This is a genomic window from Allobosea sp. (assembly GCF_035944895.1).
GTDB lineage: Bacteria > Pseudomonadota > Alphaproteobacteria > Rhizobiales > Beijerinckiaceae > Allobosea.
In genome coordinates, this window is sequence record NZ_DASZAT010000006.1 from 392,120 (window position 1) to 578,435 (window position 186,316).

Annotated in this window: 185 protein-coding genes, 5 tRNA genes and 2 pseudogenes (1 of these 192 only partly in view); 83 read left to right on the top strand and 109 right to left on the bottom strand. The window is 66.4% G+C overall.

Annotated features, from left to right (window positions below; genetic code table 11):
* From VGV58_RS10395 to VGV58_RS10405, 3 genes are all read right to left on the bottom strand, one after another.
* Nucleotides 1-956, bottom strand: the 5' portion of a protein-coding gene (locus VGV58_RS10395; protein WP_414643942.1) for an amino acid ABC transporter substrate-binding protein. It extends 22 nt beyond the left edge of the window; the window shows 956 of its 978 coding nt (coding positions 1-956); the start codon lies at nucleotides 954-956; the stop codon falls past the left edge of the window.
* A gap of 193 nt (nucleotides 957-1,149) precedes the next feature.
* On the bottom strand, nucleotides 1,150-2,169 hold the full coding sequence (locus VGV58_RS10400; protein WP_326873931.1) for an amino acid ABC transporter substrate-binding protein: 1,020 nt from the start codon (nucleotides 2,167-2,169) through the stop codon (nucleotides 1,150-1,152).
* A gap of 145 nt (nucleotides 2,170-2,314) precedes the next feature.
* Nucleotides 2,315-3,340, bottom strand: coding sequence for an amino acid ABC transporter substrate-binding protein (locus VGV58_RS10405; protein ID WP_326873932.1), 1,026 nt, complete (start codon nucleotides 3,338-3,340; stop codon nucleotides 2,315-2,317).
* Between the two features lie 273 nt (nucleotides 3,341-3,613).
* On the opposite strand from VGV58_RS10405, the gene metC reads away from it, so the two are divergent.
* Entirely contained in the window at nucleotides 3,614-4,804 is a 1,191-nt protein-coding gene (gene metC / locus VGV58_RS10410) for a cystathionine beta-lyase (RefSeq protein ID WP_326873933.1), read from the top strand.
* A gap of 11 nt (nucleotides 4,805-4,815) precedes the next feature.
* Nucleotides 4,816-5,523: a transporter substrate-binding domain-containing protein gene (locus tag VGV58_RS10415; protein ID WP_326873934.1), complete on the top strand. Its 708-nt coding sequence runs from the start codon at nucleotides 4,816-4,818 to the stop codon at nucleotides 5,521-5,523.
* A 9-nt stretch (nucleotides 5,524-5,532) separates the two neighbouring features.
* Here VGV58_RS10415 and VGV58_RS10420 read toward each other — a convergent pair whose 3' ends face one another.
* The 3 genes from VGV58_RS10420 to VGV58_RS10430 form a co-directional block, all read right to left on the bottom strand.
* A complete protein-coding gene (locus VGV58_RS10420) occupies nucleotides 5,533-5,877 on the bottom strand; it encodes a lipid-A-disaccharide synthase N-terminal domain-containing protein (protein ID WP_326873935.1) in 345 nt (114 codons plus the stop codon).
* Entirely contained in the window at nucleotides 5,877-6,629 is a 753-nt protein-coding gene (locus tag VGV58_RS10425) for a glycosyltransferase family 2 protein (RefSeq protein WP_326873936.1), read from the bottom strand. The genes VGV58_RS10420 and VGV58_RS10425 overlap by 1 nt, the downstream gene beginning before the upstream one ends.
* Before the next feature lie 66 nt (nucleotides 6,630-6,695).
* Nucleotides 6,696-8,384, bottom strand: a complete 1,689-nt coding sequence (locus VGV58_RS10430; protein ID WP_326873937.1) for an ArnT family glycosyltransferase — start codon at nucleotides 8,382-8,384, stop codon at nucleotides 6,696-6,698.
* A 304-nt stretch (nucleotides 8,385-8,688) separates the two neighbouring features.
* On the opposite strand from VGV58_RS10430, the gene VGV58_RS10435 reads away from it, so the two are divergent.
* The 3 genes from VGV58_RS10435 (at nucleotide 8,689) to VGV58_RS10445 (ending at nucleotide 11,242) form a co-directional block, all read left to right on the top strand.
* Nucleotides 8,689-8,856 (top strand): hypothetical protein, encoded by a 168-nt coding sequence (locus VGV58_RS10435; protein WP_326873938.1) that lies wholly within the window; start codon nucleotides 8,689-8,691, stop codon nucleotides 8,854-8,856.
* 201 nt (nucleotides 8,857-9,057) lie between these two features.
* On the top strand, nucleotides 9,058-10,905 hold the full coding sequence (locus tag VGV58_RS10440) for a caspase family protein (protein ID WP_326873939.1): 1,848 nt from the start codon (nucleotides 9,058-9,060) through the stop codon (nucleotides 10,903-10,905).
* A gap of 112 nt (nucleotides 10,906-11,017) precedes the next feature.
* Entirely contained in the window at nucleotides 11,018-11,242 is a 225-nt protein-coding gene (locus VGV58_RS10445) for a hypothetical protein (RefSeq protein ID WP_326873940.1), read from the top strand.
* A gap of 194 nt (nucleotides 11,243-11,436) precedes the next feature.
* Here VGV58_RS10445 and VGV58_RS10450 read toward each other — a convergent pair whose 3' ends face one another.
* Nucleotides 11,437-12,207, bottom strand: a complete 771-nt coding sequence (locus VGV58_RS10450) for a hypothetical protein (protein WP_326873941.1) — start codon at nucleotides 12,205-12,207, stop codon at nucleotides 11,437-11,439.
* Between the two features lie 64 nt (nucleotides 12,208-12,271).
* Here VGV58_RS10450 and VGV58_RS10455 point away from each other — a divergent pair, with 64 nt between their 5' ends.
* Nucleotides 12,272-12,514 (top strand): hypothetical protein, encoded by a 243-nt coding sequence (locus VGV58_RS10455; RefSeq protein WP_326873942.1) that lies wholly within the window; start codon nucleotides 12,272-12,274, stop codon nucleotides 12,512-12,514.
* A gap of 60 nt (nucleotides 12,515-12,574) precedes the next feature.
* Here VGV58_RS10455 and VGV58_RS10460 read toward each other — a convergent pair.
* From VGV58_RS10460 to VGV58_RS10480, 5 genes are all read right to left on the bottom strand, one after another.
* A tRNA-Arg gene (locus VGV58_RS10460) sits at nucleotides 12,575-12,651 on the bottom strand.
* Nucleotides 12,652-12,693: 42 nt separating this feature from the next.
* The gene (locus VGV58_RS10465) at nucleotides 12,694-12,999 is read right to left on the bottom strand and encodes an ETC complex I subunit (protein WP_326873943.1); all 306 of its coding nucleotides are present in this window, start codon (nucleotides 12,997-12,999) and stop codon (nucleotides 12,694-12,696) included.
* A gap of 30 nt (nucleotides 13,000-13,029) precedes the next feature.
* Nucleotides 13,030-13,106 (bottom strand) — tRNA-Pro (locus VGV58_RS10470).
* 122 nt (nucleotides 13,107-13,228) lie between these two features.
* The gene (locus VGV58_RS10475; RefSeq protein ID WP_326873944.1) at nucleotides 13,229-14,380 is read right to left on the bottom strand and encodes a M24 family metallopeptidase; all 1,152 of its coding nucleotides are present in this window, start codon (nucleotides 14,378-14,380) and stop codon (nucleotides 13,229-13,231) included.
* 12 nt (nucleotides 14,381-14,392) lie between these two features.
* Entirely contained in the window at nucleotides 14,393-15,187 is a 795-nt protein-coding gene (locus VGV58_RS10480; protein WP_326873945.1) for a transporter substrate-binding domain-containing protein, read from the bottom strand.
* Between the two features lie 157 nt (nucleotides 15,188-15,344).
* Here VGV58_RS10480 and VGV58_RS10485 point away from each other — a divergent pair, with 157 nt between their 5' ends.
* Nucleotides 15,345-16,061 (top strand): IclR family transcriptional regulator, encoded by a 717-nt coding sequence (locus tag VGV58_RS10485; RefSeq protein ID WP_326873946.1) that lies wholly within the window; start codon nucleotides 15,345-15,347, stop codon nucleotides 16,059-16,061.
* Between the two features lie 24 nt (nucleotides 16,062-16,085).
* Here VGV58_RS10485 and VGV58_RS10490 read toward each other — a convergent pair whose 3' ends face one another.
* Nucleotides 16,086-16,571 carry a DUF192 domain-containing protein gene (locus tag VGV58_RS10490; RefSeq protein ID WP_414643943.1) on the bottom strand — a complete coding sequence of 162 codons (486 nt, stop codon included), beginning with the start codon at nucleotides 16,569-16,571 and terminating at the stop codon, nucleotides 16,086-16,088.
* Nucleotides 16,572-16,854: 283 nt separating this feature from the next.
* Here VGV58_RS10490 and VGV58_RS10495 point away from each other — a divergent pair, with 283 nt between their 5' ends.
* Both VGV58_RS10495 and VGV58_RS10500 read left to right on the top strand, forming a co-directional pair.
* Nucleotides 16,855-18,759 (top strand): hypothetical protein, encoded by a 1,905-nt coding sequence (locus VGV58_RS10495; protein ID WP_326873947.1) that lies wholly within the window; start codon nucleotides 16,855-16,857, stop codon nucleotides 18,757-18,759.
* 106 nt (nucleotides 18,760-18,865) lie between these two features.
* Complete coding sequence (locus VGV58_RS10500; RefSeq protein WP_326874124.1) at nucleotides 18,866-19,453, top strand: CatB-related O-acetyltransferase; 588 nt, start codon at nucleotides 18,866-18,868, stop codon at nucleotides 19,451-19,453.
* Between the two features lies 1 nt (nucleotide 19,454).
* Here VGV58_RS10500 and VGV58_RS10505 read toward each other — a convergent pair whose 3' ends face one another.
* From VGV58_RS10505 to aspS, 4 genes are read right to left on the bottom strand one after another with little or no spacing between them, the layout of a single operon-like run.
* Nucleotides 19,455-20,372 (bottom strand): glycosyltransferase family 2 protein, encoded by a 918-nt coding sequence (locus tag VGV58_RS10505; protein WP_326873949.1) that lies wholly within the window; start codon nucleotides 20,370-20,372, stop codon nucleotides 19,455-19,457.
* 43 nt (nucleotides 20,373-20,415) lie between these two features.
* Nucleotides 20,416-20,715, bottom strand: a complete 300-nt coding sequence (locus VGV58_RS10510) for a hypothetical protein (RefSeq protein ID WP_326873950.1) — start codon at nucleotides 20,713-20,715, stop codon at nucleotides 20,416-20,418.
* Nucleotides 20,716-20,721: 6 nt separating this feature from the next.
* Nucleotides 20,722-21,093 (bottom strand): hypothetical protein, encoded by a 372-nt coding sequence (locus VGV58_RS10515; protein WP_326873951.1) that lies wholly within the window; start codon nucleotides 21,091-21,093, stop codon nucleotides 20,722-20,724.
* A 6-nt stretch (nucleotides 21,094-21,099) separates the two neighbouring features.
* Nucleotides 21,100-22,878, bottom strand: a complete 1,779-nt coding sequence (aspS, locus tag VGV58_RS10520) for an aspartate--tRNA ligase (RefSeq protein WP_326874125.1) — start codon at nucleotides 22,876-22,878, stop codon at nucleotides 21,100-21,102.
* Between the two features lie 141 nt (nucleotides 22,879-23,019).
* Between aspS and rnd the strand changes: the two genes are divergently transcribed.
* On the top strand, nucleotides 23,020-24,159 hold the full coding sequence (gene rnd, locus VGV58_RS10525) for a ribonuclease D (protein WP_326873952.1): 1,140 nt from the start codon (nucleotides 23,020-23,022) through the stop codon (nucleotides 24,157-24,159).
* 115 nt (nucleotides 24,160-24,274) lie between these two features.
* Nucleotides 24,275-25,051: a bestrophin-like domain gene (locus VGV58_RS10530; protein WP_326873953.1), complete on the top strand. Its 777-nt coding sequence runs from the start codon at nucleotides 24,275-24,277 to the stop codon at nucleotides 25,049-25,051.
* Between the two features lie 15 nt (nucleotides 25,052-25,066).
* Here the strand turns inward: VGV58_RS10530 and ppx are convergent, their stop codons facing one another.
* Together ppx and VGV58_RS10540 are read right to left on the bottom strand one after the other, a co-directional pair.
* The gene (gene ppx, locus VGV58_RS10535; RefSeq protein WP_326873954.1) at nucleotides 25,067-26,629 is read right to left on the bottom strand and encodes an exopolyphosphatase; all 1,563 of its coding nucleotides are present in this window, start codon (nucleotides 26,627-26,629) and stop codon (nucleotides 25,067-25,069) included.
* The gene (locus VGV58_RS10540; protein ID WP_326873956.1) at nucleotides 26,565-28,781 is read right to left on the bottom strand and encodes an RNA degradosome polyphosphate kinase; all 2,217 of its coding nucleotides are present in this window, start codon (nucleotides 28,779-28,781) and stop codon (nucleotides 26,565-26,567) included. The genes ppx and VGV58_RS10540 overlap by 65 nt, the downstream gene beginning before the upstream one ends.
* 250 nt (nucleotides 28,782-29,031) lie before the next feature.
* Here VGV58_RS10540 and VGV58_RS10545 point away from each other — a divergent pair, with 250 nt between their 5' ends.
* Nucleotides 29,032-30,273 (top strand): acyl-CoA desaturase, encoded by a 1,242-nt coding sequence (locus VGV58_RS10545; RefSeq protein ID WP_326873957.1) that lies wholly within the window; start codon nucleotides 29,032-29,034, stop codon nucleotides 30,271-30,273.
* Between the two features lie 4 nt (nucleotides 30,274-30,277).
* Here VGV58_RS10545 and VGV58_RS10550 read toward each other — a convergent pair whose 3' ends face one another.
* The 3 genes from VGV58_RS10550 to VGV58_RS10560 all read right to left on the bottom strand — a co-directional run bounded on the left by VGV58_RS10550 (nucleotide 30,278) and on the right by VGV58_RS10560 (nucleotide 32,657).
* The gene (locus tag VGV58_RS10550) at nucleotides 30,278-30,976 is read right to left on the bottom strand and encodes a P-loop NTPase family protein (RefSeq protein ID WP_326873958.1); all 699 of its coding nucleotides are present in this window, start codon (nucleotides 30,974-30,976) and stop codon (nucleotides 30,278-30,280) included.
* Nucleotides 30,963-32,057 carry an AI-2E family transporter gene (locus VGV58_RS10555; protein WP_326873959.1) on the bottom strand — a complete coding sequence of 365 codons (1,095 nt, stop codon included), beginning with the start codon at nucleotides 32,055-32,057 and terminating at the stop codon, nucleotides 30,963-30,965. The genes VGV58_RS10550 and VGV58_RS10555 overlap by 14 nt, the downstream gene beginning before the upstream one ends.
* A gap of 69 nt (nucleotides 32,058-32,126) precedes the next feature.
* On the bottom strand, nucleotides 32,127-32,657 hold the full coding sequence (locus VGV58_RS10560) for a CDP-alcohol phosphatidyltransferase family protein (RefSeq protein ID WP_326873960.1): 531 nt from the start codon (nucleotides 32,655-32,657) through the stop codon (nucleotides 32,127-32,129).
* Nucleotides 32,658-32,792: 135 nt separating this feature from the next.
* On the opposite strand from VGV58_RS10560, the gene purM reads away from it, so the two are divergent.
* Entirely contained in the window at nucleotides 32,793-33,863 is a 1,071-nt protein-coding gene (gene purM / locus VGV58_RS10565) for a phosphoribosylformylglycinamidine cyclo-ligase (protein ID WP_326873961.1), read from the top strand.
* Nucleotides 33,860-34,480: a phosphoribosylglycinamide formyltransferase gene (purN, locus tag VGV58_RS10570; RefSeq protein ID WP_326873962.1), complete on the top strand. Its 621-nt coding sequence runs from the start codon at nucleotides 33,860-33,862 to the stop codon at nucleotides 34,478-34,480. The genes purM and purN overlap by 4 nt, the downstream gene beginning before the upstream one ends.
* A gap of 129 nt (nucleotides 34,481-34,609) precedes the next feature.
* Here the strand turns inward: purN and VGV58_RS10575 are convergent, their stop codons facing one another.
* Nucleotides 34,610-35,356 (bottom strand): helix-turn-helix transcriptional regulator, encoded by a 747-nt coding sequence (locus VGV58_RS10575; RefSeq protein ID WP_326873963.1) that lies wholly within the window; start codon nucleotides 35,354-35,356, stop codon nucleotides 34,610-34,612.
* A 123-nt stretch (nucleotides 35,357-35,479) separates the two neighbouring features.
* On the opposite strand from VGV58_RS10575, the gene VGV58_RS10580 reads away from it, so the two are divergent.
* Nucleotides 35,480-36,196: a glutathione S-transferase family protein gene (locus VGV58_RS10580; protein ID WP_326873964.1), complete on the top strand. Its 717-nt coding sequence runs from the start codon at nucleotides 35,480-35,482 to the stop codon at nucleotides 36,194-36,196.
* A gap of 12 nt (nucleotides 36,197-36,208) precedes the next feature.
* On the opposite strand, the gene VGV58_RS10585 is transcribed toward VGV58_RS10580, so the two are convergent.
* Together VGV58_RS10585 and VGV58_RS10590 are read right to left on the bottom strand one after the other, a co-directional pair.
* Nucleotides 36,209-36,523 (bottom strand): hypothetical protein, encoded by a 315-nt coding sequence (locus VGV58_RS10585; RefSeq protein ID WP_326873965.1) that lies wholly within the window; start codon nucleotides 36,521-36,523, stop codon nucleotides 36,209-36,211.
* 168 nt (nucleotides 36,524-36,691) lie between these two features.
* Nucleotides 36,692-38,782 (bottom strand): molybdopterin-containing oxidoreductase family protein, encoded by a 2,091-nt coding sequence (locus VGV58_RS10590; RefSeq protein ID WP_326873966.1) that lies wholly within the window; start codon nucleotides 38,780-38,782, stop codon nucleotides 36,692-36,694.
* A gap of 225 nt (nucleotides 38,783-39,007) precedes the next feature.
* Between VGV58_RS10590 and VGV58_RS10595 the strand changes: the two genes are divergently transcribed.
* Entirely contained in the window at nucleotides 39,008-39,832 is an 825-nt protein-coding gene (locus tag VGV58_RS10595; RefSeq protein ID WP_326873967.1) for a MipA/OmpV family protein, read from the top strand.
* A 75-nt stretch (nucleotides 39,833-39,907) separates the two neighbouring features.
* On the opposite strand, the gene ndk is transcribed toward VGV58_RS10595, so the two are convergent.
* Nucleotides 39,908-40,330: a nucleoside-diphosphate kinase gene (ndk, locus tag VGV58_RS10600; RefSeq protein WP_326873968.1), complete on the bottom strand. Its 423-nt coding sequence runs from the start codon at nucleotides 40,328-40,330 to the stop codon at nucleotides 39,908-39,910.
* A gap of 91 nt (nucleotides 40,331-40,421) precedes the next feature.
* Nucleotides 40,422-40,691 (bottom strand): SEL1-like repeat protein, encoded by a 270-nt coding sequence (locus VGV58_RS10605; RefSeq protein WP_326873969.1) that lies wholly within the window; start codon nucleotides 40,689-40,691, stop codon nucleotides 40,422-40,424.
* A gap of 363 nt (nucleotides 40,692-41,054) precedes the next feature.
* On the opposite strand from VGV58_RS10605, the gene VGV58_RS10610 reads away from it, so the two are divergent.
* Nucleotides 41,055-41,429, top strand: coding sequence for a DUF2147 domain-containing protein (locus tag VGV58_RS10610; protein ID WP_326873970.1), 375 nt, complete (start codon nucleotides 41,055-41,057; stop codon nucleotides 41,427-41,429).
* A gap of 96 nt (nucleotides 41,430-41,525) precedes the next feature.
* Here the strand turns inward: VGV58_RS10610 and VGV58_RS10615 are convergent, their stop codons facing one another.
* From VGV58_RS10615 to gatB, 5 genes are all read right to left on the bottom strand, one after another.
* Entirely contained in the window at nucleotides 41,526-42,233 is a 708-nt protein-coding gene (locus tag VGV58_RS10615) for a glutathione S-transferase N-terminal domain-containing protein (RefSeq protein ID WP_326873971.1), read from the bottom strand.
* 115 nt (nucleotides 42,234-42,348) lie between these two features.
* Entirely contained in the window at nucleotides 42,349-42,810 is a 462-nt protein-coding gene (locus VGV58_RS10620; protein WP_326873972.1) for a GNAT family N-acetyltransferase, read from the bottom strand.
* A 1-nt stretch (nucleotide 42,811) separates the two neighbouring features.
* Nucleotides 42,812-43,204: a hypothetical protein gene (locus VGV58_RS10625; RefSeq protein WP_326873973.1), complete on the bottom strand. Its 393-nt coding sequence runs from the start codon at nucleotides 43,202-43,204 to the stop codon at nucleotides 42,812-42,814.
* Nucleotides 43,201-43,707, bottom strand: a complete 507-nt coding sequence (locus VGV58_RS10630) for a GNAT family N-acetyltransferase (RefSeq protein WP_326873974.1) — start codon at nucleotides 43,705-43,707, stop codon at nucleotides 43,201-43,203. Before VGV58_RS10630 ends, VGV58_RS10625 begins: the two co-directional genes overlap by 4 nt.
* Entirely contained in the window at nucleotides 43,704-45,185 is a 1,482-nt protein-coding gene (gene gatB, locus VGV58_RS10635; RefSeq protein WP_326873975.1) for an Asp-tRNA(Asn)/Glu-tRNA(Gln) amidotransferase subunit GatB, read from the bottom strand. Before gatB ends, VGV58_RS10630 begins: the two co-directional genes overlap by 4 nt.
* Before the next feature lie 250 nt (nucleotides 45,186-45,435).
* Between gatB and VGV58_RS10640 the strand changes: the two genes are divergently transcribed.
* The 3 genes from VGV58_RS10640 (at nucleotide 45,436) to VGV58_RS10650 (ending at nucleotide 50,563) form a co-directional block, all read left to right on the top strand.
* Complete coding sequence (locus VGV58_RS10640) at nucleotides 45,436-46,569, top strand: efflux RND transporter periplasmic adaptor subunit (protein ID WP_326873976.1); 1,134 nt, start codon at nucleotides 45,436-45,438, stop codon at nucleotides 46,567-46,569.
* Nucleotides 46,570-46,642: 73 nt separating this feature from the next.
* A complete protein-coding gene (locus VGV58_RS10645; RefSeq protein WP_326873977.1) occupies nucleotides 46,643-49,828 on the top strand; it encodes an efflux RND transporter permease subunit in 3,186 nt (1,061 codons plus the stop codon).
* Nucleotides 49,829-49,840: 12 nt separating this feature from the next.
* Nucleotides 49,841-50,563: a glycine-rich domain-containing protein gene (locus VGV58_RS10650; RefSeq protein ID WP_326873978.1), complete on the top strand. Its 723-nt coding sequence runs from the start codon at nucleotides 49,841-49,843 to the stop codon at nucleotides 50,561-50,563.
* Between the two features lie 8 nt (nucleotides 50,564-50,571).
* Here VGV58_RS10650 and VGV58_RS10655 read toward each other — a convergent pair whose 3' ends face one another.
* Nucleotides 50,572-51,162 (bottom strand): DUF2345 domain-containing protein, encoded by a 591-nt coding sequence (locus VGV58_RS10655; protein ID WP_326873979.1) that lies wholly within the window; start codon nucleotides 51,160-51,162, stop codon nucleotides 50,572-50,574.
* 144 nt (nucleotides 51,163-51,306) lie between these two features.
* On the opposite strand from VGV58_RS10655, the gene VGV58_RS10660 reads away from it, so the two are divergent.
* Together VGV58_RS10660 and aac(3) are read left to right on the top strand one after the other, a co-directional pair.
* A complete protein-coding gene (locus tag VGV58_RS10660) occupies nucleotides 51,307-52,764 on the top strand; it encodes a cryptochrome/photolyase family protein (RefSeq protein WP_326873980.1) in 1,458 nt (485 codons plus the stop codon).
* 9 nt (nucleotides 52,765-52,773) lie between these two features.
* The gene (aac(3), locus tag VGV58_RS10665; protein ID WP_326873981.1) at nucleotides 52,774-53,598 is read left to right on the top strand and encodes an aminoglycoside 3-N-acetyltransferase; all 825 of its coding nucleotides are present in this window, start codon (nucleotides 52,774-52,776) and stop codon (nucleotides 53,596-53,598) included.
* Between the two features lie 39 nt (nucleotides 53,599-53,637).
* Here aac(3) and VGV58_RS10670 read toward each other — a convergent pair whose 3' ends face one another.
* Nucleotides 53,638-54,471, bottom strand: a complete 834-nt coding sequence (locus VGV58_RS10670; protein WP_326873982.1) for an SDR family NAD(P)-dependent oxidoreductase — start codon at nucleotides 54,469-54,471, stop codon at nucleotides 53,638-53,640.
* 134 nt (nucleotides 54,472-54,605) lie between these two features.
* On the opposite strand from VGV58_RS10670, the gene VGV58_RS10675 reads away from it, so the two are divergent.
* Nucleotides 54,606-55,325: an alanyl-tRNA editing protein gene (locus VGV58_RS10675; protein WP_326873983.1), complete on the top strand. Its 720-nt coding sequence runs from the start codon at nucleotides 54,606-54,608 to the stop codon at nucleotides 55,323-55,325.
* A gap of 50 nt (nucleotides 55,326-55,375) precedes the next feature.
* On the top strand, nucleotides 55,376-56,230 hold the full coding sequence (gene sseA / locus VGV58_RS10680; protein ID WP_326873984.1) for a 3-mercaptopyruvate sulfurtransferase: 855 nt from the start codon (nucleotides 55,376-55,378) through the stop codon (nucleotides 56,228-56,230).
* A 4-nt stretch (nucleotides 56,231-56,234) separates the two neighbouring features.
* On the opposite strand, the gene VGV58_RS10685 is transcribed toward sseA, so the two are convergent.
* Nucleotides 56,235-57,158, bottom strand: a complete 924-nt coding sequence (locus tag VGV58_RS10685; protein WP_326873985.1) for a glutaminase — start codon at nucleotides 57,156-57,158, stop codon at nucleotides 56,235-56,237.
* A gap of 128 nt (nucleotides 57,159-57,286) precedes the next feature.
* On the opposite strand from VGV58_RS10685, the gene VGV58_RS10690 reads away from it, so the two are divergent.
* Nucleotides 57,287-58,036: a proteasome-type protease gene (locus tag VGV58_RS10690; protein ID WP_326873986.1), complete on the top strand. Its 750-nt coding sequence runs from the start codon at nucleotides 57,287-57,289 to the stop codon at nucleotides 58,034-58,036.
* 1 nt (nucleotide 58,037) lies between these two features.
* On the opposite strand, the gene VGV58_RS10695 is transcribed toward VGV58_RS10690, so the two are convergent.
* Both VGV58_RS10695 and VGV58_RS10700 read right to left on the bottom strand, forming a co-directional pair.
* Complete coding sequence (locus VGV58_RS10695; RefSeq protein ID WP_326873987.1) at nucleotides 58,038-58,655, bottom strand: ankyrin repeat domain-containing protein; 618 nt, start codon at nucleotides 58,653-58,655, stop codon at nucleotides 58,038-58,040.
* Nucleotides 58,656-58,992: 337 nt separating this feature from the next.
* On the bottom strand, nucleotides 58,993-59,199 hold the full coding sequence (locus VGV58_RS10700) for a TOBE domain-containing protein (protein WP_326873988.1): 207 nt from the start codon (nucleotides 59,197-59,199) through the stop codon (nucleotides 58,993-58,995).
* A 117-nt stretch (nucleotides 59,200-59,316) separates the two neighbouring features.
* Between VGV58_RS10700 and modA the strand changes: the two genes are divergently transcribed.
* From modA to modC, 3 genes are read left to right on the top strand one after another with little or no spacing between them, the layout of a single operon-like run.
* The gene (gene modA, locus VGV58_RS10705) at nucleotides 59,317-60,135 is read left to right on the top strand and encodes a molybdate ABC transporter substrate-binding protein (protein ID WP_326873990.1); all 819 of its coding nucleotides are present in this window, start codon (nucleotides 59,317-59,319) and stop codon (nucleotides 60,133-60,135) included.
* Nucleotides 60,132-60,830, top strand: coding sequence for a molybdate ABC transporter permease subunit (gene modB, locus VGV58_RS10710; protein ID WP_326873991.1), 699 nt, complete (start codon nucleotides 60,132-60,134; stop codon nucleotides 60,828-60,830). Before modA ends, modB begins: the two co-directional genes overlap by 4 nt.
* Entirely contained in the window at nucleotides 60,827-61,918 is a 1,092-nt protein-coding gene (gene modC / locus VGV58_RS10715) for a molybdenum ABC transporter ATP-binding protein (RefSeq protein WP_326873992.1), read from the top strand. Before modB ends, modC begins: the two co-directional genes overlap by 4 nt.
* A 4-nt stretch (nucleotides 61,919-61,922) precedes the next feature.
* Here the strand turns inward: modC and VGV58_RS10720 are convergent, their stop codons facing one another.
* The 3 genes from VGV58_RS10720 to VGV58_RS10730 form a co-directional block, all read right to left on the bottom strand.
* Nucleotides 61,923-62,321, bottom strand: a complete 399-nt coding sequence (locus VGV58_RS10720) for a winged helix-turn-helix domain-containing protein (protein WP_326873993.1) — start codon at nucleotides 62,319-62,321, stop codon at nucleotides 61,923-61,925.
* Between the two features lie 26 nt (nucleotides 62,322-62,347).
* Nucleotides 62,348-62,983 (bottom strand): pyridoxamine 5'-phosphate oxidase family protein, encoded by a 636-nt coding sequence (locus VGV58_RS10725; RefSeq protein WP_326873994.1) that lies wholly within the window; start codon nucleotides 62,981-62,983, stop codon nucleotides 62,348-62,350.
* An 83-nt stretch (nucleotides 62,984-63,066) separates the two neighbouring features.
* Nucleotides 63,067-63,894, bottom strand: coding sequence for a phosphogluconate dehydrogenase C-terminal domain-containing protein (locus tag VGV58_RS10730; RefSeq protein ID WP_326873995.1), 828 nt, complete (start codon nucleotides 63,892-63,894; stop codon nucleotides 63,067-63,069).
* Nucleotides 63,895-64,113: 219 nt separating this feature from the next.
* On the opposite strand from VGV58_RS10730, the gene VGV58_RS10735 reads away from it, so the two are divergent.
* Genes VGV58_RS10735 through VGV58_RS10745 form a run of 3 tightly spaced genes read left to right on the top strand, consistent with a single transcriptional unit; the run spans nucleotide 64,114 to nucleotide 66,981 of the window.
* Nucleotides 64,114-65,307, top strand: a complete 1,194-nt coding sequence (locus VGV58_RS10735) for a CaiB/BaiF CoA transferase family protein (protein ID WP_326873996.1) — start codon at nucleotides 64,114-64,116, stop codon at nucleotides 65,305-65,307.
* A 10-nt stretch (nucleotides 65,308-65,317) separates the two neighbouring features.
* Complete coding sequence (locus VGV58_RS10740) at nucleotides 65,318-66,100, top strand: enoyl-CoA hydratase/isomerase family protein (RefSeq protein WP_326873997.1); 783 nt, start codon at nucleotides 65,318-65,320, stop codon at nucleotides 66,098-66,100.
* Nucleotides 66,097-66,981: an NAD(P)-dependent oxidoreductase gene (locus VGV58_RS10745; protein WP_326873998.1), complete on the top strand. Its 885-nt coding sequence runs from the start codon at nucleotides 66,097-66,099 to the stop codon at nucleotides 66,979-66,981. Before VGV58_RS10740 ends, VGV58_RS10745 begins: the two co-directional genes overlap by 4 nt.
* 7 nt (nucleotides 66,982-66,988) lie before the next feature.
* Here the strand turns inward: VGV58_RS10745 and VGV58_RS10750 are convergent, their stop codons facing one another.
* Entirely contained in the window at nucleotides 66,989-67,723 is a 735-nt protein-coding gene (locus VGV58_RS10750; RefSeq protein ID WP_326873999.1) for a GntR family transcriptional regulator, read from the bottom strand.
* Nucleotides 67,724-67,842: 119 nt separating this feature from the next.
* Between VGV58_RS10750 and VGV58_RS10755 the strand changes: the two genes are divergently transcribed.
* From VGV58_RS10755 to VGV58_RS10790, 8 genes are all read left to right on the top strand, one after another.
* The gene (locus VGV58_RS10755) at nucleotides 67,843-68,514 is read left to right on the top strand and encodes a cyclase family protein (RefSeq protein WP_326874000.1); all 672 of its coding nucleotides are present in this window, start codon (nucleotides 67,843-67,845) and stop codon (nucleotides 68,512-68,514) included.
* A gap of 95 nt (nucleotides 68,515-68,609) precedes the next feature.
* Nucleotides 68,610-70,007 (top strand): flagellar biosynthesis protein FlgA, encoded by a 1,398-nt coding sequence (locus tag VGV58_RS10760; protein WP_326874001.1) that lies wholly within the window; start codon nucleotides 68,610-68,612, stop codon nucleotides 70,005-70,007.
* Nucleotides 70,008-70,170: 163 nt separating this feature from the next.
* Entirely contained in the window at nucleotides 70,171-71,136 is a 966-nt protein-coding gene (locus VGV58_RS10765; RefSeq protein ID WP_326874002.1) for an amidohydrolase family protein, read from the top strand.
* Nucleotides 71,136-71,678 carry a TRAP transporter small permease gene (locus VGV58_RS10770; protein WP_326874003.1) on the top strand — a complete coding sequence of 181 codons (543 nt, stop codon included), beginning with the start codon at nucleotides 71,136-71,138 and terminating at the stop codon, nucleotides 71,676-71,678. The genes VGV58_RS10765 and VGV58_RS10770 overlap by 1 nt, the downstream gene beginning before the upstream one ends.
* Entirely contained in the window at nucleotides 71,678-72,961 is a 1,284-nt protein-coding gene (locus VGV58_RS10775; protein ID WP_326874004.1) for a TRAP transporter large permease subunit, read from the top strand. Before VGV58_RS10770 ends, VGV58_RS10775 begins: the two co-directional genes overlap by 1 nt.
* A 50-nt stretch (nucleotides 72,962-73,011) precedes the next feature.
* A complete protein-coding gene (locus VGV58_RS10780; RefSeq protein WP_326874005.1) occupies nucleotides 73,012-74,007 on the top strand; it encodes a TRAP transporter substrate-binding protein in 996 nt (331 codons plus the stop codon).
* A gap of 286 nt (nucleotides 74,008-74,293) precedes the next feature.
* Nucleotides 74,294-75,619: an LLM class flavin-dependent oxidoreductase gene (locus VGV58_RS10785; protein WP_326874006.1), complete on the top strand. Its 1,326-nt coding sequence runs from the start codon at nucleotides 74,294-74,296 to the stop codon at nucleotides 75,617-75,619.
* Between the two features lie 376 nt (nucleotides 75,620-75,995).
* Entirely contained in the window at nucleotides 75,996-76,487 is a 492-nt protein-coding gene (locus tag VGV58_RS10790; RefSeq protein ID WP_326874007.1) for a GAF domain-containing protein, read from the top strand.
* Between the two features lie 9 nt (nucleotides 76,488-76,496).
* Here the strand turns inward: VGV58_RS10790 and VGV58_RS10795 are convergent, their stop codons facing one another.
* On the bottom strand, nucleotides 76,497-77,267 hold the full coding sequence (locus VGV58_RS10795; RefSeq protein ID WP_326874008.1) for a DeoR/GlpR family DNA-binding transcription regulator: 771 nt from the start codon (nucleotides 77,265-77,267) through the stop codon (nucleotides 76,497-76,499).
* Between the two features lie 289 nt (nucleotides 77,268-77,556).
* On the opposite strand from VGV58_RS10795, the gene VGV58_RS10800 reads away from it, so the two are divergent.
* The 5 genes from VGV58_RS10800 to VGV58_RS10820 all read left to right on the top strand — a co-directional run bounded on the left by VGV58_RS10800 (nucleotide 77,557) and on the right by VGV58_RS10820 (nucleotide 83,333).
* Nucleotides 77,557-78,471: a PfkB family carbohydrate kinase gene (locus VGV58_RS10800; protein WP_326874009.1), complete on the top strand. Its 915-nt coding sequence runs from the start codon at nucleotides 77,557-77,559 to the stop codon at nucleotides 78,469-78,471.
* A 190-nt stretch (nucleotides 78,472-78,661) separates the two neighbouring features.
* A complete protein-coding gene (locus VGV58_RS10805; RefSeq protein ID WP_326874010.1) occupies nucleotides 78,662-80,068 on the top strand; it encodes a class II fructose-bisphosphate aldolase in 1,407 nt (468 codons plus the stop codon).
* Nucleotides 80,069-80,155: 87 nt separating this feature from the next.
* Complete coding sequence (locus VGV58_RS10810) at nucleotides 80,156-81,436, top strand: ABC transporter substrate-binding protein (RefSeq protein ID WP_326874011.1); 1,281 nt, start codon at nucleotides 80,156-80,158, stop codon at nucleotides 81,434-81,436.
* A 113-nt stretch (nucleotides 81,437-81,549) separates the two neighbouring features.
* On the top strand, nucleotides 81,550-82,443 hold the full coding sequence (locus VGV58_RS10815; protein WP_326874012.1) for a carbohydrate ABC transporter permease: 894 nt from the start codon (nucleotides 81,550-81,552) through the stop codon (nucleotides 82,441-82,443).
* A complete protein-coding gene (locus VGV58_RS10820) occupies nucleotides 82,440-83,333 on the top strand; it encodes a carbohydrate ABC transporter permease (protein ID WP_326874013.1) in 894 nt (297 codons plus the stop codon). The genes VGV58_RS10815 and VGV58_RS10820 overlap by 4 nt, the downstream gene beginning before the upstream one ends.
* A gap of 141 nt (nucleotides 83,334-83,474) precedes the next feature.
* On the opposite strand, the gene VGV58_RS10825 is transcribed toward VGV58_RS10820, so the two are convergent.
* Nucleotides 83,475-83,951, bottom strand: a complete 477-nt coding sequence (locus tag VGV58_RS10825) for an Lrp/AsnC family transcriptional regulator (RefSeq protein WP_326874014.1) — start codon at nucleotides 83,949-83,951, stop codon at nucleotides 83,475-83,477.
* Between the two features lie 116 nt (nucleotides 83,952-84,067).
* Between VGV58_RS10825 and VGV58_RS10830 the strand changes: the two genes are divergently transcribed.
* Nucleotides 84,068-85,261, top strand: a complete 1,194-nt coding sequence (locus VGV58_RS10830) for a diaminopropionate ammonia-lyase (protein WP_326874015.1) — start codon at nucleotides 84,068-84,070, stop codon at nucleotides 85,259-85,261.
* A complete protein-coding gene (locus tag VGV58_RS10835) occupies nucleotides 85,261-85,890 on the top strand; it encodes a glutathione S-transferase family protein (protein WP_326874016.1) in 630 nt (209 codons plus the stop codon). Before VGV58_RS10830 ends, VGV58_RS10835 begins: the two co-directional genes overlap by 1 nt.
* A 141-nt stretch (nucleotides 85,891-86,031) precedes the next feature.
* Here VGV58_RS10835 and VGV58_RS10840 read toward each other — a convergent pair whose 3' ends face one another.
* Complete coding sequence (locus tag VGV58_RS10840) at nucleotides 86,032-86,661, bottom strand: FMN-binding negative transcriptional regulator (protein ID WP_326874017.1); 630 nt, start codon at nucleotides 86,659-86,661, stop codon at nucleotides 86,032-86,034.
* 50 nt (nucleotides 86,662-86,711) lie between these two features.
* Here VGV58_RS10840 and pdxR point away from each other — a divergent pair, with 50 nt between their 5' ends.
* A complete protein-coding gene (pdxR, locus tag VGV58_RS10845; protein ID WP_326874018.1) occupies nucleotides 86,712-88,178 on the top strand; it encodes a MocR-like pyridoxine biosynthesis transcription factor PdxR in 1,467 nt (488 codons plus the stop codon).
* A 3-nt stretch (nucleotides 88,179-88,181) separates the two neighbouring features.
* On the opposite strand, the gene VGV58_RS10850 is transcribed toward pdxR, so the two are convergent.
* The 3 genes from VGV58_RS10850 to VGV58_RS10860 form a co-directional block, all read right to left on the bottom strand.
* Nucleotides 88,182-88,982, bottom strand: coding sequence for an aldolase (locus VGV58_RS10850; RefSeq protein WP_326874019.1), 801 nt, complete (start codon nucleotides 88,980-88,982; stop codon nucleotides 88,182-88,184).
* A gap of 69 nt (nucleotides 88,983-89,051) precedes the next feature.
* Complete coding sequence (locus tag VGV58_RS10855; RefSeq protein WP_326874020.1) at nucleotides 89,052-90,446, bottom strand: ATP-binding protein; 1,395 nt, start codon at nucleotides 90,444-90,446, stop codon at nucleotides 89,052-89,054.
* Nucleotides 90,443-91,270 carry a response regulator transcription factor gene (locus tag VGV58_RS10860; protein WP_326874021.1) on the bottom strand — a complete coding sequence of 276 codons (828 nt, stop codon included), beginning with the start codon at nucleotides 91,268-91,270 and terminating at the stop codon, nucleotides 90,443-90,445. Before VGV58_RS10860 ends, VGV58_RS10855 begins: the two co-directional genes overlap by 4 nt.
* A 111-nt stretch (nucleotides 91,271-91,381) precedes the next feature.
* Between VGV58_RS10860 and VGV58_RS10865 the strand changes: the two genes are divergently transcribed.
* The 6 genes from VGV58_RS10865 (at nucleotide 91,382) to VGV58_RS10890 (ending at nucleotide 95,673) form a co-directional block, all read left to right on the top strand.
* Entirely contained in the window at nucleotides 91,382-91,597 is a 216-nt protein-coding gene (locus tag VGV58_RS10865) for a hypothetical protein (RefSeq protein ID WP_326874022.1), read from the top strand.
* 53 nt (nucleotides 91,598-91,650) lie between these two features.
* Nucleotides 91,651-93,111 (top strand): TolC family protein, encoded by a 1,461-nt coding sequence (locus tag VGV58_RS10870; RefSeq protein ID WP_326874023.1) that lies wholly within the window; start codon nucleotides 91,651-91,653, stop codon nucleotides 93,109-93,111.
* 21 nt (nucleotides 93,112-93,132) lie between these two features.
* On the top strand, nucleotides 93,133-94,569 hold the full coding sequence (locus VGV58_RS10875; protein WP_326874024.1) for a multicopper oxidase family protein: 1,437 nt from the start codon (nucleotides 93,133-93,135) through the stop codon (nucleotides 94,567-94,569).
* Nucleotides 94,570-94,597: 28 nt separating this feature from the next.
* Nucleotides 94,598-95,077, top strand: coding sequence for a cupredoxin domain-containing protein (locus tag VGV58_RS10880; protein ID WP_326874025.1), 480 nt, complete (start codon nucleotides 94,598-94,600; stop codon nucleotides 95,075-95,077).
* Between the two features lie 21 nt (nucleotides 95,078-95,098).
* Nucleotides 95,099-95,377 carry a copper-binding protein gene (locus tag VGV58_RS10885; RefSeq protein WP_326874026.1) on the top strand — a complete coding sequence of 93 codons (279 nt, stop codon included), beginning with the start codon at nucleotides 95,099-95,101 and terminating at the stop codon, nucleotides 95,375-95,377.
* Between the two features lie 62 nt (nucleotides 95,378-95,439).
* Entirely contained in the window at nucleotides 95,440-95,673 is a 234-nt protein-coding gene (locus VGV58_RS10890; RefSeq protein WP_326874027.1) for a hypothetical protein, read from the top strand.
* Here VGV58_RS10890 and VGV58_RS10895 read toward each other — a convergent pair.
* The 3 genes from VGV58_RS10895 to VGV58_RS10905 form a co-directional block, all read right to left on the bottom strand.
* Entirely contained in the window at nucleotides 95,655-96,752 is a 1,098-nt protein-coding gene (locus VGV58_RS10895; protein WP_326874028.1) for an ABC transporter ATP-binding protein, read from the bottom strand. The genes VGV58_RS10890 and VGV58_RS10895 overlap by 19 nt on opposite strands.
* Nucleotides 96,753-96,754: 2 nt before the next feature.
* A complete protein-coding gene (locus VGV58_RS10900) occupies nucleotides 96,755-98,464 on the bottom strand; it encodes an ABC transporter permease (RefSeq protein ID WP_326874029.1) in 1,710 nt (569 codons plus the stop codon).
* A gap of 145 nt (nucleotides 98,465-98,609) precedes the next feature.
* Entirely contained in the window at nucleotides 98,610-99,938 is a 1,329-nt protein-coding gene (locus tag VGV58_RS10905) for an ABC transporter substrate-binding protein (RefSeq protein WP_326874030.1), read from the bottom strand.
* A gap of 164 nt (nucleotides 99,939-100,102) precedes the next feature.
* Between VGV58_RS10905 and VGV58_RS10910 the strand changes: the two genes are divergently transcribed.
* Together VGV58_RS10910 and VGV58_RS10915 are read left to right on the top strand one after the other, a co-directional pair.
* Nucleotides 100,103-100,747 (top strand): DUF47 domain-containing protein, encoded by a 645-nt coding sequence (locus VGV58_RS10910; RefSeq protein WP_326874031.1) that lies wholly within the window; start codon nucleotides 100,103-100,105, stop codon nucleotides 100,745-100,747.
* Between the two features lie 15 nt (nucleotides 100,748-100,762).
* Nucleotides 100,763-101,776 carry an inorganic phosphate transporter gene (locus tag VGV58_RS10915; RefSeq protein ID WP_326874032.1) on the top strand — a complete coding sequence of 338 codons (1,014 nt, stop codon included), beginning with the start codon at nucleotides 100,763-100,765 and terminating at the stop codon, nucleotides 101,774-101,776.
* Between the two features lie 12 nt (nucleotides 101,777-101,788).
* Here VGV58_RS10915 and VGV58_RS10920 read toward each other — a convergent pair whose 3' ends face one another.
* The gene (locus tag VGV58_RS10920) at nucleotides 101,789-102,619 is read right to left on the bottom strand and encodes a TIGR01459 family HAD-type hydrolase (protein WP_326874033.1); all 831 of its coding nucleotides are present in this window, start codon (nucleotides 102,617-102,619) and stop codon (nucleotides 101,789-101,791) included.
* Nucleotides 102,620-102,816: 197 nt separating this feature from the next.
* Between VGV58_RS10920 and phnD the strand changes: the two genes are divergently transcribed.
* The 3 genes from phnD to phnE are packed head-to-tail and all read left to right on the top strand — an operon-like array spanning nucleotide 102,817 to nucleotide 106,303.
* Complete coding sequence (phnD, locus tag VGV58_RS10925; protein WP_326874034.1) at nucleotides 102,817-103,863, top strand: phosphate/phosphite/phosphonate ABC transporter substrate-binding protein; 1,047 nt, start codon at nucleotides 102,817-102,819, stop codon at nucleotides 103,861-103,863.
* A gap of 20 nt (nucleotides 103,864-103,883) precedes the next feature.
* Entirely contained in the window at nucleotides 103,884-104,675 is a 792-nt protein-coding gene (phnC, locus tag VGV58_RS10930) for a phosphonate ABC transporter ATP-binding protein (RefSeq protein WP_326874035.1), read from the top strand.
* Nucleotides 104,672-106,303, top strand: a complete 1,632-nt coding sequence (gene phnE, locus VGV58_RS10935; RefSeq protein WP_326874036.1) for a phosphonate ABC transporter, permease protein PhnE — start codon at nucleotides 104,672-104,674, stop codon at nucleotides 106,301-106,303. Before phnC ends, phnE begins: the two co-directional genes overlap by 4 nt.
* A gap of 24 nt (nucleotides 106,304-106,327) precedes the next feature.
* Here the strand turns inward: phnE and VGV58_RS10940 are convergent, their stop codons facing one another.
* From VGV58_RS10940 to VGV58_RS10975, 8 genes are all read right to left on the bottom strand, one after another.
* Complete coding sequence (locus tag VGV58_RS10940) at nucleotides 106,328-107,398, bottom strand: LLM class flavin-dependent oxidoreductase (protein WP_326874037.1); 1,071 nt, start codon at nucleotides 107,396-107,398, stop codon at nucleotides 106,328-106,330.
* Nucleotides 107,399-107,590: 192 nt separating this feature from the next.
* On the bottom strand, nucleotides 107,591-108,925 hold the full coding sequence (locus VGV58_RS10945) for an MmgE/PrpD family protein (RefSeq protein WP_326874038.1): 1,335 nt from the start codon (nucleotides 108,923-108,925) through the stop codon (nucleotides 107,591-107,593).
* The gene (locus tag VGV58_RS10950; protein WP_326874039.1) at nucleotides 108,922-109,779 is read right to left on the bottom strand and encodes a nitrilase-related carbon-nitrogen hydrolase; all 858 of its coding nucleotides are present in this window, start codon (nucleotides 109,777-109,779) and stop codon (nucleotides 108,922-108,924) included. Before VGV58_RS10950 ends, VGV58_RS10945 begins: the two co-directional genes overlap by 4 nt.
* Before the next feature lie 54 nt (nucleotides 109,780-109,833).
* The gene (locus VGV58_RS10955) at nucleotides 109,834-110,724 is read right to left on the bottom strand and encodes a glycine betaine ABC transporter substrate-binding protein (protein ID WP_326874040.1); all 891 of its coding nucleotides are present in this window, start codon (nucleotides 110,722-110,724) and stop codon (nucleotides 109,834-109,836) included.
* 37 nt (nucleotides 110,725-110,761) lie between these two features.
* Nucleotides 110,762-111,490, bottom strand: coding sequence for an ABC transporter permease (locus tag VGV58_RS10960; protein ID WP_326874041.1), 729 nt, complete (start codon nucleotides 111,488-111,490; stop codon nucleotides 110,762-110,764).
* A 1-nt stretch (nucleotide 111,491) separates the two neighbouring features.
* Nucleotides 111,492-112,598: an ABC transporter ATP-binding protein gene (locus VGV58_RS10965; protein WP_326874042.1), complete on the bottom strand. Its 1,107-nt coding sequence runs from the start codon at nucleotides 112,596-112,598 to the stop codon at nucleotides 111,492-111,494.
* Nucleotides 112,595-113,248 (bottom strand): ABC transporter permease, encoded by a 654-nt coding sequence (locus VGV58_RS10970; protein WP_326874043.1) that lies wholly within the window; start codon nucleotides 113,246-113,248, stop codon nucleotides 112,595-112,597. The genes VGV58_RS10965 and VGV58_RS10970 overlap by 4 nt, the downstream gene beginning before the upstream one ends.
* Before the next feature lie 111 nt (nucleotides 113,249-113,359).
* Nucleotides 113,360-114,352, bottom strand: a complete 993-nt coding sequence (locus tag VGV58_RS10975) for a GlxA family transcriptional regulator (protein ID WP_326874044.1) — start codon at nucleotides 114,350-114,352, stop codon at nucleotides 113,360-113,362.
* Between the two features lie 182 nt (nucleotides 114,353-114,534).
* Here VGV58_RS10975 and VGV58_RS10980 point away from each other — a divergent pair, with 182 nt between their 5' ends.
* The 3 genes from VGV58_RS10980 (at nucleotide 114,535) to VGV58_RS10990 (ending at nucleotide 118,429) form a co-directional block, all read left to right on the top strand.
* Entirely contained in the window at nucleotides 114,535-115,773 is a 1,239-nt protein-coding gene (locus VGV58_RS10980) for an aromatic ring-hydroxylating oxygenase subunit alpha (RefSeq protein ID WP_326874045.1), read from the top strand.
* Nucleotides 115,770-116,822 (top strand): FAD-binding oxidoreductase, encoded by a 1,053-nt coding sequence (locus tag VGV58_RS10985; protein WP_326874046.1) that lies wholly within the window; start codon nucleotides 115,770-115,772, stop codon nucleotides 116,820-116,822. Before VGV58_RS10980 ends, VGV58_RS10985 begins: the two co-directional genes overlap by 4 nt.
* 221 nt (nucleotides 116,823-117,043) lie before the next feature.
* Nucleotides 117,044-118,429, top strand: coding sequence for an RNB domain-containing ribonuclease (locus tag VGV58_RS10990; RefSeq protein ID WP_326874047.1), 1,386 nt, complete (start codon nucleotides 117,044-117,046; stop codon nucleotides 118,427-118,429).
* A gap of 22 nt (nucleotides 118,430-118,451) precedes the next feature.
* Here VGV58_RS10990 and VGV58_RS10995 read toward each other — a convergent pair whose 3' ends face one another.
* The 6 genes from VGV58_RS10995 to VGV58_RS11020 all read right to left on the bottom strand — a co-directional run bounded on the left by VGV58_RS10995 (nucleotide 118,452) and on the right by VGV58_RS11020 (nucleotide 124,956).
* On the bottom strand, nucleotides 118,452-119,486 hold the full coding sequence (locus VGV58_RS10995; protein ID WP_326874048.1) for an ABC transporter substrate-binding protein: 1,035 nt from the start codon (nucleotides 119,484-119,486) through the stop codon (nucleotides 118,452-118,454).
* A 289-nt stretch (nucleotides 119,487-119,775) separates the two neighbouring features.
* Nucleotides 119,776-120,582 (bottom strand): IclR family transcriptional regulator, encoded by an 807-nt coding sequence (locus VGV58_RS11000; protein ID WP_326874049.1) that lies wholly within the window; start codon nucleotides 120,580-120,582, stop codon nucleotides 119,776-119,778.
* 119 nt (nucleotides 120,583-120,701) lie between these two features.
* The gene (locus tag VGV58_RS11005) at nucleotides 120,702-121,538 is read right to left on the bottom strand and encodes an ABC transporter permease (protein WP_326874050.1); all 837 of its coding nucleotides are present in this window, start codon (nucleotides 121,536-121,538) and stop codon (nucleotides 120,702-120,704) included.
* Nucleotides 121,539-121,541: 3 nt separating this feature from the next.
* A complete protein-coding gene (locus tag VGV58_RS11010; protein ID WP_326874051.1) occupies nucleotides 121,542-122,735 on the bottom strand; it encodes an ABC transporter permease in 1,194 nt (397 codons plus the stop codon).
* A 16-nt stretch (nucleotides 122,736-122,751) separates the two neighbouring features.
* Nucleotides 122,752-123,867 (bottom strand): ABC transporter ATP-binding protein, encoded by a 1,116-nt coding sequence (locus VGV58_RS11015; protein ID WP_326874052.1) that lies wholly within the window; start codon nucleotides 123,865-123,867, stop codon nucleotides 122,752-122,754.
* Between the two features lie 51 nt (nucleotides 123,868-123,918).
* The gene (locus VGV58_RS11020; protein ID WP_326874053.1) at nucleotides 123,919-124,956 is read right to left on the bottom strand and encodes an ABC transporter substrate-binding protein; all 1,038 of its coding nucleotides are present in this window, start codon (nucleotides 124,954-124,956) and stop codon (nucleotides 123,919-123,921) included.
* Between the two features lie 453 nt (nucleotides 124,957-125,409).
* On the opposite strand from VGV58_RS11020, the gene VGV58_RS11025 reads away from it, so the two are divergent.
* Nucleotides 125,410-126,786 carry an aminotransferase gene (locus tag VGV58_RS11025; RefSeq protein WP_326874054.1) on the top strand — a complete coding sequence of 459 codons (1,377 nt, stop codon included), beginning with the start codon at nucleotides 125,410-125,412 and terminating at the stop codon, nucleotides 126,784-126,786.
* Nucleotides 126,787-126,851: 65 nt separating this feature from the next.
* On the opposite strand, the gene VGV58_RS11030 is transcribed toward VGV58_RS11025, so the two are convergent.
* The 7 genes from VGV58_RS11030 to VGV58_RS11060 all read right to left on the bottom strand — a co-directional run bounded on the left by VGV58_RS11030 (nucleotide 126,852) and on the right by VGV58_RS11060 (nucleotide 134,805).
* Entirely contained in the window at nucleotides 126,852-128,435 is a 1,584-nt protein-coding gene (locus VGV58_RS11030; protein WP_326874055.1) for a GMC family oxidoreductase, read from the bottom strand.
* On the bottom strand, nucleotides 128,435-129,874 hold the full coding sequence (locus VGV58_RS11035) for an NAD-dependent succinate-semialdehyde dehydrogenase (RefSeq protein WP_326874056.1): 1,440 nt from the start codon (nucleotides 129,872-129,874) through the stop codon (nucleotides 128,435-128,437). The genes VGV58_RS11030 and VGV58_RS11035 overlap by 1 nt, the downstream gene beginning before the upstream one ends.
* Before the next feature lie 53 nt (nucleotides 129,875-129,927).
* Nucleotides 129,928-130,857 (bottom strand): DUF6282 family protein, encoded by a 930-nt coding sequence (locus VGV58_RS11040; RefSeq protein ID WP_326874057.1) that lies wholly within the window; start codon nucleotides 130,855-130,857, stop codon nucleotides 129,928-129,930.
* Nucleotides 130,858-130,859: 2 nt separating this feature from the next.
* On the bottom strand, nucleotides 130,860-131,927 hold the full coding sequence (locus VGV58_RS11045; protein WP_326874058.1) for a beta/alpha barrel domain-containing protein: 1,068 nt from the start codon (nucleotides 131,925-131,927) through the stop codon (nucleotides 130,860-130,862).
* Between the two features lie 10 nt (nucleotides 131,928-131,937).
* Nucleotides 131,938-133,215, bottom strand: a complete 1,278-nt coding sequence (locus VGV58_RS11050) for a TRAP transporter large permease (RefSeq protein WP_326874059.1) — start codon at nucleotides 133,213-133,215, stop codon at nucleotides 131,938-131,940.
* A gap of 11 nt (nucleotides 133,216-133,226) precedes the next feature.
* On the bottom strand, nucleotides 133,227-133,736 hold the full coding sequence (locus VGV58_RS11055) for a TRAP transporter small permease (protein WP_326874060.1): 510 nt from the start codon (nucleotides 133,734-133,736) through the stop codon (nucleotides 133,227-133,229).
* 64 nt (nucleotides 133,737-133,800) lie between these two features.
* On the bottom strand, nucleotides 133,801-134,805 hold the full coding sequence (locus VGV58_RS11060; RefSeq protein WP_326874061.1) for a TRAP transporter substrate-binding protein: 1,005 nt from the start codon (nucleotides 134,803-134,805) through the stop codon (nucleotides 133,801-133,803).
* Between the two features lie 258 nt (nucleotides 134,806-135,063).
* Here VGV58_RS11060 and VGV58_RS11065 point away from each other — a divergent pair, with 258 nt between their 5' ends.
* The 4 genes from VGV58_RS11065 to VGV58_RS11080 are packed head-to-tail and all read left to right on the top strand — an operon-like array spanning nucleotide 135,064 to nucleotide 137,944.
* Nucleotides 135,064-135,876 carry an IclR family transcriptional regulator gene (locus VGV58_RS11065; RefSeq protein WP_326874062.1) on the top strand — a complete coding sequence of 271 codons (813 nt, stop codon included), beginning with the start codon at nucleotides 135,064-135,066 and terminating at the stop codon, nucleotides 135,874-135,876.
* Nucleotides 135,877-135,922: 46 nt separating this feature from the next.
* Nucleotides 135,923-136,288: a cupin domain-containing protein gene (locus VGV58_RS11070; protein ID WP_326874063.1), complete on the top strand. Its 366-nt coding sequence runs from the start codon at nucleotides 135,923-135,925 to the stop codon at nucleotides 136,286-136,288.
* Entirely contained in the window at nucleotides 136,285-137,019 is a 735-nt protein-coding gene (locus tag VGV58_RS11075) for an HpcH/HpaI aldolase family protein (RefSeq protein ID WP_326874064.1), read from the top strand. The genes VGV58_RS11070 and VGV58_RS11075 overlap by 4 nt, the downstream gene beginning before the upstream one ends.
* Before the next feature lie 31 nt (nucleotides 137,020-137,050).
* Nucleotides 137,051-137,944 (top strand): DMT family transporter, encoded by an 894-nt coding sequence (locus VGV58_RS11080; RefSeq protein ID WP_326874065.1) that lies wholly within the window; start codon nucleotides 137,051-137,053, stop codon nucleotides 137,942-137,944.
* A 160-nt stretch (nucleotides 137,945-138,104) separates the two neighbouring features.
* Here the strand turns inward: VGV58_RS11080 and VGV58_RS11085 are convergent.
* Nucleotides 138,105-138,178, bottom strand: a tRNA-Gln gene (locus tag VGV58_RS11085).
* Between the two features lie 166 nt (nucleotides 138,179-138,344).
* A complete protein-coding gene (gene glpK / locus VGV58_RS11090; protein WP_326874066.1) occupies nucleotides 138,345-139,847 on the bottom strand; it encodes a glycerol kinase GlpK in 1,503 nt (500 codons plus the stop codon).
* A 233-nt stretch (nucleotides 139,848-140,080) separates the two neighbouring features.
* Here glpK and VGV58_RS11095 point away from each other — a divergent pair, with 233 nt between their 5' ends.
* Together VGV58_RS11095 and VGV58_RS11100 are read left to right on the top strand one after the other, a co-directional pair.
* Nucleotides 140,081-141,181 carry a Ppx/GppA phosphatase family protein gene (locus VGV58_RS11095; protein ID WP_326874067.1) on the top strand — a complete coding sequence of 367 codons (1,101 nt, stop codon included), beginning with the start codon at nucleotides 140,081-140,083 and terminating at the stop codon, nucleotides 141,179-141,181.
* Nucleotides 141,178-141,903, top strand: a complete 726-nt coding sequence (locus VGV58_RS11100; protein WP_326874126.1) for an RlmE family RNA methyltransferase — start codon at nucleotides 141,178-141,180, stop codon at nucleotides 141,901-141,903. Before VGV58_RS11095 ends, VGV58_RS11100 begins: the two co-directional genes overlap by 4 nt.
* Before the next feature lie 15 nt (nucleotides 141,904-141,918).
* On the opposite strand, the gene VGV58_RS11105 is transcribed toward VGV58_RS11100, so the two are convergent.
* The 4 genes from VGV58_RS11105 to dctP form a co-directional block, all read right to left on the bottom strand.
* The gene (locus VGV58_RS11105) at nucleotides 141,919-142,353 is read right to left on the bottom strand and encodes a type II 3-dehydroquinate dehydratase (protein ID WP_326874068.1); all 435 of its coding nucleotides are present in this window, start codon (nucleotides 142,351-142,353) and stop codon (nucleotides 141,919-141,921) included.
* Nucleotides 142,354-142,370: 17 nt separating this feature from the next.
* Entirely contained in the window at nucleotides 142,371-143,666 is a 1,296-nt protein-coding gene (locus VGV58_RS11110) for a TRAP transporter large permease (RefSeq protein WP_326874069.1), read from the bottom strand.
* The gene (locus VGV58_RS11115; protein ID WP_326874070.1) at nucleotides 143,663-144,181 is read right to left on the bottom strand and encodes a TRAP transporter small permease; all 519 of its coding nucleotides are present in this window, start codon (nucleotides 144,179-144,181) and stop codon (nucleotides 143,663-143,665) included. The genes VGV58_RS11110 and VGV58_RS11115 overlap by 4 nt, the downstream gene beginning before the upstream one ends.
* 88 nt (nucleotides 144,182-144,269) lie before the next feature.
* Nucleotides 144,270-145,253: a TRAP transporter substrate-binding protein DctP gene (dctP, locus tag VGV58_RS11120; RefSeq protein ID WP_326874071.1), complete on the bottom strand. Its 984-nt coding sequence runs from the start codon at nucleotides 145,251-145,253 to the stop codon at nucleotides 144,270-144,272.
* A gap of 179 nt (nucleotides 145,254-145,432) precedes the next feature.
* On the opposite strand from dctP, the gene VGV58_RS11125 reads away from it, so the two are divergent.
* Nucleotides 145,433-146,107, top strand: a complete 675-nt coding sequence (locus VGV58_RS11125) for a GntR family transcriptional regulator (protein WP_326874072.1) — start codon at nucleotides 145,433-145,435, stop codon at nucleotides 146,105-146,107.
* A gap of 75 nt (nucleotides 146,108-146,182) precedes the next feature.
* Here VGV58_RS11125 and glpX read toward each other — a convergent pair whose 3' ends face one another.
* From glpX to VGV58_RS11155, 6 genes are all read right to left on the bottom strand, one after another.
* Complete coding sequence (glpX, locus tag VGV58_RS11130; protein WP_326874073.1) at nucleotides 146,183-147,181, bottom strand: class II fructose-bisphosphatase; 999 nt, start codon at nucleotides 147,179-147,181, stop codon at nucleotides 146,183-146,185.
* A 96-nt stretch (nucleotides 147,182-147,277) separates the two neighbouring features.
* The gene (locus VGV58_RS11135; protein ID WP_326874127.1) at nucleotides 147,278-148,618 is read right to left on the bottom strand and encodes a homoserine dehydrogenase; all 1,341 of its coding nucleotides are present in this window, start codon (nucleotides 148,616-148,618) and stop codon (nucleotides 147,278-147,280) included.
* 75 nt (nucleotides 148,619-148,693) lie between these two features.
* Entirely contained in the window at nucleotides 148,694-149,125 is a 432-nt protein-coding gene (locus tag VGV58_RS11140; RefSeq protein ID WP_326874074.1) for a hypothetical protein, read from the bottom strand.
* Nucleotides 149,126-149,263: 138 nt separating this feature from the next.
* Nucleotides 149,264-150,484, bottom strand: coding sequence for an LL-diaminopimelate aminotransferase (locus VGV58_RS11145; RefSeq protein ID WP_326874075.1), 1,221 nt, complete (start codon nucleotides 150,482-150,484; stop codon nucleotides 149,264-149,266).
* Between the two features lie 150 nt (nucleotides 150,485-150,634).
* Nucleotides 150,635-151,261 (bottom strand): glutathione S-transferase family protein, encoded by a 627-nt coding sequence (locus tag VGV58_RS11150; RefSeq protein ID WP_326874076.1) that lies wholly within the window; start codon nucleotides 151,259-151,261, stop codon nucleotides 150,635-150,637.
* Nucleotides 151,262-151,336: 75 nt separating this feature from the next.
* Nucleotides 151,337-151,690 (bottom strand): hypothetical protein, encoded by a 354-nt coding sequence (locus VGV58_RS11155; protein WP_326874077.1) that lies wholly within the window; start codon nucleotides 151,688-151,690, stop codon nucleotides 151,337-151,339.
* Nucleotides 151,691-151,797: 107 nt separating this feature from the next.
* On the opposite strand from VGV58_RS11155, the gene VGV58_RS11160 reads away from it, so the two are divergent.
* The gene (locus tag VGV58_RS11160) at nucleotides 151,798-153,639 is read left to right on the top strand and encodes a PHA/PHB synthase family protein (protein ID WP_414643934.1); all 1,842 of its coding nucleotides are present in this window, start codon (nucleotides 151,798-151,800) and stop codon (nucleotides 153,637-153,639) included.
* A 103-nt stretch (nucleotides 153,640-153,742) separates the two neighbouring features.
* Nucleotides 153,743-153,934, top strand: coding sequence for a hypothetical protein (locus tag VGV58_RS11165; protein ID WP_326874078.1), 192 nt, complete (start codon nucleotides 153,743-153,745; stop codon nucleotides 153,932-153,934).
* A 152-nt stretch (nucleotides 153,935-154,086) separates the two neighbouring features.
* Here the strand turns inward: VGV58_RS11165 and VGV58_RS11170 are convergent, their stop codons facing one another.
* Nucleotides 154,087-155,445 (bottom strand): OmpP1/FadL family transporter, encoded by a 1,359-nt coding sequence (locus VGV58_RS11170; RefSeq protein WP_326874079.1) that lies wholly within the window; start codon nucleotides 155,443-155,445, stop codon nucleotides 154,087-154,089.
* Nucleotides 155,446-155,910: 465 nt separating this feature from the next.
* On the opposite strand from VGV58_RS11170, the gene VGV58_RS11175 reads away from it, so the two are divergent.
* Entirely contained in the window at nucleotides 155,911-156,759 is an 849-nt protein-coding gene (locus VGV58_RS11175) for a fumarylacetoacetate hydrolase family protein (protein WP_326874080.1), read from the top strand.
* Nucleotides 156,760-157,252: 493 nt separating this feature from the next.
* Here VGV58_RS11175 and argC read toward each other — a convergent pair whose 3' ends face one another.
* The 3 genes from argC to VGV58_RS11190 all read right to left on the bottom strand — a co-directional run bounded on the left by argC (nucleotide 157,253) and on the right by VGV58_RS11190 (nucleotide 159,806).
* Complete coding sequence (gene argC / locus VGV58_RS11180; RefSeq protein WP_326874081.1) at nucleotides 157,253-158,185, bottom strand: N-acetyl-gamma-glutamyl-phosphate reductase; 933 nt, start codon at nucleotides 158,183-158,185, stop codon at nucleotides 157,253-157,255.
* Between the two features lie 364 nt (nucleotides 158,186-158,549).
* Nucleotides 158,550-159,506 (bottom strand): agmatinase, encoded by a 957-nt coding sequence (gene speB / locus VGV58_RS11185; protein WP_326874082.1) that lies wholly within the window; start codon nucleotides 159,504-159,506, stop codon nucleotides 158,550-158,552.
* Between the two features lie 21 nt (nucleotides 159,507-159,527).
* On the bottom strand, nucleotides 159,528-159,806 hold the full coding sequence (locus tag VGV58_RS11190; protein ID WP_326874083.1) for a hypothetical protein: 279 nt from the start codon (nucleotides 159,804-159,806) through the stop codon (nucleotides 159,528-159,530).
* A 269-nt stretch (nucleotides 159,807-160,075) separates the two neighbouring features.
* Here VGV58_RS11190 and VGV58_RS11195 point away from each other — a divergent pair, with 269 nt between their 5' ends.
* Nucleotides 160,076-160,387: a hypothetical protein gene (locus VGV58_RS11195; protein ID WP_326874084.1), complete on the top strand. Its 312-nt coding sequence runs from the start codon at nucleotides 160,076-160,078 to the stop codon at nucleotides 160,385-160,387.
* A 9-nt stretch (nucleotides 160,388-160,396) separates the two neighbouring features.
* Here VGV58_RS11195 and VGV58_RS11200 read toward each other — a convergent pair whose 3' ends face one another.
* The 11 genes from VGV58_RS11200 to VGV58_RS11250 form a co-directional block, all read right to left on the bottom strand.
* Nucleotides 160,397-161,152 (bottom strand): SDR family oxidoreductase, encoded by a 756-nt coding sequence (locus VGV58_RS11200; protein WP_326874085.1) that lies wholly within the window; start codon nucleotides 161,150-161,152, stop codon nucleotides 160,397-160,399.
* Between the two features lie 51 nt (nucleotides 161,153-161,203).
* Entirely contained in the window at nucleotides 161,204-162,187 is a 984-nt protein-coding gene (locus VGV58_RS11205) for a TRAP transporter substrate-binding protein (RefSeq protein WP_326874086.1), read from the bottom strand.
* Complete coding sequence (locus VGV58_RS11210) at nucleotides 162,178-164,040, bottom strand: TRAP transporter large permease (protein WP_326874087.1); 1,863 nt, start codon at nucleotides 164,038-164,040, stop codon at nucleotides 162,178-162,180. Before VGV58_RS11210 ends, VGV58_RS11205 begins: the two co-directional genes overlap by 10 nt.
* 19 nt (nucleotides 164,041-164,059) lie before the next feature.
* Nucleotides 164,060-164,374, bottom strand: a complete 315-nt coding sequence (locus tag VGV58_RS11215; protein WP_092157056.1) for an NIPSNAP family protein — start codon at nucleotides 164,372-164,374, stop codon at nucleotides 164,060-164,062.
* A 243-nt stretch (nucleotides 164,375-164,617) separates the two neighbouring features.
* Nucleotides 164,618-165,121 (bottom strand): GNAT family N-acetyltransferase, encoded by a 504-nt coding sequence (locus tag VGV58_RS11220; protein WP_326874088.1) that lies wholly within the window; start codon nucleotides 165,119-165,121, stop codon nucleotides 164,618-164,620.
* A gap of 90 nt (nucleotides 165,122-165,211) precedes the next feature.
* Nucleotides 165,212-165,445 (bottom strand): hypothetical protein, encoded by a 234-nt coding sequence (locus tag VGV58_RS11225; protein ID WP_326874089.1) that lies wholly within the window; start codon nucleotides 165,443-165,445, stop codon nucleotides 165,212-165,214.
* 83 nt (nucleotides 165,446-165,528) lie between these two features.
* A complete protein-coding gene (locus VGV58_RS11230) occupies nucleotides 165,529-165,735 on the bottom strand; it encodes a hypothetical protein (protein WP_326874090.1) in 207 nt (68 codons plus the stop codon).
* A 180-nt stretch (nucleotides 165,736-165,915) separates the two neighbouring features.
* Nucleotides 165,916-166,140 (bottom strand): hypothetical protein, encoded by a 225-nt coding sequence (locus VGV58_RS11235; RefSeq protein ID WP_326874091.1) that lies wholly within the window; start codon nucleotides 166,138-166,140, stop codon nucleotides 165,916-165,918.
* Between the two features lie 9 nt (nucleotides 166,141-166,149).
* The gene (locus VGV58_RS11240) at nucleotides 166,150-166,398 is read right to left on the bottom strand and encodes a hypothetical protein (RefSeq protein WP_091829866.1); all 249 of its coding nucleotides are present in this window, start codon (nucleotides 166,396-166,398) and stop codon (nucleotides 166,150-166,152) included.
* A gap of 528 nt (nucleotides 166,399-166,926) precedes the next feature.
* Nucleotides 166,927-167,000: transfer RNA gene (locus VGV58_RS11245), tRNA-Gly, on the bottom strand.
* 92 nt (nucleotides 167,001-167,092) lie between these two features.
* The gene (locus VGV58_RS11250; RefSeq protein WP_326874092.1) at nucleotides 167,093-167,230 is read right to left on the bottom strand and encodes a hypothetical protein; all 138 of its coding nucleotides are present in this window, start codon (nucleotides 167,228-167,230) and stop codon (nucleotides 167,093-167,095) included.
* A 172-nt stretch (nucleotides 167,231-167,402) separates the two neighbouring features.
* On the opposite strand from VGV58_RS11250, the gene VGV58_RS11255 reads away from it, so the two are divergent.
* The gene (locus VGV58_RS11255; protein ID WP_326874093.1) at nucleotides 167,403-167,525 is read left to right on the top strand and encodes a hypothetical protein; all 123 of its coding nucleotides are present in this window, start codon (nucleotides 167,403-167,405) and stop codon (nucleotides 167,523-167,525) included.
* Nucleotides 167,526-167,608: 83 nt separating this feature from the next.
* On the opposite strand, the gene VGV58_RS11260 is transcribed toward VGV58_RS11255, so the two are convergent.
* Nucleotides 167,609-168,847 carry an MFS transporter gene (locus VGV58_RS11260; RefSeq protein ID WP_326874094.1) on the bottom strand — a complete coding sequence of 413 codons (1,239 nt, stop codon included), beginning with the start codon at nucleotides 168,845-168,847 and terminating at the stop codon, nucleotides 167,609-167,611.
* A 250-nt stretch (nucleotides 168,848-169,097) separates the two neighbouring features.
* Here VGV58_RS11260 and VGV58_RS11265 point away from each other — a divergent pair, with 250 nt between their 5' ends.
* From VGV58_RS11265 to VGV58_RS11275, 3 genes are all read left to right on the top strand, one after another.
* Nucleotides 169,098-169,229: a hypothetical protein gene (locus tag VGV58_RS11265; protein WP_326874095.1), complete on the top strand. Its 132-nt coding sequence runs from the start codon at nucleotides 169,098-169,100 to the stop codon at nucleotides 169,227-169,229.
* Nucleotides 169,230-169,313: 84 nt separating this feature from the next.
* Nucleotides 169,314-169,592 (top strand): hypothetical protein, encoded by a 279-nt coding sequence (locus tag VGV58_RS11270; protein ID WP_326874097.1) that lies wholly within the window; start codon nucleotides 169,314-169,316, stop codon nucleotides 169,590-169,592.
* On the top strand, nucleotides 169,576-169,863 hold the full coding sequence (locus VGV58_RS11275; RefSeq protein WP_326874098.1) for a hypothetical protein: 288 nt from the start codon (nucleotides 169,576-169,578) through the stop codon (nucleotides 169,861-169,863). The genes VGV58_RS11270 and VGV58_RS11275 overlap by 17 nt, the downstream gene beginning before the upstream one ends.
* 422 nt (nucleotides 169,864-170,285) lie before the next feature.
* On the opposite strand, the gene VGV58_RS11280 is transcribed toward VGV58_RS11275, so the two are convergent.
* The 3 genes from VGV58_RS11280 to VGV58_RS11290 all read right to left on the bottom strand — a co-directional run bounded on the left by VGV58_RS11280 (nucleotide 170,286) and on the right by VGV58_RS11290 (nucleotide 174,345).
* On the bottom strand, nucleotides 170,286-170,468 hold the full coding sequence (locus VGV58_RS11280) for a hypothetical protein (protein WP_326874099.1): 183 nt from the start codon (nucleotides 170,466-170,468) through the stop codon (nucleotides 170,286-170,288).
* A 404-nt stretch (nucleotides 170,469-170,872) separates the two neighbouring features.
* Nucleotides 170,873-172,957, bottom strand: a complete 2,085-nt coding sequence (locus VGV58_RS11285; protein ID WP_326874100.1) for a sulfatase-like hydrolase/transferase — start codon at nucleotides 172,955-172,957, stop codon at nucleotides 170,873-170,875.
* Entirely contained in the window at nucleotides 172,954-174,345 is a 1,392-nt protein-coding gene (locus tag VGV58_RS11290; protein WP_326874101.1) for a class I SAM-dependent methyltransferase, read from the bottom strand. Before VGV58_RS11290 ends, VGV58_RS11285 begins: the two co-directional genes overlap by 4 nt.
* Nucleotides 174,346-174,947: 602 nt before the next feature.
* Here VGV58_RS11290 and VGV58_RS11295 point away from each other — a divergent pair.
* The 3 genes and pseudogenes from VGV58_RS11295 to VGV58_RS28855 form a co-directional block, all read left to right on the top strand.
* Nucleotides 174,948-175,286: pseudogene (locus tag VGV58_RS11295) on the top strand (ATP-binding protein); the annotation flags it as partial.
* 210 nt (nucleotides 175,287-175,496) lie between these two features.
* A complete protein-coding gene (locus tag VGV58_RS11300) occupies nucleotides 175,497-175,697 on the top strand; it encodes a hypothetical protein (RefSeq protein ID WP_326874102.1) in 201 nt (66 codons plus the stop codon).
* Between the two features lie 50 nt (nucleotides 175,698-175,747).
* Nucleotides 175,748-176,125, top strand: a pseudogene (locus VGV58_RS28855) (recombinase zinc beta ribbon domain-containing protein); the annotation flags it as partial.
* Between the two features lie 515 nt (nucleotides 176,126-176,640).
* On the opposite strand, the gene VGV58_RS11305 reads toward VGV58_RS28855, so the two are convergent.
* The 3 genes from VGV58_RS11305 to VGV58_RS11315 form a co-directional block, all read right to left on the bottom strand.
* Nucleotides 176,641-176,725: transfer RNA gene (locus VGV58_RS11305), tRNA-Tyr, on the bottom strand.
* A gap of 150 nt (nucleotides 176,726-176,875) precedes the next feature.
* The gene (locus tag VGV58_RS11310) at nucleotides 176,876-177,454 is read right to left on the bottom strand and encodes a hypothetical protein (RefSeq protein WP_326874103.1); all 579 of its coding nucleotides are present in this window, start codon (nucleotides 177,452-177,454) and stop codon (nucleotides 176,876-176,878) included.
* Nucleotides 177,455-177,523: 69 nt separating this feature from the next.
* Nucleotides 177,524-178,066: an AAA family ATPase gene (locus VGV58_RS11315; protein WP_326874104.1), complete on the bottom strand. Its 543-nt coding sequence runs from the start codon at nucleotides 178,064-178,066 to the stop codon at nucleotides 177,524-177,526.
* 108 nt (nucleotides 178,067-178,174) lie between these two features.
* On the opposite strand from VGV58_RS11315, the gene rlmB reads away from it, so the two are divergent.
* Nucleotides 178,175-178,963 carry a 23S rRNA (guanosine(2251)-2'-O)-methyltransferase RlmB gene (gene rlmB / locus VGV58_RS11320; RefSeq protein WP_326874105.1) on the top strand — a complete coding sequence of 263 codons (789 nt, stop codon included), beginning with the start codon at nucleotides 178,175-178,177 and terminating at the stop codon, nucleotides 178,961-178,963.
* Nucleotides 178,964-179,092: 129 nt separating this feature from the next.
* Here rlmB and VGV58_RS11325 read toward each other — a convergent pair whose 3' ends face one another.
* Nucleotides 179,093-179,500: a hypothetical protein gene (locus tag VGV58_RS11325; protein WP_326874106.1), complete on the bottom strand. Its 408-nt coding sequence runs from the start codon at nucleotides 179,498-179,500 to the stop codon at nucleotides 179,093-179,095.
* 359 nt (nucleotides 179,501-179,859) lie between these two features.
* On the opposite strand from VGV58_RS11325, the gene VGV58_RS11330 reads away from it, so the two are divergent.
* A complete protein-coding gene (locus tag VGV58_RS11330) occupies nucleotides 179,860-181,530 on the top strand; it encodes an MFS transporter (protein ID WP_326874107.1) in 1,671 nt (556 codons plus the stop codon).
* Nucleotides 181,531-181,943: 413 nt separating this feature from the next.
* Nucleotides 181,944-183,113, top strand: a complete 1,170-nt coding sequence (locus VGV58_RS11335; protein WP_326874108.1) for a GGDEF domain-containing protein — start codon at nucleotides 181,944-181,946, stop codon at nucleotides 183,111-183,113.
* Between the two features lie 43 nt (nucleotides 183,114-183,156).
* Here the strand turns inward: VGV58_RS11335 and VGV58_RS11340 are convergent, their stop codons facing one another.
* On the bottom strand, nucleotides 183,157-183,840 hold the full coding sequence (locus VGV58_RS11340) for a L,D-transpeptidase (protein ID WP_326874109.1): 684 nt from the start codon (nucleotides 183,838-183,840) through the stop codon (nucleotides 183,157-183,159).
* Nucleotides 183,841-183,951: 111 nt separating this feature from the next.
* Nucleotides 183,952-186,316 (bottom strand): autotransporter outer membrane beta-barrel domain-containing protein (locus VGV58_RS11345; RefSeq protein ID WP_326874110.1); only part of this gene is annotated, 2,365 nt, incomplete at its 5' end.

A 186,316-nucleotide genomic window follows, 5' to 3' on the forward strand; every position in this document is an offset into this window, starting at 1 on the left:
TGCAGCCCGCCCTTGCTCCAGAGCGCGTTCTGACCGCGCGCGATCTTGAGGAGCGAGCCAGAGCCGACATTGCGCTCGAAGCTCTCGCCATAGTTCCCGACGTGCTTGATGATCCGATAGGCCCAATCATTGGTCAGGCCCATCGGCTCGCCGAACTTGCCTTCGGTCCCGACGAAACGCTTGATCTCCGGGTTGTCGGATTTGAGCATCTCGTCGGCATTGGCCTTGGTGATGCCCAGTTCCTCGGCATTGACCATGGCAAAGAGCGACCATTTGACGATATCGAGCCAGGCATCGTCGCCATGGCGCACGACCGGGCCGAGCGGTTCCTTCGAAATGATTTCCGGCAACACCATATGGTCGTCCGGATTCGAAAGCGTCAGACGCTCGGCGTAAAGGCCCGAGGCGTCGGTGGTGAAGGCGTCGCAACGGCCGGCCTCATAGGCCTTGACCGTCTCCTGGTTGGAGGCGAAGGCGACGACCTCGTACTTGATCTTGTTGCTGCGGAAATAGTCCGCGAGGTTGAGTTCGGTCGTGGTGCCCTGCTGGGTGCAGATCGAGGCGCCGGCGAGCTTGAGCACGGAATCGACGCCGAGCTTCTTGCGCACCATGAAGCCCTGGCCGTCATAATAGTTGACCCCGGCGAAGTTCAGCCCGAGCGCGGTGTCACGCGAGATCGTCCAGGTCGTCGTGCGCGACAGCAGATCGACCTCACCCGACTGCAGCGAGGTGAAACGGTCCTTGGCCGAGAGCGGGATGAACTTGACCTTGGTCGGATCGTTGAAGACGGCCGAGGCGACGGCGCGGCAGACGTCCACGTCCATGCCGCTCCAATTCCCCTGCTGATCAGGGATGCCGAAACCGGCAAGACCGGTTCCCGAGCCGCAATGCAGGATGCCGCGATTCTTGACCTGCGCCAGAGTAGTCGACTGGGCTAGCGCTCCGCTCGCGCACATGGCGGCGGAGACGGCGATGAGCGCCGCGCCAATGATCTGTTTCATTGTTGTTGTCCCCTGTTGGCGGAACGGGTTTTCCCGCTCTCGATTAGCTAGCAAGCTCCAGGCCAGTCCCCACCGGCCGCCGCCTCCTTTCCCATTCTCCCCGACAAAGCCACCAAGCCGATCCGTCAGCGCCTACGCCGCCGGAACCTCACCGGATCGGCGGCGCGTACTGCAAGCCCCCCTTGGTCCACAGCGCGTTCTGGCCGCGCGACATCCTCAGCACCGAGCGGCTGCCGACGGTGCGTTCGAAGCTCTCGCCGTAATTGCCGATATGCTTGACGATCCGGTAGGCCCAGTCGGCCGTCAGGCCAAGGCCCTCGCCGAACTTGCCGTCGATGCCGAGCAGGCGCCTGATCTCAGGGTTGGTCGAGCCCCGCATCTGGTCGACATTGGCCTTGGTCACGCCGAGTTCCTCGGCGTTCAACATGGCGAAATGGACCCAGCGCACCAGCTTGAACCATTGCGAATCGTTGTCGCGGGTCAGCGGGCCGAGCGGCTCCTTCGAGATGATCTCGACGAGGACCATGTGGTCGTCCGGCACCGTCAGCTTCAGACGCTCGGAATAGAGCGACGAGGCGTCCGTGGTGAAGGCGTCGCAGCGGCCGGCATCATAGGCCTTCAGCGTCTCCGGACCGGTGTCGAAGGACACGATCGTGTGGCGCAGATTATTGGTCTTGAAGAAGTCGACGAGGTTGAGCTCGGTCGTCGTACCGCGCTGCACGCAGATCGAGGCGCCGGCCAGCTGCATCACCGACATGACGCCGAGCTTGCGGCGAACCATCAGGCCCTGGCCGTCGTAATAGTTGACGTTGGTGAAGAGCAGGCCGGGCGGGGTGTCGTTGCTGATCGTCCAGGTCGAATTGCGCACGAGCACGTCGATCTCGCTGGCCAGGAGCGCCTTGAAGCGATCATTGGCCGAGAGCGGGATGAATTTCACCTTGGCCGGATCATTGAAGATCGCCGCGGCGATGGCGCGGCAATAGTCGACGTCGAGGCCACTCCAGTTGCCTTGCGGATCAGGCGCACCGAAGCCAATCAGGCCGGTGTTGGAACCACAGTTCAGGACACCCCTGCTCTTGATCTGAGCGAGGGTCTGCTGCGCCTGCGCGCTCACGGAGCCGAACAACGCCGCGACGGCAAACAGCGCCGCGCTGATGATCCTGATCATGCATATCCCCTGTCTGGCGGAACGGGTTCGTCCCGTTCTCGGTCGGTGGGCGAGCCATGACCGGCACGGTCTCGCAAGCCACCTTGTCCAGTGCCCTGAAACAGAATCGGGGCGGACGCTGGAAGCGTCCGCCCCGCATGGGCCCTTAGCGGACCGGCGGCGCGTATTGCAGGCCGCCCTTGGTCCACAGCGCGTTCTGGCCGCGGGCGATCTTCAGCAGCGAGCCCTGGCCCACCGTGCGCTCGAAGCTCTCGCCGTAATTGCCGACATGCTTGATGATCCGGTAGGCCCAATCCGTCGTCAGGCCGATGCTCTCGCCGAACTTGCCCTCGGTGCCGAGCAGACGCTTGATCTCGGGATTGGCCGACTTCAGCATCTCGTCGACATTCGCCTTGGTCACACCGAGTTCCTCGGCGTTGAGCATGGCGTAGTGGACCCACTTGATGAGGCCGAACCACTGGGCGTCGGTGTTGCGGGTCGCCGGCCCGAGCGGCTCCTTGGAGATGATCTCGGGCAGGACCATGTGGTCGTCCGGCGCGGTCAGCTTCAGGCGCTCGGCATAGAGGCCCGAGGCGTCGGTGGTGAAGGCGTCGCAGCGGCCGGAGTCATAGGCCTTGACGGTCTCGTCCGAGGTGGCGAAGGCGACGACTTCGTATTTCAGGTTATTGGCGCGGAAGAAGTCGGCGAGGTTGAGCTCGGTCGTGGTGCCCTGCTGGGTGCAGACCGAGGCGCCGTTGAGCTGCATGGCCGAGGTCACGCCAAGCTTCTTGCGGACCAGGAAGCCCTGGCCGTCATAGTAGTTGACGCCGGTGAACTGCAGGCCGAGCGCGGTGTCACGCGACATCGTCCAGGTCGAGTTGCGCACGAGCACGTCGACCTCGCCCGACTGCAGGGCCGTGAAGCGGTCCTTGGCCGAGAGCGGGATGAACTTCACCTTGGTCGGGTCATTGAAGATCGTGGCGGAGATGGCGCGGCAGAACTCGACGTCGAGGCCGGTCCAGTTGCCCTGCGCATCCGGCACGCCGAAACCGGCGAGGCCGGTGTTGGAACCGCAGTTCAGGATGCCACGGCTCTTCACTTGACTAAGGGTCTGCGGCGCTTGCGCCTGCGCGCTCGCCGCCGCCAGCGCGAAGCCGAACCCGGCGACGGCGGCTGCCATGAGTTTCTTCATATCGATTTCTCCCGTTGATGGCCCTGCCGGCGCTTGCCGGCCGGAACGTGCCGGTCCCCTCGCATCGTCGCGACTTGCTGCCCCGTTCGATGCCCAAAACTTATGCGAAGATCGGCGCTGGCCGATTGCCAGAGCCATGCATGAGCGTCAAGCAAGGGCAGCTGGTATATCTGCCCCTTTTCACGACCAACATCACATGCGACTTTCGGGGGGTGGTCAAGTGCGGCCACAACCTGCCCCACCCCGATCCTGCCCACACGCATCTTCCGGCCCATGAAAAAGCTGTCCAAGCCCGAATTCGCGCGGCTGCGCGAAAAGACCCGCCTCGCCCTCGCCGGCCGCGACCCGTCCGACAGCTATGGCTTCGTCAACCCGCCGATCGTGCGCGGCTCGACGGTGGTCTACCCGAACACCGAAGATTTTCTCGTCCGCAAGGCGCGCTACAGCTACGGCACGTCGGGCAGCCCGACCATCGACGCGCTGCTCGCCGCCGCCGACACGATGGAGGGCGGCGCCGGCGTTCTCGCCTGCTCGTCCGGCCTGCTCGCCTGTACCTTGCCCGCGCTCGCCTTCCTGCGCGCCGGCGATCATTTCCTCGTGACCGACAGCGTCTACCATCCGATGCGCAATTTCTGCGAGCGGATGCTGCCGCGCTACGGTGTCGAGGTCACCTATTACGACCCGCTGATCGGCGAGGGTATCGCCGAGCTGTTCAAGCCGAACACCAGGGCGGTCTGGACGGAGTCGCCGGGTTCCCAGACCCTGGAGGTCCAGGACATTCCGGCGATCGTCGCCGCGGCCCATGCCCGCGACATCATGGTGATGATGGACAACACCTGGGCGACGCCGCTCTTCTTTGACGCTCATAAGTTCGGTGTCGATGTCTCTGTCCAGGCCGGGACGAAGTACTATGCCGGGCATTCTGACGTGCTGATCGGCACGGTGTCGGCCCGCACGCCGGAGCACTACGCCCAGCTCAAGCTGACCTGGGACGCGCTAGGCGTGATCATCGCCGCCGAGGACGCCTATCTGACGCTGCGCGGCATCCGCACCATGGCCGTCCGGCTGAAGGAGCAGATGCCGGCCGGGATCGAGATGGCGAACTGGCTGGCCGCGCGCCCCGAGGTTGCCCGCGTGATCCACCCGGCGCTGCCCGGCGATTCCGGCCACACCATCTGGAAGCGCGACTTCACCGGCGCCTGCTCGCTGTTCTCGATCGAGCTCGAACCCGTCTCGATGAAGGCGGTCGCAGCCATGCTCGACGGGCTCACGCTGTTCGGCATGGGCGCGTCCTGGGGCGGCTATGAGAGCCTGGTGCTGCCCTTCGACTGCAAGCGCTATCGCACCGCGACCAAGCCCGGCTTCAAGGGCCCGACGATTCGCCTCCATATCGGCCTCGAGGACCTCGAGGACCTGAAGGAGGATCTCGACGCCGGCTTCGCACGGATGAGGGCGGCGAGCTGAACACCGCCGCGATGCCGGAACAGCCGATCGTCTTCGCCTATCTCGACGAGCCGCCCTTCTGCTGGCCGGTGGCCGACGGCACTGCGCAAGGCTGCGACGTCGAGCTGGTGGCCGCGGCTTTTCGGATGCTCGGCATCACGGAGTTCGAGCAGCAGCTGACGACGTTCGCCGAGCTGCTGCCCGGGCTCGCCAGCGGACAGTGGACGGTGACCACGCCGCTCTTCGTCACGACAGAACGCCGGCTGCTCGTCGATTTCAGCCGCCCGGTCTGGGCGCTGGCCGACGGGTTGCTGGTCCGCTCGGTCGATCGCGGGCGACTGACCGGCTATCGCGCCATCGCGGCGGCCGGCGCCCGCCTCGTCGTCGTCGGTGGGCAGGTTCAGGAGCAGGCCGGGCTCGCTGCCGGCATCGCGCAAGAGCGGATGATCCGCGTCGCGACACAGGAGGAGGCCGTAGCAGCGATCAGGAAGCGCCAGGCCGACGCCTATGCCAGCGTTGCCATGGCCCATCGCGGCTACCTCGCCCGCCAGCCGGATGCAGAACTGGCAGTCGTCGACGTACCCACCGGCGAAAGCATACCAGCCGCCGGAGCCTTCGCCTTCGGCAAGCAGCGCGCAGTCCTGCGGGCGCGTTTCGACGCGGCGCTCGAAAGCCTCATCGGCAGCGATTGGCATCGCGCCATGATGGCGCGCCACGGCTTCCTTGCCGGCGAATACTGACGCCTCGCCTCAACCCGGCGCGGAATTCGTGTCCTCGCCCCGTGCCTTGGCCCGCAGCACGAATTGCAGGTTGCGCAGATAGACGAACACGCCAAAACCCTGGCCAAGGATGAAGACCGGATCGCGGCGATAGAGCGCGTAGATCAGAAGCAGCGTGCCGCCGCCGATCGAGAACCACCAGAAGGTCATCGGCACGACCGAGCGCTGCGCCTTCTCGCTGGCGAGCCACTGCACCACGAAGCGCATGGTGAACAGCCCCTGCGCGACCACGCCGAGCAGCACCCACCAATCGACGTTGTTGACGAAGACGTCGTGGAAATAGTTACCGATCATGTTCTGCAGGTCGATGAGCATCAGCGCGCCTCCGTCGCGATATCAGGCACACGCTTGCGGCGCCTGATCAGCCACCAGACCCCGGCGAGATCGAGAATGCCGACCCAGAGCCGGTCGAAGAAGCCGTAATTCGAGACGCCCGTGAGGCGCTGGCGGTCGCGTACGTCGTGATGCAGGACGGCGAAGCCTTCACGCACGACGAGCGCCGGCATGAATCGGTGCAGCGCGTCGAAATAGGGCAGCGCCAGATACATCTCGCGCCGGAAGCATTTCAGGCCGCAGCCGGTATCGCGCGTGCCGTCCCTGAGGATGGCGCCGCGGACCTTGTTGGCGATGCGCGACTGCATGCGCTTGAAGCCGGTGTCCTTGCGGCCAACGCGCTGGCCCTGGACCAGGCCGGCCGAGGGCCCAGCCGCCTCGATCTGCGCCAGCATCGCCGGGATGAAGGCCGGATCGTTCTGGCCGTCACCGTCGAGCGTCGCGACGATCGGCGCCCTTGCCGCCCTCACCCCGCTGCGCACCGCCGCCGACTGGCCGCAGGACTGGACATGGCGGACGACCCTGAGCCAGGGCCGCGTCTGCGCGAGATCGGCGAGCGCCGCGGCGGTGCCGTCGCTCGAGCCGTCATCGACATAGACCAGCTCGAAAGCGCCGATGCCGGCGCAGGCCGTCTCGATGTCGCCGACGAGCGGGGCGATGTTGCCCTGCTCGTTGCGGACAGGCACGACGATGCTGAGCCGGGGCTGGCCGTCTGGAGGCACGGGTTCGGTCACGGATTGAAGTCTTTCTGCATTGCGGCGCGCAAACTGCGTCAAGCGCCGCGACGGGGCAAGCGCCGATCACTCGCGGACATAGACGCTCATCGCGATGGGCTTGCCGCCATTGAGATTGAAGCCGGAGATGGTGGTCAAAAGCCGCGGCGCCACGCCAGAGGCGGCAAGCCCCTGCCGGAAACCGTCGAGGAAGCGGCCCTCGACCAGCGCGACGCGGCAGCCGGGCTCGCGCAGGAAGGCGGCGGCAGCATTGCCGTCGGCTCCCATCCGCAGATTGGTGCCGACAAGAAAGACGAGGCTCGGCTCGCGATAGCCGACGGTCATGACCTCGGGCTTCGGGCAGCTCACGGCCTGCACCGCTTCAGCCAGCCGCGGCGAAAGCTTCAAGCCGCGCAGGCTCGGCGAAGCCAGCCCGTAGACACCAGCGCTCAGCAACAGGCTCGCGACCACGCCGCGCCAGAGCGCGCCCTCGAAGGCGCCCTCGCGATAGGCCAGGAAGCTGCGGAAGGCGACGATGAGCGCCAGTGCCAGCACCGGCAAGGCGAGCCAGGGCAAGGTCCGGTCGAGCGTCCAGGTACCGTAGAGCAGCACGCCGACAAGCGCCGCCGGCAACGCGACGACGAGAAAGGCGGTCAGGTCGGAACCACGGCGGAAGCGGTTGATGCCACCATTGACCAGCGCGAGCAGGAGCAGCGCCGTGATCGCCGGATAGAGCGGCAGAACATAGTGCGGCAGCTTGGTCGGCACCGCCTCGAAGACGATCCAGGACGGCACGATCCAGGCGAGCAGGAACAGGATCTGCGGCTCGCGGCGCTTGACCCAGGCGAAGGGGATCGCCATCGCCGCGAGCGCGGCCGAGGGCCAGTAGGTGCCGAAGAACAGCAGCAGATAGAGGCCGGGCGGGCCCCAATGCTTCTCCTGCCCCTCCCCGACCTTGGCGAGCATGTCCTTGCCAACGCTCTCGGCGAAGAAGTCGCCGCCGGTCTTGATCGCGATGGCGACGAACCAGGGCAGTACGACGATCAGGCAGAGCAGCAGGCCGAGCCCCGGCCGCAGCGGTGCGAACCAGCGCAGCGAACGCTCGCGAAGGCTGAGCACGATCATCGCCAGGCCCCAGACCATCGGCACGATCGGCCCTTTGAGCAGCAGGCCGAGCGCCGTCGCCGACCAGAACACCAGCCAGTTCCAGCGGCTCGGCACGAAGGCGAGCGAGCGCGTCCAGTCGAGCCAGGCGCGGGCGAGCGCGCCCATGGTCGCAACCGCGCAGGCAGCGAGCAGGGCGTCGGTCTTGGCGAAGCGAGCCTCGACGCCAAGCAGCACGCAGGCCGCCATCAAAGCACCGCCGAGGAGAGCAAGGCGGGCGCCGACGAAAGCGAGCAATGCCCAGTAGGTCAGCAGCACGGCCGCGACGGCGCCGATGAGCGAAGGCAGTCGATAGAGCCACATCGTGGTCCGGGCCTGCGGCACGCCGAGCGCTTCGCCGATGGCGACGCTTCCCGCTTGCAGCCAGTAGATGCCGACCGGCTTCTTGTGCCTCGCCTCGTCCTGGAAGCGGATATCGACGAAGTCGCGCGTCTCCAGCATCTGCTTGCTGGCCTGGGCAAAGCGCGGCTCGTCACGGTCGAAGGGCTGCAGGCCGGCGAAGCCCGGCAGGAAGGCCGCCAGCGACAACAGGACGAGCAGCAGGCAGGCGCGCCAGTGGCTCGCGGATGCGAAGCTAGCGAGCCGGTCGAGACCGGAGCCGAGCGAAATCATCGACACTCCTTGCAACCGAACCATGCATGGCCCCTGCCCTCATGGGCAGCGGACAGGTGGGCAGGCAATCGGGTTGGCCGCGGCGCGTTTACGGCCTCGCATCGCCCGCGGCAAGCGCGCAGGCGCAATCCGGGGTGACGCAAAGCCCCCGCCCCGAGCTCCGACAGGTTGGCATTCGAGGCCAAAATTGTCCTGAACATGGCGAAACGAGCATTGGAACCCCATATGGCGCCAGGGGTTGCATGTGCGCACAGCGCGCCGGAAGCCGGCGAGGCCGTGCAGCTACGAGGAAGGCAGGAGCACGATGAAGATGCCGATCGCCGTTCATACCGATGAAGACTACGAACAAGCCCAGCAGCGCGTTGCCGAGCTCAACGCCGCACCCGACAGCAAGGACAAGGAGCGCGAGCTGGAAGCGCTGGCGGACGCGATGCTGGCCTTCGAATTGCGCCGCGACGAAGCGCAGGAGTGACGCTGCGCAACCGGCGCGCCTGACGCCAGAGCGCGAAGAATCCTCCGGAAAGAAGCGAACCTAGGCCCCTTCGCGGCGCAGTCGGGCTGCGAGAAGCTCGCCAACGCACAATTCGCCACCTAGTATCGACTGCGTTCGCCTTCACAACAGCCCATCCTGCCCAACGGATGCGGCAGCCCAGCCTAGGTGACCCGGAACGCAATGAGCAGGCGCCACCGTCATTCGAGTTCGATCCCAGCTCGAATCTTCACCGTTCTTGCGTTGCTGCTCGGCTTTGCCGCACCGGCTGCCATGGCGGAGCCGGCGCGCATCCTGGACGATAATTCCGATTCAATCGCGGTGGTGATCGGTAACAAGGCGTATAAGCAGACCAGCACGGTCGACTTCGCCCACAACGACGCCGAGGCGATCCGCGACTATCTCGTCCGCGGGCTGCGCTTCCGCGAGCAGAACGTCTTCCTCTTGAAGGATGCGACGCTCGGCGAGCTCACCCAGATGTTCGGCAGCGAAGCCAATCCGCAAGGCGGCAAGCTCTGGCGCAGCGCGGTCGAGGGCCGCTCCAACGTCTTCGTCTACTATTCCGGCCATGGCGTGCCCGACCTCGCCACGCGCCAGCCCTTCCTGTTGCCGCAGGACGGCAATCCCAATGCCAGCGAGAGCGGCTACGCGCTGCAGACGCTCTACCGCAACCTCGAACTGGTCCGGCAGAAGATCGGGGCACAACGCCAGCTGATCGTGATGATCGACGCCTGCTTCACCGGCGAGACCGGACGCAAGGGCGAAAGCCTGCTCGCCGTCTCGGCGCCGGGCTTCACTCCGGCCAAGCCGCGCACCGGCGGCGGCATCGTCAAGCTGGTCGCAACCTCCGGCACGACCCCGGCCAACTGGGACGAGAACCAGAAGCTCGGCCTGTTCACCAGCCGCTTCCTGATGGGCGCCGCCGGGCTGGCGCGGGCCGACGCCGACAAGCGGATCGGCTGGCCGGAGTTGCAATCCTACGTCGTCCGCGAAGTCGAGGCCGCAGCGCGGCGCGACAGCGGCCGCGAGCAGAAGCCCGAATTCGACACCGCCAGCCTGTCGCTGCCGATCGTCGAGCCGTCAGCCACCATCCGCGGCAGCTTCGAGAGCGCGCAGGACGAGGCGCGCTGGCGCAGCGCGGCGGCGGACGGCTCGCGTGAAGCGCTCGAACGCTATGTCGGGCAATGCACGCCCCCCTGCGCCTATCGGCAGCAGGCGATGGATCGGCTGCTGCAACGGCAGCGCAATGCCGAGGCGGCCAAAGACGACGAGAGCTGGCGGCAGTTCGGCGCCGAGGGCAAATACCAGGCCTATCTCGACACCTGCAACCGGATCTGTGCCTACCGACAATTGGCGCTCGGCTATCTGGGCAAGGATCCGATCGCAGCGACCAGGCCGGAGGGCACGCAAGCGAAGCCGCAAGTACTCGCATCAGCAGCACAGCCGACCGTGACCAGCGATCCGGCCCTCGCCCTCGCCGAAGCGAAGGCGGCGGGGACGATCGAGGCACTGGACCGCTTTCTCAAGGTCTATCCCGAAGGCAAGCTGGCGACGGAAGCTTTTGCCGCGCGGGCAGCGCTGGTTCAATCTGCCAGGCGAGCTGGCGCTGGTAATGCGCCGACCGCGGCCGCCAATGCGCGCTACGCCCCCAGCCAGACGCAGATCGATGCCATGGCTCCGGCAGGCTCCAACCGAACGCCCGATATGCGCTCCGCGGCCTGTCCGACCCAAGGCATCGTCGCGAAGCTCGGCCCCCGTCGTCCGGAAGACCCGAAGAGCGGGTTCCTGTCCGTGCGATCCGGGCCGGGCGGCAGCGCCTATTTCGAGACCGACCGAGTCTACAACGGCGACGTACTGATCATCTGCAACACTATCGGCCCGTGGCACGCGATCATCTACCCGAATCGTGGCCAGTCGTTTCAGGAATGCCGAGCGGACCTGAATGTGAAGTCAGCAGGCAGCGCCACTTACTCGGGCCCGTGCCGCTCGGGTTGGGTTCACAAAAATTATGTCGAGATAACCACGAGATAAGCGCCCATCTGCGTGGCAGCGCTCCTGATCTCCATCCCGCATCCTTTAAACAAAGGACGAGACACCGCGAATTGTCGCCCACTCTTCGTGCATCGCACGAAAGAGAAAAGCGATGAACCGCAGGCAATTTCTGATGGGATTGGTCGGAGCGTCGATCGCTTCGGCGGCGATCATCGAAACGGCCATGGCAACCCCGTTGCCGGAGACGGCTGGCACGCTGCCGGACCTGGCGTCCTTGTCCGAAACCGATGCCGAGTATTCGATCCTGATGCGAGCGATGGTCCGCAGGGGCATGCGCCTGAGACCGATTTCGAACAACGCCGCGACGGTTGGCTGATCGCCATCGTTGCGATCAGCTCCGCGGCGCGACAGTGGTTGATCGAGGCTGCGCCCAAGAACGTGAGCTGGGAGCACCAGCGCTGGTACGCTCAGCGCGACCGCGCACCGTCAGTCCGACGCGAGATCGGAGCCGAAGGCTTCACAGTGCAGGAGGGTTGACCCATGCCAGTCTCCTGCCCGTTTGGAGAGCCTTCAACCAACGGCTGCCTCCTCAAACCGGCGGATAGCACGCCAAGTCGCGTATTCGTCTTGTCGGATGTCCACCTTCAGTCTGACCCAGTTATCTTTGATCACTTGGAGCCTTTTACCAACAGCATTGGCGGCTTGCGCCACCTCCAGATCATCGCCAGACACTGGCCCATAATCCTCAACGGCGACCTCAAGTTTTACAAATTCGCGCTCAAGCGCTTGAATGGCTCGCAGCACGTCGTTGTAGTATGCTTCTCGGCGCTCTGGCGGCACTCTGGTCAGCCGAAAGACACAGGTCTTCTCCCACAATGCGATCCTCGACCTAGCGTCGCTGATGAGAGCGGGCATCCGAAATGCGTCGTCCGGATTTATCCTATCGTATCGCTCGTCATAATGCATTTCGAACATAAACGGCCGGAGCTTGAGGCCTTCGCTCTCCAAGGCAATTTTCTCGTCATCGATTTCAGTTATACGAAGCCTCAGCGCTTGTGCAGAGGTGACAGCAGCTTGCCTGTTGTTCGCGTTGAGCTGGCGCAGCAGTGCCCAAAGCGTGATTGCCGCCACTCCAGCTGTAATCATATTACCGATCAAGCTTTGGTACCGGTTGAACCAGAACTCGACACAATTGAAGATCAGCACGTCTTGTTGCTTCGAAATGGCGTCGAGCATGGCGGCATTGCAAAAGCGAGGCTCGAACGCGTTCAGGCCAGCCGCAATCAAAAACAAGAACAGCCAGACGAGCAGGATCGCCAGCGGCCAATTTACCTTCTTCATCTCATCCCCCACCCAACCTCGAAAAACTATCGCTGGTTGCAGTGGCCGTCCGCAACGGGAGACTGTGTATGACCGCCTAGCGAAGGCGGCCGGGCTGCCTGAGAACATCACCTTCACGTCGTTCCGCCACGGCGGCCTGACTGAGACCGGCGACGCCGACATGACCGATCGCGAGATCCTCGCCCAATCGGCCCAGACCTCGCCGAAGGTGCTGCCGCGCTACGTCAAGAAGACCATGAAGCAAGTCGCCAACGGCGCCCGGAAACGTCGCGCCGTGCGAACGGACGGCGGCCAAAAGTCAGAATGACCAGCAGCCGCCTTGTCAGAATAGGAATCGGAACAAAATGAAATTCTTCAATGAAAACAATGGCGAGCCCGACAGGATTCGAACCTGTGACCAGCAGCTTAGAAGGCTGCTGCTCTATCCAGCTGAGCTACGGGCCCTGAAGGGAGCGGCAGACTTGATGTCCGCCGTTCGCTTGAACTTCAATGCGTCCACTGGCCGACGCGGTTGAACTTGAAATTATCCGAGTAGGCCATGCCGCGGCGCTTGGGCGCGTGCGGCTGTTCCAGGCGATAGGCGATGCCGTTGCGCGTCGCATAGGCGACGGCCTCCTCGGCGGTGTCGAACCAGAGCCGGAGCTGGCTCTTCATGTCGCCCGACGAGGTCCAGCCCATCAGCGGCTCGATCTCGCGCGGCCGCTCGGGCTCGTATTCCAGCAGCCAGCGGCCAGTCTTGGCCGTACCGGACTGCATCGCGTTGCGAGCCGGCGAATAGATGCGTGCCGTCATGCTCCCCCTCGCCTTCCGGCAAAGCCAAAATGGTCGGGGCACCAGGATTCGAACCTGGGACCCTCTGCTCCCAAAGCAGATGCGCTACCGGGCTGCGCTATACCCCGAATATCCCGCAAGTGCATGGAATCACTTGCCGAACCGCCACAGCATCCTTGCGGGATGCAGCGACGCGCTACGCCATAGCATCGAACTGGCGGGATGGGAACAGCTCACGCAGCCGCAGTGCCTAGACGACGATCAGGTCGCGCGGGCTCCGTGTCAGCAGTTCGCAGCCATCGCGGGTGACGAGGACGTTGTCGATGATGCGCGCGCCCAGCCCTTCCTCGTGCAGGAAGACCGGCGGCTCGACGCTGACGACCATGCCGGCCCGCAAAGTATAACGGCTGCCACCGATCATGTGCATCGGCTCGCCCCAGCTCGGCGGGAAGCCCGGCGCCAGCCCATAGCCGGAGGTGTGGACGCGGCCATGCTCGAGGCCGGCCGCGCCGATCACGCGTTTGGCCGCCTCGTGCGGCGCGGTCGCAGGCACTCCGTCGCGAATCTGCGCGATGCAGGCATCGCAGGCACGGCGAGCAATCTCGTAGAGCTCGCGCATCCTGGCGGTCGGCTGGCCGAGACAGAATTGCCGGCCGAGCGTTGCGGTATAGCGCCGAAAGGTCGCGCCGTATTCGACGCTGCCATAATCGCCGGTTCGTAGCCTTCGCTCGGTCGGGGCGCCGTGGCTGTAGCAGGAGCGCTCGCCGGAGACGAGATTGATCGGGCTCGCGGCAAGGCCGCTGCCGCGCGCCAGCAGCGCGCCATAGACCTCGCCGGCGACCTCGAGCTCGCTGCGGCCGGAGCGCAGCGCCGCGCCGAAGACCGCCAGCGTTTCGTCCGCGATCGCCGCCGCCCGTCTGATGTAGCCGAGCTCGGCCGGCGATTTCACCAGGCTGAGATCGTGGACGAGATTGGTCGCCTCGACGAGGGCCGAGCCGAAGAGCTCGCGAATCGCAACGTAATGCTGCGGATGGAGGTAATAGGCCGGCACCTCGACGCCGACGCGGCCCGCGAGCACGCCAAGCTCGTCGGCGATGCCAGCGAATCGCGGTAGCGGATCCTCGTTCTCATTGCCGCCGAAGGTCTCCAGTCGATCGACGAGTGCATCGTCGAGTATCTCGGCCCGCTCGCCCTCGCGCGCCATCATCACCAGCGGCCCGTCCGCCGCGGGAACCAGCAGGCACTGGAATTCCTGATAGCTCTTGGCGTCGGAGCCGGTCAGCCAGCGGATCGAGACGGGATGGAATAGCACGAGCCAGCCCAGCCCCTGCTCCGCCATCGCCCGCCTGACGCGAATGCGCCGCTCGGCGAACTCCTCGGCCGTGAAGTCGTGCCGCGACATCGCGCGCCGCCTTCAGAGGGCCGGCAGCGGCTGCATCGGGCCGCCCAGCCACTTCTTGTGGAGCTCGTCGAGATCGCCGTTCAGCGTGCTCTGGAAGATCAGCGTGTCGAGCCAGCGCAGCAGGTCATGCTCGCCGCGCCGGATGGTGATGTGAGCCGGCGCACGCCGCAGGGCGAATTTGAAGTCGAACTCCTTGCTCGGGTTCTGCTTGGCGAGCGCGACCACGACGACACTGTTGGCGGCGAGCAACTGCGCATGGCCGGAGAGATAGGCCTGCACTGCCGTGGCATTGTCCTCGGTGCGCATGATGTCGGCCGAGGGCGCCAGCGCCGAGAGGACGAGGTCCTCGGTCGTGCCCTTGGCGACGGCGATGCGACTCTTGCCGAGATCGGCGCCGGATTTAACTGCCAGCGACTTCGCGCCGTAGACCGCCAGCGAGGTGTCGGCATAGGGCGCGCTGAACATCACCTGGCGGGCGCGCTCGGCGGTGATCGACATCGCCGCGATGTTCATGTCGGATTTGTCGGTGAGCAGGAAGGGGATGCGGCTCGCTGCCGGCACCGGCACGAGCTCCAGCTTCACGCCGAGCGACTTGGCGACGAGCTTGGCCATGTCGACGTCGAAGCCCTCGAGCTCGCGATTGGCGTTCATCATGCCGAAGGGCGGCACATCGGCGAAGACGGTGACGCGCACCACGCCCTTGGACAGAATGTCGTCGAGCTTGTCGGCATGGGCTTCGAGGCTGGCGACCAGCCCCACGAACAGGCCAAGGGCGGCAAACAACGTCGATCTGAAACCGCGTGCCATGATGCTCCCCCGATGTGTCGTTGGCGCCGGCCGCTTCTGCGACCGGGTGGCCCTGTCGCGCCCGCTCTCCCGACCGGCACAATGATGACCTAGCGGAATGCTATCGGTTTCGTATATGCAGTCAAGCTTCGCTAATAAATCAAACCGGAGACGTCAGATGACGCCCGAACCCGCTTCCGGTGCCCCCGCCCGCCCCTATCCAGCGCCCGCTCTGGAAAAAGGCCTGGAGATCATCGAGTTGCTGGCCATGGCGCAGACGCCGCTTTCGGCACGGACGATCGCGGAGCGGCTCGGGCGCTCGAAGAACGAGATCTTCCGCATGCTGTTCGTCCTGATCGAGCGCGGCTATCTCGACCGCGATCCGGCAACCGACGAGATCGCGCTCAGCAACCGCCTGTTCGAGCTCGGCATGCGGGTGCCGCGCGCCCGCGATCTGGTCGAGGTCGCAACGCCGGCGCTGGAGGCGCTGAGCGAAACAATCGGCCAATCCTCGCATCTGGTCGTGCTGAGCAAAGCTGAGACCGTGGTGATCGTCGCCGTCGCCGGGCCGGGCGACATCAATTTCACGCTGCGGCTGGGCTATCGCCGGCCCGCTTCCGCCTCGACCTCCGGCCAGGTCATTCTCGCCTTCCGGGATAGCGCCGGCGTGGATCCAGAGCTGGCGGCAATCGCTGCGGACGGCTTCCTGATCGCCGACAGCCACGACGTCGTCGGCGTGACCGACATCAGCGCGCCGATCCTCGACCGCAAGGGCCAAGCGATCGCCAGCATCGTCGTGCCCTATCTGAACCGGCGCGAGGCGCGCCCGCAGCATCGCGAGGCGCTGGCGGCTTTGCTCGCCGCCTGCCGCGCCATTTCCGCAGAGCTGGGCTGAGCCGGAAGCCCGGCCCAGCAGATATCAGCGCTTGAACAGCGGGTGCTCGACCTTGTCGCCGGGCTTGATGCCCAGCTTCTCGGCGATGCCGGCATTGAGCTCGAGCACCGACAGCACCGGCTCGCCGGAGGGAATCGTCCGGGTCGAAAGCGGCTCGGCCCGCTCGGCGATGCGCGCGACCGTGCCGTCGGCGCGGATGAACAGCATGTCGAGTGAGATGTAGGTGTTCTGCATCCACATCGCGACCGGCTCGACCTGCTTGAAGTCGAAGAGCATGCCGCGATCGGCCGGCATGAACTGGCGGTGCATCAACCCGCGCGCGCGCTGGTCCGGCGTGCGCATGACCTCGACCTGGAAGGCGTGGCGTCCAGAGCTCGTAACGATGGCGAGCTGCTCCAACCCCGCAGCAGGCGCGCCCTGCGCTTCGGCGGATTTAGGCAGCATGGCGAAGGCGCCCACGACCAGCACGGCGGCAAAGACGCCCCGCAGCACACGTTCCACAACAGACATCATCGCGCCTCGCGCCCGATAGGCCATCCCCGCCGCAGCCTTGCCGCGACCTCGTGGCGGTTCTGGGGCCAATGGCATGATACAGCGGCTCGCCGTCAAGCTTTTCGCCGATCGGGCCCGCTCGCATCTTCCTTTCGCCGTCGCCTTGCGGCAGGGTCTGCGCCGACTTCCCACCGGAAGTGAATTCGCCGCGCCCTCGGCGAATCCGCCTCTGACGCCGCCAATCGGAGCTTGGCCCGGGCTATGCGCTCGCGGGCCTCGACGACGCTTCAGGAGACCATCAATGACGATCTTGTCCGGCCGCCGCCTCGCCAGCTTCCGGCCGCTGTCCACCACAGCCCTGCTGCTTGTCCTGCTCAGCGGTCCTGCCTCCGCCGCTGACTTCCAGCTCGACAATCTGAAGCTCGATTTCGGCAAGTTCGTCGTGTCGATCCCGAAGCTCGACGTGAAGGGCACACCGCTCGACCGCGACAGCTTCCGCGCGCTGCTTCTCTCGGGCACCAGCGCTAACCCGGCCGGCGGCGTAGCGGGCGCAATCGCCGGCGCGAGCCAGGCTGTCCAGCCCGGCGAAAGCGCAATCGCCCGGCTCGGCAAGCTCACGGCCAGCGAGATCAGCGCCCCGATCCTGGTGATGGAGCAGAATTTCGGCCCGCAAAAGCAGGTCACCACCTATCGCAACATCAAGTTCTTCGACATCAGCGAAGGCCGGATCGGACGCGGCGAATCGAGCGACGGCACGATCAAGGTCGAGGGCGCGGCCACCGGCCCGATGAACGGCGAGATCAAGCGCACCAGCTTCGAGGTGCTCGATCTGATGCAGATCGCCCGCATCTTCGCCGAGAAGGCCAAGCCCGGCGAGACCGCTCCGCTGCAGCCGATCATCGGCAAGATCGACCAGGATGGCTACGTCCTCGATCTCGGCGAGCAGGGCAAGGTCACCGCCGGCAAGGCCTCGATGCGCGGCTTCAAGGCGCGCGTAGCCTCCGAGCCGATGGGCGAGCTGCTGACTCGAATCGCCGAGCTCAGTGACGAATCGGAAAAGGCCTCGCGCAACCTCAACAGCAAGGAAGACCCGGCGATCAGCGAGGCGCGCGACCGCAAGCTCCTCGTCGCGATGGCAGAGATCTTCGACGCCGTCGACTACGGCAGCGGCGAGGTCCGCGACATCGTGATGGCGCTGAAGACACCGCCCAAGCCCGGCGCCAAGCCGGAGCCGGTCGACATGCGCTTCTCGCGCATCGCCTTCGGCGAGGACGCGCCTGAGAAGTCGGGCGTCGCCATCGAGGGGTTGCAGTTCGAAGGCAGCGGCGCCAAGGGCGTCATCGGCCTCATCGGCTATTCCGGCTTCTCGCTGGAAGGTGTCATCCGCGAGGTCAAGGCCGTCGCCAACTCCGCAGTCGACATCAAGGCGCTCGACTTCCGCCGCTTCATCCCGAAGCTCGGCACGGTCAGGGTAAGCGGCGTGCAGATGAGCGTGCCGCAGGACGGCAAGCGCGGCCGCCCGGCCGGCCCGCCGCTCCAGGTCGGCCTCGGCAATTTCGAGCTCAAGGCCGGCGAGCAGCTCAACGGCATCCCGACCGACATGACGCTGACGCTCGACAAGATCACCTTCCCGATCGTCGAGAGCGCTGACAACCCCGCCGCCAAGGACCTGCTGGCGATGGGCTACCGCAATATCGATCTCTCGGCGAAGCTTGCGCTGGCCTGGCAGGAGGCGAGCAAGGAGTTCGCCATCCGCACGCTCTCGCTCGGCGGCGCCGGCATGGCCAAGCTCGACGCCACGGGCATGCTCGGCAATATCGGCAAGGAGGTCTTCACCGGCGACCTCGCCTTGGCGCAGGTCGCGCTGCTCGGCGCCACCGCCAAGAATGTCGAGCTGAAGCTGCAGAATCTCGGCCTCGCCGAGAAGCTGGTCGAGAACGAGGCGAAGAAATCGAAGCGCAAGGTCGAGGACGTCCGTCGCGAATACGGGATGATGGCGAGCCTTGGTCTCGCGGCCATCCTCGGCCCGTCCGATGGCGCCAAGGCGCTGGCGAACGCGGTCGCCCGCTTCGTCGCCAAGCCGGGCACGCTGACGGTGAAGGCCACCGCCAAGACGCCCGCCGGTCTCGGCCTCGCCGATGTGATCGCGCTGGGCGAGCCGACGGAGATCTTCGACAAGATCAACGTCGACGCCACGGCGGAGTGAGGTCGGCGCGTTGAGCTCGCCTATCCTGCCTGCTCCGGACACCGACTGGCGTCCGGGTGCCCTCGCCACCTGGTGGGCCGGTCTCCCGACCGGCCCACGCGGCTTTCTGCGCCGCTGGATCAATCCGCATAACCAGACGCGCCTTCATCTCGCCAATCTGGTGGCTCGGCGGCCGGGCCAGATCACGATCGGCGCCTATTCCTATGGCCGGCCAAAGGTGCGCTTCGCCGAGAGCGGCGCGAAGCTGACGATCGGCCGCTATTGCTCGATCGCCGATGGGGTCGAGATCCTGCTCGGCGGTAACCACCGCACCGAATGGGCGACGACTTATCCCTTCTCCGCCATGCATCGCCTCTGGCCCGATGCCGCTGGTCTGGACGGAGCCGATGTCTCACGCGGGGACGTCGTCATCGGCTCCGATGTCTGGCTGGGCTCGCAGGCGCTCATCCTCTCCGGCGTCAACATCGGCCATGGCGCGGTGGTAGGCGCACGCGCGGTGGTGACCAAGGACATACCGCCCTATGCGATCGTCGCCGGCAATCCAGCCCGGATCGTGCGCTACCGGATGAGCGAGGAGCGCATCGCGGCGCTGCTACGCGGCGAATGGTGGATGCTCCCGGAAGCCGAGGTCAGGCGGCTCATTCCGACACTTCTGTCCGAACGGATCGAGGCCCTGCCCGGCGCAGCGCCCTAGATCATCGCGAGACAGGGTTCGCATCGGCATGGATCGGCTGCTTGCTCAGTCCCTGTCGCGCCAGCGCGCTGCGGCCGGCCCTGCCAGCAAGCGCGCCCAGGGCCGAGCCGGCATGAGCGTACATCTTGTCGCGATTCAGGATCAGGCCGTAACCGATTGCCTTGGCGAGGTTTTCGGCGATTTTTCCTGAACCGGGCGGCGGCAGCCCCCATTTGCGCGCAACATGATATTCCGACCAGGCGAGATGCCAGCGCGCCGTGAAGCGTCGCTGCGGCAAGGGTGCGCTCGACTTGCCGCGCCCGTGTCGGGCATGGGCTGCATCGACATGGACCAGCGCCTGTCCCGCCTCGCGCAGGCGACGGCAGAGATCGTCATCCTCGTAGAACAGGAAGATCGCGGGATCGAAGCCGCCGAGCCCCAGGAAGGCCTCGCGCCGCAGCAGCAGGCAGGCGCCAGACAGGAAGGGCAGGCAGGCATCGCCCTCCGGCAGGACGATTCGGCGCGCCCGGTTGAGGTGATCGGGCGAGAGCAGCGAGCGCGGCTGCAGGAAGACCCGCCCCGACGGCTCGACCAGGCGCGGCGCAAAGGCGGCCGCATCGGGATAAGCCTCCGCCGCCGCCAGCAGGGCTGCGACCGCTCCGGGCTGGATTTCGAGATCGGGATTGACGATCAGGACGAACGGCGTCCTCGCCGCGCCTACACCCTGGTTATTGGCGCGGCCATAGCCCTCGTTGCGCTCGTTGCGCAGGACCTGGGCTCCGCTCCGCGCCGCGACATCGACCGAAGCGTCGCTACTGGCATTGTCGACGACGATGGCGGCAACGCCCTCGCCTGCCAGCGCGGCGAGGCAGGCCGGCAGCACCTGCTCGCTATCGAAGCTGACGACGATGGCAGTGACGTCGGTGGCGGAAAAACTCATGGCCTGCATCTGCGCGGGATGAGCGGCACGAGGCAAGAGGCGATCAGCGTCGCGCCTCGAGGCGCAGCTCCTGCTGGAGCCGCTCGCGTTCGAACGCCTCGCAGCGACGCGGCGCGTTGTAGGACTTCACCGCATAGCTCGCATTGGCGGCAACGAAGCGGCCGCGCTGCTCGGCCGGCAGGCGCGCGATGATCCGGCCGCGATCAACCCTCAGCCCGCAATCATAGGCCCGCGAAACCTGCGCGGCCGTGAACTCGGGCGTGCCGGGCATCGGTCCCACGGCGGCGCAGCCGGCGAGGCTCGCGGCCGCGAGCGCGACAAGGCTGGGCTTCAGGGCAGGCATGGACGATCAGGGCCCCTCGAAACGGCCGGCGCGGACATCGTTCATCTTGCCTCGCAACGTCGCCCGCTCTTCAGCGGTGCAGGGCTGCGGGCGGATATCCTGATTGATCGTCTCGGCCTCGGAGATCGAGACATAGGCCGAGCGGGCCGCGGCAAGCTGGTCGTCGCTCGCCCCGCGCGCCTTCTCGGCGGCGAGGAAGCGGTCCAGCGTCGTGCGCTGGGGCGAGCCGGCCTTGCAGGCGATGGCACGCGATACGGTCGTCGCCAGCAGGGAGGCGCGCCCGGCGGCGGTGTCGGCATGGCCGGCAACGCAGGCCCCGAGCGGCAGCGCGACGAAACAGGCGAGCAAAATGGCTCGCCCGGCAGACAGGAAGGCCATGGTCGCTCAGCCTTCCTTTTCGGGCAGGTTCACGCGCAGATGCGCTTCGCGCAGCTGCTTCGGCGTCGCCGGCGAAGGCGCACCCATCAGGAGGTCGACGGCCTGCTGGTTCATCGGGAACAGCGCGACCTCGCGCAGGTTGGTCGCGCCGGCGAGCAGCATGATGATGCGGTCGACACCGGCGGCCATGCCGCCATGCGGCGGCGCGCCGTACTGGAAGGCCCGGTACATGCCGCCGAAGCGCTCGATCACCGTCTCCTCGCCATAGCCCGCGATCTCGAAGGCCTTCACCATCGCCTCGGGGCGGTGGTTGCGGATGCCGCCGGAAGCGAGCTCATAGCCGTTGCAGGCGATGTCGTACTGGAAGGCCTTGATCGCCAGCGGATCGTCTTCGAGCAGCGACTTCAGGCCGCCCTGCGGCATTGAGAACGGGTTGTGCGAGAAGTCGACCTTCTTCTCGTCCTCGTTGTACTCGAACATCGGGAAGTCGACGATCCAGGCGAAGGCGAAGGCGTTCTCGTCGATCAGCCCGAGCTCGGAGCCAACCTTGTTCCGGGCGCTGCCGGCGAACTTGTAGAACTTGTCGGGATCGCCCGCTGCAAAGAAGCAGGCGTCGCCGGCCTTCAGGCCCATCTGCTCGACGATCGCGGCGACGCGCTCGGGGCCGATGTTGTTGGCGATCGGGCCCTGCCCTTCGCCGCCTTCCTTGACCATCAGATAGCCGAGGCCGGGCTGCCCCTCGCCCTGCGCCCAGGAGTTCATCCGGTCGCAGAAGGCACGGGAGCCACCGCCCGGTGCGGGAATCGCCCAGACGCGGTTCTTCTCGCCCTCGAGAATGCGGGCGAAGACCTTGAAGCCCGAGCCGCGGAAATGCTCGGAGACGTCCTGCATCTCGATCGGGTTGCGCAGGTCGGGCTTGTCCGAGCCATACTTGCGAAGCGCTTCGGCATAGGGGATGCGCGGCCAGTCGCGGGTGACGGACTTGCCCTCACCGAACTCCTCGAAGACGCCGGCGATCACCGGCTCCATCGTGGCGAAGACGTCCTCCTGCTCGACGAAGCTCATCTCGACGTCGAGCTGGTAGAACTCGCCCGGCAGACGGTCGGCGCGCGGGTCCTCGTCGCGGAAGCAGGGCGCGATCTGGAAGTAGCGGTCGAAGCCCGCCATCATCAGGAGCTGCTTGTACTGCTGCGGCGCCTGCGGCAGGGCGTAGAACTTGCCCGGATGCAGGCGGCTCGGCACCAGGAAGTCGCGCGCACCTTCAGGCGAGGACGCGGTCAGGATCGGCGTCTGGAATTCGGAGAAGCCGGAGGCCTGCATGCGCCGGCGCAGCGAGTCGATCACCCTGGTGCGCAGCATGATGTTGCTGTGCAGCTTGTCGCGGCGCAGGTCGAGGAAGCGATACTTCAGGCGGGTATCCTCGGGATATTCGAGGTCGCCGAAGACCGGCAGCGGCAGTTCGGCCGACGGGCCCAGCACTTCGAGCGCCGTGGCGAAGACCTCGACCGCGCCGGTGGCGAGGTTGGCGTTCTCGGTGCCGGCGAGGCGCGGCTTGACCTTGCCGTCGATGCGGATGACCCATTCCGAACGGGCCTTCTCGGCATCGGCGAAGGCCGGCGAGTCCGGATCGACCACGACCTGGGTCAGGCCGTAATGGTCGCGCAGGTCGATGAAGAGCACGCCGCCATGGTCGCGGATGCGATGGCACCAGCCGGAGAGGCGCACGGACGCGCCGATGTCGCTCTCGCGGAGCGCGCCGCAGGTGTGGGAACGGTAGCGATGCAGGGTCACGGGTTCAGCTTTCCGGGCGTCCATGCGGCCGTGGTCGGGCGCGCAAGCGATTTGGCGCCGTAACCACACGCGTGCGGCGCGGTTGTCAAGAACACCCGCGACATGGCGCGCTTTCATCTGCTAAGAGCGCCTGCCATGAAGCTGATCAATACCACCGCCGAGCTGGCTGATGCCTGCTCCCGCCTCGCCGCGCACCCGTTCGTCACCGTCGACACCGAATTCCTGCGCGAGACGACCTATTACCCGAAGCTCTGCCTGATCCAGATCGCCTCGCCGGACGAGGCCGTGATGGTCGATCCGCTGGCCGAGGGGCTCGATCTCGCCCCCTTCATGGCGCTGATGACCGACCAGAACGTGGTCAAGGTCTTCCATGCCGCCCGGCAGGACCTCGAAATCGTCTGGATGCTCGGCCGCGTGCTGCCGACGCCGCTGTTCGACACACAGGTCGCCGCCATGGTCTGCGGCTATGGCGACTCGGTCGGCTACGAGCAGCTGGTCAACGACCTCGCCAAGGCCCGCGTCGACAAGTCCTCGCGCTTCACCGACTGGTCGCGCCGCCCGCTCAGCGAGGCGCAGCTGGTCTATGCCGAATCGGACGTCACCCATCTGCGCGACATCTACCTCGCGCTGCAGGCCGATCTCGCCGCCAGCGGCCGCGAGAGCTGGGTCGCCGAGGAGATGGCGGTGCTGAATTCGCCCGGCACCTACGAGGTCAAGCCCGAGAACGCCTGGCAGCGGCTCAAGGGACGCCTGCGCAAGCCGAAGGAGCTGGCGGTGCTGATGGAGCTCGCCGCCTGGCGCGAGCGCGAGGCGCAGCATCGCGATGTGCCGCGCCAGCGCGTGCTCAAGGACGATGCGCTGATGGACATCGTCCAGCGCGCGCCCCGCTCCACCGAGGCGCTCGGTGAGTTGCGCTCCGTGCCGAACGGCTTCGAACGTTCGCGCGCCGGCGGCGAGGTGCTGGCCGCGATCGAGCGGGCGCTGGCGATCGATCCGCGCGACCTGCCCCGGCTGGAGCGCGAGCGCGGCCGGCCGGGCAACGGCGCCGTGCTCGACCTGCTCAAGGTTCTGCTCAAGGCGACCGCCGATGCCGAGCGCGTCGCACCGAAGATCATCGCCTCCACCGACGACCTCGAAGAGATCGCCGGCGACGACGAAGCGGATGTCCCGGCGCTGCATGGCTGGCGCCGCGAGATCTTCGGCGAAAAGGCGCTGGCGTTGAAGAACGGCTCGCTCTCGCTCAGAATCGTGCGCGGACGGGTCACGGTCGGGTAGACGGTCCCCACCGGGAAAGCCTGTTCCGGTCAATTCGGAAGGCGGGGCTTGTCCGGCGCGACGAAACTGAGGTCTGTTGCGATCGTTCGAGCGCTGACAGATTCTCGGGGGCGACGTGTTCATCCTGTTCCATGAATTGCCACTGATGGCGATGTTCCTCGCGGTGATCGCGCTGAGCCTTGCGGTGTGCTGGCTGCTGATCGGCCTCGTGCGCTTCGCGATCCCGCGGCTCGGCTATCGGCTGGACCAGCCGCTGCCGATCCGCGATTCCATCATCAACGCCTGCGGAGCGCTGTTTGCGCTGATCGTCGCCTTCTCAGCCGCCGGGATCTGGAACGATGCCGTGTCGGCGCGGACGGCGGTGCAGCGCGAGGCCGATGCGGTGGAGACCGCGCTGGCCCTTTCGGTGGTGCTGCCGGAGGCGACGCGGTCGGAACTGACCAATGGGCTGCAGGCCTATCTGCGCGAGGTCGTGGCGATCGACTGGCCGGCGATGGCCAAAAGCATGCCTCCCAGCGATGCGGTCTTCGATCAGTCGGAGAAGCACCTGCTCGGCGCCGTCCATCTGGTGTCCCGGCAGAATGGCGTGGCAGCCTATTCGGCGCTGCTCAACCAGCTTCTCGAGATCCGTCACGCCCGACAGGCGCGACTGGCTGCCTCGATCGCCGGCATCACCTGGGCGCAATGGTTCGCGATGTGGCTGATCTCGACGACGACATTGCTCGCGATCATCATCTGCAACAGCCATGCCCTACGCATGCAGATCGTGGCCGCGCATCTCTACCTGCTGGTCGCCTCGGCCGCCTATTTCGTCATCCTGGCGCACGACCGGCCCTTTGTCGGCCGGATCTCGATCCAGCCGACGGCGTTCCAGGGCTTGATCACGCGCTAGTTTCAGTCCCACCGCTCAGCGGATGTCGATCTCGCGCCCGAGCAGCTTGGCGAGCTGCTTCAGGCGACCGGTGACGCGTTCGCTCGCCAGCGACTTCAGGTCGTCCGGCAGGCGCAGGACGAGCCGGCTGTCGACGCAGGCCAGCGGCGCCCGCGACAGGATGCCCGGCATGCCGGCCGAGATCAGATAGGCGACCCTGAAGGCCGCAGCGAGAATGTGCATGCGCTCGAGCAGGCGCACCGTCAGCAAGCGCCGCAGCCCTTCGGCTGCCGGCGCCGAGGCCTTCAGGCCGGCATAGCGATAGAACGCCGTCAGCGCCAGGAAGGCGCGGCCGGCATGGTCGACGCCACTGAACGAGGCATGGGCAATGACGTTCAGCGTCTGCTCGCCGCGATAGTCGGGATGGGCGCGCCAGCCGATGTCGGAGAGCAGGCAGGCGGCGAGCTGCAGCCGCTGCAGCGCGGGATCGTCATGCGGATAGGCGCTGGCGACGAGCCTGTCGGTCCAGGCGATCAGGTCGGCCGCATGGCGCGGATCGCGGGCGCGCAGCTGGTTGTAGTCCTCGGCGCCGCGCAGCAGCGCGTCGGCGGAGCGCTCGCTTTCGTCGAGCTGCTCGTGCAGCAGGCCTTCGCGGACGCCATTGGCGGAGATCACGACATTGCGCGGCCGGCCGCGCTTGATGATCTGGTCGAGCACCAGCGCGCCATAGGCGAGTAGTGGACGCCGCGCCGAGGAGACCGCCTCGATCGCTTCCAGCATCGAGGCATCGGCGCGCTCGACCAGCCGGACAAAGTCGCTCGCCTCTCGCGCCGGCACGATATAGCCGTGCATGACATTGAGCGGGTAGCCCGACTGGCGCTGATGCAGGGTCGCGAGCGCACGCCAGGTGCCGCCGACGGCATAGAAATCGCGCCCGCGCATGGCGGCGAGCTGCGGATGATGGTCGAGATCGTCGCGAACGATTTTCTCGGCCGCCTTCATCGAGTTCTTCGAGCGGTCGATCAGGGCAAGGCCGCCGAGCGGCAGGCTGATCCCCGCCCCGACCTTGTCGCCGTCGACCGAGATCAGCTCCAGCGAACCGCCACCGAGGTCACCGACGACGCCATGCGGCTGGTCGAAGCCGGAGATCACGCCGAGCGCCGAGAGATAGGCTTCGCGGTCGCCGGAGATCAGCTCGATCGGCTGGCCGACGGCCGCTTCCGCCCGTGCGATGAAATCGGGGCCGTTCGAGGCATAGCGGGCCGCCGCGGTGGCGATGACCCTGAGCTCACCGACATGCATCGCCTCGCAGAGGATGCGGAAGCGCACCAGCGCCGAGAGCGCCTTGTCGATCGCATCCTGCGCCAGCATGCCGGTCGAGGCGACCTGCCGGCCGAGGCCCGCCATCTCCTTCTCGTTGAAGACCTGCGCGGGTGCCCGCGACAGGTTTTCATAGACGACGAGACGGACCGAGTTCGAGCCGATGTCGATGATCGCGATGGTTTCGTCGACGCTCAGCCGGCCCGAGGCCTGCTCAGGCCTTCTTGCCGGCGCGGCGGGAGAGGCTGCGTGGGCTCGAACTGGAGAGAGATTTGCCACGACCAGACAGACTCGGATTCGTCATGAAATACTTGTGGGCGTTGAACGACTCTTCGGCCGATGGCGGGACAATGCGTCGCGAGCCGCCGTCGGGCAAGATGGTCCAGCTCTGTTCGTTGTCGAGAAAGTTCGCCAGCATGATCTGTTCGAGCATCTGCTGGTGGACCGTCGCGTTCAGAATCGGCGTCAGCGCCTCGACACGGCGGTCGAGATTGCGCGGCATCAGGTCGGCCGAGGAAATGTAGAGCTTGGCCTTGGCCGAAGGCATGCCGTGGCCGGCGCCGAAGGCATAGACGCGGGTGTGTTCCAGGAAACGCCCGACGATCGACTTGACGCGGATATTGTCGGAGAGGCCTGGCACACCGGGCCTGAGGCAGCAGATGCCGCGCACGACGAAGTCGATCTGCACACCGGCCTGGCTGGCGTCGTAGAGGGCGTCGATGATCTCGGGATCAACCAGCGAGTTGCACTTGCCCCAGATCGCGCCCTTGCGGCCAGCCTTCGCATGCGCGACCTCCTCGGCGATGTCGTCGAGCAGGCGCTTCTTCAGGTTGACCGGCGAGACAGCCATGCGCTCGAGCTCTGCCGGCTCGGCATAGCCGGTGATGAAGTTGAAGACGCGGGCGACGTCCTGCGCCATCACCGGATCGGCGGTGAAGAAGGAGACGTCGGTATAGATGCGCGCCGTGATCGGGTGGTAGTTGCCGGTCGCGATATGGCAATAGGTCGCGAACTGGCCAGCCTCGCGGCGCACCACCATCGAGAGCTTGGCGTGGGTCTTGAGCTCGATGAAGCCGTAGACGACCTGGACGCCGGCGCGTTCCAGGTCCTTGGCCCAGCGGATGTTCGCCTCTTCGTCGAAGCGCGCCTTGAGCTCGACCAGCGCGGTCACCGACTTACCGGCTTCGGCCGCTTCCGCCAGCGCCTGGACGATCGGCGAGTTCGAGGATGTCCGGTAGAGCGTCTGCTTGATCGCGACCACATTGGGATCGCGTGCCGCCTGCTGCAGGAACTGCACGACGACGTCGAAGCTCTCATAGGGGTGGTGGACGATCAGGTCCTTCTGGCGGATCGCGGCGAAGCAGTCGCCGCCATGCTCGCGGATGCGCTCGGGAAAACGGGCATTGTAGGGCTTGAACTTCAGATCAGGCCGGTCGGCGCCGACGAGCTGGGAGAGCTCGTTGAGGGCGATCATGCCATCGACGACCACGACCTCGTCGGGATCGACCCTGAGCTCGCGGATGATCATGTCGCGCAGATGCGCCGGCATGTCGGCATGGAGCTCCAGCCGAATGACGACGCCGCGGCGGCGCTGCTTCAGCATGGTCTCGAAGACGCGGACCAGGTCCTCCGCCTCTTCCTCGATGTCGAGGTCGGAGTCGCGGATGATGCGGAAGGAGCCCGTGCCCTTGACCTCGTAGCCGGGGAAGAGCTTGCCGATGAAGAGCGCGACCAGATCCTCCAGCATGATGAAGCGCTGGACGCCCTCGCGGGCAAGGTCAGGCAGTTCGATGAAGCGGTCCATCTTCACGGGAACGCGGATCAGCGCGTCGAGCGCGCGTCCGTCGCTGACGCGCTCCAACGCCAGCGCAATGGTGAAGCCGAGATTGGGGATGAACGGGAAGGGATGGGCCGGGTCGATCGCCAGCGGCGTCAGCACCGGGAAGACATAGTGCAGGAAGCGGTCCTCCAGCCAGATGCGGTCCTGCGCGCCGATGTCGGCCGGGCGCAGCAGCACGATCCGGTTCGCCTCCAGGTCCTGCTTCAGCTCGGTCCAGCGGATCTGCTGGTCACGGGTCAGGGCCGCGACCCCCTCGCCCAGGGCTGCGAGCTGTTCGGCCGGGCTGAGGCCATCCTGGCTCGGCGTCACCACGCCGGCCTTGAGCTGCTCGCGCAGGCCGGAGACGCGGACCATGAAGAACTCGTCGAGATTGTTCGCCGAGATCGAGAGGAAGCGCAGCTGCTCCAGCAGCGGATGGTTGCGGTTGGAGGCCTCCTCCATCACGCGCCGGTTGAACTGCAGCCAGGACAGTTCCCGGTTCATGAACCGCTTCGGCGACTGCCGCAGCGCCTCGTCTAGATGAAGAACCGTCTCTGTCGCTACCGAGGCCTCAGCCTTCAGGACCGGCGCTTCCGCCACATCTTGGGTCATGCGCTTTGCTCTCGCTGTCGATGCCGCTCGTGCCACTGCCGGTCCTGTAGCTGTGCTGTGTGTCGGTTTGCTTGCAGCCGCAGCCGCCGTCCTCGCCTTGAAGCCACCGTAGCGTGACACTTCGATGACGGGCGAGGCCAAACGTCACATTTCATCAACGCATACGACGCTTGCGCCAGCCCCGCTGCTGCTGTTTGGTCGGCATGCGAATCCCGCATGCCATCAGGCTTTCAAAGTCCAGAGAACGACCTTGTCAGAGCAGCAGCACGCCGACGACCACGGCGATATCGTCTACCCCTCGGCCATTCCCTTCGTGCTGGCGCATCTGGCCTGTTTCGGCGCGCTCTGGAGCAGCGTCAGCGCGACCTCGCTCTGGCTCGCCTTCGGCCTGTACTGGCTGCGCATGTTCGCGGTGACCGGCGGCTATCACCGCTATTTCTCGCATCGGACCTACAAGACCAGCCGGGCCGGCCAGTTCGTGCTCGCCCTGCTCGCCCAGTCGACGGCGCAGAAGAGCGTGATCTGGTGGGCCTCGAAGCACCGGCATCACCACCGCTTCTCCGACACCGAGCACGATGTGCATTCGCCGGTGCTGACCTCGTTCTTCTATTCCCATGTCGGCTGGATCTTCAGCAACGGCCATGACCGCTGCGACACCTCGACCGTCACCGACCTGACGCGCTTTCCCGAGCTGAATTTCCTGCACCGCTTCGAATTGCTACCGGCTGCCGCGCTCGCGCTGATCTGCTTTGCGATCGATGGCTGGAGCGGGCTGTTCGTCGGCTTCTTCTGGTCGACGGTCGCGGTCTACCACGGCACCTTCTGCATCAACTCGCTGGCGCATGTGCATGGCGACAAGGACTATGTCACCGGCGACGAGAGCCGGAACAACTGGTGGCTGGCGATCATCACCATGGGCGAAGGCTGGCACAACAACCACCATGCCTATCAGTACAGCGTCCGCCAGGGGTTTCGCTGGTGGCAGTGGGATCCGACCTATTACCTGATCCTCGGCCTGTCGAAGCTGCGGCTGGTCTGGGATCTGAGGGCACCGCCGCAGGCCGTCATCGAGCGCTCGCAGGCACTGCCGCCGCGCGTGATCGAGCGTTCGGCCGAGCGGCTCGCGGCCTCCGTCCCGGTGGAGCGCATCGTCCAGGCTTTCCGCGATGCCTATGCCAACGCGCCTGGCCTGCCGGAGCTGCACCTGCCCGAGCTGCATCTGCCGACGCTGACGCTGCCCGAATTCCGCGAGGCCCTGGCCGCGATGCAGGCCCGTGCCGGCGAGCGCCTGCATGCCGTCCAGGCGCAGGCGCAGGACGCGATCGCGCAGTGGCACATGCCGACGCTGCCGAGCCGCGAGGAGCTCTCCGAGAAGGCCGCCGCGATGTTCGTCAAGACGCCGTCGCTCGATGCGATCGCGGCGCGGGCGCACGATCTGCTGATCGAGACGGTCCATGCCCGCCTGACCGGAACGGCTACGGCGAAGGCCTGAAGCCTCACTCCTCCGGGAAGAGCGAGGCGACGACCTCGGTGGCCATGGCGCGGGTGACGCGCCGGCCACGCTCCAGTGAGAGCTTGTCGAGCGCGTCGACGAGATCGCGCGCCGCGGCGAAGGAGCGCTCCATCCGGAGCGCCAGCGCCTCGATCGTGCCGGTGTCGACGATCAGTTGGCGATCGACGAAGAGCTTGACCAAAAGTGCGCGTAGCAGCGCGTCGTCCGGCGGCGCAATCTCCGCCTGCGGCGCCAGGCGCAGGCGCGACAGCAGGTCCGGCACCTTCAGGCCCCATTGGCCCGGCTCGGTCCGCGCGGTCAGCAGCACGGAGGCGCCACGCGCCCTGGTGGCGTTGAGCAGATGGAACAGCGCCGGCTCGTCGAGCGGAGCGCGGTCGCAATCCTCGATCACCAGCGCGCCGCCGGACGCCAGATGCGGCACCTTGGCCTCGTCGAGCTCTTCAGCGGACAGTGTCCAGGCATGCGCGCGCGCCGCCCAGATCGCGGCGAGATGGGTCTTGCCTGCCCCTTCCGGCCCGACCAGGCGCAGCCAGGAGGCCGGCCAGCCCGGCCAGCTCTCGATCAGCCCATAGGCCTGCTCGTTCGAGGGGCCGACGAGGAAATCCTCGACGCCATGGCGGCTGTCGACCGGCAGATCGAAGGCGAGCTGGCGCGGTTTCACCGGCGGCTCACGGTTCGGCATGAATCTTCGGAGCCGGAGCGGTCTGGCCACGATAATAAGGGCTGGCGAGGTACTGCCGCAGCACGAAGCGGGCGAGCACGCCGATAACGGCCGCCAGCGGCACGGCGAGCAGCAGGCCGACGAAGCCGAAAAGCGAGCCGAAGGCAAGCAGTGCGAACATCAGCCAGACCGGATGCACGCCGATCGAGCCGCCGACCAGCTTCGGCTGCAGGATATTGCCCTCGATGAACTGGCCGGCGGCGAAGACGGCGAGCGTCGCCAGCGGCATCGTCCAGTCCGGCCAGAACTGCACGGTGGCGACGCCGACCGAGAGCACGAGCCCGGTCAGCGAGCCGACATAGGGAATGAAGGAGAGGAAGCCGCTGATGATGCCGATCAGCGCACCGAAATTGACGCCGACCAGCGACAGCCCGATCGCATAGAACGTCCCGAGCAGCAGGCAGACCAGCGCCTGGCCGCGCAGGAAGCCGGCGATGGCGACGTCCATCTCATGCAGCAAGCCGCGGATCGTGTCGCGATGATCGAGCGGCAGCCAGCTATCGACCGTCGCGACCATGCGGTCCCAGTCGGCGAGCAGATAGAAGGCGATGACGGGCGTCAGCACCAACAGCGAGAACACGCCGATAATCGCCGTGCCGCCCGACCAGAGCGAGCCCAGCAGCTTGCCGACCCAGCTCGTCGCCTCGCCGACGAGGTTGCCGAACGAGCTCTGGGCGTCCTGCGCCAGCTTGGCGCCGCCGAAGCGCTCGATCAGCGGCGCACCGCGCTCCATGATCAGCGCCTGCAATTTGGCGGCATCGCCCGGCAGGCGCGCCACCAGCCCGGCGAGCTGCTGGCTGAGCAGCGGGGCGAGCAGCACCAGCCCGGCGATGAAGATGAGCAGGAACAGGCAGAGGATCGCGATCGTCGCGGTCAGTCGGCTGAGGCCCCAGCGCTCCAGCCGGTCGGCCAGCGGATCGAGCAGATAGGCCAGCGCCAGCGCGGCGATGAAAGGCAGCAGCACGTCCCTGAATAGCATCAGCGCGAGCACAAAGCTGGCGAGAGCGAGCAGCCAGAAGAGCAGTTGACGCTGAAGACTCATGCACTCGCCTCTACACGACCTGTGGCGCCTGATTATGGTGATCCGCCCGAGATCATCCAAGGTTCTGGATCAGCCCGCCATATGCCGCAGCCAGAGCGCGAGGTAGGCGCCCATGGACGCGAGCGTCAAGGCCGCGACGATGATCTGCGCCGCCGGCATGATTGCAGCAACATCGATCTCGAAGGATTTCGAGCCGAGCACCAGCGCGGCGAAGACGAGCTGGGCCGCTGTGTTGAGCTTGCTGACGACGATCGGCGCGATCGTCACCGGCTTCTCCATCAGCCAGGACAGGATCACCGCCGTGACGATCATCAGGTCGCGCGAGACGACGACGATCACCAGCCAGACCGGGATGATGCCGATGATGGCGAGGGTGATGTAGATCGAGACGATCAGCGCCTTGTCGGCGAGCGGATCGAGATAGGCGCCGAGCTCGCTCTTCATGTCGAAGCGCTTGGCGATGAAGCCGTCGATCGCGTCGGAGACGCCGGCCGCGACGAAGAGGAAGAAGGCCTCGTCCCAGCGGGCATTGACGATCATGACGATCACCAGCGGCACCAGGATCAGCCGGGCGATGGTGATCAGGTTCGGAAGCGTCATCGCGGGAGACCTGCCGACAGAATCTCATCTCAGGGTAGAACATGGGCGGGAGAAGTGCGAAACGCTTTCGCGGAAGGGCTTGCCCCCCGCCCTGCCCTTGCCTATTCGCTCGCGAAGCAAAAGGAGCGAGGACCGATGACGAAACCGGGCGCCAACGGGCTGACCTATGCGCAGGCGGGCGTCGACATCGATGCCGGCAACGCCATGGTCGACGCGATCAAGCCGCTGGTGCGCTCGACGCGCCGGCCCGGTGCCGATGCGGAGATCGGCGGCTTCGGCGGACTGTTCGACCTGAAGGCCGCCGGCTTCAGCGATCCGATCCTGGTCGCGGCCAATGACGGCGTCGGCACCAAGGTCAAGATCGCGATCGAGAGCGGCCGGCATTCGACCATCGGCATCGACCTCGTCGCGATGTGCGTCAACGATCTCGTCGTCCAGGGCGCCGAGCCACTGCTCTTCCTCGACTACTACGCCACCGGCAAGCTCGACCCGAAGGCCGGCGTCGAGATCGTCCGCGGCATTGCCGAGGGCTGCCGCCAGGCCGGCTGCGCCCTGATCGGCGGCGAGACCGCCGAGATGCCGGGCATGTATGCCGGCAACGACTACGACCTCGCCGGCTTCGCGGTCGGCGCGGCCGAGCGCGGCACCTTGCTGCCGCGCGCCGATGTCGTCGCTGGGGACGTCGTGCTCGGCCTGCCCTCCTCCGGCGTGCACTCGAACGGCTATTCGCTGGTCCGCCGCATCGTCGCGCTCTCGGGTCTCGCCTGGGACGCTCCCGCCCCGTTCGCTTCCGACAAGACCCTTGCCGAGGCGCTGCTGGAGCCGACCCGGATCTATGTGAAGAGCCTGCTGCAGGCGCTGAAGGCGGCGCCCGGCATCAAGGCGCTCGCCCACATCACCGGCGGCGGCTTCCCCGACAACATCCCGCGCGTCCTGCCCGACGATCTCGGCGTCGCGATCGACCTGCCGGCGATCAGCGTGCCGCCGGTGTTTGGCTGGCTCGCCAGCGTCGGCGGCGTCGCCGAGCGCGAGATGCTGCGCACCTTCAACTGCGGCATCGGCATGATCGTCGTCGCCGAAGCCGTGCAGGCGGACGCCGTCATGGCGGCGCTGGCCGAGGCCGGCGAGAAGCCGGTGCGGCTCGGCGAAGTCACGGCGCGCGGCAGCGACGAAGCCGTCACCTATCGCGGGAAGCTCGCCCTGTGAGCACGGCCAAGCGGGCGCGCACCGCGATCCTGATCTCCGGGCGCGGTTCCAACATGGTCGCGCTGATCGAGGCTGCCAGGGCCGCCGATTTCCCGGCTGAGATCGTGCTGGTCGCTGCCAACCTGCCGGATGCCGGCGGGCTGGAGCGGGCGGCGGCTGCCGGCATTGCCACGGCCAGCGTCGACCACCGCCCCTTCGGCAAGGACCGCGAGGCCTTCGAGCGGGCGCTCGATGCCGAGCTGCAAGCCCACGGAATCGAACTCGTTGTGCTCGCCGGCTTCATGCGCGTGCTGACGCCCTGGTTCGTCACGCGCTGGCAGGGCCGGCTGATCAACATCCACCCCTCCCTGCTGCCGGATTTCCGCGGCACGCATACCCACGCCCGCGCACTCGAAGCCGGCGTCGCGGAGCATGGCTGCACGGTGCATTTCGTCGTACCCGAACTCGACGCCGGCCCGACCATCCTGCAGGCCAAGATCCCTGTTCTGCCCGGCGACGACGAGGCGAGCCTGTCAGCCCGCGTGCTGGAGCAGGAGCACCGGATTTACCCGCAGGCGCTGGCGCTGGTGGCGTCCGGGGCTGCGAAGCTTGAGGACGGAATAGCGGTCGGCTCTTGAAGCCTGCCGTCATTCTCGGGCGAAGCGAAGCGCAGACCCGAGAATCTCATGACGAGAAGATGCTGGCCGGAGCCTCCACCGGCCTGAGATGCCCGGGTCAAGCCCGAGCATGACGCGCACGTCCCCTCGCTACTGCACCGTCACCACCTCCCCCTGCAGAGTCTGCTGCTCCATCGCGCGGCGGGCGGCCGCCTCCTGCTCCTCCTTCTGCCAGCGCCGGAACAGGTCGGCGCGGCGGGCGGGGTAGCGCTCCTCGCGGGCAGTGAGCTCGGCGATGCGGTCGGTGCGGAAATGGCGGAAGGCCTGCCTGAGCTCGCACCAGGCGATGACGACACGGACCCGGTCGAAGAAGGTCATGCCGATCGGCCAGATCATCCGCCGCGATTCGGCCCCGGCCTCGTCGCGATAGGCGATGTCGAGCTTGCGGCCATTGCGGATCGCGGCGCGGATCGCGGCGGCGTCGACCTGGTCAACGATCGCCGAATCCTTGCAATAGGCCGGCGCGAACAGCGCGCCGTCGAGCAGGATCGGCCGCAAATGCGGCGGCAGTACCGCCGCGACCTTGGCGACGACATCCTCGGCGGCGCGCGCCAAGGTCGGGTCGGCGCGCTCGGAGAGCCAGCGCATGCCGACGAGCACCGCCTCGATCTCGTCGGGCGAGAACATCAGCGGCGGCAGGTCGAAGCCGGCATCGAGGACATAGCCGATGCCGGCCTCGCCGCGCACCGGCACGCCCTGGCGCAACAGCGCGGCGATGTCGCGGTAGACGGTGCGGACGGAGACGTCGAGCTCGGAGGCGAGCGTCTCGGCGGTGACGGGGCGACGCCGGCGGCGCAACCCCTGAATCAGATCGAGCAAACGTTCAGCACGCTGCATGGCGTAGTTCCGCTGATAGGAAGATGGCGTAAGCTGATCTTGCTCTACTCGCCCTGACACAAATTGTCAGGAGCGTGGCAGCAGCGCATGCTGCATACTGAAGACACCGACCGGGGAGGAAACATGCTGGAGCTTCACGTGTTCGGACCTGCCTTCGGCCAGCCGGACCCGAGCCCGTTCTGCATGAAGGGCATCATCCTGATGGAGATGTCCGGACTGCCCTACACGCGTGTACGCGGCAATCTGCAGAAGGCGCCGAAGGGCAAGTTCCCGGTGCTACGCGACGGTGACAAGACAATCCCCGACACCACCTTCATCCGGATGTATCTGGAGCGGAATTACGGGATCGATTTCGACAAGGGCCTGTCAGCCGAGCAGCGCGGCACGGCCTGGGCGGTCGAGAAGATGCTCGAGGATCAGGTCTACTGGCTCGTGGTGCAGGAGCGCTGGGCCAACCCTGCCAATTTCGACCGCGGGCCGCGAAAATTCTTCGACGCCGTGCCGGCGCCGCTGCGGCCGCTGGTCATCGCGATGATCAAGCGCCGGATCAGCCGCAACCTGCACGGCCACGGCATCGGCCGTCACAGCGACGCCGAGCGGCTGGAGCTGGGGCGGCGGGCGCTCGACGCGCTCGCCGGAATCCTTGGTGGCAATCCCTACCTGACCGGGCCCGATCCATCCGGGGCCGATGCGACGCTCGGCGCCTTCATGATCGCAGGGCTATGCGACGTCTTCGACTCGCCGATCCGTGGTGCGCTGCAGGAGCACGCCAACCTCGTCGCCTATGCCGGGCGCATGCGCTCGCGCTATTTCAAGGACGAGACAGAGAAGGCGGCGTGAGCCGCCTTTCCATCACGGCCGCTTCAGCTTGCAGCGGTCGATGAACTCGTAGCCCTTCTCGCGGGCCGAGTCGTTGAAATAACCGGTGTCGCGGAAGGCCTGGAGCTCATCCTTGGTCATGGCGTTGACCGTGCCCTTGGCGTAGCAGCTGCACGGGGTGTGCACGGCCTCGCGGGTCGTGCTCATCAGCTGGGACTGGGTGACCAGGCAGGCATCGAAGGCACGCAGCTGGATCATGTAGGGCGTCAGGTTCTTCGCCGTCGGATCCGGCGGCGGCAGGGAACTCGTACTGCCGGCGGCCAGCGCCGCACTGGCGGAAACCAGCATAGACATCCCAGCGGCCCAGAGGACCGCACCAACCCGCCGCTTGATCATTGTTCGCACTGTCCGTTTCCGCGGCCGAGCTCGGGAGACCCGAATCTCCCCTTGACAAGCCATGCCGTCGCCCGGGCGCGGATGGTCCATAGCGCCAGCGAAAAAGCAATGACGCAAAGGTCACACCGCCTTGCGAATCCAGACCTTGTTGTCGTGGAAGGCGGCGCCGCCATAGGGCGCCGGCGAGTCGGCGCCGGTGATGGTGTTGATGCCGCGGCCGCCGCGATGGGCGCCGTTCGGCCAGATCGACTCGGCGATGGCGACACCGCGCACCAGCCCGTCGAACAGCACCGCGTCGAGCTCGACCGTGCCGCGCCGGTTGCCGACGGTGACATGGTCGCCCCCGGCGATGCCGAGCGCCGCCGCATCGGCCGGATGCAGCATCAATGTCGGCGCGCGCTCCTTCTTCTGCGAGGTCGGCGTCTCGGTGAAGCTCGAATTCAGGAAGTTGCGTGCCGGGCTGGTGGCGAGCCGGAACGGATGCTCCGCATCGGCCTCCTCGATCGCGGTCCAGTGATCGGGCAGCGCGGGCAAGTCCTGATGCGGGCCGACCAGGCCGGCATTGCTGTTCGGCACCTTCGTCCAGTCGGGCTTGAAGCGGAACTTGCCGCCCGGCCAGCCGAAGCCCTTGAGATAATGCGCCGTCTCGAAATCCGGCTGGATGTCGATGAAATCATTGGCGACCAGCTCTTCGAGCGTGCCGCGACCGGTCTCCTGCAAGGTCCAGTCGACGATTTCTCGCGGCGTCATGCTGAAACCGCGATGCTCGGCGCCGAGGCGCTGCGCCAGGGCGCAGATCACCTCATGGTTGGAGCGGCATTCGCCCGGCGGCTCGACGAGCTTGCCGCCCCACATGATGTGCTGGTGGCCCCCACCCTGGTAGAGGTCGTCATGCTCCATGAATTGCGTCGCCGGCAGCACGATGTCGGCCATGCGTGCCGTTTCGGTCATGAACTGCTCGTGCACGACGGTGAAGAGATCGTCGCGGGCAAAGCCGCGCTTCACCAGTTCCTGCTCAGGCGCGACCGTGACCGGATTGGTGTTCTGGATGAACAGCGCCTTGACCGGCCCGCCCTGGCGCAAGGCCTGCGCATCGCCGGTGAGGACGCGGCCGATCTGCGACTGGTCGAGCTGGCGGACATTGCGGTCGATCTTGTCGAGGCCCTCGATCAGGCCCTTGCGCCATTTGTAGATGCCGCTGTTCGAGTGGAAGGCGCCGCCGCCCTCGTATTGCCAGGCGCCGGTCACGGTCGGGATGCAGGACGCCGCGTGGATGTTGACCACGCCGTTGCGCTGGCGGGCAAAGCCGTAGCCGAGCCGGAAGAAGCTCTTCTTGCGGGTGCCGACGAGGGTGGCGAATTCCTCGATCTCGGCGACGCTGAGGCCGGTGATCGCCGCCGCCCATTCCGGGGTGCGGGTGGCAAGATGGGCCTCCAGCTCTTCCGGTGCGTCGGCGAAGCGGGCGAGATATTCGCGGTCGGCATGGCCGTCGCGGAAGAGCACATGCATGACGGCGCAGGCGAGCGCGCCGTCGGTGCCGGGCTTGAGGACGAGCGGCAGATCAGCCTGATCGAGCGTGGCGTTGCGGTAGATGTCGATCGCGACGATCTTCGCTCCGCGCTCCTTCCTCGCCTTGACGGCGTGGTGCATGACATTGACCTGCGTGTGCACCGGGTTGGTGCCCCAGATCACCACGCAATCCGACTTCGCCATCTCGCGCGGGTCGGGCCCGGCGAGCCGGCCGGTGCCGGCGATGAAGCCGGTCCAGGCGGTGGTGGTGCAGATCGTCGAGAACTGGCCGGAATAGCGCTTGGCATGGCGCAGACGGTTGATGCCGTCGCGCATCACGAGGCCCATGGTGCCGGCGTAGTAATAAGGCCAGACCGCGTCGGCGCCGTGCTCGGCCTCGATCGCCAGGAAACGCCGGGCGATCTCGTCGAGCGCCTCGTCCCAGGAGATGCGCTCGAAGGCGCCGGAGCCCTTCGGGCCGGTGCGGCGCAGCGGATGCAGCAGCCGGTCGGGATGATGGATGCGCTCGGCGTAGCGGGCGACCTTGGCGCAGATCACACCGTCCGTGTAGCTCTGGCGCTTGTTGCCGCGGACACGGCCGATCGTCCTGCCGTCGATGACCTCGACCTCGAGCGAGCAGGCCGAGGGGCAATCATGCGGGCAGACCGAAGGCAGGCGCGCGATACGGGGAAGCTCTGTCATGGCCCCTTCCTAGAACAGGTCCAGGGTCGGCGGAAGCGGGCGGTTGCATTGCCGGGCTGCAGCGGGGCAAGCTGACCCTATCCGGCGGCTGGGGATTCGGCCGGGCCATCAGCCAAACGAGCAGCGATGCCACAGGCGGCGGCTCGTCAACTCCGGGTTAAGACTAATGATTCAAGTTGGCCGCATCCGAGTAGTCCAAGGCGCTCACGCGCCGGAGTTCTGACGATGCGTTGCGTTGCGTTCCTTGCCGGCCTCGCGGCCACCTGCCTCTCCCTTGCGCTGGCTGCGCCGGCGAAGGCGCAGTCCTCCCAGTACGCGCAGTACACCTCGCCCGAGCAGGTGCAGAACTGGCACCTGACGCTGGGCGCCGGCCTGCGCTACCAGCCGGACTATTCCGGCTCGAACGATTACGTCTTCCGGCCGCGGCCGATCATCTCGCTCGGGCGCGGCACCAAGAGCACCTGGTGGACCTCCGAGGACGACGCGATCAGCATCGGCTTCTTCTCGGGCCAGGCCTGGCGCGTCGGCTTCTCCGGCAACCTGCTCTGGCAGCGCAAGGCCGACACCAATGTCGCCCTGCGCATCATGGGCGTGCCCGACACCAAGTTCGGTGCCGAGGCCGGCGCCTTCGTCGAGTTCTACCCGACCTCCTGGCTGCGCACCCGCATCGACCTGCGCCGCGGCATCGTCGCCCATGACGCGCTGGTGGCCGAGGCCAAGGTCGACGTCTTCCAGCGCATCGGCGCCTGGTCGCTCGGCGTCGGCCCGCGCATGACCATCGTCGGCGCAGACTATGTCCGCACCTATTTCGGCGGCACGGCCGCCGGCACCGGCGGCCTGCTGCAGCGCTACAATGCCGGTGTGCACTCGGTCGGCGCGATCGCGCAGGCGACCTATCACTGGTCCGACAAGCTGCAAACCACCGCTTATGTCGAATACAAGCGCCTGATGGGCGACGCCGCCAAGACGCCGATCGTCAAGGCCTTCGGCGACCGCGATTCCGTCACCTTCGGCATCTCGGCGAGCTACGCCTTCGATCTCGGTTTCTGAGGCCCTTCAGCCAGGCAAAGAAAAAGGGCGGGTCCAGCGGACCCGCCCTTCTCATGTCTGGAACAGGCAATCGGCTCAGCCGACGATCTCGTTGCCCGAGAAGAACTGCGCGATCTCGATCGCGGCGGTCTCCGGCGCGTCCGAGCCGTGCACGGTGTTCTCGCCGACCGACTGGGCGAAGAGCTTGCGGACCGTGCCCTCGGCGGCGTTGGCCGGGTTGGTCGCGCCCATCACTTCACGATACTTGGCGATGGCGTCTTCGCCCTCGAGCACCTGCACGACGACGGGGCCGGAGGTCATGAACTCGACGAGTTCACCGAAGAAGGGGCGCTCCTTGTGGACGGCGTAGAAGGTCTGCGCCTGCGCGGTGGTCATCTGGATGCGCTTCTGCGCGACGATGCGCAGGCCGGCCTTCTCGATGACCGCGTTGACCGCGCCGGTGAGATTGCGCTTCGTCGCGTCGGGCTTGAGAATGGAGAAGGTACGCTGGACAGCCATCGTTGTGATCCTTGCGGGAAAATCGGGGAATGCGGCGCGCTTATAGCGGCGCCTTCCCCGGGCCACAAGGCTGCGACGGCCGGTTTGCGCTTCAATGCCGGGTCAGGAACCTGCGGGCCTCGCGCAGCGCCTCGGCGACCTCGTCGCGGCTCATCTCCAGCGCCAGTTCGGTGCGGTGCGAGGCAGCACGGGCGCAGCCCTTGGCGAAAGCGACGTTGAACCAAGTCTGCGCCGCGACCAGATCGACCGGGCCGGTGCGTCCGGACGCATGCATCAGGCCGAGCTCGTAATAGGCGTCGGCGGAGGCTTCCATCGGGATCGCCAGCGAAGCCGGGATCGCGCTCATTTCCATGCGTGCCATGACAAACTCTCCCTGTTTTCCTTCGATGCCAGCCCGTTTGGAGGCCGCGGCTTGTGAGGAGAGGTTCAGGCCCGGCGGTAAAACACTCCGCTAAATTTTGAGATGAATCGAAGCTCAACGAGTCGCAAACGAGCGGTTAAAGCAAGATTCGATTCAGACTCATCCGGCCAATTCGGCAGCGATTTCAATATGATCGAAATTCGGCAGCGACTGGCGCGTCAACCTGCGATTCACCTTGCCCCAAGGTCAACGCGACGAGCGAGCCTTCACGAAGTGCCATCTTGGAAGCCGGCACGGCTTCGGATATAGTTTATATCTGAACCATCTGAGCGACGAAGATCGCCAGCACCGAGGAGGAACGCCATGGCCATTCGCCCGATCATCACTGCCGCCGGCCTGCTGCTCGCTTTCGCCGTTCCCGCTGCGGCGCAGGACGTTACCGGCACCTGGCTGCGCGATAGTGGCGCCTCCAAGGTGCGCTTCACCAAATGCGGCGAAGCGATGTGCGGCACGATCTCCTGGCTCAAGGAGGCCGGCGGCCCAGCGAAGGTCGGCCAGCGCATCTTTTACGACATGAAGCCGGCCAGCGCTGGCAAGTGGAACGGCAGCGCCTTCAATCCGGAGGACGGCAAGACCTATTCCGGCACGATGTCGCTCTCGGGCGATACGCTGACCACCGCCGGCTGCGTCATGGGCGGGTTGATCTGCCGCTCGGTGAAATGGTCGCGGAGCAACTGATTGCGTAGGAGCGTCATCCTCGGGCGAAGCGAAGCGCAGACCCGAGGATCTCTTGTCCAGAGATGCTCGGGTCAAGCCCGAGCATGACGCTTACATTCAGCGCGCCTTCTGGCCGAACAGAACGGCCTTTTCCTCCGGCGTCGAGATGCCGGCTGGATTGCGCAGCTCTTCGGCGACCTTGAGGCCGCGCTGGACCGCCGGGCGCGCCAGCATCGTCTCAAGCCAGCGCCCGACATTGGGGAACTGCTTGATGTCCTGGCCCTGCCGTTCCCAGCCGCGGGCCCAGCCGACGCAGGCCATGTCGGCGATCGAATAGTCGTCGCAAATGTAGTCGCGCCCTTCGAGGCGCTTGTTCAGCACGCCGTAGAGGCGGTTGGCCTCGTTGGTGTAGCGATCGATCGCGTAGGGCACTTTCTCCGGCGCATAGATGCGGAAATGATGGGTCTGACCGAGCATCGGGCCGAAGCCGCCCATCTGCCAGAACAGCCATTCGTCGACGGCGACGCGGCCGCGCTCGTCGGTCGGATAGAACTTCCCGGTCTTGCGGCCGAGATATTGCAGGATCGCGCCGGATTCGAAGACCGAGATCGGCCTGCCGTCCGGCCCGTCCGGATCGACGATCGCCGGCATGCGGTTGTTCGGCGAGATCGCCAGGAATTCCGGCTTGAACTGGTCACCCTTGCCGATGTTCACCGGGATGACGTTGTAGGGCAGCCCGGTCTCCTCGAGCATGATGGAAATTTTCCAGCCGTTCGGCGTCGGCCAGTAATGGAGGTCGATCGGCTTGCCCTGCACTGCTGACATGTCCCAGTCCTCGCGGGTTGTTGCGGGTCGAGAGGACATCTAGGTCGCGAGCCCGGCCAGCGTAAGCGCCGGGGCCGTGCGCCCGGAGCGGGCGCGGCATGCGGCTGGAGCGCGCTCACAGCGCCAGCTTGAAGCCCTCATGGCTCTGGCTGAAGCCGATGCGACGGTAGAAGCGATGCGCCGCCTCGCGCGCCTTGTCCGAGGTGAGCTCGACCAGACCGGCGCCCTTCTGGCGGGCGACGTCGACCGCATGGGCGACCATGGCCTCGCCGACGCGCCGGCCGCGCAGATCCGGATGGACGTGGACGCTTTCAAGCTTGGCACGCTTGCGGCCGCGATAGGCCAGGCCGGGGATCAGCGTGAGCTGCAAGGTGCCGACGACCTTGCCGTCGAGCTCGGCGACGAAGAGCGTGTTGTAGGGGCTGGCATCGACTTCCGCGAAGGCAGCGAGATAGGCCGGGTTCTGCGCCTCCTCCTCGATCTCAGCGAGCGTGCGAGTCTGCGTGGCGGCGCCAAGCATGATCAGGGAGGCGATGCGCGGAACGTCGTCGCGGCGCGCCGGACGAATCTGGATCATGTCATTGTCCAAAGCGGTCATCAGTAAGCTTCTTCGTTTCGCTTGCAATATCATGAGCTTGCGACGGCGAGTCGCTTCTCCAAGCGATAGCCTCAGCCTCGCTGATTGCTCTGCCGACATGCGTCAATTGATAGACTGCGGCGGAAAGCGCCTCTGCAACGAGGCCTGATTTCACGAGGACATAGACGCCCTCGACCAGTACGTTAGCAAAGTTCCGCCTGCGTTCTCTGCGCACGATACAATCGTGCAGGTCTGCATGACCGTCCGAGAGCACGATCTTGCAGGTAGTGGCGTAATATTGTCCGGAGTCGAATTTCTCCAGGAAGCCCGCGACAGGCCAAAAATGAAGCAGGAACTGCCGTTCACCGAAAGGGATCACGTCGCAGGTTTTCATCCGACGAAGAGCCGCTTGGCCATGATCAGCGTGTTGGGCGTGTCCTCGCGGCCGTCGAAACGGGCCTGGCGCTGCAGGAAGAAGCCCATGCGCTCGTAGAAGGCGATGGCGAGCTCGTTCTGGCTCTCGACCTCCAGCCGTGCCACCGGTGCATCGGGAAAGCAGGCGAGCGCGACCTGCAGCAAGGTGCGCCCAATGCCCTCACCCTGCCGCGTCGGCGTGACGTAGAGCCGCGTCAGCATCGCCGCCCGGTCGGGCTCGCGTCGGGCCGAGGCGGTGCCGACGACCTCCTCGCCCAGCAACGCGATCAGGAAGACGCCGCTGTCGCGGCCGAGCTGAGCACTCAGCGCGTCGAGCGAATGCCAGGCATTGGTGATCTCGGCGACGCGCCGCCAGCCATAGATGCCGTCATAGGTGTCGTGCCAGGTCTCGACCAACAGCGAGCGGACCGCCGGCAGATCGGCGGCGAGCGCATCGCGGATGATCAAGTCCTTCTGCGTCACTCGATACCCAGCTTCTTCTTCAGGATCTCGTTCAGCGCCTGCGGATTGGCCTTGCCGCCCGAGGCCTTCATCGCCTGGCCGACGAACCAGCCGAGCATGGTCGGCTTCGCCTTGACCTGCTCCACCTTGTCCGGGTTGGCGGCGATGATCTCGTCGACCGCCTTCTCGATCGCGCCGGTGTCGGTGACCTGCTTCATGCCGCGGGCCTCGACGATCTCGCGCGGGTCGCCGCCTTCGGTCCAGACGATCTCGAACAGGTCCTTGGCGATCTTGCCGGAGATCACGCCTTCACCGATCAGGTCGACGAGGCCGCCGAGCTGCGCGGCGGAGACCGGCGAATCCGAGACGTCCTTGCCTTCCTTGTTGAGGCGGCCGAACAATTCGTTGATCACCCAGTTGGCAGCGGCCTTGCCGTCGCGGCCTTTCGCCACGGCCTCGAAATAGTCGGCCTGCTCGCGCTCGGCGACCAGGACCGAGGCGTCATAGGGCGAGAGCCCGTACTGCGCGATGAAGCGACCCTTCTTGGCGTCGGGCAGCTCCGGCAGCTGTGCCTTCAGCTCGGCGACGAAGGCGTCGTCGAACTCGAGCGGCAGCAGGTCCGGATCGGGGAAGTAGCGATAATCGTGTGCCTCTTCCTTGGAGCGCAGCGAGCGCGTCTCGCCCTTGCCGGGATCGTAGAGGCGGGTCTCCTGGTCGATCGTGCCGCCATCCTCGAGGATGGCGATCTGGCGGCGGGCCTCGACCTCGATCGACTGGCCGATAAAGCGGATCGAGTTGACGTTCTTGATCTCGCAGCGCGTGCCGAAGGGCGCGCCCGGCTTGCGCACGGAGACGTTCACGTCGGCGCGCAGGTTGCCCTTCTCCATGTCGCCGTCGCAGGAGCCGATATAGCGCAGGATGGTGCGCAGCTTGGAGACATAGGCCTTGGCCTCATCGGCCGAGCGCAGATCCGGCTTGGAGACGATCTCCATCAGCGCCACGCCCGAGCGGTTGAGGTCGACGAAGCTCATGGTCGGATGCTGGTCGTGCATCGACTTGCCCGCGTCCTGCTCGAGATGCAGGCGCTCGATGCCGACGCTGATCTGCTCGGTCGGCGACAGATCGACCGCGATCTCGCCCTCGCCGACGACCGGGTGCTTGTACTGGCTGATCTGGTAGCCCTGCGGCAGATCGGGGTAGAAATAGTTCTTGCGGTCGAAGACCGAGCGCTTGTTGATCTGCGCATTGAGGCCGAGCCCGGTGCGGACCGCCTGGCGCACGCATTCCTCGTTGATCACCGGCAGCATGCCCGGCATCGCCGCGTCGACCAGGCTGACATGGGCGTTCGGCTCGCCGCCGAAGGCGGTCGAGGATCCCGAGAACAGCTTGGCGTTCGAGGTCACCTGCGCATGGATCTCGAGGCCGATCACGATTTCCCAGTCGCCGGTCGCACCCTTGATCAGCTTCTTCGGGTCGGCGGGGCGGACATGCGCATTCATGAGATGACTTCCACGAGATGTTGCTGCTGACGCTGGCGCGCGCGTCCTTCAGGTAGAACTTCGGCCCGCCGCCAGCAAGCACCTGTTGCAGCGGTCTTGCGTGGCTTTGCGGCGACAATAGCTAGCTACCGACGAAAATAGCGCCAAAATGTCGAGTGAAGAAACTTGACAATCGTCAGCGTGATGGAGTTGTTGCGCATTGGCCGGAAACCGTGAAGGTTGCGCCGCGCCCGCATTTTCGGAGTTTCACATGATCCGCCGCTCCAGCCGGGCCTTCGTTGCCCTGGCGGCCCTGCTCCCGGTCCTCTCTGCCGAGGCCCTCGCCCAAGGTGCGCCACCGGCTCCCCCGGTCACCGTCGCGACCCCGCTCGCCAAGCGCGTCACCAATTGGGACGAGTTCACCGGCCGCTTCGAGGCCAGCGAACAGGTCGAAGTCCGCGCCCGCGTCTCCGGCTTCCTCGATTCGGTCCATTTCCGCGACGGTGATCTGGTGAAGGCGGGCGACCTGCTCTTCACCATCGACCAGCGGCCCTACAAGCTCGCCGTCGATGCCTCCCGGGCCGAGGTGGCGCGCGCCAAGGCACAGGTCGACCTCAACCAGAACGAGGTCGAGCGCGCCGAGGCGCTGACGCAGAACCGCACCATCACCGCCCGCGACATCGACCAGCGCCGAGCCAACCTCAATGGTGCGATCGCCAGCCAGCAGGCGGCCGAGGCCAATCTGAAGACAGCCGAGCTCAACCTCGAATGGACGCAGGTTCGCGCTCCCCTCGCCGGGCGCGTCTCGAACAAGCGCGTCGACCAGGGCAACCTGATCGCCGGCGGCCAGTCGGGCGCGACGCTGCTGACCACGATCGTCGCCGTCGATCCGATCAAGTTCGTCTTCGATGCTTCGGAGGCCGACTATCTGCGCTATGCGAAGTCGCAGGATCTGCGCAAGCCCGGCACGCCGGTGCGCGTGCGGCTTTCGAGCGAAACCAAGTGGGACCGTGAAGGCAAGATCGACTTCGTCGACAACGCGCTGAACGCCCGCTCGGCGACGATCCGCACCCGCGCGGTCTTCCCGAATCCCGACGGGTCGCTGACGCCGGGGACCTTCGGGCGGCTGCGCCTGTTCGCCGGCGAAGGCGACGCGCTGCTGGTGCCGGATGCGGTCATCGTCTCCGACCAGGCCAACAAGATCGTGTTCACGGTCGGCGCCGACAACAAGGTGGTGCCGAAGCCGGTCCAGCTCGGCGCGATCAGTGACGGGCTGCGCGTCATCACCAAGGGCCTCGCTGCGAGCGACAAGGTGATCGTGAACGGCATCGCCAATCCGATGGTGCGCCCGGGCGTCGCGGTGACGCCGCAGCCGACCGAAATCAAGGCCGCCGCCGCCAACTGACGGCCTGAGACGGTCGTAACGAGCGCGGACGGTATCCTCCGTCCGCCCTGCCCTTTTTGGCCAGGACCAAAGCATGTTCCGCTTCGCCCATTTCTTCATCGACAGGCCGATCTTCGCGACCGTGCTCTCGGTGCTGCTGACGATCGCCGGCGCCATCACGCTGCGCACCCTGCCGATCGCCGAATATCCCGAGATCGCGCCACCGACCGTCACGATCACCGCCAACTATCCGGGCGCCTCGGCTGAGGTCGTCGCCTCGACGGTGGCCGCGCCGATCGAGCAGGAGGTCAACGGCGTCGACGACATGCTCTACATCTCGTCGCAGTCGACCGGCGACGGGCGCGTGACGATCAACGTCGTCTTCAAGGCCGGCACCGATGTCGACCAGGCCCAGGTGCTGGTGCAGAACCGCGTCTCCGCGGCCGAGCCGCGCCTGCCGCAGGAGGTCCGCACGCTCGGCCTGCAGGTCCGCAAGGCCTCGCCGGACTTCCTGATGGTCATCCACATGCTGTCCCCGGACGGCTCGCGCGACCAGCAATACGTCTCGAACTACACCACGCTGAACGTCAAGGACGTGCTCACCCGCGTCGAGGGCGTCGGCGACGTCCAGGTCTTCGGTGCGCGCGATTATTCGATGCGCGTCTGGCTCGACCCGGCCAAGGTCGCGGCCCGCAACCTGACCGCCGGCGACGTCGTCGCGGCGATCCGCGCCGCCAACATCCAGGTCGCGGCGGGTGCGATCAACCAGCCGCCGGCGAAGTCGGACGGGGCCTTCCAGCTCTCGGTCAACACGCTCGGGCGCCTGACCAGCATCGACGAGTTCTACAACATCGTCGTCCGCTCGGATGCCGATGGCGGCACGATCCGCGTGCGCGACATTGCCCGGGTCGAGCTCGGCGCGCAGGACTACCTGTCGAACTCCTATCTCGACAACAAGGAGGCCGTCGCGATCGGCGTCTTCCAGCGCCCCGGGACGAATGCGCTGGCTGCCTCCGAGGCGCTCATCAAGACGATGGAGACGCTGTCGAAGAGCTTCCCGGCCGGCGTCGAGCACACCATCGTCTACAACCCGACAGAGTTCATCAGGGAATCCGTCTCGGCCGTCGTCGCGACCCTGCTGGAAGCGATCGTGCTCGTCGTGATCGTGGTGATCCTGTTCCTGCAGACCTGGCGCGCCGCGATCATCCCGATCATCGCGATCCCGGTCTCGCTGGTCGGCACCTTCCTGATCATGAGCGCGGTCGGGATCTCCTTCAACACGATCTCGCTGCTGGCGCTCGTCCTGGCGATCGGCATCGTCGTCGACGACGCGATCGTCGTGGTCGAGAACGTCGAGCGCTATCTGGCGCAGGGAATGAGCGCGGTCGACGCAGCACACAAGACGATGGACGAGGTTGGTGGTGCGCTGCTGGCGATTGCCCTCGTGCTCTGCGCCGTGTTCATCCCGACTGCCTTCATCACCGGCCTGCAAGGCACCTTCTATCAGCAGTTCGCGGTCACGATCGCCGCCTCGACGGCGATCTCCTGCTTCGTCTCGCTGACCTTGTCGCCGGCGCTGGCTGCGATCCTTTTGAAGCCGCACAGCCATGAGGAGCCGAAGGGCTTCCTGGCGATGCTCAGCGCGCCGCTGCGCTGGTTCTTCAAGTACTTCAACAAGGCCTTCGACTGGCTTTCACACGCTTACGGCTCGGTGACCTCGCGCCTGATCCGCTTCGGCGTGATCATGCTGCTGGTCTATGCGGGCCTGATTGCGGTCGCCGGCCAACGGCTCGCGGCAATTCCGACCGGCCTCGTCCCGCAGCTCGACCGCGGCTACTTCATCGCGGTCTTCCAGCTGCCGCCCGGCTCCTCCCTGCCCCGAACCGACGCGGTCATCCGCAAGGCGACCGATATCCTGCTGTCGCGGCCGGGCGTCGCGCATGCCGTCGCCTTCGCAGGCCTCGACGGCGCGACCTTTACGCTCGCCCCCAATGCCGGCGTCGCCTTCGTCACGCTCACCGACTTCAAGGAACGGGCCAAGCAGGGTCTCACCACCCAGGGCATTCTCAATGACCTGCGCACCCAGTTGTTCGGGATCGGCGAGGCCTTCGCCCTGATCATCGAGCCCCCGGCGGTACCCGGCATCGGCAATGGCGGCGGTCTCAAGGGTTATGTCCAGGATCGTGGCGGCAAGGGCCTGGCGGCGCTGGAAGGCGCGACCTGGGCCGTGGCGGGAACTGCGGGCCAGACGCCCGGCATCCAGCAGCCCTTCACGCTGTTCTCGACCAGGACGCCGCAGATCTATGCCGATATCGACCGCACCAAGGCGGAGATGCTCGGCGTCCCCGTGACGCGCGTGTTCGAGACGCTGTCGATCTATATGGGCTCCGCCTATGTGAACGACTTCAACATCCTAGGCCGCACCTTCCGGGTCACGGCCCAGGCCGACAATCCCCAGCGGCTCGACATCCGCGACGTCGCCGATCTGAAGACGCGCAATGCCGATGGCGAGATGGTGCCGATCGGCTCGGTCGCGACCTTCTCGGATACGACCGGCGCCTATCGCGTGCCACGCTACAACCTCTATCCGGCAGCTGAAGTGCAGATGTCGATGGCACGCGGGTACTCGACCGGCCAGGGCATCGCGGCGGTGGAGAAGATCGCGAGCCAGGTGCTGCCGGCCGGCTTCGGCTTCGAATGGACCGAGATCGCGCTGCAGGAGAAGCTCGCCGGCAATACCGCGATCATCGCCTTCGGCCTCGCCGTCGTCTTCGTCTTCCTCTTGCTGGCGGCGCTGTACGAAAGCTGGACCTTGCCGCTGGCGGTCATCCTGATCGTGCCGATGTGTATCCTCGCGGCGATGATCGGCGTCGGCTACAAGGACTTCGACCGTAACGTCCTCGTCGATATCGGCCTCGTCGTGCTCGTCGGCCTCGCGGCGAAGAACGCGATCCTGATCGTCGAGTTCGCCAAGCAGGCCGAGGACGAAGGCATGAGCCGGCGCGATGCGGCGATCGCGGCCGCCCGGACCCGGCTGCGGCCGATCCTGATGACCTCGCTCGCCTTCATCCTCGGCGTGCTGCCGCTGACGACCTCGGTCGGCGCCGGCGCCGAGATGCGGCAGGTGCTGGGCATCGCGGTGTTCTCCGGCATGATCGGCGTCACGCTGTTCGGCCTGCTGTTCACCCCGGTATTCTACGTCGTGGTGCGCTGGCTCGCCTCGCTCGGCAGCAAGAAGAAGCCGACCGAGCCGAAGCAGGCTACGCCGCAAGCGCACTGACGAGGTAACGCGATGAACGCCGCCGCCATCATCATCGGCATGGTGGTGGCGGTCGTTCTCCTGCTCGTCGCGGGCAACGCGCTCGCTTCATACAAGCGCCTGCGCCGGGCGGAGTTCATCCGGCGCTATCCTTGGCCGCGCGGGCTGCTCGACAAGCTGGCGAGCCATCATCCCGGCTTCACCCGCAAGGAGACGGCGCTGGTCTCCGAGGGCCTGCGCCAGTTCTTCCTGGCCTATCTCAACTCCGGGCGACGCGAAGTCGCGATGCCCTCGCAGGCTGCGGACGATCTCTGGCACGAGTTCATCCTCTACACCCGCGACTATGGCCGCTTCTGCAACCGGGCCTTCGGGCGCTTCCTGCACCACTCACCCGCGATCGTGCTGCGTGAAGGCGCGCGGCGCGACAACTCGGCCCTGCGCCGCGTCTGGTGGCAATGCTGCCGCGACGAGAACATCGACCCGGCCCGCCCGACACGCCTGCCACTGCTCTTCGCGCTCGATACCAAGCTCAAGATCGCCAACGGCTTCGTCTACACGCCCGACTGCGAGGCGCTGCGGCGCAAGGGCGACCGCGGCACGCAATGCGGCGGCGACTTCTCGAGCTCATCCGTCGACGGCAGCACGGACGGCTTCGGTGACAGCAGCAGCTCCTCCGGCGATGGCAGTTCCGATAGCGGAGGCGGCGACAGCGGCGGAGGCGACGGTGGGGGCTGCGGTGGCGGTGGCGGCGACTGAGTAGCGGCTCAGTTCTGCTTGATCTTCGAGCCCTTGATCACGACGTCGGAACTCGCGGACGCATTGATCTTGCCGCTCGCCTTGATCGTGACGTCCTTGCCCTTGAGGTCGACGGAGCCGTCCTTCTTCAGATTGAGTTCGGCCGAACCGGTGTCGAGCAGGATGGCGTCGGCAGCCTTGATCGCGAGCGACTTGCCGCTGGAGATCTCGAAGTCCTTGCTGCTGTCGAGATCGATGCTGACCGCAGCCGCAACCTCGAAGGCGCGCGTCGCCAGGCTGATCTCGCGATTGGCGTTCATGCTGAGCGCAGTGCCGGCGATGATGCCGATGCTCGTGCCCGCAGTCGTTCGCATGCCGTTGCCGACATTCACGACATAGGCCGAGCCCACAGAGGTGCGGAAATTGCTTCCGACCGTCAGGGCGAGTTCGGCGCCGACATTGACGGTGCAGGTGCCGCCGACCGAAATCGAGAGCCCCGCCGGAGCCGTGATCGCGACCGCGCCGCCGCGCCCGACATTGAAGGCCTGCAGCAGGGCTGCGAGTTGCGCCTCGAGCACGGCGATCCGCCGGCTCAGCGCCTCGACTTCCGGCGTAGCCATGGATGCATCCCCCTTCTTTTGTGCGCGGCCGACCCAATCTATCACGAACCAGCGCGGCTCACGGCGGCACTATCCTTTTGCGCCACGAAACCAATCCGACCCGGCAGGTGTATCAGAACATCGCATCGAAGAAGGCCCGATCGAGTGACCTCACGCCCTGCCCTGTTCTGGTTCCGCGACGATCTGCGCCTGTCCGACAATCCAGCCCTGCGAGCGGCGAGCGAACGCGGCCCTCTCATCTGCCTCTACATCCTCGACACATCGACGCAGCGCCGGCCGCTCGGCGGCGCTGCGCGCTGGTGGCTATCGCGCTCGCTGACGGCGCTATCGAACGCCATCGCGGCAAAAGGGGGCGAACTGCTGCTGCTGCGCGGCGATCCGGCGGAGCTGCTGCCCCATATCGTGCGCGAGGCGCATGTCGGATACGTCGCCTGGAACCGGCGCTATGACGGCACCGCGATCACACTCGACAAGGCGGTGAAGGCCACGCTCACCGAGGCCGGCGTCACGGTCGAGAGCTTCAATGCCAACCTGCTCAACGAACCCTGGCAGGTGAAGACCAAGGCGGGCGGACCATTCAAGGTCTTCACCCCCTATTGGCGTGCCGTGCGTGAACGCGACGAGCCCTCGGCGCCTCTTCCCGCTCCAGCCAGGCTGAGCAAAGCGAGATTGCCGGCGGCACTGCGCGAGCAGGCTCTCACGGTCGCAGATCTTGCTCTGGAGCCGACGAAACCGGACTGGGCCGGCGGACTGCGCGAAGCCTGGACACCGGGCGAGGATGGGGCACGGGATCGGCTCGACGCTTTCCTCGACGAGACGATTGCCGGCTACCGCGAGGCCCGCGACCAGCCCGATCGAATCTCGACCTCGCGGCTCTCGCCGCATCTGCGCTTCGGCGAGATCAGCCCCCGCCAGATCTGGCATGCGACCCAAGCTGCACGAGAGGCCGGCAACACGCCGGGCTCGGCCGCCGATGTCGAAAAATTCTTCAGCGAGATCGGCTGGCGCGAGTTTTCCTATCATCTGCTCTTCCACAATCCCGAGCTCGCCAGCGTCAACTATGATCGCCGCTTCGACGCGATGTCCTGGGAGAAGGACGAAACCGGCCTGACGGCATGGCAAAAAGGCCTGACCGGCTATCCGATCGTCGATGCCGGCCTGCGCGAGCTCTGGCAGACCGGCTGGATGCACAACCGCGTCCGGATGATCACGGCCTCCTTCCTGATCAAGCATCTGCTGACCGACTGGCGCGCCGGCGAAACCTGGTTCTGGGACACGCTGGTCGATGCCGACCCCGCAAACAACCCGGCGAGCTGGCAATGGGTCGCCGGCTCCGGCGCCGATGCGGCGCCTTATTTCCGCGTGTTCAACCCGGTGACGCAGGGCGAGAAATTCGATCCGAAAGGCGCTTACGTCCGGCGCTTCGTTCCGGAGTTGGCGGAGCTCGGCGACAAGTTCATCCATCGCCCCTGGGACGCCCCGGCGAACGAGCTGAAGCAGGCCGGCATCGTCCTCGGCCGGGACTATCCGAAACCGATCGTCGCCCTCGACCTCGGCCGCCGGCGCGCCCTCGACGCCTTCGCCGCACTCCGTTCGGAATAGCTGCTCGGCATGACGATCCCTTCCTTCATCACGCGCACCTCGCTCTCTGCCGATCTGGCGAGGCTTGGCCTCGATCCCGGCGACGCCGTCATGGTCCATGCTGCGGTCAGCAAGGTTGGCCGCCTGCTCGACGGCCCCGACACCGTCATCGCTGCTCTGTGCGACGCAGTCGGCCCCCAAGGCACGGTCCTCGCCTATGCCGACTGGGAAGCGTGTTACGAGGACCTCCTGGACGACGAAGGCCGCGTGCCGCCGGAATGGCGCGAGCATGTCCCGCCCTTCGATCCACGGCGCTCGCGTGCGATCCGCGACAATGGCGTGTTGCCGGAGTTCCTGCGGACGACCCCTGGTGCTTTGCGCAGCGGCAATCCCGGCGCCTCGCTCGTCGCGCTCGGTGCGAGGGCGGAGTGGCTGACCGCCGACCATCCGCTCCACTACGGCTATGGCGAAGGCTCGCCACTGGCAAAGCTGGTCGAGGCCGGTGGCAAGGTGCTGATGCTGGGCGCGCCGCTCGACACGCTGACCCTCTTGCACCATGCCGAGCATCTCGCGAAGATTCCGGGCAAGCGCATCCGGCGGATCGAAGTGCCGCTGGCGACGCTGGCCGGCACGCAATGGCGCATGATCGAGGAGTTCGACACCGGCGACCCGATCGTCTCAGGGCTGGCCGAGGACTATTTCGCCGAGATCGTGACGGAATTCCTCGCCACAGGCCAAGGCCGGCAAGGCCTGATCGGCTCCGCGCCGTCCGTACTGGTCGATGCCGCGGCGATCACCGCTTTCGGCGTCGCCTGGCTGGAATCGCGCTTCGGCCCGCCCTCACCTCGGCTCTGAGCTTCGCCGCCCAAGCCATTGGCAGAGAATCGTCTCCGGCTATACCGCCCCGTCGCGGCGGCCACCACGATGCTCGCCGGCCAGCTTGCGTACCATCCAGAAATAGACCGGATAAGGCAGCAACCGCAGCGCCTTCATCAGCCAGGCGAGCCGGCGGGGAAAGGTGATTTCGAAGCCGCCGCGGGCGAAGCCGTCTACGACCCGTACTGCCGCCTCGTCGAGCGGCAGCATGAACGGCATCGGGAAGCTGTTGCGCTTGGTCATCGCCGTGTCGACAAAGCCGGGATTGACCAGCTGCAGGTGGATGCCATGGCGCTCGCAGTCGAACCGCAAGGCTTCGCAGAGATGGATCGCGGCTGCCTTGGAGGCGCCATAGGCCGCAGCGCCCGGCAGGCCGCGATAGCCCGCCAGCGAGGCGTTGACGGCAATCTGGCCCTTGCCGCGCGAGGCCATGCGTTCGGCGATCGCGGCCGCGCCGCGCACGACACCGATGAGATTGACCGCGAAGACCTGCTCGAAGGCGGCGACGTCGATCAGGCCCGGCCCGTTGCGCGGAGCGATGCCGGCATTGAGGAAGGCGAGCGCGACCGGCCCGTGCACGCTCTCGATGCCTTCGACCACCGCTGCCATCGCGGCGGGATCGACGACATCGCCGACATGGGCGACGATCCGCCCCGGCAGCCCGTCAGCGCTGAGCGCCAGCGCCTCGAGCTTGTCGAGCCGGCGGGCCGTCGCTGCGACCGTCCAGCCGCGCCGCGCCAGCTCCAGCGCCACGGCCGCGCCGATGCCCGAACTCGCCCCGGTCACCCAGGCGACGCCGTCCTGCGGCTGCATGCGCGGCATGGCCATGTTGCGGTCGGGTCTCCATGCCACGGCAGTCCTGGTCGGACCCTAGTGGTGCCGCGCCCTCAGCGGAAGCCCTGCCAGCGGCATCTCCGCTTAGCTACCCACCATCTTTTCCGCACCGGCAGCGCCTGCGATAAGTTCAGGCGATGAAGGAGATCGCGATGCCGACCGAATTGCTGTTCCGAGACGACGCCTATCTGACCGAAACATCCGCGACTGTCGTCGCGATCAACGAGCGCGGCGGCATCGAGCTCGACAGGACCGTATTTTACGCCACTGGCGGCGGCCAGCCGGGCGATGCCGGCGTGCTGGTCCGCAGCGATGGATCCGAGATCACGATCGGCACGGCGATCTACAATCCAGAGGACAAGAGCCGCGTCCTGCATGTCCCGCTCGAAGGCCAGGCTGCGCCTGCCGTCGGCGAGACCGTGACGGCCAGACTGGACTGGGAACGCCGGCTGAAGCGCATGCGCATCCACACCGCGCTGCATCTGCTCAGCGTCGTCCTGCCCTATCCGGTCACCGGCGGCGCGATCGGCGATAGCGGCGACGGCCGGCTCGATTTCGACATCCCCGAAGGCGGGCTCGACAAGGTCGAGCTGACCGAAAAGCTCGGCGCATTGGTGACCAAGAACGCTGCGATCAGCGAGCGCTGGATCACCGACGAGGAGCTCGACGCCAATCCCGGCCTGGTCAAGACCATGTCGGTGAAGCCGCCGCGTGGCTCGGGCCGGGTCCGGCTGGTCTCGATCGAGGGCATCGACCTGCAGCCCTGCGGCGGCACGCATGTGCGCAACACCGCCGAGATCGGCGCGGTCGTCGTCACCGATGTCGAGAAGAAGGGCAAGCAGAACCGGCGGGTGCGCATCGCACTCGCGTGAACATTCCGTCACAACATCCTGAGAACAGACTCACTTTCGAGGAACCGCGCATGGCCCGCAACGACATCTTCGTCTCCACGCAATGGCTGGCCGAGCGGCTCGACGCGCCCGACATCGTCGTGGTCGAGGGCTCATACTATCTGCCGGCCCAGAAGCGCGACGCCAACGCCGAATTTGCGCAGCAGCGCATTCCGGGCGCGGTGCGCTTCGATATCGACGTGGTGAAGGACAAGGGCTCAAGCCTGCCGCACATGCTGCCGCGGCCAGATGCCTTTGCTGCCGCGGTCGGCGCCATGGGCATCGGTGATGGCATGCGCATCGTCGTCTATGACGGGCTCGGCCTGTTTTCGGCGCCGCGCGTGCGCTGGACCTTCCAGACCTTCGGCGCCAAGGACGTGGTGATCCTCGAAGGCGGCATGCCGCAATGGCTGGCAGAAGGCCGGCCGGTCGAGGACGGCGCGCCGCGCCCGCGTGCACCGCGCAGCTTCACCGCCAGGCTCGACCATTCCGCCGTCGCCGACGCCAACGACATCGCACGCGCCATCGAGATCAATTCGGCCCAGGTCATCGATGCGCGCGCCGCCGATCGTTTCCGTGGCGAAGCACCGGAGCCGCGCGCCGGCCTGCGCTCCGGCCATATCCCCGGCTCGCTCAACGTGCCGTCCTCGACGCTGGTGACGGACGGCAAGCTCAAATCGCCCGAAGAGATCGTCGCGGCCTTCCAGAGCGCCGGTGTCGACCTCGACCAGCCGGTGATGACGACCTGCGGCTCCGGCGTTTCCGCCGTGATCCTGTCGACGGCTCTGGAATCGATCGGCAAGTCGACCCGCGCCGTCTATGACGGCTCCTGGTCCGAATGGGGCGCGAGCGACCGGCCGATCGCGACCGGGCCAGCGAAGAGCTAACCGCTCAGAACACCGACCAGCCGGTGCGCTCGACCAGGCGTTCGAGCGCGAGCGCGCCGACATGCGAGGTGCCGGCGGCGTTGAGGCCGGGCGACCAGACCGCGATCGCAGCCTGCTTCGGCACAATGGCGAGGATACCGCCGCCGACGCCGCTCTTGCCGGGCAGTCCGACCTTGAAGGCGAATTCACCCGAGGCGTCGTAGTGGCCGCAGGTCATCATCAGCGCCTTGACGCGGCGCGCCCGCGCCGGGCGACAAACCACAGCGCCGCTCAAGGGATCGACGCCATCGCCGGCGAGGAACAGGCCGGCGCGGGCAAGCTGGGCGCAGCTCAGGCTCAGCGCGCATTGATGAAAATAGACGTCGAGCACCTCGGCGACCGGGTTCTTCAGATTGCCGAAGGCGCGGATGAAATTGGCGAGACTGGCATTGCGAAAGCCTGTCTGTGCTTCCGAGCCCGCCACCTCCTTGTCGATCGCGACCGTGCGATCGCCCGAGCATTTGCGCAGGAAGGCGAGGATCTCGGCCGCCGTCTTCCTCGGCGTGCGGCCGGTCAACAGCGCATCGGTGACGACCAGCGCGCCAGCATTGATGAAGGGATTGCGCGGCACGCCACGTTCCTGCTCGAGCTGGACGATCGAGTTGAAGGGCGAGCCCGACGGCTCGCGCCCGACCCGGTGCCAGAGCCGGGCGCCGACCCGCTCCAGCGCCAACGTAAGGGTGAAGACCTTGGAGATGCTCTGGATCGAGAACGGCACATCGGCGTCGCCGGCCTGCGCATGCTCGCCGGTGCAGGTGACGACGGCGAGCCCGAAGCGGCGCGGATCGACCCGCGACAATGCCGGGATGTAGTCGGCGACCTTGCCGGCGCCGATATGCTCGGCCATGTCGGCGTGAACAGCTGCGACGATGTCCGACAGATTGCGCATGCCCGAACTCCGCCACGGCCTGATCGGGGCGACCTTGGCATTCGTCAGACCGCGTCGCAATCGCGTCGGCGAGAGCTTGGCAAAGCCCCCGCCCCTGCGCATGCTGCGCCTATGCCTGGGAGCTACCCATGACCTATTGCCTCGGGATCCTGCTGCCGTCGGGCCTGATCCTCGCCTCCGATTCCCGCTCCAGCGCCGGCGTCGACCAGATCGCGGTGGTGAAGAAGCTCGCTCTGTTCGAGGTGCCCGGCGAGCGCGTGATCGCGATCCTCTCGGCCGGGAACCTGGCGACGACGCAGGCCGTGATCACCATGATCCGGCAATACACCAGGCATAAGCAGGACAGCGCCGCGGGCGGGGAGAACCGCGACATCCTGGCGGCACGTACCATGTTCGACGTCGCGCAGATCGTCGGCGGTGTCCTGCGCGAGGTGCTGCGTGCCAACCGCGCCTTCGTCGAACCCTATGGCGACCCGAACGGTTCGTTCATCGTCGCCGGTCAGATCGCCGGCGAGCCGCACCGGCTGTTCCAGGTCTATTCGGCCGGCAATTTCGTCGAGGCATCCGGCCGCACCCAGTTCCTCCAGCTCGGCGAGACCAAATACGGCAAGCCGATCCTCGACCGGGCGCTGCAGGAGGCGAGCGGGCTCGACGAAGCGGCCAAACTCACCCTGCTCTCCTTCGATGCCACGGTACGCTCGAACCTTTCGGTCGCGCCACCGATCGACCTCTTGCGCTACGAGGCCGACAGCTTCTCGACCCGGCACCTCGCCAAATATGACAGCAACCACCCTTACTGGGCCGATCTGCGCCAGCGCTACAGCGACGGGCTCAGCGCACTGGTCGCGAGCCTGCCAGCGCCGGATTTCCCCGCCTGACTTATTGCAGCAACGCGACCATCGCCGCATAGCCGCGGCGGCGGGCATGCTCGAGCGGCGTCGTGCCCTCGCGGTCGGCAAGGTCACGCCGCGCACCGGCCGCGACCAGTGCCTTCACCGTCTCGACATGGCGCGGCCCGCCATTGCCGAGGATCACCGCCTCGATCAGGGCGGTCCAACCGAGATTGTTGACATGGTCGAGCGGCGCGCCGGCGGCGATCAATTCGCGCACCACGCCGTCATGGCCGAGATGGGCGGCCGCGATCAGGGCCGTGCCGAGATAGGGGCTGGTGATCGCACGTGGGTCGCCGCCGATGGCGAGCGCGGTGCGCATGGTCTCGACGTCGTCGGCGACGGCCGCGATGGTGATCGCGTCATAGGCGCGGCTGTCGAGGGCGCGCGGGTCGGCGCCCGCCTTGGCGAGTTCGCGCATCGCCTCGCTCTGGCGGGCATGGGCGGCGGCCAACAATGCGGTGCGGCCCTCGCCGTCACGGGTCTCGAGGCCGCGTCCGGTCGCGATGGCTTGCCGGAGAGCCGGCAGATCGCCGCGATAGGCCGACAGATGCAGGGCATCATAGGCCGCGATCTCAGCCGGTGACGGCGGAACCTGAGCCTGCACAGCACTGCAAAAGCTCACCCCCGCGACAAGCAGCAGGCCTCGAAATGCCTTTCGGCAAACGTTCGCCCCGCGTCGTTTCGCCTCAGGCATCTGCGTTCCCCCGGGTATTTTCGCGCAATCGGCGCGAAAAACCGCATCCTGCTCAAAATAAGGTCAGCCTTGCTGCCCTTCCCCCCTTGCAGGCCAGGCCGGAGCGCCCTATTTCCTGTGCACCGCAGCAGAGATGTTGCGGCGCCCTCCTTGGGCGTTTCCTCCCTAGACTTCGGCCTGCGCTTCGGCGTGGGCCTTTTTCTTTTGCGGAGAAGGCTAGCGCGGCCGGCATCGGCCACGCAAACGCTCAGTCGATCGCGATCATCACGTCGGAGGCCTTCACCACGGCATAGGCCTGCTGCCCGACCGCGAGCTTGAGCTCGTCGACCGCGGCATTGGTGATCGCCGAGGTGACGATGGCACCGCCGACATCGAGCTTCACATGGGCGGTGGTCGCGCCCTTCACGATCTCGGTGATGGTGCCCTTGAGCTGGTTGCGGGCGGAAATCTTCATATCGGTCTCCTCGATCTGACATTCACACTCAGTCCGCATCAGGCGGACTCGACCTTTGGTCACCCGCCGTTATATTCGGCCGCACATAGCGACAGCAACCGCAGCGAGGACCGCCCTATGCCATCGACCCGCAGAAACGTGTGCTCCGGTCTCCTGGGCTTCACCGCCACACTGCTGATCGGCGTCGCCTCCTTCACCGGTCCGGCCCTCGCCCAGAGCAAGGAACTGGTGGTCTTCGCCGCGGCGAGCCTGAAGAACGCCCTCGACGAAGCCGCGGCCAATTGGGTCAAGGAAAGCGGCAAGCCGGCGCCGAAGATCTCCTATGCGGCGAGCAACGCGCTGGCGAAGCAGCTCGAAAGCGGCGCTCCGGCCGACCTCTTCCTCTCGGCCGATCTCGACTGGATGGACTACGCCCAGCAGAAGAACCTGATCAAGAACGAGAGCCGCGTCAGCCTGCTCGCCAACCGGATCGCGCTGATCGCGCCGTCGGATGCCAAGACCACGGCGACCTTGGCCCCGGGCGTCGACCTCTCCGCCGCACTTGGCCAGGGCCGGCTCGCCATGGGCAATGTCGATTCGGTGCCGGCCGGCAAATACGGCAAGGCGGCGCTGGAGAAGCTCGGCGGCTGGGACAAGGTCAAGGACAAGGTGGCGCAGGCCGACAATGTCCGCGCCGCGCTGCTGCTGGTCTCGCGTGGCGAGGCGCCGCTCGGCATCGTCTACACCACCGACGCCGCCGCTGACCCGAAGGTCAAGGTGATCGCGACCTTCCCGGAGGATACGCATCCGCCGATCGTCTATCCGGTCGCCATCACCAAGGATTCGACCAATCCCGACGCGCAGGGCTTCCTGACCTGGCTGCGCGGCAACGGCGCCAAGGCCAGCTTCGAGAAGCAGGGCTTCACGGTTCTGAACAAGCCCGCCTCTTCTTCGTGAGCGACTGGCTGTCCCCGGAGGAATGGACGGCCGTCCGCCTCAGCCTGATCGTCGCCACCACAGCCATGCTGGCGAGCCTCCCTTTGGGGCTAGCCATTGCGTGGCTGCTGGCGCGCGGGCGCTTCTGGGGCAAGTCGCTGCTCGACGCCGTCATCCATCTGCCGCTGATCCTGCCGCCGGTCGTCACCGGCTATCTGCTGCTGATCGGCTTCGGCCGGCGCGGGCCGATCGGCCAGTTCCTTTATGACTGGTTCGGCATCGTCCTATCGTTTCGCTGGACAGGGGCGGCGCTCGCCTGCGCCGTGATGGGCTTTCCGCTGATGGTCCGCGCGATCCGGCTCTCGATCGAGGCGATCGACCGCAAGCTGGAGGATGCCGCAGGAACGCTCGGCGCCGGCCCGTTCTGGGTCTTCCTGACGGTGACGCTGCCGCTCGCACTGCCCGGTATCCTCGCCGGCATGATCCTGTGCTTCGCCAAGGCGATGGGCGAGTTCGGCGCGACCATCACCTTCGTCTCCAACATCCCCGGCGAGACGCAGACCCTGCCCTCGGCGATCTACACCTTCACGCAGGTGCCGAACGGCGATGCCGGCGCGATGCGGCTGACCCTGATCTCGATCGCGATCTCGGTCGCGGCGCTGTTCGCCTCGGAATTCCTGGCGCGGCTGGTCGGCCGGCGGATCGCTGTCGAATGAGCGCGGTGATCGAGGTGTCCGTGGCGCACCGGCTCGGCGCCTTCGCGCTCGATGCGAGCTTCGCCTCGGACGGGCGGCTGACGGCGCTGTTCGGCCGCTCGGGCTCGGGCAAGACCTCGCTGGTCAACGTGATCTCCGGGCTGATCCGGCCGCAGGCTGGCCGCGTCGTCATCGACGGGCGGGTGATGGTCGACAGCACCTCCGGCCTCTTCGTGCCCAAGCACAAGCGGCGCATCGGTTATGTCTTCCAGGAGGCGCGGCTCTTCCCGCATCTCTCCGTCAGGCAGAACCTGCTCTATGGCCGCTGGTTCGCGCCGAAGGCGGAGGATGGCGGCAGCAAGCTCGACGACGTGCTCGACCTGCTGGGCATCGGCCATCTCCTGCAAAGGCAGCCGGGCGCGCTCTCCGGCGGCGAGAAACAGCGCGTCGCGATCGGCCGCGCCTTGCTGGCCAAGCCGCGTCTCCTGCTGATGGACGAACCGCTCGCCTCGCTCGACGAAGAGCGCAAAGCGGAGATCCTTCCTTACATCGAGCGTCTGCGCGACGGCTTCGGCATCCCGATCGTCTATGTCTCTCACTCGATCGCCGAGGTGGCGCGATTGGCGACGCATCTCGTCATCCTCGACCAGGGCAAGGTCTCGATGAGCGGACCGACCGCCGAGCTGATGTCCCGGCCCGACGTGCCGATCCTCTCCGCCTCGGCGGAGGCCGGCGCCATCCTCGACGCGCGCGTGCTGCGGCACGAGCCCGAACACGGCCTGACGATCCTGGAGACCGCGGCCGGGACGCTGCAGATCGCCCGGCGCAATGCGCCGGAAGGGGCGGCGCTGCGCGTGCGCATCCTCGCCAGCGACGTGATGCTGAGCTTGAAGCCGCTCGACGGGATCAGCGCACTCAACGTCCTGCCCGGAACGGTCTCGGCGCTCGGCGCTCGGCATGGCGATGGCGGGGCACTGGAAGTGCGGCTCGACTGCAACGGCGCCGGCCTGCTCGCCCGCCTTACCGTGAAATCTGCCGAGCAATTGCGGCTCGCGCCCGGAAGCCCGGTCTATGCGGTGATCAAGAGCGTCTCGATCGATACGCCGTGAGCGCTCAGGCCTTCTTGCCGGGCTCGCGCGGTGGAGCTGTTGGCGAGACCGCCGCGCGTAATGCTGCGATCTCGGCTGCTCCCGCCTCCAGCGTCTTCGCCTCGATGGCGCGATAATTCGCGACGATCTCGCGGCCGAGTGCCGTCAGATGCGCGCCCCCGCCCTTCGCCCCGCCGGGCTGCGCCTCGACCAGCGGCGCGCGGAAGATGCGGTTGAGATCGTCGACCAGCAGCCAGGCGCGGCGATAGGACATCTTCATCGAACGGCCAGCAGCGGAGATCGAGCCGGTCTCGCCGATCGCTTCCAGCAATTGCACCTTGCCGGGGCCGAGGCGTCCGCCCGGCGTGAAGTCGAGCCGGAAGCTGAAACGCACGGCAGGCAGGGACTGGTCAGCCTTCGACATGGCCAGTTCTCCGCGGCCACTCGCGCTCAATAGAGCCGCAAGCGGTAAGCTTCTTCCAGATTGGCGTCGGCCTCGGCGGCGTCGACCGCCCTGGTCTGCTCGGCGACGATGCGGCCCAGCGTCGGGAAGCTCGAACGCTCGACCTGCGACTCCTGCGCCCAGAGCTTCGAGCGGAGCAGCGCCTTGCCGCAATGGAAATAGGCTTCGTCGACCTCGACGATCAGGCCGAGCTTCGGCGCCTTCTCCTGCATGGCCATGGGCTCCAGCAGCGCGGCGTCCGTGGTCATCCGCGCCCTGCCGTTGACACGCAGCGTCTCGGTGATCCCCGGCACGAAGAAGACCAGGCCGACGCCGGGCGCGCTCAACACGTTGCGGAAGGAATCGATCCGGTTGTTGCCGCGCCGGTCGGGAATCAGCAGCGTCCGCTCGTCGAGGACCTCGACAAAGCCCGGCCCGTCGCCGCGCGGGCTGGCATCCACGCCGCCCTCACGGTCGGCGCTGGCCAGCACGAGAAAGGGCGAGAGGGCGATGAAGTCGCGGCAGAACCTGTCGAGCCGGTCGAGCACCTTCTTCTGCACGACCAGGGACTCTTCGCCGACGATCGCGCGCAGCTGGGCTGCATCGTCGACCGTCGTGCCCGGCTTCTGGCTGATCGCGCTCATTTCACTTCTCCGAAGGCATACCGGCCCAGCCGACGCAGGAGGCATAACATGGCTTCCGAATGAGCCGAAGCCTCGCCACAACCTCAGGTGATGCGCCGGACGCTGTCGGCGATCTCGTCCGGCTCGAACAGGCGCTTCCAGTCCGGCTTCAGGATCGTCTCCTTGCCGAAGACGATCGCCTTGTTGCAGGCGTCGGAGAACACGCCCTGGACCTCGCCGAAGGTCACCGCCGCCAGGATGTTCATGTGGCCGAGCAGGAAGTCGCGCGCCGCCTCGCGCGGCACGCCGCGGGCGATCGCCTCCTCCATCGCCTCGCGCATCGCGTCGAGCAGCGTGGCGCAGACGGTTTCCGACAGGCCGGGCTCGAGGATCGCCATCTGCTCGACGGTGACGCGATGCGAGCGCATCACCGGCGCCCAGATCGCCCGCGCCACCTCCTCGCCAACAGCGTAGTGCGCCTCCGGGCCCTGCATCAGTGCGTTGACGATGTGCTGCTTCGCGGCGATGCCGCCGAAATGGTCGGCTCGCGCCGCCTCGTCGGTCTCGTCGTTGAAGATCGGCGGATGGCAGGGATGGGTGACGAAATAGGTGACGTCGGCTCGCACAGGCAGATGACCGGCATGGGGCGCTGCGGCATCGAGAATGACGACGATCGTCCCGGCCGCGAGCTTCGGCACGAGACCGGCCGCCACCGCGCCGACGGCGGTATCGGGCACGGCCAGGATCACGACCTCAGCTCCCTTGATCGCTGCATCCGGCTCGACGCAGGCGACGCCGAAGGCTTCGCGGATTCGATCCTGACCCGCCGGGCTGATCTCGACATGGCGTGTCTCGAAGCGCGAGCGCGCGAGGTTGCGGCCGAGCCGCATGCCCATCTTGCCGCCGGCACCGAATAGGGCGACCACCGTCATCGTTGTCCTCCTGCTCCACGCGTCCGTTGCCGACGCTGTCCCGCCAAGCTCGCAAGGCTTTCCGCCGGACGTCAACGTCCCTGTTCCACAACACTCGTTCCCCGTTGTTCGGTCAGCGCATGGCTCGCCTGCCGATCTTGCATGCAAGATGGCGTCAAAGATTGACGCCCCGTGAGGTTGACGGGATAGTCGGCGTCCTTGTCACGCTTCCGGATCACCATGCCCCGCCCGACGCCGTCCACCGCCCTCGAACGCTTGCGCGTGCTCGACCTGACGCGCGTACGCGCCGGGCCGACCTGCGCCCGCATCTTCGCCGATTTCGGCGCCGACGTGATCAAGATCGAAAGCCCCCCGGGGCTCGATCCGAACGAGAACATGAGCGGGCCGCGGCATGGCTACGACATGCAGAACCTGCACAGGAACAAGCGCTCGCTGACGCTCAACCTTAAGAAGGAGCCAGCCAAGGCGGTGCTGCGCAAGCTGATCGCCGACGCCGACCTGCTGGTCGAGAACTTCCGCCCCGACGTGAAGGAGCGGCTCGGACTGGATTTCGAGACGCTGCATGCACTCAATCCGCGCCTGATCCTGGTCTCGATCTCCGGCTTCGGCCAGAGCGGGCCCTATCGCCTGCGCGCCGGCTTCGACCAGATCGCCCAGGGCATGGGCGGGATGATGTCGGTGACCGGCCTGCCCGGACAGGGGCCGGTGCGCGCCGGCATCGCCGTCGCCGATTCCGCCGCCGGGCTCTATGGCGCGATCGGGGCGCTGGTCGCGCTGCAGGAGCGCGCCATCTCGGGCAAGGGCCAGTGGGTGCAGACCTCGCTGCTCGAAGCGCAGATCGGCATGATGGACTTCCAGGTCGCGCGCTATCTGGTCGAGGGCAAGGTGCCGCCGCAGGCCGGCAACGACCATCCCTATGCGACGCCGATGGGCGTCTATGCGACGCGCAACGGCCATATCAATCTCGGCGTCGGCGCCGAGGGGCATTGGCGCTCCTTCTGCGGCGCGATTGGCCGGCCAGAGCTCGCGACCGATCCGCGCTATGACAACATGGAGAAGCGCTTCGCGGCGCGGCCGGAGCTGCGCGTGCTGCTCGAGGAGATCATGTCGACGCAGGACAGCGCGTACTGGCTCGACGCCTGCGAGAAAGCATCGGTGCCGGCCGGGCCGATCTATGCGGTCGATGCCGTCTTCGACGATCCGCAGGTGCAGCACCTCGGCATCGCGCAGCCGGTCAATCACCCCGCGATCGGCGACATCCGCGTCGTCGGCCAACCGGTCAGCCTGTCGCGCACGCCCTCCAGCATCGCGACGCCGACGCCGGACGCCGGCGACCACAACCTCGAAATCCTCACCGAGCTCGGCTTCGACGAGGCGGCGATCGCCGGCCTCAAGGCCGAAGGCGCGATCTGAAAGGCATCCAATGAACGACGAGATTCTCTACGACGTCGCCGATGGCGTCGGCACGGTCACGCTCAACCGGCCGCAGGCGCGCAATGCGCTGACCTTCGCGATGTATGAGGGGCTGGCCGAGATCCTCGGCAATCCAGAAAAGCACGGCGCACCGAAGGTGTTCGTCGTCACCGGCGCCGGCGAGAAGGCCTTCGCCGCCGGCACCGACATCGCCCAGTTCCGCGAGTTCAAGACGGCCGAGGACGCCCTCGCCTATGAGAACCGGATCGAGCGGGTGATCACCACGATCGAGAGCTGCCCGGTGCCGACGATCGCGGCGATCGCGGGCGCGGTCACCGGCGGCGGCGCGGCGATCGCCTGCGCCTGCGACCTTCGGATCGCGACGCAATCGGCCCGCTTCGGCTTCCCGGTGGCGCGCACGCTCGGCAACTGCCTGTCGATGGCGAACTATGCCCGCCTCGCCAGCCTGCTCGGCCCGGCCCGCGTCAAGGACATCATCTTCACCGCGAGGCTGGTCGAGGCCGAGGAAGGCCATCGCATCGGCCTCTACAACGAACTCGTCGCCGACCATGCGGCGCTGACCGCGCGGGTGAAGGAGCTGGCGCAGACGATCCGCGGCCATGCGCCGCTGACCATGCGCGCCACCAAGGAAGCGCTGCGCCGGCTCACGGCGGCGGCGAGCGCCGATGTCGACGGCGATGACCTCGTCACCCTCTGCTACACCAGCGCCGATTTCCGCGAGGGCATGGAAGCCTTCCTCGGCAAGCGCACGCCGAACTGGCAGGGCAAATGAGAGAGACCATCGGCTTCATCGGCCTCGGGCTGATGGGCGCGGGCTTCTGCAAGCGCCTGATCGCGACCGGCCGCAGCGTGGTCGGCTACGATCTCGATCCGGCCCGGCGAGCTGAAGCCGAGGCGCTCGGCGTCACCCTCGCCGCCTCCCCGGCGGAGGTGGCCGAGCGCGCCAATCCCGTCTGCATCGCCGTGACCACCACCAAGGCGGTGCAGGCGGTGGTTAGTGGTGAAGGCGGCATCCTCTCCGCGAAGTCGCGGCCAGGCGCGGTCGTCATCGACTTCTCGACCACCGAGATCGGCGTGACCAAGGCGCTCGCGGTGGCGCTGGCGGAAGCGGGCATCGGCTTCATCGACGCGCCCGTCTCAGGCGGCCCGCCGGCAGCCGAAGCTGGCAAGCTCGCGATCATGGCTGGCGGCACGCCCGAGGCGATCGAGGCAGTACGGCCGCTGGCCGAGAGCCTCGGCCTCTTCACCCATATGGGCGCGGTCGGCGCCGGCCAGGCGACCAAACTGGTCAACCAGGCGCTGTGCCTGACCAATTACGTCGTCGTGGCAGAATCGCTCCGGCTGGCGGAGGCCTATGGCGTCGATGCCGACAAGATCCCGGCGGCGCTGGCGCCCGGCCTCGGCAACTCGGCAGTGCTGCAGGCGATGATGCCGCGCATGATCGCGCGCGACTTCGCGCCGAAGGGCTATGCGCGGCAGGTGCTGAAGGATCTGGAGATGCTGATGGAGGCGGGGCGTGAGCAGCACTTGGCCATGCCGATGGTCGCGCAAGCGACGACGCTCTACCGGATGCTGGTCGCGCAGGGCGATAGCGAGCTCGACGCGATCGCGGTGCTGAAGATGCTGCCGGAGGTTGCGCAGGCGTCGAATTGACCTGAGATCAGGCGCCGTCCGGCTTGGCGGCTTTGTCTTTCAGTGCCGCGACGAGGCCGGAGAGGCCATTGCGGACATGCTCGCGCAGGCGCTGGCTCGCCAGCGCGGCATCGCCAGCAGTGAGCGCCGCCAGGATCTGCTCATGCTCCTGGATCGCCATCTTCCAGCGCTTCGGCCAGAGGTTCGAGGAATAGCGGGCGCGATCGACCCGGAGCGCCAGCAACTCCCAGATCCAGAGCAGCACGGGATTGCCGGAGAGCTCGACGATGCGGCGGTGGAAGGCCTTGTTGGCCTCGAAATAGCCCGGCAGCTCGTCGCGGGTGTGATGCAGCATCATCCTGTAATGCAGCATGCCGATCTCGGCGACCGCCTCGTCCGTGGCGCGCGCCGCGGCGAGCTCGCCGGCCAGCCCCTCGATCGTCGAGACGACGTCGATCAGCGCCTCGATCTCGCCGACATCGAGCTCGGCAACCACTGAAGACTTGTTCGGCAGCGCGCGCAGCAGCCCGTCCTGGGTCAGCGTCTTGATCGCCTCGCGCACCGGCGTGCGGGATACGCCGAGTTGCAGGCAGAGCTCGCGCTCGTTCAGCTTGGCGCCCGGCGCCAGTGCCCCGGTGACGATCAGGTTGCGTAGTTTTGCGACCGTGCTGCCGTGCAGAGCGCCTTTGCGCCGGCCCGGCTCTGGCTGCGGAACCTGAGCGAGAAACGCTGCGAGCGGGGTCGTGTCGGCGGGGGTGTCCATGACGCCCTGTATATCGCGTGGCCGGGTCGCTGTCGAAAAATTCTTGCATACAAGAAATTCGACACCTAGAACGGAGCCGCCGGCTCGCCGGCATCCTTTTCCGCAATCCGGGCAGCGCCATGAACATCGTCGACCTTTCCATGCCGATCGCGCCGCATTTCCGCTGGCCGGTGGAGCTTTCGATCAAGGGCGACATCGCGGCGGGCGACCAGTTCCGGGTCTCGAAGATCAATGGCCCCTGCCATGGCTTCTCGCATGTCGACGCGCCTGCCCATTTCGTCGCCGGTGCGCCGACGATCGAGGCAACGCCGCTCAATCGGGTTGTCGGCCCCTGCCGCGTGCTCGACCTGAGCGCGCGCCCGGCCAATGAGCCCATCGGCCCCGAGCATCTCGCCGCCGCCGACACCGGCGGCGCCGACGGCGAGATTCTGCTGCTCGCCACACAGTGGAACGACCGGCGCGACTACAATGACAAGAGCTTCTGGACGCAGGCGCCCTGGCTGACGCTGGAGGCGGCGCAATGGCTGGCGGAGCGCAAGCCGACCGCCGTCGCCTTCGACTTCCCGCAGGACTATCCGATCCGCCTCCTGCTCGAAGGCAAGGAGGTGCCCAAGCCCGAGCATGTGACGCATCACGTCCTGCTCAGCCATGGCGTCACGCTGATCGAATACGTCGTCAACACCAGCAAGCTGACGGCACCGCGCAACCTGTTCTCGGCCGCGCCGCTGCTGATCCCGAACGCCGACGGCGCCCCCGCCCGCATCTACGCCATCGAGGGCCTGCCGGTCTGACGACCGCCTCACCTCTCTCAGCCCTCATCCTGACGCGGCCTCCCCAGGATGAGGGCTGAGGGAAAGACACCACGCAACCGAAAGATACGCCCCCAGTGAACATCGAGAACCTGTTCGCGCTGAAGCCCAGCGCGCCCGATCGCATGATCTCCGCCGCCCTGGTCGGCGCCGGCGAGTTCGGCGCGAGCTTCATCGGCCAGGCCCGGCGCGCCCCGCATATCGAGCCGCGCGTCGTCTGCGACCTCGATATCGGCCGCGCCCGCAAGGCGGCGCTCGCCGGTGGGCTGACCGAAGGCGAGATCATCGCCTGCCATAGCGCCGCCGAGGCCAAGGCCGCGCTCTCGCGCGGGCTGGTCGCGCTGATCGGCGATGCCGCCCATCTCGAAGGACTTGCCGTCGATGTCGTCGTCGAGGCGACCGGCGATCCGGAAGGCGCGGCGATGACCGCGCTCGCCGCTATCGAGGCCGGCCGCCATCTCGTCATGGTGACCAAGGAGGCCGAGTGCATCATCGGCCCGATCCTGGCGCATCGCGCCCGGCAGAAGGGCGTCGTGCATACTCCGGTCGATGGCGACCAGCCGAGCCTGCTGATCGGCCTGATCGGCTGGGCCCGCGTGCTCGGCCTGCCGATCGTCGCTGCCGGCAAGTCGTCTGAATCCGATTTCGTCTGGGATTCCGAGGCCGGCACCGTCACCGCCTGGGAAAAGGCTGTGCCCGCTGCCGATTTCGCCGCAGCCTTCGGCAAGCTCGGCAGCGACCCGCTCGGCCTGCTCGAGGCCCGCGCCAGGCTACCCTTCCCGCGCGCCACCGTGCCCGATCTCTGCGAGATGGGCATCGTCGCCAACCATACCGGGCTGATGCCGGACGTCGCGGCGATGCATGCGCCGATCGCGCGCACGACGGAGTTGCCGAGCCTGTTCCGCCCGGCCGCCGAGGGCGGCCTGCTCTCAGGCACCGGCCGCGTCGACATGTTCAACTGCCTGCGCCGGCCGGACGAGCTCTCCTTCGCCGGCGGCGTCTTCGTCATCGCCGAGACGCCCGATCTCGCGACCGGCAAGCTCTTCGCCGGCAAGGGCATCCCCTGCTCGCCCGATGGCCGCTATGTCCTGCTGCACAACCCCGTGCACCTGCTCGGGGCGGAAGCGCCGATGTCGGCGCTGTCGGCCGCCCTGCTCGGCCAGTCGACCGGCGGCGCCGAGGTGCTGCCGCGGGTCGATCTGACGGCGCGGGCAAGCCGCGACCTGGAACCCGGCGAGACGCTGACCATGGGCTATCGCCACGTCATCGAGGGGCTGGAGCCGCAATTGACCCCTGCCCGTCCGCTCGGGCCGAGCGAGCCGGTTCCTTATTACCTCACTGCCGGCCGGCCGGTTGTGCGCAAGGTCGCCCGCGGCGCGGTCGTCACCTGCGCGGACGTTGCGCTCGACGAGAGCACGACGCTGGTTCGCCTGCGCCGCGAGCAGGACGCGCTGTTCAACCCCGGCGCGCTTTGACTCTGCGCCAACACTCTGTATGCAGCATACAATAACTGCCTGGACCTAATCGGCCAGGCGACGCTGAGGAAACGATCGGGAGGCAGGGATGACGGGCGCGAGCACCGGATCGGCCGGGCACAACCCGGACCACACCAGCCTTCCGCCGCAGCGGAGCTGAGCCATGGTGGCAAGCCCCGACCAGCGCGCCCGCTTCCTCGCCTCCGGCGCCGATGACGACCTGCCGATCGTCGACGCCCACCACCATTTCTTCGACCTCGCGCGCAATTATCACCCCTGGCTGAGCGATCACCCGGTCGCCTTCCGCTATGGCGACTACAGCGCGATCAAGCGCGACTTCATGCCGGCCGATTATCGCCGCGGCACCATCGGGCATCTCGTCGTCGGCAGCGTGCTGATGGAAGGTGAATGGGATCCGCGCGATCCGATCGGCGAGATGCGCTGGGCCTCCGAGGTCGCGCGCGAGTACGGCCTGCCGAGCGCCGCGATCGGCCAGATCTGGCTCGACCGCGCCGATGTCGGCGAGGTCGCCACGGCCTATCGTGAGATGCCTCTGGTCCGCAGCGTCCGGCACAAGCCGAAGGCCGTCGCCCGCGACGAGCACCGCCCGGACTTCGCCGCGCCTGGCTCGATGCGCGATGTCAGATGGCGCGACGGCTATGCCAAGCTGGCCGGCGCCGGGCTCAGTTTCGACCTGCAGACGCCCTGGTGGCATCTCGATGAAGCCGCGGAGCTCGCCCGCGATTTCCCCGAGACCACCATCATCCTCAATCATGCCGGCCTGCCGGCCGATCGCAACGCCGAGGGTCTTGCTGCCTGGCGCGCGGCGCTGGACCGGCTGGCACGCGAGCCCAATGTGGTCGCCAAGATCTCCGGCATCGGCGTGCCCGGGCAGGCCTGGACGCTGGGGCTGCAGGCGCCGGTGATCGCAGGCGTGATCTCGGCCTTCGGTGCCGAGCGCTGCGCCTTCGCCAGCAATTTCCCGGTCGACAGCCTCTGCGCCTCGTTCGGCACGATCTTCGACGTGTTCAAGGCGGCGGTCCGCGAACGGCCGGCAACTGAGCGCCTCGCGCTTTTCCACGACAACGCCGCGCGCTGGTACGGGCTCGCCGCCAACGGAGCCGCCTGATGAAACTACGCGCTTTGCTCCTGCGCCTGACCGAGGACGTGTTGATCGCCGGCTTCGTCGTGATGATCGCCATGGTCTTCGGCAATGTCGTGCTGCGCTACGCCTTCAGCTCCGGCATCATCTCCTCGGAGGAATTGTCGCGGCTGATCTTCGTCTGGCTGACCTTCGGCGGCGCCTTCCTGGTGGCGAAGGACGGCCAGCATCTCGGCATGACCACCGTCGTCACCATGCTCGGCCGCAATGGCCGCTGGTGGTGCCGCCTGGCGGTCGAGGCGCTGTCGCTGCTCTGCATGGGAATGCTGGTCGTCGGCTGCTGGCAGCAGGCATCGATCAATGTCGAGAACCACCAGCCGGTCACCGGCGTCCCGGTCGCGGTGACCTATCTCGCCGGCCTCGTCGGCGGCATCGGCATCGGCGCCCTCAACCTGATCGCGCTGACGCGGCTGCTGACCGGCCGCATGCCGGATGACGAGCTCGTCGTCGGCGCGGAATCGGAAGAGCTCACCGCCTTCGAGAACCAGCAGGCGGCGGAGAAGCGCTGATGACCGTCTTCATCTTCCTGGGATCGCTGATCGGGGCGATGATGCTCGGCATGCCGATCGCGATGGCGCTGCTGGTCTGCGGCGTCGCGCTGATGCTGCAGCTCGGCACCTTCGACTCGCAGATCCTGGCGCAGAACCTGATCGGCGGCGCCGATTCCTTCCCGCTGATGGCGGTGCCCTTCTTCATGCTCGCCGGCGAACTGATGAATGCCGGCGGCCTCTCGCGCCGGATCATCGCGCTGGCGGTAACGCTGATCGGCCATGTCCGTGGCGGCCTCGGCTATGTCGCGGTGCTGGCGGCGCTGGTCATGGCGAGCATCTCGGGCTCCGCGGTCGCCGACACCGCCGCACTCGCCGCGATCCTGCTGCCGATGATGAAGCAGGCCGGCTACAACCTGCCGCGCGCCGCCGGGCTGATCTCGGCCGGCGGCATCATCGCGCCGGTGATCCCGCCCTCGATCGGTTTCGTCGTCTTCGGCGTCGCCGCCGGCGTCTCGATCACGCGCCTGTTCATCGCCGGCATCGTGCCCGGCATCCTGATGGGCCTCGCGCTGCTGATCACCTGGTACATCGTCGCTCGCGACGAGCCGGCCGCCCGCGTCAAGCGCGCCTCGCTGCGCGAGATCGGCCAGGCTGTGCTCGACGGGCTCTGGGCGCTCGGCTTGCCGGTGCTGATCATCGGCGGCATGAAGGCCGGTGTCTTCACGCCGACCGAGGCCGCGGTGGTCGCCGCGGTTTATGCCGCCTTCGTCGGAGGCTTCATCTATCGCGAGCTGAAGCTCGAGCATCTGCGCCCCGCCTTGCTCGCGGCGCTGAAGACCTCGGCGGCGGTGATGTTCCTGGTCGCGGCGGCAATGGTCTCGGCCTGGCTGATCACCATCGCCGACATTCCTGCTCAGGTCTCGGCCCTGCTCGGCCCGCTGATCGAGTCCAAGACGCTGCTGATGCTGGCGATGATGATGCTCGTCGTCGTCGTCGGCACGGCGCTCGACTTCATCCCGACCGTGCTGATCCTGACGCCGGTGCTGATGCCGATCGTCAAGCAGGCCGGGATTGACCCGGTCTATTTCGGCGTGATGTTCATCATCAACAACGCCATCGGCCTGCTCACCCCGCCGGTCGGCACCGTGCTCAACGTCGTCTGCGCCGTCGGCCGCATCCCGATGGACCGCGTCATCAAGGGCGTCATGCCCTTCCTGCTGGCGCAGCTCGCCATCCTGCTTCTGCTGATCTTCGTGCCCGAGATCGTCACGGTCCCGGCGCGCTGGCTCTACGGGCGCTGACGCGCCCCGCTCTGCCTGCCCAACCAAAGACAAGACCGGAGGACGCCATCATGACCATCACTCGCAGGACCGCTCTCACTGGCGCAGGCGCCGGCATCGCCCTCTTCGCCATCGGCCGCCCGGCCCTGGCGCAGGCGGTGAAGCTGCGCTTCGCCCACCCGCATCCGGAGGCCGACAGCTGGCACAAGGCGGCGCTGCTGTTCGCCGAGCAGGTCAAGGCCAAGAGCCAGGGCGGCTACGAGGTCCAAGTCTTCCCGAACGGCGTGCTCGGCTCGGACGCGCAGACGATCAGCGCGGTGCGCGGCGGCTCGCTCGACATCTGCCTGACCGGCAACCCGTTCTTCACCGGCCTCGCGCCCAAGCTCAACGTGCTCGACCTGCCCTTCCTGATCCAGAGCCGCAAGCATGCCGCCGCGGTGATGGACGGCCCGATCGGCGACGGCCTGCGCAAGGAGCTCGAAGGCTCGAATCTCAAGGCGCTCGCCACCTGGGAGATCGGCTGGCGCAACCTCACCAACAACCGCCGCCCGGTCGCGACCGCCGCCGACCTGAAGGGCCTGAAGATCCGCACCACGCCGAATCCGGCCCATATCAAGGCCTTCCAGCTGCTCGGCGCGATCCCGACGCCGATGGCCTTCACCGAGCTCTTCACCGCGCTGGAGACCGGCACAGTCGACGGCCAGGAAAACCCGGTGACGCTGATCCTCAACGCCAAGTTCAACGAGGTTCAGAAGCATCTCTCGCTGACGCGCCATGCCTTCACCACCGGCCCGCTGGTGATGAACAAGAGCAAGTTCGACGCGATGCCGGCCGATATCCAGCAGATGCTGGCCTCGATCGCGCTCGAATGCGCCGGAATCCAGCGCAAGATGAACGAGGACACTGAAGGTTCGAGCCTCGCCGAGCTCAAGAAGGCCGGCATGCAGGCGGTTGAGAACCCCGATCGCGACTCCCTGGCCAAGGTCGTCACCGCCGAGGTCGAGAAGGAGTTTGTCGGCAAATACGGCAGCGACGTGCTGGACGCGATCAAGAAGGCGGCGGTCTGACGCTGCGGCTCCCAAACCGTCATGTCCTCCCTTGTGGCGAGCCTCCACGTCTTGAACACCGCGTTGCATCGGGAAAGACGTGGATGGTCGGGACAAGCCCGACCATGACGGCAAGGGCGTGTCAGTCCAGAACCGAATTTCTCCGGTTCATGGGCAAGCTGAGACGAACCCTCTCCATCGGCCGCTATCAAGAGACGATTCTTGGCTTTTTGCGCGGCGCCATGGCGCACCGCCCGACGCAGGCATAGCTCAGCAGGCTCTGAGCAACCGCCTGCCGAGGCCAGCCATGACGACCGCGCGCCAGCTTCACTTGGGGGCCTTCATGCGCCCCGTCAGCATCCATACCGGCGCCTGGCGCTATCCCGGCGCCTATGCCGATGCCAACTTCAACTTCGGCCACCTCAAGCGCTTTGCCAGGAAGTTGGAGGCCGGCAAGTTCGACGCCTTCTTCATGGCCGACCATCTCGCCGTGCTGAACATGCCGGTCGAGGCGCTGAAGCGCAGCCATACCGTGACCTCGTTCGAGCCGTTCACCCTGCTTTCTGCGCTCGCCGGCGCAACCGAGCGCATCGGCCTCGTCGCCACCGCCTCGACCACCTTCGACGCGCCCTATCACATCGCCCGGCGCTTCGCCTCGCTCGACCATATCAGCGGCGGCCGCGCCGGCTGGAACATCGTCACCACCTCGAACCCCGACGCGGCGCTGAATTTCGGCCTCGACGCTCAGGTCGAGCATGGCGAACGCTATGACCGGGCGCGCGAATTCTACGATGTCGTCACCGGGCTATGGGATTCCTTCGCCGATGACGCCTTCATCCGTGATCGCGAGAGCGGGCTCTATTTCGACCCGGAGAAGATGCGGCGCATCGACCATAAGGGCGAGCATCTCTCGGTCCGCGGGCCGCTCAATATCGCAAGGCCGCCGCAGGGCTGGCCGGTGATCGTCCAGGCTGGTGCCTCCGAGCCCGGCCGCCAGCTCGCCGCCGAGACGGCCGAGGTCGTGTTCGCCGCGCATGGCACGCTCGCTGCCGGCCAGGCCTTCTACGCCGATGTGAAGGGCCGCATGGAGACAATCGGCCGCAACCCCGACCATCTCAAGATCCTGCCGGGCGTGCTGACCGTCGTCGGCGACAGCGTCGAGGAGGCCCGCGAGAAGCGGGCGCTGCTCGATTCCTTCGTGCATTACGACAGCGCCATCGCCTCGCTCTCGATCGCGCTCGGCCATGACGCGACCGGCTTCGACCCGGACGGCCCCCTGCCCGAGATTCCCGAGACCAACCACAGCAAGAGCGGGCGCGAACGGACGATCGCGCTCGCCCGACGCGAGAACCTGACCGTCCGCCAGCTCGCGCAGCGCCTCGGCGGCTATGGCGGGCTCGCTTTCGTCGGCACGCCGAAGACGATCGCCGACGAGATGGAGCAATGGCTCACCGAGCGCGGCAGCGACGGCTTCAATGTGATGTTCCCCTATCTGCCGGAGGGGCTCGACGACTTCGTCGACAAGGTCGTGCCGGAGCTGCAGCGGCGCGGGCTGTTCCGCCGGGAGTATCAGGGACCGACCCTGCGCGACCATCTCGGCCTGCCACGGCCGGCCAATCGCCATTTCGCCTGAACCTTCCCCGGCGAGACGCCGCCGGGGACGATTTCGCCAATTGTCATCAAATCTTTGAACAGCCGTTTCATTGACCCCGGAACGGTGATTGCGAATGATCTGAACATCGGATCGCAGCGATGCGGGCCGGTCGCGGGATTTGCCGGAGCAGCTTGCACCGCGTCACCAATGCTAAAAGCGCCACGAGACTGTCGTGGGCTCCCAATCTGGAGACGCATGATGGTCTACGTGCTTTATTTCGCCAGGCGGCAGTTGCGGCGGCTCTCCGCCTTCCTGCTCTGGACGCGCAGCTGCCCCCCGCCGTCGGGCCAGCAATAGCCCTCGCAAAATCCGCTCCGACGGCGCATATCCAGCCTCGACTTTATGGAGGCGAGCCATGTTCCAGGCGACGATGATTTCGGCCAGCGACAAGCCGAGCTTCTACAGGGAGCTCGTCCAGCAGCTCGAAGGCCTGCTGCATGGCGAGCGCGACGCGATCGCCAATGCCGCCAACCTCTCGGCCCTGCTCTATGATGCGATGCCGCGGCTGAACTGGGCCGGGTTCTATCTGATGCGTGGCGGCGAGCTGGTGCTCGGGCCGTTCCAGGGCAAGCCGGCCTGCGTGCGCATCGCGGTCGGGCGTGGGGTCTGCGGTACTGCCGTCGCAAGGCGCGAATCCATCCTGGTCGAGGACGTGCACGCCTTCCCCGGCCATATCGCCTGCGACGCCGCCTCGCGCTCGGAGCTGGTCGTGCCGCTAATCCGTGACGGCGAGGTCATCGGCGTGATCGATCTCGACAGCCCGGAGCCCGGCCGTTTCGACGCCGACGACCAGGCCGGCATCGAGGCAATAGCCAGCCTCTATCTCGAAGCCAGCGACCGCTTCTGACTGCGCAGATCAGCCGGCTACGATCAGTTCGCAGCGCGCGTCGCGAATCATCCGCTCGGTCGCGGCCGACGGCTGGCGGTCGGTCACCAGCGTCGAGATCTCGCTGAGATGCGCCAGGCGCGACATCGCCACCCGGCTGAACTTGGTGTGGTCGGCGAGCAGGACCGAGCGGCGGGCGTTGCGTAGCATGGTGCGCCCGACCACGGCCTCGTCATCGCGATATTCGAGCAGGTTCCCGGCCGCGTCGATGCCGCCGATGCTCGTCATGTGCAGGTCGCAGCGATAATTCTCGATGAAGGCGGCGGCGTGCATGCCGCCACAGGCGCGGTTCGGCCCGAGCCAGTGCCCGCCGGTGATCAGGATCGAGATCTCCGGGCACTTGTCGAGGATCGCGGCAGCAGCCGTGCTGTTGGTGACGACGCGCAGGCCGCGCGGGCGGCGTTCGGCGATCGCCTTGGCGAGCGCGTCCATCGTCGTGCCGGGCGTGATGAACAGTGAGGTGCCCGGCGTCACCAGCTCGGCGGCGGCCTGTGCCATCGCAACCTTCTCGCCCGCCGTCTCGACGACACGCAGGCCGTAATCCGTATTCGCCGTCGAGAGATTGGCGCTCGCCCCGCCATGATGGCGGCGCAGCAGGCCACGGTCGGCGAGATCCTGCAGATCACGCCGCACAGTCTGCGGCGTGACGTTGAAGGCGGAGACGATCTCCTCGATCGCGACATAGCCGCGCTTGCCGAGGATATCGAGAATGTCGGCGTGACGTTTGCTCAGCGGTTCCATTGCAGGCCTGCTTCAGAGCCGAACCCGGATGGGTTGCATCAACCTATCGATGAAACCGTCTCTACGACCAGTGACGCTCTTCGCGCAATGCGCGTTTGCGAAAATAGTGTTGCGAAAGTGAAAGCGTCGGGCATCATCCGTCTCGCCGCGCAACCGGGTCCTGCCGGCACGACAGAGAATGAGATCCGGCGGGACGAAACATGCTGACCACACGGCCAGGAAGCCGGCGGATACGCCGCCATGCGAGCCTCATGCAATTGATCGCTTTTCCCAGCAAGGGATGGCGGGCATGAGCGGCCGCCTGATCGTCTGCGTTGGCAATCTCGTCCAGGACGAGGTCTTCGAGGTCGAGGCCCTGCCCTCTGCCGGCATCAAGACCGGCGTGCTCGATTATACGGAGCGCTTCGGCGGGCCGGCCGCAACGGCGGCGGTCGCGATCTGCCATCTCGGCGGTGAGGCCGCCTATTGGGGCCGGGTCGGCGCCGATACCGCCGGCGAAACCGGCCTGCGCCTGCTGCGCGGCCATGGCGTCGACTGCAGCGGCGTCGCGATCCTGCCGGAGGGACGCACGCTGCGGGCGATCGTCCTGGTCGACAGGCGCGGCGAGCGCAGCATCGTCTCGAACCGGCGCAGCCTGTCGCAGGATGCGAGCGTGTTGCCGCCGGGCGGGCTGGACGGAGCGGGCGCCGTGCTGGCCGATACGCGCTGGCCGGCCGCAGCGGCGGTCGTGCTGGATCGCGCCCATGCTGCCGGTATCCCAAGCGTGCTCGACGTCGATGGCGGCACGCCCGAGGACAACCGCCACCTGATCGCCAAGGCCGACCACATCGTCTTCTCGGCCGAGGGCCTGCGCGACTACGCCGGGGATGGCCCGGCCGAGGCGCTGCTGCGGCGCTGCGCCGACGGTTCCGACAAGGTCTTCGCTGTGACGCGCGGCAGTGCCGGCAGCCTCTGGCTGATCGATGGCGAACTCGTCAGCGTCCCCGCCTTCAAGGTCGCGGCGAAGGACACCACCGGCTGCGGCGACGTCTTCCACGGCGCCTATGCACTCGGGCTTTGCGAAGGGCAGAGCCCGGTCGAGGCCGCTCGCCTGGCGGCGGCCGTCGCGGCCCTCAAGGCCGAGCGCGCCAATGGCTGGGACGGCATGCCCGATCGCGCTGCCGTCCAGGCCCTGCTGGCAACCGGCGAAACGCATCCGAACTGAGGTTCGGAGCGATTGCGCATTGCAACATGGTTTATGTTGCAATGCGCGAAAACGATAATATGACTTGCGATAACGAAAACGCCATGCATTGATTGCGAACGTGATGAGGCGGGCTTCCGGCTCGCCCTACCGGAAGCCCGGACACCCGCCGGAGCTCTCCGTTTCGAAGCCGTTTTCGAAGGTATGACCCATGGCATGCGCCTCGCTCGCTGAGCTGACCGACGACCTCAAGACGATCGGCGTCGACCTCGCCGGTTCCTCGCCCGACTTCAGCAAGAGCAAGCGCCCGCCGGATGCGATGATCGACCGCTGGGCCGAAACGGCGGCGCTGGCCGAGCCGGAGACGCGCGCGGTGGCGATCTGGGCGATCCGCGAAGCCGCCCATGCCGCCGGCATCGTTCCTGCCTCGATCCAGGAGCTCTATCTCGCCTGCGCCGCGGGCAAATGGTCCGGCAAGACCGTGCCGGCGATGAACCTGCGCGGCTGGAGCTATCATACCTGCCGCGCGGTCTTCCGCGCCGGCCAGGAGCTCGATTCCAAGCTCTTCATCTTCGAGCAGGCGGTGGGCGAAGCGCTCTACGCCCAGCAGCCGCCGCTCGAATACGCCGCAGCGGTGCTCGCCGCAGCGCTGCGCGAGGGTCACACCGGCCCGGTCTTCCTGCAGGCCGACCATGACCAGATCAATGCCAAGGCCTATCTCGCCGACCCGAAGGCCGAGGTCCGCAAGCTCGAAAACATCATGCGCGAGCAAGTCGCGGCCGGCATGTACAGCATCGACATCGACGCCTCGACGGTGGTCGACCTGTCGCTGGCGACGGTCGAGGACCAGCAGCGCGTCAATGCCGAGCTGACCGCGCATTTCACCGAGTTCGTCCGGGGCATCGAGCCCAAGGGCGTCTCGATCTCGCTCGGCGCCGAGATCGGCGAGGTCGGCCACGAGAACACCACCCCGGAAGAGCTGCGCGCCTTCATGAAGGTCTATCTCGAGGAGATGGCCAAGCGCAGCGCCAAGCTGCCGATCGTCAGCAAGATCTCGATCAATTCCGGCACCTATCACGGCGGCAAGGTGCTGCCTGACGGCACGCTTGCCGAGGTCAATGTCGACTACGACCTGCTGAAGACGATCTCGACGATCTGCCGCAGCGAGTACAACATGGCTGGCGCGGTGCAGCACGGCGCTTCGACCCTGCCCGGCACGCAGCTCGCCAAGCTCCCGAAGGCGGAGGCGGTCGAGGTCCATCTCGCACTCGGCTTCAACAACCTGATCTTCGATCACCCTGCGCTGCCGCAAACGATCAAGGACCAGATCAAGGAATACACCTTCGCCAATCACCTCTCGGAGAAGGGGGCGGGCGAGACCGACGCGCAGTTCTTCTACAACACCCGCAAGAAGTCCTGGAAGGTGATGAAGAAGCCGTTCTGGGAGATGCCGAAGGCGGCCGAGACCGCGATCATGGCCTCGCTGCAGGAGATGTTCCGCAACATGTTCACCTGGATGAATGTGGGCGGGACCAGCAAGCTCGTCGACGACAACACCACACTGGTCAAGATCGCCCCGCCAGTGCCGGAGGCCCTGCGGAAAGCTCGCGCGGCCTAGCGCGCAACCCTCGTGACTACGGCGCGCCCGCAACGACGGACGCGCCGCTCAAGCCCAAAAACGATAATCAACCGGGAGGAAACGCATATGGATCAGCATCGCAGGTCTTCCTTGCTGACGCTCGCGGCGATGGCACTCGCCTCGGCGATCAGCCTGCCGACGCTCGCTCTCGCCCAGCAAAAAGAGGTTCGCTGGGGTCAGTGGAAGGGCACCGAGGTCGGCGAGAAGTTCATGGGCGAGCTCAAGGCCGCCTTCGAGAAGGACCATCCCGACATCAAGCTGACGCCGGTCGACTCGCCGTTCACCGGCTTCCATGACCGTGCCATCGTGCTGCACCAGGCCAAGAAGCTGCCGGACGTGCTGCTGGTTCAGGTCGACTGGGTCGCCGAGTTCGCCGATCTCGGCATGATCGAGCCGATCGATGCGCGCATCGCCAAGGAGCCGAAGGAGTTCTTCTCGAACATCCCGGAGACCTTCCACGCCAAGTGGAAGGGCAAGCAGTACTATCTGCCGATCGAGAGCGGCGCGGTCGCGCTGTTCTGGAACACCGACCGGTTCAAGGAAGCCGGCCTCTCCGGCCCGCCGAAGACCTGGGACGAGTTCGCCGAGTACTCGCGCAAGCTGACCAATCCGGACAAGCGCCAGTTCGCGATCACCGGCACGCTCCAGGCCGAGCCGCCGACCAACATGACCTATGACATCTACCCGCTGCTGCTGCAGGGCGGTGCGACGCTCATGGACCCTGCGACCAACAAGGCCGTGTTCAACAGCCCCGAGGGTGTCGCCGCGATCGAGTGGTACATCGACCGGGTGAACAAGGACAAAGTCTCGGTGCCGGGCGTGCTGAGCAATGGCGAGAAGGAAAAGCGCGCCAACTTCGCCTCCGGCAATGTCGCGATGATGTTCGAGGGGCCGTGGGGTGTCGCCATCCAGAAGCAGCTCAACCCGAACCTCAACTACGACATCGCCCCGCTGCCCAAGGGCAAGAGCACCGGCACCATGGTGCGCGGCTCGCTCAACACCATCAGCAGCCAGGCGCAGGACAAGGACGCGGCCTGGACCTTCATGAAGTGGCTCTCGGGCCCGAAGGGCATCGAGATGTGGGCGAAGGGTTCCGGCGGTTTCCCGGCACGTACCGACGTCGCGAACCAGGACTGGTTCAAGGAGCGCAAGCTCTTCCAGGCCTTCGTGACGCAGATGGCCCAGCCGAACGCGCAGTCGCCGTTCCTGTCGATGCCCAACGCCGTGCAGATGAACAAGGTGATGAGCACCGAGGTCCAGAATGCAGTGCAGGGCAAGAAGACCGCCAAGCAGGCACTGGATGACGCGGCAGCCGAGTGGAACAAGGTCCTCTCCGCGGCCAAGTGACCGGCTGACATCATAGCTTTCCGGCCGGATTTTCTCCGGCCGGTCCCTCTCCCCTCGCTCAGTGCCGGCCGCCCGCAAAGGCAGGCGGCCGGTTCCGCAACGATCGGCGAGTCATGCTGCTGACGCTCAAACGCAAATACCGCGAGGAATTCCTGGCCGCGTCTTTCCTGTGGCCATCCCTGCTGATCCTCGTCGCGCTTCTGATCTACCCGCTGATCGACGTGGTCCGCCTGAGCTTCCACGACAGCAACCTCCAGCGCGAGGTCTGGGTGGGCTTCGGCAACTATATCGCGCTCGCCAACGATCCGCTGTTCTGGCGCGCCTTCTGGCAGACCGTCGTCTTCACCGTCTTCAGCGTCCTGCTGCATCTGGTGATCGGGCTCGGCCTGGCGCTGCTGCTCAACATGAATCTCGACCCGACCTTCCGTGCCGCCGCGCGCGGCCTCCTGATCGTGCCCTGGCTGTTGGCGCCGACCGTCGCGGGCATGATCTGGGTGCTGATGCTGCAGCCCTTCGGCGTGCTGAACGGGCTGCTCGCCTCGCTCGGGATCATCGACGCCAACTTCACCATCTCCTGGCTCGGCGATCCCTCGACCGCGCTGGGCTCGGTGACGGCGATGAATGTCTGGCGCGCCTTTCCCTTCTTCATGGTGATGCTGCTCGCCGGGCTGCAGGCGATCCCGAAGCAGCTCTACGAAGCGGCCGAGATCGACGGTGCCTCGCTGTTCCGGCAGTTCTGGCACATCACCCTGCCGCAGCTGCGCGGTGTCATCACCACGATCGTGCTGCTCGACTCGATCTGGACCTTCCGCGCCTTCGACCCGGTCTATGTGATGACCGGCGGCGGGCCGGCGCACTCTTCGGAAGTGCTGGCGACGGCGATCTATTTCGACGGTTTCCAGAAGCTGAAATTCGGCTACGCCTCGGCCGAGGCCGTGGTCATGTTCATCGTGCTCTTCATCGTGAGCGCCATCTATGTCCGCCGAACCATGAGCAACCAGCAATGACCGTCGCCCAGTACGGCGCTGCAGCGCATACACGTCCCTATCTCGGCAAGATCGGCATTCGCGGGCGCGAGCGCCTGGTCAACGCCGCCTCCTATCTCCTGCTGCTGATCGCGATCGCGATCGTGTTCTTCCCGCTCGCCTGGATGCTGACGGTCTCGGTGCGTCCGAACATCGAGGTGATGCGGATGCCGCCGGAATGGCTGCCGCAGGTGTTCACGCTGGAGGGCTATCGCAAGATCTTCGAGAGCAAGCGCTATCTCGTCGTCTTCGCCAACACGATGGTGGTTTCGCTGGTGGTGACGGTGCTGTCGCTCATCCTCGGGGCGATGGCGGCCTATGCGTTGGCGCGCTTCAAGTTCGCCGGGCAGCGGGCAGTGCTGATGTTCCTGATCACCACGCAGATGTTCCCGCTCGTGCTGCTCTGCATTCCCTATTTCCGGATCTTCATCACGCTCGGGCTCTACGACACCCGGACATCGCTGATCGTGGTCTACCTGACCTTCACCCTGCCCTTCTGCATCCTGATGCTACGCAGCTACTTCATCAACATTCCGCGCGACATCGAGGAGGCGGCGATGGTCGATGGCTGCTCGCGGCTCGGCGCGATCTTCAGGACGCTGGTGCCGATGTCCTATCCCGCCTTCATCGGCGCCGGGCTCTACACCTTCCTGCTCGCCTGGAACGAGTTCCTGTTCGCGGTGGTGCTGATCGAATCCTGGGAGAACCGGGTGCTGACCATGGCGATCTACAGCCTGATGGCCGAGTTCGTCACCGACTGGAACACGATGATGGCCTTCTCGGTGCTGGCGAGCCTGCCCCTGGTGATGGCCTTCATCTTCCTGCAGAAATTCATGGTCCAGGGCATGACCGCAGGCGCGCTGACGTCTTAGGGTCAGCTCACCGGCCAATCCAACTCGTCATGCTCGCCCTTGTGGCGAGCATGACGAGTTGGACACACTGCCCTAGGGAAGACGTGGATGGTCGGGACAAGCCCGACCATGACGTGAAGAGAGCGGCTCTGAACTGGCAAATCAGACCGGTACCGTCAGCCCCGTCTTGACGCGGTCCATCGCGACGAAGGTGCGGAACTTGCGGATGTTGGCGTCGGTGAAGAAGAGCCGGCGGGTCAGCGCCTCATAGGCCGTCATGCTCGGCACCAGCACGACCAGCATGAAATCGACCTCGCCGGTGACGTAGTAGCATTGCTGCACCTCCGGCGCGGCGAGGAAGGCACGCTTGGCGGCGTCGATGTCCTTCGCCATCTCGCTGACCAGCTCGATCTCGACGAAGATGGTGATCGGGTGGCCGAGCGCCGCCGGCTCGACCACCGCGACATTGGCGGTGATGACGCCGTCCTTCTCCATTCGGCGGATGCGGCGCTGCACCGCCGGCGCCGAGAGATTGACCTTCTCGCCGATCACGCGCTGCGGCGTGGTGTTGTCCTGCTGCAGGACGGCGAGGATCGCCCGGTCGAACGCGTCAAGCGCGGAAGCGGAGGTTTCGCTCAAGTGCAGCTCCAGGAACAATGATTGCGAAACAAACTTGCAAGCTTGGCTGAGGATTGCAGCGCCTTTTTCACACCGCTTGCAATATCTCTTCACCGGACATCGCAAAGAGGCAAGCCATGCTCCTGCTCAACCAGCTTCCGGACTTCCGCCAGCCGCTCCACTCGACCGATGCGCAGACTCTCGGCCCTGATGGCGCGGACGCGATCGAGCGGCACCTCGCCGGCCGGACCGAGTATGTACCGACACCGCTGTGCGCCTTGTCCAACCTCGCGGCGGAGCTCGGCATCGCAGCGCTGCATCTCAAGGACGAGGGCCAGCGGCTCGGTCTCGGCAGCTTCAAGGCGCTCGGCGGCGCCTATGCCGTGACGCGCCTCGTGCTCGAGGCGGCAAGCGAGCGGCTCGGACGGACGCTCGACGAAGCCGACCTGACCTCGCCCGAGGTTCGCGCGATCGCGGCCGGCATGACCTTCGCCTGTGCCACCGACGGCAATCACGGCCGCTCGGTCGCGCAGGGCGCGCAGCTCGTCGGCGCGCGCTCAGTAATTTTCATGCATGGCGGCGTCAGCGAGCCGCGCGCCGCGGCGATCGCCCGCTTCGGCGCCGAAATCGTGCGCGTCCCCGGTACCTATGACGATTCCATCGTCGAGGCCGCCCGCGTCGCCAATGAGAAGGGCTGGACGACCGTCTCCGACACCTCCTGGGACGGCTATGAGCGCATCCCCGGCCTCGTCATGCAGGGCTATACCGCGATCATCCGCGAGGCCCTGCGCCAGCTACCGGAGCCGCCGACCCATGTCTTCGTCCAGGCCGGCGTCGGCGGTATCGCCGCTGCGATCGCGGCGCAGCTCTCGCTCGAGTTCGGCGAGAAGCGACCCGTCTTCACCGTGGTCGACCCTGCCCGCGCCGCCTGCCTGTTCGAGAGCGCCCGTGCGGGGCGGCCGACCAAGATCGCCCATGGCGCGCCGACGGTGATGGCTATGCTGGAATGCTACGATCCTTCGCCCCTCGCCTGGCGCGTACTGTCGCGCACGGCCGATGCCTTCATGACGGTCGAGGACGAGGTCGCGGTCGAAGCGATGAATCGGCTGGCGCGCCCCTCCGGCAGCGATCCGGCCATCGTCGCCGGCGAGAGCGGCGCAGCCGGCTTCGCCGGGCTGCTCGCGGCGCTGCGCGATCCGCAGGCGCGGGCGGCGCTGAAACTCGACGCCTCCTCGCGCGTCTTCGCGGTGATCACCGAGGGCGCGACCGATCCCGAGCGCTATGCCGAGCTGGTCGGGCTGACGCCGACCGAGGTCACCGGGACGGCGTGATGTCGGACGAGCTCACCCTGCTCTACCAGAGCCATTCGCCCTATGCCCGCAAGGTGCTGGTCTGCGCGCATGAGCTCGGGCTGGAGAAGCGTCTCGACGTCATCCATCATGAGACCAGCCCGACCAACCGCAACGACGCCGTCTTCGCCCAGAACCCGCTCGGTAAGGTGCCGGTGCTGCTGACGCCCGATGCCGGGGCGCTCTTCGATTCCGTGGTGATCTGCGACTATCTCGACCGGCTCGCCGGTGAGGGCTCGCTGATCCCGCGCGACGGACCGGCGCGCTATCAAGCCCTGCGCCTGCAGGCGCTGGCGCAGGGTCTGTGCGATGCCGGCATCGCCGTGCGCTGGGAGACCGAGCGCCGCCCAGAAGCGCTGCGCTATCCGCCGCTCGCCGAGGGGCAGACGACGAAGCTGCTCGAGGCCTATGACTATCTGGAGACGCAGGCCGACCTGGAGGGGCCGGTGACGGTCGGCCAAATCGGGCTCGCAACGGCTTTGGCGTGGCTCAGCTTCCGCCGCCTGCCCGACTTCCGCGGAAGGGCCCCAAGGCTCGCCGGCTGGTATGATCGCTTCAACCAGCGTCCGTCGATGCGCGCCACGCCCTATGAAGGCGAGACGCAGGACTGAGCTCCTATTCCATCTTCCTCGTCATTCCGGCTGGAGCGAAGCGGAACGCCGGAATCCATCGAAGGGCGCTGCGCTTTACGATGGATTCCGGAGCTGCGCTGCTCCGCAGCTTGTCCGGAATGACGGCCCGTTTGATTGGTGTCAGCCTTCCACCGGCACCATCGCGGCGACCATCCGGTCACCCGCCCGTTCGCTCGCTCCAAGCCCTTCTGCGACGCCGCGACGGTCGGCGAGCGGGCGGTTCTGGCTCATCTTGCGCTTGCCTTCGAGCCGGGTGATCGGGATCCGCAGGCCGACGATGCCGCGCAGCTGCGCCCGCACGAACTCTGGCGGCGCGTCATCGACCGCCCAGGGCTGCGCCCGCGTGCCCTCATGCAGATTGGTCAGGCGCGTCACAGCGTCGAGCAGGCGCTCGGGATCGTCGAAGAACTCGGCTGGCCCATAGGCATGCACTGCCTGATAGTTCCAGGTCGGGACGACCTTGCCGGTCTCACGCTTGGTCTCGTACCAGGACGGCGTGACATAGGCGTCGGGCCCGTTGAACAGGACCATGGCCTCGCCGATCGCCGCCTTCTGCCATTGCGGATTGGCGCGGGCGAGATGGCCATGGAGCACACCGAACTCTCCCTCTTCCTCCGCCAGGATCAGCGGCAGCGGCGTCGCGAGCAGCCCCTCGGCCGTCGCCGTGACGAGGGTAGCGAGCCGGCATGCACGCATCATCGCGTGGATCTCGGCGCGGTCGTCAACGCGGAAGGCCGGCGGCGTGTACATCGTAGGAGGCTCCTTGCGGTCGCCGCCCTCATGCCGCTAATCTGGCCTGCATGAAACGACCAGTTTCAAGCATTCCGACTGGACCAGTCGAAGGCGAGATCGGCGCCCAGCGCGGGGTCATCGCGGCGATCAAACGTGAGATCGCGGCCGGTGTCCACGCCCCTGGCTCGCGCCTGCCATCCACGCGGGCGCTCGCGGCCGAATGGGGCCTGTCGCGCACCACCGTCACCGCGGCCTTCGAGCAACTGGCAGCCGAGGGCTATCTCGAAACCCGGCCGGGCACACGGGCCCGGGTCGCTGCCGGATTGGCGCAAGCGGAGACCGCTGCGGGAGACATTCCTTCACCTCCCACAGCCAAGCTGTCCGCCTATGGCCTGCGGCTGGCCTCCGCTGCGCCCATTCCGTGGACCCCGCAGCCTTTCGCGCTCGATTTCCGCTATGGCGAGCTCGCCGGCGGCGATTTTCCAACGCTTGCCTGGCGACGGGCTCTCACGAATGCCGTGACCATGCGGCCGGCCCGCCTGCGCTATGGCGATCCGCGCGGCCTGCCGGAATTGCGAGCCGCCTTGCAGGGCTATCTCTGGCGCGGCCGCGGCCTGCGTTGCGAGATCGACGACATCCTCGTCGTCAACGGCTCGCAGCAGGGTTTCGATCTCTGCACGCGGCTATTGCTCGATCCCGGCGACCGCGTCGTCATCGAGGATCCCGGCTACAACCTGGCGCGCCAGGCCTTCCTGGCGGCGGGCGCCGAGCTTTCGCCGCAGCCGGTCGACCGCGAGGGCATGCAAACCGCAGCGCTGCCGCCGGCGCGGCTCGCCTTCGTCACGCCCTCGCATCAATTGCCGCTCGGCAGCATCCTGTCGGCGCCGCGTCGGCAGGAACTGCTCGCCTGGGCTGCGCGCCATGGCGCCTTCGTCATCGAAGACGATTACGACGCCGAATATCGCCACGGCGTCGGCCCTGTGCCGCCTTTGCGCTCGCTCGACCGGGCCGGCAGCGTGATCTATCTCGGCACGGTGTCGAAGACGCTCTCGCCGACCTTGCGGCTCGGCTATCTCGTGCTGCCAACGGCGCTGCGCGAGATCTTCGCCCGGGCCAAGCGCATGCTCGACCGGCACACGCCGGAGCTGGAGCAGGCAGCTCTGGCCGAACTGATCGCGAGCGGCGCCTATGAGCGGCATGTCCGCCGCATCCGGCGCCGCAATGGCGAGCGGCGCGCTGCCCTGCTGAAGGCCCTGCGCGAGCGGCTGGGCGAGCGTGTCAGCATCGTCGGAACCGATGCCGGTTTGCATGTCCTCGCCTGGATCAACGGGCTGCCGCAAGCGCGCGAGGCGGAGCTGACGGAGCGAGCCGCGAGCGCCTCGCTCGGCCTCTATGGCGTCAGCGGGCTCTATGATGGGCCTGATGATCCCGAGCGCCGTGCCGGCCTCGTCATCGGCTATGCAGCACTCGACGAGGCGCAGATCGCGGCCGGCATCGCGCGACTGGACGGGCTGCTGCGGGAGCTAGGCGCGTAGCCCTCAATCCCGGTACACCGGCTCTTCGGTATCGAGCTGGCGGCGGATCGAGGCCAGGTGCAGGCGCGCCGATTCCGGATCGCCCTCGCGCATCTGCCGATAGGCCGCCTCGGCGATCTCCGGCTTCACCGGCAGCACCTGGCGCCCTGTCGAGAGCGCCAGCGTCTGCACCTCGCAGGCGCGTTCGAGGTAATAGAGATCGTCCCAGGCCTCGGCGATGTTGGGGCCGAGCACCATGACGCCGTGATGCTTCATGAAGACGATGTCGGCGTCGCCGACCGCGCCGGCGATGCGGTCGCCCTCGCGCTCGTCGAGGGCAAGGCCGTTATAGTCGCGGTCGAACGCGGTGCGTCCGTAGAACTTCAGCGCCGTCTGGCCGGCGAAGATCAGCGGGTCGCCCTCGGTCATCGAGAGCGCCGTCGCATAGGGCATATGGGTGTGGAAGGCGACGCGGGCGCGCGGCAGGTTCTTGTGGACGCGGGCGTGGATGTAGAAGGCGGTCGCCTCGGGCTGGCCCTCGCCGGCGACGACATTGCCGTGGAAGTCGCAGATCAGCAGCTTCGAGGCGGTGAGCTCGCGGAAGGCCCAGCCATAGGGGTTGACGATGAAGAGGTCGTCGTAGCCCGGCACCAGCGCCGAGAAATGGTTGCAAATGCCTTCCTCGAAACCATAGCGCGCCGCCATGCGGAAGCAGGCAGCGAGATCGCGCCGGGCTTCCCAGACAGCATCGGAATCGAGGTTCGGCTGGTTCGGGCCGGCAGAGACGGCTGCCGGCATCGCGCCGGGCTTGAGAGAGTGTGCCATGAGGCCAGTCTAGGGCTGCCCCGAAGCGAGGCAAGTAAGCTGCCCTGCGTCAGGCGAAGAGGCTGGCGGTCATCCCCGCATATCGGCCGCGGGCTGGGCGGTTCGATCGAGCTTGGGCAGCAGCAGCGTCACCCGCAGGCCGCCCTCTCGCCGGTTCTCCAGAGCGATGGAGCCGTCATGCGAGCGGGCGATGGCGAGCGCGATGGTGAGGCCCAGCCCCGAGCCGCCGGTCTGGCGGCCGCGCGATTCCTCCAGCCGCACGAAGGGGTGGAACACACGCTCCCGATCACTCTCGGCAATGCCTGGCCCTTCGTCCTCGACGGTGACGGCAAAGCTGTCGCCGGCATCGATGATGCTGACCTTCGCCACCTCACCGTATTTCACCGCGTTGCCAATGATGTTGGACGCCGCGCGCTTCAGCGCGAGCACCCTGCCCTGCACCGGAGCGGAGCTCAGCCCGACCAGCGAGACGCGGTGCCCCTGATCGACATGCTCGTCGACGATCGTCTCGATCACCGAGGCGAGGTCGACCGGGCGCAGCGGCTCGCTGGAGGTGCCGCCACGCAGATAGTCGAGGGTCGAGTCGATCATCGCCTCCATCTCGCCGAGATCGGCGTCGATCAGGCTGCGGGTCGCATCGTCCTCCAGGAATTCGGAGCGGAGCCTGAGGCGCGTGATCGGCGTACGCAGGTCGTGCGAGACCGCGGCCATCGCCTGCATTCGCTCGGTGACGAGGCTGCGGATGCGCTCGCGCATCGTGTTGAAGGCGCGTGCGGCGCGGCGCACCTCGACCGGCCCGGTTTCAGGCAATGGCTGCGGCGCCTGGTCGAGGCTGAAGCGCTCGGCGGCCTCGGCGAGATCGCGCAAGGGCCGCGTCGCCCAGCGTAGCAGCAGCAGGGCCACGACGACGATGGCGACAGCGAAGCAGATCATGATCGCAGTCAGGCCCCAGTCGAGATGCTGCGAGGCACCGAGCGCTGAGGAGGAAAAATTGACCCAGGAGCCGTCGTCGAGCCGCACCGAGACCAGCATCATGTGCTTGTAGGCATTGGCCTCGCCGGCGCCGAGCGCGCCATCATCCGCGAAGCCGACCCGGAAGGATTCCGCCGCCAGCTCGGGCGCGAGTTCCTTGAGGCGGGCCTCCATCGCCTGGGTCCGCTCGGTCATCGGTGCGGTGCCGAGGACGAGGCTGACCTTGCTCCAATGCACCTCCAGGCTGGCGCTCGACAGGTCATGTGCGACGCGGTCGCGCTCCGGCGCCTGCGGCAGGCTGGCGATCGCCCGCTTGATCGAGACGATGCGCTCGGCAAGGCCGCGGTCCTGTCCTGCCGTGGCGAGGTTCTCGACGCCGACGCGATAGGCCCAGTAGCCGAGCAGATGGAAGGCAAGCAGCGCCGCGACCAGGATCAGGATGGCGCGGCTGGCGACCGTATCGGGCCAGAGCCGTTTGGCGAAGTTCGTCAAGCGGGGTGCCCTTGCTGGTGATCGACCTGCGAGGCGAACAAGTAGCCGGCGCCGCGGACGGTCTTGATCAGCTGGCCGCCTCGGCTGTCGGCTTCGAGCTTGCGGCGCAGGCGGCTGATCTGGACGTCGATGGTGCGGTCGAACGGGTCGTCGCTCATCCGCGCCTTGGCGAACTGCATCAGCGCCTCGCGCGACAGGACGCGGTTGGCATGCTCGACGAAGGCGACGAGCAGGTCGAACTCGCCGGTCGAGAGGTCGATCAGCGTCCCCGATGGCGATTGCAGCTCGCGCCGCCGCAAATCCATGCGCCAGCCGTCGAAGCTGACGACAGGGCTCGCCTGCGCGGCGGTGGCACCCTGCCTCGCCCTGACCCGGCGCAGCAGCGCCCGGATCCGGGCCAGGAGCTCGCGCGGGCTGAACGGCTTGGTGACGTAGTCGTCCGCCCCGCCCTCCAGGCCGGTGATGCGGTCGCACTCCTCGGTGCGGGCCGTCAGCATCACGATCGGAACCTGCGAGGCCGCTCGTACGTCGCGGCAGAGCTCGACGCCGGAGCGCCCGGGCAGCATCAGGTCGAGCACGATCAGGTCGATGGCGCTGTGCGCCAGCGCCTCCAGCATGGCCCGCCCATCCGGTGCGCCGGTAACCTGATAGCCGTGCCGCTGCAGGAAGCGCGCGACGAGCAGCCTGATCTGCGGGTCGTCGTCGACCACCAGGATATGGCCGTGATCGTCGACGGTCGTCGCGACGGTAGCCGTCTCTGCCTGTGTTTCGGTCGGAATGTCCGTGCTCCCGCGAACGGGCTCCTGCCATCTGATCACCGGCACAATAGCGCGCTCGTAGTCCGGCCGCCCGCGCCGCTTTGAAACAATTTGTAACGGACGCCAGCGAAAGCCCGCTGCTACCCCTGCCGCATCGAAAACAGGGGATGCCGAATCGTGAATTTGGTGAAGGTGCCGTTGCTGATGGCGGCTGGTCTGGCGCTCGGCGCCTGCTCCGCCACGGTCCCCGGCCATCTGGCGCGGCCAGCCGATCCGAACGCCCGCGTTCCCGCCGTCGGCTACCGCAGCGTGACCGCCGGCGCCGCCAGCTTCCGCCCTGCGGAGCCGAAGGATTGGCGCGAGCTCAACCAAAAGGTCGGGCCGAAATCATGACGCTACCTGCCGTTCCGATCGCCTCGCTTGCTCCCTCGATTGAAAGGCCTGTCTTGCTCGCTTCGACCAAGCCGAACGCCCGCCGCCTGCTGCGCTGGAGCCTGCTCGCCGGCACGGCGGCGCTGCTCGGCGGCTGCGCCGGCTTCTCGCAAGATGGCGGCATGGCGCCGATCCAGGCCGCGGCCTATGCCGAGATCGGCAAGGAGGTCGTCAAGATCGGCAACGACCAGGTCGCGCTCACGGCCAAGGCGCGGGTCGATCAGCTCTTGCGCAAGCCGCTGACGGCGGACAGCGCCGTACAGGTGGCGCTGCTCAACAACAGAGGCCTGCAGGCTGCCTTCAACGAGCTCGGCATCGCCGAGGCGCAGATGGTCGCCGCCAGCCTGCCGCCCAATCCGCGCTTCGGCATCTCCAAGCTCTCCGGCCGCTTCGAGGTCGAGGTCGAGCGCCAGATCGTCGGCAGCCTGCTCGCGCTCATCACCTTGCCGGCCAGGGCCGAGATTGCCGGCAACCGCTTCAAGACGGCGCAGTTGCGGGCGGTCGAGGCGGTGCTGCGGCTCGCCGCCGATGCCCGCCGCCAGTACTATCGCGCGGTCGCGGCCAATGCGCAGGTCACCTTCTACCTGGAGGCCAAGGCCTCCGCCGACGCGGCCTCCGAGCTGTTCAAGCGGCTCGGCGAATCCGGCGGCGTCAACAAGATCGACCAGGCCCGCGAATTCGCCTTCGAGGCCGAGTTGACGGTGCAGCTTGCCCAGGCGCGCCAGCTGCAGCGCCAGGAGCGCGAGCGGCTGGTGCGCCAGCTCGGGCTCTGGGGCGACGAGCTGAAATTCCGGCTCGGCTCCTTGCCTCCGCTGCCACGGCTGCAATCAGTCAAGGCGATCGAGGCCGAGGCACTGCGCAAGCGCATCGACATCCAGATCGCGCGCGCCGAGCTCGACACGCTGGCGAAATCACTCGGCCTCGCCAATGCGACGCGCTTCGTCAACGATATCGATCTGCTCGGGCGCCGCACCTATGACCGCGGCCGCAGCATCAACGACCACGGCCATGTCGAGCGCGAAGCCAGCCGCAGCAAGACGCTGGAGCTGGAGATCGACATCCCGATCTACGATTTCGGCCAGTCCAAGGTCGCGCTCGCCGAGCAGACCTACATGCAGGCCGCCAACAGGCTGGCGGAGAAGGCGGTCAACGCCCGCTCCGAAGCGCGCGAGGCCTATACCGCCTATCGCGCCAATTACGACATCACCCGGCAGTACCAGAACAACGTTCTGCCGCTGCGCAAGATCATCCAGGAGCAGTCGCTGCTGCAGTACAGCGGCATGCTCAACGACGTCACCGATCTCATCACCGACGCGCGCAACCGCATCCTCTCGAATGTCGCTGCGATCAATGCCCGCCGCGATTTCTGGCTCGCCCATACCGACTTCAAGCATGCGCTGATCGGCGGTGGCAGCGGAGGCGGTGGCTCGGCCACGGTCGCAGCCGCAGGCGGCGATGCCGGCGGCGGACACTGAGCGGGCGGGAGGAGCAAAACCATGACCACGCTATCGCGCAGAGGCTTCATCGGCACCTCCGGCCTTGTCGTCGCGGCGGCCGGCGCCGTCTCCGGGCGCACGGCCTTCGCCGCCGTGCCCGAAGCGCCGACCATGACGGAAGCGACCACGCAGGCGCCGCTGGCGCCGACGACGGGCCCCGACTACCAGCCGGTCGCGACGCTGAATGGCTGGACCTTGCCCTGGCGGATGAACGGCGACTGGAAGGAGTTCCATCTCGTCGCCGAACCGGTGGTGCGCGAGCTCGCGCCGGGCATGAAGGGCTATCTCTGGGGCTATAACGGCCAGTCGCCGGGACCGACCATCGAGGCGGTCGAGGGCGACAAAGTCCGCATCTACGTCACCAACAAGCTGCCGGAGAGCACGGCGGTCCACTGGCACGGCCAGCGCCTGCCCAACGGTATGGACGGCGTCGGCGGTTTGACGCAGCCGCATATCCCGCCCGGCAAGACCTTCGTCTACGAGTTCCAGCTTCGGCGCTCGGGCACCTACATGTATCACCCGCATTCGGACGAGATGGTCCAGATGGCGATGGGCATGATGGGCTTCTTCGTGGTCCATCCCAAGGACCCGGCCTTCCGCCGCGTCGACCGCGACTTCGTCTTCCTGCTCAACGCCTTCGACATCGAGCCCGGCTCCTATGTGCCGCGCGTCGCCGAAATGACCGAGTTCAACATGTGGTGCTGGAACAGCCGCGTGTTCCCGGGCATCGACCCGCTGGTCGTCGGCAAGAACGACAAGGTCCGGATCCGCTTCGGCAACCTGACCATGACCAACCACCCGATCCACATGCATGGCTACGAGTTCAAGGTCTCGTGCACCGATGGCGGCTGGGTCGATCCGGCAGCGGCCTGGGACGAGGTCTCGATCGACTGCGCCGTCGGCCAGATGCGCGCCTTCGACTTCGTCGCCGACGAGCCCGGTGACTGGGCGATCCACTGCCACAAATCGCACCACACCATGAATGCGATGGGGCATTCGGTGAAGAACTATATCGGCGTGAGCAAGAAGGACCTGGCCAAGCGCATCGCCAGGATCGCGCCGGGCTACATGCCGATGGGCTCGAACGGCATGGGCGAGATGGGCTCGATGGAGATGCCCCTGCCCGACAACACACTGCCGATGATGACGGGCTTCGCCCAATTCGGCCCGGTCGAAATGGGCGGCATGTTCTCAATCGTGAAGGTCCGCGAAGGCCTCGCCAGGAACGACTACAAGGACCCCGGCTGGTTCAAGCACCCGGAAGGCACCGTTGCCTTCGAATACAAGGGCCAGAAGCTCGCCGAGGCGGCGCGCGGCACCTCCCCGGACAGCGGCATCGAGCCGACCGAATGGCGGGTCAAGGACCCGCGCAAGCCGAGCCTCGGGCCGGACGGCAAGCCACGGCCTGCGGCCAAGAACCCGCATTCCAACCACTGAAGACGCCAACCTCCAGCAGGAGAGCCTCATGACGACAGCATTCAAGCTCGCCGCAATCGCGGTTCTGTTCTCCGCCGGCACAGTCCTGGCGGGTCCGGGCGGCGCCGGGCATGGCCATGGCGACGAGACCGCCTATGGCAAGCCAGGCGATCCCAAGAAGCCAGCCCGCATCGTCGCGGTGGCGATGGCCGAGCGCGACGGCAAGATGTCGTTCATCCCCGACCGGATCGAGGTACGCCGCGGCGAGCAGATCCGCTTCCAGCTGCGCAACAATGGCGAGCTCGACCATGAGCTCGTCCTGGCGACGCTGGAGGAGAACCTCAAGCATGCCGTCGAGATGCAGAAGAACCCCGACATGGAGCATGACGATCCGAACGCCAAGCGGCTTCAGCCGAAGAAGACCGGCGAGATCGTCTGGGCCTTCACCAAGGCGGGCGAGTTCGACTTCTCCTGCCTGATCCCCGGTCACCGCGAAGCCGGCATGACCGGCAAGATCATCGTCAAGTAAGCCTCACGAAAGGAGCATCCCATGCTCAAGACGACAGCCACCCTCGCTCTTCTTCTCCTGGCTTTGCCGGCCGCGGCCCAGTCGGTCAGCGGCACGGTCACCAAGGTCGACGAGCCGCAGGGCAAGCTCACCATCAATCACGGGCCGATCAAGAATCTCGATATGGACGCGATGACCATGGTATTCCGCGCCGGCGACCCGGCCATGCTGAAGGGATTGAAGGCCGGAACCAAGATCAAGTTCGACGCCGACCGGGTCAACGGCCAGATCACCGTCACCAAGCTCCAGAAGGCAGAGTGATCCTGCACCTTCGGGGTGGATCGCGCCGATCCGCCCCTCTGCGCCGGGGCGGTGTCCCGGCGTTGATCCTCCTAGGCGGATTGTCCGCCGCGCTCGCCTCCGATGGCGACCTGCAACGCGTCCTGCTCGAACGCGGCTGCATCAAGCCGCGGATCGAGACCGTGCTAAGACAAGACTCGCTCACCGCCTACCGGGCCAATTGCCTGGGCACCTCGCACAAGGTGATCGACATCGTCTGCACCGACCATGGTTGCAGCGCCGCCGCGCCAAGGCCTCCTCAGGCGGAGAGCCAGTGAAGCGAGCCAGGAGCAAGCTTCAGTCTCGCGTCGCTGCCGACTTCGAACAACTCGCGCCCGGACTGGAACGGCATGTCGACCGCCACCTCGGCAGAGCCGATCCGGGCACCGTAGCGCACGCTCGCGCCGAGGAACTCGCGGTTGGCGATGACGCAGGGCAGGGACAACGCGCCGTCTTGCGAGCCGGACCGCTCGATGAGGGTCGCATGCTGCGGGCGAAAGACCAGCGCTGCGCCATCGGGAACGGCGGCCCCGTCGCCGATCGGGAACTTCACGCCGCCGTCGATCTCGAAGCTGCGCTCCGCACCGCTGCCGACGACGCGCCCCTTCAGGATGTTGGCCGTGCCGAGGAAACCGGCGACGAAGAGGTTGGCCGGGCGCTCATAGAGCTCCATCGGCGTGCCGACCTGCTGCACGATGCCGTCATTCATCACGGCAATGCGGTCGCAGATCGAATTCGCCTCCTCCTGGTCGTGGGTGACGAAGATCGTGGTCAGTCCGAGCCGCTGCTGCAAATCACGCAATTCGCGCCGGACCTGCACCCGCATCTTGGCGTCGAGGTTGGAGAGCGGCTCGTCGAGCAGCAGTACCTTGGGCTCGACCGCGACAGTGCGGGCGACAGCGACGCGCTGCTGCTGGCCGCCGGAGAGCTGCGAAGGCCGGCGCTCGGCGAGATGGGCGAGCCCGACCAGCCCGAGCGCCGCCTCGACCCGCCGGTCGATCTCGGCGCGCTTCACGCCGCGCTCCTCGAGGCCGAAAGCGACGTTGCGGCGAACGGTCATATGCGGCCAGAGCGCATAGGACTGGAAGACCATGCCGACATCGCGCTTCCAGGGCGGCAGGCCGGAGATGTCCTGCCCGCCGATCGCGACACGGCCGGTATCGGCATGGTTGAAGCCTGCGATCAGCCGCAAAAGCGTGGTCTTTCCGCAGCCGGAGGGGCCAAGGAAGGCGAAGAACTCGCCGGGCTCGATCGCGAGGTTCACGTCCTTCAGCACATGGTTGTCGCCATAGGACAGGTTGACGCCCTCGATCGCGACCGAGACGGCCGGCGTGGTCAGGGAGACGTTTGCGTTCATGGTCAGTGGCCCATTCCCTTGGCCTTCTGGCTGCGTTCGACGATGAGGTGCGAGAGGAAGGTGCAGGCGGCGACGAGCACGACCGCGACGACGCCGAGCGCCGCGCCAGGCCCCCGCCCGGCGGCCGACTGCATGAAGACGTAGAGCCCGTAGGCCAGTGGCGCGTCGGAATTGGACTGCACCAGCATCAGCGTCGCCGAGAGCTCGACCGCCGCCGTGGCGAAGGAGGTGACGAAGCCGGCAAGGATGCCGCCGGTCATCAACGGCACGACGATGCGGCGCACCGTGCGGGCCTTGGTCGCGCCGAGATTCTCGGCGGCTTCCTCCAGCGAGACCGAGATCTGCTGGAGCGCGGCATGGCAGGCGCGCAGCGCATAGGGCAGGCGGCGGATCGCCAGCGCCATGACGATGGTGATCCAGAGCGCCGCCAGCGGCGTCCCGTCCGGCAGGGTGATGCCGTAGAAGGTCCTGAGATACCCGATGCCGAGCACGACGCCGGGGATGGCGAGCGCGGCCGTCGCCATCCAGTCGAGCCATTCGCGGCCGACGAGCCTGGTGCGCAGCACGAGATAGGCGATGGCGACGCCGAGCACGACATCGATGCCGCCGGCGATGGCGGCATAGATCAGGGTGTTCTTGATATAGAGCGAGCTCTCGCCGAAGACGCGGCCGTAATGGGCGATCGTGTAGGCGTCCGGCAGCGGCGAGAACGACCAGATCGTCGCGAAGGAGAGCAGCAGCAGCGCCAGATGCGGCGCCAGCACCAGCGCCAGGATCAGGATGACGACGCCATAGCCGAGCACCGCCTCGTGCGGTCGCATGACGCGCCGCGCCAGCCCGCCGCCACCGCGCTGTGTCGTGGCGTAGTCGCGTCCTTTCAGCGCCCGCGCCGAGAGCCACATCGCCAGCACCGAGGCGACGATCAGCACGACCGAGATGACATAGCCCATCGGGTCGGCGATGCCGATCGAGGTCACCCGCAGATAGGCCTGCGGCGCCAGCATGTCCTTGACGTTGAGCAGGAGCGGCGTCGCGAGATCGTCGAAGACCTTGACGAAAACCAGCGAGGCCCCGGCGAGATAGCCCGGCAGCGCCAGCGGGAAGACGATGCGGCGGAACAGCCGGAAGCCGGAGGAGCCGAGGTTCTGCGCGGCTTCCTCCATGGCGCGGTCGATATTGCGCAGCGCCGCCGAGAGATTGATCAGGATGAACGGAAAATAGTGGACCGACTGGACGAAGATGACGCCGTTCAGCCCCTCCATGAAGTCGATCTTGAAGCCGAACCAGTCGTCGAGCAGCAGATTGATCGAGCCGTTGCGGCCGAAGAAGAGCTGCATCGCCACGGCACCGACGAAGGGCGGCATGATCAGCGGCAGGAAGCCGAGCGTCTGCACGATCGCGGCGCCGCGGAAGGCGAAACGCGTGGTGAGATAGGCCAGCGGCAGCGCCAGGACCGAGGCCCAGACCACAGACATCGCAGAGACATAGAAGGAGTTCCACAGAGAGCGCATGAACAGCTCGGTGCGGACGAAGTCGTAGAAATTGACCAGGGTGAAGGTCGAGGTGCCCTTCTCGGTGAACGCGACATAGATCACCGTCGCGACCGGCAGCACCAGGAAGACGAGCAGGAAGGCCGCGATGGCGAGCGCCAGCGCGATCTGGCCGGGCGTGGCGGAGAAGGCGCGGGACGGAGTAGCAGGGACGGCGGTCATCGTGATCCTGATCGTCGACAGACGGGTGAGCCGCCATCCCGGCCTCAGCGAAGCGGAGCGCCGGGATCCATCGTAGAGCGCGACACCCTTCGATGGATCCCGGATCGGCGCGACTGCGTCGCTTGTCCGGGATGACGCGAGAGGGCTACTTCGCCGCCTTCAGCGCCTCCTCGGCCTTGGCCTTCGCCTTGGCGTAGTTGTCGCGGGCGAAGCTCGCCCATTGCGCCTCGATCTCGGCCTGGCGGGCGCCCTTCTCCTTGCCTCCGGTGAAGGCGCCGCGCAGCTCGGCACTCGCGGCCTGCGCCTCGGTCACGGGCAATGCCGCGATCAAGGTGCGGGCCTCGTCGGCGAGTGCCTTGGCCTGGGCATTGGGCTTCTTGGCCAGCGCCGCATCGACCTCGTGCAGCGTCTTGGTGACGCCCTTCAGCGCATCGAGCTGGAAGGAGATCAACTGGTCGAACAGCGTGTCGACGACAGCGGTACGCGCCTCCGACTTGTCGACGTCGAAGCCGATCATCTTCTGGAAGCGCGGATCGGTGAAGGGGTTGGGATAGTCGGCGCCGGCCTTAGCATAGACGGCTGGGTTGACCGGCAGGCGGCGGATGCCGGGTTCGAGCAGCACCTCCTGGCCGGTCGGCGAGAGCAGGAACTCGATGAAGGCCTCGGCCGCCGCCTTGTTCGGCGGATTGGCGATGATGCCGACATTGGCGGGGACGACCGTGGTCACGGTCGGATAGACGAACTTGACCGGGAAGCCGGAGGCCTGCGCCGAGAAGGCGAAGAAGTCGATGACGATGCCGACGCCGACCTGGCCGGAATTCACCGCCTCCGGCACGCCGAAGGAGCGCTCGGTGATCGAATGGAAATTGCCGGACATCTCCTTGAGCGTGCGCCAGCCCTTCTCCCAGCCCTCGCCCTGCAGGATGGTCTCGACGGTGAGATGCGTCGTGCCCGAACGTGCGGGCGAGGCGATCGAGACATGGCCGTAGAAGGCCGGCTTGGCGAGGTCCTGCCAGTCCTTGGGTTCCGGCAGCTTGTTGGCCTTGGCATAGCGCTCATTCCACATGATGCCGTAGCCGGACGCCGCGAAGCCGAAATAGAAGCCCTGCGGATCATTGATCGGGTAGGAGCCGATCTTCTCGGGAATGCCGGTCGCCTTGGGCTTATAGGCAGTGAGCAGCTTCTTGCCCTTCAGCACCTCGAAGGCGTCGGGCGCCGAGGCCCAGAACAGGTCGACCTGATTGTTGGCCTTGGTCTCCTCGACATATTTCACGCCGGCGTTGGTGTTGCGGTTCTGGACTTCCAGCGTGACGCCGGGCACCGCCTTTTCAAAGGCCTTCTTGATCGGGTCAGTGACGTCCTTCGAGAACGAGGTCACCACTGTGACCTTGCCCGACGGCGCCTGCGCGTGAACGGCCGAGGCGGCCAGAGCCAAGCCAAGCGCCGAAACCAGCGCGATCCTGCGTGTAAACATGTCAGTCCTCCCTATCGTCTTCTGCGCCCGCCGGCGTCGAGGCCAGCGGCAGGCAAAACCGGTGAATCCGGATTGCCGTTGTCGCAAAACTGTCACAAAAGGCGCAGGCATGTCATCCCGCTCATTTGCCGCGGGCCGGACTAAGTTGGTGAGAGGCCGTTCCGATGCTGGGCTGGTTCCAGAAACTGCTGCCGAAGGAAGACAAGTTCTTCGTGCTGTTCGAGCGTCATGCGCAGACATTGCAAGCCGGCGCATTCGCCCTCGACGGCGTGCTCAGCGGGGAAAGGCCGATCGAGGCAGGCTGCGCCGAGATCTTCGCCGAGGAGAACCGGGCCGATGCGATCGCCGGCGAGGTCATGCTCGAGGTCGGCCGCACCTTCATCACCCCCTTCGACCGCGGCGACATCGAGGAACTGATCGGCTCGATGGACGATGCCATCGACCAGATGCAGAAGACCGCCAAGGCGATCCGGCTCTTCGAGGTCGAGAGCTTCACGCCCAGCATGCAGGAGCTCGGCAAGACCGTCGTCGCCGCGGCGATCAAGGTCGGCGAGCTGCTCCCCATGCTGCGCGACATCAAGAAGCATGCGGTCGGCATCGGCGCGCTCGCCAAGGAGATCGGCGCGATCGAGGAGCGCTCCGACCAGCTTTACGACCAGGGGCTGAAGGAGCTGTTCAAGGCCCATCGCGGCAGCGACGCGATGGGGTTCATCGTCGGCGCCGAGATCTACGATCATCTCGAAAAGGTGGTCGACCGCTTCGAGGACGTCGCCAAGCGCGTCAGCCGCATCGTTCTCGAACATCTCTGAAAAGCGTCCCGCACCGTGGACTTCGCCAGTTTCGCCCCTGCCCTCCTCTTCCTGATCGCCGTCGCGCTGCTGTTCGATTTCCTGAACGGCCTGCACGACGCCGCCAACTCGATCGCGACCATCGTCTCGACGAGGGTGCTGGCGCCGCAATGGGCGGTGCTCTGGGCCGCCTTCTTCAACTTCATTGCCTTCCTGTTCTTTGGCCTGCACGTCGCCCAGACGGTCGGCTCCGGCATCATCCAGGCGACGATCGTCGACGACCGGGTGATCTTCGGCGCGCTCACGGGCGCGATCGTCTGGAACGTCGTCACCTGGATCGCCGGCATCCCGTCGAGTTCGTCGCATGCGCTGATCGGCGGGCTGGTCGGCGCCGGCCTGTCGAAGGTCGGCCTCTCCTCGATCGTCTGGTGGGGGCTCGGCAAGACCTTCCTCGCGATCTTCATGTCCCCGGCGATCGGCTTCGCGCTGGCGCTGGTGCTGGTGCTGATCGTCTCCTGGACCTTCCTGAAGGTCGCGCCGATCAAGGTCGATTCGACCTTTCGCCTTCTGCAATTCGTCTCGGCCTCGCTCTATTCGCTCGGGCACGGCGCCAATGACGCGCAGAAGACCATGGGCATCATCGCCGTGCTGCTGTTCTCGCACGGCATGATGGGCGACACCTTCTCGGTGCCGTTCTGGGTGGTGATCTCCTGCCAGGCGGCGATGGCGCTCGGCACGCTCTGCGGCGGCTGGCGCATCGTCCACACCATGGGCTCGAAGATCACCCGGCTCTCGCCGCAGCAGGGGTTCTGCGCCGAGACCGGCGGCGCGATCACCCTGTTCATGGCGACCTATCTCGGCGTCCCCGTCTCGACCACGCACACCATCACCGGCGCGATCATCGGCGTCGGTGCGGCAAGGCGCGTCACGGCGGTGCGCTGGGGCGTCGCCCGCGGCATCGTCTTCGCCTGGATCGTCACCATGCCGGCAGCCGGCCTGATCTCGGCGCTGGCCTATTTCCTCTCGGGCCTGTTCCTGACCGGCCGCTGAGCCGGTCCTACCTCAGCCGAGCAGCGGCAGCACGTAGGTCGGGCTACGTCCGGCGCGGGCGAAGAGTGCGAGACAGCTCGCCGGGTCCATCGCCGCGCCATCCCAACCGATCTCGCCGCGATGGATGCCGCCGGCGATGAAGACGCTGTCGATGCCGGTGCCTTGGGCACCGGCAATGTCGTGTTCCAGCGAGTCGCCGATCGCGACGACCCGGCTGCGGTCGAGGCCGAGCTTCGCCAGACAGGTGCGATAGATCCGCGGCTGCGGCTTGCCGTGATAGCGCACCGTGCCGCCGAGCTGCTCATAGGCGCGCGCGACGAGACCGGGCGCCTCCTGCAGGCCGCCATCGGGGCTGGCGCGATGCAGGTCGGGATTGGCGCAGAGCATCGGCAGGCGGCGAGCGCTGGCCGCTTCCAGCACATCCATCCAGCCAGCGACCGATTGCCGGGGCGGATCCATGGTCATCAGTAGGATGAAGTCGGCCAGGGCGACATCATCGACCAGATCGAGACCGAGCCCTGCCGCCAGATGCGCCTCGCCCTCGCGCGCCAGCAGCAGGCAGTGCCGGCCAAGCGCTTGGTGGAATGACTCGTCGCGCGCCGCCAATGCATCGCGGGCGTCGTCCCCCGCCGAGACGACCTCGTCATAAAGCGCGCCTGCGAAGCCCATCTTCGCCAGCAGGGCTGCGTTCTCGGCTCCGCGCCGTCCGGAATTCGAGAGGATAATCACGCGCTTGCCCGCCCGGCGCAGCATCTCCAGCGCAGCCACTGCATCTGGATAAGGCCGGACGCCGTCATGCAGCACGCCCCACTGGTCGAGCAGGAAGCCGTCATAGCGTGGCACCAGCGCCGTCAGACTATCCGGAAAGGTTGTAGAGGGGGAATTCTGCATCGTCTGGGTTGGCGTGAGGCCCAACCGTCGCGGTGGACAAGGCCACTATAGTCGTAAGATGAGGCGTCTCGCCCGGCTGGAATGTGACAGTTTTATGTCACATACTCTAGCCGGCTTACAACAACGATCGCCCGGGAGAGACGCCGCAAATGACCAAGACGCTGACTTGCCTGACCGCCACGACCTCGCTGCTGCTGGGCCTTGGGCTCGCCGGTGCGGCGCAGGCGCAGGATGCCTGCCCCAATCGCGGCCAGCTCGACACGATGTATTGCGACGCCAACAAGGACCTGGTCGCCGACGTGCCGACCGAGGCCTCGAAACTGAAGGACCCGTCGGCACTGGTCTGGGCCTATACGCCGGTCGAGGACCCGGCCGTCTACGCCAACATCTTCAAGCCGCTGACCGACCATCTCGCCGCCTGCACCGGCAAGCGCATCGTCTACTACCCCGTCCAGTCGAACTCGGCCGAGATCGAGGCGATGCGCTCGGGCCGCCTGCATTTCGCGGGATTCTCGACCGGCCCGACCGGCTTCGCGGTCAATCTCGCCGGCGCGATCCCCTTCGCGGCCAAGGGCTCGGCGGCGGGCGTGCGCGGCTACAACCTCGTCGCGGTGGTCAAGGCCTCCAGCCCCTACCAGAAGCTGTCGGACCTCAAGGACAAGAAGGTCGCCCATACCTCGCCCTCGTCCAACTCGGGCAACCTTGCCCCGCGCGTGCTCTTCCCCGAATTCGGGCTGGAGGCCGACAAGGACTACAAGCCGCTGATGTCGGGCGGTCATGACAAGTCGCTGCTCGGCGTCGTCTCCGGCGACTACGACATGGCGGCGGTGGCCGGCGACGTCTACGAGCGCATGATCGTGCGCGGCACGATCAAGAAGGAGGACACCCGCGAGATCTATCGCAGCGCGATCTTCCCGACCTCGTCCTTCGCCTATGCGCATGACCTGAAGCCCGAGCTCGCCAAGAAGCTGACCGACTGCTTCTTCTCCTTCCGCTTCACCCCGGAAATGACCAAGGAGTTCAACGGCGACGACCGCTTCCTGCCGATCACCTACCAGAAGGACTGGGCGATCGTGCGTGACGTCGCCGAGAAGTCGGGCACGCCCTACAACAAGTCGGCCTACGACACCGAGGCCAAGCGCGAGGCGGACGAACTCGCCAAGAAGAAGGCGCAGCCGGCGCCGGCCAAGCCCTGATCGAAGGCCCGACGCAGCCCATGAGCGCCCTCCCCGTCGCAGAGGCGCCCGGCCATGGCCGGGCGCTTGTCATCCGCAACCTCGTCAAGGAGTACCGCAAGGGCCAGCCGGTCCTGCGCGACATCTCGCTCAGCGTCTCCGAGCCAGGGATCGTCGCGATCATCGGCCCCTCCGGCACCGGCAAGTCGACGCTGATCCGCTGCATCAACCGGCTGGTCGACCCGACCTCCGGCTCGATCATGCTGGGCGGCACCGACCTGGCGAAGCTGCAGGGCGAGCCTCTCAGGGCGGCGCGCCGGCGCCTTGGCATGGTCTTCCAGGAATACAACCTGGTCGAGCGGCTGACGGTGATCGAGAACGTGCTCTGCGGCCGCCTCGGCTATGTCCCGGTCTGGCGCGCCTGGACGCGGCGCTTCCCCGAGGAGGACATCGCCCACGCTTTCGCCCTGCTGGAATCGGTCGGTCTCGGCGACTTCGCCACCCGCCGCGCCGACCAGCTCTCCGGCGGCCAGCGCCAGCGCGTCGGCATCGCCCGCGCGGTGATGCAGGAGCCGGACCTGATCCTCGCCGACGAGCCGACCTCCTCGCTCGATCCCAAGACCTCGGTCGAGATCATGGAGCTGCTCGCCAAGGTCGGCCGCGAGCGCAACATCCCGGTGCTGGTCAACATCCACAACGTGGCGCTGGCCCGCCGCTATGCGCTGCGGATGATCGGCATGTCGAAGGGCCTCGTGGTCTATGACGGGCCGCCGGCGGGGCTGCAGGACAGCCATCTCGCCGAGATCTATGGCGGCGAAGGCTGGATGGAATGAGCGCTCCTCCTGTGAGCGCCGGCGGCAGCCTGCGCGCCCGCGCCTTCCCGGCGAACTGGCCGCTGCGCCTCGGCGCGGTGCTGTTCGTCGCCTATGTGATCTACGCCGCCGGCATCGTCGACATCCGCTGGGAGCGTTTCGTCCAGGGCCTCGGCAATGGCGCGCGCTTCCTCGGCCGGATGTTCCCGCCGAACCTGGCGCACGACAAACTGCAGCTGCTCGCGCAGGGCATGCTGGAATCGCTGCAGATCGCGATCATCGCGACCGGCGCCGGCGTGCTGCTCGCCTTGCCTGTCGGCCTCTGCGCCGCCCGCAACCTGATGCCGCTGCCGGTGACGATCCTGGCGCGCGGGCTGATCGCGCTGTGCCGGACCTTCCACCCGGTCATCGTCGCCATCCTCTTCGTCAAGGCGGTCGGCTTCGGCGCGCTCGCCGGCATCCTGGCGCTGATCGTCGCCACCATCGGCTTCATCGCAAAGCTGATCGCCGAGGCGATCGAAGAAATGTCGATGAAGCCGATCGAGGCGCTGCGCGCCGCCGGATCGCCCTTCCTCTCGGTCGTGGTGATGGGCGTGGTGCCGCAGGTGCTGCCGCGCTTCATCGGCTTTGCCGCCTACCAGCTCGATTCGAACCTGCGTAATTCCGCCCTGGTCGGCCTCGTCGGCGGCGGCGGCATCGGCGCGACCCTGTTCACCGCCTTCCAGCGCTTCGACTACGACTTCGTGCTGACCATCATCATCGCGATCATCCTGGCGGTGATGGCCGGCGAAATCCTCTCCGCCTTCATGCGCCGGGTCTATCAGGATGAGGCGCCGAGCGGCGAGGTCAAGCAAGGCGCCTCCGGCCCGGTCTGGCATCGCTTCACCGCCGCCGAGCGCGGCATGCGGCTCGCGTTCTGGGGCGTCGCGGCGCTGGCGCTGGGCTGGTCGGTCCAGACCATCGAGGTGATCCCGGAATTCCTCTACGACGCGCCGGCGCAGACGGTCGATCTCTTCGCCAGGATGTGGCCGATCGACTGGGCCTACTTTCCCAAGACCGTCCAGCAGGCGCTGATCGAGACGCTGCACACGGCGACGCTCGGCACGGTGCTGGCGATCCTGATGGCGACGCCGGTCGCGCTGATGTGCGCCCGCAACATCTCGTCCTCGGTCTGGGTCAACACGCTCGGCCGCTTCATCCTGGTCGCGACGCGCTCGGTGCACACGCTGGTCTGGGCGCTGCTCTTCGTCGCGGTGTTCGGCCCCGGCGCGCTCGCCGGCGTCATGGCGGTGGCGGTGCATTCGATCGGCTTCACCGGCAAGTTCCTGGCCGAGGCGATCGAGGAGGCCAAGCCCGGCCCGATCGAGGCGCTGCGGGCGGCGGGTGCGCCATGGCGCTCCGTCCTGCTCAAGGGCTTCTGGCCGCAGGTGAAGCCGGCTTTCCTCGCCGTCAGCCTGTTCCGCTGGGACATCAATGTGCGCGAGAGCGCCGTGCTCGGCCTGGTCGGCGCCGGCGGCCTCGGCGTCGCCCTGCAGGCGGCGATGGACAATCTCTACTGGGACCAGGTCGGGCTGGTGCTCGTCGTGATCTTCGCGGTGGTGGTCGTCACCGAGATCGTCACCGCGACGCTGCGCGCCAAGGTCATCTGAGACGGGAGGCAGACGCCTCCCGCTTCAGTTCCGCAGCAAGGGCAGGAGCTGGTCGCCCTGCCGCCTGATCTCGGGCAGATAGGGCGTGTCCGACAGGACGAAATGGCTGATGCCGAGGTCGCGGTACTTGCGCAGCGAGCGCGCCACGTCCTCGGCCGAGCCGACCAGCCAGGTGGTGCCCGCCCCGCCGCCGCCGAACTTGCCCGGCGTGGTGTAGAGATTGTCGTCGAGCACCTCGCCGCGGCCCTGCAGGTCGAACAGGCGCTGCTGGCCGACCGCGACGCCGCGCCGGTGGTCGTTCCAGCCAGCGCCCTTGCCCTGCGCCATCTCGGCAACCTTAACCTCGGCCTCCGCCCAGGCCTGTTCCGTGGTATCGCGGACGAAGGTGGTGACCCGCAGCCCGAATTCGAGCGGCGGCAGATCGCGGTCGAGATCGCGGCTCAAGGCCTTCAGCCGCTCGATCCGCTGACGCACGTCCTCCAACGGCTCGCCCCAGAAGAGCTGGACGTCGGCTTCGGTCGCGGCGACCCGCTCCGCCGCATCGGAGGCACCGCCGAAATAGAGCCGGGGATGACGCCGCGCGCCGCGCTGTTCGATGCGCGGCACCACGGTCGATCCATCGACCCGGAAATGCTCGCCAGCGAAGTCGACATTCTCTTGCGTCCAGAGCTTGCGGACCAGGCGCATGAACTCCCTGGTGCGGCCATAGCGATGCGCCTGGTCACCCTCGCTGTCGCCATAGGCGGCGAGATTGTCCTTGCCGGAGACGATGTTGATGCGCACGCGCCCGCCAGTCAGGTGGTCGAGCGTCGCCGCAGCGGAGGCGAAGTTCGCCGGCCGCCAATAGCCCGGGCGGATCGCGATCAACGGCTCGAAGCTGGTGGTGCGGGCCGCGAGCGCAGCCGCGACCGTGAAGGTGTCGGGCCGGCCCCAGCCGGTGCCGAGCAGCGCGCCCTTCCAGCCATGCTCTTCCAGCGCCCTGGCGTGGCTGGTCAGCGTCTCCAGGCTGTTGTGGCCATCGACGGCGGAATCGCCGCGATGACCGGGCTCGACGACATTGGGGATGTACCAGAGATACTCGGATTCAAGGCTCATATCGTCGTGTCGCAGTCGGCTGGTCAGCAAGTTTGCGGCTCACCCGAAGACAACATCGGGCGGCATTTGCGCGTGCCCCAGACTGCGCGCCCGCCCGGCGCCGCGTCAATGAAACGTTCTTTCAAAAGAACGATACAGATGGAATAACGACCTCTGTTTTTGCCCGAACGGAGAAAGCCGTCCTCAGTCGCGTCAGATGGGCGCAAACAGGCCGCCGCAGAGGTATCCGGCAGAGGAACCTTCCAGGGCCATGCAGCCACGGCCGAGATGAGTACTGCGCTCAGGACCGAGCAGGGCTGCAGACATACTGAACTTCGCCAGCAGATCCGCATCTGACAAAGGACGGCTCCGGTCGCCGCGGGCAGATGAGACCTCCGATACCGCGACATGGCCCGATTTCAGGACGATACGCAGGCGTGCCAGCCTCTCTGCGGGAAAGCGCCGGGAGAGCTCGGCCGCCTCGACCAGCCTTATGCGCCGCAGCATGTCCTGGATCGCGGGATCGGCGAGGCCTTCGCCGCCGATTTCCTCGGCGCCAAGTCGCCCACGAACGATGAAGGCGGCAAGTGGGAAGCCGATCGCGTACTGCGCCATCTCCGTCGATGCAGGCAGCTGCGCGCCGAGGCGCACGGCTTCGTGGAACGTCTCCACCTCGATCAGATCGATGTCCGACGCCTTGAAGCCGTGCTCACGAAGAAGGCCGCTCGCGGCCTCGATCGCCGGCTGTGCCCAGCGGCAGACCGGCCATGGCTTGAAATACTGATCGAGGATCAGCCAGCGCTCGCCGAGATCGGCCCAGATCGCCGCCTGCTCCGGCGCTTCCATCGTGATCGCCGGCGCGCCGGTGAAGCCGTCCTTCGCCAAATAGGCGGCGCTGACACCGGCGAGCGCGCCCCAGCCAGAGCCGTCCTTGACCATGGTCGGATGGTCGATGCAGCGCATCATCTGGCTGCGCGGCCCGTGATATTCGGCGGTGCCGAGCGCATGGCGTGTACGCTCGCGATCGAGCTTGAGCAGGCGGGCGGCGACGGCGGCACAGCCGAGCGCGTTCCAGGCGCCGGAGGTGTGGTAGTCGCAGGCGCTGGCATGCAGGGCGATGCCGGCGCGCGTCGCGATCTCGTAGCCGAGGACGAGACAGGTCAGCAGGGTTTCGCCATCGAGACCACCGTCATCGAGCAGTCCCTCGGCATCCGCGACTGCGAGCAGCGCCGGCAGGATCGCAACCCCCGCATGGCCTTTCGTCAAGGCGTGGCCGTCATGGGCGTCGAAGGAATCGATCGTCGTCGCCCCCGCGAAGGCCGCGCCGGTCGCGCTTACCCGGCGCCCGTCGAAGAGCAGGCGCGCGCCCTTTCGCCCGGCGCCGAGATGGTCGACCGCAAAATCATGCGCAATGCGCGAGAGTTCGGTCTGCCGCCCGCTAATGGCGACGCCGACGAGATCGAGCAGGCAGCGCCGGGCCTGATGGATGACCTCGGGCGGTAGCTGCGCGAAATTCAGGCCATGGATGAAGTCGATCGCGCCGGTCATGAGCTGATGCTTTCGCTGTTCGAAATCAGATCGCGCAGCAAGGCGCCGACCAAAGCAGGGTCGCTGTCGCGGGCGGTCGGCAGGCGGCGGCGCGCCGCTTCGCCATCGGCCTGCGACAGCTCCGCGACGATGAGCTCGGAGCCAGCTCCGGCTCGCGCCAGCTCATGGCCCGACGCATCGAGAATGCGTGCCCCACCCCAGAACGTCGCGCCGCCGCGCGTGCCGCAATGATTGGCGAAGAGCGTCGGCAGGCCATAGGTCATCGCGCTATGGGCGAGATTGATCGCCCAGCCACGCGGATTGTCGAAGCCGTCTCCGACCGCACCGAGCGCCGAAGCCGCCGGCAGCAATAGAAGGTTGGCGCCGCCGAGCGCGGCGAGCCAGGGCAGCGCCGGGTTCCAGGCATCGGCGCAGATCAGCGTGGCGGCACGCCAGCCCGCCGCCAGCTCGACCGAAGCGAGGTCGCTGCCTCGGGCATAGACGCGATCCTCGCGCAAGGCGCCATAGCCCGGCAGGTTGAGCTTGCGATGGATCGCGAGCAGCCTGCCGTCGCGGAAGAGGCCCTGGCTGTTGAAGAAGCTCCCACGCTCGTCGCGCTCGATGAAGCCGGCCGAGATCGTGATGCCGTCCGCGGCGTCGGCGAGGCGCATGAGCACTTCGGCATCCGGCGTCTGGGCCAAAGCCTCGCAATCGGGCGCGGCGAGATAGTCGGTCAGCGACAGTTCGGGGAAAAGCAGGAGCTCGACGCCCTCCCCGCGCGCCCTCGCGATGGCGTCGAGATGCGCGGCGAGATTTGCGGTGAGATCGGCCGGCTCGCACCGGATCTGGGCGACTGCGACCTTCAGCGACGACATGGGCCCCTCGCGGAAGACCGGAGGCACAGCGCCTCCGGTCTAGTCAGGGAAAGGTCAAACCAGCGACTGCGCCTTGAGGAAGCCGGCCGCGACCTCCTCGATGCTCTTCTTGTCGACATCGACGGAGGCGTTGAGCTTAGCCATGGTCAGGTCGTCGAGCTTTGCCGAAAGGCCGTTCAGGAGTTCGGCGAGCTTGGGGTTCTTGTCGAGCGTCTCCTTGCGGATGACCGGGGTCATCGCATAGGTCGGGAAATAGCCCTTGGTGTCGGTCAGGATGACGAAATCGAAGGCTGGGACGCGCCCGTCCGTGGCGAAGACGAGGCCGACATCAACCTGGCTGTCGCGCAGCGCCTGGTAGATCAGGCCGGTGTCCATCCGCACCACGTTCTCGCGGCCGAAATCGAAGCCATAGGTCTTCTGCAGCGGGGCGAGCCCGTCGGGACGGGCGTAGAACTCGGCATTGCAGCCCAGCTTCAGGGCTTGCCCACTCTTCAGCTTGGTGGCGAGGTCGTCGAGCGACTTGATGCCCTTGGCCTCGGCGTCCTTCTTGCGCATGGCGAGCGCATAGCTGTTGTTGGCCTTGGACGGGTTCAGCCAGACCAGACCCTTGGCAGCGTCGAGCTCCTTGACCTTCGCGTAGGTCGCGGCCGCATCCATCTTGTCGACGACCTTGTTGAAGGTGATCAGCGAGGTGCCGGTGTATTCCCAATAGAGGTCGATCTGCCCGGCTTCCTGAGCCTGGCGCAGCGGCGCCGTGCCGAGGCCCGCGCGCTTGTCGACCGTGAAGCCCTTGGCCTTGAGCAGCTGCGCCGTCATCTCCGACATGATCTGCTGCTCGGTAAAGTTCTTGCCGCCGACGACGACGGTCTGCGCCTGCGCGGCGAGCGGCAGGGCGGCGAAGGCCAAAGCGGCGGAAGCGAGCCCCAGGAAACTGCGCTTGTGCATGGTCGTACTCCCCTTTTCTGGTTGAGTTGACCGCTGCTCAGCGCAGCGGGTTGACGCCCTTCGGAACCAGCCAGAACTGGATCTGGCCGATCAGGAAATCGACGAGCACGGCGAGCAGCGCCGTCGGGATCGCGCCCGCCAGCAGCATGCTCGGCTCCATCAGGTCGATGCCGGTGAAGATGAGTTCGCCGAGGCCGCCGCCGCCGATCAGGAAGGCCAGCGGCACGGTGCCGATATTGATGGCGAAGGCAGTGCGCACGCCGGCGAGGATGACGAAGACGGCGTTGGGCAGTTCGACCCGCCGCAGGATCTGGCCGGGCATCATGCCCATGCCGCGTGCCGCCTCGATCAGGTGCTGCGGCACGGAGCGCAGGCCGGCGATGGTGTTGAGCACGATCGGCAGCAGCGTCAGCACGAACAGCGCGAAGATCGCCGGCGGCGAGCCGATGCCGAGGAAGGACATCGAGATCGCGAGCAAGGCGAGCGTCGGGATGGTGGTGCCGAGATTGACGATCTGCGTCACCGCATCGGCGAACATCTCGAAGCGCGGCCGCGTCAGCACGATACCGAGCGGGATGCCGACGGCGAGCGCGATCGCGCCGGAGGTCGCCGCGAGCGCAAGATGCTGGCGGATGAGGTAGGTCACATCCTGCGCATGGCCGAGGATGGCGGGGATGGTGCCGCGCGCCTGCAGCCAGGCGCCGAGCGCGAAGGCGCCGAAGACGGCGAGCCAGCGAAGCGTCCCTGCCAGGCTCGCGAGCACCATCTCAGCTTTCCCGGTAGGTCGCGCCGAGCACCTGGGTGATGCTCTTCTGGGTGACATAGCCCTTGTAGAAGCCGTCATCGTCGATGCAGGCGAGCCAGGTCACGCCATGGGTGAACATCTGCGAGACGGCAGTGCGCAGATCGTCGCGGATATTGACGACGCCGGGCAGCGGCTCTTGATGCTCGCCGACCGTGCCCTTGCGCTCGCGCACCTCCTCCAGCCGCACCACGCCGCGGGCCCGGCCGCGCGGCCCGACCATCACGATCGAGACATGGCCGTGCTCCTCCATCAGCTTGACGGCGGTGTCGAGCGAGTCCTCGGCCCGCACGCGCGGAGGTTCGGCCATCATCGCGTCGGTGACCCTGATCAGCCGCAGCCGCTTCAGGGTCCGGTCGGAGCCGACGAATTCCGAGACGAAGGCGTCGATCGGATGGGCGAGGATGTTGTCGGGCGTGTCGTACTGAACCAGCTTGCCGTCGCGGAAGATCGCGATCCGGCTCGCCATCTTCACGGCTTCGTCGATGTCGTGGCTGACGAAGACGATGGTCTTCTTCAGCTCGGCCTGGAGCTTCATGAACTCGTCCTGGATCACCTCGCGGTTGATCGGGTCGATCGCGCCGAAGGGCTCGTCCATCAGCAGCACCGGCGGGTCAGCCGCGAGCGCGCGCACCACGCCGACGCGCTGCTGCTGGCCGCCGGAGAGCTGCTTGGGATAGCGCTTCAGGAAGACGGAGGGGTCGAGATTGACCATGTCGAGCAATTCGGCGGCGCGCTTGCGCGACTTCGCCGCCGGCCAGCCGAGCAGGTCCGGCACGACGCAGATATTCTCCTCGATCGTCATGTTGGGGAACAGGCCGATCTGCTGGATCACGTATCCGATCGAGCGCCGCAGCGTGACCTCGTCGACGCCGGCGGTATCCTTGCCGTCGACATAGATCCTGCCGGAGGTCGGCGGGATCAGCCGGTTGATCATCTTCATCGTCGTGGTCTTGCCGCAGCCGGAAGGGCCGAGCAGGACGCAGACGGCGCCGGCCGGCACCTCCATGTCGATGCGGTCGACGGCGATCATCGTGCCGAAATGCTTGGAGACCTGCTCGAGACGGATCATTTCAGCTTCAATCCCGGCGAGGTGAGCAGGCGCTGCGCGAAGAGCAGTCCGTAATCGGCGATGATCGCGAGCAGGCTGACGGCGAGCGCGCCGGTCAGGAGCTGGCGGATATCGGTCTGCGAGATGCCGCGCGAGATGAAGGTACCGAGCCCGCCGGCGCCGATATAGGTCGCGATCGCGGCGATCGCGATGTTCAGCACCACCGCGCTGCGGACCCCGTTCAGGATCACCGGCAGCGCCAATGGCAGCTCGACCCGGCGCAGCCGCTCCAGCGTGGTCATCCCCATGCCGCGCGCCGCCTCGCGCAACGCGGGGTCGACATTCATGATCGCCGTATAGGTGTTCCGGATGATCGGCAGCTGCGCGTAGAGGATCAGCGCGATCACCGCCGGCAGGTAGCCGATGCCGTGGCCGATGGTCGAGAGCAGCGGGATCAGGATGCCGAACAGCGCGATCGAGGGGATCGTGATGATGATCGAGGCGATGTAGAGGACAAGATCGGCAGCGCGCTTGCTCTGGGTGATGGCGATGCCGGTCGGCACACCGGTCAGGATCGCCACGCCGACGGAGACGGCGACGAGCGAGACATGCTCGAGCATGCGCTGCCCGATCACCGGAAGGTTCGCCATGATGAAGGCGATCGTGTCCACTGCCGTTCCCCGCCGACGGTTATCCGTCTTGCGGTGAAAGTGTCGATCAGAACCGTTCCAGCCTCGGGCCGGGAAAGCGACATCGCATGTCGCGCTTGCGACCTGCCGTGCTCAGGCTGTCGAAGCCACCACCGCCTCGTCGGTGACAGGCCGCCCGCGCAGCTGGCTCGGCCGTACGCCCTGCAGCTTCTTGAACCAGTGGGCGAAATGCGAGGTCGAGGTGAAACCGGCCGCGATCGCGACTTCCAGCACCGGACGGTCGGAATAGAGCAGCAGCTCCCGCGCCCGGTCGATGCGCAAAGAGAGGTAGTAACGCGCCGGCGAGGCCTGCAGATAACGCAGGAACAGCCGCTCGAGCTGGCGCGGGCTCATGCCGACCTTCTCGGCGATGTCGGCGATCGAGATCGTGTCCTCGACATGGCGCTGCATCAGCCTGACCGCGCTGCGCACGGCCGGCGGCAGGCTCGACATCCGCTCCAGCCGGCCGCCGCTCTGGTTGTCGCGCTCGTCGCGGATGCGGTCATGATGGAACTGGTTGGCGACGCGGCGCGCGAGATCGGCGCCATGGCGCTCAGTGATCAAGTGCAGCATCAAATCCATCGCGGCCGAGCCGCCCGAGCAGGTCAGGCGGTCGCGGTCGATCTCATAGAGCTTGTCGGTGCAGACGAGATGGGGGAACTCCTCCTGGAAGGCGGGCCGGTTTTCCCAGTGGATCGTCGAGCGATAGCCGTCGAGCAGGCCGGCGCGCGCCAGCAGATAGGTGCCGGTCGAGAGCGAGCCGACGCGCACGCCGCTGCGCACCGCCTTGCGCAGGATGGCGAGATAGCGCCGCTCGTCGACCGACTGGATGCGCAAGCCACCGCAGACGAGGAAGTAATGTGAGCCGGGCAAGGCGGTCTCGGCCGCCTCGGCCGGGATCGGGATGCCGTTCGAGGCGGCGAGGACGCCGCCATCGAGGCTCGCCAGCCGCCAGCGCCAGGCCTCGCGGTCGACCAGCCGATTGAGCGAGCGCAGCGGCTCGATCGCCGAGGCGACGCTCATCATCGAGAAGCCCTCGACGAGCAGCAGCGTGACGATCTGGGTGCCGGCCGGCGCCTCGTTCATAGCTCGCCCTCCCCCGCGATGATCTGGCTTGGAGCCATTCAAAGGAAAGCGGATTTCCGACATTGTTGCAATGAAAGCGACATGTCCTGTCGCAAAGTTTGTCCGCCAGGTCGGAATGCTCCGGCCTCCCTGCCCGAAGACGGCGCAAGATTGCTGCTGTCCACTCCGCAGGGTCTCAGCCGATGATCGATCGCGACCGCATCCGCCAGCTTCTCGCCGAGCGACGCGAGGGCTACAGCCTGCCGCAGGCCTTCTATGTCGATCCGGCGATGCACGAGACCGATATCAAGGCGGTGTTCGAGACCGACTGGCTGTTCGCCTGCAATGCCTGCGAGATCAAGAAGCCCGGCGACTACCTGACCCTGACCGTCGGCGAGAATCCGATCGTGGTACTGCGCGACCGGGACGGACAGGTGCGTGCCTTCCACAATAGCTGCCGCCATCGCGGCTCGCGCATCTGCGGCCATGAGAAGGGCCGCGCCAACCGGCTCGTCTGCCCCTATCACCAATGGGTCTACGAGCTCGACGGCTCGCTGCTCAACGCCCGCCAGATGCCGGCCGATTTCGATCGCTCGGCCCATGGGCTGAAGCCCGTCCATGTCGAGGTGATCTGCGGCATGGTCTATATCTGCCTCGCCGACGATCCGCCCGACCTCTCGCGCTATCGCGAAGCAGTGACGCCCTATATCGCGCCGCATATGCCGGAGCGCACCAAGGTCGCCTTCGAGATGACCCTGATCGAGGACGCGAACTGGAAGCTCGTCATCGAGAACAACCGCGAATGCTATCACTGCGCCGGCAACCATCCGGAGCTGCTGGTGACGCTGGTCGAGTTCGCGCTGCCGGACGATCCGCGCGGACCGGCCGAGTTCAAGGGGCTGATGGACCGCAAGACGGCGAAATGGGATGGCCTCGGCCTGCCGCATCAGCCAGTCGATGGCGGCCAGGAGTTCCGCTGCATCCGCCTGCCCTTCCACGAGGGCGCGCTATCGTTCACGATGGATGGCGGCCCGGCCTGCAACAAGCTGCTCGCCGACTTCACCGAGCCCGATCTCGGCTCGGTCCGGATGTTCCGGGTGCCGAACAACTGGAACCATTTCCTAGCCGACCACATCCTGCACTTCCGGGTGCTGCCGCTCTCCCAGGACAAGACGGCGGTACGCACGACCTGGCTGGTGCACGAGGATGCGGTCGAGGGCGTCGACTACGACGTGGAGCGGCTGACCGAGGTCTGGATCGCGACCAATGCGCAGGACGCCGAGCTCGCGGCGGTGAACCATGCCGGCATCCGCTCGATGGGCTACCAGCCCGGCCCCTATGCCCCGACCGAGTTCATGCTGACCAATTTCACCAACTGGTATGCCGGCAAGATGGCGGCCTATGCCGGCGAGCCCACGCCATTCAGGATCGCTGCCGAATGAGCCTGGACAGCCTCGAAGCGCCAGTCGCTGCTCCCTCTGCCGATCTGCTGCAGCTCACCGTCGCCGAGATCCGCGACGAGACGCATGACGTGAAGACCTTCGTCTTCCGGCCGGAAGGTGGCGCGCCGCGCTACGCTGCCGGCCAGTCGATGACGCTGAAGTTCTCGATCGGCGGCGAGACGTTGTTCCGCACCTTCTCGCTCGCCTCGGCGCCGGATGCCTCGGGCACGATCACGATGACCATCAAGGCGCATGCCAAGGGCCGCGTCACCCGCTGGCTGCACGACAAGCTCTTGGTCGGAGCGCGGCTCGAAGGCCGGCCGCCGAAGGGCCGCTTCACCATCGACAGCCGCACCACCGACAGGATTGCCCTGGTCTCGGCTGGTTCCGGCGCAAGCCCGCTGATGGCGATGCTGCGCCATCTCGCGGCGACCGCGCCGGGTTGCGATGTGCATTGGCTCCATGCGGCCCGCACGCCGCGCGACATCCTGTTCGGCCAAGAACTCGCCGAGCTGCAGGCACGGATGCCGAACCTCAAGGTCGCGATGCTCGCCAGCCGGCCGCAGCCCGGCTGGTTCGGCTTCGCCGGCCGGCTCGGGCGGCGGCTGGTCTCGGTCGCGCTGCCGGATTACGGGCGCCGCGAGGTCTTCTGCTGTGGCCCCGCCGGCTTCATGGAGGAAGCGCGATTGATCCACGCCGCCGAGGGCGGTGCGCGCGAGCTGTTCCATGTCGAGCATTTCGGCGCCGTCGCACCTCTGGCGCCGCCGCCGATACCGGTCGATGCGCCGGCTGGAGGCTATGCGGTCAGACTCGGCGACAAGCATTTCACTGCGCAGCCGGGCGAGACACTGCTGCAGGCTGCGACACGCCAGACCATCGTCATCCCCTGCGGCTGCACCTCCGGAATGTGCGGCACCTGCCGGGTCAGCCTCGTCGAAGGCTCGGTCGAGATGCGGCACGAAGGCGGAATCTCGCCCGAGGAGGAAGCGCAGGGCTACATCCTCGCCTGCTCCTCGCGCCCGCGCTCGGACGTGACGATCGCATTGTAGCACGCGCTGCCGGAGTTGCGGCGAAGCGCCCCGGGGCGGGGATTGCCCCGTTCAAAGCGATGACTAAAGCCTTTGGCACGCCAGCATCACCAGGGATTGCACAGGAAGCTGGGGATGGGCCTGCTGCTCCACGTCGCGCTCAGGTAACATAGCCATTGGCGAAATCCTTCGCTGGCGGCTCCGCAGCCCGCCGAAGGACAGGTGGAGGCCGGCGGCACGGCATGAAGACGCTTATCGACTCCACCAATGCGCTGGTCGACGGACTGGCCGCGATCCGCCGGCAATTCAGCGTTGCGGACCAGTTTCCGCCCGAAGTCCTCGCCGCGGCAGAAGCCGCAGCCCGACGCGCGCCGACCGAGCATGCCGATCGCATCGACCGGCCCTTCGTCACGCTGGACCCCGCGACCTCGACGGATCTCGACCAGGCCTTCGCGATCGAGCGCAGCGGCAACGACCTGCTGCTGCACTACGCCATCGCCGATGTCGCCTGGTTCGTCGATGATGGCGACGCGGTCGACCGGGAAGCCTGGCGGCGCGGCACGACGATCTACCTGCCGGACGGCAAGGCCGGGCTGTATCCACCGGCCCTCACCGAAGGAGCCGCGAGCCTGCTGCCGGCCGTCTCCCGGCCGGCCGTGATCTTCACGACCCGGGTCGATGCGGACGGCAATGTCCATCTCGACGGTGCCGAGCGGGCCGTCATCCGCAGCACCGCCAAGCTCGCCTATGACAGCGTCCGCGCCGCCGATCTGCCAACCGATTTCGAGGAGCTGTCCCGCCGCATCGATGCGGCCGAAAGCCGTCGCGGCGCAGCGCGGGTCGACCCACCCGAACAGGAGGTCAGCGCGCTCGGCGATGGCCGCTACCAACTGACGTTCCGGCCACGCCTGCGAAGCGAGGAGCAGAATGCGGCCTTGTCGCTGGCCAGCAATCTCGCCATCGCAGACGCGCTCCTGGCAGCCCATACCGGCCTGTTCCGGGTCATGCCGGAGCCGGATGAGAAAGCCGTCCAGCGCCTGCGCCACACCGCGCAGGCGCTGGGGCTGTCATGGCCGGAAATGGAACCCCTCACCCAGTTCGAGAAGACGCTGAACCTCGCCGACAGCAGACATGCTGCCTTCACGCTGGCAGTGAGGAGGGCCAGCGGCGGCGCGAGCTATGTTCCCTACCGAGAAGGCGTCGTGCCCTGGCATGCGCCGATGGCGGCGAGCTATGTGCATGCCACGGCGCCGCTGCGCCGGCTGGCCGACCGCTATGTGGTGCGCGCCGCCCTGGCGGTCGCAAATGGCCAGCCTGTGCCGCCGGCAGTATCGGCCGCATTCGAACAATTGCCCCAGGTCATGGCGCGGGCCGACGCCCGCGATGGCCAGATCGACCGGGCCGCGATCGATCTGGCCGAGGCCGTGATGCTCAAGGGCAGTGAAGGCACCACATTCAAGGCAGTGGTGACCGATGCGGACGAGCACGGCCTGCGCATCCAGCTTTGCGAACTGCCCGTGGTCGCGCGAGTTCGCGGGCAAGGCGGCAGCCCAGGCGATACGATCCAGGTCAAGCTGACCGCCGCCGATCCCCCACGCCACATGGTCACCTTCGAACGAGCGGATTGAGTACGAGCGCCTCGCCGCCGGATCAGCCCTTGGCCAGCCAGGCGTTGAAGCGCTCGTTCAGCGTCTCGAGATTGTCGTTCCAGAACTGCTCGTCGTAGCGGACATTCTGCTCCAGGTTCTTGCCGACCGGCATCAGCGGCAAGCGGTCGGGTGCGAGCAGGCCGGCGGACTTGCCGTTGACCGGCGCGACCGGCTGGATCGCCGAGAAGGCCGCCTGCGCCTCGGGCGAGGTCGCGAAGTTGATGAATTCGTAGGCGCGCTCGATGTTCTTGCCGCCGCTGACGATGGTCCAGTAGTCGATCGTGTAGAAGGCATCCTGCCAGCCATAGCCGAGCGGCGCCCCTTCGGCGCGGGCCTCGAGGATGCGGCCGATGAACGACGTCGACATCACGACATTGCCCGAGCTGAGCCAGTCGGAGGGCTGCGCCCCCGCTTCCCACCATTGGATGCTCGACTTGATCTCGTCGAGCTTTTTGAAGGCGCGGTCGATGCCGGCGGGCGTCCGCATGACCTTGTAGACGTCCTCGCGCGCCACACCGTCGGCCAGCAGGGCGATCTCCAGCGTCGCCTTCGGCTGGCGGCGGAGCGCGCGCTTGCCGGGATATTTCTTCAGATCCCAGAAATCGGCCCAGGTCTTCGGCTGCTCGCCGGTCAGCTTGCTGTTGTAGGCCAGCACCAGCGACCAGCCGACGGAACCGATGCCGCAAGGCGTGATGCCGCCGGGCGGGAAATCGGCGGCGTGCGTCAGCTTCGACTTGTCGAGTTCGACGATGGCTCCCTCGGCGCAGGCGTTGATCGTCTCCGGAGAGCCGAGCGTGATCACATCCCAGATCGTGTTCTTGGCTTCGACCATCGCCCGGATCTGGCCGAGGCCTCCGGTGTAGACAGCGTCCCGCACTACGGTACCTGTTTTCTTGGTGTAGGGCTCCATCTGTACCGAACGCTGCTTCTGGGTGTAGCTCCCGCCCCATGTCGCGACGGTGAGGCTATCGGCGTAAGAAGTCACCGGAATCGCAAAAACCCCAAAGACACTGGCCAGAGCCGCGAGATGTTTCATGACGTTCCCCATTTTTTGATTTTGCGAGCCCAGCCTTGCGAGATGGGCATCACATTACAAAACAATGTTTCTTTATAAGAAACGTATTTGCCCTCTCGTCGACTGTCAACGGAATCGCGCGATCCGTGGCGGGAACGCGACGAAAGATCGGTGACAGATGCGTTCTGCCGGCCGGCGACCACGGGGAGCGATGGTAAAGGGGCGCGCGCGGCAGCGCCCCGGCCGGGCCGGGCGCGGCTCGATCGTCACAACTTGCCGGATGGTGTTTTCGGGATACCGGGCGCGGCCGTCAGGCCGGGCGGCGCAGCGGAATGATCGAGCCCTTGTAGCCGAGGTTCCACGACGCCTTGATCGCGGCGCGCAGGACGGCGTCGATCTGTGCCTTGTCCGGCTCGGCCTTGATGTACTGGATCGAGCCGACGATCGCGATCGAGCCGATCGCCGTGCCGGTCTCGTCGAGGACCGGGGCTGCGAGCGCGTTGATGCCGAGCGTGTCCTCGTTCGGGGCGACGGCGTAGCCGTGCTCCCTGACGTGATCGAGCTCGCGCGCCAGTGCATCGCGCGACGAGATCGTATGCTCGGTGAGGATGTCGAGCTTGCGACGATCGAAGGCCTGGACGATCTGTGCCGAGCCGAAGGCGAGCGTCACCTTGCCCTGCGCCGTCGCGTGCAGCACCAGCTCGCTGCCGGCGCGCACCCCGATCTCCAGCGGGGACTTGCCGAGGGTCGTGCTCAGGACGACGAGATTGGGGCCGACGCCGCCGCTGATCACGACGGTTTCTCCGAGCTCCTCTCGCAATTCGCGGGCTGGAACCTCGCAGGCGGAGAGCAGGTTCAGCTGGCCTGTCGCGCTTCGGCCAAGGATGTGGGCGCGCAAGCCGAGCTTGTAGCGCGAGGTCGCGGCGTTCTGCTGGCAGTAGCCACGGTCGACCAGCGTCTGGAGATGACGAAAGATCGTGCCCTTCGTCGTGCCAAGCGCCAAGGCGAGCTCGCTGACGCCGACCTCCCCTTCCGCCACCGCGATGGCTTCGAGGACATCGAAGGCAAGCTGCACGGATTTGACCCCGGCTTCACCCCGTTCCGAATCCGCCGCCATTCCTCATCTCATCCTTCTGCACGCCAGCTACCGATCGCGCGCGGACGCCCGTCAGAGCATACTGCCGACACAACCTCAATAGCGTGTACCGCGCCGAGGTCGCACGCCGGGCGCTCCCGTCAGCTCTCCTGCAGGCCGCGCGCTTTGGCGGAGCGGCGCCGCAGCGCCTCGACGCAGATCATGCCGCCGACGGAGACGAACAGCATGATCGTCGCCGCAGAGATCACCACCGGCGTCAGCTCGTCGCGAATGCCGTCGAAGAGGCGGATCGGCAGCGTCACCTGCTCCGGGCTCGCCAGGAACAGCGAGATCACCACCTCATCGAAGGAGACGACGAAGGCGAACAGCGCCCCCGCCACGATGGCCGGCTTGATGATCGGGAAGACCACGAGACGCTGTGCCCCCCAGGACGAGGCGCCCAGGCTCTTGGCGGCGCGCACCAGCGTCGTGTCGAAGTTCTGCAGGGCCGCGTTGACCGAGATCATGACATAGGGCGCACCGACGATGGTATGCGCCAGCACCATGCCGGCGAGCGAGCCGGTGAGGCCGAGCTTCGAGAAGAACAGGAACAGCGCCACCGCCAGGATGATGACCGGCACCACCAGCGGTGCGATGAACAGCCCATAGGCGAGCGCCCTCGCCTTCGGCGGCAGCGAGGCCAGGGCCAGCGCCGCGCTGACGCCGAGCACCGAGGACAGCGCCGCGGCGCAGACGCCGACGATCGCGCTGTTCTTCAGGGCGAGCAGCCATTTGTAGTTATGCGCGAGTTCCTCATACCAGCGCAGCGATAGCCCAGGCATCGGATAGGTCAGGAAGGAGCCCGAGCTGAAGCCGAGCGGCAGGACGACGATGATCGGCAGGAGCAGGAAGGCATAGACCAGCACCGAGATCACGATGGTCAGGATGCGCCAGGGCGACGGGCCAAGGTGCTGGCGAGGTGGGGTGGCGTCAGACATCTCTCACCCCTTCACGACGATCTTCTGGCGCCGGCCGACCAGGGCATAGAGGCCGGTGACCAGCAGGATGGACAGGCTGAGAACGATGGCGAGCGCCGCGGCGAGCCCCCAATTGACCGTCTGCTTGGTGTAGAAGGCGATGAAATAGCTCATCATCTGGTCTGTGTTGCCGCCGACGAGCAGCGGCGTGACATAGTAGCCAGAGCAGACCACGAAGGTCAGCAGCGTGCCGGACCAGATGCCGGGCCAGACCAGCGGCAGGTAGACCTTGAAGAAGGCCCGCGGGCCGCTCGCGCCGAGGCTGAAGGCCGCGCGCAGATACTCCCGCGAGATGTTCGACATCACGCTGTAGAGCGGCAGCACCATCAGGGGCAGCAGCACATGGATGAAGGAGATGTAGACGCCGGTGCGGTTGAAGATCAGACGCAGCGGCGTCTCGATCAGGCCGGCGCGCAGCAGGAAGCTGTTGATCATGCCATTGTCCTGCAGCAGCACGACCCAGGCGCTGGTGCGCACCAGCAGCGAGGTCCAGAACGGCAACAACACGAGCAGCAACAGCAGATTGCGCCAGCGCGGCGTGCTCGACGCGATGTGATAGGCGACCGGGAAGGCGAGCAGCAGGCAGCTCACGGTGACGACGAGCGAGATCCAGAGCGTGCGGCCGAGCACGCCGAGGAAGATGGCGCTCTCCTGTGGCGCAGCGCCGATGCTGCCGTCGGGCCGCACTTCCAGGTCGAGCGCCGACAGAAGGTATCTCGGCGTGATCGGCGACGCGGCCCGGCGCAACGCCAGCCAATAGCTCTCCTCGCCCCATTTGGGGTCGATCGCGATGAGGCCCACCTTGCCCTGCGCGCCGGCGGCACGTGCTGCCGTCTTCAGGATCAGGGCGCGGTAGCCCGGTATCTCGTAATTCAGCCTGCGGCCCGCTTCCGCCACGGCGCGCCGATCCGCGGCGCGCAGGTCGGCGAGGAGCGCCTCGAAGGCAGCATCGTCCGGCTGCCCCTGCCCGCTCCAGGCCAGTACGGCGCGGCTGGCCTGCGGCAGCGCCTGCGACACCTCCGGGCTATGCACTCCGCCCGTCAGCAAGGAGAGGATCGGCCAGACGAACAGGCCGAGCATGAACAGCAGGCACGGCAGGAGCAGCCCGTAGCGGCTGATCGGGGCGCGCAGGGCCTGCGGCAGGGCTAGTCCGCTCACAGCTTCCTCCGCCCGCTCAATGGCGCAAGGCTTCGCTCTCGACATCGAGAGCATGGCAATCATCCTCGTCCCAGCCGACGGCGACCGAACTGCCGGCGGCGGGAACTTCGACGCCAACGACGTTGGAAAGCTTGGCGATGAAGCCATCCTGGCCAGCGACCTGCATGGCGACGCGGATATGGTCGCCATGGAAGACGACATTGCTGACCAGCGCCTCGAAGCGATTGGCGCGGCTCGCGGCGGCGGCGCCGAGCACGACACGCTCGGGCCGAACCGACAAGGTCGAGGGCGAGCCGACCGCGCCGGCATTGACCGGCCGGGCCCGCAGGCGCGCCCCGCTGGCGAGCGTCACCGCGCAGGAGGAACCGTTGCGCTCGCTCACCTTGCCGACGAGGCGGTTGTTCTCGCCGATGAAGCGGGCGACGAAGGCGTTGGCCGGCGCCTCGTAGATCTCGCGCGGCGGCGCCAGTTGCTGGATGACGCCGGCATTGAACACCGCGATCCGGTCCGACATCGTCAGTGCCTCGGACTGGTCGTGCGTCACATAGACCACGGTCACTCCGAGCTCCTGCTGGATGCTCATGATCTCGTACTGCATCTCTTCGCGCAGCTGCTTGTCGAGCGCGCCCAGCGGCTCGTCCATCAGCACGAGGCTCGGCTGGAAGACCAGCGCACGGGCAAGCGCCACGCGCTGCTGCTGGCCGCCGGACAACTGGCCCGGGAGCCGGCTGGCGAAGCTCTCCAGCTTGATCATCGCAAGCGCGCGCTTGACCTGCGCCTCGATCTCGGCCGAGCGCAGCTTCCGGCAGGTGAGCGGAAAGGCGATGTTCTCGGCCACGGTCATGTGCGGGAACAGCGCATAGCTCTGGAAGACCATGCCGATATTGCGCTTTTGCGCCGGGACGTAGCCGATCGAGCGCCCGCCGACGAGGATGTCTCCCTGCGACAGGGCCTCGAAACCCGCGAGCATCAGCAGGCAGGTCGTCTTGCCCGAGCCGGAGGGTCCGAGCAGGGTGATGAACTCGCCGCGCTTGATGTCGAGGTTCAGGTCATGGACGACCTTCGCGGCCCCGAATGACTTCTGCACGCCGACAAAGCGGACGAAATGCTCGTCCATGGTGGAAGAGGTCATGTCGGATCCATCGCAACCAGACAGCAGAATGAGTGATCGTCGCCGGCCCGCTCAGCGGGCGAGCCAGGCGTTGAAGCGCTCGGTCAGGGCATCGATGTTCTCGACCCAGAACGTATCGCTGAAGACGGCACCCTGCTTCAGGTTGTCGCCGATCGGCATGATCGCCAGCCGCTCGGGCTTCAGCAGCGCGGCGGCCTTCTGGTTGACCGGAGCAACCGGCTGGATCTCGGAGAACGCCGCCTGGGCCTTGGCGCCGGTGGCATAGTCGAGGAAGGCGTAGGCCTCCGCCTGGCGCTTCGTGCCATCGACGATCGCCCAGGAATCGACCGAGTAGAACGAGCCGCCCCAGCCGAAGGAGACCGGCGCCTTCTCGGCGCGAGCTTCGAGCAGGCGCCCGACATAGGAGGTCGCCATCGCAACCTCGCCACGCGCCAGCCATTCGGGCGGCTGCGATCCCGCCTCCCACCACTGGATATGCGGCTTCAGCGCGTCGAGCTTCCGGAAGGCCCGGTCGACCCCCTCCTTCTTGCCGAGCGTCGCATAGAGCTCCGCCGGCGCGACGCCGTCGGCGAGCAGCGCCGCTTCAAGCGCATATTGCGGCGAACGGCGCATGGCGCGCTTGCCGGGATAGGTTTTCACGTCCCAGAAATCGGCCCAGGACCGCGGCGCCTGCTTCACCAGATCGGAGTTGTAGCCGATCACGATCGACCAGCCGACCGCGCCAACGCCGCATTCGCTGGCGCCCCCGGGCCCGAGATCGGACAGGTTGGCGAGCTTCGCCTTGTCGAGCCGCAGGACCAGCCCCTCGGCGCAGGCGGCGATCAGATCGGGTGCCTCGAGCTGCACCACGTCCCAGGTGCTGTTGCCCGCCTCGCGCATCGCCCGCAACTGGCCGAGCCCGCCGGTATAGGGCGCATCGAGCACCCGCACGCCGGCCTCCTTCGCGAACGGATCGATGATCGTGGCGCGCTGCTTCTGGGTGTAGGTCCCGCCCCAGGTCGCGACGGTGAGCTGGCGCTCCTGCGCGCCGGCCGAGAGGGCCCCCGCGGCGAGGAGCAGAGCGGCAAGCGATATCCGGCCGTAGGTCATGGTCCTGTTCCCCTTGCTTTCGATCCAGCCCCGGAGCGTCGCCTCGCAATCGCGAGTCTCTTGTCGGAACGTCGTATTGTTTTGCGAAACGCTATTGCGTTGCCGCAAACACGTCAATGCCCAATTTTTGCAAGCGAGGCGGCAGGCGCGCCAGGCGCAGGATTTCAATCAGAAGCGCACTTTGGCCGGTGCGTTCGCCCGCCTGAAATCGGCTGAAGATGATTAGTTATTGCGCTGTAATAATTGAATTATCAGAGGCTCGATAACGCAGGCCGGAACACTGGGCACACCACTCCCGGCAACTCGTGAGAGGCGGAGCTCTCCCGCTTCACATGTCACCGTGTCGTATCTTTATACAAAACATTGTCACGCTATTCGGCAAATGATAACGTGATGAGAAGGTGCCGCGAGCGCATCGCGCCGACGGCTACCGCCCGTTGCCAGGAGATCGACATGTCGCCTCAACCCCAGTCGAACCGCGCGCGCGACATCGCGTACCACATCCACCCGCAGACCAATCTGCGCCAGCACGAGAGCGCCGGGCCGATGGTGATCGAGGGTGGCGACGGCATCCATGTCGTCGACGACGAGGGCCGGCGCTTCATCGAGGGCATGTCCGGCCTGTGGTGCGCCTCGCTCGGCTTCAGCAACAAGCGATTGGCCGAGGCCGGCGCGCGCCAGCTCCACACGCTGCCCTATCAGCAGGTCTTCGCCCACCGCTCGAACGGGCCGGTGATCGAGCTGGCCGATGCCCTCGTCTCGGTCGCGCCGGCGGGGCTGACCCGCGCCATGTTCCAGTCCTCCGGCTCGGAGGCGATCGACACGGCGATCAAGTTCGTCTGGTACTACCATGACGCGATCGGCAAGCCGGAGAAGCGCAAGATCATCGCCCGACTCGGCGCCTATCATGGCACGACGATCGCCGCCGCCAGCCTCACCGGCCTGCCGAACATGCATCGTTCCTTCGGCCTGCCGCTGCCCGGCTTCCTGCACGTCACCGCGCCGCATTTCTACCGGAACGGCCAGCAGGGCGAGAGCGAGGCGGCCTTCGTCGAGCGCCTCGGCAACGAGCTGGAGGAGCTGATCCTGCGCGAGGGGCCCGAGACGATCGGCGCTTTCTTCGCCGAACCGGTGATGGGTACGGGCGGCGTCATCGTGCCGCCGGCCGGCTATTTCGAGCGCATCCAGGCCGTGCTGCGCCGCCACGACATCCTCTTCGTCGCCGACGAGGTCATCTGCGGCTTCGGCCGCACCGGCAATTACTGGGGCTGCCAGACCTTCGGCATCTCGCCCGACATGCTCACCTGCGCCAAGGGCCTGTCGGCGGCCTATGCCCCGATCTCGGCGCTGCTGGTGAACGACAAGATCTACGAGGCGATCGCCGATCGGACGAAGGCGCTCAACGGCTTCGGCCACGGCTATACCTATGGCGGCCATCCGGTCTCGGCGGCGATCGCGGTCGAGGCGCTGAAGATCTACGAGGAAGAGCGGATCGTCGAGCATGTCCGAAACGTCGCGCCGCGCCTGCAGGACGGGCTGCGCCGCCTCGCCGACCATCCGCTGGTGGGCGAGGTGCGCGGCGTCGGCCTGATGGCGGCGATGGAACTGGTCGAGGACAAGGCTAGCCGACGCTCCTTCCCGATCGAGCGCGGGGCTGCTCAGGCATTGTCGAGCGCCCTCGCCCAGCGCGGCATCCTGCTGCGTGCCCTCGGCCACACGCTCGTCTTCGCCCCGCCGCTCATCATCCAGGCGGCCGATATCGACGGGATCGTCGCGAGCGTCGCCGACAGCCTCGACGAGATCGCCGGTCCGCTGCGGAACGCCGCATAGTGGGGGTCATCGAGGTCCGGCGCCGTGCGCGCCGGACTTGCTCCCGGTTTGGAGCGTTGCCGTTTTCAACGACGCAGGATGAAGTCGGCGCAGCGTTCGCCGATCATGATCGCCGGTGCGTTGGTGTTGCCGCTGACGATGCTTGGAACCACAGAGATGTCGGCGATGCGCAGGCGCGGAACGCCGCGCACCCTGAGCGTAGGATCGACGACGGCGAGCTCGTCCGTGCCCATGCGGGCGGTGCCGGCGGGGTGGTAGACGGTCTTGGCGACGGTGCGGATATGGTCCTCGACCACACTGTCGGGCACGTCCTCGTCGCGCGCGGGCGCGATCTCATGGCTGACCAGCTTGGCGAGCGAAGGCGCCCGCAGGATGCGCCGCGCCAGGCGCACGCCGCGCACGAGCGTCGCCATGTCTTCCGGCGCGCTGAGATAGTTGCCGTTGAGTACGACGGGATCGCCCGCATCCTTGCCGCCGAGACGAACCGTCCCGCGCGATTTCGGTCTGAGGTCGCAAGGGTTGATCGAGATGCCGTGGCCGCCGGGAGGCAGGCGGTCGACGTCCCCCACCAGATTGGGCACGACATGGAACTGCACGTCCGGCCGGCCCGTGCCGGCCGTATCGACGAAGCCGCCGCTCTCGACCACGTTGGAGGTCAGGAGGCCATGCCGGAGCGCGATATAGGAGAGGCCGTGGCGCAGCGCCTTCAGGCCTTTGTCGTTGCCGAGCAGGCTGATCTCCTCGCGCGTCTGGCCGTAGACCGAGGCCGAGAGATGGTCCTGGAAGTTCTCGCCGACGCCGCGCAGCTCGCGCCGCACCGGAATGTCGAACTCCGCGAGATGTTCGGCCCGGCCGATGCCGGACAGCATCAGGATCTTCGGGGTCGAGAGCGCGCCGGCCGAGAGGATCACCTCCTCGCGTACCCGCGTCTCGATCTCCTGCCCGTTGTCGTGGCGCGTGCGGACGCCGACCGCCGCGCCGTTCTCGAGCACGAGGCCGAGCACATGCGCATTGGTCACGACCTTGAGCAGCTTGTTGCCGCGCACGGCGCGCAGATAGGTCGCGGCCGAGCTGGCGCGACGCTCGGCGAAGGTCGTGGTCTGGAAGTAGCCGACGCCTTCCTGGCTCGCGCCGTTGAAGTCGTCATTGTAGGGAAGCCCGACCTCCTGCGCCGCCCGCAGGAAGGCGGCGCTCAGCGGGTGGCGATGCCTGGCATCGCTGACCTTGAGGGGTCCGTCCGTACCGTGGAGCGGGCCCGACAGCCGCTCATTGCCCTCCGCCTTGCGGAAGAAGGGCAGCACGTCCTCGTAGCCCCAGCCGGTGCAGCCGGCCGCGCGCCAGTCGTCATAGTCCTGCGCCTGGCCGCGAATGTAGATCATCGCATTGACGGAGCTGCCGCCGCCGAGCGTACGGCCCTGCGGCACATAGACCTGCCGGCCGTTGAGCTCAGGCTCCGGCGCCGAGCGGTACATCCAGGTGCGCGCCGTACCGTGCACCCGGATGAAGGTCGCCGGGATGTGAATGTAGGGATGATTGTCCTTCGGCCCGGATTCGAGCAGCAGCACCGACTTTCCCGCCTCGACGAGGCGGGAGGTCACGGTGCAGCCGGCCGAGCCGCCCCCGACGACGATGTAGTCGTAGGTGTCCATCAAGGCCGCCGCGGCTCGGTGCCGATCTGGCTGATGAACTTGGTCGAGAGATAGGCGTCGAGCCCCTCCGAGCCGCCCTCGCTGCCATAGCCGGAGTCCTTGATGCCGCCGAACGGCGTCTCGGGCGCGGCGATACCGAAATGGTTGATCGAGACCATGCCGCTCTCCAGCTCGTCGCCGAGCTGCGTGGCGCGGGAGACCGAGCTGGTGAAGGCGAAGGCCGCGAGGCCGAACGGCAGGGCGTTGGCCTGTGCGATCGCCTTGTCGAGCGTATCGAAGCGATTGACCGCCGCGATCGGCCCGAACGGCTCGTCATGCATCAGCCGCGCCTTGTCCGGGACATTGGCGAGCACCGCCGGCGCATGGAAGAAGCCGCGATTGCCGGGCCGTTCGCCGCCATAGGCGAGATCGGCGCCGGCATCGACCGCATCGCGCACGAAGCCCTCGATCGCATCGACGCGGCGGGCATGGGCGAGCGGGCCCATCTGCGTGCCCTCGGCCGTGCCGTCACCAACCTTGAGCGCCTTCGCCGCTTCGACGAAGCTGCCGAGGAAGGCGTCGAAGACGCTGTCCTGCACATAGAAGCGCGTCGGCGAGGCGCAGACCTGCCCGCCATTGCGGAACTTCAGGCCCGCGCCGAGCCTGGCGGCGGCGGCGACATCGACATCGTCGCAGACGATGAAGGGGGCGTGGCCGCCGAGTTCCATCGTCGCGCGCTTGACGTGGCGGGCGGCGAGCGCGCCGAGATGACGGCCGACCGGCACCGAGCCGGTGAAGGAGACCTTGCGGATGATCGGCGAGGCGATCAGGTGCTCGGAGATCTCGGCCGGGACGCCGAAGACGAGATTGACGACGCCGGCCGGCACGCCGGCGTCATGGAAGGCGCGGATCAGCTCGATGCAGGAGGACGGCGTCTCCTCCGGCGCCTTGGCGATGATCGAGCAGCCGGCCGCGAGAGCGCCCGCGACCTTGCGCACGAGCTGGCCGGTCGGGAAATTCCACGGGCTGAAGGCAGCGACGGGGCCGACCGGCTCGCGCAGCACGATCTGGCGGGCTCCATACTGCCGGGGCGGGATGACGCGGCCATAGGCCCGCCTGCCCTCCTCGGCATACCAGTCGATATGGTCGCCAAGGCCGCCGGCCTCCATGCGCGCCTCGGAGAGCGGCTTGCCCTGCTCGCGGGTGATGAGCTGGGCGATGCTCTCGGCGCGTTCGCGCGTCAGGTCGGCGGCGCGGCGCAGGATCTTCGAGCGGTCATAGGCCGAGGTCTTGCGCCAGATCTCGAAGCCCTTCTGGGCGGCGGCGAGCGCCCGGTCGAGATCGGCGATCTCGGCGAAAGGCACCTCGCCGATCTGCTCGCCGGTCGCCGGGTTCAGCACAGCGCCGCGGCGGGTGCCCGAGCCGTCGGTCCACTGACCGTCGATGAGGAATGAAGGCATGGATGGTCTCCTGGACGGACGGCGGGCCGCGCCAGGCGCGGCCCGCGAAGGCATCAGTTGGCAGCGGGCGTGAGGCCGGCGAGATCGGCGGCGTTGCCGGCGGTCATCGAGCGGATCTCAGCGTCGGAGAAGCCGGCGTCGATCAGCATGGCGATGATCTGCTCGAACCCTTCGACCGGGGTCGGGTTATTGTTCTGGCCGAGATCCGAGCCGAACAGCGTGTTCTCGATGCCTGCGGCTTCGATCACCGCCTTGAGATGGTCGGCGTCGAACAGCAGGAAGGTCGAGGGCACGAACATGCAGATCGAATGCTCCATCTTGACGCCGAGCGAGGCGAGATGGCGCACGTCCTGCAGCGAGCACTCGTTGACATAGGTTGGGTGGTTGAGGAGGAGCCGCTTGACGCCGCGCGCCTTGGCCTCCTCGTAGAAGGGCAGCAATTCGCTGACATGGTGGTGCCCGCCGGAGACCACCGCGTCGGCGGCGGCGACCAGATCGAGGATCGCCTTGACCTCGTCGGAGATCTTGCCGTCGGGGCCGAGCAGAGAGAGCGGCGCCGGCGCCAGCGTCTTCTGCGTCGCGACCGGGAATTTGGAATCGAACTTCGCGTCGGTCTTGTAGTGGTCGAGATGGTTGTTGGCGTGCGCCGTCGGCATCCAGACGACGCGGGCACCCTGCTTCAGCGCATAGTCGACGGCCGAGGGATTGATGCTGCCGAGCGGGTTGTTGAGCACGATCGCGCCCAGCACCTTCACGCCCTTCGAGATGTGCGTCTCGAGGATCGTGGCGAGCGGCATGGTCGGATAGTAGTGATCCTTCAGCAGGATCGCGGCGAAGCCGGCTTCGTCGGCCTGCCTGACGGCTTCGACATGGTCGATCTTGCGCGGCATCAGCGAGGGGCCGCTGTGGATGTGGAGGTCCACGGAGCCCTTGAGCAGGGCCTTGATACGAGCGTCCTGCGGCTTTTCGGCTGCGTCGGTCATGGTCATTCTCCTGGGGTGAGCGGCGCCTTCGGCACGTAATTGCGCCAGTTGTCCTGGCGCAGAGGCATGTCGGCGAAGGTCTTGCGGTGGTTGACCGCGACGCCGACGAGATCGGCAGCATCGATGCCCTTGGCATCGAGATAGTCCTGGAACTCGGCCAGAGACCGGCCGAGCAAGTCGAAGCCGCGCAGCATCACCGGCGAGGCGATGCCGACGGCGGAGGCGCCGGCCAGCATCATCCGCGCGATGTCGAGCCCGCTCTGCGCGCCGTTGATGCCGATCAGCGGCCGCTCGGGGCCGAGCGCGAGCCGCGAGGTCGCGAGCCAGTGGCAGGTCAGCGGCAGGTTCCAGAAACCGCCGATGCCGAGGCTGGTGCCGAGCAAGGGCTCCATCGTCTCGACATCGGGCAGGAAACCGAGCAGCCGGCCGGCCATGACCACGGAATCGGCGCCGGCCTCGAAAGCGGCGCGCGCCAGTTCCGGCACGCGCTCGCTCTGGCCGGTGACCTTGATCCAGAGCGGCAGCGAGACAGCCCTGCGCATCGCCGAGACGAGATGAGTGATGCGCTCGGGCAGCAGCTCGGTCGAGACCGCGCCCTTCGCGGCCTGGCTGGCATAGGGCGTGCCGATGTTGAATTCGAGTACTCGCAGGCCCGCCTGCTCGACCTGCCGCGCCATGGCGAGCGCATGGTCGAGGTCACCGAGGATCAGGCTGGGGATCGCATAGGAATCCAGCGCCCTCGCCTCGCGGTCGAGCATCGCGGTCTGCTCCAGCCAGGGCTCGAAGCCGAGCGGATGCAGGCCGGAGCGGCAGGCGATGGTGGCGCCGCGCGGCGCATCCGGGCCCCAAGGCACCGGCCGCCAGTTCTCGTCGAGCACCATGTATTCGGCGCGCTGGAGCTGGTCCTTGGCCGCCTGGACCTCGTTGGTCGACTTGACCACCACGGCCCCTACCCCGGCCTTCAGCGCGGCGCGGACCCCGTCGGCATCGATCAGATGCTCGGCGGAGGCCGCGATCAGCGGGTTCTTGAGCGCGGTGCGGCCGATGCGGGTGGCGAGCGAGCGTGTCATGCCATCATCCTCATTTGACCAGGAGGTTGGGCAGGAACAGCACCAGTTCCGGCACGAAGGCGATCAGCATCAGCAAGGCGAGCGCGATGCCGATCATCGGCAGGGCCTGCATGGTCACCTTCTCGATCGGCGACTTCGCCACGCCGGAAACGATGAAGAGGCACAGGCCCAGCGGCGGATGCACGAAGCCGATGATGGTGTTGAACGTGACCATCACGCCGAGATGGACCGGATCCATGCCGATCGCGGCACCGATGCCGACCAGCGCCGGCACGGTCAGGATGAGCACGCCGGCGACATCGAGGAACATGCCGAGCACGAGCAGCGCGAGATTGACCATCAGGATGATCAGCACGCGATTATCGGTGAGCTGCTGGATGCCGGAGACGATGTTCTGCGGCAGCCGCTCCAGGGCGAAGACGAAGGCGGCGATGTTGGCCATGGCGATCAGGAGGTAGATCGCCGAGGAGATCACCGCGGTCGCGATCAGCGCATGGCGCAGATGGGCCCAGGTCAGCACCCGGTACCAGAAGGCGGCGACGACGAGGGCATAGATCGCCGCGATGGCGGCGGCTTCGGTCGCGGTGAAGGCGCCGCCGCGGATGCCGACCACGATCAGCACCGGCAGGAACAGCACCGGCAACGCGGTCAAGGTGAGCCGGCCGATCTGCGCCAGCGAGGGCGGGGCCAGGCGTGGATAGCCGCGCTTGTGCGCGACATAGACGGCGTAGGCGGTGAGCGACAGGGCCAGCAGCGCACCCGGCACGATGCCGCCGATGAACAGCTTGGCGATCGAGGTCCCGCTGAGCGCACCATAGATGATCATGGTGATGCTGGGCGGGATCAGCGGGTCCATCAGCGAGGCGACCGCGATCAGGGCGGCGGCGTAGTTCACGTCGTAGCCCTGCTTCTTCATGTCCGGGATCAGCACCGAGCCCATGGCAGCGGCGTCAGCCGCGGCGGAGCCCGAGATGCCGCTGAACAGGAAGCTGCCCCAGATCGCGGTCAGCGACGTGCCGCCACGGAAGCGGCCGACGAAGGCGTTGGCGAATTCGAGCAGGCGGCGCGTCAGGCCGCCGGTATCCATCAGCGCGCCGGCGAGCACGAAAAGCGGTATCGCCAGCAGGATGAACTGGTCGACGCCGGCGAACATGCGCTGCGGGATGACTAGGAGGTATTGCGTCTGCCCGGTGAGGACGAAATAGGCGAGCGCACTGATCCCGAGGACGAAGATCACCGGGATGCCCATCAGGATGGTGAAGGCGAAGACGGAAAACAGCCAGACCATGTTGGGACGCCTCAGTGCGAGTGCGAGGTTTCTTCCTTCGGCAGGGCCGAGCGGAAGAGGTCTGCGAAGGCGACGTGGACAGCGAGCAGCAGGCAGCCGACGGGGATCGCCGCATGCAGCCAGCCGAGCGAGATTTCGAGCGAGACTGCTTCCTGCTCGCTGGTGCGCATGGTGAAGAGCCAGCCATACCAGGCGACCACCAGCAGGAAGATCACGATCAGCACGCGGCCCGCGATGTCGATCTTGGCGGTGAGAGAGGGCCGCAGCCCGTCGACGACGATGCGCATGCCGAGCATCTCGCCGCGCGAATAGGCGATTCCGGCGGAGAGGAACGCGATCCAGACCATCAGGGAGCGCATCAGCTCCTCGGACCAGAACAGCGACTCGCCGACGACGTAGCGGAAGAAGACCTGCATGGCGGCGACGACCACGAGGGTCGCGACGCCGGCCATTGCGAGATAGTGCAGAGCACGCAGATAGAGCGACACCGCGCGCAGAAGCCGGGGATTGTGACGGGACATGGTGGTCGGGCCCATGGCTTGAAGGAGCCCCTGCCGCCATTGCGGCCAGGGGCTCGGACTGCAATCAGGGACGGAGCTTCTCGGCCGCAGCCACGAAGGCGGCGATCTCCGGGCTCTTCTTCATGTAGGCCTCGACGACCGGGCGCGTGCGCTGCTTGAGTGCATCGAGCAGCTCCTTGGAGGGCTCGGTGATCTTCACCCCCCGTCCCTTCAGCTCGTTGATCAGCTTCTTGTCGAGCTCGGCAACGGCCATGACCTGCGGCGCGACCGTCTCGTCGGCGGCCTTGCGGATGGCGGCCTTCTGCTCGGCGGTCAGGCCGTCGAACTTCGCCTTGTTGATCAGCAGGTAGCTCGGCCAGAAATACTGCCCGGTCAGGCTCACATTCTTGCCGACCTCATAATACTTCTCGCTGTCGATCGAGGTGAGATTGATCTCGACGGCGTCGAGCGCGCCGGTCTCCAAGGCCGAATAGACCTCGCCATAGTTGAGCGGGGTCGGGTTCACGCCGACGGCGCGCCAGGTGTCGAGAAAGAGCCGGTTCGGCGCGATGCGTGTCTTGAGCCCCTTGAAATCCTCGACCGCCACGACCGGCTTCTTGACCGAGAGGAAATGCCGCTGGCCGCCGTCATAGAGCGCGAGCGCGATCATGCCGTGCTTCTCGAGCCCGGCCGCGACGGCCTTGGCTTCAGGCGAGACGGCGAGCTTGGCGAAGGCCTCGTAGCTGCCGATCACGAAGGGGAGCTGCAGCGCATCGGTGGCCGGGACCAGCGTGGACAGCGCCGAGGTCGAGTTCACGGTCATGTCGACGGTGCCGAACTGGACCCCTTCCATCAGCTCCTTGACGTCGCCGAGCTGGCGCGAGGGGTAGATCTGGATCTTCACCGAACCCTTCGACTCGCGCTCGACCGCCTCTTTGAAGCGGACAGCGGAGTCATGGTTCGGATGGCTCTCGAACACGGCATGGCCGAGCTTGAGCGTGACGTCCGCAGCCAGGACGGGGATGGCGGTAGCCAGCAGGGCCGCGAAGGCCGTACCGGCGACGAGCGTCCGGCGAAAAGAGCAAAACATGAAACCTCCCTCGATGATCTGTCCGCGAGTCGCGCTTGTTCTCACTGCGCGTTTGTGGTTCTCTCAACGAGAACGCTTATAGTCACAGCGAGAACCGCCGGTCAATGCCGCACTGGCTGCGGGACGAACCCCGCTCTCGCTCGTCCAGCGCTCGAGCGAAGGGCTGGGTTTGTGATTTTGACAAGCTGCAGCGAAGGCTTCAAATAGTATGAGACTCGCGAATGACCGCCGAAAAGCAGAACGAGGGAGGGTGAGGACGTGGTCATAGAGCGACCCGAGAGACAAGAGCGCTCAGAGAATGCCGTTCGCGCAGGAGAAACGACACTCCTCGTCTTGGAAACGGTTGCCTTCGCGGACGAGCCCATGGGGGTGACCCAGATCGCCAACCGCCTCGGTATCGCCAAGAGCGCCATCCATCGGCATCTGCAGGGCCTGACCGAGCGCGGCTACCTGACCCAGAACCAGTCGACGAGCCGCTACACGCTGGGCCCGAAAGCCTATCTGATCGGCCGGCTCGCGCCGGGAATCGAGGATGTCGCCGCCGCAGCGGACGGCCCGATGCGAGATGCGCGCGACAAGGTCGGACTGACCACGGTCCTGACCGCTCCTTCGATGAGCGGGATGGTGGTCCTCAAGACGGTGCATGGGACGACGTCCATCGCCATCGGCGCGCGCCCTGGCAGCGAACTTCCCATGCACGCCTCCGCGCAGGGCCACGTCGCCCTCGCCTTCGGCCCGAGCCTCCATCTCGAGCGGACGCTCCGGCAGCCGCTGGCGCTGCTGACCGCCCATACCATCACGGAGCCGGAGAAGCTCAGGGCAATCGTCGAGACGGTTCGCCGGAACGGGCACGCGAGCGCACCCGAGCAGGCGCTTCTCGGCATCAACGCCCTGGCTGCTCCCGTCTTCAACGCCAATGACGAGCTCGTCGCCGCAGCGGCGATCGTGAGTTCCATCCAGTTCGTTCCCGCCGAGCCCGATGCCGGGATGATCGCCGCGGTCGTCGAGATGGCCCGCCAGATCTCGCGCAATCTCGGCCATGGCTACGCCAGCCAGCGCCCCACCCCATAGCGGCCGACAGCCCGCAAGCAGCACCCTTTCGGAAAAGGAGAGAGAAATGACCGTCCATCATGTCGACTGGGACGCCATCGAGTGGAAGACGATCCGCCACGGCGTCGAGCAGAAGGCCTTCTCGGGCGACGGCGCCACGATGGCCCTGCACCGGCTCTGGCCCGACCACGAGCCGAAGCCGCACTCGCATGTGCATGAACAGCTGGTCTACATCCTGTCCGGCGAGGTCGATTTCCATGTTGGCGACGAAATCGTGCGCCTGCGCGGCGGCGGCCTGCTCGCCGTGCCGCCGAACGTGGTCCATTACGCCGTCGTCGTCGGCACCGAGCCGGTGCTGAACCTCGACGTGTTCACCCCCTGCCGGCCGGAATATGCGATCAGCGCCTCGCAGGCGGTTGGAGCGACATCGTGAGCGCATTGCGCGCAGGCGCCGGCCAGCCCCGGACCGGCACCTTCATCAAGACCCCTCACCCGATCATCGCCGAGATTCTCGGCGGTGCAGGCCTCGATTTCGGCGTGGTCGATGCCGAGCACGCGCCCTTCGACCGGGCCTCGCTCGACATGATGCTGATGGCCGGGCGCGCCGGCGGGCTGCCTTTGCTCGTCCGCATCCCCGACGGCACGCCCTCCTTCATCATGTCGGCGCTCGACATGGGGGCGGACGGCATCGTCGTGCCGCGCGTCGACAGCGCCGCCGATGCGCGCGCGATCGTCGCCAGCGCCCGCTTCGAAGGTGGCAGGCGTGGCCTGTCGAACTCGCCGCGCTACGCCTCCTATGGCAAGCTCAGCCCGGCCGAGGCCGCACGCCACGGCGATGCCGCCATCGTCATGTGCCAGATCGAGAGCGCTGGCGGGCTGGCCGAGGTCGAGGAGATCGCTGCGACGCCCGGCGTCGACGGGCTGTTCATCGGCCGGGCCGATCTCAGCCAGGCGCTCGGCGTCTCCGATATCCGGAGCCCCGAGGTCACCGAGGCCTGCAAGCGCATCGTCGCGGCCGCCCTGCGCCATGGCAAGATCGCCGCGATCTTCCTGCCTTCGGTCGAGGAGCGCGACGCTTTCGCTGCGCTGGGCGTGACCTGGTTCATCGTCAATTCCGACCAGGGCCTAATGAAGGGCGCGGCCGCGAAGCTGCAGGGCAAGTGACAACGCCCTATGGTTGCGGGCAGATGGCGGGATGACGACTCAAAACCCTGCCCGCGCCTATCTCTACCTCCTGGTGGCGACGCTCTTCTTCGGAAGCAATGTGGTCGCCGGCAAATTGTCCGTCGGCGAAATGTCGCCGATGGCGATCGTCATGCTGCGCTGGGTCATCGCCGCGATCTGCATGGCCTTCATCGCCAGGCGGGCGCTGCTCGCCGAATGGCGCGTCCTCCGCGATCGCTGGCCGTATATGCTCGCCATGGGCGGCATCGGCTTCACCGTCTTCAACATCCTGTTCTATGCCTCCGCGCATACGACCAGCGCGATCAACATGGCGATCATCCAGGGCGCGACGCCGATCGTCGTGCTGCTGGTCTCGGGCGCGCTGCTCGGAATCTGGCCGCCCGCTCTGCAATGGCTCGGCGCGACGATCACCGTCCTCGGCGTCATCGTCGCCGCCTCGCACGGCTCCCTCGCCGTTCTGGTCGAGCTGTCCTTCAATCGCGGCGACATCCTGATGATCGTGGCCAGCATCATCTATGCGGTCTACACGGTCGGCCTGCGCTGGCGGCCGCAGGTGTCGCCGCTCGTCTTCATCGCCGGGCTCGCCCTGGCGGCCCTGCTCACCTCGATTCCGCTCGCGATCGGCGAAGCCGCCCTCGGTCAGTTCCAATGGCCGACGCCCAAGGGCTGGGCGATCCTGCTGTTCATCGGGCTTTTCCCGTCGCTGCTGTGCCAGCTGCTCTATCTGCGCAGCGTCGAGCTCATCGGCGCCGCACGGGCCGGCGTCTTCTACAATCTCGTGCCGATCTTCGGCATCGTCCTGTCGGTCGCCGTCGCGCATGAGCCGTTGCGGCCCTACGCGATCGTGGCCATCGCCCTCGTCATCGGCGGGATCGCCGTGTCCGAGATACGCAAGAGATCCTGAGAACGAAAGCTCGGCGCGCGACCACACCGTCCGGGCGAGGACGACGTTGCGGAGGAGACGCGCCAAAACGGTGCCCTTTGTAGCAACCGGGTGGGCAAATCGCTTTGCCGCCCCGGAAAGGGCAGAAGAACCGGCTTGAAATCAGCTACTTCGGGAAAAGTGGCTGGGGGACTAGGATTCGAACCTAGACAACCAGAGTCAGAGTCTGGGGTCCTACCGTTAGACGATCCCCCAACGGGCGCGTGTCGGCGACGCGTCGGATGGGGGCGATCTAAACAACCTCGCGCCCGGTTGCAAGCCTTCTGTGACGATTTCGACATGCGAGCCGTTCACAGCCCCTTGCACAGCGTTTCAGGCGATCGCCGGAGCCCTGATGCCACGGGATATCGGCATGCGCGCGTCAGCTTTCGCTCAATGTGCGCCTGACCGCGTCGCGCCAGCCGGCGACGTGGTTGTGGCGCGTCTCCTCGGCCAGGCCCGGCGAGAATCGCCGCTCCAGCCGCCAGCGATCGGCGAACTGGGTCGGCTCGGGCAGAAGCCCAGCGTCGAGCCCGGCGAGATAGGCGGCGCCTAAAGCCGTCGTCTCCAGCACCTGCGGCCGGTCGACCGGGGCGGCGAGGATGTCGGCGAGGCGCTGCATCGTCCAGTCGGAGGCGACCATGCCGCCATCGACGCGCAGGACCGTCTCGGCGCCATCCGCCTCCGGCCAGTCGGAGCGCATCGCCTCGAGCAGGTCGAGCGTCTGGAAGCAGACCGAATCGAGCGCGGCGCGGGCGAATTCGCGCGGGCCGGTGTTGCGGGTCAGGCCGAACATCGCGCCGCGGGCATTGGCGTCCCAATGCGGCGCGCCGAGGCCGGTGAAGGCCGGCACCAGATAGACCTGCTGGCCGGGATCGGCCTTGGCTGCGAGTGGGCCGCTGTCGGAGGCCTTCTCGATGATGCCGAGCCCGTCGCGCAGCCATTGCACGGCGGCACCGGCGATGAAGATCGAGCCCTCCAGCGCGTAATGGCGCACGCCCTTGAGCTGGTAGGCAACGGTCGAGAGCAGGCGATTCTGCGAGGTGACGGCCTTGGTGCCGGTGTTGAGCAGGGCGAAGCAGCCGGTGCCATAGGTCGACTTCAGCATGCCGGGCTCGAAGCAGGCCTGGCCGACGGTCGCCGCCTGCTGGTCGCCGGCAATGCCTCGAATCGCGATCGGCCCGCCGAGTAAACCGGGCTCGCTATCGCCGAAATGGGCGGCGCAGTCGCGCACCTCAGGCAGCATCGCGGCGGGAATGTCGAGCAGCGCCAGGAGTTCGTCGTCCCAGCGCCCCTTGTGGATGTCGAACAGCATGGTGCGCGAGGCATTGGTCGCGTCGGTGGCATGGACGCGCCCGCCGGTCAGGCGCCAGAGCAGGAAGCTGTCGACCGTGCCGAAGGCGAGCTCGCCGCGCCTGGCCCGCTCGCGGGCGCCGGGGACATGGTCGAGGATCCAGGCGATCTTGGTGCCGGAGAAATAGGGATCGATGCGCAGGCCGGTGCGCTCGGCGACGAGCTTGCCGTGGCCTTCCGCCTCCAGCGCAGCACAGCGCTCGGCGGTGCGCCTGTCCTGCCAGACGATGGCGCGGTGGATCGCCTGGCCGGTCCCACGATCCCAGACCAAAGTGGTCTCGCGCTGGTTGGTGATGCCGATCGCGGCGACCTCCCCTGCCCGCGCCTCAGCCCGCGCCAGCGCCTGCCGGCAGACCGAGAGCGTGCTCTCCCAGAGATCCTCCGCCTCGTGCTCGACCCAGCCCGAGGCCGGGTAGTGCTGCGGAAATTCCTGCTGGGCGCTGGCGACCGGCTGCAGATTCTCGTCGAACAAGATGGCGCGGGAGGACGTCGTGCCCTGGTCGATCGCCAGAATCATGCGCCGCGCCGCCATGCCGTTTCTCCCGATTGGTCGCCGCCGACCTCATTATGCCGGCCAAGGCCGAGCTTTGCCGCGAAGACGGGACACAGGCAAGCACGGCCGAAGCTCGCCGCAGTTTCGCCACAGGTTCCGCTTGGCAGGGGCCGCGTGCTGTTGTTACGCTGCCCAACGAATGGAAACGTTCCAGCTTCTTGCTGGACTCCGGCAGGCCACCATGACGGCCCTGACCGGCGAAGGGTTAGCAAGTGACGGTCGAAGACCGCCAGGATTCCGACCGCCCCCTCGTGGCGGCGATCCCTCGACCGGGCGAGCGGCCCGCGCCGCCGGACGCGGTTCGCTTCGCTCCGGCCCCGTTCCAGCGCCCTCATCCGACCACCTATGCCGCGCTCGATCTCGGCACCAACAACTGCCGCCTGCTGATCGCCCGGCCAGCCCAGCACGGCTTCCGGGTCGTCGATGCCTTTTCGCGAATCGTGCGACTCGGCGAAGGGCTCGGCGCCAGCGGGAAGCTTTGCGACGACGCGATGGATCGGGCCGTCGAGGCGCTGAAGGTCTGCAAGAGCAAGATGGACCATCGCGGCGTCACCCGCGCACGCCTGATCACGACCGAGGCCTGCCGGGCTGCGACCAACGGCGTCGAGTTCGTCCGCCGCGTCGGCGAGGAAGCAAGGCTCGAACTCGAGATCGTCGACCAGCGCACGGAAGCCTCGCTCGCCGTCACCGGCTGCGCTGCGCTGGCAGCGCCCGAGGCCGGCGCGGTGATCGTCTTCGATATCGGCGGCGGCTCGACCGAGATCGTCTGGCTCGGCGGGCGCGAGGCCGGGCGCGACCCGGCCCAGCGCATCCGCGAATGGGCCTCGCTGCCGATCGGCGTGGTCTCGGTGGCGGAGCGCTATGGCGGCATCGAGGTCGGGCGCGAGAAGTTCGAGCGCATGGTCACCGACTGCAGCGAGGCGCTGGCGCCGTTCGCGGCGAAGGCGGCGGCGGCTAAGAACGCACCCAATTTCCATCTGCTCGGCACCTCCGGCACGGTCACGACGGTCGCCGGCATCCATTTGCGCCTGCCACGCTATGACCGGCGCCAGGTCGACGGTCTGTGGATGCAGGATGGGGACATCTGCAGCGTCATCGACGAACTCGTCGCGATGGACTATGCCCAGCGCCAGGCCAATGCCTGCATCGGCCGCGAGCGGGCCGATCTGGTTCTCGCCGGCTGCGCCATCTTCGAGGCGATCCGGCGGGCCTTCCCGAGCCCGAAGGTGCGCATCGCCGATCGCGGCCTGCGCGAGGGCATCCTGCTCAGGATGATGCACGAGGACCGCGCCTGGTGGCGCCGAAGGCAATGACGACGACGAAATCCGGCAGCGGCGGCGGCGCACGCGACCTGCGCATCAAGGTCAAGAAACCCGCCAAGCGCAGCCATTCCTCGCAGCTCTGGCTAGAGCGCCAGCTCAACGACCCCTATGTGAAGCGGGCGCGCGAGATGGGCTATCGCTCGCGCGCGGCCTTCAAGCTCGCCGAGATGGACGAGCGCTACAAATTCCTCAAAGCCGGCCAGAAGCTGGTCGATCTAGGCTGCGCTCCGGGCGGCTGGTGCCAGGTCGCAGGCGCCAAGGTCGGGCTCGAGAACGGCAAGGGCAAGATCATCGGCATCGACCTTCTGCCGGTCGATCCGATCCCGCATGTCGAGCTGATCGAACTCGACTTCATGGCGGACGAAGCCCCTGCCCTGCTGATGGAGAAGCTCGGCGGCAAGGCCGACGGCGTCATGTCCGACATGGCCGCCAACACCACCGGCCACAAGAAGACCGACCATCTCAGGATCATCGGCCTCGCCGAAGCGGCCGTCGAGTTCGCCAACGACGTGCTGGCGCCGGGCGGCTTCTTCCTGGCCAAGCTCTTCCAGGGCGGCGATTCGGCCGGGCTGCTGACACAGCTCAAGCGCGACTTCGCCCAGGTTCGCAACATCAAGCCGGCGGCGAGCCGGGCCGATTCCTCCGAGCTCTACGTCCTGGCGACCGGCTTCCGGCGCAAGGCCGAGCAAGCGGACCGCCGCGAGGCCGACTGACGCCGGGCCGGCGGCCTATCGGCTCGCAAGATCGATCGCCGCCCTCACCGCGACCGCATAGCCCTGAGGCCCAAGCCCGGCGATGACCGCCGTCGCAGCGAGCGAGACATAGGATTTGTGGTAGTGCGGCTCGCGCTGGTGGATGTTCGAGATGTGCAGCTCGACGATCGGCCCGGGGAACATCTTGAGCGCATCGAGGATCGCGATCGAGGTGAAGGAATAGGCCGCAGGGTTGATCACGATCGCGGCGCCCTCGTCGATCGCCTCGTGGATCCAGTCGACCAGTTCGTACTCGCGGTTGCTCTGGCGGAATATGACCTCGCGCCCGTCAGCGGCCTGCCGGCAAAGCACCTCGACCTCAGCCAGCGTGGTCGAGCCGTAGATCTGCGGCTCGCGGGTGCCGAGCCGGTTCAGATTGGGGCCGTTGAGGATGTAGATCGGCTTGCTCACGGGTCGGTCCTGTCCTGTCAGCCTTGGTAGCCCATCAGGCGCGGCAGCCAGAGCACGAGGCTGGGGAAGAAGGTGATCAGCGCCAGTGCGACGATCATCGCGCCGAGGAAGGGCATGCATTCGCGGACGATCTGGCGCAGCGGCACCTCGGCGATATTGGTCATGATGAAGAGCAAGAGACCGTAGGGTGGCGTGATCAGCCCCAGCATGATGTTGACCACGACGACGACGCCGAAATGCACCATGTCGATGCCGAGCGCCTTGGCGGTCGGGATCAGCACGGGGACGACGATCAGCAGGATCGCGGTGCCCTCGAGCAGGCAACCGAGCACAAGCAGCAGGATGTTGACCAGGATCAGGAAGCCGAGCGGCGAGAGGTTCCAGCCGGCGAGGAAGGCGCGCAGGCTGTCGGGGATGTTCTCGATGGTGACGACGTAATTGAAAACGAGCGCGCCGGCGATCAGCATGCCGATCGAGGCCGTGGTGCGCGCGCTGTAGGCGAGCGAATTGTAGAAGGCCTGCATGCTGACACTGCGATAGAGCAGCACGGAGACGGCGAGCGCATAGGCGGCGGCGACGGCGGCGGCCTCGGTCGGCGTGGTCGCGCCGCCATAGATGCCGCCGAGCAGCACCACCGGCATCATCAACGCCGGGAAGGCGCGCCAGGTGATGCCGGGCCATTGCCGCAGCGGGATCGGCGGCTCGACCGGGAAATTGCGGCGCCTGGCCGTCGAAGCGACGATCGTCATCTGCGCCAGCGCCATCAGCAGGCCGGGGATGACGCCGCCCAGGAAGAGGAAGCCGATCGAGGCGTCGGAGACCAGCGCGTAGATCACCATCGGGATCGAGGGCGGGATGATCGGTCCGATCACCGAGGAGACGGCGGTCAGCGCCGCCGCAAAAGCCGGCGGATACTTGCCGTCCTTGGTCATCATCGCCTGCATCATCCGGCCCGTGCCGGCGGCATCGGCGATGGCGGAGCCGGACATGCCGGCGAAGATCACGCTCTGGACGATGTTGACATGGGCGAGCCCGCCCCTGAAGCGGCCGACCAGCGCATCGCAGAAGCGCAGCAGCCGCTCGGTCATCGAGCCGATGTTCATCAACTCGGCCGCCAGGATGAAGAGCGGCACGGCGAGGATGACATAGTTGGTGTACATGCCGTTGAGCAGCTGCTCGGCGGCGATCGAGAGGTCCTGCCCGGCGACGAGCAGGTAGAGAATGGAGCCTGCGATCATCGCATGGCCGATCGGCAGGCCGAGCAGCGAAAGCGTGACGATGGCGAGGATGGCGAGGGAGAACGGCGTGCTCATACGCCCGAACTCGCCTTGGTCGGGTCGAAGGCCTCCGGTGCCTTGCCGCGCAACGCGCTGAAGCCGAGCCAGAGATAGCGGATGATCGCGCCGACTGCGAAGGCGATGTAGATCGCGTAGACCCAGTTGAAGGGCAGCTTCAGATAGGCGGTGCGCTCGACCTTCATGAAGGCGACATAGTCGGCCATCGCCGGCAGCGAGATCACATAGAGCACGACGAGCGCGGTCGCCGTGATCAGCGCCATCAGCCGGCGCGGCCCCGGCCCGACCGCGCCATAGATGATGTCGAAGCGGATCTCCTCGCTCTCGCGCAGCACGAAGCCGGCGCCGAACAGCACCATCCAGAGCCAGAGGATGACGCTGATCTCGTGCGTCCAGCCGATCGGGAAATTGAGCAGATAGCGAAAGACGATCTGCACGAGGAAGACGAGGAACATCGCGCCGAGCATCAGCGCGAGCAGGTTCTCGGCCCGGCGCGCCATGAAGGCGCCGAAGGCTTTCAGCGAGTGCGGCATCGCCCCTCCGGTGAAATTCGGCCCGCCGGCCCCTCCCTCGGCGGGCCACGCCGGCCCCGAGAGGCCAGCGCTAGACCTCGGTCGCGCCTTAGAGCGCGTTGATCTTGTCGATCATTCCGGGAACCCAGCCCTTGGCCAGCTCGGATGCCAGGTACTTCCTCTGGGCGAAATCGCGGAAGGCCTTGAGATCGGGCGTATAGACCTCGAGCCCCTGCTTCTTGAAGAAGTCGACCAGCTCGGCCTCCTTGGAGAGATGCTCCTTGGTGCTCCAGTCGATCGCGGCGTCGGCCGCGGCCTGGAAGGCTGCCTGCTTCTTCGCGTCCATCCCGTCCCAGACGCGCTTGGTGACGCAGAGCAGGTCGAAGCCGACGAGATGCGAGGTCAGCACGATCTGCGAGGAGACCTCGTAGAACTTCATGTTCTGGACGTTGGGCAGCGGGTTGTCCTGGCCGTCGATCGCGCCGCTCTGCAGACCGGTATAGACCTCGGCATAGGCCATCGGCGTCGGATTGGCGCCGAGCGACTGGCCGAGGAACTGCCAGGCGTCGCCGCCCGGCATACGCAGCTTGACGCCGGCGAGATCGGCCGGGGTGTTGACCTTCTTCTTCGGCTTCAGGCCGACCTGACGGGCGCCGAAATAGGTCGGCCCGAGGATTTTGATGTTGAGCTTGTCCTCGGCCATTGTCTTGAGCTCGGCGCCAACCGGGCTGGCGAAGACCTTCTTGAGATGGTCGGCATCGCGGAAGAGATAAGCCGAGGTGACGATCGACCAGGCCGGGATCTGGTTCGAGACGTCCTGCGGCGCGATGTTCCCCATTTCGAGGTTATTGCGCTGCATGGCGACCAGCTCGGTGCCCTGCTTGAACAGGTTGCCGCCGTAATAGGGCTGCAGCGTGAAGTCGTCTTTGATGGCCTCGCCGAAGCGCTTCATCATCTCGGCGCGGATGTCCTGCTCCGAGAACACCGCCGAGAAGCGCAGATTGGACTTGGCCTGGGCGAAGGCCGCGCCACCCGTCAGAGCGAATGCGCCACCGGCCGCGAGCAGAGCACGCCTGTCGATTCCCTGTTTCATGCCGTTCCTCCCCGTGCGGGTTGCCCCCGCTTCGCGGCTGACCATGCCCAAGGGAAAATCAGCAATCAACTGATATTTTCATTTTCCTATGATGATTTTAGTTTCACCATAACAATTGTACCTCCCCTGCTCCGCCGCTAAGCTCGCGTCGCCAGCCGCTGTTCCGGACGGACCCACACATGTTGAACTACGCGCCGCCGACCGCCTCGATCGGAGAGCTCGCCTATCGGCGCATCCGGGCCGATATCGTCTTCGGCCGGCTGGCGCCGGCGCAGCGTCTCAAGCTCGATGACCTGCGCGAGACCTACGGGACGAGCATCAGCACGCTGCGCGAGATCCTGAACCGGCTCTCGTCGGAGGGTCTCGTCGAGGCCGAGGGGCAAAAGGGCTTCATGGTCGCGGCCGTCTCGGCCAAGAACCTCAGCGAGATCGCCGCGTTGCGGCTGCTGCTGGAGGGGCATGCCCTCGCCCAGTCCTTCACCGTCGGCGACATGGAATGGGAGGGGCGCGTCGTCGCCGCCCATCACAAGCTGGCGCTGATGGAAAAGCGCATGCTCGACAATGACCGGGCCGATCCCGAGCTCTGGAAGCGCTATGACTGGGAATTCCATCACGCGCTGATCTCGGCCTGCGGCTCGCAGGCGCTGATGGAGACGCATGCCTCGGTCTATGACCGCTATCTGCGCTACCAGATGGTCGCCGTGATCTTCCGCGGCGAAGCGGCGGCGCAGGAACACCAGATCCTGCTCGACTGCGCGATGCGCCGCGACATCGCGCGCGCCACCGAGGTCCTGGCAACGCATATCAATGCCTGCGTCGAGCATACGCTTGCCGGCGGCAGGCTGCAGGGGTGAGCAGGCCGGCTCAAAAAAGAAGGCCCGCTCCGCGTCTCCACGGAACGGGCCCCACCATCACGACGAAAGACCTGCTCAGTCGAGCTTGAACTTCGAGAGCTCGCGGTGCTCGCCATAGATGCGACGGACCGTGCCGGTGATCGAGCGATAGACGATCGTTTCGGTCTCGATCACCTCGGGGCCGAAGCGCACACCCGAAAGCATGCCGCCATCGGTGACGCCGGTGGCGCAGACGATGACGTCGCCCGAGGCCATCTCGGCCATGTCGTACTTCTTGTTCGGGTCCGTGACGCCCATGGTCGCGGCGCGCTTGCGCTTCTCCTCGGTGTCGAGGATCAGGCGACCCTGCATCTGGCCGCCGACGCAGCGCAGCGCCGCCGCGGCGAGGACGCCTTCCGGCGCACCGCCGATGCCGAGATAGAGGTCAATGCCGGTCTTCTCCGGCTCGGTGCAGAAGATCACGCCGGCGACGTCGCCATCGGTGATCAGGCGGATCGAGGCGCCGGTCTTGCGGACTTCGGCGATCAGCTTCTCGTGGCGCGGCCGATCCATGATCAGCGTATTGATCTCGTGTGGCTTCACGCCCTTGGCGCGGGCGAGCGCATTGATGTTGTCCGCGGCCGAGGCGTCGAGATCGACGATCCCCGGGGGATAGCCGGGGCCGATCGCGATCTTGTTCATGTAGACGTCGGGGGCGTAGAGCAGCTGGCCGGCGCCGGCCATCGCCATCACCGCGATCGAGCCCGGCATGTCCTTGGCGCAGAGCGTGGTGCCCTCGAGCGGATCGACGGCGATGTGGACCTTGGGGCCCTGCTTGTTGCCGACCTTTTCGCCGATGAAGAGCATCGGCGCCTCGTCGCGCTCGCCCTCGCCGATGACGATCTCGCCATCGATCGGCAGGCGATTGAGCTCGCGCCGCATCGCATCGACCGCGGCCTGGTCGGCCGCCTTTTCGTCGCCATGACCGCGCAGGCGGGCGGCGGCGACGGCGGCGCGCTCGGTGACACGCACCAACTCCATCGAAAGATAGCGCTCGATGATCTGGTCGGGCGAAATGCGGAGATCGACGGACATGGAGGACTCCCTGAGCGCGTTAGCGGATGGCCGAGGTGAATAGCGAACGGATTGGCGATGATATGGCGAAGCCGTGGGCGACCGCGCCTTTCACGCTCATTCCCGCTCGATACGGATGACTTGCGGTGCTTCGGCGATGTGGCCGTCGGCGCTGACCTTCTCCAGGGCGCCGCGGATGGCCTGCTCGCTGGTGGCGTAGGTGATCAGCACGACCGGGACCGGCGCGCCGGAGCGCCCGCCGGGATCCTGCTGGGCGGCGATCTCGGAACGGCGCTGGACGATGCTCTCCAGCGAGATATCGGCCTCTGCCATCCGGGTCGCTATCGCGGCAGCCGCACCGGGGCGGTCGGCAACGGCGAGGCGGATATAGTAGCCGCCCTCATGGCGTTGCATCGGGGCACGCGTCGGCTGCTCCAGCCGCGCCACCGGCATGCCGAAGGGTTGGCCGGCCGTGCCACGGGCGACATCGGCGATATCCGCGATCACCGCCGAGGCGGTCGGGCCGCCGCCGGCGCCGGGGCCGACCAGAGTGATCTCGCGGACCGCATCGGCGTCGATCGTCACCGCATTGGTCACGCCCATCACCTGCGCGATCGCGGATGATTTCGGCACCATGGTCGGGTGCACGCGCTGCTCGATGCCTGTCTTGGTGCGCTCGGCGACGCCGAGCAGCTTGATCCGGTAGCCGAGTTCGTCGGCCATCTTCAGGTCGAGCGGCGTGATCGAGGAAATGCCTTCGACATGAATCGCTTCGGCGTCGATCTTCGTACCGAAGGCGAGGCTGGTCAGGATGGCGAGCTTGTGGGCGGTATCGAAGCCCTCGACGTCGAAGGTCGGGTCCGCTTCGGCGTAGCCCAGACGTTGCGCGTCCTTCAGGCAGGCCTCGAAGGTCAGGCCCTCGAGCTCCATGCGCGAGAGGATGTAATTGCAGGTGCCGTTGAGGATGCCATAGAGCCGGCTGACATTATTGCCCGAGAGCGCCTCGCGCAGCGTCTTCACCACCGGGATGCCGCCGGCCGAGGAGGCCTCGAAGGCGAGCGCCGCGCCCTTGCTCTCGGCGAGCTCGGCGAGCGCGACGCCATGGGCCGCGAGCAGCGCCTTGTTGGCGGTGACGACATGCTTGCCGGCGGACAGGGCGGTCTCGACCGCCTTTTTCGCCGGCCCGTCCGAACCGCCGATCAGTTCGATCAGGCAGTCGATCTCGGGGGACGCGGCAAGAGCCACCGGATCGTCGAACCAGGCGAAGCCGGACAGATCGATGCCGCGGTCGCGATTGCGATCGCGCGCCGACACCGCCGTTACGCGGATCGGCCGGCCGCAGCGGGCGGCGAGCGCGTTCTCCTGGCGCTTCAGAATGCCGGCGACCGCAGCGCCGACTGTTCCCAGGCCGGCAATGCCGACGCGCAGGGGCCTGATCTCGGAGGAAGCAGCGTGCATGGTCATGAGCGGCGGGGTCGCATGAGGCGCGCGGGGAGTCAACGGCGATGGGCCCGACCGCGCGCTCGTCACCCCTCACTCGAAGCGGCAGACGACCTCGGCGGCCAGCTTGTGGACCTTGCCGTTCTCGAAGCCGAGATAGAGCCGCAGCAGCTGGTTGCCGAAAGCGGTGATCTTGATGGTGCGCAGCGCCTCGACGCTGTCGCCGTCGGCCTGGGTCGAATTCTCGTCGATCGGCTTCCAGAACCAGGGCTTGGGTGCCCGGATCACCGTCTGCGCCAGCAATTGCTCGGCTTCGGCCCGGCCCATGCCGGCCGGAAAATACTTGCCGGCGATCTCGGTCGCGTCGCGACCGCATTCCTTGGCCCGCGAGGCGGTCAGCACCTCGGCGATCAAAGCGGAATCGGTATCGGTGTTGCGGCCGCGCGAGAAATCATAAGTCGCGAACAGGCAGACCAGCGCGAACAGGCCGAACATGATCCCGATCAACCGGCCTTTCGAGACCATGATGCACTCTTTATCCCTGCTATCCGCCCCCGTGCTGGGTTCCCATGTTTCGACGGCCCGGTCCAGTGCCGGCGCGCAACACCGGGGGCTGTCTTTCCGGGGCAGCCCGCAGGGCTGAGCCCGGAATGACGGCGTGCCCTACCCCGCCTTCGGCATCTGGATGACGTTGTGCAGGGTCTGGTCGGCGCTCTTCAGGAAACGGCCGATATTGCGAGCCGCCTGACGGATGCGCTGCTCGTTCTCGACGATGGCGATGCGGACATAGTCGTCGCCATGCTCGCCGAAGCCGATGCCCGGGGCGACCGCGACCTCGGCCTTCTCGATCAGCAGCTTGGAGAATTCGAGCGAGCCGAGGTGACGGAACTTCTCCGGGATCGGCACCCAGGCGAACATCGAGGCCTGCGGCGCCGGGAACTCCCAGCCGGCCTTGCCGAAGCTCTCGACCAGCGCGTCGCGGCGCTTGCGATAGACGTCGCGCATCTCGCGGATGCAGTCGTCCGGACCGTTCAGCGCCGCCGCCGCCGCGACCTGGATCGGCGTATAGGCGCCGTAGTCGAGATAGGACTTCACACGCGCCAGCGCGGCCAGAAGCTTCTCGTTGCCGACGGCGAAGCCCATGCGCCAGCCGGCCATGGAGAAGGTCTTCGACATCGAGGTGAATTCGACGGCGACGTCGATCGCGCCCGGCACCTGCAGCATCGAGGGCGGCGGATCGTTCTCGTCGAAATAGACCTCGGCATAGGCGAGGTCCGAGAGCAGGATCAGCTCATGCCGCTTCGCGAAGGCGACGAGGTCGCGATAGAAGTCGAGTGAGGCGGTATAGGCGGTCGGGTTCGCCGGATAGCAGGTGACGAGCGCGATCGGCTTCGGCACCGAATGCGCCATCGCCCGCTCCACCGCCGGGAAGAAGGCCGGCGTCGGCTCGGCCGGGACGGAGCGGATCACGCCGCCCGCCATCAGGAAGCCGAAGGCATGGATCGGATAGCTCGGATTGGGCACGAGCACGACATCGCCGGGGCCGGTGATGGCCTGCGCCATATTGGCGAAGCCTTCCTTCGAGCCCAGCGTAGCGACAACCTGAGTGTCGGGGTTGAGCGTCACGCCGAAGCGGCGCTGATAGTAATGCGCCTGGGCGCGGCGCAGGCCGGCAATGCCCTTCGAGGCGGAATAGCGATCGGTACGCGGCTTGCCGGCGGTCTCGACCAGCTTCTCGATGACATGCTTGGGCGCCGGCAGGTCAGGGTTGCCCATGCCGAGATCGATGATGTCGACGCCCTTGGCGCGCTCGGCAGCCTTGATCTTGTTGACCTGTTCAAAAACATAGGGCGGCAGGCGCTTGATGCGGTGGAAATCGGTCATCTCGGCAACGGGTCCTTGCGGATCGCCCTGCTTAAGCACGGCAAATCACATTCTTGCGTTGCAATGCCTTACCACCGCAGCTTTCGCCCTGACAGGGCAAAAAACGCAAGATTCATCGAAAGGCTATGCATGCCGCCCGATTGCAACGGCTCAGGCCGGCGGAATGAAGGGCTGGCTGATCGTCCGGAACACGTCGAGCTCCTCGCAGCGGGCGCAATGCGCTTCCAGCGCCGGATAGTCGTTCAACGCGACGAGATCGGGATGCGCCTCGCCAGCGAAGCGCAGCGCGCAGGCGAGCGCGATGTCGGCATGGCCAATGCGATCGTCGAACCACCAATCGCCGATACGCTCGGCCCTCTCCCGCTCCAGGGCGGCGAGAGCGCCCGCGATCTGGCTGCGGCAGCGCCCGGCCCAGGCCTCGGAGACCTGGTCGTGCAAGCGCAGCTCGTAGAACAGGCTCACCGCCTTCTCCGCGAGCCCCATCGCCAGCGCCGCGACGCGCAAGGCCCGGTGGCGCCCCGGCTCCGTGCGCGGGAACAGGGCAAGCTCGGGAGGAACGAGATTGTCGAGATAGTCGAGGATGGCATGGCTCTCGACCAGCACGAGCCCGTCATCGAGCTCGAATGTCGGCACGCGAACCAGCGGGTTTAGGGGCGCGATCCTGTCGCCGTCGCCGAAGACCGACCAGGGCCTATGCTCGAAGGGCAACTCGTAGAGCGTCAGCGCGATGCCGACGCGGCGCACGAAGGGCGAATCATACTGGCCGATCAGGATCATCGCTGGCGCTCCACCGAGGAGCCGCCATTGGATTGATCCGGGCGATGCAAGGCAAGCGGCCCACGCCCGCCGCCCTCACTCCTTCGGCTGCGGCGGTGGTGCCGGTGGCGGCAGGACCTTGCCGAGGCTCTGCGCCTGCGCGCCGGCGGCGTCGTTGGAGATTCGCTTGGCTTCCAGCTCGGCCTCGAGCTTCTTGAACTCGTCGACGGTCTTGCGCTTGGCCGGCCGCGAGACGGTGGTGCCGATCGGGATGTATTTCGGATCCTGCGGCCGGGTCTCGGTGACGAAAGGCTTGGGATCGCCGGGTTTGGTGGCGAGATCGGTCATTTCAGCCACGCCGCGGGTGGCTTCGCAACCTCCGAGTACAGTCCCGACGAGCAGGACGAGCCCGGCCGCCCTGAGCGAGATTTCGATCCGCCTGTCAGCCATCGCCCTGCTTCCGCAAAATTTCTTTGTCACTCATACCGGTTAGGTCCTTAATGGGTCCAAAATGGGGAGTGCAACTCCTGCGTAAGGCTACCGAGGGGAGCGCCATCATGTGTCCGCCAGCTGACGAGAAGGGCAAGACCGGGCCAAAGCCTGCGGAAGCTCCGTTCGCCGAGCTCCCGGGCGTGCCCGATTTCGATGCGATGGCGCAGAACATGGGCAAGCTGGTCGAGCAGGCCGGCAAGGTGACAGCCGCCTATCTGAAGCCGATCGAACGCGGCGAGGCCAAGACCGGCCAGGCCGACGAAGCCAGCGAAATGGTCAAGGTACTCGGGCGCGTCGCCGAGCGCTGGGTCAGCGATCCCCAGAAGATCATCGAGGCCCAGGGCGCGATCACCAGCGACTTCCTCTCCCTGTGGAGCTCGACCCTGAAGCGCCTGAGCGGTGAGCAGGTCGAGCCGGTGATCGCCCCCGAGAAGCGGGACGCACGCTTCGCCGATCCGGAGTGGAACAGCCATCCGGTCTTCGACTTCGTCAAGCAGGCCTATCTGCTGACAACGCGCTGGGCCGAAGGCATGGTCGAGCAGGCGGACGAGCTCGATCCGCATACCCGGGACAAGGCCCGCTTCTACGTCAAGCAGATCGCCGGGGCCCTCTCCCCCTCGAACTTCGTCGCGACCAATCCCGAGCTGCTGCGCGAGACCATGGCGCAGAACGGCGAGAATCTGGTGCGCGGCATGAAGATGCTGGCAGAGGACGTCGAGGCCGGCGGCGGCGAGCTCAAGATCAGGCAGTCCGATGCCGGCGCCTTCCAGATCGGCGTCAACATCGCGACGACGCCGGGCAAAGTCATCTACCGCAACGACATCATCGAGCTGATCCAGTACGCGCCGGCGACCGAGACCGTGCTGAAGCGGCCGCTCCTGATCGTGCCGCCCTGGATCAACAAGTTCTACATCCTCGATCTCAACGCCGAGAAGAGCTTCATCCGCTGGTGCGTCTCGCAGGGCCTCACCGTCTTCTGCATCTCCTGGGTCAACCCGGACCATCGCCACGCGCTCAAGGATTTCGAGAGCTATATGCGCGAGGGCATCTTCGCGGCGCTAGAGGCGATCGAACAGGTCACCGGCGAAAAGCAGGTCTCAACGATCGGCTACTGCGTCGGCGGCACGCTGCTCGGCGTGACCCTGGCCTATATGGCGGCTGTGAAGGACAAGCGCATCGCCAGCGCGACCTTCTTCACCACCCAGGTCGATTTCGCCCATGCCGGCGAGCTCTCGGTCTTCGTCGACGAGGAGCAGATCCGCGCCGTCGAGGAGCAGATGGCCGAGCGCGGCTACCTCGACGGGGCGCGCATGTCCGGCGCCTTCAACATGCTCAGGCCGAACGACCTGATCTGGTCCTATGCCGTCAACAACTACCTCAAGGGCAAGGCGCCGACCCCGTTCGACCTGCTCTACTGGAATTCGGATTCGACCCGGATGCCGGCGGCGAACCACTCGTTCTACCTGCGCAACTGCTATCTCGAGAACAAGCTAAGCAAGGGCGAGATGCGCCTCGGCGGCAAGCTGCTCGACCTGAAGAAGGTGACGATCCCAATCTACAATCTGGCAACGCGCGAGGACCATATCGCCCCGGCGAAGTCGGTCTTCGTGGGATCGCAGACCTTCGGCGGACCGGTCGACTACGTCATGGCCGGCTCCGGCCACATCGCCGGCGTGGTCAACCCGCCGAACAAGGTGAAGTACCAGTACTGGACCGGTCCAAAGCCGGAAGGCGCCTTCGAGGACTGGGTGAAGACAACCGAGGAACACCCGGGTTCCTGGTGGCCGCACTGGCTCGCCTGGCTGGAGAAGCAGGCTCCCAAGCGCGTCAAGCCGCGCATCCCCGGCGAGGGTCCCCTGCCCGCGCTCGAGGACGCGCCGGGGAGCTATGTGAAGATCAAGGCGTAGCACACCGACATCGCAGCGGATTCGACACACTCCATCGATCTGGCTGGATGTGAACGGCTGTTCATTGCCTCGCGCGCGAAGCGGCACAAGCCTGCTGCTGCGGTTGGGGACTATCGGTGCCGTTGTCTCGGCCACTGTCTCCGCCGCCAGGATCGACCGCGACGCCCTCACCGCCGAAGCCGGGCTCGACTGGCGCATTTCGCAGGCCACGGCCCTCGGCCTGACCTACTCCGCGGCCGTCAGCGAACGCTCCCGCGATCACGCCCTCAAGGGACGCGTCGAGATGCGGTTCTGACGGCAAGAGGCGGAGGAGAACCACCGCCCTGCCGAGCGGCCCTTGCCTTCCGCTCTCCCGCGCGGCAATGCTCGGCCCCCTTTTTCAAAGGCGCGCCCCAACAAAAAAGCCGGCCCGAAGGCCGGCTCTTTCGTCAGCAGAGGACGAACCGCTCAGTTCTTGCGGACCACCGGGCGGACCGGGATCGTCTCGGCCGGGTTGTCCCAGCGATAGGTCAGAGCGGCGGAGACGACGTGGATATAGGGCTCGGCCTGGCCGGTATAGGACACCGCCCGCAGCGACGGATTGAAGACCTGCTGCGGATTGTTACCCGTGTAGTTCACCTTGGCCTTGTTGACGTGGATATAGGTGTAGCCGACATCGAGCTTGAACTTCTCGGTGAGCTGGTAGCTCAGACCGGCGCTGAGCCAGAGCCGATCATTGTCCGAGATGAAGATCTGACGGTTGTCGTCGTTCACCGCCGAGAGCTCGTAGGCCACACCGGCGCGCAGGGTCAGATCGCGGCTATACTTGTACTCGACACCACCCGAGAAGAACCAGCTGTCGTCATACTGGAAGTTCAGGCTGGTGAGCGGCACGCCACCGGCGCGAGTCACGACCGGGATGTTGCGGAAGCGGCTCCAGTTCGTCCACTCCACGCCGAGATGGGCCTGCCACTGGTCGTTGATGACCTGCGAGACACCCAGCACGACCGAGTCGGGCAGGTTCAGGTTGGCCTTGACCGGGATGTAGCCGGTCGCCGCGCTCCGCAGGCTGCCTTCCAGCGTCTGCTTGACCGAAGAGCGGTAGGCCAAACCGATCGTCGTGCCCTCGAACGGGGTCAGCGTGGCGCCGAAGCGATAGCCGAAATCGATCGTGTCGCCCTGGATGATGACCGGCGTTGCGGCGGCGGTGACACCGTTGGCCTGCTTCAGGCTGGCCTTGAAATACTGGATCTGCAGCGCCGCGCCGATCGAGAGCCAGTCATTGACCTTGTAGCCGATCGTCGGGGAGACGTTGATCGTCTGCACCTTGGCCGAGCGGCCGAAGACCTGCGCCGCATTGACCTGGTTGTCGGGCTTCGAGCGCAGGCCGAACGGCGCGCCGGTGGTCAGACCGATCCAGAACCGGTCGGTCAGCTGCCAGGAGGAATAGGAGGCCGGGATGAAGGCACCGTCGCCGCCGATATTGCCGGTGCCCAGAGTGCTGCCGCCGGCGGCCTGGATCGGAACCGTCGCCCCCGAAGGCGTACGCACCGTCGTCGTCGAGGTCGGCTGATAGTCGCCGTTGGCATAGAGATAGGTGAAGTTCCACTGGCTGTTGCGGCCCGGGAACATGGTGATCGTCGCCGGGTTCCAGGCCATCGAGCCCATGCCGATGCCGCCCGCCGCCGCGCCGGCATAGGCCATGCCGAGACCTTCGGCGCTCTGGCCCGAGCGGATCGCGAAGGAACTCGCCGAAGCCGCGCCGGCCGCCAGCAGCGCCGAGAGCGAGACGGTGGCGGCGGTGGTGAGTTTCAGAAGGCTCTTCATCGCGGCGTTTTCCCCAGGCTGAGGTTCTTGTTGTGGCGGTTGCGGCGAAGCAGGCCGCGGAATCTGTCATCACCATGCCGCCTGCCGGTTTCCGCCGCAATCCCGCCTTGATAGCCATCAAATCGCCCTGCTCGGCCGGCTTTCCGCATCGGCAGGGCCAAAAACGTGCAAAAATGGCGGGTTTCGCGCAGACTGCAGCAAGGCCGGCGACAGAAAAGATAGTTTAGATGCGAACTATCGCGGATTTTGCCATTGTGCGCCGCAACATAGGCTCAACCGCAGGCTCCGAACCATAGCGCGCTTTCGTGAGGACCGTTGCATAAGCGCCACAACTCCCGGCACGCCCGCAAGCATGGCATGCGTCGCGGCGGGCTTGCATCGCAGGGGCAGTCCGCACAGGATCGGCCCGACCTTCGGTCTAGCCTTACACACTCCGTTTGAAACGATTGAAAAGGGGGAAACGACGTGAAACTGGTTCGTTACGGCGCATTCGGTCAGGAGAAGCCCGGCGTTATCGACTCTGCCGGCAAGCTGCGCGACCTCTCTGCGCATGTCTCCGACCTCGCCGGCGCGGCGCTCAAGTCCGCCTCGCTCGCCAAGCTGAAGGCCCTGTCCCCCGAATCACTACCGCTGGTCGATGGTTCGCCGCGCATCGGCGCCTGCGTCGGCGATGTCCGCAATTTCATCGCCGTCGGCCTCAACTTCGCCGACCACGCCGCCGAGACCGGCGCGCCGATCCCGGCCGAGCCGATCCTGTTCAACAAGGCCCCGAACTGCATTGTCGGCCCCAATGACGACGTGATCATCCCGAAGAACTCGAAGAAGACCGACTGGGAGGTCGAGCTCGCCATCGTGATCGGCGACGGCGGCTCCTATATCGCCGAGAAGGACGCGATGGCCGCGATCGCCGGCTTCTGCGTCTGCAACGACGTCTCCGAGCGCGAGTTCCAGACCGAGCGCGGCGGGCAATGGGCCAAAGGCAAGGGCTGCCCGACCTTCGGCCCGCTCGGCCCCTGGCTGGTGACCCCGGACGAGATCGCCGACGTACAGAATCTCGCCATGTGGCTCGAGGTCGACGGCGAGCGCGTCCAGAACGGCTCGACCAAGACGATGATCTTCGGCGCCGCCTATCTCGTCCACTATATCAGCCAGTTCATGCAGCTCGATCCGGGCGACGTCATCACCACCGGCACCCCTCCCGGCGTCGGCCTCGGCTTCAAGCCGCCGCGCTTCCTCAAGGGTGGCGAGACCGTCGCCCTCGGCATCGAGGGCCTCGGCACGCAGAAGCAGCTCTTCAAGCCCTACGCGGGCTGAAACGGCAGCGGCCGGCCGCCCTTGCAGGCGAGCCGGCCGCAACCTCGATCCGACGTCTGGAGCCGAGAGAAAAAGCGCCGCCGGAGGGCTCTTCGACCTCCCCCCGGCAGCGCTAGCGGCCGTACCCTGGCACGGCCGCTTCAGTCCCTGAGACGCCTATTCGGGCTTGGAAACCTGATGACCTGCGCAGATGCCGGCATCGGCATGCCGGTCGAGACGTTTGGCGCCTCGTCCCTCCGGGCGGCGAGATCTAGCCCGTCCGGAGCCAGCCGCTCGATGTTCACCACAGCGCGCTCGCGCTCAAGTCTGCGCCGGCTGCGCGCAAGACGCACGCCCAACGTATCGAATCCCGGCATCGAATCGCCCCCGCTCCCTAGCCGCCACGATCAGCTATGATCGCAAGCAGACATGGCCGCATCCCCCATTTGGGGGGTGCAGCCACTGTTTCGCCACGAAGCGGAATCGTGAGCCGGTGCCGAGCCGGATACCGGAATCAGCCCTCCGGCAGGCCGAGCATCAGGCGGATGTTCTGGACGGCCGCGCCGGACGCGCCCTTGCCGAGATTGTCGAGCCGGGCGACGAGCACGGCCTGGCCGAGATCGGCATTGCCGTAAACGCGCAGCTCGAGCTTGTTGGTGTCGTTGAGCGCCTCAGGCTCGAGCTTGCCGCCAGCTTCCGCCGGCAGGACGCTGACATAGCTCGAGCCGGCATAGCGCTCAGCCAGCGCCGCTTCGAGATCGGCAGGCTTGGGCTTGCCCGGCAGGGTGTCGAGATGCAGCGGCACCGAGACCAGCATGCCCTGCCGGAAATTGCCGACCGAAGGCACGAAGATCGGCCGCCGCTCCAGCCGCGAATAGGCCTGCAGCTCAGGCAGATGCTTGTGCTTGAGGCCGAGGCCGTAGAGCTCGAAATCGGGCGCCGTGCCGGCTTCATAGGCCTCGATCATGCTCTTGCCGCCACCGGAATAGCCGGAGACCGCATTGACGGTGATGGGATAGTCGGCAGGTAGCAGCCCGGCATCGACGAGCGGGCGCAGCAGCGCGATGCCGCCGGTCGGGTAGCAGCCGGGATTGGCGACCCGGTTGGCATTGGCGACCTTCTGGGCGAAGCCCGGCTCCAGCTCCGCAAAGCCATAGGTCCAGCCCGGCGCGATGCGATGGGCGGTCGAGGCGTCGACGATCTTGGGCGCGTCGCTGCCGAGTTCGTCGGCGAGCGCGACGGATTCCTTGGCGGCATCGTCGGGCAGGCAGAGCACGACGAGATCGACATCCGCCATCATCTGCTTGCGGGCGGCCGGATCCTTGCGCTTGTCCGGATCGATGCTCTTGACCACGACCTCCGCCACGTCGGCGAGGCGCTCGCGGATGCCGAGCCCGGTGGTGCCGGCTTCGCCGTCGATGAAAATGGATTTCAGGTTCTGGCTCATCGGACCCTCGCAAGGTGTCTGGTGGAAGCGGGCGGAACTGGTTGGCTGGCTTTGGAACTTGGCCTTGTCGCAAGACCGGACATCAGTTTTGCGACGGGCATAAAAAAACCGCGCTCAGGGCGCGGTCGCGGGCGTTCGGGCTAGAAGCCGAGCGTCATCGCGGGCGCGCCGGGGCGGCCTGTTCACTACGACGTCGGGTCGGGTTCGTGGTCATGCGGCGCTATATGTTCCGGGCGGGAGCGGCTGTCAATGATGGGGGCGCCGGAACCGCAACGCAGAACCCCTCTCCTGGAAGGAGAGGGTCCCCCCCGCCTCAATACCGCAATGCTTGGAATCAGATGGCAGCGGAAGCTGCGATTCCGATTCACCCCGCCTTCTTCAGCGCCAGTGCCTGCAGATAGTGCTGCGCCACCGCCGCGCCCGCGATCGCGGTCGCATCGGCATGATCGTAGGGCGGCGAGACCTCGACGATGTCCATGCCGCGGAAGTCGAGGTCGCGGATCGCCCAGACCATCCGCAACGCCTCGGCTGAGGAGAAGCCACCAGCGACCGGGGTGCCGGTGCCGGGCGCGAAGGCCGGGTCGAGCGCGTCGATGTCGAAGGTGAGATAGGCCGCCCCCTGCCCGACCCGCTCCTTGATCGCGGCAGCGATGCCGTCGACGCCAAGCGCGTGCGCCCGATAGGCGTCGATCACCTTGATACCGCAATCGCGCGGCGCGACGGTGCGGATGCCGATCTGGATCGAGCGCTCGGTGTCGATCAACCCCTCGCGCACCGCCTCGAGCACGAAGGTGCCGTGGCTGATCGCGCCGACGCCATCATCCCAGGTGTCCTGATGCGCGTCGAACTGCACGATGGCGAGCTTGCCATGGCGAGCGACATGGGCGCGCAGCAGCGGCAGCGTGATGAAGTGATCGCCGCCGAGCGTGATGAGCTGGGCGCCACCCGCGATGATCGCTGCTGCCTCGTTCTCGATCGCCCGGGCGCAGCCCTGCAGGTCGCTGCGTGGCAGCAGGCAGTCGCCATAGTCGACCACGGCGAGCGTCTCGAACGGATCGATCCGCGAGGGATATTGCGCGTCACCGTCGAAGATCGCGCTGACGCGGCGCAACGCCTGGGGCCCGAAGCGCGTGCCGGGCCGGTTCGAGACGGCAAGGTCGAAGGGCACGCCCCAGACCACGGCATCGCAGCCGGCGATGTCCTTGCTGTAGCGGCGGCGCATGAAGGAGAGCGCGCCGGCATAGGTCGGGTCATGAGCCGGGCCCTTGCGGTCGCCGGTGAAGGCGTGGTCGATCGGCGGGGTCTGCGTCGGTTCGGTCATGTCGAAAAATCCGTCGGAAAGTCAGCGCCGGCCGTTGAGCCAGACATAGAGGCACCAGGGCAGGATCAAGGCGAGCCCGGTCAGGACGAGCCGCAGCGTCGTCCAGGCGACCGGATATTGCAGCGCCCTGCCGTCGAGCTCCGGCACGCCATGGATCAGGCCGAGCGCGAAGGCCGGCGCCAGGAAGACGATCAGCGCATTCACGATCCGGCGGCCGCGCGGCAGGTCGCTGCGCGCCAGCGCGAGCAGGGCCGGCACCGCGACCATGCCGAAGGCTATCAGGACGAATAGAACGCGCATGGCGGCTTCCGGTTGAACAGGGCGGCAGCCGATTTAGCACGGACGCGCCGCGGCTCCAGCCGTCTGCGGCTGTTCCCGCAGCCGATTCTGTCGTTTGAACCGCCAGTAGTGCCTCACCGCCTCGTGAGTACCGCGGCACGGCTTCGTGATTAGGGCCTCACGACAAGGCCACAGCTTGGCCGATTTGGAGGCGGCAGAGTCGGTTGCCCCCGCCCACCAGGCGCGGCCAATGGCCTTGACCACTTGCTATCGCGACTTTGGAGGCTGTCATGAACAAGACCCTGATCGCAGCAGCGTTTGCCCTCGCCGGTTCCCTCGGGAGCCTCGCTCTTCCGTCACCGGCCTCGGCTGCCGTCGGTGGCTCAGGCAATCATGGCCTGATCACCACTGTCGCGAGCAACCGGACCATGCAGAACCAGCACATGACCCAGCCTCCGGCGGAGCCACAGACACAGGCCTATCCGGTCTATCACGACTCGCCGACGGCGACCTGGTACTCGCAGCCGATGAACCGCATGCCCTGCCATTTCACGCAAGCCTTCGTCGAAGGGCGCATGCGGCAGGTGGAAGTCTGCAACTGAAGAAGCCTCTCAGCGGCCACCGCCGACCCGGATGACCGAGCCGACCATGTAGGACGCGGCCTCGGAGAGCGCGAACAGCACGGCTTCGGCGATCTCCTCCGGTTCGGCGACGCGCCGCAGCGGGATCGTCGGCGCGATGCGGGCGACGCGCCCCGGATCGCCGGCGGAGAGCGCGTGGATATCGGTCTGCGTCATGCCGGGCGCCACCGCATTGACGCGGATTCCTGCCGGGGCGAGTTCGATCGCCAGGCCAATCGTCATGGAATCGACCGCCGCCTTCGAGGCAGCGTACCAGACATATTCGTTGGGCGAGCCGAGCCCGGCCGCGATCGAGGAGATGTTGACGATGGCGCGGTTCTTCGCGCCCTCATTGGCGAGCAGGGCTTGGGCCGCCTCGCGCGCCACCAGGATCGCGCCGGTGACGTTGAGGTCGATGCAGGCGCGGATGACCTGCGGGTCCGACTTGGCGAGCGGGCTGCTCTTGCCGGTGATGGCGGCGTTGTTGACGATAGCGGTCAGCGGCCCGAGCGCCGCCTTGGCCTCGGCAAAGACGCGGGTGATGTCGGCAAGGTTCGCCATGTCACCCTGGATCGCGACCGCCCTGGCCCCTGCCCGGCCGCAGGACGCGACGACATCGGCCGCCGCCTGGGCATTGCCCTGATAGTTGACGGCGACGTCATAGCCGCGCTCGGCGGCGAAGCGGCAGATCGCAGCGCCGATGCCGCGGCTGCCGCCGGTGACGAGAAGGACGGGACGATCGGACATGCGTGAGGATCTCCTTGGAAGCCAATGCGGATCAGACGGCAGCCCGGCGGCTCAAGCGCTGCTGGCGATCGCCTCGATCTTCTCGAGGCCGCCGAGCTTGGGCGCGAAGGAAGCCCAGACCTTGCGCGCGCCGGCCTCCCAGCCGGGGCGATCCTCCGGCTGCACCACCTTGCCGCCCTCTGCCTTGGCCTTGGCCATCGAGGCGTCCTCATCGGCAACGATGAGCTCGTCGAAATAGCCCGCTCCTTCCGCGGCCGCAGTCGCGAAGGCCGCCTTGTCCTCGGCCGAAAGGCCTTTCCAGAAGCTGGCCGAGACGGCAACGACGCCGGTCGCCCAGATATGGCCAGTCTCGATCAGATAGGGCACGACCTCGTGCAGCTTGAAGCCGACATAGGCCGATTTGGTCAGGTCCATGCAGTCGACCACGCCGGTCTTCAGCGCGTTGTAGGTCTCGGGGATCGGGATCGGCGTCGGATAGGCGCCCAAGCCCGACCAGAGTTCGGTGTGCAGCGGGCTCTGGATGACGCGGATGCGCTTGCCCTTGACGCTGGCGGGCGTGGTCAGCGGCTCCTTGGCGAGGAGATGGCGGGCGCCGTAGTTGATGAAGCCGAGCACGACGAAGCCCTGCGCCTCGTATTTGCGCTTCAGCTCCTCGCCGAGCGGCCCGGCGAGCACGCGCTTCAGATGCTGCCGGTCACGGAAGAGGAAAGGCAGGTCGAGCAGTTGCCCGTCCGGCACCCAGGACGACAACGCCGAGATCGTGAACAACGAGGCCTGGACAGAGCCGAGACGCAGCCCCTCGGCGACCTCCTTCTCGCCGCCGAGCGCGGCATTGGGCACGACGCGCAAATCGAAGCGGCCGGGCGCGCTCTGCGCGAGCTTCTCGGTGACACGGCGCCAGATCTTCGTCTCCGGTTTGTCCTCGCCGAGCAAGGACGCGACCGTGACCGGCCGGCCAGCGGCAAAAGCGCGGCCTGAGAGAATGGCCGGTGCTGCAAGCGTGGCGGCAGCGAAGGTGCGGCGGGTCAAAGCCATCGGAACAACTCCTTCATGGAGACAGGTAGCGACGGCCAGGCCGCCACCGCAAGACAGAGGACGAAGAGCGCGACCAGCAGGCTCGCCAGCAAGGGCAATACTGCGCGGAACACCGCGGCCGGCGACAGACGCATGATGCCGCTGACGACAAAGACGAGGATGCCGAGCGGCGGCGTCAGCCCGTGGATCATCAGGTTGACGACCAGCACGACGCCGAACTGGATCGGATCAAGCCCCGCGGCGATCGCCGCCGGCAGCAGCAGCGGCGCCAGCAGCAGGATCGCCGCGCCAATATCGAGGAAGAGGCCGGCGATCAGCAGGACGAGGTTGGAGAGCAGCATCACCGCAAGCGGCCCGCCACCCAGCGCGTTGACCAGCCCGGCCATCTGCTCGGAGACGCGGTCGACCGCGAGCAGGAAGGCGAAGGGCGCGGAGGCGCCGATCAGCAAACCGACCGCCGCCGCCTCCCCCGCCGCCTTGCGCAAGGACGCCAGCACGGCCGCACCGCTCAGGCTGCGCAGCAGCAGGCAGGCGACCAGCGCATAGGCGACGGCGAGCGCCGAGGCTTCGGTCACCGTGACGACGCCGAAGCGGATCCCGACCACGACGACGATGCCGAGCCCGATCGCCGGAAGCGCGCCGACGAAGGATCGCGCCCGCTCGCTACCGCTGGCGCGCGGGGCGGAATCGACGACGCCGCGCACGCTGAGATGGATGCCGATGGCGAGTGCCAGCGTCAGCACCGCACCCGCGACGAAGCCACCGACCAGGAGCGAGCCAACCGAGAGATTGGTCGCCGCCGCCAGGATCAGGAAGGCGATCGAGGGCGGGATGATGTTGTCGAGCATCGAGACGCCCGCGACGATCGCCGCCGCATTGGCCGGCGGATAGCCACGCGCGACCAGCGCCGGCGCCATCACCTTGGCGCCGAAGGCGGCATTGGCAACCGAGGAGCCGGAGGCACCGGAGAAGAGCACGCTCGCGACCAGGGCGGTCTGCGCCAGCCCGGCCCGGAAATGCCCGACGAGAGCCGCTGCGAAGCGCACCAGCCGCTCGGCAAGGCCGCCCGCGGTCAGGAGCTCGCCGGCGAGCAGGAAGAACGGGATCGCCAGCAGCAGGAATTTCGAGACGCCCGCCACCGTGTTCTGGACGATGGCCGGCTCCGGCAGCAGGCCGCCGAAGGCGCCCGAGAGCGAAACACCGGCAAGCAGTGCGAAGGGCAAGGGCGCGCCAAGCAGGAGCCCTGCTGCGGCGGCGGGCCCGGCGATCAGGCTCGGCGTTCCAACGAAGAGGCCGGTCGCGCTGTTCGCCAGCCCGTAGAGACCGGCGCCGATCACGAGCACTCCGAGTGCCGCCGGCCAGGAGTGCGTCAGCGCCGCCCGCCAGAGCACGACGACGAGCGTCAGCCCCCCACCAACCGCGAAGGTCGCGAAGCGCAGGCTCTCCGGCAAGCCGAGCACGGTCGAGGTGCCGCCGACCAGCGCCGCGACGCTGGCGCCGCCAAGCGCCAGCACCAGTGCGCCGTGGACGGCGATCGCTTCCGCCAGGATGGCGGCGATGCGCCGCGCCGGCGCCGGCAAGAGGTTGACGACGACGTCGAGCCGCATGGCGAGCGCGCTGGTCGCCGCCAGGGGCGCCCCGACAGCCACGAGCGCGACATTGAGCCAGATCGCGAGTTCGTCCGACCAGACCAGGCCGTCTCCGAGCAGATATCGCCGCGTGACCGCGGCCATCACGACGAGGAAAAGCACGGCGAGGATCGCCGCGCCCAGCCATTCGAGGCCCGCGACAAGGATGGCCAGCCCGCGCTCACCGATCAGACGAGCGGACGGTCTGGTCGGCGCAGCGGCCATGGCAGCGCCCGGCACCAGTTCAACGCAGCGGCGAGAAATGCGTCGGCCGCAGGATCCGGCTGCGCATCTCGAGCACGTAAGGGGCCGCCTTGGCGCGGAACACCTGCCAGCGTGGATCGGCCTCCATCGCGGCGCGCCGGCGCTCGCGATCGCCGGCATCCTCGAAGCGCCACATGTGCACGACCTCGTTGACGACACCGCTATCGGTGGTGAACCAGCCGATCAGATGGCCGAGATGGGAGATCTGCAGTTCCATCCCCTCGGCGACATAGAGGTCGAGATAGTCGCGCACATGCGCGGGCTTGATGGCGTAGGTGCGCTCGTCGAGGATCATCGTCCTGCCGGTCCCTGATGGCGATGCGGCCCAGCGGCCGAGCGATCAGTAGCCGTCTTCATGGCAAAGCCCAACCGGCGCGCCTCCGGCCGAGCCTGCGATCGACGCATGACGGCGACCCATAACAGCCGGCGAACGGCTGTCGGTGACGGGACTTCGCGCGGGACCCGCGTCGCGGAGAAGAATGAACTGCGATCGAGCCGTTCAGGAACAACATCTTGCTTTTTTGAGCGACCGGGACGCTCAGCCGCCATGCAGATAAAGATCGGCCCCGGCATCGCCGCGATAGCCCGGTTCGGCCAGCACGAATCCGGCCTGTCGCAACAGATGTACCGAGGCGCCATTGTCCGGATCGACCGTAGCCCTCACCGAGGTGATGCCGCGCTCCCTAGCAAAGGCGAGCAGGCCGGCGAGCAATTCCTTGCCCAATCCCCTGCCCCAGCTCGCTCGCCGCAGCCCGTAGATCACCTCCTGCGTGCCATCGCCCGGCCGGGCGAAGCCGGCCCAGCCGATCAGCTCGCCGCCGGCGCGCTCGACCACGGCGCCGGTGCCGTAGCCGAAGCGTTCGAGATTGGCGGCCGAGCGCTCGATCCAGAGCGCCGCGACATCAGGTGCAAGCAGCTGGCCGTCGCCGACATGGCGATGGACCTGCGGATCGGCGAAGAGTGCGACGAGCAAGGGCGCATCGGCGGCCAGGAAGGGCCGCACGACAAGGTGCGCCGTCACGAGCCGGGACTGATGGATCATGCGTCCGACCGAACAGTCTGAGCGGCTGGAATCCGGCAAGAGCGAAACCCACCGGTCGTGGCAGCCGATAATAGGCCCGAAAGCCCGCGGCTACTCCTCGTCAGAACGATAGGATCGCTCTGCGCGACTGGGCCGCTGCCCGGCCTGACGCTCATAGCGCCGTTCGCGGTCGCGATCCTGGGTCATGACGCAGTTGGCATAGGCGTCGGTGCCGCGCTGGAAGCCATAGGCGTCGCAGCGCGAGCGGTCCTCGACGATCGGGTCCGGCGTGCTCGCGCAAGCACTGAGCGCCAGGGTGAGAGCAGATGCGGCTATGATCCTCATGAGGCGAGGATGGAAGCGCCGCATGGCTGCTTTGGGGCGACAATCCGGCGCTGATGCGGAGAGAGCTGCGCCGGCTCAAGGCGTCAGCCCTCAGCGCTCTCGGCGGCGCTTTCAAGAATCCTGACAGTCTCTTCCAGGCTTTCCTTCACGCCGAGCTGGAAGTCCTTGCGGAAGGCGATGATCGTGTCGGGGGGCTGGCCCTTGAAGGTGTAGACGACACTGACCTGGTCAGGATTGACGTAGACGGGCTTGCCGTCGCTGGGCGAGGTGAACTTGCAGAGTTTTGGCATGTGACGCCTCTCCGGAACGATCCGAGTGATTCAGTCGCTCCAGAGTAGCGTGGTTTCCATTCGACCAGAATCGGTCAGACAGAAAGAAATCGCGCCGGATCGTGGACGGCGCATGGCCCGCAAAAGGACAGGCCCCGTCACGGCTGTGGCGGGGCCTGCACAGGACTCAAAACGGAATGATCAGCGCGCGATGCGCGGGCGTCCGCCGCAGAACTGCTGCTCGACCGCGCGCTCGTAGCCGAGCTCGCGGTCATAGACCATGACCGTGCGGGTCAGGCAGTCGCCATCCTGCACCAGCCCGGTATTGATGAGCCGGCCGTTAGGATCGGCGACGACGGTCGGACCGCAGGCCGCTGCTGCGGACGCAAGGCCGAGGGCGACGATGAACTTCGCGATACGGGTCATGTCAGCCGCTCACATATAGAGGCCGCGGCCACAGCGGCGCACGCGCCGGTTCTCGTAGTAGCCGGTATAGCGGTTGAACACGCGAACGGTCTTGTAGAGGCAGTACTTGCCGTCGTTGCGGCCGTCGTAATAGGTCCGGCCGGTGTCGAGATCGACTCCGAGGAACTCGTCCTTGCCCTTCTTGCCCTGGGCGAAGGCCGGAGCCGCCGCGAGGCTCAGAGCAGCGAACCCTGCTGCGGCGATGGCGATCTTTAGCATGGCATTTCTCCTGTCCTGCGGCGGAAATATGTCCAGCACCGCGTGCGGCCCTTGGGACGGTCAGCTCGGTTTTCGCGCGCTTCCGTGAGTTTATCCATGGTGAGCAGCCAGATAGACAGGCAGATCACCGCTCTTCCCCCCACGCACGCATAGCAGATCAGCTTGCGGCTTTGCTACCCGCAACGCGCCGCAATCTGGCCATGATTATGCCACGCGTCAGTAACCCGCCCCCGCCAGCTGCGAAACATGCGGCGCCCTGAAGCCTTTGCTGGCGGGACTCCCCCGGCCGATGTCGGGACCAAGATGGCCAACAGCATCCACCGCTCGGACAAACCGCTTCTCGACCTACAACCCTGTGGATCTTGCCAGCATCAGGCGCGCCGATGAGGCGAGATTGAAGGGTCGCTGGGCGCGCCGCGACGGGACATGGTCAGAACGAAAGTTGGAATTCCGAGCCGATCGGCAGTCCGGAAAGTTGGAACACACCGAACCCGAAGGAGATCAAGCGTTGCGATTCAGTGGAATTTTTGGAGCGGGTGGAGGGAATCGAACCCTCGTATTCAGCTTGGAAGGCTGCTGCTCTACCATTGAGCTACACCCGCGTCGGCCGCCAAATTCCGCATCAGGCCGGTAGGTGTCAACCCATCCCGGCGAAGAACATGGCCTCATCCACCTGAGGTGTGCACGCACAAGCTCACATATCGCTCAAGGCACGCTGTCCGAGCCAGATCGCGGCGCCGGTGAACAGGCCGAGCGCAGCCCCGCCGACGAACGTGCCGAAGGCCAGCGCGCCGGCAGCCGCCACCGCTGTGCTGAAAAGCGTAATCCCCATCGTCCTTCTCCCCGGCGGCAAATCTAACGACGCCGTGCCACCCGGCAGCCCCCATTTGGGGGAGGAAGGGCGGATTTCGAGTCCCAATAAACTAAAAGTGAGCGTCGAATCCCCCCAAATGGGGGGCGATAGGGCAACTCAAGGCTGATAGCGATCAGTCCGGGGGAACCACATGTCCGACCTCGACGAGCTCTACTGCCCGTTCAGGGCCGAGATTATTTCGGCGATACCGCGGCCGTTGGTCATGCTGATCCACGGCATGGGCATGCTGGCTCTGCTTTTCCTCGACTTCTGATCAGCCCCGACATGTGACGAGGCGGCCCGCCTCGGCCGACCCTGCTCCGGCGACATGATGACCGGTGCCGCCCTGCCCCAGCTTCAGCGCTTGGCCATCTCGATATCGGGGATCGTCGGCCCGCTGGCGTTGCGCTCACCTTCGACGATGGGCGGCGACGGATTCCGCGAGATTCGCAGCGCGATATAGATCGCGACGGCGACCGAGAGTCCGACGAGGTAGATCAGCATGCCCTGCGGCCCCCGGAGCTGCATCAGCAAGGTCGCGGCCAGCGGCCCTATCGCCGAGCCAGTACCCCAGAGGAAGAGGAGCTGGGCCGAGAGCCCGACTGCCTGGTCGCGCCCCATGCGGAAATAGGCGTGCGTCACAGCGACGGTATAGAGCGGGATGCTGCAGCCGCCGATCAGGGCGAACAGGCCGAAGAGCCAGATGCGGCCATGGGCGGCATCGACCTCCAGGACCATCATCAGGCCGGCTGCGACCACCGCGACGATGCTGGTGGCGATCAGCATGATCAGGCGGCTGGCGACACGGTCCGCCAGCAGGCTCATCGGCCACTGCAGCAGGAGCGCTCCGATCTGGATGCCGGCGGTGAGCAGGATGGTGGCGCGCTGGTCGAGGCCGGAGAGGATGCCATAGGCGGGGGCGACGCTGGTCAGCGGGCCGCCGACCATGCCGACATAGAGGCAGCCGACCACGGCAGCCGGCGCCTGCTGCCACAGCGTCCTGAGGCCGACCGAGACGATCTCGCTCGATTCGGGGCCCCTCGCCCGCGTCAGCGCCACCGGGATCAGCGCGATCGAGAAGGCCATGCTGGCAAAGAGGAAGACGTCCTGCGACTGGATCGCGACATAGCCGATGCCGATCTGCGAGCCGATCAGCGCGACGCGGTTGAGGATCTGGTAGATGCCGAAGATGCGGCCGCGCTGGGACCGGTTGGCCTGGCCGCTGATCCAGCTCTCGATGCAGATGCCGTGGCCGGCCGCCGCCAGGCCCATGACCAGCCGCGAAATCCCCCACCAGGCTTCCGGGAGCATGGGAAAGCTCAGCGTCGAGACCGCCTGGAGCGCAGCGAAGACGGCAAAGCCACGGATGTGACCGACGCGGCGAACGAGCGAGGGATTGACGAAGCAGCCGATCAGGAACCCCAGCGAATAGGCGGAGGCGACGAGACCGATCAGCAGCGGCGGCTGGTTCGCGATCGCCATCTGCAGCGGCACGACCGTGTTCACGATCGTCCCGGCGACCTGCAGGATCAATGCGCCGGCAACGATGGCGCCGAGCGCGGCGACAGAACCGCCCCCTTGGGTCTTTGCTGTCACTGCACCGTCATACCCGAATAGCCGATCCCGCGAGGCTATCAGCTTGCCCGGATTCGGGGAAGGCGGAGTATTCGCTACTCTCGCCCCGTAGGCTCGCCGTGGTGGGGGAAGCAGTTTTCCCACATCCGGGTGATTTCAGCGGCTTGCCCGAAGGTGCGGGCAATTCTTCTGTCTTTGATCTGAAAGGACAATTTCGCGGGGCGCCCGCATCATTCTTGCCCCTTCCCTCCACCCCTCGGAGGGCACTCCCTTGAGCGCGACACGGGAAGAGCGGCAAGCTCTAGTTGATCGCCATGTGGTCGAGCTTCACTCGCAGGCGGTAGCCAAGTTCTCTGAAGCCGCCCGCATCCAGGACACGGTCAACGATGATCCGGCATTCTGAACGCAGCCTGCCTATGGTAATGCAGCCGGCAGCTCGTTCGCCCGCAACCGTGACCGGGAGCGTGCCAAGGTCCAGCGGGTGGCAATGATCGCTGCGGAAGCCGAGGAGCTTTCGAAGAAGGCTAACCGGCTGGCAGAGCGCGGCGCCGTCATGGCCGGCGACACCCAGCGGAAGCGCGACGAGGTCATCGCGGCGTGTGACGTGAAGCCGGGCGATCTGGTCGACACTACGCTTTACGGTGTCCGCCGCGTTCTGAAGGTCAACCGCAAGACGGTGGCGGTTGAGGGCGGCCTTGGCCCGCTGACGGTCTGCAAGAGCTTCATCACTCCCGCGAAGGGAGGCTCCGATGCAGTGGAGCGTTGATCTCCATCCCGTCACGGGCGAGTGGCGCATCATCGGTCGCGAAGGCGAGATCGTCTGCGTCTCGCTGCACGGTGAACAGCATCTCGCCAAGATCGGCGGCTCCCGACATGTTCGAGGCGCTGGAGAAGGCCCGCGAGTTCATCGCGAACGGCATCTAGCTCGGCTTCATCCGCATGCGGACGCCAACACGGCCGACCCCGCGCACGGCACTCTGCCCGCCATCGAAGCGGCATTGGCCAAAGCCTCCAACGGGGAGGCCGTCGATGGGTAAGGTGGCGGCTCTCTATGTTGAGAAGGACGGCGCCTATTTCGGACTTCCTAGAATGGCCCCCTGGGACGAGGAGCGCGACGCCCGGCGTTACGCCGGGCCGCTGCCGGTCGCCGCGCATCCGCCTTGCCAGCGCTGGGGCCGGTATTGGCATGGCGCTCCGAACAGGCCGCATCAGTACGGCTTGGCGATGATGGCGGCTGCTTCGAAGCAGCGCTTGCATCAGTTCGACAGTGGGATGGCGTCCTTGAACACCCCGCTCATTCGAGAGCCTGGGCGGCGTTTGACTTGGCAGAGCCGCCGGCGAGTGGTGGCTGGGTGTCCGCGGATTTCGATGGCGGTTGGACCTGCCACGTCGAGCAAGGTCACTACGGCCATCTCTCCCGCAAGGCGATCGGCTGTATGCGGCCGGCGTCGATCCGCCGTCACTGCGCTGGGGCGCTGGAGAGCAGTGCATCCACCCGGTTGCCCTCGCCAAGCACGGATACGCCAAGGCTCGCCGCATCGGCATGATGGCCATGGTCGGCGGCAAGGACAAAACCCGCATCCGCAACACCACGCCGGCCGAGTGCCGCGACGTTCTGATCGCGATGGCTCGGCTTGCTCACCGGAGGTCCGCAGCATGACGATCTACGTTTCCTCCGAACGCGGACACCCCAGCCAAGCGCCGGGCGTATCTGGAGCACTATGCGGCGGTCCTGACGCGGGAGGCAGACTTCCGGGGTGTCTCAGATGGCTGGATGCGCGATGGCGCCGCCCGCGCTCTGCGCGCAGCCGCTACGATCGATCCACGGCCGGTTCAAAATGACGTCTTCGGAGGGTCCGCCGCATGACCGCACCTTTCGGAGATTTGGTCGGGCACTTGAGATTCGCCGCTGACTTCGCCCCGGATGTGAGGCTAGGCGCCGCCGGTGCCGTCGAGCTATCCCTTGGCAGCCGCGTTCTCCGCAAAGATGCACAGAATGAGCGCCAAAATTCAGCTGCAGGCGGCGAGCGCGAGCCCTCTCGGAAATCAACAGTTAGGTGACCGTACAAAACGAACATCACCGAACAATGTTTGCGCTCCGCCAGAAACGGACAAACTTACATGGTTATTCCCGGTCATTATGTTCGATTGTCCGACACAAATAGCGTTCCGTATCATCCACTGGCCGGGGTCATTAATCTTCAGTGTACGTCCCTGAATCAAAGGCCGGCCATTGAGGGCCACCGATATTTTCGTCCCCTCGGAAAACGGTCTAGCTTCGACGATGAGCGTATTGGCCCCCTCCGGCGCCGAAATCAGCACATCCATCTGTCGGTCGACCCACGCTCCGCCTCCATCACGCAACGGAGTGCCGCCTGAAAGACTGCCTCGCTGGAAACGTGCGATATCTTCTGCGGTGAATTCGATCAGCGCTGGTGGCGCAATCTCTTTACGCTGCAGTTCAAAAAGCTGCCATTTCTCACCATGGGTCGGATCATCGGGAACAATATAAGCATCGCTAGGAACGAAGTCCGGCCGATCATAATGAAAATTATCTGAATCAACGAAACGAAACGTACGAACTCGGGGAGCCTTAGGCTCATCTCGCCAATCTCCTGTCTTGGCAAGTGATAGAAGTATATCAGGAATATCTATTACCGAAGTAGGGCTATTCGAATAAAGCAAATCGTTTTGGTCATTCAACGATTTAACCATGAGGATAGGGCGCGCCACTGCAATAGTAGCACGGTCAACAACGAATTTGCCGTTGTCCCCATGCGTATCTCCCCCAAGAATTCCTGTACCATGATCGGCACTTATTACGAACGCGGTTTGGTCATAGACCCCTAGCTCGCGAAGGCGATCGATCAGGGCAGCGATGTTTTGAAGAACGCATCGCGTCTGACCCAATTGCGCCTCGCGCGAAATGGACGGCTGGGCCATTCGCCTGCAATTGCCGTCCCATCGTAGGGGGCGGTGGGTCCCGATGTAATGATAGAAATAATAGCGCGGCGACGCGGAATCGTCGACGGTCAAGGATCTTGCCCAGTCAACAATCAGCGGATCCGGCGTCAAGCTAAACTGAAAATGACGTCGCACGCGCGATGAGATTGGCCACTGATAACTTGAGAAAATCGCCTGAGAAAGCGACACAGGCGCCGCGCGGAGGGCGCTTAAGTCGAGAAGGAGGGCGAGGTTCCAAATATCTTCCGAAGTTGAATTACCTACATCGGGCGCTTCAAGCTGGCCGAAATTAGCGACGACGCAACTGACATACCGGGTTCCGCAAAAGTACTTACCCAAGCCGACATAATGAATGCGAAACCCGTCTTTGGCCAACTCTGTTGTAATGCTCTCATCGTCAAGCTTCGCTTCGACTTCATCGAGCACGTATCCTTTTGTCAGGTCATGAGGCGCCCCGGTCATCATCGTCGTCAGAGATGGTGCCGTAAACGGAAACATCCCAATATGATTTGGGAAAAGCCGGAACCCTTTAAATTTCTCACGAAACGCCTTATCGGCGTCCAAGACCTCGATCACGGCATCCGCTTGCATCGAATCGGGAAGCAAGTGGATAATATTCTTCTTTCGAGAAAGCGAATTAAAATCAGGAGCCAACTCGTCTTTTTCCAAGAACGGGCTACCACCCTGAAATGCTTGACCAATGATAGTTGATGAGCATGCCAATATAGTAGCAGCTGAAATTAGAACAAGCCGCCGCCGCCCGTGACGAGCAGCAAATGCGACACCTGCCGCAATCAGAATAAATACTACAGCAGATAAATCACCGATGCTGGACTGTATCGACAGCCGCAGATTTTTGCCATTTAACTGCGTCGACGAAGTCATATCGAACAGAAATACGTGATTGAACGCGACCGCAACAAGAAAACCGCAGCAAGCGGCATCCACCCAAACTCCGGCACGGTCCGATATGCGTGAGATGATGACAGAGACGAAAAGAATCCATGAAAGAGCGCCGACTGAAACGACGAATGCCCAAAACAGCCACGTGAAAGGCAATAAAGATACGTTTGTTTTGACGCACGCTAGGTAAAAAGGGATAATTATTAGCAGAACAACGCCGAGAGATGCGCCGGGTATGCCCCGGATTTGCGAATTCGATATCATCTGCTCGGCTTTTTGAGTTCAAATTGAAACAGTTCGCGCCCGGTTTTCGAGATAACCTCAGACCGCAAGATTGTTGCATTACCTTCCAAAGCGCGAACAAATTCGTCGCGATTGTAGCTGAGGTGGCCGGTCTCACGATGCGCCGAGAGTGCCAACACCATCGGATCGTTCGGCGGCACGAACTCAATCACCCCTGCAGGCGCAAGACTGAGAATCCATTTAAGAACGACAGGCAGCGGAATACTGGACCCAAACGTCAAATGGTGGACGACAGCTAGCGCGATCAACGCGTCTGCCTTGAGGCGTCGATGGAGGCTCATGCGCTCCGTGCCCGACCACCCCTGGTCTGGCGCCAGATTTGCAAGGTCAACTAACAACGGCTGAAAGCGAAGAGATCTTTCCTTCGCTCGCGCGAAAGCTCGGGAAATGGCACCGTGATCGCCTTCTAGCCCGATTACTAAATCAGCTCCGGCCTTTAAGGCCACTTCGGAAAATAACCCGCTATTGCAACCAAGATCTACAGCGATTTTCGGCTTCGTCTCGGATATAAAAGTCGAAATAAAACGACTTTTGGACTGCGTTTCTTCCGCCTGATAACTGTTGTCGCCTTCGTAGTCCGACCACACCGTGCCTTGGGTGTTTGGGTCACGGATATTTTTAATCCACCGCCTAAGGCCCTGCAAAAGCCCGAGATATCCGGACCGCGGCATCGCTTTCTGCGGTGTGCGCTGTACCCCAGGCGCACGCCGGCGCAGCCGGTCCTCAAGGATGGAATGTAAATGCACGTGGAGGACGGCCCTGAGCGAGAACCATGAACTGGTCGGCAGCAGCCTGGCCAGATCCCGCCCGTCAATTCCGCTCAACCGCCCTCGATACCACGATTGGAATGGAACACCGCAGTGTGAGGTGAGTAGCAACGGATAGAGAAATTGTTCACAGAATTGCCGGTATCCGCCCCAGTACTCACCGTCGACATAACGTCTAATGGAGGTCACATCGATGAACATCGGCTGGTGGCCGACGAACTGCACATTGAAGGCAGAGGCATCAGTCAGCGCGAAGCCGCCCTCGAGCAAATCCAACTGCAAATCCAGATGAAGAAGCGCAGCGTCGCGGAGCGCGTCGAAGCACCACTCATAAGGGTAGGTTATGATCGGCAGTTTTGGATGTTCGACGACATGTGCCCCCAGGTCTGGCGCGACAACTGGAGATGATTTAACAATTCGCCCAGCCTTCTCCAGCGGATCCAAAAGATACCGCGCAGCTTGATGATCTTCGGAAGCAGAGCCGGTCATGGCGCGCAAGACACGGCCGCGCTCCACGTAAACGCGGCCTAGCGGATCTCGGAAAGATGCCGGGTCCGCGACAAACCCCACTGCGCTGCTCACTGCCCGTCCTTCGAAGAACTGAAAAGGCGACGAAAGAAGGATTTAATCCGGCTCGCGAAGGTCGCGACAGCTACTGAAGCAGCAGCAAGGCCCCCAATCAAAGCCTGAAGTGCAATGCTAGCAGTCCCTGGATCCAAGTATGCATAGGAAGGTCGAACCAGAACGACCGTTATCGATAATACGAGGGCAGCGCGGGCGAACACAGCAGAATTCCCATAGTGGATATGGCGCTGAGCTAACACAACGTCATCAAATTGTCACGCTTTTGGCGTTGCCGCGCACCGCGTAACGCCAAACTGTGGATTCTCGTGAGGATGATTGGCGCCTCGAGCATCGCACGAACATTTACCCAATATTTGGTAGCCGAGACGCTTGCATGGGCCCCGAAGCGGTGGCGGCGTTGAGATCTGAGATCGACCGCTATGTCGAGCTGAAAGCCAGAGGATGAAACGCAAAAAAGCCGCCCAGCCCCGAAGGACTGAGCGGCCAGTTGGTCAACAGGGAGGCAGGAACCGAACGGCTCAGGAGCCATTCGAAGTCGGTTAGGCCGGCAGCCATCTTGCGGCGATCAGCCGCTCGATTTCATCAGGGGCGCGGGAGCGGGCAACTTCCTGGTCCATCAGCGCCACGTCGTCCTCGTCGGCGGCACCGGGACCGGCAAGACCCATCTTGCCATCGCGGTCGCCCGAGCCTGCATCCGCGCCGGCGCTCGCGGCCGCTTCTTCAACATCGTCGATCTCGTCAACAAGCTCGAGGCCGAAGCCCGAGCCGGCCGCCAGGGCCGCATGGCCGACTATCTCGCCCGAATGGACTTCATTGTCCTCGACGAACTCAGCTATCTGCGCTTCGCCCAGTCCGGCGGGCAACTGCTCTTCCGCCTGGTCAGCCGGCTCTACGAGCAGAGCTCCGTCATCGTCACAACGAACCTCGCCTTCGGCGAGTGATGCGGTGCTCGTGCATTCGATCTCGCGCTGCTTCCGCAGTCTCTTCGATCAGGAGAAGACTGTTCTCGAACTCGCTTCCCACGGCGTCGCATCCGGTCGCTGACAGAGAATATCGCCGATCCGCAAAGCGGAGAGCTCATTCGGCTGATCCTGGGGCTCGCCAACCAGTTCAAATCCAACGACGCCCGGATCGGCATGATGCGCGGCATGACCGCAACCGCCAGGCTCGGCTTCTCAAACGGCGGGGCAACGCCCTTCGGATATCGCTCGGTCGAAGCCGACACCATCGGCCGAGCGACCAAACGCAAGCTCGTCATCGACCCTGTCGAGGCTGATGTCGTTCGGCTGGTCTTCCAGCTCGCACTAGCCGGCGATGGCAGGTCCGGGCCCATGGGTGTGCGCATCTGAACGACGCCGGTCAGCGCCCCCGCGGCGGCGGTGAGTTTTATTCGAGCACCATCCACGAAATGCTGGTTCGCGAAGCCTACACCGGCACCCGCGCCTGGAACGTCTTCGACAAGCACGAGGACCAGAAGCCCGACCATGAGATCATCGACTATCAGGTTCCCTCGATCATCGACCGCGAAACCTTTGACGCCGTCCAAACTCGTCTCGGCGACCGACAGCCTCGTAGTCGGGGTCCTCGCCTCGACAGCGCTCCGTCCCTCTTCGGTGGACTGATTCGCTGCGGCTGCTGCGGGCACGCCATGACGCCGGCCACCGGCACCTCCTGCAACGGGTCCCGCTACGCCTATTACAAATGTGCGAGCGCCACCAACAAAGAGGCTAAAGCCTGCGCTGGCAGATCGATCCGCCGCGATACGGCCGAGGCGGGCGTCATGGGAAAGCTCGTCGACTGGCTCATCGTGCCTGAGCGGCTCACCGGCATCCTGGCCGCGCTCCATGCACGTACGGCGGCACGGCAGGGCGCCGTTCACCAACGCATCGGTCAGCTTCAGCAGGATGCCGCAGACGCAGAAAAGGCCTTGGCCAACCTCTATCACGGCATCGAGAGCGGCGTTCTCGATCCGGCCGAACCGTCACTCCAGGCACGGGTGCAGAAGTTACGCGAAAACCGCGACCTCTCTCTCCCTGCTCTTGACCGCGCCAAGGCCACACTCGCTGAACAACCTGCCATCGACGCAGCTGCCGTCGAGGAATTCGCTCAGGAACTCGCTAGAAAGCTGTCCAGTCGCGAAATTGAAGCCGGAAGGTATGGCTCAACGCCATCGTCGACGCGATCATCGTCGAGCCCGGTAAAATTCGAATTATCGGCAGAAACGACAACTTCGAGAGCAGCTTACGAAGCCGCGCTGCCGGCCGTGGCCCGGTTCGCAGCTCTGATCGGAAGTGGTGGGGGAAGCAGGACTCGAACCTGCGAAGGCATAGCCAGCGGATTTACAGTCCGCCCCCTTTGCCGCTCGGGACATTCCCCCGCCTTGCCGCAGGCCAACCCGAAGGCTGGCCGCAGCCGCCTGTTTCACTTTTGTGAAGGGCAGCAGGCGCGGGCGGACTTATGAGGAGAGGGCCGCCGCCTGTCAACGCCTAAAAGGCATCTGACGACAGACAATCGTTCCGAGCGCCTTCTAGCCCTGCGGCCAAGCGCTGCGGTGACGCCTGCGCCAGGCGAGCGCAGCCGGGACGAAGGCCTGGAACGGCGTTTCTGCCGGCCGCTCGATCGCATCGGCGAGATCGGGCGGGGGATGAATCAGACTGCGCACGCCATGGCGATGCATCCAGACCGGCAGCTCCCCCTGCCGGGCGAACATGGCGACGACCTGCCTGACCAGCTCGCTGCGCAGCGCCCGCGAGCTGCCGACGGGCCGCGCCACCACGCAGAAGCGTGCGAACGGATTCGGATGATCCTCCTCACCCTCCAGGCAGAAGATCACGCCGCAACGGTCCGGCCGCACCTCGTCCGGCATGGCGTCGATGCGCCGCCACAGGCAGAACCAGCGCCGGCAGATTTCCGGCCGCGTCGCATGGATGCCGCAGCCGCTGCCGGTATTGTGGCGGCACATGACGCCGGCCGGCTTACCGACCTCGGGATCAACGATGCGGAGCACCTCGCAACAAGCAACGCAGTCGCCGCAATCGCGCCCGGGCACGAGATGATTGAGCGTTCGGCCTGAGCGCATCGTGCCGGCCTGCAAGCTTTCCGCCATGGCGCGCCTCCTGAGGCTGCGGCGAAGGCCCGAGCCTAGCGCGGCTGCTTACCGATCGGAAGCGAGACCTCAGATGTGGTCCAGCACGAAAGCGGCGCGCGTCTCGATGTCGGCCCGTGGTAGCTCGACCAGCTCATAGCCATGGTCGCGATAGGCCGCCGTAACCGCCTCATAGGTGCGCTCGGCCTCGGCAAAATCCTGCTTGCGCTCGGCATCCTGCGCGTAGATCTCGCGCCAGGGCGGTGCGACGAAGACGCGGCGGGCATAGCGGAAGGCACGGGCCGCGCGGTCGACATGCTCCGGCACCGGCAGCCCGCAGAGCCTGAGATAGCCGATGCTGTCGGGCACCCCGCGATCGAAGAAGACCGGAGCCCAACTCGCCTGCACTTGCGCATGGGAGCGCAGGTCGAAATTCAGCATCAGCTCGGCGAACAACGCCCGGTCCCGCCAAGGCAAGGCCGGCCCATCGATGGCGAGCTGGTCGCGAATGATCGCCCGCCCGGCCTCGGGGGCGATCGCATGGCCTGCCGAAGCCAGCGCCGCCAGCAGAGTGGTCTTGCCGGCGCCCGGCCCGCCGGTCACTACGAACAGGCGTCGATCTGTCGTCGTCATCTGCGTTGTGCTCCGTGTAATGAATGAGTTGAAAAGCCCGCGCACCGGCCATCGGGCTGGCCAAGCCGGCCGCGCCGTGGCAGGGCATGGCGTCACCTTTCCGGAGCCATGATGTCCGCCCCGTCCCGCCCCCGTTTCCAGAATCGCCGCGGCCGTCCGGATCGCGATGGTCCGCCGCCGCACCGGCCCGGCGAGATCGACGAGGCGATCCTCTACGGCGCCCATCCCGTGATCGAGGCGCTGCGCAACCCGCGCCGACGCTTCCGCAAGCTGCTCGCCACCGAGAACGCGCTGAAGCGCCTGAGCGAGGAGATCGGCGAATTGCCGCTCGTGCCCGAGATGGTGCGCCCCTCGCAGATCGACCGGCTGCTGACGCCGGATGCGGTGCACCAGGGGCTCTATCTCGTCTGCGATCCCCTGCCCTCGCCCGATCTCGGCAGCCTGCCGGACGATGCGATCGTCCTGGCGCTCGACCAGATCACCGATCCGCACAATGTCGGGGCGATCCTGCGCTCGGCCGCGGCCTTTGCCGTAGCCGCCGTGATCGTCACCATCCGCCATTCGCCGGCAGCGACGGGCGTACTGGCGAAATCGGCTTCCGGCGCACTTGAACATGTGCCGCTGGTCGCAGTGAAGAATCTGGGGGATGCGCTGGAAAAGCTGGGCGAGCGCGGCTTCCTGCGGCTCGGCTTCGATTCGGAAGGAGACGTCTCGCTCGACGAGGTCCCGCTGCGCCGCCCTCTGGTACTGGTGATGGGCGCCGAGGGCAAGGGACTGCGCCAGCGCTCGCGCGAGCTCTGCGATCACCTCGCCCGGCTCGACATGCCCGGCGCGATCAAGAGCCTCAACGTCTCGAACGCGACCGCGATCGCGCTCTACGCCGCGACGAGGCGCTAGAGCATTTTCGAGCGACGTGGACACCGGTTCGCGTGAAGAAAACGCGATAAAACAAAGACGTAGAACATCTGACCGAAAAGTGGACTCCACTTTTCGGACGAATCCGACGCGATAACCTTGATCGGCCCCTCAGCGCCGCGCCACCCGGCCGTCGCTGCTGAAGCGCATGACCCGGACCACCGGCTGGCCCTGCCGCGTCTCGATCCGATACAGCACCGGATCGGCCACCGGCGGGCGGGCGATGCCGATCGCGACGGGAATCGAGCGTTCCTTTTCCGGCGGCGGCTCGCTCGCTTCCGGTAGCACGACCACGACCCGCTGATCGCCCGATCCGCCATAGAAGCCGGGATAGCCGGCGCCATAGACGCCCACCCGCCCACGGCGGGCGTAGCCGGACTTCGCGGCCGGCCGCATCGGTGAAAGGCGCGGCGCCGGAGCGGAAAAACCGCCAGCGGCGGGCGCCGCAGCGAAACCGGGGGCCGCCACGGCCGAAGACGCGGTGACGCATAGTCCTGCGAAGACAATACCCAGAGGCATTCCGGAGCGAACTCTCATCGCCACCTCCCCTTCTTGCGCTCACCGTCGACCCGGGGCGACATGGTTAGCGAAAGGTTAGCGGTTCGCGACCGGCAAGGCGAGTCATGGCGGAATCTGGAGCCGGGCCGCCCCTGCCGAACGCTCAATCCTTCGTCTTACGCCTTTCGGTGCAAGACCAAGTGCTCGGTTGAAGATTGCGGGGGGTAGACGCATTCCTAGCCCATCAAACTTGGCTTTTCCAAGGCCTTTGTCCTGAGTCGGCTTGCCCGGCTCCAAGCGAAGAACCGCCGCAAAGGCGGCGTGAGGGTGCAGCGGGTGGTCCGCAGCATCCGGGGGAACGACTAAGACGGGAGCGCGACATGAGCATGGCACAGGCATCCGGGGCGGCTGGACCGCGCCCGATGACCAGGGAGGAAAGGAAGGTCATTCTGGCCTCCTCCCTGGGCACAGTCTTCGAATGGTACGATTTCTACCTCTACGGCTCGCTCGCCACGATGATCGGCGCGCACTTCTTTTCGGCCTTCGACGCCAACACGCGCGCCATCTTCGCGCTGCTCGCCTTCGCCGCCGGCTTCCTGGTGCGTCCGTTCGGCGCACTGTTCTTCGGCCGCCTCGGTGACCTGATCGGCCGCAAGTACACCTTCCTCGTCACCATTCTGATCATGGGCGCCTCGACCTTCCTGGTCGGCCTTCTGCCCAGCTATGCCGCGATCGGCTGGATCGCCCCCGTCGTCCTGATCGCGCTGCGCATGCTGCAGGGCCTGGCGCTCGGCGGCGAATATGGCGGCGCGGCGGTCTATGTCGCCGAGCACGCTCCCCCGGGACGGCGCGGCTTCTACACCTCCTGGATCCAGACCACGGCGACACTCGGCCTGCTGCTGTCGCTGATCGTCATCCTGGGCATCCGCACCGTCATGGGCGAGGCCGATTTCGCCGCCTGGGGCTGGCGCATTCCGTTCCTGGCCTCGATCGTCCTGCTCGCGGTCTCGGTCTATATCCGGCTCCAGATGCAGGAATCGCCCGCCTTCCAGAAGATGAAGGAAGAAGGCACCGGTTCGAAGGCTCCGCTCTCGGAAGCGTTCGGCCAGTGGAAGAACGCCAAGATCGCGCTGCTCGCGCTGTTCGGCCTCACCGCCGGCCAGGCCGTGGTCTGGTACACCGGCCAGTTCTACGCGCTGTTCTTCATCCAGAGCATCCTCAAGGTCGATCTCTACACCTCGAACGTGCTGATCGCCTGGGCGCTCATCCTCGGCACCGGCGGCTTCATCGTGTTCGGCTCGCTGTCCGACAGGATCGGCCGCAAGCCGATCATCCTGGCCGGCTGCCTGATCGCGGCGCTGACCTATTTCCCGCTGTTCGGCGCGCTCACCAAGGCGGCGAACCCGGGCCTCGCCGCGGCGCATGAGAACGTCAAGGTCCAGGTCGTCGCCGATCCCGCCACCTGCGGCTCGGTCTTCGATCCGGTCGGCGTGCGCACCTTCACCCAGCCTTGCGACATCGCCCGCCGCGCGCTGGCCTCGCAGGCGATCCAGTACACCCAGGCCTCGGCCCCGGCCGGAACGCCAGCCAAGGTTACGGTCAACGGCAAGGACGTCGCGATCGACGCCGCCTTCGCCGCCAATATCGGCAAGGAAGCGGTCGCGGCCGGCTATCCGGCGCCGGGCGATGCCCGCATCGTCAAGACCGGCTTCCTGAGCGCACTGTTCGGCGCGCAGTCGCTGACGATCATCGCGATCCTGACCGTGCTCGTCATCTATGTGACGATGGTCTACGGCCCGATCGCGGCGGCGCTGGTCGAACTCTTCCCGACCCGCATCCGCTACACCGGCATGTCGCTGCCCTACCATATCGGCAATGGCTGGTTCGGCGGCCTGCTGCCGGCGACTTCGTTCGCCATGGTGGCCGGCACCGGCGACATCTTCTACGGCCTCTGGTACCCGATCGTGATCGCGATGATGACCTTCGTCATCGGCATGCTCTTCGTGCCTGAGACCAAGGATCGCGACATCCTGACCCACGACAACGACTGATCCCTCAGCCAGGTTCGCCCGGCCGACCCTAGAACCCCGCCCGAAAGGGCGGGGTTTTTCGTTGGACGACGTGAACGGAGGCATCATCCTGGATCGGCGGCAAGCGCTGCGTCGATAGATTTGAGACCGGATAGCCTCAAGTGCCCCAACTGGATGAGATCGATATCGAAATCGCATCTCGTAAAGTCTAAGCGAATTCTCTGAGCCTATCTTGGAACAACGTATAGCAACGCGACTGAAATCGAGCAGCTGAATTTCGACAACTCATTGCTCAGCTCCAGATGCATCCTGCCACGGCGTGCCGTCACAAGCTGATATTAACTCGTTCGGGCTAGCTTCTGCCGTAGCTGGGCAGGATAGGAGTGCTTGATCATGCCTGAAGCCGAATCCGGGCATCGTTGACGACGGTCGCGATGGACCTTGCTACCCTCTGGTACCTGACAATCGGAACACTGCTCGTCGCGGCAGCCATGACCCTGTGGGAGCGGCAGGCTCACACCCAGCGATCGCGCGAACTCGGTACCTGGACGGTTGCCTATGGCGTCTTCGCCCTAGGCTGCCTCCTGGCAATGTCCCGGAACCTGCTTCCCGGCGTGTCCGGCCCTGCCCTCACCAATGTCGTCATGCTGCTTGGCTACCTCTTGATCCTGCACGGGGTTCTGCGGCTCGACGACCGAGCCCTACGCCCCACCACCGTCGCGGGCTTCCTCATCGTGATCGGAGCCGCATGGTTCATCGCCGGCGCCGGCTGGGCGAGCCTTCTCTGGAACCATGCAAGCGCATTCCCCATCGCGGTTCTCTGCGCACTCACCGCCCTCGCCTTGTTCCGCAGCCCCATGGCGCAGGGGCTGCGCTCCCGCCCACTCGCGGTCGTCGTCTTCGCCTGCCACAGCCTGACATATGCAGTCCGCACCTTCGTCGTGCCGGTCATCGTCTCGGCTTATGGCGACAGCGTGCTGCCGATCGTCGCCAAGCTGACGATGTACGAGGCCGTGCTCTTCACGATGATGATGCCGATGTCCCTGATCGCCCTCGTGCGTGAAGAAGACCGGGCGCGACTCCTGACCAATGCACGCACCGATTTCCTGACCGGCCTCAACAATCGCCAGGGCTTCTTCGAGCTCGGCCCGGAGCGTTTGCGCCGCGATGGCGAGAAGGCGCCGCATGCGCTGCTCGCCTTCGATCTCGATCACTTCAAGGCGATCAACGACACGCATGGGCACGATGTCGGCGACCAGGTCCTGAGGCTGTTCGCAAAGATCGCGCGTGAAGTGGCGGGGCAGAATGCCATGTGCGCTCGCCTCGGTGGCGAGGAGTTCGCACTCCTGCTGCCGGGGGCGGGCGTAGAAGACGCCCGAAAGATCGGGGAGGCCATTGCCTGGCGCTTTACCGAAGCGGCAGCGCGCAACGACGGGCTCGCCATGGCAGCCACCGTCAGCGTCGGCCTCGTGGGGACGACAGCCGATCAGGTCGACCTCTCCGAGCTGCTGGCCGCGGCCGACCGCGCCCTCTACAAGGCCAAGCTGCTCGGCCGCAACCGCATCGAGGTCGCGGAACCCGTGAAGATCGCCGCGGCGGCCTGAGCCTCAGGAGAGGCCCGTCAGCCTCGCGGACGTCACGCTCCCATCACACCGGCAGCACGGTGACCGGCGTACCGAGCGCGACGCGGGCATAGAGGTGGATGATGTCCTGGTTGATCATCCGGATGCAGCCCGAGGAGACATTGGTGCCGACGGTATAGGGCTCGGTCGTGCCGTGGATGCGGTAGCCGAGATCGCGCCCTTCCCCGAAGAGATAGAGAGTGCGGGCCCCCAGCGGACTCTTCGGCCCGCCGCGGACGCCGAGGCCGCGCGACGTCGGCTCGAGCTGGGCCCTGATCTGCGGGTCGCGCTCGATCATCTCCTGCGGCGGCACCCAGTCGGGCCAGTCGCGCTTCATGTTGATCTTCGCCTGGCCCGTCCAGCCGAAGCCCTCACGGCCGACGCCGACGCCGTAGCGCGTCGCGACGCCCTGCGATTCGACGAAATAGAGGTGGTAGGAGCCGGGATCGACGACGATCGAGCCCGGCGGCTCCGGCCGACGGAACTCGACCGTCTGGCGCAGATAACGCGGCTCGATGCTCTGGTAGTCGATCGCCGGCACCGCAAAGCGCTCGCCCGGATATTCCACATAGACTTGCGCATAGTTGGGGCGTGTCAGCGTGCGCGTCAGACTCGGCCCTCTCGGAGCAGCGATCTCCGGCAGCGCCACAATACTCCCCCCTCCGCCGCAGCCGGCGAGGCCGGGGGCAAGGAGCGACAGGGAGGACATGGTAAAGGATCGGCGGCTCAGCATGGGCACATCTCAGACAAGGCTTTTGCAAAAGCATCGACTTAGATGGTTACGAGCCGGTGAATGCCGGTGCGTGAATTCCCGCTTCCGTCAGAACCTCATCTCGACTCGCCCCTTGAGGGCGTGGTCGCGGGAGCGTTCGCCGATGGCGGCGGAGTAGGTCAGGCCGAGGGCAGTGGCGGAGGAGATGCGCCAGTCGAGCCCAGCCTCGGCGACGAGCGCCTCGCGGTCGATCGGTGCCGCGAAGACGGCGGCCGGAGTGGTGCCGGCGACGAAGGCGGTGCGGGCCTGCGGCGTCAGCTCGCCAAAACCATGGCGCCAGCCGAGCATCGCCCGCGCGAACAGCGGCATCGCCCCGAGCTGTGCCTCGGCGCGCAGGCCGAGCGTGGTGAAGCCGAGCGTCTGGTCGCTGGAGAGGACGCGCAAGGCTGCCGCCCCGCCGCGCTCCGTGCCGGCGTCCGTGCTGACGCGAATCAGCGCCAATTGCGCGAACGGTTCGAGCGCAATGCCTCTGAAAGCGAAGGCATAGCCGAGCTCGGCGAAGCCTTGCGTCACCGAACCCGGACGCTGCAGGCGCAGCAGATTGCCGAAGCCGCGGATCTGGACCTGGCGGCGGATGTCGCTCTCCGACCAGCTATAGGCCGCACCGGCATCGAGCCTGAGGTTGCCGAAGCGCGCCCCGGCATAGAGCGCGGCATGGCCGCTTTCGAGCTTGCCGGAAGACAGGCGGGCATCGAGGTCGAAGCGAGACTGACTGTAGCCGCCGGCGACGCCGAGCTTCAGCGACGAGCCTGGCGCCTCGTAGAGCATGACATCGGCGCCGAGCAGGGCGCCGCCGCTGCGGCGGCTCATGCCGGCGGCATTGCCGTCGGCGTTGGTATTCCCGGCTCCACCGAAAGCCTCGCCCCAGAAGGCGTAGCGCGGCTGCGGCACCGGAGCGTTCATCACGACCGCACCCTTGCGGCCGGGCAGATCAGCACTGAACGAGGCCGTGACCTGCTGACCGGGCGCGGTCAGCAGCGGGCCGCGCAGGCGATTGAGGATGGTCTCGCGCACCAGCCGGCTCTCGTCGATCATCACCGCGACGGCCTGGGCATGCGCCTCGCCCGAGAGCAGGTCGAAGCCGGCTCTCGCTTCGTCAGCGGTCGCCGAGATCAGCGTGTCGTAGACCGGGTTGCCGACGCCCAGCGCTTCGGCCGCATTGGCGATGAAGCCCTGGTTGCGGCTCGCAGACGCGCCGAGGAAAAGCGTCTGATTGCGGGTCATGGTCAGGACGACGTCGGTGCCGCCATAGGAGAGTGACGGCGTCAGGAAGGCGAGGTTCGAGGTGACCGTGCTGAAGCTGCCGGTGACGCCACCGGTCGCAGTCAGGATGGTGTAGCTGGTCGAGGCGGCGTAGTTGCCATTCTCGGCGAGGACCTCGACGGTGCCGCCGGTGATGCTGGCGCTGCCCGTGGCGACGATCCTGTCGCTCTGGCCGGCGGCGTTGACCTCGACCTGATAGGTCGAGCCTGAGGCAAACGAGACATTGCCGGAGACATTGAGCGTCCCGATCGAATTGCCCGGCGCGATGGTGGCTCCGGCACCGGCCGTGACTCCCCCGATCGTGCCGGAGCCGCCGAGCGTACCGCCGTCCAGTGTCACCGTGCTCGCCAGCGAGCCGTTGACCACCAGCTTGCCGGACGAGACCTTGGTCGCGCCGGTGTAGGTGTTCGTGCCCGTGAGCGTCAGCGTGCCGGTGCCGGTCTTGGTCACACCGCCTGAGCCGGTGATCTTGCCGGAGAAGGTGGTCGATGAATTGTTCGCGCCTGTCGTCAGCGTGCTCGAGCCGAGCGTGACCGTGCCGGCGCCGGCGAGCGAGCCGATGCTCTGGTTGAAGCCGGCGAGATCGAGCGTCGCGCCCGATGCCACCGTGAAGGTCGAATTGGCGGAGAAGGCATTGGCGGCGCCGGCGCGCAGCGTCCCCTCAGACACCGTGGTCGCGCCGGAATAGCTGTTCGTACCCTTGAGCACGAGCGTGCCGGCCCCAGCCTTGCTGAGCGAGCCCGTGCCGGAGAAGGACTGCGACACGCTGAAGGTGTTGCCGGCCTCGACGATGTCGAAGCCGCCACCATTGGCCCCGAGCACGATGTCGCGCGTCAGCTCGTGCAGCATCGTGTCGGTCACCTGCAGCACGCCGCCATCCAGCGTCAACGCCCCCGAGGCGTCGCCGAGCCTGTCCCCCTTCGAGATGCTGATCGCCCCGCCGGCGATCACCGTCCCGCCCGAATACGTGTTTCCTGTGGTCAGCGTCAGCGTGCCCGTGCCGACCTTGCGCAGTCCGCCGTCGCCCGAGATCTGGCCGGAGAACGTGGTCGAAGCATTGGTCGCGCCGGTCTCCAGCGTCGAGTTGCGATCGATCCGGATCTGGCCGTCGCCGGCGATCGAGCCCGCGGTGACCGTGCTAAGCGCGTCG

Bases quoted from the DNA above. Each gene is read 5' to 3' on its own strand.
- VGV58_RS10415 (WP_326873934.1), top strand. From the start codon at position 4,816: ATGCCGGAACAGCCGATCGTCTTCGCCTATCTCGACGAGCCGCCCTTC.
- VGV58_RS10765 (WP_326874002.1), top strand. From the start codon at position 70,171: ATGGTGGCAAGCCCCGACCAGCGCGCCCGCTTCCTCGCCTCCGGCGCC.
- VGV58_RS11340 (WP_326874109.1), bottom strand. From the start codon at position 183,840: ATGTCCTCCCTGTCGCTCCTTGCCCCCGGCCTCGCCGGCTGCGGCGGA.
- VGV58_RS11080 (WP_326874065.1), top strand. From the start codon at position 137,051: ATGACGACTCAAAACCCTGCCCGCGCCTATCTCTACCTCCTGGTGGCG.
- VGV58_RS11115 (WP_326874070.1), bottom strand. From the start codon at position 144,181: ATGCCGCACTCGCTGAAAGCCTTCGGCGCCTTCATGGCGCGCCGGGCC.
- VGV58_RS11100 (WP_326874126.1), top strand. From the start codon at position 141,178: ATGACGACGACGAAATCCGGCAGCGGCGGCGGCGCACGCGACCTGCGC.
- VGV58_RS10400 (WP_326873931.1), bottom strand. From the start codon at position 2,169: ATGATCAGGATCATCAGCGCGGCGCTGTTTGCCGTCGCGGCGTTGTTC.
- rnd (WP_326873952.1), top strand. From the start codon at position 23,020: ATGAAGCTGATCAATACCACCGCCGAGCTGGCTGATGCCTGCTCCCGC.
- VGV58_RS11020 (WP_326874053.1), bottom strand. From the start codon at position 124,956: ATGACCTACGGCCGGATATCGCTTGCCGCTCTGCTCCTCGCCGCGGGG.
- VGV58_RS10740 (WP_326873997.1), top strand. From the start codon at position 65,318: ATGAACGACGAGATTCTCTACGACGTCGCCGATGGCGTCGGCACGGTC.
- VGV58_RS11140 (WP_326874074.1), bottom strand. From the start codon at position 149,125: ATGGTCTCGAAAGGCCGGTTGATCGGGATCATGTTCGGCCTGTTCGCG.
- VGV58_RS10435 (WP_326873938.1), top strand. From the start codon at position 8,689: ATGAAGATGCCGATCGCCGTTCATACCGATGAAGACTACGAACAAGCC.
- VGV58_RS10585 (WP_326873965.1), bottom strand. From the start codon at position 36,523: ATGCTGGTTTCCGCCAGTGCGGCGCTGGCCGCCGGCAGTACGAGTTCC.
- VGV58_RS10840 (WP_326874017.1), bottom strand. From the start codon at position 86,661: ATGTACACGCCGCCGGCCTTCCGCGTTGACGACCGCGCCGAGATCCAC.
- VGV58_RS11170 (WP_326874079.1), bottom strand. From the start codon at position 155,445: ATGAAGAGCCTTCTGAAACTCACCACCGCCGCCACCGTCTCGCTCTCG.
- VGV58_RS11210 (WP_326874087.1), bottom strand. From the start codon at position 164,040: ATGGCCGCTGCGCCGACCAGACCGTCCGCTCGTCTGATCGGTGAGCGC.
- purM (WP_326873961.1), top strand. From the start codon at position 32,793: ATGACGAAACCGGGCGCCAACGGGCTGACCTATGCGCAGGCGGGCGTC.
- VGV58_RS10550 (WP_326873958.1), bottom strand. From the start codon at position 30,976: ATGCCGAACCGTGAGCCGCCGGTGAAACCGCGCCAGCTCGCCTTCGAT.
- VGV58_RS10655 (WP_326873979.1), bottom strand. From the start codon at position 51,162: ATGGCTACGCCGGAAGTCGAGGCGCTGAGCCGGCGGATCGCCGTGCTC.
- VGV58_RS10850 (WP_326874019.1), bottom strand. From the start codon at position 88,982: ATGGCACACTCTCTCAAGCCCGGCGCGATGCCGGCAGCCGTCTCTGCC.
- metC (WP_326873933.1), top strand. From the start codon at position 3,614: ATGAAAAAGCTGTCCAAGCCCGAATTCGCGCGGCTGCGCGAAAAGACC.
- VGV58_RS11300 (WP_326874102.1), top strand. From the start codon at position 175,497: ATGACCGCAACCGCCAGGCTCGGCTTCTCAAACGGCGGGGCAACGCCC.
- VGV58_RS10980 (WP_326874045.1), top strand. From the start codon at position 114,535: ATGATCGATCGCGACCGCATCCGCCAGCTTCTCGCCGAGCGACGCGAG.
- VGV58_RS10955 (WP_326874040.1), bottom strand. From the start codon at position 110,724: ATGCACAAGCGCAGTTTCCTGGGGCTCGCTTCCGCCGCTTTGGCCTTC.
- VGV58_RS10885 (WP_326874026.1), top strand. From the start codon at position 95,099: ATGCTCAAGACGACAGCCACCCTCGCTCTTCTTCTCCTGGCTTTGCCG.
- VGV58_RS10405 (WP_326873932.1), bottom strand. From the start codon at position 3,340: ATGAAGAAACTCATGGCAGCCGCCGTCGCCGGGTTCGGCTTCGCGCTG.
- VGV58_RS10430 (WP_326873937.1), bottom strand. From the start codon at position 8,384: ATGATTTCGCTCGGCTCCGGTCTCGACCGGCTCGCTAGCTTCGCATCC.
- VGV58_RS10640 (WP_326873976.1), top strand. From the start codon at position 45,436: ATGATCCGCCGCTCCAGCCGGGCCTTCGTTGCCCTGGCGGCCCTGCTC.
- VGV58_RS10725 (WP_326873994.1), bottom strand. From the start codon at position 62,983: ATGAGCGCGATCAGCCAGAAGCCGGGCACGACGGTCGACGATGCAGCC.
- VGV58_RS10750 (WP_326873999.1), bottom strand. From the start codon at position 67,723: ATGGACACCCCCGCCGACACGACCCCGCTCGCAGCGTTTCTCGCTCAG.
- VGV58_RS10615 (WP_326873971.1), bottom strand. From the start codon at position 42,233: ATGTCAGCAGTGCAGGGCAAGCCGATCGACCTCCATTACTGGCCGACG.
- dctP (WP_326874071.1), bottom strand. From the start codon at position 145,253: ATGAAACAGGGAATCGACAGGCGTGCTCTGCTCGCGGCCGGTGGCGCA.
- VGV58_RS10995 (WP_326874048.1), bottom strand. From the start codon at position 119,486: ATGAAACATCTCGCGGCTCTGGCCAGTGTCTTTGGGGTTTTTGCGATT.
- VGV58_RS10910 (WP_326874031.1), top strand. From the start codon at position 100,103: ATGCTGGGCTGGTTCCAGAAACTGCTGCCGAAGGAAGACAAGTTCTTC.
- VGV58_RS11325 (WP_326874106.1), bottom strand. From the start codon at position 179,500: ATGCCTCTGGGTATTGTCTTCGCAGGACTATGCGTCACCGCGTCTTCG.
- VGV58_RS10720 (WP_326873993.1), bottom strand. From the start codon at position 62,321: ATGTCGAAGGCTGACCAGTCCCTGCCTGCCGTGCGTTTCAGCTTCCGG.
- VGV58_RS10835 (WP_326874016.1), top strand. From the start codon at position 85,261: ATGTCGGACGAGCTCACCCTGCTCTACCAGAGCCATTCGCCCTATGCC.
- VGV58_RS11225 (WP_326874089.1), bottom strand. From the start codon at position 165,445: ATGAGGATCATAGCCGCATCTGCTCTCACCCTGGCGCTCAGTGCTTGC.
- VGV58_RS11000 (WP_326874049.1), bottom strand. From the start codon at position 120,582: ATGGCGGCGGATTCGGAACGGGGTGAAGCCGGGGTCAAATCCGTGCAG.
- VGV58_RS10800 (WP_326874009.1), top strand. From the start codon at position 77,557: ATGAGCGGCCGCCTGATCGTCTGCGTTGGCAATCTCGTCCAGGACGAG.
- VGV58_RS10985 (WP_326874046.1), top strand. From the start codon at position 115,770: ATGAGCCTGGACAGCCTCGAAGCGCCAGTCGCTGCTCCCTCTGCCGAT.
- VGV58_RS10830 (WP_326874015.1), top strand. From the start codon at position 84,068: ATGCTCCTGCTCAACCAGCTTCCGGACTTCCGCCAGCCGCTCCACTCG.
- VGV58_RS11150 (WP_326874076.1), bottom strand. From the start codon at position 151,261: ATGATCCTGATCGGCCAGTATGATTCGCCCTTCGTGCGCCGCGTCGGC.
- rlmB (WP_326874105.1), top strand. From the start codon at position 178,175: ATGATGTCCGCCCCGTCCCGCCCCCGTTTCCAGAATCGCCGCGGCCGT.
- VGV58_RS11330 (WP_326874107.1), top strand. From the start codon at position 179,860: ATGAGCATGGCACAGGCATCCGGGGCGGCTGGACCGCGCCCGATGACC.
- VGV58_RS11220 (WP_326874088.1), bottom strand. From the start codon at position 165,121: ATGATCCATCAGTCCCGGCTCGTGACGGCGCACCTTGTCGTGCGGCCC.
- VGV58_RS10770 (WP_326874003.1), top strand. From the start codon at position 71,136: ATGAAACTACGCGCTTTGCTCCTGCGCCTGACCGAGGACGTGTTGATC.
- VGV58_RS10905 (WP_326874030.1), bottom strand. From the start codon at position 99,938: ATGTTTACACGCAGGATCGCGCTGGTTTCGGCGCTTGGCTTGGCTCTG.
- VGV58_RS10505 (WP_326873949.1), bottom strand. From the start codon at position 20,372: ATGAGTTTTTCCGCCACCGACGTCACTGCCATCGTCGTCAGCTTCGAT.
- VGV58_RS10810 (WP_326874011.1), top strand. From the start codon at position 80,156: ATGGATCAGCATCGCAGGTCTTCCTTGCTGACGCTCGCGGCGATGGCA.
- VGV58_RS10450 (WP_326873941.1), bottom strand. From the start codon at position 12,207: ATGAAGAAGGTAAATTGGCCGCTGGCGATCCTGCTCGTCTGGCTGTTC.
- VGV58_RS11060 (WP_326874061.1), bottom strand. From the start codon at position 134,805: ATGTTTTGCTCTTTTCGCCGGACGCTCGTCGCCGGTACGGCCTTCGCG.
- VGV58_RS10420 (WP_326873935.1), bottom strand. From the start codon at position 5,877: ATGCTCATCGACCTGCAGAACATGATCGGTAACTATTTCCACGACGTC.
- VGV58_RS10560 (WP_326873960.1), bottom strand. From the start codon at position 32,657: ATGACGCTTCCGAACCTGATCACCATCGCCCGGCTGATCCTGGTGCCG.
- VGV58_RS10735 (WP_326873996.1), top strand. From the start codon at position 64,114: ATGCCCCGCCCGACGCCGTCCACCGCCCTCGAACGCTTGCGCGTGCTC.
- pdxR (WP_326874018.1), top strand. From the start codon at position 86,712: ATGAAACGACCAGTTTCAAGCATTCCGACTGGACCAGTCGAAGGCGAG.
- VGV58_RS10880 (WP_326874025.1), top strand. From the start codon at position 94,598: ATGACGACAGCATTCAAGCTCGCCGCAATCGCGGTTCTGTTCTCCGCC.
- gatB (WP_326873975.1), bottom strand. From the start codon at position 45,185: ATGAATGCGCATGTCCGCCCCGCCGACCCGAAGAAGCTGATCAAGGGT.
- VGV58_RS11235 (WP_326874091.1), bottom strand. From the start codon at position 166,140: ATGACCCGTATCGCGAAGTTCATCGTCGCCCTCGGCCTTGCGTCCGCA.
- VGV58_RS10820 (WP_326874013.1), top strand. From the start codon at position 82,440: ATGACCGTCGCCCAGTACGGCGCTGCAGCGCATACACGTCCCTATCTC.
- VGV58_RS10785 (WP_326874006.1), top strand. From the start codon at position 74,294: ATGACGACCGCGCGCCAGCTTCACTTGGGGGCCTTCATGCGCCCCGTC.
- VGV58_RS10510 (WP_326873950.1), bottom strand. From the start codon at position 20,715: ATGCCTGCCCTGAAGCCCAGCCTTGTCGCGCTCGCGGCCGCGAGCCTC.
- VGV58_RS11015 (WP_326874052.1), bottom strand. From the start codon at position 123,867: ATGACCTCTTCCACCATGGACGAGCATTTCGTCCGCTTTGTCGGCGTG.
- VGV58_RS10605 (WP_326873969.1), bottom strand. From the start codon at position 40,691: ATGGCACGCATGGAAATGAGCGCGATCCCGGCTTCGCTGGCGATCCCG.
- VGV58_RS11205 (WP_326874086.1), bottom strand. From the start codon at position 162,187: ATGGCTTTGACCCGCCGCACCTTCGCTGCCGCCACGCTTGCAGCACCG.
- VGV58_RS10815 (WP_326874012.1), top strand. From the start codon at position 81,550: ATGCTGCTGACGCTCAAACGCAAATACCGCGAGGAATTCCTGGCCGCG.
- VGV58_RS11160 (WP_414643934.1), top strand. From the start codon at position 151,798: ATGTGTCCGCCAGCTGACGAGAAGGGCAAGACCGGGCCAAAGCCTGCG.
- VGV58_RS10900 (WP_326874029.1), bottom strand. From the start codon at position 98,464: ATGACCGCCGTCCCTGCTACTCCGTCCCGCGCCTTCTCCGCCACGCCC.
- VGV58_RS11215 (WP_092157056.1), bottom strand. From the start codon at position 164,374: ATGATCCTCGACGAGCGCACCTACGCCATCAAGCCCGCGCATGTGCGC.
- VGV58_RS10700 (WP_326873988.1), bottom strand. From the start codon at position 59,199: ATGAAGATTTCCGCCCGCAACCAGCTCAAGGGCACCATCACCGAGATC.
- VGV58_RS10595 (WP_326873967.1), top strand. From the start codon at position 39,008: ATGCGTTGCGTTGCGTTCCTTGCCGGCCTCGCGGCCACCTGCCTCTCC.
- VGV58_RS11230 (WP_326874090.1), bottom strand. From the start codon at position 165,735: ATGCCAAAACTCTGCAAGTTCACCTCGCCCAGCGACGGCAAGCCCGTC.
- VGV58_RS11035 (WP_326874056.1), bottom strand. From the start codon at position 129,874: ATGCCTTCATTCCTCATCGACGGTCAGTGGACCGACGGCTCGGGCACC.
- VGV58_RS11335 (WP_326874108.1), top strand. From the start codon at position 181,944: ATGGACCTTGCTACCCTCTGGTACCTGACAATCGGAACACTGCTCGTC.
- VGV58_RS11250 (WP_326874092.1), bottom strand. From the start codon at position 167,230: ATGGGGATTACGCTTTTCAGCACAGCGGTGGCGGCTGCCGGCGCGCTG.
- VGV58_RS11055 (WP_326874060.1), bottom strand. From the start codon at position 133,736: ATGTCCCGTCACAATCCCCGGCTTCTGCGCGCGGTGTCGCTCTATCTG.
- modA (WP_326873990.1), top strand. From the start codon at position 59,317: ATGCCATCGACCCGCAGAAACGTGTGCTCCGGTCTCCTGGGCTTCACC.
- VGV58_RS10440 (WP_326873939.1), top strand. From the start codon at position 9,058: ATGAGCAGGCGCCACCGTCATTCGAGTTCGATCCCAGCTCGAATCTTC.
- glpK (WP_326874066.1), bottom strand. From the start codon at position 139,847: ATGGCGGCGCGGCGCATGATTCTGGCGATCGACCAGGGCACGACGTCC.
- VGV58_RS11195 (WP_326874084.1), top strand. From the start codon at position 160,076: ATGAACAAGACCCTGATCGCAGCAGCGTTTGCCCTCGCCGGTTCCCTC.
- VGV58_RS10755 (WP_326874000.1), top strand. From the start codon at position 67,843: ATGAACATCGTCGACCTTTCCATGCCGATCGCGCCGCATTTCCGCTGG.
- VGV58_RS11125 (WP_326874072.1), top strand. From the start codon at position 145,433: ATGTTGAACTACGCGCCGCCGACCGCCTCGATCGGAGAGCTCGCCTAT.
- VGV58_RS10575 (WP_326873963.1), bottom strand. From the start codon at position 35,356: ATGCAGCGTGCTGAACGTTTGCTCGATCTGATTCAGGGGTTGCGCCGC.
- VGV58_RS10965 (WP_326874042.1), bottom strand. From the start codon at position 112,598: ATGATCCGTCTCGAGCAGGTCTCCAAGCATTTCGGCACGATGATCGCC.
- VGV58_RS10730 (WP_326873995.1), bottom strand. From the start codon at position 63,894: ATGACGGTGGTCGCCCTATTCGGTGCCGGCGGCAAGATGGGCATGCGG.
- VGV58_RS11070 (WP_326874063.1), top strand. From the start codon at position 135,923: ATGACCGTCCATCATGTCGACTGGGACGCCATCGAGTGGAAGACGATC.
- ndk (WP_326873968.1), bottom strand. From the start codon at position 40,330: ATGGCTGTCCAGCGTACCTTCTCCATTCTCAAGCCCGACGCGACGAAG.
- modC (WP_326873992.1), top strand. From the start codon at position 60,827: ATGAGCGCGGTGATCGAGGTGTCCGTGGCGCACCGGCTCGGCGCCTTC.
- argC (WP_326874081.1), bottom strand. From the start codon at position 158,185: ATGAGCCAGAACCTGAAATCCATTTTCATCGACGGCGAAGCCGGCACC.
- VGV58_RS10465 (WP_326873943.1), bottom strand. From the start codon at position 12,999: ATGACGGCACGCATCTATTCGCCGGCTCGCAACGCGATGCAGTCCGGT.
- VGV58_RS10480 (WP_326873945.1), bottom strand. From the start codon at position 15,187: ATGGCACGCGGTTTCAGATCGACGTTGTTTGCCGCCCTTGGCCTGTTC.
- VGV58_RS10475 (WP_326873944.1), bottom strand. From the start codon at position 14,380: ATGTCGCGGCACGACTTCACGGCCGAGGAGTTCGCCGAGCGGCGCATT.
- VGV58_RS11045 (WP_326874058.1), bottom strand. From the start codon at position 131,927: ATGACACGCTCGCTCGCCACCCGCATCGGCCGCACCGCGCTCAAGAAC.
- VGV58_RS10650 (WP_326873978.1), top strand. From the start codon at position 49,841: ATGAACGCCGCCGCCATCATCATCGGCATGGTGGTGGCGGTCGTTCTC.
- VGV58_RS11315 (WP_326874104.1), bottom strand. From the start codon at position 178,066: ATGACGACGACAGATCGACGCCTGTTCGTAGTGACCGGCGGGCCGGGC.
- VGV58_RS10745 (WP_326873998.1), top strand. From the start codon at position 66,097: ATGAGAGAGACCATCGGCTTCATCGGCCTCGGGCTGATGGGCGCGGGC.
- phnD (WP_326874034.1), top strand. From the start codon at position 102,817: ATGACCAAGACGCTGACTTGCCTGACCGCCACGACCTCGCTGCTGCTG.
- VGV58_RS10795 (WP_326874008.1), bottom strand. From the start codon at position 77,267: ATGGAACCGCTGAGCAAACGTCACGCCGACATTCTCGATATCCTCGGC.
- VGV58_RS10610 (WP_326873970.1), top strand. From the start codon at position 41,055: ATGGCCATTCGCCCGATCATCACTGCCGCCGGCCTGCTGCTCGCTTTC.
- VGV58_RS10555 (WP_326873959.1), bottom strand. From the start codon at position 32,057: ATGAGTCTTCAGCGTCAACTGCTCTTCTGGCTGCTCGCTCTCGCCAGC.
- VGV58_RS10950 (WP_326874039.1), bottom strand. From the start codon at position 109,779: ATGTCGTCGCTGAAGGTCGCAGTCGCCCAGATCCGGTGCGAGCCGGCC.
- sseA (WP_326873984.1), top strand. From the start codon at position 55,376: ATGGCCCGCAACGACATCTTCGTCTCCACGCAATGGCTGGCCGAGCGG.
- VGV58_RS10490 (WP_414643943.1), bottom strand. From the start codon at position 16,571: ATGTCTGTTGTGGAACGTGTGCTGCGGGGCGTCTTTGCCGCCGTGCTG.
- VGV58_RS11050 (WP_326874059.1), bottom strand. From the start codon at position 133,215: ATGGTCTGGCTGTTTTCCGTCTTCGCCTTCACCATCCTGATGGGCATC.
- phnC (WP_326874035.1), top strand. From the start codon at position 103,884: ATGAGCGCCCTCCCCGTCGCAGAGGCGCCCGGCCATGGCCGGGCGCTT.
- VGV58_RS10495 (WP_326873947.1), top strand. From the start codon at position 16,855: ATGACGATCTTGTCCGGCCGCCGCCTCGCCAGCTTCCGGCCGCTGTCC.
- VGV58_RS10675 (WP_326873983.1), top strand. From the start codon at position 54,606: ATGCCGACCGAATTGCTGTTCCGAGACGACGCCTATCTGACCGAAACA.
- VGV58_RS10945 (WP_326874038.1), bottom strand. From the start codon at position 108,925: ATGACCGGCGCGATCGACTTCATCCATGGCCTGAATTTCGCGCAGCTA.
- VGV58_RS10805 (WP_326874010.1), top strand. From the start codon at position 78,662: ATGGCATGCGCCTCGCTCGCTGAGCTGACCGACGACCTCAAGACGATC.
- VGV58_RS10940 (WP_326874037.1), bottom strand. From the start codon at position 107,398: ATGAGCCTTGAATCCGAGTATCTCTGGTACATCCCCAATGTCGTCGAG.
- VGV58_RS11110 (WP_326874069.1), bottom strand. From the start codon at position 143,666: ATGAGCACGCCGTTCTCCCTCGCCATCCTCGCCATCGTCACGCTTTCG.
- speB (WP_326874082.1), bottom strand. From the start codon at position 159,506: ATGACCGAACCGACGCAGACCCCGCCGATCGACCACGCCTTCACCGGC.
- VGV58_RS10590 (WP_326873966.1), bottom strand. From the start codon at position 38,782: ATGACAGAGCTTCCCCGTATCGCGCGCCTGCCTTCGGTCTGCCCGCAT.
- VGV58_RS11255 (WP_326874093.1), top strand. From the start codon at position 167,403: ATGTCCGACCTCGACGAGCTCTACTGCCCGTTCAGGGCCGAGATTATT.
- VGV58_RS10990 (WP_326874047.1), top strand. From the start codon at position 117,044: ATGAAGACGCTTATCGACTCCACCAATGCGCTGGTCGACGGACTGGCC.
- VGV58_RS10895 (WP_326874028.1), bottom strand. From the start codon at position 96,752: ATGAACGCAAACGTCTCCCTGACCACGCCGGCCGTCTCGGTCGCGATC.
- VGV58_RS11285 (WP_326874100.1), bottom strand. From the start codon at position 172,957: ATGATATCGAATTCGCAAATCCGGGGCATACCCGGCGCATCTCTCGGC.
- VGV58_RS11190 (WP_326874083.1), bottom strand. From the start codon at position 159,806: ATGCGCGTTCTATTCGTCCTGATAGCCTTCGGCATGGTCGCGGTGCCG.
- VGV58_RS10960 (WP_326874041.1), bottom strand. From the start codon at position 111,490: ATGGTGCTCGCGAGCCTGGCAGGGACGCTTCGCTGGCTCGCCGTCTTC.
- VGV58_RS11030 (WP_326874055.1), bottom strand. From the start codon at position 128,435: ATGGACACCTACGACTACATCGTCGTCGGGGGCGGCTCGGCCGGCTGC.
- VGV58_RS10685 (WP_326873985.1), bottom strand. From the start codon at position 57,158: ATGCGCAATCTGTCGGACATCGTCGCAGCTGTTCACGCCGACATGGCC.
- VGV58_RS11240 (WP_091829866.1), bottom strand. From the start codon at position 166,398: ATGCTAAAGATCGCCATCGCCGCAGCAGGGTTCGCTGCTCTGAGCCTC.
- VGV58_RS11135 (WP_326874127.1), bottom strand. From the start codon at position 148,618: ATGCACGCTGCTTCCTCCGAGATCAGGCCCCTGCGCGTCGGCATTGCC.
- VGV58_RS11040 (WP_326874057.1), bottom strand. From the start codon at position 130,857: ATGACCGACGCAGCCGAAAAGCCGCAGGACGCTCGTATCAAGGCCCTG.
- VGV58_RS10690 (WP_326873986.1), top strand. From the start codon at position 57,287: ATGACCTATTGCCTCGGGATCCTGCTGCCGTCGGGCCTGATCCTCGCC.
- VGV58_RS10540 (WP_326873956.1), bottom strand. From the start codon at position 28,781: ATGACCCAAGATGTGGCGGAAGCGCCGGTCCTGAAGGCTGAGGCCTCG.
- VGV58_RS10445 (WP_326873940.1), top strand. From the start codon at position 11,018: ATGAACCGCAGGCAATTTCTGATGGGATTGGTCGGAGCGTCGATCGCT.
- VGV58_RS10975 (WP_326874044.1), bottom strand. From the start codon at position 114,352: ATGAACGAGGCGCCGGCCGGCACCCAGATCGTCACGCTGCTGCTCGTC.
- VGV58_RS10645 (WP_326873977.1), top strand. From the start codon at position 46,643: ATGTTCCGCTTCGCCCATTTCTTCATCGACAGGCCGATCTTCGCGACC.
- VGV58_RS11155 (WP_326874077.1), bottom strand. From the start codon at position 151,690: ATGGCTGACAGGCGGATCGAAATCTCGCTCAGGGCGGCCGGGCTCGTC.
- VGV58_RS11145 (WP_326874075.1), bottom strand. From the start codon at position 150,484: ATGACCGATTTCCACCGCATCAAGCGCCTGCCGCCCTATGTTTTTGAA.
- VGV58_RS10775 (WP_326874004.1), top strand. From the start codon at position 71,678: ATGACCGTCTTCATCTTCCTGGGATCGCTGATCGGGGCGATGATGCTC.
- VGV58_RS10515 (WP_326873951.1), bottom strand. From the start codon at position 21,093: ATGGCCTTCCTGTCTGCCGGGCGAGCCATTTTGCTCGCCTGTTTCGTC.
- VGV58_RS10875 (WP_326874024.1), top strand. From the start codon at position 93,133: ATGACCACGCTATCGCGCAGAGGCTTCATCGGCACCTCCGGCCTTGTC.
- VGV58_RS11310 (WP_326874103.1), bottom strand. From the start codon at position 177,454: ATGGCGGAAAGCTTGCAGGCCGGCACGATGCGCTCAGGCCGAACGCTC.
- glpX (WP_326874073.1), bottom strand. From the start codon at position 147,181: ATGTCCGTCGATCTCCGCATTTCGCCCGACCAGATCATCGAGCGCTAT.
- VGV58_RS10620 (WP_326873972.1), bottom strand. From the start codon at position 42,810: ATGATCCAGATTCGTCCGGCGCGCCGCGACGACGTTCCGCGCATCGCC.
- phnE (WP_326874036.1), top strand. From the start codon at position 104,672: ATGAGCGCTCCTCCTGTGAGCGCCGGCGGCAGCCTGCGCGCCCGCGCC.
- VGV58_RS10485 (WP_326873946.1), top strand. From the start codon at position 15,345: ATGACGCCCGAACCCGCTTCCGGTGCCCCCGCCCGCCCCTATCCAGCG.
- VGV58_RS11270 (WP_326874097.1), top strand. From the start codon at position 169,314: ATGATCGCTGCGGAAGCCGAGGAGCTTTCGAAGAAGGCTAACCGGCTG.
- VGV58_RS10625 (WP_326873973.1), bottom strand. From the start codon at position 43,204: ATGAAAACCTGCGACGTGATCCCTTTCGGTGAACGGCAGTTCCTGCTT.
- VGV58_RS11275 (WP_326874098.1), top strand. From the start codon at position 169,576: ATGCAGTGGAGCGTTGATCTCCATCCCGTCACGGGCGAGTGGCGCATC.
- VGV58_RS10780 (WP_326874005.1), top strand. From the start codon at position 73,012: ATGACCATCACTCGCAGGACCGCTCTCACTGGCGCAGGCGCCGGCATC.
- VGV58_RS11025 (WP_326874054.1), top strand. From the start codon at position 125,410: ATGTCGCCTCAACCCCAGTCGAACCGCGCGCGCGACATCGCGTACCAC.
- VGV58_RS11200 (WP_326874085.1), bottom strand. From the start codon at position 161,152: ATGTCCGATCGTCCCGTCCTTCTCGTCACCGGCGGCAGCCGCGGCATC.
- VGV58_RS11005 (WP_326874050.1), bottom strand. From the start codon at position 121,538: ATGTCTGACGCCACCCCACCTCGCCAGCACCTTGGCCCGTCGCCCTGG.
- VGV58_RS10580 (WP_326873964.1), top strand. From the start codon at position 35,480: ATGCTGGAGCTTCACGTGTTCGGACCTGCCTTCGGCCAGCCGGACCCG.
- VGV58_RS10790 (WP_326874007.1), top strand. From the start codon at position 75,996: ATGTTCCAGGCGACGATGATTTCGGCCAGCGACAAGCCGAGCTTCTAC.